The following is a 230,686-nucleotide window of genomic DNA, read 5'->3' as shown; positions in this document are numbered from 1 at the left end:
TTAATGAACCAGAATTGTGGACACCTGAATCTCCCGGATTGTACGAAGCCGTTAGCAGGATTTATTATAGAGACGAATTGGTTGATGTTTATACTACACGATTCGGGGTACGAGATATAAAATTTGTTCCAGAGAAAGGTTTTTTTCTGAATGGTCAGCGAAGAAAATTTCAGGGGGTAAATAATCACCATGATTTAGGCCCACTTGGTGCTGCCGTAAATACAGCTGCACTAAGAAGGCAACTTGTACTTTTAAAGGACATGGGAGTAGATGCTATACGCACTGCACATAACATGCCTACTCCCGAATTGGTTGAATTATGCGACGAAATGGGCTTCATGGTTATCGTTGAGTCTTTTGATGAGTGGGATAGAGCAAAAGTAAAAAACGGCTATCATCGGTTTTTTGATGAGTGGGCAGAGAAAGATCTTGTAAACATGATCAGGAACTTTAGAAACAATCCGAGTGTGATCATGTGGAGTATTGGCAATGAAGTTCCAACTCAATGCAGCCCTGATGGATTTAGGGTCGCAAAATTCCTTCAGGATATTTGTCATAGAGAAGACCCAACTCGGCCTGTAAATTGTGGAATGGACCGTGTCTCTTGTGTTTTAGATAATGGTTTTGCTGCTTTGATTGACATCCCCGGATTGAACTACCGAACTCATCGTTATGTAGAAACTTATGAGAGGCTGCCTCAGAGATTCGTGCTTGGTTCAGAGACCGGTTCTACAGTAAGTTCCAGGGGAGTCTACAAATTTCCACCAGAAATTAAGATAAATGCTATTTATGATGACCATCAGTCGTCCTCATACGACTTAGAATATTGTTCATGGTCAAACTTGCCCGATGAAGATTTTGCTCTTGCCGATGATTATGAATGGACTATGGGACAATTCGTTTGGACCGGCTTTGATTATTTAGGTGAACCTACTCCATACGATACCGATGCCTGGCCAAGCAGAAGTTCGTTATTCGGAATTATCGATTTGGCTTTTATTCCCAAAGACAGGTTTTTTCTGTATCGCAGTGTATGGAATAGGGAAGATGCAACGCTTCATATTCTACCACACTGGAACTGGGAGGGACGAGAAGGTGAGATTACACCGGTCTTTGTTTACACAAACTATCCATCAGCAGAACTTTTTTTAAACGGAAAGAGTCAGGGATTCCGCACCAAAAATGATTCTACACTTCAACATCGCTATCGGTTGATGTGGATGGATGTTAAATATGAGCCCGGAGAGCTAAAGGTTGTTGCTTATGATGAGGCTGGACGTGCTGTGGCAGAAGAAAGAATGGTAACAGCCGGCAGAGCTCATAGAATTGAGTTAATACCTGATAGGATCATCATTGACGCCGATGGTAAGGACTTATCGTATATAAATGTAAGGGTTGTTGATCGTGATGGGAATCTTGTGCCGACTGATTCCCGGCTAATAAGATTTGATGCCTCAGGTGCTGGCAAATACAGAGCTTCAGCCAATGGAGATCCATCAAGTCTTGAGCTTTTCCATAAACCACAGATGTCATTGTTTAATGGTCAATTGACTGCCATAGTGCAATCAGGGGATCAACCAGGTACCATTGTATTTGAAGCTAAAGCACCGGGTGTAAGAAATGCAAGGATTGAAATTCAGGTGAAATAATGCTTTAGTATCGTTTTTTATTTAGAACGAATAATGAGAAAATCGCTCAACATCTTTATCGAAAAATAAAGATGTTGAGCGATTTTTTTATCCAAAATGATAAGTTGATAATCATCATATGATTGGTTGTCATGTTGTTTCAATGGAAAAATAGAACGTTGTTCCTTCACCGGGAACAGAATCAAGCCAGATATCTCCTCCCAATAACTTACACAGATTTTTGCAGATAGAAAGTCCGAGGCCTGTTCCACGGTGAACTTTGGTGTCATTGGGTTCTATTTTATGAAATCTTTTGAAAAGTTTATCCATGTTTTCTTCTTCAATTCCAATTCCGGTATCCTTAACAAAACAAACCATTTTATTTTGTGAAACAGAATAACCAAAGCTGATAAATCCCTTCTCTGTAAATTTAATAGCATTGTTTATCAGATTAAAGTATATTTGTTTTACCCTGCCTTGATCGGTGTTGATAATAATTGAATCCTCAGTATTTGGTGATTCAAGTAATAGTTGAATGTTTTTTAATTGAAGGTCAGCGTTTACCGAGTAGTGGGCTTTTATCTCCTGAAGCAACTGATTAAAATTTACTGATGATTTATAGATTACCATCTGATTTGCTTCAATGATACTCAAATCTATTATATCATTTATTAACTGCAATAGAGTATTGCTGTTTGATTGAATAATATTGTTGATGTAGGCTTGCTCCTCTTCTTTTATTTCCCCGGCTTGAAGCAGATCTATAAAGCCCATAATCGCGTTGAGAGGAGTACGGATTTCATGACTCATGTTTGCTAAAAAAGCAGATTTCAACTGATCACTTTCTTGGGCTTTAAGTTTTTCTTCTTCAAGGTCTTTTGTTCGATCTGCTACCATCAATTCCAGGTTTTGTCTATGAATTTTTAATTCCAGATTTTGACGCGAGATCCTGTCTCTTTGTTGTCGCAATGCCCGGTTGTGCTTTTCTATCTGTAAGTTGGATTGTTCCAATTTGTTGTAGGCCTCCGATAAATCATTGGTGCGTTGTCTGACTTCCGCTTTTAGTGTTGCTTCTCTTTTTTTCCCTGATAGAATTTTCAAATAATAGGCCAATACTATGATGGAAACCAACATCAATCCGAGAAGAGGCGTAAACCATTTGGTTTTCCAAAATGGTGAGGGAATTACCATTGATAATTCAAGAGTTTTGGAATTTGTCATTCCATCGCTTCGTATCCCTTTTACTTTGAAAGTGTATTTACCCGGTTCCAGATTTGTGTAGTTGGCAAAATTCCTTGTATCTGAATAAATCCAGTTTTCATCAAATGGCTCAAGAATATACATATACCGATTTTCATCAGGATCAGTATAATCTAACATTGCAAATTCAAATGATATATAAGTACTTTTGTGGGATAGTACAAATTCCTTTGACGCAGAGATGTCTGTAGCAATAGATTCGTTAAATATTCTGAGATTTGAAATTATTATCGGAGATTCATGCAATTCTATATGTATCTGTTTAGGGTTAAAAGCATTCAACCCATTATTACCTCCCATAAGTATGATTCCATCTTCTGTTTTTGAGAATGCGTTTGTTTCAAAAACGTAGCTTTGGGCTCCATAAACAGGCGGGTAATTCATGAATTTTTCCGATGCCGGGTCAAAACTACTAATTCCGCTGTGAGTTCCCATCCAAAGCACTCCGGAGTCATCTTCCAGAATATGATAGATTGTATTAGAGGGGAGAGTTTCAGGAGTAGATATGGTCGTAAATGAATTTAACTCCCTGTCAAAAAGGTTTAGTCCATCTGATTTTGTTCCCACCCAGAGACGATTCGTAATGTCCTCATATACAGCTCTTACCTGATCACCGCTGATTGAATTAGGATTGTTGGGCTGGTGCGTATGATGAATTAATTGGTCACTTTCAGGAATGTACTGAAATAAGCCTGTTGCCTGGGTTGCGATCCAGATGTTGTCAGAGCTGTCTTCGTAAATCTCAATAATGTAAATATTACTTTGTGTATCAAAAAATGAGTGATGCTTTGTCGGCAAAGGGGAAGGTTTTTTTTCAGTGGTTGAATATCTGAAAATGCCATTTGATGTACCAAGCCAAAGAAAGTCTTTGATAAATGCCAGACTGCGAATATGAGTAGGGTATCTAAATATGAATTGATTGTTTGTGCTGTGTTTACTATAAAGTCCGGCTTCGGTTCCTATCCATAAAGTTCCTGTGTTGTCCTTAACAATATCCTCAATTCTGTTGCTTCCAAGGCTTCCTTCAACTCCATCAGCCGTGTAATATGTGAAACTGTTCGATTTTTTATGGTATCTGTTTAAGCCGCCACTTTTAGTGCCAATCCATAGGTCTTCTTTGTCTGAAAAAATCGATAATATAAACTCATCATTTAATCCGTTTGCGTAATCAGTACTTTTACGCAAAACAGGGAATGTTTGCTGACGGATATCGTAATAATGAAGACCGCCAAACTTTGTACATATCCAGACTAGTCCGCAGTTACTTTCCATTATTTCCCTGATTGAATTGCTTTTCAATTCATTTTTTACATAGTTGGATGCATCAAGATGCTGATATCTATTATTATTTAAGTTGAGAATGATCAGGCCGTCGTTAGCTGAACCAATCCATAACAAGTTGTTGCTGTCAAAATTTAGGGACAGGTAGGTTGCATTATTTAGATATGAGAGCTTCTCGTCTTCAAAAGAGAATTTTTTAATGGTGTTGGTTTTTTGAAAATAACGGTAAAGTCCACTTTGTGTTGCCAGCCAAATTGTATCAGGATGATGAGAGTTTATGGCACGTACCGGGGGAAGTGTAGTATGTCTTAAATATTGTGAGGGGTTTAATATTTGGTTAATATTGGCAGATACATCTGTTGTTGACTGAGAATTCCATATTTCATTTAAATGAGCCACCCTTTTTGCTGAAATCTTTGTAAGACCGCGAAGTATTGAGGCAATCCAGATGTTGTTGTCCCTGTCAATATGAATGGAACTAATTTCATTGTGACTGGCAGGGTTTTCATAATCAGGATTATGTAGAAAGCGCAGAAATTCATGTTTGTCAGGATTTAATATGCTCACCCCATTTTGCGTAGCAATCCAAATACTTCCAAATGAATCCCGTTTTAGATCGTATAATGTATTATGAGAAATTGTTTTTTTGTTTTCCGGTATTGAAAAGAAACGTTTAACTTTTCCTGTCTTTCTGTTTAGCCTGTTTAATCCATTAGAAGTCGCGACCCAAATTTGATCAAATTCATCGCTGATAATTCGCTCAGGATAATTTGATGAGAGGGTGGATGTATCACCGGGAACGTTGTTATAAATGGTTGTTCTTTTTCCGTCGTATTTTGTTAAGCCAACAGATTCAATTCCTAGCCAGATAATACCAAGGCTATCTTGATGTATGCATTGAATAGATTGTCCGGGTAGTTTATTTGTTGCTGAAAAATGCGCAAGCTTAATCTTTAAACTGTTACTAAAGGTTATGGGCTGTATGAATTGGAATGTGTAAAAGAACACTATAACGTACAATGTTTTTTGCACATAGTCAGTTAGAAATAAATGTGAATTGCTCGATTTACACATTTTAATTGTTTTGCTTTCGGACTCTGTTTGTCGAATATTTAATAAGGACATTAACGAAATATTTTACCATCTGGTTACATTTATATGCCTATCTTATTTAATGTTTAAATTTAAGTAAATTTATCAATTATAATGTTAAGTTCTGAGCTTTTTGAAAAGTTCAGATTCTTCTTATGAAAAAGTTTGGTCTAGTGCTGTTGAAGTTTTGATAGAGACTTATGTTCATCTTGTTTAATACTCTTTGATATTCTCGGTTATCATTCTCCCTTTTCTATTCTGATGTAACGTATGTGTAAGTTTCAGAAATACATTGTGATATGTGCTTGTCTGAATTCAAAAGTACCCATGTTGAATTACATTTGATCAGAGAGGTTGACATTTTGCACCCAAGCTGCATACAAATATCACCAAAACATTAATTAATGTTAAAATATATTTGAAGAATGTTGATCTGGTCGGATTGGTTACATAGGTGTATTTAAAACAAATTAAATCTAAAATCATTGTTATGTTGAAGAAATTCGTTCTGTTTTTATTAGTGGTGGTGACGAGCTTTGGGATATACGGTCAACATACTGTATCCGGAGTTGTTACAGACTCGTCAAACGATCCCATTCCCGGTGTCTCTATTTTGGTACAGGGAACAACCAGCGGTACTATTACACAGGTGGATGGAAGTTTTTCCATTAATACAAGCATTGATGCTATTCTGGTATTTTCATTTATTGGTTTTGAAAATCAAGAAGTTTCGATAAACGGTAGAAGTGTTATTAAGGTTGTTATGGAATCTGCCTTTATGGATCTGGATGAGGTGGTTGTAGTTGGCTATGGTGTTCAGAAAAAACGACTTATCACCGGTGCAACCAGTCAGGTTTCAAGTGACGTGATTAGTGGAAGAAATACGACAAGTCCAATCATGGCTCTTCAAGGCCAGGCTGCCGGAATCAGCGTTATGCCCAGTTCTGGTCAGCCGGGAGAAAGCGCAAGAGTTACAATTCGCGGTGTTGGTACTACCGGTGATGCATCACCATTGTATATCGTAGATGGCATTGCCACCGGAAACATTGACCATTTAAATCCGAGTGATATTGAATCTATTGATGTTTTAAAGGATGCTGCATCTGCTGCAATTTATGGTTCTCGAGCGGCCAATGGGGTTGTTTTGGTTACCACCAAAAGTGGTCGTGCCGGAGTTACTCAACTTACTTTTGATGCATACGTTGGCTTTCAAAACCGGCCGCGGACCATTGATTTGCTTAATGCACAGGAGTATGCAATGATCATGAATGAGCAATATTTAAATGGAGGTGGCAATCCAAGAAATTTGCCGTTTGATGTTAATAATTTACCGGCTTATACCGAAGCTGGGCCAGCCAATACCGATTGGCTAGATGAAATGTTTGTAAGAAATGCAATTACCCAAAATTATGTGTTTGGTGCATCCGGGGGCAACGATCAATCTACTTATTCCACCTCAATTTCTTACACGGGACAGGAAGGTATTGTGGGAGGTCGTGATTATTCAAATTATGAACGAATCAGTGCACGGTTTAATTCTGAAAACAGGTTTTACGATGGTCAGCTGAGGATGGGGCATACTCTTAATATTTCGCATATAGAAAGAAATGGAATTGGCGTAGGTGGCCAATATAACAACTCTCTTAGAGGAGCTTTTAATACCAGTCCTTTAATGCCGGTTTATGATGATAATGGCGACTTCTTCAGAACGGATAATCCCGATATAACTGACCAGAACGGAAACCGATACTGGAATCAGAACGAATCGAACCCATATGCCTCAATGGTGTATAATAACAACAATGTAACAGAGGAGCAACGTTTACTGGGAAGTGTATATGCAGAACTGGACATTACGCCAAATCTTACTTTCCGTTCCATGATTGGAGTTGATTATTATAGCTCCGACAGGAGACAATTCAATCCCCAGTATAGGTTAAGTCCTCTAAATTACAGACCTAATAGCAGTGTTGAGCAGAGTATGTCCAAAGGAATGTCTTGGTCTGCTGAAAACTACCTTACTTATAATCTGTATACAAATGGGCATAGTTTCGATGTGATGGCAGGTACATCTTCCAGACAATACAAGGGTTCATGGCTCTTTGCCAGGAATACCGATTTTGTATTTAGCAGTTTGGATTATGCCTACATTAGTAATACCACTAACCTTGAAGGCAGTAACATTAATATTGGCGGGCATCCTCATGCCGAGGATAAACTACTTTCATATTTTGGACGTATTCAATATCATTTTGATGAAACCTACATGTTCAATGCTACTTTCAGAGCAGATGGATCATCAAAGTTTGCAAAAAATAATCGATGGGGCTATTTTCCTTCATTTTCAGCAGGATGGGTGATGTCCAATGAGGCTTTTATGGAACCGATTTTAGATGTGGTTAGTTTTTTAAAACTGAGAGGCAGTTGGGGACAAAACGGCAGTCAGAATGTTTCGGCGTTTCAATACATGGCTCCCATTCAGTTTACCCAGGCAAATTATGCGTTTGGAGATACAGAGGGAGTTAGTACAAGCGGATCATTTCCAAGCAGACTCGCCAATGAAGACTTACAATGGGAAACTTCTGAACAGATCAACCTAGGTTTTGATGCATTTTTGCTGAATAATCGATTGTTTATGAACTTCGACCTGTATCGTAAATCAACGAAGGACTGGCTTGTTTTGGCTCCTGTGTTAGCTACTTACGGCACTGGTGCTCCATATATTAACGGTGGGAATGTGATCAATGAAGGTGTCGAAGTAGTTCTCGGATATAATCAAAGAATCAGGGATTTAAGTTACTCCGTAAACGTAAATGGTGCCTTCAACCGCAATGAGGTGACTGAGGTGCCAACAGAGGACGGTATCATACACGGAGCCAACAATGTATTGTTTGATAATGCTCAATCTTTCTACAGAGCACAATCAGGGTATCCAATTGGATATTTCTGGGGTCTAAAAACAGACGGAATTTTCCAATCAATGGATGAGGTCAGAAACCATGTAAATTCCGAAGGAAGAGTGATTCAGCCAAATGCTCGACCTGGGGATATCCGTTATGTGGATGTAAACGATGATGGCACAATTTCCCATGCAGACAAAGTGAAAATAGGTGACCCGAACCCCAGTTTTATCTATGGATTATCATTCAGCCTTGATTTCAGAGCCTTTGATTTTTCTGTAGTAACTAATGGTGTTGCGGGCAATCAAATTGTGCAATCTTACCGAAATCACACCAATCAAAATGCCAATTATACGAGAGATATTCTTGATCGTTGGAATGGTCCGGGAACATCTAACACAGTTCCTAGGGTTACAGAAGATAATATCAATTACTCTGCATCCAGATTCTCCGATATATTTATTCAGGATGGAGACTATTTCAGGATCAGTAATGTAACACTTGGGTATGATATCTCAAACCTGATGTTTTCAGATTTCTTCAACAGGTTCAGAGTATATGCCTCAGTCCAGAATCTCTACACATTCACCAATTATACCGGAATGGATCCGGACATTGGATATGGACACGATGGTGGAGTTGGTGACAGGTATTCATCAGGCATAGATCTTGGGTTTTATCCTCGTCCGCGAACGGTGTTGTTTGGGGTGAATATGACCTTCTAAATATGAAGAATGAGTTTTTCGGTTTGAGAACTCAAACCGAAATCAGAATTACATTAACAAATTTCGGAACCCTCTGTTTTTGGGGATGAATGAATTAAAATTTATATCAGATGAAGCAATTACATTATATAATCATTGTATTGATAGCTGTTGCAAACTCTTGTGCCGACAGTTTTCTGGATACAAAAGAATTAACAAGGCAGGTGGATGAAAATTATTATTCAACTCCTGAAGAGTGCGAAACAGCACTCGTGGGCTGTTATGCTGCATTGCAGTTGATCTGGTCAGATGGAATTGCTCTTCCAAATGCTGCCACAGTTAAAGGAGATTTGGCTTTTGGTGGAACTGGAAGTGCTGATGACAGGGACTATAAAAAAATTGATGAGCACGATGTGAATATTGCACCTAGTTTTGTCGATATGTTCAACCCCAACTGGGTCAACTACTACAGAGGTATTTTTCGATGCAATAAATTGATAGAAAGAATTGATCAACCCGATTGGGGGGATAACCTTGCCACTCGCAACAGAATTTTGGCTGAAGCCAAATTTCTTAGGGCATTCTTCTATTTTGATATGGTCAGAATGTTCGAAAATATTCCTCTTTTGTTAAGAGAAAGCAGAGAGAATCTTCCTCAGGCAGATCCGGATGATGTGTACAGAGCAATTACAGAGGATTTGCTATATGCCGTTGAACACGCACGCAGCACTACTCATGGAGCCATGCCTTCTACCGACCATGGCAGAGTAACTTCGTGGGCTGCAAAGTCGCTGCTTGCCAGAGTGTATCTCTATTATACCGGGTATTATAATCAACCCGATTTGGTAGACCTTGTAAACGGAGACCAAGTGTTGGCATACCTGGAAGATGTAATAGAAAACAGTGGGCATGGACTGGTGGAGGACTTTTTCAGTTTGTGGCCGGCTGCTGCCAACTATAAAGCTGTAAGGGATGGTGGAACTTTGGTAGATGCCAACTATGCAGGAGAAACAAATCAAGAAGTTGTATTTGCCATAAAATATACTTATACCAGTAATTATGATGGAGATGTGGATGGAAACCACTGGATGGTAATGAACGGTTTGCGTTTGCAAACCTATTCCCGATTGGGATATGCAAGTGGCTGGGGAGCATCCACGGTGGTGCCTGAGTTTTATCAAAACTGGGATCCCAATGACGACCGTCGTGAGGCCTCGGTGATGGCCATTCAGGAAGAGGGAATAGCCTATAATTACATTGATGATGTCAGAGAGTATACCGGTTATTTCACAAAGAAGTATGTGCCATTTACCGATGAAAATGGTGTTCCTATGACTGAGGTCTATGAGGCTGCAAACCATATGATTGGTCAGTTTCAGGACTATTTCAGCATTCGTTTTTCAGATGTACTGCTTATGGCAGCTGAGCTGGGCAGCTCAAATGCCTTGGAATATGTAAACATGGTTAGAAGAAGAGCAGGTGTTGATGAGATATCTGCTGTTACTCGCGAACAGATTTTCGAAGAGCGAAAGTATGAGTTTGCTTTTGAGGGACTCCGTTACTGGGATTTGTTAAGGTATGATCATACTCTGCAATTTGCAGCATCTAAACTAAATTATTCTGGTGAAGTACTTGATGGTGGTGTCCCTTACACAAAAACCATTAATGGGAACAATATTCTCACGACAAGAGGTTTGTTCCAGATTCCACAAACTCAGATTACGCGATCAAATAATGTGTTAAGACAAAATCCCGGTTGGGAATAATATTTCTCGGAATTTTAATAATTACCTAAATCAAATTTGTTATGAAAAGATTAAGTTTCAAATTACTGATTACTCTTTTGGGAGTCATATTGATGACAGTTTTATCATGCAGTGATGATGACAAACCCAATGATGTTCAAACCGAGGCGCCACTATTGGGTCAAAATTTTGATTTTGTGGTGGATGGGAATAGAGTAACCTTTACAACCACTTTAAGTGGTAATGTTTGGTTTACGAATCTTGCAACGGAGGCCGATCATACAGTAACCGATGGATCAGTTGCCATTAATCTTCCATTGGCAGGTGTATATGAGTTCACATGTAGCAGGCTAGCAGATGGAGTGACTCTCACTTCAGACGTGTTTGATGTGGTCATTGAACAGGATGACCTGGATTTCCTTAATGAAGGTATGTGGTATTATCTTTCTGGTGGTGCCAATGAAACCAAAACCTGGCGTATGGATATCAATGAAGATGGGAAAACGGTCTATTTTGATGGTCCTCTATACTATAGTGGTCTGGACGGAAATCCATACTGGGCATGGGATATATTGGAAGAAGAATTACCGGTTGTAATTAACGGAACTGAAATGAGTTCATTCTTCAACTGGAGTCCTGACTATGCAAGTAATACATGGATTATGGCTCCAAAAAATTATGGAACAATCACATTTAATGCAACAGCAGGAACAATTTCAACCGATAGATTTGGTGAAATATGCAACAGCACATTTGCATTTGACCCGGAAACCATGAAACTTACTATACCAAGTTGTATTATTCCTATTGATACCGGACGTGTTAATGAGGGACAGTTTTCGGATTTGCAAAATTTAAGAATATTTACACTTACAGAGCATTCTATGCAAATTGGTGTAAAGCGCACTTATGAAGACGGAGAGGATTCTCCTTGGACACATGTGTACAATTTTGTTGTAGTAGGTCATGAGTACGCAAGAGAAGAATTTACATACTCAGAACCTGTAAATACTTCATTTACACAGGAAGATTTGGTTGGTACATGGAAGTTTGCTGACGTTGCACAAGATTGGATAGGATGGCGCGCAGAAGGGGACTGGGGAACAATAATTGAACCGAGAAGACTGAATGGTTGGTCAACAAGAGCCGAAATGGTTGCTACACTGGCTTCATGGGGTGCTGAAGATGCTGAAGACATTTTTAATGATGGAGATACTCGTGAATTTGTCTTTAATGCAGATGGTACTTGTGTGTTAGCAGGAAATGATAACACTTATTCGGTCTCTGATGGAGTCATAACATTTAGCGAGCCTCTTGATGAAGAATTTTCTTTGGTATGGATCGGGTTATCAGGTACAGAGGTGAAAGTACTGGATGTAGTGAATGATGATGACGGTAACCCTTATTCATATGATGGAATTTGGATTGGACAGCAGAATGATCAAAATAAAGAATCTAAGGCTGTTAAGCTTGTAAAAGTTGAAGATTAAACATTTTGCAGTTGAAACAAACCAGGTAAGGGAGAATAAATTCTCCCTTACTTACTAAACAAAAGATTGCCTTAATCTTTAATTATTTTGATTAATCTTAAGTCAATGTCGTTTAGTTAAGCGAAAAAACCTGACAGGTTTTTTCCGGTAACTATTGATATTATTTCTTTTATCATCCTGTCCTAGTAAGAATATCGAAACCTGTAAGGTCTTAACTAAACGATATTGAATCTTAAGTTATTAATTTTTGATTATGTTTTTATTTGCTTGATTATCATTAGTATGTGAATTTCCGGTAATGTTGTTTAATCAGCATATAATGAGGGTGCTTGCATCTAATGTCTAATCCCGAATGTCTCGGGAAAAATCTAACGACCTAATGTCAAGTGATTGTAAATTTTATTTTTAGAGGTATGAGGAAGTTTATTTGCATGTTTTTTTTATTGTTATTATCGGTTTTAATCATTTCAGCTTGTAAGGATGATGATGAGGTAGTGAATTTGCTGGAAGTTGATGTTGCTGAAATTGAGATTGAAGCTGATCAAACAACTGGTGTGTTTACAATCACTACGGATGCCGATTCCTGGGAAATTGCCAATCCCGCAACGGAGTGGTTATCACTGTCCAGAACTTCAGGTACTTCATCCATAGCCATGATTATGGTTACGGTTGATGGTAAGACTCCGGAAGTGAGATCAGCAGAACTCGTTATTAATGCAGGTAACGCACCGCCGGTAACCGTAACAGTAACTCAACTGGATTCTGAGTTTGTCTATGAGCTTACCTCCAACAGAACTTCATTAACCATTCAAAGGCTTGGAGGCAGCCAAACTTTTGATATCACTACTTCTGCACCGGAGTGGAGCCTCGAAATTGAAGGAGACTGGATTAACGTGGATAAAACTACCGGAACCGAAAGCTCGGTAACCATAACCGTTTCAGCTGATGGAAATGAATCAGGGGCAGAACGTAAAGGGAAAATTATCATCAGGGCAGAATATGCACCTCAAAGGGTTGTTGATGTGTCCCAGTTAGCTTTATATCCTTCTTACAATATTTCTCCACCGGAACCTGATATGACTGGAGTAGAAAGAACAGCCTCCGAGTTGGCTCAGGATATTATAATAGGATGGAACATTGGAAACTCACTTGAAGTTCCTTCAGGAGAAACCGGTTGGGGGAATGCAAGAACTACGCAAACTTTGATCGATGCCGTTCAGGCTGCCGGCTTTAATGCCATACGTATTCCTTGTGCCTGGAACAGTTATGCTGATCAAAATACTGCCGAAATTGACCCCAATTGGTTGGCACGCGTTAAAGAGGTTGTCGATTACTGCATTAATAATGATATGTTTGTGATTATTAATACCCATTGGGATGGCGGTTGGCTTGAAGAAAATCCATTCTACAGTAAACAAGAAGAGATTAACTTAAAATTTACTGCTTTTTGGGAACAAATTGCCACTTATTTTAGAGATTACGATGAGCGATTGCTATTTGCCGGTACCAACGAAGTGCGTGCCGACTATGGAACTCCCACCACCGAACACATCACCGTGCAGCAGTCATTTAATCAGAATTTTGTTACCACTGTGCGTTCAACAGGAGGTCGAAATGCATATCGTAACCTGATTGTTCAAACATATAATACAAACATCGACCACGGCATCAATTTCCATGTAATGCCTGAGGATAATGTCGAAAAAAGGATCTTTGCAGAAGTCCATTATTATGATCCCTACCAATTTGCTTTGCAGGAATCCGGGAGTGGTATTTATACTGTATGGGGTGAAAGTTTTATTCCGGCCGGTTCCGGTTGGTGGGGGCAGGAAGATCACGTTGACAGACAATTTGCCAGCGTAAAATCAAAATTTGTTGATAACGATATTCCTGTAATTCTTGGGGAATATGGAGCGATTCATCGAACTGCTCTTACCGGTGAAGAGTATGAGGCGCACAAAGCTTCTCGCGAGTACTACCTCGAGTATGTTACCCGTTCGGCCATTCAGCATGGACTCATTCCATTTTACTGGGACAATGGCCATCGAGGCAACAATGGATTTGCATTGTTCTTTAGAAGCAATGGAAATATCTTCGATCAGGGAGCTCTGGAAGCCTTGATGAGAGGAGCAAACGAATAATTTTTTCTCTAGTTGTTAAAAAACTCCATTTAGACCATGTCTAAATGGAGTTTTTTATTATGAACAAAATTCCTATTTTTATATGTTAGCGGGGCTTATAATTGGGTGAAAGAAATTCATAAAATCTATGGAAAAAAATATATTATGCATTATCGTATTTCTGCTCTCAATCTTGAAAATTGAAGGTCAGCAGGCAGCTAATCAGTTTCGGAGGATCGACAGTGAATCGGGACTCTCAAACAACCAAATTAATACAATTCATGCCGATAGCCGCGGTTTTTTATGGTTTGCTACAGTATCCGGATTAAATCGATATGATGGCCATTCGTTTCGTGTTTTTAAAAACATCCCGGGCGATCAGACTTCAATACCGGAAAACAGCATTCACGAAATCTACGAAGATCATTTGGGGTATCTGTGGCTTTTCACAGGAATATCAACTTTTTCAATTTATAACCCTAAAACAGAATCTTTTGGAACCGATCACGAACTTTTTTCCAAAAACATTTCCTTACCACGAACTTTTATCAATACCATAAGGGTAGATGTTGATTCAAATGTGTGGATATGCAACGATCAAATGGGACTTTATTATTACCATCGCAGAAGCGACTATCTGCAAAGATTGTATCATCATCCTGAGGAGCGTACCTCCATCTCAAGCGACAGGGTAAAGGACGTCAGGTTTAGTAACAATGGAAAAGCTTATGTGTTGCACGCAAATGGTTTGGTGGATGTTTTGGATACCGAAACTCTTCAGGTTGAAGAAACCATCGAGGCAGGCGGGGATTTTATTGTTTCTGAGGCAGGTCGTGTTTTAAAACTATTTTTGGATAGTGATGATGATATTTGGATATACTCGAATAATACACCTGATGGGCTTTTTTATATAAATCAAAAAAGTGGCGAATCGCGCCACTTTTTGCCTTCTCATCACTCAAATTCTATTTCAAGCAGATCTGTTTCCGGAGTTTTGGAAGACAGCCAGGGACGAATTTGGTTAGGAACAGATCATGGAGGTATTAACATCATCGATAAAAATGATTTTTCCATAACGGTGATAGACCATGTTCCCGGTGATGTTACCAGTCTCAGTGGCAACAGTATTACTTCACTGGAGAAGAGTCGTGAAGGGATTATTTGGGTAGGTACTTTTAAAAACGGGATAAACTATTCCCACGATCATCTCTTTCAATTTGATCTATATCGTAGCCAGCATTTTGAGACCGATCGTTTTTTTTCGAACGACGTAAACTGTTTTGCCGAAGATAGTAAAGGGAATTTATGGATAGGAACCAACGGATACGGACTTGTGTACTATGATCGCAACCTTGGTACCTTTACCACATATCGGCACAATCCGGCCAATCCCAACAGCTTAAGCAGCGATATTATTGTGTCCCTGTTCAACGATCATAATGATGATTTATGGATAGGAACATACCAGGGAGGGTTAAACCGGTTCGACGGACAGAGATTTCACCATTTCAGGCATGATGTTTCTAACGCATCATCTCTACCTGATGACAGGGTTTGGAATATTTTACGCGATAGCCAGAACCGTCTTTGGGTAGCCACATTGGGAGGGGGCTTGTCTCTTTACGATGAGCGATCCGGTGGCTTTATTCATCACCGTGAGGATGATTATAATTCAGTCAGTGGCGATTATGTTTTAACTCTTTTTGAAGATTCCCGTGGTAGTTTATGGATAGGGACTTCCACCGGTGTAACCGTTTTAGATGGTACAACACAACGATTCCGTCAGTACATGTACAATGGGGAATATGAATCAGGATTAAGCAATAACAGTGTTTTATCTTTTGCAGAAGATTTGCAAGGCAGAATATGGCTTGGTACCCGCAACGGATTGAATCTTTACAACCGTGAAACCAGAACATTCAAGGTGTTTAGAGAAGAAGACGGACTGCCGGACCACAACATCATTTCCATGCAAATTGATAAACAAGGAAATTTGTGGATTGCAACTCTTAACGGGCTTTCGAGTTTAACTCTCAATAATGAAAAGGATGTTTATGTTTTTAGAAACTATGATTTACTTGATGGTTTGCAGGGACTGGAGTTTAATGAGCACTCAACGCTTCGCACTTCAAAAGGTGAGTTGATTTTTGGCGGCGCAAACGGTTTTAATCTTTTCAAACCTGAGAAAGTTATTGATCATCATCAGCAATTCAGTGTAATACTCACTGAATTCCGACTTTTTAACCGTCCAATTGCCATAGGAGAGAATGTGGGAGGTAGAACAATTCTCCATAAAGCACTTAATCAGTCAGGGGAGATTTCACTCAGGCACAATCAGAATGTTTTTTCCATTGAATTTTCTGGATTAAACTATTTTCATCCTGAGCGAACGAGGTTTCGCTACAAGTTGGAAGGGTTTAACCAGGATTGGATTGAGACCGATTCACGCAATCGCATAGCAACATACACTAACCTCAATCCCGGAACATATACCTTCAAAGTTAAAGCAATGGGGAGCGACGGTTCATGGTCAACCGACGAAACGCATCTCAGCATCGTAGTGATCCCTCCTTTTTATGCAACCTCACTTGCTTATACCATATACTTAATCTTTTTCATTCTTTTAATCGGATCTCTGATCTGGATCATTAAGCGGCGAGAGAAAATGAAATTCCTGCGTGAGCAGGAACGAAGTGATTATCAGCGCAGCCGTGAAATGGATGCCATGAAACTTCGTTTTTTTACCAATGTGAGTCATGAGTTTCGCACGCCTTTAACATTGATTCTTTCTCCGCTGGATAATTTGTTGAAAGAGATTAAAGATGAGAATTTGTATGCACAACTGTCAATGGTTCAAAGAAATGCCCGGCGATTGCTTAATCTTGTGAACCAAATTCTCGATTTTAGAAAAATCGAGGCAGATAAAGCTTCCTTAAATCTTACTTATGGCGATTTGTCCAGATTTTTGGAAGATGCATTTAATTCGTTCCGGGATTTGTTTGAAAACAAAAAGGTAAAGTATGATTTTAAATGTGAAGTGAAGAACTATTATGCCAATTTTGATTTTGATAAAATGGAGAAGATTGTATTCAATCTTCTCTCAAATGCATTGAAATTTACCCATGAAAACGGAATTGTTTCCATGAATGTAGTCACTTATAAACCGGGCGATTCAGGTTATTCAGATAGGTTTAATAATAGAGAGTACATTGAGTTTTTAGTTGCCGATACAGGTGTCGGAATTTCTGTCGATAAACATGAAAAGATTTTTGAACGGTTTTATCAAAGTACGGAGGACGTTGAAATTGCGAACCAGGGGAGTGGCATTGGGCTGGCACTTACGCTTGAATTTGTTAAAATTCATGGGGGAACCATTGAAGTAAAAAGCGAAAAGGGAAATGGGAGCACATTTATTGTGCGCTTACCATTGGATACCTCTGTGCCCGATGATTCTCATCAGGATGATGTATTGGCAGATGAAACCTTTGAGGAAGAACAGAATGGGGTAGGATCGGTGCAGTCTCTTTCTGCTACAAAGCCCGAAGTTTTGTTAGTTGAGGATAATGAAGATTTAAGATCCTATCTGCGGAATAATTTGAAAGAGCAGTATGAGGTGTCAGAGGCTGCTAACGGGCAGATTGCCTGGGAGAAAATTCTTGATTCACCACCGCATCTTATAGTAAGTGATATTATGATGCCTGTTGAAGATGGTATTCAGCTTTGTAAAAGAATTAAAGGAGATCCCCGAACCTCTCATATTCCTGTTATATTGTTAACGGCAAAAGTCTCAAGCCAACAGAAAATAGAAGGATTGGAAGCCGGAGCAGAGGATTACATTACCAAGCCTTTTATTTTTGATGTTTTGGAGTTAAAAATCAAACGTTTGATTGAGTTGAGACTTTTATTTCAAAAAATGTTCTCCAAAAAATTTGAAATCAAACCCGGAGAAATAGGTATTACTTCTCTTGATGAGAAATTCTTAAATAAAGCGCTAAAAGTTGTTGAGAAAAATATTGGTAACAGTGAATTTTCTGTTGAAAAAATGGGTAGAGAACTGGGCGTGAGTCGTGGACATTTATATAACAAGCTTGTGGCTTTAACAGATAAGACGCCGGTTGAGTTCATCAGAATTATGCGCCTGAAAAGAGCTGCCCAATTGCTTGGCAAGAGTCAGCTCACTGTTTCTGAAATTGCTTTTCAGGTAGGATTTAATGATCCGAAATATTTCTCCAAGTACTTCAAGGAAGAATTTGGTGTGGTTCCTTCAGAATATGCAAAGAGTAATCAATAGCTTTATAGTCAGTATGATACATGAAAGGGTGTGTTCAAAACACACCCTTTTTTTGTACATTTTATACATGATGGTAAACAATTTCACCCATTTTTATATTCATTTTACCTGATATATTTTAAAATGTTAAAATATATTTGACATCAGTAAAATTTTTTTAATAGTGGTAAGGGTGGATGTCCTCCATTCAGAAACGTCTGATTGGGGGCATTCAATTACACTCTGTTTATCAAAATAATTCTAATTTAGAATCGGTATTTGATCTGTTACAAAGTAACTGTTTAAATTTAGTTCTAAAAGAATTCTATAGATTGTAGATCTATAGAATTTAGACAGATAGAATAGAATAGTTTAGAAAGATAATTAAATGCATTAATGTCCGGTAAATTTTCAGACAAGATGCTATAATGCCTGCTAATTGTTGTGTCCCTAAGGGACACATGGAATTGGGGTTAAATTTTATCTACCGATATTCTGTACCTACGGCACAGTCCCGTTAGGGACTAAAGATCGGTAATACAATTAGTTGGAAAAGAATTATTGCCTCGTTAGGGGCAAAACAACTTTTTACCGGACACTAATGAATTAGATACAACCGAGTAAATATTTTGTCTTGTCTATCGGTCTAAAAATCTAATATCTAAAAATCTATTTATTCTATTCAATATAAATTGAATCAGTCACTAAATTAACCCCTAGGAAAATGAAAAATCTGCTAATAGTTTTGTGTTGTCTATTAATTAGTTGTAAAACTACAGAACATGTAAATACAACAGACTTTACCACCATTTGTAATCCAATGGATTTGAGCTATCGTTTTGGCATGGAAGAACCATCCAGACGAGAAGCTGCTGACGCCAGTATTGTATGGTTTAAAGACAGATACTACATGTTTGTTTCTAAATCAGGGGGGTATTGGCATTCTAAGAATCTTGCTGACTGGACTTTTATTGAAACCACAGAAATTCCGGTTGAAGAATATGCTCCAACTGCAATTGCCATTGACGATACATTGTACTTTCTTGGCTCTTCCAACGATCTAAGCACGCTGTATAAATCTGTTGATCCTTTGGCTGGAACCTGGCAGGTGGCTGTTGCAGAATTGGATATGCCGGTTTGGGATCCTGCTTTTTTTCTCGATGATGACAAAAGACTATATCTATATTGGGGGTGTTCTGATGTAAACCCGCTTTATGGAGTAGAGTTGGATTATCATAATCAGTTCGCATTTATGGGAGATCCTGTCGCGCTTGTTTATGCTCAGCCGGAGCGATACGGATGGGAAGTGCCGGGTGATTATAATGAACTAATCAACCAGGCTCCGTGGATAGAAGGAGCATGGGTCAATAAAATCAATGGAGTTTATTATTTTCAGTATTCTGCACCCGGTACCGAATATAAAAGTTATGCCGATGGCGTTTACGTTTCAGAAAATCCACTAGGTCCGTTTACCTATCAATCGCATAATCCATTTGTATATAAACCGGAAGGTTTTGCGGCAGGAGCCGGGCACGGAAGTACCATCGAAGATCAGTATGGAAACTTTTGGCACGTTGGTACCATAACCATTTCCATGAAACAGGTTTTTGAGCGCAGATTAGGGCTTCATCCGGTTTTCTTCGATGAAGACGGGATGATGTATTCAATAACCCGTTTTGGAGATTATCCTTTAATTATTCCAAATCATAAGGTTTATAGTCATGATGAACTTTTCCCCGGATGGATGCTGCTATCGTATAATAAACCGGTGGAGGTTTCTTCTTCTTACGAAGGTCATCCGTCATCAAAGATGACTGATGAGGATATCAGAACATATTGGGCAGCTGAAACGGGAGGAAACAATGAATATGCCATCATCGACCTACTAGAATTATATGATGTTTATGCAATTCAAATCAATTTTGCAGAACACAATACAAATATTTTTGGAAGGCAACCCGAATTATTTCACCAATATACAGTGGAATATTCCTTAGATGGAGAAACATGGGACATGTTAATTGATAAATCCGAAAACAAATCTGATAACACCCACGATTATACTCAATTGCCGAGAAAAGTTAATTGTCGTTTTTTGAGGATCAATAACATTCGAGTACCCGATGGTCAATTTGCATTAAGTGGGTTTAGAGTGTTTGGGAAAGGTTTTGGTGACACACCTTCAGAGGTAAACCGCCTGGAAGTTAAAAGGAATGTAGAGGATAGGCGAAGGGTTCATCTTTCGTGGCCGGCATCAGATGGTGCCATTGGATACAACATCAATTTTGGCATTGACCCGAATAAGATGTATCACCATTATCAGGTTTACGACTTAACTTCGCTGGACATTAAGAGCCTGGCCATTGATTCTGACTATTGGTTTACCATTGAATCTTTTAACGAAAATGGAATTACAGAGAGCTCGTTATTGGTTGGGCCTAGATAAATAAAAAATCCATCCGGAAACCTATTGGTTTACCGGATGGATCCACACACACATTACACTAAATCCAACTTTCTACCCAATAATTTAATTCAGTTGCTGTTTTAAATTATTTAATACATCTTTTTCAATTTTCAATGCTGTTCCATGCCTTACTTCAGAAGGGAAGGAGATTTTATGGGATATCTCTTCCCAGTTTACAAGATCTGTTGATTTAACAGCTCCTATTGTCCATTCAATATACTTATCGAAATAAACAATCCAAGTTCCATCTATGTATAGAGAAGTAGGTCCTTCTGCCCAATAGTCTCCTGTAATTTGAACCAACGGTTGAGAATATGGTCCGGTTAAGTTTTTTGATGTTGCGATGTGCAATGATTTTGCTGGAGGTTCAATTGTTTCATCTTTAAAGAACATGATAAACTCGCCGTTATGGGGCACAATATGCGAATCAATAACGCTGAATCCGGGTTCGTAAAGAAGCTTTGTTTCACTGAACTCTTTGAAGTCCTTTGTCGTAACATAATACATCCTGTGATTGAGACCATCTTCTAGTTCTGAAAAAGTTTCCGGGTATAAACCGGTAATGGTTGTAGCCCAATATATCATAAACTCATCATTCTTTTCGTCGTATGTTACTTCAGGAGCCCATGTGTTTCTTGCATTTGGCTCATGTTCCATTACTGGAATGTATTGCTGTTCCGACCAGTTAATTAAATCCTCTGACCAAGCATATCCAATACCTCTTTCATTCCAGCTGACAGTCCATACCATATGATATCTTCCATCTGGTCCTTGTATTATACAAGGATCGCGCATCAGTTTATCTTCACCTGCTGTTGGTTCTAAAATAGGTTGGCCGTTGTTTAATTCGTGCCAAATCAGGCCATCTTCACTCCATGCCAGATGCAAACCACTTTCTCCATTCCCCTTAAAATAGCTAAATAGGTATTTGTTCACTTCATCTGAAGGCTGCTGGCTACACGAATTAAATAATAGAAAGAAGCCTGCAATAATAGAATAAATCAATAAATTCACTTTTTTCATACTGATTGCGTTTATATATAGTTGCTGTAATCAAGTGTTATAATAATTTGTCACTTAGTATTACCTGTTTTTTGTATGGATGGGGACTAATAAATAGGTTAATGCTTACTTAATTAAGTTCCAGATCTCAAAGGATTTGTTTGATCATTAAACTATCAAATCAGATAATTCTTCAAATCTGTTACGTAATGGCGATACTGAATTATTTGTGATCAATAAGAACCTTGCATTTCATACTATTGAATTACAAATTTATTATAGACAAAAGTATTTGGATGTCACAAATTTGAAAATGTGTAATAATTATCAAACAGGAGTAAAGAAAAGCTGTATGATGATCTGAATAATTAGCGTTACAAAGCAATGGACATACGATATCGTTTAGTTAAGACCTGACAGGTTTCGATATTCTTAGCCGGACAGCAGTGATAAATTTTAAAGAATTTGTAATGATTTTAATAATGAATTCTTTTTTTGCTTATATTAATATGTTTCTAATCAGATACCCGTAAAATAATTTATATCAAATTTCAAAAATATGGCAGTTGTATAATTAATAACTCTTTATTTTTGAAACATTTCCTTAAAACATGTTTTGTAGCAAAATACATATTAGCTTATGTATTTTTGATGCAAATATTGATGGTGTCAATTAATAATAACTTAAATAAAAGATTGTAATGAAAAGATGTTTGATTACTTTTTTAATGGTCGCACTTGGACTGCCTTTTTTGTCTGGTGCAGAAAGACCTCAGCGTGATTGGGAAGATCCGACCATTTTTACAAGGAATACCGAACCTCCAAGAGCTACTTTCTATAACTTCCCGGATGAAAGAAGAGCATTAGAGCACAACCATCAGGATTCTCCTTATTATTATCTATTGAGTGGGAAATGGAAGTTCTATTGGGCACCAAACCCCAAACAAAGAGCCAAAGACTTTTATAAAGAAGATTATATTGTCGATCACTGGGATGAAATTCCTGTTCCATCTAATTGGGAACTTCATGGATATGGAATTCCAATTTACTCAAACATCAGGTATCCACACAAAACAGATCCCCCATATATTGGAGATGAGGATAATCCGGTAGGATCATACCGAAGGGATTTTATTTTGCCAGCTGGATGGGAGAATCGTAAAGTATTTATTCATTTCAAGGCCGGAACAAGTGGAATGTATGTTTGGGTTAATGGTCAGAAAGTAGGTTATCATCAGGGTACTAAAAATCCGGTTGAATTTGATATCACTCCATTTGTACGCAAGGGAAAAAATATGATTGCTGTTGAGGCTTATCGCTGGACTGATGGCAGTTATATTGAAGATCAGGACATGTGGAGATTAAGCGGTATCGAAAGAGATGTTTATTTATATAGCACCGACGATACCAGAATTGCCGATTTCTTTTTGCGTCCTGACTTAGATAGCAATTACCGCCATGGAAATCTAAACGGGGAAATTACCATTAGAAATTATACTCCATCATCAGTTTCGAGAGTGGTTTCAGTTGCTTTGCTTGATGAAAACGGAAGCCGCATTTTTAATGAAAATCTCAATGTAACCGTTCCTGCCAACAGTGATCGTGATGTTAATATAAACAGAAGGATTCGCAATCCGAGGTTGTGGAGTGCTGAATTTCCGAATTTATATACGGTTTTGATTACATTAAAAGACAATGCCGGTAATGCTATTGAATCAACGAGTTGGCGAATCGGGTTTCGTTCTATCGAGCTCAAAGATGGGCTGCTTCTTGTAAATGGAAAACCAGTAAAAATGAAAGGGGCAAACCTTCACGAACATTGTCCAATCAACGGTCATTATGTTACCCGCGACGTCATTAAAAAAGATATAGAGGTAATGCAGCGCCATAATATTAATGCAATTCGTGCCAGCCACTATCCGCATTCTCCTGACTTATATCGTCTTGCTGATGAGTATGGGATGTATGTTGTGAATGAGGCAAACATAGAGACCCACGGAATGGGAGCTGAGCACCAAGGTTGGTATAATCGCGACATACACCCTGCATATCTTCCGGAGTGGCATGCAGCTCATATGGATAGAATATACAGAATGGTTGAAAGGGATAAAAACCACACAAGTATTTTTGCATGGAGCATGGGTAATGAATGTGGAAACGGCCAGGTTTTTTTCGATGCATATGATTGGATAAAAGAAAGAGATGTTACCCGTTTAATCATGTTTGAGCAGGCAGGTGAGCAATCCAACACAGATATTGTTGCACCTATGTATGCAGGTTTTCGATCTATCACTGAATATTCTCAGCGCGAGAATGTTGATCGTCCATATATTTTGTGCGAGTATGCTCATGCAATGGGTAACAGTACAGGGAATTTCTACAAATTCTGGGATATTTTCTATGCTGTACATCATATGCAGGGAGGTTTCATTTGGGACTGGGTTGACCAGGGTATTTTGGCCGATGATGGTTTTGGAAATAAATTTTATGCCTACGGTGGTCATATGGGAAGTGGCCATTTGCACCATGATGAGAATTTCTGTATGAATGGTTTGGTATTTCCCGATAGATCTCCACAACCTGCCTTAATGGAGGTGAAAAAAATCCATCAGAACATTAATTTTACTGAAGAGAACCTTCAAAATGGAACCATTAGAATTGAAAACCGTTTTTACTTCACAAATCTTAGTGATTATAGCTTTGTCTGGGAATTGTTGAAGAATGGAGAAAAGATTGATGAAGGAACGTTTTCATTGAATCTTGCACCTCAACAGAGCAGGGTTGTAAGGCCAGGTTTTTCCTATTCAACTCCACAAAACGGGGATGAATATCTGCTAAATGTATATGCATACACAAAGGAGGAGAGGCAGTTAGTTCCTGCCGGTCATGAAATTGCCCGCGAACAATTTATATTGACAGGAAGCGATTATTTTAACCGTGAGTTCGTTTCTAATGATGGATCATTTGAAGTGACAGAAGATGACAACTCGGTAGTAATTGAAGGTGAGAATTTCAATATTCGTCTGGATAAGCGCCGTGGAGTGCTCGGGCATTACAGGGTTGGGAATCGTAATTTGATACAGGGAGCACCAGAACCTTTCTTCTGGAGAGCTCCTGTAGATAATGATTTTGGAAACAACATGCATCGCAACAGTACTATCTGGCGACAGGCAGGCAGAAATAAAGATGTACGTAATGTTACTGTTGAAAAATCTCAAAATGAAGTCAGAATGGAGGTTCATTTCTTCCTTCGTGACGTTCAATCAGATTATCACGTAATATACACTGTAACACCTGACGGTGCTGTACGTGTGGATGTTAATTATCAGGCAGGAGTTGAAGGGTTACCCGAAATTCCCCGGTTTGGTATGGAGATGTTTCTTTCTCGCCAATATGATAATTTCACCTGGTATGGACGTGGTCCATGGGAGAACTATTCTGATCGCAAGTTAAGTTCTCATGTTGGAATTTATAACAGCAAGGTAGCTGACCAATACGTGCCTTACACCAGACCTCAGGAAAATGGATACAAGACCGATGTTCGTTGGTTAACACTTACCAATGACGACGGCTTTGGGTTAAGAATTGAAGGAATTCAGCCATTAAGTGTAAGCGCACTGCATTTTCATACCGAAGATTTTGATCCAGGTTACACCAAAAAAGGGCAGCGCACAGTTGATGTGTTTGAACGTGAAGACATCGTTCTGAATGTTGATTTTTTGCAAAGAGGTATTGGTGGAGATAATAGCTGGGGCAGTCATCCGCATCGTGAGTATAGATTACACGACGATAGCTACTCCTATTCATATATAATAAGGGCTGAGATACCTTAGTATAATGGATTTTGGTTTTTTAAAATAGAAAGACAAAGACTTTTGCTTTTTTAAGCAAAAGTCTTTGTTTGAAATTGTGGTACAGTACTTTCTTTTTTGATTGCGATTAATTTAATTAGTTGATTTTGTATTATCTATAAAACTATCATTTAAAATCTAAATGAACTTGTATAAACAGAATAATCACGTGATATTAGTTTTTATATCTTTATTGTTTAATTTATTTTAAAAGACAATGGTAAATTGATGGATGGTGTTTTGGATGTTTAAACACAAAATCGTATAGGTTAGTACTAATTATTCTTGCTATGAAACGTGGTTGTATTTCATTATTTTTGATTTTTCTATTTCTCCAACACCTTTTCCCAAATAAGATACTAGATTTTGACTCTTATTCTATTGAAGATGGTTTCTCCAGTAGTAAAGCCAATACCATTATTCAGGATCGAAAAGGTTTTATTTGGATTGGAACCTGGAATGGACTTACCCGTTTCGATGGTTATAATACGGTTGTTTATACTTCAGGAATTGAGGAACACGGTGTAATTAGTAACCGGGAAATTGTATCACTCTGTGAAGATGATCAGGGAAATATTTGGATTGGTACTTCGAGTGGTCTGAATCGATTAAACCCTGAGACAGGTAATATTGATATTTATGATTTTGAAAGCAGAATTCTTTCAATATATCAGGATTCCAGAGGCGATATATGGGTTGGAACCTGGGATGAAGGTTTGGTTAGATTAAACCCTGAAACAGGTCAGCGTGACACTTTTCTTGAACATAATGTTATTAGTGATATCATTGAAGATGAGCATAATGATTTCTGGATTGCCACGTATCAAGGTCTGGTGTTATTTGACAGAGATTCAGAAACATATCTTAGGTACACCACTAATACTGATGCTCCTTCTACTTCAATAATACATTCCGTGTTAACCAGCTTAGCCATCTCCAATGATGGTGCGCTCTGGATAGGCTTCTGGGGAGGTGGCGTGTCAAAAATGTCAAGAGAGAGTTTAACCAGAGCATTTTCATTTCAGCACTATCAGGTTAGAGAAGGAGATGGGAGTATGAGTTCCAATGAAGTTTATCGACTTCATTATGATGATTATGGTAATCTATGGATTGGAACGTGGGATGCCGGCTTGATTTTATTAGAGGAGGAGCAACAGACAAGATCACCTCAAGAAGCATTTTTCCATAATTTTGAACATGATTTGAACAATCGTTACAGCCTTTCAGGTAATAATATTTCTGCTCTTTTTGTTGACCGATCCGGCATATTATGGGTGAGTGGTGCCCTTATTGATAGAGCTAACGTTCTTAAAACTTCGGGAATAACGCGTTATAGTACCACCGAAATTCAAGATGGAAGAGCCATAGAAAATGCAGTTCGCTCCATCGCAGGAGATAGCATAGGAAATCTATGGGTTGGAACATCTCGAAGTTTAAAAAAATTTAGAAAACCTGCAGAGTCCTTCCAGCTTATATCTTCTTTCGAAAACCTTAGCTATCATTATAATGGTAATTTTTTTGAGTCAAATTCAGTCTTGGCATTAGAATGTTTTGATCAAGGTTTGTTAGTTGGTACTGACGATGCCGGATTGTTGTTTTTCTCAAAAAATGAATTAGATCGATTCCCTAATTCGAGGTTTCAGTTTGTCAACAATCAAACTAATATAGCACTTCCTGGTAACAAAGTTGACATAATTACAGCATCAAAAAAATATCCTGGCGAATTTTGGATTGGAACATTGCAAACAGGTTTCGCTCGGTTAACCATCGAGAATAATACAATTTCCGAAATTAGAAACTACCAAACATACAATTCCGGGTTATCTGATAATAACATTAGAGATATTATTGAAGATAAAAACGGATTCGTTTGGATTGCCACACAACGCGGATTAAATCGGTTTGATCCGGAAACTGAAGATTTTATTAATTTCTACTCTGTGCGTGGCGATGCATCAACAATTAACGATAATATAATTAATGTTTTATTAGAGGATTCGTTAGGTAATTTGTGGATTGCAACTAATTCAGGACTTAATAAAAAAGTAGTAAATGTTCTGTCTGATGGAACAGAAGTAATAAATTTTAAACGCTTCCCTGCTCAGAGGTTTGTGAGCAGTGACCTGATAACTAATTTGTTTTTGGATAATGAAGGGAATTTATGGCTTGGACTTTATGAAGGAATGGTTAAGTTTTCCGTGATTGATGAAGCCGTAATTGATTATTTTCAAATGAGAGAATATCAACGTGTGGGAGTAGAGCGTAACAGTGCGTTCAGAACTTATGATGGAGAGATCATAATAGGAGGAGGATACGGTTTTATTACTTTTTATCCTGAAAGTTTGCACTTTTTGTCTATGCCACCAGAGGTGACATTTACTGATATTCAGATTTTTAATACAAGTATATCGAATATGGTTACGAATGGAGAACGTAGATTTATTAAAAGCGTTCCCTACATGAATGATTTACGCCTTTCGTATTCTGATCGTGTTCTAACTTTTGTGTTTTCTGCAATGGATTATATGGATCCTCAACGAAATACATATGCCTACATACTTGAAGGGTTTGACGATGATTGGAACTTGGTGGGAGAAAGAAATACAGCCACTTATACTAATATTCCCGATGGAGAATATGTTTTAAAAGTACTCGCTGCCAATAGTGATGGTGTATGGGCTGATGAACCCGCAATATTAAACATCACAATTACTCCCCCCTGGTGGAAAACCACCTGGGCCTTTAGTGTCTATATTTTTATCATTTTGATTCTTCTCTATTTTTTCCAGAAATACTCAATTATTCAAGTAAAGGAAAAAAGTAATCTGTTTCTTGAAAAAATTCAAAGAGAGAAAGAGCAGGAACTATACGATCTTAAAGTTAGGTTTTTCACAAATATAACACATGAGTTCAGAACTCCATTAACCCTAATTCTTGGGCCTATTGAGGAGATTTTGTCAAAAAGTAAAGTGTCCGCAGATATTGAAAAATCACTTAAATTGGTTCATCGAAATACCCAGAGATTATTGCGTCTTGTAAATCAGCTAATGGAATTCAGAAAGGTTGATCGGGGGAAGATGGAGCTATTTCTTCAAAAAGAGAATATTACTCCAATCCTTGACGATCTTTACGACTCTTTTTTGCCTTTGGCAGAGGCAAAAAAGATTTATTTGGAGGTAAATTACTCGCCTGCGGAGATTATTGCTTGGGTTGATAGAGACAAATTTGAAAAAGTGCTATTTAATTTATTGTCCAATGCGGTTAAATTTACCGAGAATAATGGGCGTATAAGCCTCAACGCCGGAATTGAGAAGGATGATAGAGGTCAAATAGAACGTTTGTTTATAGAGGTGATTGATGATGGGATTGGAATTGCTGATGTAAATAAAAATCAGATTTTTGAACGCTTTTTTCAGGTTGATGAAAAAAGATCAAAAAGCACTGGAGGAATTGGTTTGTATCTTGCTAAAGCATTTGTGGATTTACATCAAGGAAAAATTGATGTAATAAGCGAACCGGGAAAAGGTAGTTGTTTCCGTGTGACAATTCCTACCGATTTAGGCACTACTCCTGAGTTTCTCCGGGATGTTATTCAAAAAAGCACAGAAATGAATGTTTCGGATGATGCTTTTGTTGAGTCTGGTATCAATATCCAAACCGAAGGAAAAAACAGAGGTGAGGATCTGTCAGTAAAGAAGTCCAAATCTATATCTAAGAATAAACCTGTAGCGTTGGTCGTGGAGGATGATGAAGATCTTAATACTTTTATTTGTGATGGACTACAAGAGTTCTTCAATGTGATTAGTACCATTGATGGTAAGCAAGGCCTGGAACTAGCCAAAAAGAACAATCCTGACATCATCGTTTCAGATATCATGATGCCTGAAATGGATGGATTTGAGATGTGCCGGGAATTGCGGGATGATATAAATACATCTCATATTCCGGTAGTTTTTTTAACTGCTAAAACAATGCAAGAGGACGAAATACAGGGTCTGAGACTCGGAGCTGTGGATTATATTTTCAAGCCTTTCAATATGGAGTCCTTGCGTCTGAAATTATTAAATATCCTTGAAAACATCAGTACTCTGCAAAACAGGTTTAGAACTGATGCTATTTTGGAACCAGATGTTGAAAGCTTGTCCTCTCTGGATGAGGAATTCCTCAAAAATGCTGTTGCTGCCGTTGATGAACAGTTAGATAATCCCAGTTTTGATGTTGAGAAATTGAGTGAAAAGCTACGATTAACTCCAAACCAAACTTATCGAAAGATAAAAGCGCTTACAGGTTACACAGCCAAAGAGTTTATTCGTATTCACCGTTTAAAAACAGCAGCTCAATTGCTTATTCAACGTAAAAGAAATATTTCAGAGATCATCTATATGGTGGGGTTCTCGAGCCCCTCGTATTTTTCACGTTGTTTTAGAGATTTTTTTGGATGTACCCCTTCAGAATATATTGAAAAAGAAAATGATGAGTTGGAAGATCAATCAATAGATGAATAGTTTTTTAGTTCCGTGATATTGGAATTAACTTTTTGATGGGAGGTAACATCAGAATTATTAAGATTTGTTGAGGATGATTATTGGTGCTCATGTACCATATGTTTGAGAAAAATTGTTGAACTATTAAGCAGTATATATTAATTATTAATTCAAATTGTTATGATAAGAAATCTAAAATCTTTTTCCGTTGTTCTAATGGTAATTTCATTTCTTGTTTCATGTAATTCTGAAAAGTATAATTTACCCGACTCTGATGGCGTTTTTGAAATTATTACCAGGGTAAACAACTATTGGCAGGAAAAACACCCTGTTCCGGGTTGGTCTTTCTGGGAACATGCTGCTTACCATACCGGGAACATGGAAGCGTATTTTGTAACCGGCAAACAAGAGTATTTTGATTACTCAATGTTGTGGGGAGAAATGAACGAATGGAAAGGAGCAAAATCCGACGATCGTGCCACATGGCGATATGGATATGGTGAAACTGATGACTATGTTTTATTCGGCGATTGGCAAATATGCTTTCAAACGTATATCGATTTGTATAACATCACCGGGAATAGATATAAAATTGAACGGGCCATTGAGGTTATGGAGTATCAAATGCAAACCGATTCTGTAGACTATTGGTGGTGGGCAGATGGACTTTACATGGTAATGCCTGTTATGACGAAGCTTTATCATATTACCGGTAATGAATTATATTTGGAGCGTTTGTGGGATTATTATAAGTACGCTGAAGAGTTGATGTTTGATTATGCAGACGGTTTGTTCTATAGGGATGCAAAATATGTTTATCCAGAACACAAAAGTGTGAATGAATTAAAAGATTTTTGGTCGAGAGGAAATGGATGGGTTTTCGCCGGATTAGCAAAAATTTTGGCTGATCTTCCTTCAGATTATGAGCATCGTGCTCATTTCGAGTCAGTATTTCGGCAGATGGCTTCTGCATTAGCCATGGCTCAGCAAGAAGGTGGATATTGGACCCGAAGTCTTTTGGATCCGGAACATGCTCCAGGTTATGAAACCAGTGGAACAGCGTTTTTTACCTATGGGTATCTGTGGGGCATTAATAATGGATATTTAGACAGAGATACATATTTGCCTGTAGCATTAACAGCATGGGAGTATTTATCTGGTGTTGCTTTACATGATAACGGTAAGGTAGGCTATATTCAACCCATTGGAGAAAGAGCCATTCCTGGTCAGGTGGTTGATGCAAATTCTACTGCAAATTTCGGGGTTGGTGCATATTTATTAGCTGCTTCTGAAATGTATCGGATGGTTTCAAAATAGATCTAAAACTCTACTTTAATAGAATTGGAAAATGCTGCTAATAAAAGCAGCATTTTTTTTTGAATCATATATAGCAGAGTTGTCAATATAATCTGACATCATAGCTGTTTGCATTTGAGCGAAATCCTATATTTGGTAAAGGCTAAAAGCCATCACTTTTGAAGGTTTCATTTGTCAAATACAACAATGTACGAGTTTGTTATAGTCTTTTTAATTTTTGTGAAAAATACTTTCGAATTGTAGGTCTATTTTTGGGATATTGATTTTCATGAGAAATTAAATTAAAAACTAATTATAATATGAAACAAATGAATTCTGTCTATTCTGTTTTTAAACCAATTCTTTATGGTTGCTTGGTTATTCTTACATTGCTGAATGCTTCCTGTTCAGATAAAGATAAATATACGGCATATTTGTTTGCTTATTTTATAGGTAACGGACCTGGTGAAGAAGCAATTTTTTATGCTGTAAGTCCGGATGGATTTAACTATGTAGCATTAAATAATAACCGTCCCGTAATTGCTGCCGATACAATAAGTTCTCGAGGTGGTGTTCGTGATCCGCACATTTTACGTGCTCCCGATGGTAAATTCTATATGGTAGTTACCGATTTATTTGTTTCAAATGACGGATGGTCAAATAATCAGGCCATGGTTTTTCTCAAATCAGATGACTTAATAAACTGGACGCATTCAGTTGTTAATGTTTCTGAATTATTCCCAAATTTCCATGATGTACGAAGAGTCTGGGCTCCGCAGTCCTATTTTGACGAGGAGGAAGGTAAAATCATGGTTTATTTCTCCATGTTGCAACCTGGAGGTTATGATATAATCTATTACGCGTACGCAAACGAGGATTTTACAAGTCTTGAAACAGAGCCAAAACAATTGTTCTTTCATCCCGAAAACAGATCCTGTATTGATGGCGATATCGTGAAAAAAGATGGTCAATATCATCTGTTTTTTAAAACCGAAGGTCATGGAAATGGGATAAAGAAAGCTGTTTCAGATAGATTAACAGAAGGGTATGTGATGCACGATGAGTATTTGCAGCAAACTAATGAAGCAGTAGAAGGCTCTTGTGTTTTTAAACTCATTGACAGTGATACATACATCTTGATGTATGACGTTTATATCCGTGGAGAGTATCAGTTTACTCAAAGTACGGATTTAAAGAATTTCACAGTTATTGATGATGAGATTTCAATGAATTTTCGTCCGCGCCATGGAACAGTGATTCCAATTACCCAAAGAGAGTTAGAATCTCTTATTAATAAATGGGGAACTGCTGGCGACTTAGGTATCGCTTCTGTAACTGGTGAAAACGTTAAAACCAATAATGTTGTCATTCATAGAGATAATGGAACAATTTATGTTCCAGTTAAATATGGTACAGATTTGTCGTCCTTTGAACCCGTTTTTGAATCATTTTTCGATGCAAGAATTCGTCCTACAGGTCCACAGGACTTCAGCCAGGGACCTGTTGAGTACACTGTTTCGGTTAAAGGGTTAACCGATAAAAAGTTCAATGTTACTGTTAAAGTAGATAACAATCCGGTTTTAACCGGATATTATGCCGATCCTGAAATCATTTGGTCTGAAAAACATCAAAAGTTTTATCTATATCCCACAAGCGATGGATACCATGGATGGTCAGGGAATTATTTTAAAGCATTTTCATCAACCGATCTTGTAAACTGGATCGATGAAGGTGTGATTCTTGATCTTGTTGAGGATGTACCTTGGGGGCCTCGTAACGCATGGGCTCCTGCGATGATTGAGAAAAAGATGGGAGATACTTATAAATATTTCTACTATTTTACCGCAGCTCAAAAAATTGGCGTAGCAGTTTCTGATCATCCTGCAGGTAGATTTGAAGATATTGGTGAGCCATTAATTGATTGGAAACCAGATAGGGTAAGAGGTGGCCAAGAAATTGATCCGGATGTATTTACCGATCCGGTTTCTGGGAATGACTATCTCTATTGGGGAAATGGATATCTGGCCGGTGCCAAATTGAACGAAGATATGATCTCCATAGATAAATCTACTGTTAAAGTGATGACTCCTGTCTGTGGAACATTCAGAGAAGGTATCGAAGTTTTCTATCGCAATGGAAAATATTATTTCTTATGGTCTGAAAATGATACTAGAAGTGAAGATTACAGGGTTCGTTATGCCATGTCTGATTCACCTATGGGAGAGTTTTACATTCCTGAAAATAACCTGGTAATTGCTAAAGATCCCTCAAAAGGCATTTATGGTACAGGCCATAATTGTGTGATACAGATTCCTGGAAGAGATGAGTGGTATATTATATACCACCGTTTTACCCGCCCGGAAGGTATAACCATGGGAGGAAATGCTGGATTTCATAGAGAAACTTGTATAGATCGGATGACTTTTGACGAAAACGGCTATATCATCCGGGTTCAGCCTACTTTGGAAGGTATAGATCCTGTAAGTCTTTAGTAATTGTGTTCAAATTTCTTGTAACCTGACATGAAGTTGTAAGGTGTGGTTTGTGTTTAAAACTGTCGGCACCTCCGGTGTTCCGGCAGTTTTATTTTTACCATCTAATTGATTTGTTGTATTAAAAGCAGAATTTGTGCCAATAGAATTTTGGTTTCTTGTATTTCTTTGATGATATTCCAAGTGAACATCGGGGGTCAGGATTATCTTAAATAGGGTTGTATGCTTTTTAAAATATTAAAATATGAATAATTCAATTTACTTAAGTTTAAAGAAACTCAGCTTTTTATTATTAATCAGTCTGTTGGTGGCATGTAGTCACAGTTCAGAAAAAGGGTATTATAGCAGCTTTATCCCCGGAGAACTATGGTTTGATACCGATAGTGTTCATATTAATGCTCATGGGGGCGGAATTTTATTTCATGAGGGGGTATACTATTGGTTTGGTGAGTTTAAAACTGCTGGTCGAGGTGGGAACACTGCGTTGGTTGGCGTGCAGGTATACTCTTCAACTGACTTATATAACTGGAAAAATGAAGGTACAGCATTGGAAGTGGTAGATGTTGTAGGTCACGACATTGAGCGTGGTTCAGTTATTGAACGTCCCAAGGTTTTGTATAATAAGAAAACCGGGAAATTTGTAATGTGGTTTCACTTGGAGTTAAAGGGGCAGGGCTATAGTGCTGCTCGCACTGCTGTGGCTGTAGCTGATCATGTTACCGGACCTTATGTATTTATTGAATCATTAAGGCCAAACGCTGGTCATTGGCCCATGAATTTTGAACAAGAATTTAAAGAATTGACTGAAACCATTGACGATTATGAATGGTGGACACCGGATTGGGAAGAGGCTGTGCATAAAGGGCTATTTATTCGCAGAGATTTTGAAGGCGGACAAATGGCCAGAGATATGACACTCTTTCTGGATGACGATGGAACTGCATATCATATCTTCTCATCCGAAGAAAATCTTACGTTGCATATCGCTGAGTTATCAGAAGATTTCCTGTCGCATACCGGAAGGTATACACGAATTTTCCCTGTTGGACATAATGAAGCACCAGCGGTTTTTAAACACAATGGTTTGTATTATATGATAGCTTCAGGATGTACTGGTTGGGAACCCAACGCAGCACGATCTTTTGTCGCAGAGGATGTCTTTGGTCCATGGACCGCTTTAGGTAACCCCTGTGTGGGGGCGGGAGCAGAAATTACTTTTGAATCTCAAAGTACATTTGTATTGCCTGTTCAGGGCAAAGAGGGAGCGTTTATATATATGGGTGATCGCTGGAGGCCACGTAACCCTATTGATGGTCGATACGTTTGGTTACCTATTGTTTTTAAAAACGATCGCCCCATTATAGAGTGGTACGATGAATGGGATTTGTCAATTTTTGATAAATAAAAGAATATAATCATCTACTTCTGTTTATGATCATTACAGGGGTGTTTGCCTGAAACATTATATTGAATTGGCGAAGGCCTTGCAAAGTGTCAACAAACTGGTTGATATTATGATTTGAAGGTAACCAAATTAGTCTCATCTGTGGATCTCGCTTTCTTCGGATTGGAATAATATATCCCAAGTGGTAATAAATTGAGATACATTGATTTTATCAGGGTTTAATTATCGTACCTGTTTATAAAAAACTTAAACAAAAAGAGAGTATTCTAAAATCTTGATTTTAGAATACTCTCTTTAACATCAGTGAAAATCACATTTTATGATAACTATTTAATTTGAGGAACTCCTGTAGTCGTTCTTACTACCTTTTTTATCAGGCCATTTTCGTCATATTCAAGTTTATCAATACACACACTTCTACGATATGGACCTCCATTAGGCAGTCCGGCTGTATGATAAATAAAGTAATCGTTTCCTTTAAAGTGCACTATTGCCTGGTGATTGGTTGGTGAGTTTGGAATTACATCGTTAATGACGCCCTTCTCTACCCAGGGACCCAGAGGATTGTCGCTGATTGCATATTCGGTTCGTGATGGATATCCAGCAGCATAACTCATATAGTAAATGTCTCCTCTCTTGTGCATAAAGGGTGCCTCAAAAAAGTTGTCCAGTCCTTCTACATTCATTACTGGGCCAGCCAGTTCAACCATATTGCTTTTTAATTCTACAACTCTTACTTCGTCCCAAGATCCCCAATACATATAAACACGGCCATCGTCATCTACAAATACATCCGGGTCTATGTTTAGAACAATTGAGTTTGCGGTTGTGTCAGCGATTAATGGCTTTCCGATTGGATCGTGATATGGTCCTGCAGGATGGTCAGCTACAGCAACACCCATGGCAAAACCTTCATGCACTCGTGCAGCAGGATCTGCATGCACAATTGGTACATACCACCAGAATTTTCCATGATTTTCTACAACATCAGCTGCGAATGCATTGTGAGATCCCCATTCGAAATCATCTACAGATAAAACTGCTCCATGGTTGGTCCAATTTACCATATCAGCGGTTGAAAATACATACCATCTTCTCATAAGAAACCCATCTACTCCTTCTTCTTGTTCATCACTTCCGGTAAATAACCATAAGGTGTCATTATAAACAATAGCAGTAGGATCGGCAGTGAATGGTTCGTCAAATAAGGGATTGCCGCTGTATTTTATCTCTTGAGTTTGATTACAGCGAATAAATGAGATGGCTAGAATTAATCCTGCCACAAATAACAGACTTTTTTTCATGTGAATTAGTTTAATGTATAATTTGAATTATATATGTAGTTTAAGCTTATGACACAAAAATACCAGTGATTATTGTAAAAGTAGGAGGATTTTAGTTTAAAAATGGTGGACGCATGTATTCTACCAAATTATTGACAAAAGGAGAATCTTGGAATTAAAGAAAAAGTCGCCCTTTGGGGGGGCGACTTTAGTCCTTGTGTTTAAGCTGAGTCTAGTAACCAGGGTTCTGTTCAGCTTGTTTCTCGTCAGCAGTTAGAGGCCTTCCATCCCATTGGATGGCATCCAGATGAGATTGAGGAATTGGTCTTAATACGTGTCTTTCTCTTATGTTAGGAGCAGCTTGCGCATTAAATGCTGTAGCCCTTGTGATAAGAGTGTTTGTCCTTGAAAGGTCAACCCAGCGGATTAATTCACCCATTAATTCTCTGGCTCTTTCATTCAGGATAAAATGAACAAACATCTGTTCTTGTGAAGTAACACCTGCCGGATACATTTCTTGATCCGCCTCCGGAGTTCCCGGAGTAAACGCATTAACGGTAGCACGCATATCTTCCACAGTGCTTCCTGTTTCTCCAAATGGAATGTTTTCAGAGATATAGTATTCAATCTTTCTTTCTTCCCCCTCTTTATATGCAGCTCTTTCTCTGATTGCATTAACGAATTCGAGAGCTTTTGCATAATCGCCTTTTCTTCCATAAGCCTCAGCCGCAATCAGATATGTTTCAGCCAGTCTGGCCAGAATTCCATCACGTGTACCTCTTTCATCGTTTGGTGTTTGCCTATTGTGATCAAAATACTTAGAAAGTGCCGGATATTGGCTTAAAGTGTAATTGGTAGCATTTTGGCCTTCATCATTAATGTAATTCCTAATGTAGATATGGGGCGCAGCATTATCTATATCAGCTCGTACAAAACGATCATCGTCCAATGAGTTAACAATGTAGATAATTGAAGTGTCTCCAACCTGGAACCTTGGCTCGCCCACTAATTCGGGACTTGGAGCGTTATCTTCAGTCCATCTAGGTAATGTATTCGCATTATTTGAGAAGTAGGCTGTTTTAAAGCTTTTGTAAAACCTTGAATCAACTGATCGATCAAATACATCCAAAGCAAAATTGGTTGGACGTAGACGCTGGAATTCTCTTCCATTTGCTAAATCACGCATCATTCCAGGTAAAGTGAAATATACCGATGGAAAATAGAGATGAACACGGTTGCCATATCTTCCAAGAAGACTTTGATTGTCGTCGAACTGAGCAGCAAAGATGATTTCAGGTAGATGCTCATTAGGCCCGTTTACTGTTGTGTAGTTAAAGATGTCATGAAAGTCCGGTGCCAATTGGTGACGAGGATCATTTATTACTTGTTCTGCATAAAAGGCTGCGCTATCAAGATCAGTGGATCTTGTAAATTCAGCATTTCTTTCACTGGCTCTGAAAAGATATGCTTTAGCCAGAAAATGACGTGCCGCAGACTTTGCTGCTCTTCCTTTTTGTGCAGGTTCGTTAGGCAATAACTGTTCAGCCATTCTTAAGTCGGTAATAACTCTCTCTATAACCTCTCCTGCCGAAGCTCTTCTAAACTCGAGTTCAATGCTTGATGTAGGGTTCAGTTTTATGGGAACTCCGCCAAATTGTTCAACCAGTTTTAGGTAATTAAAGCCGCGAATAAAATATGCTTCTCCTAAGCGTGTGTTGTGCTGGCTTTTTCCTGCTAATACTTCAGGAATTCTGGCTATTCCAGTATTGGCTTGGTTAATATGAGCAAACATATTATCCCAAAAAGGTTGCAAATCCCGCCATTCACCAGGATTTAGTGCACCATCATAATTGTTAAAATATGCACGATCCATACCCCCACCATGAGTAAATTCATCTGTTCCGTAGTTGGTTAATGAGTAAGACCACTCAAAAGCAAAGTGGAATCGAAAGCCTTCATAGGCTCCATTTATCAGATCCTCAATACCCTGTTCAGTACTGAAATGTTCCTGAGTTAGGGTTCCTACCATTTCCTCCTCAAGAAAATCGGAGCATGCTCCAAACATGAGTGAGAAAAACAATATTCCGAAAACTATTTTTTTCATAATCTATTTTTTTTTTTTTTGGTTATATAAAACTTGCCAGGTTATTTAGTTCCCGATTTTTTCGCTTTTGTTTTGAAGAACAAAAGCATTCAGGAAATACTCTTTTGGCTTGTTTAATAACTTTTCCTGATATGTTTAAAAAGTAACATTTAAACCAAGCACAAAGCTCCTGGATGAGATTGATGTCGTGAAATTGGAATCAAATCTTACGTCTGGATCAATGTAATCAGTTCTTGAATAAAGGAATGGGTTCATTACTTGAGCATATAATTTAAGATTTGTAATATTCCAATTGTTAATAATATTCCTTGGAACTGTATATCCAAGAGAGATGTTCCTCACTTTTACAAATGATCCGTCTACATAGTTCATAGAACTCCAGTATGTAGGCTGACCTCCATTTCCATAATCTGGTCTTGGATATGCATTGGTCGGATTATCTGACGTCCAGTAATCAATTTTTCTTGATTGGTAACGACCTTGCATATCCGGAGCAACTGTTGCTACAGTATGCCCCCATCTTGAATATACAAATACTGACATTTCCCAATTATCGTATTTGAAGGTATTGGTTATGCCTCCAGTCCATTTTGGAGCGGCAGTACCAACAATTTTTCTGTCGTTGTTTGGATCAATTGAATAGTCTCCGTTAAGGTCTCTTACACGAATGTCTCCAGCACGATAATTATGTCCATTGTCATTAAATCTCTGCATTTCTGCTGCATCTTCTAATTGCCAGATTCCGACTTTCTCATAATCATAGAACACGTTGATGGGTTGTCCTATGAAAAGTTGTCGACTAATATCATCTTCTTTTCCTTGATATAGTTCAACAATTTCTTCATTATTTCTTGAGAACGAAAGATTGGTATCCCAACGAAAGTTTCCGGTATTTATGTTGATAGAGTTTAGTACAAGTTCAACACCGCTATTTTTGGTTTTTCCAACATTGAATATAATTTGGTTATATCCGGATACAGAAGGTAGTCCCCTGTTGAGCAATAAATCGGAGGTGTTGGCCACATAATAGTCGATAGAACCTGAAATTCGGTTTCTAAGAATACCAAAATCAACACCAAAGTTCCACTGTGTTGTTTTTTCCCAACCCAGATCTCTGTTAGGCAGCGATCCTTGCTCTGCGGCTGGTCCTTTCGGATTTGAAGTTACATATCCACTTGCCGGAGTTGTACCAAACACGTATGGAATTCTAACCAGACCTCCCTGTGTTGAGTATGGCGATATGGCTGCAGCACCTGTGGTTCCCATACCAATTCTTGGTTTAAGTTCATTAAATAGGTCTACTCCCATCATAAAATCTTCTTGATGTAGTTTCCATGCAAGAGCGAATGAAGGAAAGAAGTCCCATTTGTTCCCATCTGCAAGAACAGAGGCTCCATCCCATCTTCCTGATACAGTTACCAGGTATCTGTCAAGGAAAGCATAATTTATTCTTGCCATGTATGACATGAGAGTTGATTTGGAGTACCATGATCCCCAACCGTCAACTTCACCACGGTTTGTAGAACCTAAATTGTACCATAGCTGTGAACTGTATGGTAAATCGGTTACTGTGTTGTCAATCCCTTCATTTCTTGACATGGATGAACTTTGAAGTAATGTTACCCCAATATCATGTACATTGTCAATGTTTGTATTGTAGTATAAGAGATTGTCGAAAGTCCAGGCAATCCATTGGTTCTTTTGATATCTTGCGCGATCAGTGCCTGATCCGGTACCTCTGGTAATAGATAGTGCATCATTGTATTCACCCGAACGGTGATTTCTAAAGTCAGGACCAAAATTGGCACGATATTTTAAACCTTCAAATAATTGAATTTCTGCAAAAAAGCTACCCAGGGTTCGTATTGTTGTACGCTCGTTTGTCACCATGTCTCCTTCACGGATTGGGTTTACAATATTTGCATCCCCACCTGGATTGTAAAGGAAATTTCCGTTATCATCGTATGGTACGGCAAATGGTAACATTCCTTTTGCAGCATCATAAATTGTGCGGGCACTCCTTGTTCCTCCGGTTGTGTATCCATAGTTTTGAATTGCATAACTTCCGGTAATATTCCCACCAACAGTCAGCCAATCATTTGGGCTGAATTCAAGACTTAACATTCCTGTATATCGGGTATAATCCTGTCCAACATTGGTTCCCTGTTGATCTAAGACGCCTGCTGACATATATGTCTTCATTCTGTCAGTACCCATGCTGATGCTTACGTTGTGGTCTTGTGTAATTCCTGTTCTTTCAACAAAATCTGTCCAATCTGTAGTTGGAATGCGGCTTCCATCATATACCGGAACTTCAGTTACTCCATATCTTGCTTGTTCTTCAGCTGTGGCTGCTCGCATCTGTGGGACTCTGTTAGCGCGATCAATCCAGGAATAACCCTCGGCAATATTATTCCAAGCGTGAGGATCAGCTCCGAAAATGGCATAATCTTCGCTCGGGTTTGGAAATGGAGTTGAGTACTGTCCAAATGTTCTGTATGCTTCCCTTCGGAATTCGGCATACTCATGTGAGTTGAAATTATCAGCCAAATCATTGATTCTTTCAAAAGACAGGGTTCCATGATAATTCACTTGTGCAACACCAGTCTGAGCACGTTTTGTGCTAATTAGCACAACGCCATTGGCTCCTCTTGAGCCGTATATTGCGGTTGCTGAGGCATCTTTAAGAATTTCAATTGAGTTAATGTCATTTGGATTTATGGCTTCAATACCGCCAGCTGCCAAAGGGATTCCATCAACTACAAAAAGAGGTTCGTTGCTTGCTGTAATAGAACGGTTCCCACGAATTCGGATAGACCCAATTTCGCCTGGTCTTGCGCTAGATGTAATGTCTACTCCAGCAGCTCTTCCTTGTAATGCTTGCAAAGGGTTTTGAACAGGCATACTTTCAATTTGAGCAGAAGTTACTCTTGAAACAGAACCTGTGACATCGCTTGCTCTCACTGTACCATATCCAACCACAACAACTTCATCCAATCCCAATACATCCTCCTCCATCATCACATTTATTGTCGTTCTTCCTTCAATGGTAACTTCCTTGGTTCTAAATCCAATAAACGAAAACACCAATACTCCATTCTCGGGTGCTTGTATGTTATAGTTCCCAAGTGCGTCAGTTATTGTTCCTGTTGCGCTCTCTTTTAGTACCACTGTTACTCCAGGGATCGGTTCATCAAACTGATCTACCACCCTTCCGTTAATTGTAATGGTGTTCGATTGTGCAAATATTGCCATGGGTAGAAGCATAAGAGCACAAACCACCACTCCTTTTAGAAATGTTGATCGAAGAACCAGAGAACCCGGTTCCCGGAAGATTTCCAAAAATCTCCAAAGTTTCAGTTTTTCCTTTTTTTTCATGATGATTTTGAATTTAATTAGTAAAAAATTAAAAGTTGATCGATTTATGGTTTGTAACGGCTTTGAAAGTGAACAAAAAAAACAATATATACATAATAATGGTTTTTTGTTAAAACAAATCTATGTGTATTCACAACATTTAACAATGCACATTTTGATCATTTATTTAAACATTTTGATACATATTTTAATTCCGTAATTAAGGAAATGCTTAGTTTAATTGAAGTTATAACCTGAGAAGCGTTGTACTTTATATTTGTGTATATAAATATTTCATATAATGATTAAAGTATACAGATAACGAAATAGATAACCAGACATGTTATTACAAAATATTCCTGTTTGAAAATTTGTTTAATTTGATAATAGATTAAATATTGTTTCGACTTAAATAGTCAATAGTTTAATTTAATTATGAAAGATATTGAATAATAGATTATAAGTAATAATTAGAGAAAGCTATCTTTGTTTTAGGTGTTCAAAATCATGTTTGTATTATTTGATCGTCATTGTTTATGGAAATACTATTTTTTTTTATGACTAAATACCTACCTTTATGTAGGTATTTAGTCATAAATTAATTTAACATAAAAAAGTTGTGGAGGTTTTATTTTGAAGTGACAAATTTTGTCTTTCAAAATCATGATTATGCAATCCTGTTAGTATGTAAAATGGCTTTATGTTTAAATATTTACTGACTTCCGAAAAATTACGTCTGTTTGTGATAGATTTTAATTGTTAAGGGACGAAATGAAAATTAAAGAGGTTAGTTTTGTCGTAATTCAATATAATGCTTAAGTAGAAGTTTATTTTATAGGAAATATCAACGACCAATGATGGAATTAGATAATAAAAGTTAAATTTGTTATTTGCATTTTCGTAAATATATAGAATTCCTTAATTTAATTTATACCCAAATAATGATTTCCACTTATCGCCCATTATGCATGTGGACTGTTTTATTGTTCATTTGCGTTGTTTTTTCTTGCAAAAGATCTCAATCACCAGCTCCCGGTGAATCTTTACCTGAAGTAATTTATTCAGAAGAAATTGTTCGTGAAATAAGTTTTGTTACATCCGGTGATGTGCGATCCAGTGACATTGTCCGAGTTGTATTTAATAATCCCATTGTTGATGAGGAAAAGATTGGATCAACTCCGGGCAACGTATTTACTTTTAATCCAAGGGTAAGAGGTGACGCGGTATGGACAAGTGCTCATACATTGGAGTTTCAACCTGAGAACGGATTACCTTCAAGAACAGTGATTAAAGGGGTGCTTAATCTCCAACAACTTTCCGATGATTTTAAAGAAAAAAAACTCGAGAATTTGGAGTTTTATCTGAATGTGCTTGGGCGTAATCTTTCAAATTTCTCAGGAACTCTGGAGTTAATTGACAGAAACGAACCCAAAGAGCTGATTTATCGTGGTGTAGTTCTGTTTTCAGAACCTACTGATTTGGATGTTCTTAAGAAATCTGCAAGTCTCCAAGGGGATAAGGAAATTAAGTTAAACTGGAGCCGCTTAAGCGATACACAATTTCAATTTGTATCTGATAAAATCATTAGAACAGACAGAAACAGAAGATATACGTTTTCCATCAATCGCAGAGATCTTGATTTGTCCGAAAACTACACAGAGACCTTTGAAGTTTCTCCATTGAAAAAAATGGTTACAGGTGAATTCAGAGTGGATGAATCCGGCAGAAGTGCCGCTGTTCGAATTGGATTCTCTGATGAGCTTGATATTGATCAACATATGGATGGTTTAATTTCCATCGAACCAGATGTAGATTTCCAGGTTCGAAAAATGGGAAATATGCTTTCCATTGATGGCGGGTTTAAGTTCGGGAGCAGTTATAAAGTGACCGTTCAGCCAGGTATCAGAAGCCGATGGGGAACAGTGACAGATTCTAAAGTTACTCGTGAACTAAGATTCTCAGATATTCCGCCACAGTTGGAGTTTGCATCCGATGGGGTCATTTTGCCTCAATCTAATCAAAAACGGGTACAGTTTTATACGACTAATCTTAAACGGGTTCACCTTGAGGTAAAAAAGGTTTATACCAGCCAGATTGGAGCCTTTTTGAATTCTTCTCAACTGAGAAGCGAAAGAAACCGAAACAGGGGTTTTGGTGATCATTATTCCGGCTCAGTTGGGGTAATTGTAAAAAACCAAACCATTGAATTAGCCGATAAACCTAACGAATGGGTCTTGAACGAGTTTGACCTTTCTGAGTTATTTTCTAAGTACGACGATGGTCTGTTTCTCATCAGAATCAATTTTAACCCCGGTGACGTCAGTCAACCAATCGAAGGAGATATTCTTGACTACATAGATGAGAAAGGTCAGATATATAAACCTGTCTTTTTAAGTGACCTTGGTATTACGGCGAAGGCTTTAGATGGGAGTGTGGTGGCTTTTGTTACTGATATTCTTACCGGAAAACCTCTATCAAATATCAATGTGGAATTGCTTAATTACGGAGGGAGTATAATCCAAAATGGTCGAACCAATCAACAGGGCGTAATACGGTTCGAAACTACCGGCTATTTTTATTACATCACAGCAAGAAGGGGTAAACAAATTTCTGCCATAAGCAGAAATGAAATGAAGTGGAGTAATTCCGGATTTGACGTGGGTGGTATTTCAGAAAACCACCACGGAGTGCGTGGTTTTATTTACACTGAAAGGGGTGTTTATCGTCCAGGAGATTCCATAAATATAGGGTTTATTGCGAAGAACAGGGATAATACATTTCCTGCAAACCATCCTGTGAGTATTACTGTTCGTAATCCTCAATACCGAATTGTACATGAACAAACCCAGGTAAGGTCAACCGATGGGATGTATGTGTTTTCAATGCAAACCGAAGAGAGTGCTCCCACGGGAACATACAATGTTCAGATTAATGCCGGTGGAGCTCATTTTTACGATCAATTAAAAATTGAAACAGTTGTGGCAGAACAGTTAAGAGTTCAGGTTCGTCCTGCAAAACGTACTTTTAACTGGAACGACCGGGTTATAGGTTTCGATGTGGATGTGCAATACTTATTTGGTGCACCGGCACCAAATTTGCAAACCGATGTGAATATAGAGGTTCATCCTCATGAAATGAAATTCCCAAGGTATCTTAACTATAATTTTTCCAGAGCTGATGTGGATTTTCGCTCTTTTACGCATAATGTACTTAAAGGTAGGTTGGACAATGACGGAAAACTTAAAGGTGAATGGATACTTCCTTCTTTGGGCGATGTTCCATCTGCTTTAAAATTGAAAATATCGGCAACAGTTCTTGAGCAGGGAGGCCAGCCAAACGAAGGATGGAATGTTTCCGATTTGCATGTTTACCCCGGATATGTTGGAATTCAGGATCCGAGCGGATACGGTTATCACCAAACCGGTTCGGAGGTTCGTTTTCCTGTAGTTTTACTTGACCCGGATGGCAACAGGCTTAACGGCAGACAGTTGAATTACAGGGTGTATCGAAACGACCGCCGATGGTGGTATCAATATCGTGATCGCCGCAGCTATCAGCTTAAATATAAGGAGGATACTCAAACATATATTGTTTCAGAAGGATCATTAACTCTGGGAGATGGGTTGAATCATGTCAGTTTTACCCCGTCTGAAAATGGGGAGTATCTCATAGAAGTGATGGATGGTGGAAATGGCCATGTTTCTTCTCTCTTTTTCAGTGCTTACAGATATGGAGGCATTCCCGGAGGGGATATGAATGAAGGAACTCTCTCTTTAAAATCTGATAAACAGGTGTATTCTTCGGGTGAGACAGCTCGCATTATGTTGCCAAATCCGAAACAGGGAAATGTGCTGGTTACTTTAGAACGAGGTCGCAGAATGTTGGATTGGTTTTGGGTTGATCCATCCAAAACTTCCGGCGACGAGCTGGTGATTGATATTCCTTTGAAAAAGGATTATCTGCCGAATGTTTACGTTACGGTATCGGTTATTCAACCTCACAGTCAAATGGTTAATGATCGTCCAATCAGGATGTTCGGAATCATTCCGTTACGTATTGAAGATGCTGAAACAAAAATTGAATTTGATATTTCTACAAAGGAGGTGCTTTCACCCAACGAAGATTTTGAAGTGGTTATAAGCACCAGAAACCGCCAACCGGCACAGTTTACCATAGCTGTGGTGGATGAAGGATTGCTCAGCTTGACACAGTTCAGAACTCCAAATCCATGGCGTGAGTTTTACAAAAAGATTGGCCTTTTTGTGGAGACATTCGATATCTTCTCGCATGTGATGAGTGTTAACCGCGACGATGTCCTTCAGACTTTTTCCATTGGAGGTGCCGATGACTTGGATTATCGTGAATCGCAACTGGATCCTGTTGACGGAAAGCGTCGTTTTGAGCCTGTGAGTATGTTCAAAGGGCCAATTAAAACTGATAGCAGAGGCCGGGCTACAGTGAAATTTCACATGCCTAATTATAACGGGGCTGTCAGAGTGATGGTGATTGGTACCGAAAAAGGAAGTTTTGGCCATGCCGAAAAAACCATCCCTGTTCGCTCAGACATCATTATGCAGGCGAATATGCCTCGGGTTCTCAAGCCTTCCGATGAGTTTGAAATTCCTGTTTCTCTGTTTAATATGGTTAGTTCGGTTCGGCAGGCTCGCTTCACAATACGCACCGAAGGGCCTCTCGAAGTTGTTGGCAACCAATCTGTAGATGTAGATTTCAGCAACAGCAACGAAGCTTTAATAAAGTTCAAAGTAAGAGCCAAAGAGGAAATTGGCCAGGCTAAAATTGTGCTCGAAGGTGTATCAGGAGATATTCGTGTTGAGAATGAAACCAATATTCGCGTAGTACCTTCATCGGTGAGGGTTTATGATAAAAAAACCGAACGGGCTGAAAAAGGGTCAACCATTAGAATGAGAGTCCCTGCGGTTGGGGTTGCCGGCACAAACAACGCCTCGCTGGATATCAATATTTTCCCAAACATGGATTTTGACCACCGACTTCGTTGGCTTATCAGGTATCCGTATGGTTGTTTGGAACAAACCACGTCGGCTCTTTTCCCTCAGTTGTACCTTAAAAAGATGGGCTATTTTAATGCCGAAGAACGAAATAGTATTGATGAAAACCTGAATGCCGGCATTAATCGTTTGCAGCAATTTATGCTGCAAAACGGTGCATTTGCTTATTGGCCTGGAAACACCACAGCATGTGAATGGAGCAGCAATTACGCATCTCATTTCTTAGTTGAAGCGAGAGCATTAGGTTATTCTGTTCCCGATTTTCTTTACAATAATGCCATTAATGGTATGGAATCGCAAGCTCGAAGACACCAGGGACGTCTTACCACGCGAGCCTACAGGGCGTTTGTTTTGGCATTGGCAGGGCGGCAATCTATGGCCGAAATGAACATGCTGATGGAAAATGAACTGGATAAACTCAACAATGCCAGCCGTTGGATGTTGGCTGCTGCTTACCATCTGGTTGGTGCTGAGAACATCAGGGACAGGATTCTTGCCGACGCGGGAACAACCACAGAAATTTATGAACCTTTTTATTACAATTTTGGAAGCAGCCATCGCGATGATGCTATTATTCTCTATTGCGCAACATTAATGAAGATGGAGAATGTTGCAGGAACCATTGCCGAATCAGTCGCCGCAGTTTTGTCCGGTACGGATTTTCTGAGTACTCAAAGTTCTGGGTATATGCTTTTGGCTTTGGGGCGATATTTCGACTCCATTGGATTGGATGTTGGAGGAGACCAAATAATTACAGGCCATGTACTTTTAGCCGATGGAAGAAAGATTGAATTCAATAAAAAGGGACGAACCGTTATCCCCATCAGGGATAACTTTAACCGAGACATTGAAATTCATCTTGCCGGCAGTTCTGATGTGGACCAGGTGTTTGCAGGTTTATCGTGGAACGGTGTGCCATTGAAGGATGAAAGTGAACCAGTTGCCAACAATCTGAAACTGGAAGTGAATTGGTACGATGAAAACGGACGTCTGATTAATCCCGGCTCTCTCAAGCAGGGCGATACGTTCTACGGGCGTTTTACCGTGAGTAACAGCAGTCCGTTAAGCAGGGTTTCTGAAATTGCTTTAATGCAGATTCTGCCTTCGGGGTGGCAAATTGAAAACATCAGACTCAATAACACCGTATTGCCTGAATGGACTCAAAGGTGGAATCTGAACAAGGAGGTTTACCAAGACATTCGGGATGACAGAATTATGTGGTTCTTTGATTTAAGGGAAAGAGATTCGTTGGATTTTGTGGTCAAGTTGAATTGCGTCACCGCAGGCAGCTATTGGTTACCGGGAACTTTGGTCGAAGCCATGTACAATAATGATTTTAAAGCTACCACCAGCGGTAGAAAGGTTTATGTTGAAGCTTTTGAAAAGGATTAAATATTGGCAGTGGCCGGCAATTTTATTGTCGGCCATTACCTTCTTCTGGTTCTTGATTCCACCATCGTCGCCAATATTTAATGACGATTACAGCACCGTAGTATTATCAGAAAACGGATATCTGCTGCATGCTTTTCTGAATAAAAGCGAGCAATGGCATTTTCCACCGGATACTTTTCAGGTGGAGGAAAAATTAAAGACAGCTGTTATTACATTTGAGGATGAGTCTTTTTACTCTCACATTGGAGTTGATTTCAAAGCCATGTTTCGGGCAGCGAGGGATAACTTCAGGTATGGAAGGGTAACCAGCGGAGCCAGCACAATTCCCATGCAGATTGCGCGTATGCGCAATCAAAGGCCAAGAACTTATTTCAATAAATTGCGTGAGTCTCTTTTCGCAATCAGGTTAGCCATTCATCACTCACGTGATGAATTGTTGAGAATTTATCTGGACCATGCACCATACGGGGGCAATGTGGTTGGCTACCGAACTGCTTCGTTGATGTTTTTCGATAAACCGGCCGATGAATTGACTTGGGCAGAAGCTGCAACTTTGGCCGTATTGCCAAATGCTCCGGGATTAATCTATCCATCGGAAAGATCTACGGCTCTATTGAACAGACGCAATCAGTTGCTTCATAAACTTCATGAAAAGGGACATATCAGCGAGCTTACTCTTCAGTTGGCATTGCTTGAGCCTGTTCCACAGCGGTTTCACCGTTTTCAGTCGCATGCTCCGCATCTGGCATTTCGCTTAAGGCGAAATTACCCGGAACGACACATTTTACCAACAACTGTAAACGAAGAGTTGCAAAAAAAATGCAACCAATTGGCGTCCATGTACCGCCATCGGTACGGTTCTTACGGGATTCATAATTTGGCCATCCTTGTAACCGATACGAAATCAGGAGCTGTTAAATCATACGTGGGATCACCCGATTTTTTCGATTTTAACCATGGAGGCCAAGTGGATGGTGTGATGGCATGGCGTTCCAGCGGGTCAATACTTAAACCGTTTTTGTACGGTTTAAGCATAGATGAAGGGCTTATTTCACCCGAAAGTTATATTCGCGATTTGCCGACCTATTTTGATGGTTTTTCACCCCGAAATGCCAGCCGAGAATATAACGGTGTGGCAACGGCACGCGATGCTTTGGTGCAGTCGCTTAATATCCCGGCAGTCAGGTTGCTGAATGCCTATGGTTTATATCAGTTTTACAGTTTTCTGGAAAGTGCCGGAATGAGTACGCTTTTTCGGACGGCAGATGACTATGGGCTGCCGCTGATTTTGGGAGGTTCGGAAGTTACCATGTGGGAAATGACTAAGCTTTATCGGGGTTTGGCCAATGAAGGGGTTTTTTCAGATAATTATGTAATTCAGGGAGAGAAAAATACGCAATCAGTAAGGTTAATGAGTCCCGGCAGTTGTTATCTCGTACTTGATATGTTGCATGACTTGAAAAGGCCCGGAAGTGAATATTACTGGTATCATTTCAACAGTGCACGGCCTTTTGCCTGGAAAACCGGAACCAGCTATGGGCACAAAGATGCATGGGCCATTGGGGTAAATCCGGATTATACCATCGCTGTATGGGTAGGAAATTTTAATGGCGAAGGAAACAAGAATTTAAGCGGAGCCACATCTGCCGGAGCCATATTGTTTGATGTTTTGCAGTCGTTACCTTTCAGCAGAGAGTCAGCCTGGTTCCAAAAAAACGACATAGACTTTCGGCCACAAAAAGTTTGTAAATTATCCGGTTTCCGGGCAACTGAAGCATGCCCCGATTATGTGATGATGGACTTGCCATGGGGGATGAAGCCTCTGAAAACTTGTGATTATCATCAGTTTAAATTCTTCTCTGATGATGGAAAGCACCAGACGTGTTCAAGGTGTTGGAGCGCAACAGGCAGCAACCGGAAGCCGGTATTGATTTATCCCCCTGATGTGGCTTATTACCTGAGAGCAAAGGGACAATTCATTGAACCTGTTGCCGGACATTATCCCGAATGTCCCGCCTATCGTGCTGATGAGGCGGTACAAATCATATACCCCGACATGGAAGCCAAGGTTTTTCTTCCACGTGATTTTGACGGCAAAATTCAACCTGTTATATGCCGGGCCGGACATGTCTCAACCAGTTCCAGAGTCTATTGGTATCTGGACGATGAATATCTGGGCGAATCCACAGGAGAACATCGCAAGAGTGTTGTCTTTAAAAATGGCTGGAATACACTCAAAATAATTGATGAATCGGGAGCATCTGATTCACGCAGAGTTTTTGCCACGATGAGGCAATAGAACTGCTACTGCTTTAGTTGAACTATTTGAGATGCGAAAGATCAATGTTTTCTTTAAATGTGCCCGAGAAAATTATTGGATTATCCTCCTCACTGATGCTTTTTCTTAACTGGGTAATGAATTCTAAATCTTCAGGTGATATTTGGTCTCCATCTATGCCTCGGTCAATGCTTTCAATGAAATCCATAGCTGAAACAGAGAAATTAAATCTGTTACCGCCTGAGGGAAAAATTCTCCACAAAGGGAGGGATACTCCCAAATATTTAGCAGATAATCCTCTTGAATCAAAAATTTCCCTGGTTTTTAAATTTATCACATAAAAATTTCCATGGCTCATTGTAATACTGATGCTGTTAGCTTCGCTGTTGGTCTCATGTTTAAATTGATTTTTGTAGAGATACAAGTAATCTTCTGACAGATAAATGTGCTCTGTATATTCGCCTTCAGTCACATTGCCGGACTGCCTCTTCTTTTCAATGATGGGAACAAAAAGCGGCGTCATCTCAGTTTCGTTTATTTGGTAAATCGTATCTGATGTGCGAGGGCGGTATACAATATTGTTTGATTTTGTTTTCCTGAAGTCTGCCGATATACCGGTAAACTGCAACCGGGGATTATCTAAAACTTCACGTTTGGGTCCCTTACTTACATCTCCATTTAAGGAGTATATCAGATAATGATGTTCAGAATTAGAGTAAACGCTTGGCAGTAATGCAATCATGCTGTCATTCAGAAACTGCATAGCATCTGCAAAAGTAGGGGTAACGTTTTTGATGGGGGTTACAAACTCTCCCTTATCTAAATCATATCTGTAAATAAAGTCTTTATTGCTATCGTAAATGATTAAAAATCTTTCAGATTCATCAACATCCCAGGCTCCTATATGGTAAAATTCTCCCGGACCTTGCCCTGCGCGCATAATTTCACCAATAAAAGTACCATCAGAAGTAAAGTGTAAAACGTTATTTCTCTCAAAGCAGATGATATGTTTTTTTCCTGCAAAACCACGGAAATGACTAACTAAGCAATCATTGCGGGTTTCCAGTTGTGTCATCTGAATGTCTTCAGCTATTTCTGTTAAGGGTAAAAATATGGTGGAACCAGGTGCCGACAGGTCAATGGTTAAATGATTATTCTGATCACTACTCGGTTTTTTATTGCACCCGATTTGTAATGAAAATACAACTAAAACGAATAGAATAAGTTTTTTGGTCGATCTTTTGAATGGATGTTTCATTGAGTTAGAATTGTTAAGGTTTGAAAATGTTTATTGTATCAATCGGTATGACTGTATATTCGCTTAATTTGGGTAAATCATTCTGAGTTTAATATGTTTCGTTCGTAAATATAGAAAAAACTTGGATAGAGTAGAATTGAGAGTGAAAATTTATTAATGATTTTAACACTGCTGTCCGACTAAGATTTTTTTTAATAATATTCATATAATATATTTCTTGCTTCGCTCGAAATGACAAGCTGTTACGTTGTGAGCGGAGAAGGGGTTATTGCGGCGCCGCCGCAATAACCCCTTCTCCCGCTTTGACCTCCTGAAAGTTTTGTCATTTCGAGCAGAGTGAGAAATCTATAATAATTAGTCGGTCAGTAGTGATTTTTTTTCTATATTCATTGTGTTTTGAAAAGCATCATTATTCAAATCGTTATTTCCCGCTATTAAGATGTTTTGTCATAATTGTCACGTAATAAAGATCTTGGTTATAAAATATTCGGACTATAGTGATTTTATCCTAAATTAAACATCGGTCAACTTGATTTTGTCATGTTTTTGCTTTAAAATGCATTTATTTATAAGAATCTAATCTTGATTTCCGATAAATTAAAAGACACGAGAGGTTTGATTTTCATATCGAATGCAAAAAAATGCTATTAATCAACAAGTTTCTTTCATTAACCGGCATTTGATCTACGGGAAACTCTTAATCTCTACTTTTTCTCTTCTTTAAACCATTCAATATGTCAGATGATATTCAAATATGGCCGGGAAAGCCTTATCCCCTTGGAGCAACTTATGATGGCGAAGGGGTAAACTTTGCTCTTTTTGCTGATCATGCACATGGAGTGGAGTTATCTCTTTTTGATGCTGCCGATAAGGAAATCAGAATAAAAGTAGTTGAACGAACCCATAATCATTGGCATGTTTATTTACCAGGTATCAAACCGGGGCAACGTTATGGATTTCGGATTCATGGAAATTATGAGCCAAAAGCCGGTCACAGGTTCAATCCCAATAAGCTTTTGCTTGATCCTTACGCAAAAGCCATTGATGGTGTCATAAATTGGAATGATGCGTTGTTCGGTTATGAATTTGGGCATAAGAAAAAGGATCTTTCTTTCAGCATTGCTGATAGCGCACCTTATATTCCAAAGTCAATTGTGATTGATGATGATTTTAATTGGGAGAACGACCGTTCTCCCAAAATTCCTCTTCACGAAACCATTATTTATGAGATGCACGTGAAAGGGTTTTCCAAACTATCAGATAAAATTCCTGAAAAACTGAGAGGAACATATGCCGGGGTGGGACATCCGGAATCCATTCGATATTTTAAGGAGTTGGGGATAAATGCAGTGGAGCTGTTGCCTGTGCATCAATTTGTGGCCGATCGCCATTTGGTGGAGCAAGGTTTAACCAATTACTGGGGATATAATACCATCGGTTTTTTTGCTCCCGATGCCAGATATTCAGCTTCGGGAATGAAAGGCGAACAGGTTTGGGAGTTTAAGCAGATGGTGAAGGATCTTCATGCTGCCGGGTTAGAAGTGATTCTCGATGTGGTTTATAACCACACCGGTGAAGGAAGTCACACCGGGCCAACGTTGAGTTTTCGTGGAATTGACAATGTTTCATACTACCGCCTCATTGAAGAAAAACCGCGTTACTATATGGATTACACTGGAACCGGAAATACCTTAAATACAGTTCATCCTAATATTTTAAGGGTCATCATGGATAGCTTGCGCTATTGGGTTCTGGAGATGCATGTCGATGGTTTTAGGTTTGATCTGGCTCCGGTTTTGGCTCGTGAATTTGATGATGTGGATAAATGGGGGTCGTTTTTTGATGTGTTACATCAGGATCCTGTCTTATCGCAGGTGAAACTGATTGCCGAACCCTGGGATTTGGGTGAAGACGGCTATCATGTGGGTAACTTTCCGGCGGGATGGATGGAGTGGAATGCTCAATATCGTGATTGTATGAGGGATTTCTGGAAGGGAGAAAACGAAATGCTGCCTGAGTTTGCCAATCGGTTGACAGGCAGTTCCGATCTCTATTTTGACAATTGGCGAACACCAACAGCCAGCATCAATTTTATTACAGCTCACGATGGATTTACGCTATTGGATTTGGTCTCTTATAATGAAAAGCATAACATGGCAAATGGTGAAAATAATAACGATGGCGAGAGTCATAACCGGTCATGGAATTGCGGTGTTGAGGGGCCAACAGATGATATAAACATCAATAACTTACGAAAACTACAGGTGCGTAACTTTTTAGCAACCCTGTTTTTATCGCAAGGCGTGCCTATGTTAGTGGCCGGAGATGAGTTAGGACGCACTCAACACGGAAACAACAATGCCTATTGTCAGGATAATGAGTTGAGTTGGATTAACTGGGATAAAATGGATAAGGATTTACTCTCATTTACCTCCAGACTAATTCATTATCGCAAAAAACATCCGGTTTTTTGCCGTCGTCAATGGTTTAAATATCAACCCATAAAAGGCAAAGATGTAACAGATATTGAATGGTTTACCCCCAATGGCATAGAGATGAGCGATGAGCACTGGAATTCATCTTATGCAAAATCTCTGGCTGTTTTTCTTTCAGGTTATGGAGTGCGTGCAAAATCCAAAACCGGCGAGAAAGTGGTGGACGACAGTTTTTATCTCATGTTTAACTCATACCATGAGCCATTGACCTTTAATCTGCCAACTGAAAAATGGGGCGATAGCTGGCTGAAAGTGATGGATACTTATGACGCTTTTTTTGATGAAAATGGTGATGGCTTAAGTCATAAATCAGGAAGCGAAATTGTTGTACAGGGAAGATCCGTTGTCTTATTTTGTCATCCACTTTAAGAGACTGGTTAAACTTTAATTGGAACTAATTCGAAAGATTTTTAGATTTAAGATTTATAGACGGATAGACAAGAATGTAAAGAGAGAACTATTCTTATGGATCTTTTTTATCTGCCTAATCCCGAATATCTCGGGAAAAGTCTGATGATCTATTTAGATTAAACAGATTAAAAAATGCTTTCATGGAGATTACAAAAGAATCATATCCATTGGCGAGACCCGGGGTTTCGATTGGAAATGGAATCTCGTCGGCACTTGTGTGGGCTCCTGATGCCAATTCGGTTGAGATTGTTACTGACAAGAATATTGTAGTATCGTTAGAGAAAGGTAGCTTTGGTTATTGGGGAAAAGAAAAGTCCGGTCTGACCGATAGGGACTTATATAAAATCCGGATAAACGGTAAAGAGCAATTTCCCGATCCTGCATCTCTTTGCCAACCGGAAGGAGTCCATGGTTTTTCTCGTATTCTAGATATATCTAAGTTCTCTTGGTCTGATTCTTCCTGGAAAGGTGCTGAATTAGGTGATATGATTATTTATGAACTCCACGTAGGAACATTTTCCAAAACAGGTGATTTTATTGGAGTGGTTGAAAAGTTGGATTATTTGGTTGATTTAGGAGTGAATGCCATTGAACTCATGCCCGTTGCTCAGTTTCCCGGAGAACGTAATTGGGGTTATGACGGAGTTTTTCCCTTTGCCGTGCAAAACAGTTATGGAGGTGCTTCAGAGTTGCAGAAACTGGTAAATGCCTGTCACAACAAAGGAATTGCAGTTATTCTGGATGTGGTTTATAACCACATGGGACCTGAAGGAAATTATCTTGGATGTTTTGGTCCATATTTTACTCAAAAATATAAAACTCCATGGGGCGATGCCATTAATTTCGACGATGCCGGCTCGCATGGAGTGCGCCATTTCTTTATACAGAATGCGCTGATGTGGATGCGCGATTTTCATATTGATGGATTGCGACTTGATGCCGTTCATGCAATTAAGGATTTTGGGGCGTTGCATTTCCTTCAGGAATTAAATAGTGAGGTTGAGAATTTAAACAGAAAAACAGGGAAGAATCATTTTTTGATAGGCGAATGCGATTTGAATGATGTGAGATACATAAATCCTGTTCAATCCGGGGGGTACGCATTAAATGCGCAATGGAGCGATGAGTTTCACCATGCTTTGCATAGCATGGTAACCGGAGAGCAAAATGGCTACTATTCCGATTTTGGTGGAGTAGAACCATTGGTGAAAACCCTTAAAAATGCCTATGTGTATGATGGAAATTATTCCCGTCACAGAGACAAGTTTTTCGGAAGTAAAACCAATGGACAATGCGGCTCAAAATTCGTGGTTTTTTCTCAAAACCACGATCAAATTGGCAATCGCATGAATGGTGATCGGTTAAGCCATCTGGTTGGTTTTGAAAAACTTAAATTGATTGCCGGGTTCACAATTCTATCGCCTTACGTTCCTTTAATATTTATGGGAGAGGAGTATGGAGAAAATGCACCGTTTTTGTATTTCACGCATCATGGCGACAAAGAATTGATTGAAACTGTAAGAAAAGGGAGAGCCAACGAATTTAAAGAGTTTATGAGCGGCGATAAAAAAATCTCCGATACGCAGGCAGAAGATACTTTTAATCGTTCAAAATTAACTAATTGGAGCCAAGTTAATAAAAAACAACGGTTGTTGCATCGTTTTTATAAAGCCTTGATAAAGTTAAGGAGATCCGATTTTGACTTTTCTCCCCGTTTTTCGCGCGAAAATATAGAGGTCTCAAGTGAGGGACAATTGGTCATCCTAAAAAAGAATAAAACCATATCAGGACTTGATATATACTATAATTTTTCTAAAGACAGAGTTAAAAAAGTTTTGGGAGAAAAGGTGAATCTTCAAAGTATGGTATTCTGCTCGTCATCGGAGCAATGGGGGGGGAGTCAAAATGAAGCATTAATTCATACCCCGAAAGGGTATGAATTGAACCTTCCGGGATTTTCATTTTGCGTTATACGTGAATATAATTCAAAAAATAGAACCGGGTGAAATGAATGGTTTTAAAATCTTTTTATCTTTATCCTAAAATAGATAAAAGCCATGCAAAATCCCATATCAACTTATAGAATTCAGTTCAATAAAAACTTCTCTTTTGCCGACGCCAAAGAGCAGGTTGAGTATTATAATCTTTTAGGCATTGGTTCGGTTTATGCGGCGCCTGTTTTTGAGGCCACGCCCGACAGTTTGCATGGTTATGATGTGGTAAACCCTCACAGGGTTAATCCCGAATTGGGAGACGAAAAGGAGTTCAGGTCTCTTTCATCATCATTAAAAAAGAGAAGAATCGGTTGGATACAGGATATTGTACCCAATCACATGGGGTACAATCATCACAACAAGTGGATTTGGGATGTTTGGGAGAATGGGGAGAAGTCACTTTATGCATCCTTTTTTGACATTGATTGGAATCACCCCTTATGCGAAGGGAAGTTGATGATTCCGGTGTTAGGACAGAGCATTGAAGATGCCATAAATAGCGGGGATTTGTCTTTGCAATGGAAAAACCATCGGTTTTCCATTGTATATCATGAACATCTTTTTCCTGTAAACTACAAAACTTTTGTTGATTTAATGAAGATGGATGGCGGGGACATGCCAACATCCATTGGGCGAATAATGAGCAGATTCCCAAAATCAGTGACAGAACCTGAATCAGATTTTTTGAATAACGAGTGGACAAAATTTAAGGAGCAGCTTTCGCAACTATCAGAAAAAAGCAGTGATGTATCAGATTTTTTGCAACAAATTGCAAAAAATGTCACCAACAACAGTCAACTCCTTACTGAGATAATCAATCAGCAACACTACGAACTGTGTTGCTGGAAAGAGACCGAGAAACGAATTAATTACCGTCGGTTTTTCACGGTAAATGATTTGATTTGTTTACGGATGAATGATAAATCCGTTTTCGATTACTATCATGAAATCATTGAGTATTGGCAACATAAGGGTTGGATTGACGGTTTCAGGATTGATCACATTGATGGATTATATAACCCTGGTGAATATTTGCACCGGCTTCGACAGCAAATTGGCGACGATAAATATCTTGTGGTGGAAAAAATTCTCGAGGAAGGAGAAGATTTACCCTCAAATTGGCCGGTTCAGGGAACTTCGGGATACGATTTCCTGGGATTGGTGAACAACCTGTTGACCAGACAGGAGAATTATGAAAAGCTTCAATCGTTTTACAATTATATAACAGATAATAATAAAGAGCCTCGCGAGATTATTTCAGAAGCCAAGTCGTTCATTCTCAGTCAACGCATGGGAGGTGAATGGGATAATCTTACGGAAACCTTTATAAACAGTGGCTTGGTTGATGACGATAAACTGGATCAACTAGGTCGTAATTCTATCAGGGATGCCATTGGTGCATTTTTAATGGAAGCCCCGGTGTATCGCTTGTATGCTGAGCATTTGCCTCTGGAGGAAAAAGACAGGGAAATTGTGGAAGGCATGTTTACCGGTGCTTTAGATAAAAACCCAGGGTTAAAGGAAGCATTAGATATACTGAAATCCCTGTTTCTTGAAGGAGATGATGCCAACGAGGTTAAAAATCAGGTTGCCAATCGTTTTTTTATGCGTTGCATGCAATTTACCGGGCCGCTGATGGCTAAAGGTGTGGAAGATACCACCATGTACCGGTACAACGCTTTCATAACGCATAACGAGGTTGGTGATGCGCCAGATGCACATGGAATTACCATTGAGCAGTTTCACAAGGCAATGGAAAAGCGTCGTGAATCGTGGCCGCTGTCTATGAATACCACTTCTACACACGATACCAAAAGGGGCGAAGATGTAAGAGCCAGGCTAAATGTAATCAGTGAAATGCCTGAACAATGGCTGACTCAGGTTGCAGCCTGGATGAAGATGAATAAACCTTTTAAAAGGGAGATGAAAGGCCTGGAGGTGCCATCTGTATCTGAGGAGTATTTTATTTATCAGACCATGGTTGGTGTGATGCCTTTTAACCAAAAGGTGACATCTTTTTTCATTAGCCGGCTTGATGAGTACATGGTCAAATCTCTTCGAGAGGCAAAGTTAAATACCAATTGGAGTACTCCCGATGAATCGTGGGAAGAAGCTGTCATTGATTTTATTCACAAGATTCTTGATGATGCACATGGTTTTCTTCAATCATTTTTGCCATTTCAGGATAAAATTGCCGCATGTGGAATAAATAACTCTTTGGCACAACTGGCGCTTAAAGGCACCTGTCCGGGAATTCCCGATATATACCAGGGAACTGAACTATGGGATCTCTCCCTTGTAGATCCGGATAACCGGCGCCCGGTTGACTATTCTCTCAGACACATTCTGTTGCGGTCAATGATTGACCGCCAAATGAGAGATCCGGAAGTGTTTCTTCAATCTCTGCTCAACGACAGGCAAAGTGGCAGCATAAAGCTTTGGCTCACTCACAGATTGTTGCAATTGAGAAAAGAAAATAAGGCACTGTTTAATGAAGGTGCCTATCTGCCACTCGAAGTTAAAGGGAAATACAAAAAGCATGTAATGGCTTTTGCCAGACAACAGAGTAATGCGTGGGCTTTAACAATTGTGCCTTTATACATGGCTTCAATTTTTAAAAGAGATGAGGTTTTGTATCCCGAAAGTATTGACTGGAAGGATACTCAGGTTATATTGCCTAATGATACACCGGAAGATTGGCATCATGTTTTTTCAGGACTCACAATGAGTTTGTCAGGTTCGGTTTCTTTAAATGAGTTGTTTAAGCATGGCCCTGTTGGTCTTCTCCATGCTGAAAAGCGGGGGACCTCAAGAAAAGCAGGTGTGTTGTTGCATATTTCATCATTACCCGGGAAATATGGTTCAGGTGATTTTGGCCACGAAGCCTACAGATTTATCGATTTCCTGAAGGCCTCAGGTCATAGTTACTGGCAGATTCTGCCATTGACTCAAACAACGCCTGGCGCAGGTTGGTCACCGTACAGTCCGCTCTCTGCATTTGCCGGAAATATTCAGTTTATAAGCCCCGATGTTTTGGCAAGTGAAGGATTGATCTATAGCAACGATCTGGAACGATGGGAGAGACGCTTATCCGATACTTCCGACTATGAAGATGCACTGGCCATACGCGAAGAGGTTACAACCAAGGCCTGGTTTCGGTTTCGGCAAAAGGCTTTGGAACAGCCTTTGGCTCAGTTCCGAGATTTTTGTAATGCAGAAAGTTATTGGCTGCACGATTATGCTCTTTTCCTTTTGTTTAAGGAGTTGTTTAATGATAAGCCATGGAATGAATGGCCACAGGAAATTGTACTTCGGGTACCTGAAATACTGGAACAATATTCTACTGATTATAAAGAGCGTCTTGATTTGGAGAAATTCAGACAATATCTCTTCTATAAACAATGGAAAGCTTTAAAGCGATATGCCAATTATCATGGAGTTAAGATAATAGGCGATGTTCCAATTTATGTTAGTTATGACAATGCAGATGTTTGGAGTCATCCTGAATTATTTAAATTGCATTCCGATAAAACTCCATATGCAGTTGCAGGTGTGCCACCTGATTATTACAGCGAAACCGGTCAGCTATGGAATATGCCTGTTTACAACTGGGAAGTGATGAAAAAACAGGATTTTAAGTGGTGGATTAATCGGATATCTAAGAATCTGGAATTATTCGATTTGGTTCGTCTGGATCATTTCCGTGGATTTGATGCCTATTGGGAAGTTATGGCCGGAGAACCTACCGCTGCCCATGGAAAATGGGAAAAAGCTCCCGGTAAAGAGTTCTTTACTATTCTAAAAAAACATTTCCCAAAAATGCCGTTTGTCGCCGAAGACCTTGGCGAGATTGATAAATCAGTGTATGAACTTCGGGACGAATTTGAGCTGCCAGGAATGCATGTTTTGCAATTCTCTTTTGGAGATGATATGCCGGTTTCTGTTCACACTCCGCATAACTACTGTTTTAACAGTATTGTGTATACCGGAACGCATGACAACAATACGGTGCGAGGCTGGTATAAAAACGAACTTTCGGAAGAGGGTAAAAAGCGATTACAGTTTTACACGGGCGTAAAACCACGCGGGAGAAATTCTCATGAGATCATAAATCGTTTGGTTTGGTCGTCAAGAGCGTGGCTGGCCATAGTTCCAATGCAGGATATTTTGGGCCTCGGAGCTAAAGCCCAAATGAATCGACCATCTGTTGCAGAAGGAAATTGGATGTGGAGACTTAAAAATCTTCCGGACGATAAGGAGACCATTGAAACCATCAGAGAAAGTCTTTGGGCATTTGGAAGAACGGACTAATGTCAAGTCAACCATAAAATTACGGGTTAATCAGGTGCATTTGACGTCACCCTCTGGCTTCAGTTTGAGACTTCGGTGTGAGACTTCGGTGTGAGCTCAGTCGAACACTCAGTCGAACACTCAGTCGAACGGGGTTAGGGGCGAGAGAGGGAGACAATTCAGATTTGACTTAACACTAATCTCTTTGTTGATTATAGAAGATTCGAACACCGGCACATTCTGATCCTCTATCGTCAAAATAGTGCGGGGCAGATATTTCAACTTTAACGGCCATGGTATTCAGAATCACAAATAGCTGTGATTCTTTAAAATCATCGGCTGCATTATCGTAAAGAATAGTTTGATCTTCATCATCTGCGATGAGACGGAAATGAATTTTTCCTAACCTGTTGTGTCCGCACACTGAAATGAAATATTCCCGGTTGCCAAAAAAAGTTTGGTTAATAACAATCTTTCTTCCTTTTCTTAAGGTAACAGCTCGTGATAAGGAACTGGACTGGAAATATCTTGGTGCAGAATCGCATCTGCGCTCATATCCACGACAATTCTGGCTGTATCCATCCTGAATAGCCAATGTCCCTAAAAGGAGAGTTAATATAGTATGAACCAGAAATTTTTCTTTCATCCGAAAATAATTTAATATTTCATTGGCTCCTGATGTATCAGAATAACTTGCATAAGCAATCGCACTTCATTATGCAATTGTTAATTCGCTGCTCATGTGTGTTGCATCCCTCTGGTGCTTAGGTTCACTGCTATTAGAATTGGAAATATCTGTCCCTGAAAATAGTGGTTTTTTTATTATTCGACGAATAAAATCGATTATCCGCTTTTCTATTGAACCCATTTTGAGCGTAATTTGTTCACTTCTTTATGAATCTGATCAATTGGATTACTAATAGATCTGTTTGCATTGACAGTTCCAATAACAATTCTCCCGCTCTCTTCCCTTTCAGACGTGGCAGGGTTATCTGCATCAGCAAATTGGTGGTAAGCCTCGTTTAACTCTGCAAACTCCAGAGTAATCTGATTTTTTACCGATGGACTTAAATAGCGCTCAAACATCTGATTCAGTTGCTTGAGAATCATTTTTTGATCCCAGATCCTCATCATGAACTCGTTCTCTTTAATTTTTGAGCCTCTGGAGTTCAGAGCCAGATAAATACTTTCTATAAACCCACCGGCTGTGATTAGTGCATATTCTCCAAAACGATCAGTCTCGTGTAGGTTTGAAATAGTTAAGAGGTACAATTCATCATAGATGTAGTTAACTGAGTCCATATTATTGATGTTTTGCATCAATCTTTCACCCAATTGATCAATTTCAGGTGGGAAAATATTCATATTCCTCCCTGTTTCCTCTATTATGTTAAAATATCTAAGAGCAGTATTGGTTTGGTCAAAACTTGCGGCATAAGCCATGTTTGCCATATAAACTCCGTACATCACCAGTCTCTCTTTGTAGGTAACATATTGGTCTCTTTTAGCCAAATCGGCCATCAATGACGGTGTATATTCTATCTCGTTTCGATGAATGTACTCCAGGATTTCGTCGGGTGAGGGGATAGCATAGAACTCAATTTCCATCTCGATGTTTTCCTGGTTGTTTGTTAATCCAGGAGAGTTGCCGAATACATAGGTTGTGCATAAAACTGTAATCAGCAATAGGTTAAGCCTCTTATAACCTCTATGAAATATTTTGATGTTTCTAAACGATTTGATCATGGTTGTTTATTTGGTTTTGCATCTTATTTTGTATAGAATCCCAATTTCAGAGTGATTCCTGTTATATTATTTCTGTTCATAATACTCATTTCTCCAAGGTGTGCCTCGGCAATCATTCTGGGGAAGTTCAAGGACTGACTGCCAGTGTAAAACAGATCGAAATATGATGAAATCTCTTCTTCAGAAACATTGGGGCCATTGTCCTGAAAAATTATTTCCAATCCTTGTTTGTCCTGGTTTAATTCTATCTGTATGTTAGAGTCAGGCAAATTTCGTTCCAGAAAAAAGTCCAGAGTAATAATGAGTGCTGCCATGATGAGTTGGCTTTCTCCGGTAATGTTTACTGAATCCTTATTGCTCTTGTTGTTGATAACAATTTGTTTGCGCCTGATTTTTTCATCCAACTGAAACATTGCAAATCCTATTAGTTTGTTGATGTCCAGTCGTTCAGGTTTTAGTAAAGAACCTTTGGATTGCAGTTCAGTTATACGCAAAGCGGAATTTACAAAAGTTTCTATTTTTGTGAGTGAATGATCTATTCGGTCAACAAGTTGAGCCACTTTTTTCGAGTCAACTTTATATTTTATAACCTGTAGCATCCCTGTTATCTCGTTAAGAGAACCTGAAACTTCGTTACCAAGTATATTAAGGAAGTGTTGTTTTGATTCCTCCAGATGTTTTAGTTCTTCATTTCTTTTGGAGAGTTGCCTGTTGGTGTTTTCCATATCCTGATTGGCAGCCGTTAACTTTTCAGTCTTTTCTGCCACCAGTTTTTCAAGGTTTTTGTTCATCTTTTCAAGCAACTCACGGTTGGTCTTAAGTTCTATCTGGTTTTTGACTCTTACCAACAGTTCTTGCGAGTCAAATGGTTTAGTGATGTAATCTTCTCCTCCCGATTCAAAACCTTCAACCACACTTTCACGGTCAGTTTTGGCTGTCAGAAAGATAACTGGAATTTTATTTAGCTGAGGATTGGATTTTATCAATCTACATATTTCGAAACCGTCCTCTCCAGGCATCATAATATCCAGCAGAACAATGTCGAATGCGTCGCTTTCCAGCCAACTGAGGCCGGATGCCCCATCCAAAGCAAATTCTACTTCATAACCTGCCTGCTTCAGAATTGAAGCAGCCACCTGAATGTTTTTAGGATTATCATCAACAATTAATATGCGTCCTGAATATGTCATTACTGCCTGTTTTCTTATTTGATGGTTTAGTTATTCCACTGCTCATCTCTTCATATTGAAATGTCCTCTAATATTACTAAGGATAGAAAATCAGTTAATGATATATGTATGACTTTCTATGGTTATACGATCTGTTGTTCTACAAGTTAGTAATATTTTAGGTTTCTTGACTAATTCTATCTCGATGAGACTTCCATACCTACTATTTAATCTTAGGTTAAAAACTTCGCGCTTTTGTGTCTCTGCGTTTAATTTCTTTATCCAAAATAATCATTAATTCCCGAATAGGAATTAAAATCTGCAATACATTTGCTTAGTTCTTCCACATCAAAAGAGGCTGTGGCGATATCAATGCGGTTGGCTAATTTTTCCATGAATTTGTCTTTATGCCTCAAACTGATTTGCTTCATGGTCTTTGTAATCTCTTTTACCGGGCCAAATGAAGGTCGGAAACTAAATTCGTCCCATATGGGTTTTAACTCATTGATACAATCATTTTTGCAATCTTCTGAGATGATGTCGGTATCATGAATTTTGGATGTTTCCGAAACTGATTGTGTTGTAATTTTATTGGTTGCCTCTCCATCTTCTCTGTTTATACTTTTTTTATTAACAATTTCGCAATGATGAAGATAAACGGTGAATGTACTTCCTTTTTCGGGTTCGCTTTGTAATTCAATGTTTCCTCCCATCAATTCTAATAATCGTTTTACAATTCCCAATCCAAGACCCGTTCCACCATACCTTCGGTTGTCCTGATCTTCCTGTTGAGTGAAGTCTTCAAAAATTTTCTGTTGAGATTCAGGTTTGATACCGATGCCGGTATCAATAACTTTAATTGAAATATTTGCTGTTTTGTCATTAATTGTTTCGGAAGAAACAATTAACTCAATTTTCCCTTCCTCTGTAAACTTAATTGCATTACTCACCAGATTGGTTAATATTTGCCTTAATCGGAGTTCATCTTGCCTGATGAAATCAGGCGTGTTTCCAGAAATTTTCGTTACGAAATCAAGTTTTTTCTCATCAATTAACGGTTTGAACAGACTTTGAGTTTCATTAATCAGATTTCTAAGATTTGTGTCATTTTTGTTGAGTTCAAGCTTCCCGGCTTCAATTTTTGAGTAATCAAGAATATCTGAAATGAGGTTCATCAGAGTCATTCCACTTTTCTTAATGTTATTGAGATAGTCCAGCTGAACCGGTTCTTCTGTATTTTTTTTTAAAATATCGGCAAAACCAATAATGGCATTTAGAGGAGTGCGTATTTCATGACTCATCCTTGCCAGAAAAGCACTTTTTGCCTTGTTGGCTGCAATGGCTTCTTCACGGGATTGTAATAATTGCCGGTTAAGTTCAACCTGATCGGTGTTGTCGGTAGCCAAACCAATAATTCTGTGGATTCTACCATCGGGGGTTCGGGTGACAATTCTTCCGGTGCCCTGCATCCATTTGTATGTTCCGTTTTTTATTTTTACCCTGCACGGAATTTCGAAGTAGGGAGAGTTGCTGTTTTTATGTTCTTCATACCCCCTTAACAAGTTGGGCATGTCTTCCGGATGAAGTAGATTAATAACATCAGACAGTCGCGAATGCTGATTTTCTGTGGAGATGTTAAGTTTTTTCTGCCATTCCGGGTTGATGATGATTTCATCTTTCTCGGGATAAATGTCCCAAACGGCCATATTTGAGACATTAATGGCCAGTTCAAGCTGCTCCATGGATTCAACCAAACGCTGCTTTTCCTGTATCCTGTTAATGGCCAGTGCGAACAAGTTGGCAAGGCTTTCGAGGTGTTCTTTGTCATCCTCTTCGTAGTCTGTTGAACGGCCGGCAACCAGCAGGAGCCCTTTATACTCGTTATTGAAAAAAATTCCGGCGGATGCAATTCTGTTAAATGGAATCAGTTGATTGAGAGGTGTTTCGTCTACTTTTAGCTCGCAGGTGTTATTCAAAATACGGTCTGAGATTTCTCTTTCTTTTTCTGTAATGGGTTCGCTGCTATTAAAGTGACCCGCTATAAACTGCTCAATTATTTTAACTTCGTTAAAATAGTTATTTGAACTGTCTGAGTAAATGGTGATTTTTAGTTCCTGGTTTATGGGATCGCGATAAGCCAGAAATGCAAAAGGGCTTTCCGTAATTTGAAGCGCATATTGACGAACTAGCAGTTCTACTGAGTTTAAATCGTTATGGATGGTGAGTTCGCGACTGATTTCTGCCAGACTTTCATTGACATAAGACTCTTTAATGAGACTATTTTCGATGGATTTATGTGATGCTAAATTGTGGCTGTAATAGCAGAACAGGTCAGGTTGATCGGTGTCGGGCATGAAAATCTTGACAAGCACCGGGTAGAGTTCCCCATCTTCTGATTTATGCAAAGTTTCAAATTCTAGAGTTTCATCATTTTCAAGATTTTTTATGTGCTCATGCCACCATTTTTGGTCAATTTTTGGGTTGATGTCATTCACAGTCAGGTGACTGTAGAGATCAGAATCAATGCCTAATATGTCTCTTGCTTGTTTGTTGGCGTATAGAATGCGGCCATCGGTATGAATATAATAAAACTCAGCAGGAAAATATTCCAGGGCATAGCGGTGCAGCATTGCCTGGTCGCGCATGTTTTGCTCTGTCGATAAGTCTTTAAATGACAACAAGGTTCCTGTTTGTATATTTTCCTCGTTATAAAATGGGATGATGTTAAGCTTTACCCAAATTTCATGTGAATGGCCTGTTTTAATTGTTCCTTCAAAAGATTTTCGAGCATCCAGATTGCTTATAATCTCCTCCCATGTTTTACATTGAAACTCAGTATTTACTAAAAACTGGAATTGAAGCGATCTTGAAATCAAATCATGGGTTAATATTGCTTCCGATTCGTTAATTAATTTCGATAAACTGCTGTTCCATTTCAATATTTCATTTTTGCGGTTAAGAATCAGGAGCGCATCTTCTGAATTGCTTAAAAGGGCGTTTAAGCATGCCTCAGAATTGAGGAGTGATTCTGTGAGCTCACTTTTTGAGTCAAAATGAGCATTCGATTTCATTTCATTCGATTCCTCTGGGTTGCTAAAACTAATCTCTTTTAACGAGGGGGGCATAAATAAGGCATCATGCAAAGAGATCAATGCCATACCTAAATTGACGTTGAGAAATGAGCAGTCGAATTTTAAACGCCAAATGCTTTGACCTGTTGACTCATGCGTGTAGATTGTTCCGGTTTGGTTTTTTAATGGTAATTGATTTTCCAACACATGATCAATGGCATCCATGAAGCGACATTTACTGCACACCAGAGTGGTGCCACAGCTTCCCAGTTTGATCGCATTTTGACAGTTTAAAAGTAATCCGGGAGTTACCCGGTATTCCTTGCTGGAGTCTAGTTTTAACAATTCCCTTGCCTTTTGATTGATATATGTAACCTTTATTTGGTTATCTATAACAATTAGAGGATGAGGGATGGCGCCTATTAATTCATATAGAGTGATTCCTTCTGTCATTTCATGTGTCTAATTTTGTTATTCAATGGTCACATGGAACTCGCCATCATAGTCATTTTTACTTCGACTGTGCTCAGTGCATCGCCTGTGTGAGAAGGTTTTCTCATGGCTCGTTTCATCTGTCTAAAATTTGTTAATCAATGGTTCCCGAAGCCTCGGGACTCGTTTCATTAAGGTTGACTCAACGCTGACTACCCGCACATTAATTTAATACGCTGTATTGCATTAAAAGTTCTTTAATTGTCTTTTTTTGAATTTGATAGTTCGTTAATTGTTTTTTTAATTAGTTGATTGTCAGATAAATATAGGGTTGTTTGTTGGATTTGAAATTTGCTTAAAATAAGCAATGTGCATCCTTCTTATATCTAATCCCGAATGTCTCGGGAAAAGTCTAACGATCTATTTAGAATAGACTCTCTATTTTAATCAGAAAAAAGTTGATAGGAATGCAACTATTTTGTTAATTTAACGAAAGATAATGAGACTGAAAACAGAAGGAAAGTCATTTTTTCTGGTTTTTAGTTTTATTGAAGGTTTCACAACCACTTACGTGGTTGTGAAACAGGTAGATATTATATGCCTTTATGTTGTGTGGATTAAATAAAGTCAATTTGTTATAGTTACAAAGCATCATTGCTCAGAAAAATCATTTGAATGTTTAAAACTCCTATAAAAAAAAGTTGGGTTTCGGCACTAACCATTTCAGTACTTTATTTGGTTGCAGGATTGTTATGGATTTATTTCTCCGATAGGCTCCAAATGCCTTTTGTTGTTGATAAGGAGACCATGACTAAGTTTCAAACCTATAAAGGAGCCGGATATGTTATTGTAACAGCGATATTGCTTTTCCTTCTTATTTACAGACAGATTCAAAAACGGAGCGGTTTAATTCTTCTCTTAAAAAAGCGGAACCGGTTACTGGTACGTGTATTGCAGAATCAACCGGGAATGAATGTCTTTATTACCAATGTTAATGGCGAAATATTGCAATCTTACGGTCATGATTTGCTGTGGAAGGATATACTAACTGTGAAGTTAACCGGGAAAAACATAAATCATTGGCCTCTCGAAAATGATCAACGTGAGATCATTCAAAATTTTCATAAATCCATTTGGCGCAAGGGGAAATCCACCACAGAACTTAGAATTAATGCAGATTGGTATCTTTTCTCCGGTTCGCTTTTAAATAATAAAGATTCCGCAAGAGAATATGCTCTTATTGTATTGCGGAAAATCAACAAGGAGAAACTTATAGAAGAAGAGAAAGAGACTCTTGTTTTAAAATGTAACACCTTATCCTCAAAATTGAAGGATCTTGAAACCGAACTTGAATTTCAGAGAAGACGTTTAACGACATTCTCTGAGAATATAGGGGAAGGCGTTATGCTTTGTAGTATCAATCGCTCAGGACAGATTGACGAAGTAGAATTGATCAACCAAAAAGCATTGAATTATTTTGGGCTCGTTTCCCGGGAAGTGGCAGGGAAGGATTTATGGAAAAACTTACGATTTAAAGGGCGTGATGATCAGACTCTTCTTTTGAATAATAATTTCAGAGAGCGACAGCGATTAATCTTATATGCAGCAACTTTTAATGAATCGCAAGTGAATGAGATTGAGCTCAAGGCTCAATACATATTTCTCGAAGGTTACACCCATGTGATGATTGTATTGCGTGAAACGGAGATTGGTGAAAAAGATGTGGTAAACACGCCAGCCATATATGATGCACTTGCAGTTTTGAATAACCTTTCGGACGGAGCGATGCTGCTATATCCCGACCTGAGAATTTATTTCTGCAATGAAAGCATGAAGACTTTGTTGAATTTGGATAATTGTGAGTTGGAAAATCCGGGAATCCGGAATTTAATTAATGATGGGATTGATGTAGATGTGTTGTCCTATCTGGATGAAACTTTAAACGGGAATGTGACGAAAACCACTGATTTTAAATTTCCCGGCATCCCGGATAAATGGTTTAATTCAGTGTTTTATCCCATTTTTGATAGAAATGGTAACGTTAGAAGTATTCTGAGAATTACACAGGATGTTACATCACGCAGAGAATATGAACAAGTGCTGAGCGAGCAACAGTCGCAGGCCGATGAGAGCAATCGTTTAAAATCGGTTTTTCTTTCTAATTTGTCGCATGAAGTGAGAACTCCTATGAATGGTATCCTGGGTTTTGTAGAGTTGCTGGAGCATGATGGTCTGTCAGAGAGTCAGAACTATTACTTAAAGTTGATTCGTGAGAGTTGCGATAATCTTTTGAATATTCTGAATATTCTGATTGAGGTGAGCCGTATTGAAAGCGGTGAGTATGTTGTAGAAAAGAGCTGGTTTGAAATATATGAACTCATTGATTATCTTAATGAGGAAGGCAAGGAGTTACTAAATAAATCGGGAAAGCATAACATTCACTTTAAGGTTGAAGAGAAACATGCTGATCTTAATGAGAGAATATATTGTGAAAAAGAGATGTTGATGCGAATCCTGAAATTATTGCTTGATAATGCTGTTAAGTTTACTCAGGAAGGACATATTCGAAGCGGCATCAGGATTTTGAATAACGATCATCTTTTATTCTGGGTTGAAGATACCGGTGTGGGCATAAACAAGAACATTCATCAAAGTATTTACCTGCCATTTACTACGGTCAGCGATTCAGAGTCGGTGCTTTATGGAGGCCTCGGCCTTGGCTTAACCATTGTAAAAGGTTTAACCGATATGCTTGGTGGATCTATTGATCTTGATTCAGAACCTGGTATAGGGTCACGCTTTACAGTTAAAATTCCTCTTAGAGTTTCCAATTCCAAAAAGGATTCGGATGAAGAAAATTCGGTTCTCAAAGTTGGGAAAGTTCTAATCGTTCAATATGGTTTCGAAAAGGTAGATGAGTTAAAAGCTGCTGTTAATCATCATAACGTTCAGTTGTTATTTGCGACCAATGGCTCTGATGCCATTGACCTCCTTTTTGACCACAAGGACATTGATGTGGTGTTTACTGATGTCAGGTTGTCAGATATGGATGGGTTTGAATTATTTAAAGCCATAAAGAAAATGTATCCCCCGCTGCCGGTTATTGCTCAGGCATCATATATGATTCCCGAGGAGAAACAACGTTGCCTTCGTGCCGGATTTGACAAGTACCTTGTAAAACCTATTGATCCCACTCAGTTTTTCAAAATTCTTAGTGTTTATTAGTTTACTTATGGCAGTATTAGTTTGAGGGGTTTCTATTTGTTAGAATTACAGGTTTATATGAGTTTAACTGGTAAGCACCTAATATTATTATTAGTTGCTTGCCTTTGCCAAATCCCGCTAGGCGGCACTTCACTGCGTTCAGCATCTAATATCTGAAAATCTATAAGTCTAACAATCTATTGATTAATATCTTGGTCTGTTCAGATAAATAATTATCAGGAGAGCTAAACTCATTGTGAATATAACGTAGTTACAAAAACGAGGCGTCTCAATGAAAATGTTTCTTATTCGCTTTGCAGGCGAATAGAGGTGGGATCGTCCGTAAATATTTTCAGGCATAAAATAAATGGGAGTCATTTTTCTGATGAACCCATCATCACTGATTCTTATTTTTTCAACATTGGTTTCGTCGCTGACAATTTGTGCCAGTTTTTTGTTACGTGTTTGTTGCAATTCACTGTATCTGTCACGGCCTAACTCATTAATCAGTTCATCTTTTTGATTTTGCACCGAATCATTGATTTTAGATAGTGCATTTCTGGCTTCGCGGATGAACAGGTTGAAATCGTTGCCGTTGATGTGTTGATCGTTCAATTCAGGTAGTTTATTTTCTATATGCTTAACCAGTTGTGCATAGCCATTTTTCACAAGTGCAAAATTTGCTGAGTCGGGGGTGAGAGAGTGATCACTGCTCCATGTGTCGCTGAAAAAAGCCTTCTCAAGTTCAGGTATGAGAAAATTCCTGTAATAGGCTGTTTGATAGATGCTCTGGTCTAGATCATAAAAATAATTTGAGTATTCGCTCTTCATGAAAAGGCTGACAGATATGGCTTCAAATGACCATCGGGATAGCATTGGCTCACTTATAGGCGGAACATATTTATTAGAAGAGAAAAATGGATTGATTTTGTTAAAATCAATAACTGCACCACTGAAGAGTATTTGTGGAATCAAAATAAATGGAATTGAAACATATACTGATGCGGTGGTTTTAAATATGGTTGAAAGCAACAATCCGATAATTCCCGAGGCAATTGCTGTTGTCCACATGATGATAAAAAAAGAGATGTTTCCTGCCGGAATCTGCAAAATCCATTTGCTGACCAAAACATAAGAGGCCATCTGAACAGCCGATAATGATACCAGGTAAAACAACTTGGCTCCCAAATAAGATGAGAAGGACAAATTCAGGAATGATTCTCTTTTAAGTGCCTTGCGATCTTTTATGATTTCTGTGGATCCACTCATGATTCCCACAAACATGGCCACTATTACACTCATGAAAATATACGGTGGTATATTTTGATTTTCCTGAAAACTATAACTTTCGGTTAAAGGACTAATATATCTTGAGAAAACACTCAGGAGTGTTCCCAGCAATGGTGGCAAAGATAATGAAAGAATCAGATAAGGATAATCAGCCAGTTTGGTAAAAAGGTTGCGTAATGAATAGAGTTTAAATTGTTTGATTTTATTTGGTATGTCAACTTTGCTCGGTGAGAGCATGGTGGTTTTTTCATTAAAAATGGTGAAGTTTTCCTGGATACTACGCATATACCTCCGATGCCATCTTTCCGGAGTATAAACACGTTTTGAGCCTGATCGGTGTGGTGTTGCAATGTTTGTTGTCTGCACAAACCTGAATATATCATCCGGATTCAAATTCCCGCATGTCTGACATTCATTTTCGTGTGCATCTGCAAGTTTTAATGCCTGTTTTAAATATGAGGTTACTTGTATGGCCGGGCCAAAATAGACTGGATAACCACCTTTATCAATAAAAAGGAGTTTATCGAACATTTTGAAGATGTCACTCGAAGGTTGATGAATGTTAATAATCACCATTCTACCATTTTCCGTGGCATCTTTTAATATTTGCATAATGTTCTCGCTATCGGCTGACGATAAACCGGAAGTTGGCTCATCCAAAAAGAGGATTCCGGGGTCGCGTACTAACTCGATGGCTATATTCAGTCGTTTACGCTGTCCGCCACTTATCACTTTTTCAAGGGGGCTGCCAACTTTAAGGTCTTTGATTTGGAATAAATCCAGATCTTTCAGGATTTTATTGACTTTCCTGATGCGTTCGTCTTTTGAAAGATTTCCTGACGATAGGCCTGCAATAAAATAGAGGTTTTCGAAAGCGGTTAACTCCTCGTTGAGGGCATCGTCCTGAGGTACGTAACCAATATAACCTTTAACTTTATCAGGATTGGTGAAGACGTTAACCCCATTGAGTGTGACAATGCCATTTTCAGGTTTTCGGGCTCCTATCAGCAGGTTCATTAACGTGGTTTTGCCGGATCCACTGCCACCCATAATGGCAAGCATTTCTCCTGAGTGACAGCTGAATGACATTTTCCGGATGCCATAATTGCCATTTCGGAATCTGTAATCGATGTTGTGGGCTTCAAGTGCCAGTTTCTGCCCTGAATAACTTCTTGTTAGCGCTTTGGTAATATCATTATAATAAAAGTCAAAATCGTTATTGGTATGAATTACCGCTCCTTTATTCAGGATGTAAGTTCTTCGCTTATAAAGCTTCCTGTTGTTGATTTCAAAGTGAGCCTGACCGCTCACTTTGAACAATACTGTATTGATTGAACTTATTTTCAGGAATATGAGTTGGCCATTCAGATTTTCAACATGGTTGATTTTTGTTCCCTGAATGCTGAGATTTTGGTTGTCACTTATAATTAAAAGAGGATTTCGGTCACTTATTTTTTGAAATACATCTGTGCTGAAGGCCAATGCGTCATTGAAATCTGATTGGTCAATTTCCAGTTTGCCGGCTATGGTTCTAACCAGTTCTGTGGCTTCGCTGGTGATGTACAACGAAGTTTTACCTGACATATATGGCGCGTATTCGATGAGATAAATAAGCACCAACATTCTTTGAGCGATGGTTATTTCACGGGATAAAATGTAACAATGTGCTTCAATTTCGTTGGTGAAATAGTGATGAAAAACCGATGGTTTTTTATTCTGTACCTGAATGTATTCTTTAATTCTCTGATGAAATTTGTCAAGATATATGTCGGTGGTTTGTTTGGTGAAATTGGAGGATAGGTAAACTTCCAGTATGTTGGAAATAAGAGTGTACCCCTTGCCGGGTTTAAAAACGGCAATGAGTGCAAAAATTGAAACGATACTTTGAAGCGCCTTCTCCTTCATAAACAGGTTTGGTTTAATATTTTGATTTTAAAATAAAAGCTACTCAGACAAAAGTTTACGAATCGAATGGGTTTATTTCAGGTATTGGGAAAGAACACGTATGAGTTCTTTCCGGTCAATTGGCTTTGATATATAATCATCGCAGCCAGCTTCCTGTGCCTTGTTTTTATCGCCCGCAAGAGCGTATGCCGTTTGTGCAATGATGATGATTTCCGGTTTCAGTTTTTTAATTTCAGCCGTTGCTTTGTACCCATCCATTCCGGGCATTTTTATGTCCATTAAAATGAGCTCGATGGCCGGGAATCGTTCAATCAATTTTATGGCCTCTATGCCATTTCTTGCATACAGAACATTAAGTTTTAGCTCCTCAAGCATTTCAACGATAAGCAAGTGGTTTATTTCCACATCATCTGCTACTAAAATGGTTTTACCTGCCGGGATGGGGGAAATAGAAGTTTCGTCTGTCATATTATTTTGTTTTGGTTTATAGGGTAATTTTATTTCAATTTTGGTGCCTTTTTTGGGTTCTGACTGTATCGAGATTGAACCGTTGAGCAAATCAATATACGATTTTGCAATGGGTAATCCCAAACCCATTCCGGACTGTAAACCGGAAATGCTGTTTGTGCCCTGTCTGAATTTTTGAAACAACTCTTCGTGGATTTCCATTGGAAAGCCAACTCCATTATCTTCAACAAAAAAGTTAAGATACCGCTCATTTTTCGAACATCCAAATTTGACATATCCCTTAGGGGTGAATTTTAGGGCATTATCAATTAAATTGGTCAATATTTGAGTCAACTTTCCAGAGTCAGTTATTATTTCTTCGTTGCAGCGCTCTATAGAGGAGACTACCTTTAGCTTTACTTCCTTGTTCTCGTTGGTAGCTTCCATTTGATTATAAACCTCATGTAATAAATGATTGATGTTTGTTTCACACTCAATTATTTTTACCTGCCCGGCTTCAATGACTGCAATACTAACGATGTTTTCAATCAGTGAAAGCAGTTGCTTGCTACTTTTCACAACAGATTTGGCGTATAATGATTTTTTGGACGATGCCAGGGTGTCATCGTCAATTAATTCAGAAAAGCCGACTATTGCATTTAAAGGCGTGCGTACTTCGTGAGATAGATTGTTCAGAAATGCGGTTTTCAGCTTATCATTCTCTTCTGCTTTTTCTTTTGCTTCAATCAATTCCGATTGTAACTGTTTGTCGTATGAGATGTCTTCACTTACCATAACAAAGTTTGTAATGATCCCTTTGTCATCAAAAATTGGTGAGATACTAACTGATTCCCAATAAAAATCTCCTGATTTCTTCTGATTTTGATGTTCTCCTTTCCAATTAAGTCCATTTTTTAACCTTCTCCAAATATTGTTGTGCTCTTCTAATGTGGTATGATCTGGCTTTAGAATTGTGAGTGGCTCACCTATCAACTCTTCTTGTTTATAGCCTGTTGTATCAAGGTATTTCTGGTTTACATATTCAATTACACCGTCTATATTTGTAATGATGGTTGAGGAAGGACTCTGTTCCGTTGCAACCGAAAGTTTTTGTAATTCTTTATCAGATTTCTTCTTTTCAATTACATGCCAAATCGTATCCATTAAAAGGGTAATTTGAAGTATGTCATGCTGGTTGTAATCAGTCTGTTTGTTAGCTAATCCAACCACAAGCACTATTTTTCCTTCTATAATTACAGGAATTGATAAATATTTTACAATAGGCACATGACCTTCAGGATATCCCTTGCTTAATTGTACTTCTTCTTTAAAATTATTAAAAACAAGAGGTTTTTTTTGTCGCACAGATTCACTCCACATTCCGGTTTTCTCCAATTCAAGACATTCGTCCCATGCATCAATCTGGCAATTGGCGACAGCATTTTTAGATACCGTCTGCATCTGAAAATGCTGTTTTTCCTGATCAAAGGAGTAGATGAAGCCAATTTGACTTTCAGTAAGTTTAATGGCTTCTTCCAGTGCATAATCCAACAAATGGCGTATGTCGTTTGTGTCTTGCTGCATAAGATTTACCATGCTCTGAAGTCTGGCTTCGTTCTGACGAATTTGTTTCTCAGCCTCTTTTATTCTTGAAATATCAGTATGAGTTCCCACCATAATCATCGGCAGGCCTTTTGGTGTATGCGAGATAATTCGTCCCCTGTCCAAAACAGATAACCATCCACCATTCTTATGACGCATTCGTAATTCTGTTTCATATATGGAATCAGGATTCTCAAGATGGTTCATTAATAATTTTTTCGATTGCGCTAAATCATCAGGATGAACCATCTTTTCCCACGAATCAAATGAGTCAATATTTAGTTCGCCGGGATCGTATCCCAGCATGTTGTAGTAGTTGTCGTTACATCGAATCCGGTTTGTTTGAATATTCCATTCCCACGTACCAATATCTGCTGCATCCACACTCCATTTTAATCGTTGTTGCTCTTCCTGTACCTGTTTTTCTGCCTTCCTGAGATCGGTGACATTATTTATTAACGAGAAAATGGAAATCAACTCACCTTTATCATTATAAATGGCAGAGTTATACCATTCGCAATGAAGGATATTCCCTTTTTTGTTGATGTTTTTATTGATGATGACATTTCTTTTAAAATGGCCGGCCGCTAATTGTTCCAGTGCGTTACACACAAACTCTTCATCTTCTTCATGAATCATGTTGAGTTCCTTCTCTGTTTTTCCAATGGTTTCATCTGCACTCCATCCAAAAATTTTCTCGGCCTGTCTGGACCACACTTTAATCCTTAGATTTTGATCAATTTCAATCACTCCCAGTGGTGTGTTTTCGAGATGAAATCTCAAACGCTCATTGGCTTCGTTTATGAGATTGGTATTTTGTTTGTGTGATGTTATATCGGTAAGGGTAAATATTACGGAATTAGTATTTTCCGTATCATCCATACTGCCTGCTGTAATGATGGTGTATATATACTCACCTGATTTATTGATAATTTTGGCTTCGCAGAAGCCAAAGCTATCTGAGTTGATCTGCTGTAATATGATGTTTTTAATTCTATAGAATTCTTCACTCGTTTCAAAAAACGAGCGAATGTTTTTACCTTCAATCTCTTTTCGTTTATAGCCTAAAATCTGTAGTAGGTAATCATTCACCTCCAGGATGATATCGTTTTTTATCATTCCCAACCCAATGGGAGCAACTTTGCTTAAGGAAAGAAGTTTATCTTCACTTTCTTTCTGCTTCTTCAAAGCCTGTTTTACTTTTTTTCTGAGTATTATAACAAAAATTACCAACAAGGTTATGAAGGCTAGCAATCCTAAAATATATGGACGTATTTTTTTTGCATAGTATCCACGTTCATATATTGAAAACCATTTGTTGTATAATTCATCGTAAGTTCCATTGGTTTTTAGCTGATACAATCCCATGTTAAGAGTCCATAAAAGAGCATCATTATTTTTTTTAACAGCCATGGCATAGCGCTGTGGTTCTATATCGGACGATCTTAATACAACATTTTTGATGTTGAAGTTTTTAATCAGGTGCATACCCTGGAAGTTCCCAAGCAGAGCAGCGTCATGCTGATTGTTTTCGAGCAATCTGAGTGCCTCCAGTTGATCATTTACAGCAATTATATCTTTCGTGATATTATTTTCAATAAGGTAATCATGCATAATATCACCTTTCTGAACAATGATCTCAAGCCCATGAATGTCATCCATAGATTGCACTTTTGAGTCTTTATGGGTAAAAAGTCCATGGGTCATTACACTATGTGGAATGCCAAATCGGATTTTTTCTGATCTGTAGGGGCTGACGAGCATTCCGGTAATGACGTCGATTTTTCCGGCTTCCAGTTCCTCCCGAACCTGGTGCCATGGCGCTAATTCCAGTTTATAATCAAGATTGAGTTCATTTGCAAGGGCTTTAAACAATTGAATGTTAAATCCGTCGGGTTCTCCTTTCTGATTAATGAATTCATATGGAGGGTAAAATTGATCTCCTTTTATAATAATTTGCCTGCGTATAGGGGCATAAATTGAGGTGTATTCAGCCTCAGCTTGAAGAAAAAAGGTAGAATGACCAAAAAGAAGAATGAATATCAGGGTCAGATTTTTCATCTGTTTATAATTTGTTTTTTAGTTGCCAGATGGAACTCGCCAGATAATCATCTCCCTGTGTGAGAACTCTTTGACTTCGTCGATCTGACGATTCTCATGGCTCGTTTCATGTGTCAATATGTTGTTTTCTATATGCTCTCTTTACTTTGCTTGATCAACTCCCGAAGCCTTGGCACTTATTTGACGTATTAAAATTGTTTTAACTTATGATGTTGTCTTCCATAATAAACAAGAGGCTGTCTATATTTAGGAAATCAGATATTTGTATTTCATCAACAGAATTTATTGGTGATTGATAAAGCCTATAGATTCTTTGGTTTTATGATTTGTTTAGTTCAATTACTATAATTATATCCTTGTTAATAGGACAAGAACAACTTCCATTCTTACTGATTAATTGCTTATTTTTCCTCGAAAGTCACACCATCTTTAAATATACGATTATTTTCCATGGAATGATTAAAAAATGCCCCTGTTTCTTCGCTTCGATCAAGTTCTTTGTTTATGTCGCTTATGAAAAATGATTCATCGGTTCTTCTGAATTTGTATATGTCAGGGGTGAAAAAGATATGATTCTCACTATATTCTATGTGTCTGTTTGAAGTCAGGAATCCCCAATCGCCCGCTTTGGTAAAGCCGGTATCATCCCAGGAGGAGTTGATAGGTTTTCCAAGGTTTACAGGTGGCTGCCATGTAACCAATGCTCCCTCTGCATAGAAAATATCAAAACCTCCATACCCGGGAAGTCCATTGGAACTGAAATAGAGTCTGCGGTTGGTTACATCATAAAATGGGGTGACTTCATCCTGCGGCGTGTTTATGAACACGCCGGCGTTTTGCGCCTGTTGGTATTCTCCTGTATGTTTGTTGTAAACCGAGAACCAAATGTCCATACCTCCTGCTCCTCCTGACCTGTCTGAAATAAAATAGAGAACCTCCAAATTGGAGTCAAAAGTCGTGCCTACGGTAGGTTGAGTTGATGTGTATTCAGGATTGTTAACGCTGGATCCCAGTTTTTCGGGTTGGCTCCACTCGCCGTTATCGTATTTAGAAACAAATAAATGACAAATGGTTTTGCCATCAAATCTGGTTTGACAGCCGGAGATGTAAAACCGTTGTCTGTCGGGTGAAAATGCTCCCCGCCCCGTATCATAATTGTTTAAGTTAAAAAATGGCGCTGGTGGTTCAGGATTACTTGTCCATTGATCGTTCTCAAAATTAGCACTGTAGAACTGCATCACCGGTTCATATGGTTTATCCAGCTTTATTATCTCCGGTGTTTTTTTTCTTGCCGTTCCGTAAATAAACTCATTGTTGTTAATAATGATGACTCCGGTTTGTGGCTGTTTTGTGTTGATTGTTGATCCCAGTCTTTCAATTTTTGTATGTACCATTGTGTCGCGGTGAGCAATGGCCATGTTACATCCTTGAATGAGGTTTTCAACCCGCTCGCGGGTGATGTGGTTCCCGGGAATTCGTCTGGCACGCATTCTTAAAAGCTCAAAATGCTCCAAAGCATCCTCATACTCCTGAAACATTTTTAGCAGATACGCATAATTAAACCGAGCTTCGAGTTGGCTTCGCGGGTCTGATTCATAAATTTTTTTGAAAATATCTTTTGCGCTTCGGTACTGTCTTGTTTCCATATAGATATTTCCCAATTGCATGCCAACATGAGTGTTGGAAGCATCTCTTCTGTAAAGTTCTTCAAGAAAAATTGCAGCCTGATGATGATCATTCATTCTGAGTGCACTGCGCGCCATTCCGCGAAGTTGCCAATTGGGTTTGTCTCTCAAATCAGCAGTGGGTGTTTCAGCATAAGAGGCTTTGCTGCAAAATAATATGAGTATGTAAATGATTAAAATCTTTCCCATGGTATCATCTTATTACTGAGTTGGGTTGAAGGAAGTTTAAATGCTATCCCAAATTCTAATCCTGTGCTGTTCAGCCTTGCTGTGTTTTGTCTGGATATGCTGGTGTCGTATGAGAGCATAAATGTCCAGAATTGCCAAGAGATTCCACCACTGAAAATAATTGAACGGGCATTACCCATCGACGCATTGCGGAGATGAATCCCCGCAATGATGCTGTTGTTCTGGTTCATCCACTCATCAAGATTATAACCAAAATGAGCACCGGTTAATGATATTTGATTCTTTCCCGTTTTTAAATAGACAATGGTTGGAATCACAAAATAATCGGCCGAAAGGTTTATGTCAGCTTTTGAATGCCAGACGTGTTTAACCGGTAACTGAAAGGTTTCACCATAGAATGACTCCTGTGGACGGTTAATTTGTTGTAATGAGTAACCAATATTAAATATGCCTAATTCAGTATTTCTATGGTATAACATTCCGATTCCTGCATCGGGATAAGTGGTTGATTCGTTCTCCAGATGGGCAGAAGTGGGGAGAGATGGATCAAAACCTCCTGTGTCCCTTGAGTATTGATCGGGAAATGTGGTGTTTGACCAATCCACCTGTTTATGCACCCATGCAAGTTGAATGCCAGCGTATAATACTGAATTGATGTTTAAGTGAATGCCGTTGCTGATAGAGAGGTTGATACGGTCGGCAGGAAAAGTAAATCCTGATGAGTTGTCACGGCTGTAATATATTCCGGTTTCTATTTTTTCTGAATTGATGTATACCGGATATTCGAAACTAAAATAGGATGTGTTGTAATCTGAAGACATTTCATGTCCCTGGTGACGATACATGGCGACAGCGCGCCAGTCGCCATCAAACCTGCCTGTGTTGGCAGGGTTTAATGTTAAATGAGACGAAAAGGCCTGATTAAAATGTATGGATTGAGAAAAAATAATGCTATATAACGGCTGTAAAGCCGTTAATATAAAAATGAGCACTATTTTATTTGTTGTCCTTGTCATTATTCCTATTTAATTAAGACTCGAAGCATATTAAGGCAACCCGTCATTGTAGATTTTCGTAATGAATTTAACGAGTATGTTTATTTTTAAATATATTTTACTCAAATTAGTAATTTAATTTATATTGCGCAATTGTGATGACGTAGTTTTCAAATACCTGATGTTTTAATAAATATAAGGTGGAAAAGTTATAACTTAAACCATCTAGTAGATAGTATTTTTTATGCTTTACGGTTGATATGGGGCAGATGTTCCAATAAATACCGATATTTCCTTGCTGTAATGATTGAATTGAAAAGATATATAAGTATTTTGACAATGTTGATTATTTGCTGGAGTTTTTCTTCTGCTCAAATAACTGCTGCATTTTCTGTCGATATAAACGAAGGGTGTTCTCCGTTAAGCGTTCAGTTTACAAACTTATCAGAACCATTGGAAAACTCCACATTCGAATGGGATTTTGGCAATGGCAGTTTTTCCACAGCCGCACATCCAATAGCCAATTATACCAATGTAGGACAGTATACAGTTACGCTCGTAGTAATACATGAGGGAGAAACTGAAACACTCATAATGGAGAATTTCATCACAGTTCATCCTGAGCCTGATGTCTCTTTTGAAATAGTGGGTGAGACAATTGGGTGTGTGCCATTTGAGGTTGAATTTATTAACCAGAGTGTAAACCCTTCGGAAGTTAGTTTTACCTGGAGTTTTGGTGACGGGAATCTATCTTACGACGAGAATCCTGTTAATACTTATTTGCCATCCGGAGTTTTTGATGTAACGTTGCTGGCTGTTAATGAACATGGATGTTCAAACTCATACGTGATTGAGGAAGCTGTGGAGGTGGTGCAACCAAAAGCTGCCTTTGGAATTGATAAAGTTCAATCTTGTGAAGGGGAGTTGTTGGTTCATTTGAATAACCTGAGCAATGCAAGGGAGGGATTTACATCCTTTTGGGATTTTGGAGATGGAAATCAGTCTGAAGAGTTATCTCCCGATCATCTTTTTCAGAACTCAGGGGAGTATTCCATTAAACTGGTGATTACTGATGATATTGGTTGTAAAGATTCCGTAACACGTCAAAACCTTGTAAACATTGTTAAAACAGAAGCACTTTTTTCTGTAGTATCTCAAGTGGCATGTATAGGCGAAAACATCAGGTTTACTAACAACAGCAACCATGCAAATAACTTCCTTTGGCGTTTTGGTGATGGCACGACCAGTCGATCCCGAAACCCTTTAAAATCCTTCTCTGAACCTGGCGATTATGAGGTCTGGCTAATCGCTGACAATGGAACTTGTATCGACAGCACAATGTTGGTTATTAATATAGAAGAAGTGATAGCTCACTTTTCCGTTCCCGATAATTTTGTTTGTCAACTGCCTGCCGCAATAAATTATCAAAATTTATCAACCAATGCCGAAAGGTTTCAATGGAAATTTGGGAATGGGCAAATCTCCTCGCAAGAAAATCCTTCAGTTGAATACACCACGGCCATGATGAGTGGTAATTTATTGAGGAATTTTTCCGATACCTTGATCGTGACTAGTCCTGCCGGCTGTCAGGATGTTTATGTCAAGCAAAATTCAGTAATGGTTCACCTTCCTAATGTTCGGATGAGTCCCGGTCGTGGCGGAAACAGCGGAGCTCTTAACGGATGTGCTCCTATGAATTTGTTGTTTCAGGATCGTACCAGTTATGTAACCACGCAAGATGAAGTTGTATCCTGGAGATGGAGTGTTGGCGATTTGCCTGATCAGATAGGGGAATCAATTGATGTTTTGATTGAATCTGGTGAGCGAACTCCGGTTACGCTTACTGTAACTACTCACAGAGGCTGTGTGCACTCTGCTACCGAGCATATCAATGCCGGTGTAGAAGTTGATGTGCAATTTTCACGCGTTGGCGGTTATAGCAGATGTGCCAGTGAAATGATCATGTTCGAAATCACTTCTCCTCCAGCTTCAATGCGTACGCGTGAAGTTTGGGATTTTGGTGATGGTTCAGAACAATTCTTCCCCATTCCAGCACATAACTATACTGATATTGGCCAGATGGATGTCTCTTTAACTGTATTTAATAACGGGTGCCCATCTACCCGTATTCTTAACAACCACTTAAATATTCTTGGTCCTTATGCCGAATTTTCTGTCATTACCAATTGTGAAAATCCTTATAGATACCAATTTGAATCTGAAATAAAGGATGCTACCAGCTATTACTGGGATTTTGGGGATGGTTCACCTTTTGTAAGCAATGTGCCGAATCCTGTACACAACTATTCACAATCCGGCAATTATGTTGTCAGGCTGGTAACCGAAAACTCGGTTACAGGATGTGAATTTATTGCTACACGAGAAGTTTATCCAAGGAAAATCCGCAGTGATTTTGAATTGGTCAGTGGGCTTCCTTGCCGCACAACGGCTCTCACTTTTGATGGTTCTACGTCTGAGGATTTGTCTCCATTCTTGCATAACAATCAGACCATAAGATATCTTTGGAAAGTAGAAGAGGAAGGAGTATCCATAGGAAGTATGTCACCCGACTTTGTACATGAGTTCAAAAACACTGGAGAAAACAACCTTCTTTTAATTGTAAGAGATGCTAATGGTTGTATTGATACCATGCGCCATGCAATCCGAATATATGAACCTCAACCCGATTTTGTAGCAAGTCATGAAACCGGTTGTATGCCGGTAGTTTTTGGTTTTGTCGATCAAACAGAATCAGAGTCCCCAATTGCCAGTTGGCTATGGTCTTTTGGCGATGGAAAAAGTTCAGCAGATCAGAATCCTTATCACGAGTACAATGAATTTGGATCATATTCTGTAACACTCGAAGTTACAGATGAAATTGGTTGCATAAACTCTATAAATAAAAATCAGGCCGTGCAGGCGATATTTCCCGAGGCTCTCTTTGAAGCCGATGGGAATTTAGGATGTGTTGGAGATACTGTACGACTTTTTGACGTCTCTCCAGGTAATATCGTTTCATATAATTGGGAAATCGGAGATGGACGCGTTTCATCCGAGGCCAAACCTGATTTTGTCTTTATTGAGCCGGGTTATTATTCTGTCAATTTAGAGGTTATTGATGAGCATGGTTGCGAGGCATCGCTTTTTGCTGAGCATTTTATACATATCCAATCGCCACCTGTGGCAGCGTTTGAAGCAGACGTGCTTTCCTCCAATTGTTACCCTCTGGTTGTTCAGTTTCACGATTTGTCCGAAACTGAATATCCGGGAACATGGGAATGGCAGTTTGGTGTTGGAGGAAGTCGCTCTTTTTTGCAAAACCCTTATTACATATATAACAGACCAGGAAAATTTGATGTAAGTCTGATCGCCCGCACAACATATGGTTGTGCTGATACTATAATACTATATGAATATATCGATGTGGGAGGCCCTTATGCCGAAATATCAGTTGCCGATACAGTTTGTCTAAGTACCGAAGTGTTCTTTTCGGCTGTTGAAATAAATGATGTTTATGACATCAGATGGGATTTTGGTGATGGGTATTCAGCTAACGGAGAGGCAGTTTCTCATTCCTATACACAACCCGGGAATTTGTATCCAATAATGATTATTCGCTCCGATGCAGAAAACACATGTAATATTGCTGTAAGGGATACCATCCATGTAATGGATGTGAGAGCGCAATTTTCTATTTTGGAAAACACCCAAACAGGATGTGTACCATGGCAAGTCATGCTTAGTAATCAATCGCACAATTCACACTGGTGGCAATGGAATTTTGGAAATGATTCTGTTTCGGTTGAAGAAAATCCTATAGCCATTTATCCTGAAGCCGGTTCATATCAGATCAAGCTTATTTCTGGTCATGATTTTGGTTGCACAGACACATTAATTATTGAAGATATTGAGATATATCCACTACCTGTGGTAGAAACAAATCCCGATGTTATCATTTGTGAAGGAGATGTAACAACTTTGTTTGCTTCTGGAGGTGTAGCCTACCAATGGACGCCCTCAGAAAGGCTGATTAATCCAGATCAAGCTGTAACTGAGGCCAGTCCATCTGTAACTACCTGGTATCGGGTTGATGTAATTGATGAAAATGGTTGCGAGAATTTTGGAACTACAGAAATTGTTGTTCAACACCCACCCGTGGTATCAATTCTTGATACCACCTTAATTGTTGGCGAGACGATTCAATTTGATCTGTTTCAAAATGAAATATTGCGATATGAATGGAGTCCAGCCACGAACATCTCATGCGCTGATTGTCCTGATCCGATTTTCAAAGCTCTTGAAAGTATCAATTACCATCTTGCAGTTACCGATACCAGTGAGTGCTTTACTGTCACTTTCCCATTTAATTTAACGGTGCAGCATCTTTATTCAGTAGATTTACCTGGTGCATTTATTCCCGGAATGGAGGGGGAGAATTCAAAAGTTTTTGTAAAAGGCTGGGGAATTAAGGAGTTGGTTTCTTTGAAAATATTTAATCGTTTTGGTCAGTTAGTTTTCGAATCAAACGATATGGAGAGAGGCTGGGATGGAGAGTTTAAAGGGCAACCGTTACCTTCTGAAACATATTCATATTCTGTTCAGGTTCTTACATACGAGAATACTGTTCTCAATAAAACCGGTACCATTAAACTAATTAGGTAACATTTGGTTACTCCACAATTGAACAACTGAATTGGGCTATTGATGTTTTGCCGTGTACATCAATAAGTTCGATTATTCTGTCTCGTGAAAGTTTTCTGAATAATCCTTTATACTCCTCAACAAAGAGTGTGGCTTCGAGAGTGAGGTATTCCAGTATTTTGTTTTCAAGGTTGTAGCTTCCTGTGACATAAATCTCCTTCTCTATTTCTCGTCCTACAATTCTTTTTTTGTCCTTATCAGAGTAATCATGGTCAATTAGTTCATTCATGGCTTTATTAAAGTCCACAGAGTTGAATAGTACAAAAGAGAGAGCCATTCGTCGACGAGTCGGCAAATCATAAAGGTATTTTTGTGTTTTGCGGTGGAGCTGTTCCGTCAGATTTGCATTGATTTTGTTCTGATCAATTAATTGATCAGACATATTTAAAACTAAATCATTCACTTTTGAAGGATGCGGATCTTCACCATAAATCAACCATTGCAAATAGTTGCTTTTAACAATGAGCCCATATTCAATCAGCGCATGATTAATATCTGCTGAGATAAAAATGCCATGTTCTCTGCTCAGTAGATTCTTACTTGATGTTAACCTGAATTGATTCATATTGCCTGCAATAAGGTTGCCTATGTTGTCACCTATTATGGTGAATTATTCTGATTTTTTTCTATGCCTTTTGAAAAACAGTGCTTTTGTCGATTTTGTAAGGGGTTGAAAATAAAAGGTTTGATATGCGTTGTCTCCGTTGTGTTTTTTGGAATTAAACTTATTATTTTTTACTTAGTTTTTACATTTTTGTTAAGGTTGTTCACGTAATAAATGTGACTGTTGGTCAAAAAAAGAATCTTTTTTATAATCTGCTGACCACTTCTTATTATGAATTTGATTGTTGCATTATGGCTTGCGAGTTAGGATGGGGTTTAATATGCAGAAAATTAATAATATAAGATTTTGGTGTTAGATGCTTTTTTCTTTTCAGAACTGAGCAAAATTTCTCATTTTATTATATTTTGTTAATTTCGTTTTTTATAAAGTTAATGTAACATTTTCAGGTTTTTTTAGGTTTAAAAGATATAAGGTGTTGCATATTAATATATTATTCAACCAAACTAGTAAGAATGAAACGATTCCTGCTCATATTGAGCTTGTTGATGTTAATTTGTGCTTTTGGTTTTAGCCAAAGCAATCCTTCTATCAATATTGATCATTTGACAGCTGAGTCAGAAGGATTAAACACAAAAGAATTGCGTGATCTGTTGAAAGATGGTGATTCATACTATCGAAAGGGAATTTACGATCGTGCTTATCGCGCCTACAAAAGGCTTTATGATGTAAATAGCAATTTGCCTGAGTTGAACTATAAATTGGGTATAAGTGCATTACGTGGTAACAGGCAGCCCGAATCTTTAAATTATTTCCTGAAAAGCAGTACTGATGTGGCAAAAGATTATTTTTATTTTCTTGGGAAAGCATATCAGGCCAATTTGAAATATTCAGAAGCACGTGATGCGTATGTTGAGTATTACAATTCTCTTGGCAAATGGCGGCAGCGAAAATTTCAACAGGAGTTTGATCAACTCATCAGTGAATGCACATTTGGTTACCGAGCTGCGAATGATTCCCTCCCTTTTTTCATAATTAATATGGGACCGACTATCAATACGTATTATGATGAGTATGCTGCTGTAGAGTATGCTGATCATAATAAGATGTTTTTTACAACGCGTAGTCCCGATAGGTTGCCAACCAAACCGGTGCATCGATCAACGTATTCTGAACGTGTAATGGAGGCTGGGTATGAAAATGGTGAGTTTTCAGAAGCCAATGAGGTTTCACGCCTTTTTTCAAGAGGGCACGCTAGTGTTGCCGGAATAAACCAAAATGATGATTTACTATATGTATATAATGGAAGACGTCGCTTTGGCCATGTGCAGGCTGCACGAATCAGAAATGGAGAAGTACGAAGAAGCAGCAGGATTAAAGGTGGTACTGACCGTAAAGCATTTAAAAAAACTTCAGTTTCAGTAACCAACAACGGAGAAGTCTTTTTCGTCTCTGATCGTCCGGGTGGAGAAGGTGGGAAGGATATCTGGGTCGCTCAGATTAAAAGTTCAAACAGATTTTCCAGACCGAAAAATTTGGGATCTACCATTAACACTCCATTAGACGAGGAAGCTGTGTATGTTACTCCGGATGGACGTACTCTCTATTTTGCATCAAATGGTCACCCCGGCTTTGGCGGTTTTGATGTTTATAAAAGTAAAAGAGCATCTGATGGAACCTGGGGAGAACCGGTTAACCTGGGATATCCCATAAATTCCCCCGGCGATGATATGTTCTATTTTCCTACATCCGACCCTTTGGTTGCTTTTATAGCTTCCGATCGCCCCGGAGGTTTTGGAGGTATGGACTTATATAAAGTTGTAAAAGACACGCGTGTACCCTTCACTTTTTGGGGAGAAGTTACTGATGTAGCCAGTGGTGAGATATTGCCTGCCAGAACAACGCTTATTGATTTGGATTCCAATCAGGCCGTAGCTGTTGCAATTTCCGATTCTTTATCAGGTGAATATTATTTTGAACTGGAAGATGTTGGAAATTTTGCATTACAGGTGGATGTTCCCGGTTACAGAACGGAAGTTGATACGCTTGAAATGCCGGCTGAACGCCATGCTAGTTTGCGAAAGGACTATCAATTGGAGAAACTTTTACATCCTTACACATTGTGGGGAAATATTACAGACCGAGCCAATCAGCGACCTTTACAGGCAGAAATTATTTTCCGATCAACAGAGACAGATTCTATACTTTACAGAGTTTATTCCGATGCCAATTCCGGTTTCTACTCGGTTACGTTTGAAGATAAAATGAATATGAGTATGAATGTTTCTGCTCAGGACTATTTTAGCCGGAATATTCCTTTGCAAGCGAATGAAATGACCGGTGAACAAGGTGAACGTTCATTTGAGCTGGTTAGAAGCCGTACCATCTATACTGTTACCGGTTTGGTTCGTGATGAACAATCGCGAAATCCTGTTGCGGCACGTTTCCGGATTTCCAGACCAGGTATTGGAGAGCGTGTGATATCTAGCAGAGCAGACAGTGTAACGGGGCGTTATGAAATTCAACTGGATGATGTTGGTCCGTTCCTTATGGAAATTAATGCAGATGGATATTTTTATATCAATACATCATTGCAGTTTCACCCTGATAGCACATTAATGGTACGTAATATTGAAATGCAAAATATGACTACCGGAGCCAGAGTGATTATTGAGAATATTCTGTTTACAACAGGGCAGGCAACTCTTCGTTCAGAATCTTATTCTGAACTCAACAAGTTGGTTCGATTGCTTCAGGAAAACCCATCTGTACGAATAGAGGTTGCAGGACATACCGATAATGTTGGTTCTGCAGCTCTTAATCGGAGACTTTCGCGGGACAGAGCTTTGGCTGTTAAAAACTACCTTGAATCTCAAGGGATAGCTCCCGGAAGGATAGAATATCAGGGATATGGGTTTGATCGTCCAATTGAGTCAAATTTAACCGAAGAAGGACGTGCAGCCAACAGAAGGGTTGAGATTGAAATTATTGAATAAAAAATGGTAACTATGATTAAATATAGAATAAAATGGATGGCTCTGTGCTGTATGTTAGCACTTCTACAATACGGTTGTAAGCAAGATGACATTTATGTAAATCTCGACAACTCTGAGGATAACCGTGAAGTCGGGCTTGCAGGCCCTTTTGCGAAAATAGGATTCAATCTGGCCGATTTTCTCGATGATATTGATGAGGATATTCTGCACATTGGTGAAGATGGCCTAATTTCATTAAGATATCGTGAAGAGGTCTACATAGATTGGAAAGAACTTGTAAAACTCAATGATGTAGATGCAACCTGGGACTATTTCTCTCTTCGCTCCACTTCATTAAAATCAGACAATTCTATTGAGTTTTCACAAAAAGTTCAGATGAATCACCGGGGAGATGTACGATACGACAGTTTGACTTTAAACCAGGGTTTGTTGGATTTGCATTTAGTTATACCTACAGGTGAGGCTGGTCAGATTGAGATATCGATTCCTGAAGTTCAGAATGGAAATGGTGATGGATTAACATTTTCACATATAGTAACGCCTGAAAGTAATCACTTTTCTGTTTCTGATTATTCACTAGCCAATCATGAAATCCATTTTAACCAGGATCCGGATATGGTTCCCGGAGAGGAGTTTAGCTACATCAATGTTATTACATCTTTTACTCCAGACAATCCTGACGCAGAAATCGAAAACATCGACTTGACTTTTAGTCTGACTGGGATGCAACCTGAGATTACCTTTGGTTATTTTGGAGTTCAGGAATCGGAGGAGTTGAACGCATCGCTCACTTTTGATGCTTTTGAGGAGCTTGATTTGGTAGATGAGATCGAATTTGGAGATTTTATTCTTAATGTAGAAGTGGAAAACTCCATTGGAGTGCCTTTTTATGTAAGAGCTAACAATGTACGTTTTTATAAGGAGGATCAGACTGATCCTGATCAATATGATTGGTTGCTGGATTTATTCAATGGTGACGAATTAACTATGCAGGTTAACGCTGCGGTTTATGGACCACCGGTTCAACCCAGAATTAGTGCTCTTAGTCCTTATATAAATAAAGCCAATTCAAATATCATAGAGATTGGCAATGGATATCCTGTAAAGATGTTGTGCGATTTGTTTGCGACATCAAATCCGGATGACGATGGCAAACAAAATTTTATGGGAATTATTGATCAACTGCGCGCCGATCTGATTATTGAAATTCCAATGTGGTTTCGTACTGAGAAATACGCACGAAAAGATACCATAGAATTTGATTTCCTTGATATCATTGGTGATGACGAAGAGGAGGTTAGGCGAATGAAAGAGGTTAATCTATATTTTGATTTCACCAGTTGGCTGCCTTTAAATGCCAGTGTTGAAGCGTGGGTGGTAGATATTGATGGGAATCGGATCTCTACATTGATTTCCCCAAGTACAGTAATACCGGCAGCTATGGTAAATGAGGAGTTGCGGGTTCTGGATTCGGTAAAGGAAAGCTTCAAGATTTCTGTTAACAGAGATCAGATCAATAAATTTATTGATGATAAAGCGATGGAGATCATATTGGAGACAACTCTCGCAACACCTGAAAATGGCACTGTATTTATAAAGCTTTTTGAAGATGCGCGTTTAGAAACTGTTTTTAATTTTGATTTGGAAGGTCAAATTCCATGATCAACGAAAAACAAATAAGTATAAAGTAAGCCTGAACAACCAAAAAATAGCACAATGAGTTTTAGAAAGAAAATAATATATATAATTACTTTGGTTTTCATTGTTTCAATTACAGTTAAAGCACAATCCCCCATGGGATTGTACTTTATGGAGACCATTCCTCAATCTTCTCATATAAACCCGGCTATGCAGCCAAGAGCAAATGCTTATGTTTCTCTGCCATCGTTAAATCTAATGATGCAAAGCGATGTGGCATTTTCTACAATTTTCCAAAGACATGGGGGAGAAAACTTAAGTCCCATCAGTTCCAGGTTCGACTATGATAAATTGTATCGCCAAATAGGCAAATCAACCACCATTAATTTTTACCAGGATATAGACATTTTGGGTCTTGGTTTCAGGTATGGAAGGGATTACTTTTCCTTAAATGTGGGTTTCCGAAATGGAATCCAGTTTGGATTGCCATCTGACTTATTTAAAATCCCGGAAAATGGATTCCCTGATGGACAAAAACTGGATTTGTCAACATTGCGCATAAAAAGTTTTTCCTACAAGGAACTTAATTTTGGTTACAGCAGGGAATGGAATGAATATCTTACTGTCGGAATTAATATCAAACCTCTTTTTGGACACACAGCTGCAATGACCGATATAAGCACCTTCATTGTTGAGTCGAATCGCACGCACTGGGACTTGATAGTTGATGGCACAGTGTACTCTTCTGCACCAATTGAGGTTGAAGAGTCAGATACGCCCGGCGATTTTCCAGAATCTATCGACGGAAAAGATCTTGACGGTGATGATTTTTTGAAGTATCTGACCGGGTTTAATAACCCGGGAATTGCTTTTGATTTTGGTGCTGTTTATAAATTATCAGACGACTGGACGTTTTCGGCTGCATTCCATAATCTTGGTTTTATAACTTGGAAACAAGATATCAATACACTCTCGTTTAACGGAAAATATACATTTGACGGAGTTGAAATTGATGGTGATAACAAGGATGATTGGGATGAAGCATTTGAAGCCATTGGAGATTCTATTAAATCAATTATCGATTATCAGGTCGGACATGGTTCATTCAGAACCCCTTTAACCCCTGGGATGTATTTGGGAGCTCAATATAACCTCACGCATTATTTATCCTTTGGTCTGCTTTCCAGAAGCTTGTTTCAGAAATACAATTTCACTCAGGATTTTAATCTTTCTGCCAATGTACAGCCATTAAGTTTTGTGGCTTTTAATATGAATTACAGCTATAGGGTTAATGGCGGCAATGGATTAGGAGCCGGATTTACCTTATTAGGAGGTCCTTTGCAATTTTATATGATGGCAGATTATATCCCCACTAAATATGCCGATGTGTATTTTGATGACAACGATCCTTTTATGATGTTCCCGAATCAGCGCGATTTAAGTATTCGTTTTGGATTGAATCTGATTTTTGGTCGTCATGGTTACAGAGATCGACCAATGGTTAATCTGCATTGATTCTTCTGAAAACGAATCATATATAAGCAACAAAGCACGAATGTAATTCGTGCTTTGTTGTATTATTAACAGTGACTTATCGCTGATGTTCGGAAAAGTTTTAAGAAAATGTATAATGCCTGTCACCTTCATCCTAAATATGGACAAAACATTTTTAGCCAAACAAACGTGTTATTATTATCTGAAAACTCAAATCCAACCTAAACTTTGAACTCAAAACTTCGAACTTAAAACATAGAACCTCAAACTTCAACCTTCTCAACATCTATAGTGTCACAGTCCACTGATCTTCCATATTGTTTTTCCAGTCGCCAAATTTCTCCTCACCACCACGAACTTTCCAGTCCGAATCAATGGTTAGTTTAGAACTGATTCCGCCTCTTGGGTTAAAAACCATTACCACTCTTACGCGCTCAGGTTCATAAACTTCCATGATGTGGTCATAAAACACATTAATTAGTCGCTCATATGAAACAGTAATGTTTCGTAAATGATAAACATATTGTTTCAATGCTTTCAGCTCAATAATTTTCTTCTTAGGGTAGAAGGTTAAAAAAACATCAGCAAAATCAGGCTGCTCTTTTACTCCCAAAAATGTAAATTCAGGAATTTTGATTTTAATCTCGTATGCCTCGCCAGTTGGATTAGGGAGCGATTTTAGGATAGAGGCGTCAATGTCTTTGTAAGTAAGTGTTTTTCTTTCCATTATATTACTAAAATATCAATTGATTACAATCAGTTCATAAAAATGTAATTTTTATGATTTTTCTTCTAAACCTCACAATATAAAAGGAGAATTTCGTTTTTTTATTAAAACAAACGGCAAAGGTAAATAAAAATGCCATTTCATTCATGGCATTTTTTGATATATTTGCGGCACCAAAAAAAAGATTAAGTGGGACGTTCCAGAAAAAATAAACCGTTACTTGAACGGTTGGTCATTTCAGATGTAGCTGCCGAAGGCAAATCCCTTGGCAAAATTAACGACAAGGTGGTATTTGTTACCCAAACCATCCCAGGGGATATTGTCGATGTTCAGGTTAATAAAAAACGTAAAAACTATTATGAAGGGTTTCCCATTCGTTTTCATTATTATTCTGATTTGCGTATAGATCCGTTTTGTTCGCATTTTGGCGTATGTGGAGGGTGTAAATGGCAGGCACTTCCATATTCGGAACAGTTATTCTACAAGCAAAGGGAGGTGCAAAATAACCTTGTGAGAATAGGAAAGGTGGAAATTCCTGAAGTTATGCCCATCCTTGCTTCAAATGCCGAACGTTTTTATCGTAATAAACTGGAGTTCACCTTTTCCAATAAACGATGGCTCACGCAGGAGGAGATTGACAGCGGTGATGAAATTACCGATGGGGATGCATTAGGGTTTCATATTCCCGGGATGTTCGATAAAGTAGTTGATGTTGAGATGTGTTATCTTCAAAGTGATCCTTCAAACCAGATTCGTCTGGCAATTAAGGAATATGCACTTGAGAAAGGTCTTGAGTTTTTCGACATACGAGCTAAAGCTGGTTATTTGCGCACACTCATCATAAGAACTTCATCTACCGGAGAGGTTATGGTTATTTTATCGCTTTTTAATGATGATAGCTTGTCTCGTGCAGATCTTTTCAATCATCTGATTTCGAATTTTCCCGAAGTTACTTCATGGATGTATGTAATCAACAATAAAGCCAATGATACCATTATTGACCTGGATGTAAAGCTCTTTGCCGGTCGTGATCATATTTTTGAGTCCATGGAGGATTTAAAATTTAAAATTGGCCCTAAATCATTTTACCAGACCAACTCAGCACAAGCATACAATCTTTATAAAGTTGCGCGTGCTTTTGCCGGGTTAAGCGGCACCGAAACTGTTTACGATTTATATACCGGAACAGGCACCATTGCAAACTTTGTTGCACGAAATGCCAAAAAAGTTGTAGGCATAGAGTATGTTCCTGAAGCCATTGAAGATGCCATAGAGAATTCGGCCATCAATGGCATTGATAACACCATATTTTTAGCCGGGGACATGAAAGACATGCTTACGCACTCGCTTTTTGAGCAACACGGACGTCCGAACGTAATCATAACCGACCCACCACGTGCAGGTATGCACGCTGATGTGGTTGAAACCATTTTAAATGCTGCACCCGATAAGATTGTTTATGTGAGTTGTAATTCGGCTACCCAGGCACGAGATCTCAATTTGCTGGATATGCGGTACCGGGTTGCAAAAGTTCAACCGGTAGATATGTTTCCACACACACACCACGTTGAAAACGTGGTGTTGCTGGAGCGGAGGTAGTTAGTTAAATCTGAAATCAACTCTATTGTAAGCTCCGCTTTCAAATAGAACTTCATTTATATTATCTATCGTAACAGGAATAGAGTTTATTTGAACTGTTGGAACTTGTTTGTAGCCATTGTCAGTATATACAATATCAAAATCTCTAAGTCTGTTTCCTCTGGCCATTTCTATGGCCACTTCAGCAGCTGTATAGGCTATCTCCCTCCAAGGGTGATACAAGGTGAGATGTTGCTTTCCATCCAGAATGTGCTGAACGGAAGCTTCCTGCGCATCTTGTCCGGTTATGATGACATCACCTGCAAGGCCATACTCTTCAAGAACTTCAATCATGCTCTCTGACATGCCATCAAATCCTGAAATGATCACATCAGGATGTGTTTCAAAATTTGCCATATACTGTCTGAGTTCAAAAGCTGCATGCATTCCATTCCAGTTTTCTATAAATGTTCTGTATATTATATTTATATCGCCCCTGTCAATAGAAGGCTTTAATACTGAGTCAATAGAAGCTTGTAATTCTACAGCATTTCTGTCAAACTTATCTCCACCAAATATCATGTAATTTCCCTGCGGTTTCTGGTTCAATACAAAACCGGCCATTTCTTCTCCTAAATTTTGGTTGTTTCCTGCTATAAACATATCTATGTCACTATTAGGAATCAGTCTGTTATATGCAATTACAGGAATATTGGCAGCATTTTTTACATCCCGAACAATAGCATCAGCAGTGTTGGCATTGATATAGATTAAAACAAGTATATCAATCCCCTGATTAACCATTTCAAGTGCTTTTTGATGCTGTAAAGCGTCATTGTCATTGGCATGATCTATGATTACTTCTGCTCCCAACTCCCTTGCTCTTTCAGCAAAAAAAATACTTTCCATAAAAAATCGATAGGATATTTCAGAAGAATATAGGAATCCAATCTTAACAGATTCTGAGGATTTTCCACATGCTGCGAAGAATATCGCAGCAAAAACCAACAATACAGATTTAATAATCCCTTTTTTCTTGAATTTTCGCATATCCTTTGTCTTTAATTATATAATTGATTTGTATTCGTTTCTTTATTAGTTTTTGCTTTTTGATGTATATCGAAATTAAACTTTTCTTGAAATATCCTTTACGAAAAGGTATAATTAAGTGTTTAAAATACTATTTTTAGCTTCGATAAAGGTAAAAATTTTTGTTGATTTCAATGGACGAATACTTAGTGAGATTGCAGTTGGTCTATGTATGATTCTGAAATATAGCAAGTAAATGTTATTGCTTATTTGATTTTTGCAATAACCTGATGATATTCAAAATAAGAAAATTAGGAATTCTAAATTGATTACAAATGAATTGGAGAGATTTTAATATTAATACAAAGATTAGAAGTACACTTGGGATCATAGTGGCTTTGACATTTTTAATGGGGGGATTTACATTATTTAATTTAACTAGGGTCAACAGAGGAATCAATTCTCTATCGAATCAATACATCCCGTTTGTAAACGAAGCCATTCATGTATCTCAAAATTGGTGGAGAATATCAGAATTTGTTCGATCGTACGATTTTACAGAGGATGAGTATTTTGCTCAAAGAATAGAGACTGGAATGCACCAATTTACAGAATCATTGGACAATTTAATCATAATGGATGCCGCATTGGAAGAAGGTTCACGAGCTTCTGAATTGATCAATTTAAAAGAGCTTTCAGTTTATTATCATCAAAATCTGAAAAGTTACTATGTGTTACAGAAGGAAGCCTCACTTGGATATAAACGTTTAGAGAGCATAGCAAGTATGGTGTCGGATGCGGCAAATATGTATCAAAGTAGTTTACCAGTTCAATCTACTGCTGCAAAAGCGTTGAGAATCTGGAGTAATATTCAATCATATGAACATGCAAGGTCTTCAATGGATATGGTCTCCGAACGTGAGCCGATTGGGCAGCTAAGGAACGAAATTCGTAGAAGTCATTATCCTGCTGAATTGCAGCAAATATTATTGGCTTTCACTGATGCAATAGAAAAGTATATAATTGATTATACTAACGCACGACAGGCGGAGGTTCATAATTTTGAAATAAGTAAAGAAATTATGTGGGAGGTTCGTCAGGTAGGAGATTTGGGTCAGGATCAGATGAATGTTATGGGTAATGAAACCTCCTTTATTGTAGCAATGGTTAGAAACCTAATTATTGTTGCTGTATTGTTGTTATTGCTGATAGGGTCATTTATTGCGTGGTTTTTACCTGTTTCCATAACACGACCAATTTTAGAGGGGATTAATGGAGCTGAACGCATTGCAAAAGGGGATTTATCAGTAAGATTTGACAATACAAGAAAAGATGAAGTTGGCAGGTTGTCAATAGCATTAAATAATATGGTGACCAATCTGGAATCCATAGTGCAGGATATTTCTGAAAGTGCTGCAGAGATTGCAGAAGCAGGAAATAAATTGGTTAAAGAATCTGAAGAACTCGCTGAAGGCGCAACAGAGCAGGCTGCTGCTGCTGAAGAGGTTTCAAGCTCTATGGAAGAGATGCATGCTAATATTCAACAAAATACCGACAATTCAAAAACCACTGAAGTAACAGCCCGCAAAGCTGCTGATGGAATGAAAAAGAGTAACGATTTGTCGCAGATAGCATCTGAGAAAATGGATGAAATTACCAGTAAGATTTCCATTATTGGTGAAATTGCTTTCCAAACGAACATTCTGGCTCTAAATGCTGCTGTTGAAGCAGCAAGAGCAGGAGCAGAAGGACGTGGTTTTGCTGTTGTTGCATCTGAGGTACGGAAACTGGCAGAAAGAAGCCAGCAGGCTGCTCAGGAGATTGGCCGTGTATCTAAAATTACAATAGAATCATCTATAGAAGCTCGCGAGCAGATTGAATATTTGGCTCCGGAGATTGAAAAAACAGCTGAACTGATTCAGGAGATCACCATGGCTTCTCTTGAACAAGTGACGGGTATTGAGCAAATAAATAACGCTCTGCACCAGATGAATTCTGTAACTCAGAGAAATGCCTCTAACTCTGAAGAGATCAACAATGCAGCTCACAGATTAAATAAACTAGCTGAGCGTCTCAACAGTACCATGCGAAGGTTTCGCTTTGAAGAGAGTGCATAAGTTCAGGTCAGAATAATGACGAACCCGACCATGTTTTATGAAATACAAAATATGGGCGGGTTTGTATTTTCCTGAAGGATTTGTTGGTTAGAGTTTTTTAAACTATAATTTGTAGTCTTATCTTGATCATTTTATAAGTTAGCGAAATATCTGAGTATTCTATCTTGGAGGGCTGAAACTTTATTTTTCGAATAGCTTTCGATTTAATATCTTTACCCAAAACAAAATCTTAATGCAACACGATTATAATCCCGAATCTACCATTGGTCGTCGCGGTCTTATTCTGAAAATGCTTGATGAACACGGGCAGGTGAATGTGGCTGATTTATGTGCTCACTTTAAAGTGAGTGCAGTGACCATCAGGAACGACCTAAGTCATCTTGAGCAAAAGAAGCTTCTGATTCGAGCTAGGGGGGGAGCCATAAAAACGGATAAGGTCACCCTCGATCTGAAAATTTCTGGAAAACAAGGGGTTAATGTTCGGGAGAAGGAGGCCATTGGCCGACGAGCAGCAAGATATGTGCAGGAAGGTGATACCATATTTATTGGCAGCGGAACAACCACCCGTGAAATGGTTCACCATCTAAACCGATTTAATAATCTTACAGTCATTACCAACGCATTAAACATTGCCGGGCATTTGGCCGATATGGAACGCTTGACTGTTATTGTGCCTGGTGGAATCATGCGTCACAACATTCTTTCATTGGTGGGTGCAATGGCCATCGATAATTTTAAAAAGTTCTTTTGCGATAAGTTATTTATTGCAGCAGATGGTATTGACGTCAATCTGGGACTTTCTTCGCCTGACCTTGAGGAGGCTGCCTTAAACCGTACCATGATCAAAATGGCTAGAAAAGTAATTGTCGTGGCTGATTCATCTAAATTTGGAAAACGCAGCCTTGCCGTTATTTGCGGCATCAGCCAGATTGATGTGCTGATTACCGATTCTGGTTTATCTGTTATAGCCAAGGAAGCACTAGAAAATATGGGAGTAGAAGTGGTAATTGCCGAATAATATTGAATCAAATGAAGAATATAATATTGCCACAACATGATGTCATAGGACAGGCCGGGAAAGATTTTATGGAGAATAGGAACCCTGACTCTTCAATCAAGGTTTGGAGCGACATTGCCGAAACGGATATTCTTCCGGTTCACTATCTTTTTAGAGATTTTCACCAAATGCCTGATCTTGAGCAGAAGGCTCTCATATTGTGTCGCGGAAAAGTGCTCGATGTTGGTGCAGGCATGGGAAGCCATGCCTTATATCTGCAAAAGAATCAACTTGAAGTTACCGCTCTTGAGTTGTCGCCACTTGCGTGCGAAGTCATGAAAAACAGAGACGTTAAGCATATTGTCAATGCTGATTTTTTCGATTATCCCACAGAAGAGCAATTTGATACCATTTTGATGTTGATGAATGGAATCGGGATAGTTGGTTCAGTGGATAAACTTCAGGATTATTTTCAGGTATTGAAAAGATTATTAAAGCCCGGGGGACAGGTTTTGCTTGATTCATCTGATCTCAGATATCTGTTTTTAAATGACGACGGCAGCATTCTTCTAAACCTGAATGATAAATATTACGGCGAAGTGGTATATAAAATGAGCTATGGCTCATTTTCCGGGAAAAAGTTTCCCTGGCTTTTCATCGACGATGAATTGTTGGGATATTATGCTCACCAGAATGGCTTTGAATTTGAAAAAGTGGCCGAAGGGCCACATTTTGATTACCTAGCGAGACTTTTTATTCCACAATAATACCACAGTGGATGATTCTCATAACTCTTACTTGTTTTTAAGGCCGTCAAACTCTATATTTGTACGATTTTTAGAGCAAGCATAAAACGGCATAGAAAATGAGTAATAAATTTCCTGAATATAAAGGACTTAATCTCTCTCAGATTAACAAAGATGTGTTACAACACTGGGAAGAGCAAAAAACATTTGAAAAAAGCCTTGAACTGCGTGAAGGTCATCCGGCTTTCATATTCTATGAAGGGCCGCCATCGGCCAACGGAATGCCCGGTATTCATCACGTCATTTCCAGAGCCATTAAGGATGTGGTATGCCGTTATAAAACTCAAAAAGGATTTCAGGTACATCGTAAAGCAGGGTGGGATACCCACGGTTTGCCTGTAGAACTTGGTGTTGAAAAAGCCCTGGGAATTACCAAAGAGGACATTGGAAAAAACATCTCGGTGGCCGATTACAATAAGGCTTGCCGCAAAGATGTAATGAAATATACAGACATGTGGGAAGACCTGACCCATAAAATGGGATACTGGGTCGATATGGATAATCCTTACATCACATATGACAACCGCTACATCGAAACACTATGGTGGATGCTCAAGGAACTCCACCAGAAAGGATTTTTATATAAAGGATATACCATTCAGCCATATTCACCGGCTGCCGGAACCGGCTTGAGCACGCACGAGCTGAATCAGCCGGGTTGTTATCGCGATGTTAAGGACACTTCCTGTACTGCTCAGTTTAAAATTGTTCGTAACAGCGATTCGGAGTTTCTGTTTGAGAATGCTGATGAAGTTCATTTTCTGGCATGGACCACCACTCCATGGACGTTGCCATCTAACACGGCTCTGGCGGTGGGATCAAATATTACCTACGTCCAGGTAAAAACTTTTAATGCATACACAGGTGAGCCGATCAACGTTATTCTTGCTAAAGATCTGTTTGGTGCATATTTCAGTGAGAAAAATGCTGATTTAAAACTGGAGGATTACAAACCCGGAGATAAGAAAATTCCGTTTCAAATAATAGGCGAATATACAGGTCAACAGCTCAACGGCATCCGCTATGAGCAACTCATTCCATGGATAAAACCCGATGGAGATGCTTTTCGCGTCATCATTGGAGATTATGTAACCACCAGCGATGGTACCGGAATTGTACACATCGCGCCTACTTTTGGTGCTGATGACGATCGGGTGGCTAAACAATCAGGAATCGTTCCACTTATTTTAATCGACAGGGAAGGGAAGCGTCAACCTATGGTTGACCGCTCCGGTAAATTTTTCCTGATTAAAGATTTGGATCCCTCTTTTGTAAAAAGCAATGTAAACATTGATACTTATGGTGAGTATGCCGGTAGGTTTGTAAAAAATGCCTACGACGATAAACTCACCGATGACGACCCAACGCTCGACATTGACCTGTCTGTGATGCTGAAGAAAGAGAATAAAGCTTTTCGGGTGGAGAAATATGAGCACAACTACCCACACTGTTGGCGAACCGATAAACCGGTTCTTTACTATCCGCTGGATAGTTGGTTCATTAAAACAACAGCAGTGCGCGACCGCATGATTGAGCTAAACAATACCATTAACTGGAAACCTGAAAGTACGGGAACCGGCCGGTTTGGCAAGTGGCTCGAAAATTTGGTAGATTGGAATCTGAGTCGCTCGCGGTATTGGGGAACCCCTCTTCCAATTTGGCGTTCAGAAGATGGTTCATCAGAAATTTGCATTGGTTCTGTAGAGCAGCTCATTAGCGAAATTGAAAAAGCGGTTAAGGCTGGTGTCATGAGTTCCAATCCTTTTGAAGGATTTAAAGTGGGTGATTTCAGTCAGGAGAATTACGATAAAATTGACTTGCATCGTCCTTTTGTGGATGATATTATTTTGGTTTCGGATGATGGAAAGCCAATGCATCGTGAGACTGACCTGATAGATGTTTGGTTCGATTCAGGAGCCATGCCCTATGCTCAAATGCATTATCCGTTTGAGAATAAGGAAAATCTGCCGTTTCCGGCAGATTTTATTGCCGAAGGTGTTGACCAGACCAGGGGGTGGTTTTTTACTCTGCATGCCTTGTCAACCATGCTATTCGATTCAGTAGCTTTTAAAAATATCATTTCCAACGGACTGGTTTTGGATAAGAATGGAAACAAAATGTCCAAACGACTTGGGAATGCTGTTGAGCCTTTCAAAATCATCGAAGAGTATGGTTCCGATCCATTACGTTGGTATCTTCTTACCAATTCTCAACCTTGGGATAATATCAAATTTGATGTTGGGGGAGTAGATGAGGTTAAACGCAAGTTCTTCGGAACGCTATATAATACATACTCATTCTTTTCACTTTATGCCAATGTAGATGGCTTTAAAGGAACAGAACCGGAAGTGCCGGTTGAGCAACGCCCTGAAATTGACCGTTGGGTGATCTCACTGCTTAATAGTCTTATCAAGGAAGTTATGGCAGCTTATGAAAGTTATGAGCCCACCCGTGCAGGAAGAGCGATTCAGGAGTTTGTTACTGAAAATCTCAGTAACTGGTACGTGCGATTAAACCGGAAACGCTTTTGGGGTGGAGAGTTTGACCAGGATAAACTGGCAGCTTACCAGACGCTGCTTCACTGCCTTGAAACTGTAGCAGTTTTGAGTGCTCCTATTGCTCCCTTTTATATGGAGCAACTTTTCAGCAATCTTAATTCCGTTACAGGAAAACACAAAGATCCGTCGGTGCATTTGGTTTTAATGCCTGAGTTTGATGAGAAACTGATCAATAGCCAACTCGAAGAGAGAATGGCGTATGCACAACAGATTTCATCTATGGTATTGGCGTTAAGGCGAAAGGTGAGCATAAAAGTTCGTCAACCACTGCAAAAAATCATGATTCCGGTTTTAAACGATGCTTTTGAAAAGCAGATTGCTGCCGTTGAAAATCTGATTTTAGCTGAGGTTAATGTAAAAGAGATGGAATATCTTAAGGACAGCAGCGGCGTTTTGGTAAAAAAAATAAAGCCAAATTTTAAAGTACTGGGTCCGAAATACAGCAAACTCATGAAAGGAATTGCAGCTGCTGTTAACTCCATGAGCGCTAATGACATCAACAGATTTGAGCAGGAGGGAAGTTTTGCCATCGATATTAATGGCGAAACCATTAATATTCAACTCGAAGATGTTGAAATTTTAAGTGAAGATATTCCCGGATGGTTGGTGATGAATGAAGGTAAAATCACGGTTGCACTGGATATCACCATTTCTGAAGAGTTAAAACTGGAGGGAATAGCCCGGGAGTTGATAAACAGAATTCAGAATTTACGAAAAGACAGTGGTCTTGATGTAACAGATAAAATCAATCTTACCATTGAGCGTAACGAACTGGTTGAAAAGGCGGTTGAAAAGCATCGTGAATACATTGGTTCCCAAACATTAGCCACAGCCATTAACCTTGTGGAAAAATGTAACGAATCAACAGCTGTTACCGTAGAAGTGGATAACGAAATCCAGACATCTATTTATATACAAAAGAACTAAGTTTTACCGACCCAAAAACAGAATATATTATGAGCGAAAGAACCAGATATTCGGAAGAAGAGCTTCAGGAATTTAAGGAAATCATTCTTAAAAAACTTGATAAAGCCAAAAAAGATTATGAGTTGTTGAAAAACACCATTACTCTTGAGGACGGAAATGATACTCAGGATACATCTCCTACTTTTAAAGTATTGGAAGAAGGTGCAGCTGTTCTCTCAAAGGAGGAGGCAGGTAAACTTGCTCAGCGTCAGCAAAAGTTTATTCAGCACTTACAGGCTGCTTTGGTTCGCATCGAGAATAAAACCTATGGAGTTTGTCGCGAAACAGGAAAGTTAATACCTAAAGAGAGGTTACGAGCTGTTCCACATGCTACGTTAAGTATTGATGCAAAGCGCAATCAGAAGTAATTCAACTCTGATATTTACGCGTAAACAGATTCATAAAATTACTGGTGGCAGCGGTAAACAGATATCGTGTGTCACCATTTGTTTTTTGGGTAGGGGCTATGAACGGCATAAATATTGAGTGGTAAAATATTATCAATTTTATCGCATGGCACAGGCGATATTAAAAATTTGAATGGATGAAGGTTGATATCAGTAAATTGAAATTGTCACTTATTATCATCGGTGTAATCCTTATTATTGATCAGGTTCTGAAGATTTGGATTAAAACCAACATGATGCTCGGACAAGAGTATCGTATTTTCGAGTGGTTTATTATCCACTTTGTGGAGAATAATGGTATGGCATTTGGAATGGAGCTCGCTGGTGAGTATGGTAAAATTATACTTAGTATTTTTCGTATTGTAGCTGTTACTGCCATTGGTTGGTATCTGTATAATCTCACCAAAAAAGATGCGCATACAGGCTTGATTGTGAGTGTTAGTCTTGTTTTTGCCGGTGCATTGGGTAATATCATCGACAGTGCATTTTACGGGATGATATTTGATGCAAGTTATGGCCGTGTTGCTACATTCTTGCCTGAAAGTGGTGGGTATGCTCCCTTTTTACACGGAAAGGTGGTTGATATGTTCTATTTTCCACTGCTTACTGGTACCTATCCACAATGGTTACCATTTGTTGGAGGTAACGAATTTATCTTTTTTCGTCCCGTTTTCAATATTGCTGATTCGGCCATTACTGTTGGGATTTTTATCATCTTGATTTTCCAAAAGAGATTCTTTCCCGAAGGAACCTTGTAATTAAAACCATGAAGGTGACTTAAATAGGAGATAAGATATCCTCTTTCATTAAAGGGACATGGATTTTTTGTGTATCGCACCCCTATTTTTTGCATAATCTATCCTGATCCCATTTTTGAGGGTTATTTACAATGTAATTAGAGATGTTTTGAAATGATTTTTCGTCACGTATTACATGGTCATAAAAACGTGTTTGCCAATTAAATTCATGCTCCTGTGGATCTATAATCCCAAATTTTTAAACGTTCGGTCATGGATATGTTTTTTTAGGTTTTCTATCAGTTGAATAGGTAATCAACAGATTTCTATACCTATTTCCCTTTTTTTAATTTCGGATATTCAACCCTTGCATGATAAATGTTTTTAAGCTTTTGCTTAAAAACTTCTTTTACTTCTGTAATTTCTTTAAAAGTGATGGGTGCGTCAATAAACTGGTTTTCTGCAATCTGGTCGTTAATGATGTTTTCCACCAACCGATCAATCTCATCATCCGAATAATTTTTAAGACTTCTGGAGGCAGCCTCAACCGAATCGGCCATCATTAAAACCGCTGTTTCTTTGGTAAATGGCGTTGGCCCGGGATAGGTGAAGAGACTTACATCCGGGTCTTCTCCAGGATTTTGATTCACATACGAGTTGTAAAAATATTTGGTTTTCATTGTTCCCTGGTGGGTGGTGATAAAATCAATGATTTGACGAGGCAGTTTTTCCTTTTGCGCCATTTTCACCCCGTTTTCAATATGATGAATAACTAACTGCGCACTTTCATCGTAAGGCATGTTGTCATGTGGATTCATGCCTGATGACTGATTTTCAGTAAAATATATTGGCGACCAAAGTTTGCCAATATCATGATACATAGCACCGGCTCTTACAAGTAGTGGGTTTCCTCCGATTTTGTAAACGGCCTCCTGTGCAAGATTCCCTACCTGAATGGAGTGTTGGAATGTGCCGGGAGCTTTTTCAGCCAGTCGCCTGAGCACTGGGTGGTTGGTGTCTGCAAGCTCCACCAGAGTTACATCCGATAAGAATCCAAATAATTTCTCAAAGATGTAAATCAGTGGATAAATCATTAACAGCAACACTCCATTTGCCAAAAAATAGAAGTAGGTATTGTAATTAATTTGTAGAAAATCACCCTCCTGCCATAGTGATAATCCGGTGTAGAACAGTGAATATGAAAGGAAAACCAAAATGGCAGCTCGTACAAGTTGGGAGCGTCGTACCATACGGAACAAACTGAACATGGCTGTTAGCCCTGCGGGTATTTGTAATATTACAAATTCAAAGCTGTTACTCACATAAAATGCAGCAAGCAATACCGTGGTTACATGTATAAAGAATGCGAGCCGTGAATCAAAAAATATCCTTACAATTATTGGTAAAATTGCAAACGGGATAACATATATAGGGAAATTGTCAGTGCGATGTGAAATACTTGCCAACAGGATCATTGATGACACCATCATGAGAAGAAAAAGGACTGACAACAGGTTGTTATATACATCTGTCCTAAAATAGTACAGGAAAAGGAATATAACAACAAACAGCAGAACAATGATGGTTGCTTGACCTGCAAGAATAAAGTAGTGACTAGTGCCCCTTCCCAGGCTTGTTTCATATTCCAGTCTAAGAGAGTCAAGTATTCTTCCGGTCTCTTCGGAAATTAACTCCCCTGTTTCAATGATGCGCTGCCCGGCCAGTACAATCCCGCTGGTCAGACTGATGTTCCTAAGAATGTTTTGACGTTCCTGTTCAGTTCGCTCAGGTTCAAAACGGATATTTGCCTCCAAATATCTGTTGAGTTGCAGATTGCTGATTAAATTATCAGCCTGATCCTGTGATACATTACTGTTTTTATCAATGATGTCAAAAATAATCGTGGAAAGCTCCAGATAGGCACTCTGATAGTTAAAAAACTCTCCTATTTCGTATGGTTCGGCAAAATTATTACGTACCACCATAATGACAGTTGATTCCGGTAACTCTTCATACTCTTCAGGAAGAGATATGAGGCCTGTGTTATATATACTGATTAGTTTTTGATGAATAAGCTCTTGTACCTGGTTATAAACTGTTTTTGAATCATTGTTTCTTAACCTGTTGGTTAAGAAAGGGTATGTTGAAAGCAGGGTGGGAAGTTGACTGACATAAGTTTCCTCAAAAAACTGGATCATTTGTCCCGAAATAGATGGCTCATAATTAAAATAAGGTCTGAAATTATGAAGAGCATTCTCCCGTTCAGCACGTAATTCTGCCTGAGATTTGTGTATTGGAAAATCAAACGGTGCAATTAAAGTCTCATGAGTCCAAGGGCGCCCGTGTGTATATTCATAACGAAATTTTCCTTGTCGGGGAAATATATATATAACAAGTAAAATGGCGGCTATAAATAGCAGTATACGGTTGATTGCTTTGGAATATTTTTTTATGGTATCAATCATGTTAAAATCAATTAATCAGGATTTAGATAATAATTGTTTAGGATGATCTATTGATGAAGCATATTCTGAAATCAATGTCGTTTAGTTAATGAAAAATTATGTTCGCCTGCGCTCATCCTTTTATTCCCCAAGGGGATGCCAACCCGCGCGTAAGGATTCCCCCCTTGGCTTAGACGTGAGCTCAGCCGAACGGGGATTAAGGGGAGCGGGAAGGAAAAATGCCTTAACTAAACGGCATTGAATCTGAAATGCCAATAATAGTAACCATCCTTATTATAATGCTAATCTAAGCATTTTTTCCAATCTATGGATATAACATGACATGTGACTTTTTTGTTTTTAAAGAGAATCATTGGTTTCTTGGAAAGTTTTCGGGATTTCTCCTTTTGGTCGAAATGACAAAACTTTTGTGATTTTTTGCTTTGAATGGGGTTCGTAACGGTTTTGCCGTTACGAACCCCATTCAATTTAAACCTAAACAGCTGTCATTTCGAATTCTGCCTTGCGGAAAGGAATCTAAACCCAAGTTTTTGTATTAATTCTTATTTTACCGAACATCAGTTGATAATAATATTTTTTGAGATTATTTTTATTTCCAATCATTCTTTTAATTATCTTTCGGTTTATTTTTTTAAGCAGCATAAAATTGTTGCACCCCCTTTAATATAAACAGAAGCGTGATATGAGTGGTTCGATTTGTCCATATAGTGTGCTTTCGGTAAGGCGTGAGCCTTCCGAAAAATCTGAACTTGAAACCCAGTTGTTGTTTGGTGAGGTATTTTACGTAGTTGAAAGAATGGATGGTTGGGTTAAAATCAAAACTGAATTTGACGGATATGAAGGCTGGATTGATGAGCGAATGTATTATCCTGTCCGGGACAAAGAAATAGAGTTGTGGTTATCAGCTCCCGGAGTGATAATACCTACACCCATGTTCAAGTTGATTCGTGAGCCAGAGAAATCAGTTCAATTAATTTCGGCAGGTAGCAGGATCGTATTTAATGGGGAGGATCGGAACTCTTTTGTAATTGGTCATAAGGAATTTTATTGCCAAAGTACTGTTCCTGATCGTACTCCAGATCTTGAAGAAATTGCAAAAGGATTTTTAAATACTTCCTATTTGTGGGGTGGGAGAAATATATTTGGCATCGACTGTTCAGGTTTATCTCAGGTCGTTTTTAAAATAATGGGAAAGCGATTACCCCGCAATGCTTCGCAGCAAATTGAACATGGCACCATGGTTAGTTTCGTAGAAGAGGCCAGAGCAGGAGATCTTGCTTTTTTTGATAATCCTGAAGGTGAGATTACCCATGTTGGGATTTGTTTGGGGCAAGGGCGTATTTTGCATGCCAGTGGTGAGGTCCGGTTAGATCATTTGGATCATCAGGGAATATTTAACCGTGAATTGCAAAAATATACTCACCATTTGCGTGTTATTAAAAGAATCATGGAATAAAATATGTATACCTATAATTATCCGCGTCCTTCTGTAACTTGTGATGTTGTCGTTTTTTCGGTCGGAAAAGATCAATCAAAAGTATTGCTGATAAAAAGAAAGTTTGAGCCTTTTAAAGGTTTGTGGGCACTTCCCGGTGGGTTTGTTGACGAAAACGAAGATCTGACGGATACTGCGCTTCGGGAACTGGAAGAAGAAACCGGCCTTTCCGGTGTAAAGGTTAAGCAGATTGGAGCTTATGGAAAACCTAACCGCGATCCCCGCGGACATACCATTACCATTGCCTATTTGGCTGTGACCAAAGTCGAAGTTGAACTTAATGCAGGAGATGATGCGCATGATGCAGCATGGTTCCGAACTGATGAACTCCCTGAACTGGCTTTTGATCATTCAGTCATTATTCAGGATGCACTTAATCTGCTTTAATGCTCTTCTCTAGTACAATCAGAGACTCTGGACCTTTGTTAAAGATCAGATCAAGAATACTCAGATTTGGTATAAACGGTTGGTTGAGTGCAAAAACCTGTCGATAAGATTCCGGCCTGAAGCTCTCATCAAATGAGAAGCTTTTTTTAGGTTGTATGGAGTCACGAAAGTCCGGGTATTGATAATCTCTTTGCCACTCCTTTGTATAACTGATTTTTGCAGTAACACTGCTGCATTCCATAGCAACTTCCAAAGCATAATGGTTCATATCGAGCAGGTACTTCCATTTTTTTGTAAATATTGGCTCAATATCATCTTTGTAATAGATGTAGTAGGGAGAAGAGTTGTAAGCTGCCTCAATGGATTTCCAGTGAATCTGGTTCCATGGTGTGTCATAATCTATCTCAACATCCTTGGTGCACATTTTTGTGCCAGACTTTTTCACTATCGGAATGGTTAATGGCAGAACACCATTTGCACCGAGTATAACATACCGATTGCGATAAGTTTGCCTTGAATAGTTACAATATCGCTCAATAAAAGCCTCCTGACAAGATGCCAGGTGGGCAAAATAGTGAACAGGAGGAAATATGGAGGTGCTAAATATCTTTTTCAACTTTCGATTTGTCTTCCGGGGGTAACTCTTTGTATTCAATGTATTCTCCTTTTTCGGGTAAAAAACGTTTGTAGGCATACAAAGCTCCGGTAATAAGTCCGGTTAAAAATGTCCCGATAAGTAATATGGCCAGCGATACATTAGGCTTCCAGAAAAGAAGTTTTACTTCAATGGGGCCTGAGTTTTGCACTGAAAAAATAACCAACAAAATAGCAAAAGCAATAAATACCCAGAAAGAGAATTGAATTTTCTTTTTCAGGACAGTCATGTTGTTTGTTTTTGGTCGCATCTTATTGTTTGTTTTTAATTTCCGATATATGGGTTTCCAATTTTTGAATATAGTTATTCGGAATGTAATTGTCAAGCGAGCGGCATACTTCAGAAGCAAAAGCAATTCCGCAGGGAATTATCTCATCCCATTGATCCTCTGTGATTGAATGAATGTTGTTGATTGATATGTTCTGCTTGAGAAGGCCATGTACGAGTCCGGCATTGAAATTATCTCCGGCACCGATTGTACTTACCGGGTCAATTTTTAGCACTTCATACCATTTGTCAATTTTGTTTCCAAATAGATGAACTCCATGTGAGTTTGCTGTAATAACAACATTATTGCAAAGTCTTCTAATCCTATCAGAAATCTCTATCAAATCCTCTGTACCGTAAATGTTCTTGAAGTCCTCATCGCTGCCACGAACAATGTCAGCCAACGAAAAATTTTCTTCAATTACTGTAATCAGCTTGTCTGTTTTATGCGAATGGTGATTTCTGTAGTTCGGATCGTAAACAATAATGGCACCTTTATCTTTCCCAGCCTTCAGATATTTAATCAACTGTGGACGTAATGAAGGGTTAATTGAAAAAAATGAACCAAAAAGCACGATGTCATTCTCCTTGAACTCGGGCATTTTTCCACTGAGCGATTGCGAGGAGTAGTCCTTGAATATTTCATATTCTGCATCGTTGTTTTGATTGAGGAATGCCAAAGCCAGAGGAGAGCGGTTTCCCTCGCGTCTGAAAAGAAAGGTGTCTGAGACACCATTCTCCAGTAGGAAATTGTCAATCAGATCGCCAATGCGATCGTTTCCAATTTCACTGACAAAACTTGGATTGTAGCCCATTCGACCCAAAGAAACAATGGCGTTGAGAGTACTGCCACCTGCGGTAGCCCCAACGGGTTGATTGTTTTTGAAAATAACATCAAGCAGGGCTTCTCCTATTCCATAGATGTGCCGCATAAAACCTCTTACTTAACAAGTTTTGATATGGCTTTGAATTGGTCAGTTCCTGCCACGCGACACAATTCAAAGAGCAGCGACTCGTAACTGGTTACGGTGATTCCTTCCTGAAGCATGCGATTGATGGCAATGCGTTTGTTCTCAGGATTACGCGATGCAACACAATCTTCTACCACTACAGGCTGAAAGCCGTTGGCTTTCAGGTCTAATGCCGTTTGAAGTACGCAAATATGTGATTCGATACCTGCCAGAATGACGAATTTTGCAGGTTTCTTTTCTATATCTGATAAAAAAGCCGGCTCATCACAACAGCTAAAAGCAGTTTTTTCAACGTATTTGTATTCTGCGAGTAAACCGGCAATGGCATGGATGGTTTCACCTAAGCCTTTTTTGTATTGCTCTGTCACTTTTATGGGTACTTGAAGGATTTTTAATCCTTCAATTAAGTTCTCTAGATTTTTGGCCAATTTTTCGTTATCATGAATGTGTGGAAAAAGCCGCTCCTGCACATCAATAACCACTGCTATAGATTGTTCCTTTTCTATTCTCATGTCTCTAAATGTTCTTAAATCCGCTTAAATCAAGTTTCTCATATTCTTTAAAAAACTCCATGAGCGCTTCCTTTATCCGAATTAATCCACCCTCAACTTCCGATTCGATATTTAAAGGGATAACCGGATCGTGCAGCGACAAGCGAAGCAAAAACCAGCCTTTTTGCCCGGGAATGTCACAATTGATTCTTACACCTTCAAAATTATCGGGGGCAATGTCCCATCCTTGTTTACTTCCGGCCAGAAGTCCCAGGTTCATAATCACTTTTTCCCCATATTCTTTAAACTCAGGTGAGTTGATTCCGATTCTGATTTCTGCCGATTCCGCGGGAATCGGCATCGCGTCAATAAGAGATGTGAGGTTTTTTCCGGTTTTTCGGAGCTGAGCCATTTTTATGATGAGCTTGGTTACAAGATAAGCGCCGTCATCCATAAAATGGTTTTCTTTAAGCGCTGCATGTCCGGAAGTTTCAATGGCTAACCAACAAGGTTCGCCATCGTTGTTTAAACGGATGGCTTCGTTGATCACATTTTTATATCCGCGCATATATCTTTTATGCTTTCCTTTTAGATGCTCTTTAATAAACCATTCAAGACCATTTGAAGTGATGGAGTCTGTTACGATGGTGGTTTTTGGATGTTCATCCAAAACCACAGCTGAAATTAAAGCTATCAGGCTGTTGCGGTTGATGGGAGAGCCGGTGTGGCTAACTAGAGCAGCTCTGTCCACATCGGTATCAAAAATGACACCCAAATCTGCATTGACTTGCTTTACTTTTCTGATGATGGAAGCCATTGCCAGGTCATCCTCGGGATTCGGTATATGATTTGGGAAACGTCCGTCGGGCTCAAGATATTGGCTTTCGGAAATATCAGCACCGAGAGGTTTAAGTACTTTGGTGGCATAAAATCCGCCGGCTCCGTTGCCTGCATCAACGACTATTTTCAATCCTTTTAAAGGCTCGTCGTAATGGTCGGGATGATTCACTTTTGTTCTGATTAAATCCACAAAGTGAGCCGCGTATTTTTCCATGAAATAGCAACTTTTTACACTCCCTTTGCCATCAGACTTAAACTCTTGTAATCCGGAGGCATACTCCAGAATCTTGGTGATGTCTTCTTTTTCCAGACCACCTTTTGGTGTAAAGAATTTTAGTCCGTTGCGATTGTATGGCAAATGGCTTGCTGTAAGCATAATGGCACCATGCATGGGCTCTTCTCCCATTACCGTGCTCATAAACATGGCCGGAGTAGATGCCAGTCCAACATCAAATACTTCAATACCACATTTTGAAAGTTGGTCTGTCAATGCTTTGCTGAGCCTTGGTCCGGATAATCTGGAATCCATTCCAACAGCGATTCTGGTTTGCTCTGAAGTTGGATGATTTTCATTTAACCATGCCGCAAAGGCTTCACCAAGGCGCGCCACCACTTCAGGCGTCAGGTTCACTGCTTCATTCTGAACACCTTCTAGGGCAATTCCCCTGATGTCGGAGCCATTCTGAAGTTTTTTCCAATCAAAGTTGCTCATAATGTTGTTATTTTTTTTCTAAGTTGGCTGCTTTTCTCGATTTATCACCCAGGTATCCGCCGTGATGACGCAAAGAATACTCATGATTGTTGAATCCAATTTTCTTCATCAGCAAAACAACCAGTATATCTCCAATCACAGTCATGGTGGTAGTGGATGTAGTAGGTGTTAATCCCAACGCACAGACCTCCTTTGGATTGCCGGTAAATATACTGACATTGGCTGCCTGCGCCAATAACGAATCAGGATTTCCAGAGATGACGATGAATTTAATATCGGGACGAAGGCCTTTTGCAAGATCTATTAATTCAACAATTTCCCTCGTTTTTCCTGAGTTGGAAATAAGCAGCATGATGTCATTCTTTTGCACAATTCCCAAATCTCCATGCTGTGCTTCGGATGGGTGAAGAAAAACTGCCGGTGTACCCGTACTGCTGAAGGTGGTTGCCATATTGATGGCTATTTGGCCTGCTTTACCCATTCCTGATGTAATCAGTTTACCTCCTTTTTCGTGTATTTGCTGATAAAGCAGGTTGACTGCTTCTTCAAAATTGTTGGTAACGGGGATTTTTTTTATGGCTTCGGCTTCGGCTTCAAGTAATTCTCTTACCTGGTTTATCATAGTCCCTTAATCTTTTCCTTTGTTATTAATCTGTATGTGCTTTTTGTGATGCTGTAAATAAAAAATACGTAATACGTATTTTTATTCTGGGATTCCTGATTGATGAACTTTTGTTGATATCAGAAAAACATTTTTGTAATATTCTTAATAGAATATTTTTCAACATCAGTTAAATGTGAATTACAAATGTATCAAAAAAATAGGGAGAAACATACATGAGCATCTAACCCAAAGATTGAGCAATTGTTGAAAATGGTTGTAATTTGCAATATCACAACAGGATATGTGGTTGTACGAGAGTAATAATTACCACAGATGTTTCTGAACTATTCTTTTTTAATTGCAAATTCTTCAAAATATATACGGTAATTATTTATATTTGAAGGAGGTAATTTTTTAATGAAGTAGAAAATCTCAAATCTTTTGTATGATTGAACAGCGTTTTATTAAACTACCTGAGTTTAGTCGGGGATTTCATCTTGTTACCAAATATATTGAATCGGAGCTGGGACACTTGCCGGAGGCAGGGATGGTCAATATTTTTATTCAGCACACTTCCGCCGGACTATCATTGAATGAAAATGTGGATCCCACCGTTCGTGAGGATTTCGAAACCATTATGAATAAGGTAGTGCCTGAAAGTCATTCAGATTACAAACACAATATGGAAGGGTCGGATGACATGCCTGCGCATGTTAAATCCTCGCTTGTGGGTCAATCCCTCACCATTCCCATTGCCAATGGACGAATGGCTTTAGGTATGTGGCAGGGCATATATTTATGCGAATTCAGAAATTATGGCGGTCCGCGAAAATTGGTTCTAACGGTTTATAGCTAGTGTTCAGTCAGCCGTTAAGTTTCGGGTTAATCTGGTGCGTTTGGCCTTCCCCCATGGTTAGGGGTGAGTGAGGCATATAATTCAGATTTAACTTGACGCTAAACCGGTCACAGTTTCCCAATTTTTTAATAACTCCTCTGTTCCGGATAGTACTACAGAAGCTCCGGCATTTGAAAGCACCTCAGGTTTAAGAATGCCTGTGTTTACTGCTATGGTGGTAATGTTTGCAGCCACCGATGATTCCACCCCCATTGGCGCATTTTCTATGACGATGGCTTCGTTGGCTTTACAACTTACCTTTTTAAGTGCCATAAGGTATGGCTCCGGATCGGGTTTCCCTTTCTTAACATCAAAACCGTTGATTACATTTTCGCGGGTGATGCCGTAATCGGATTCCAAACGAGCCAATAACGACGGCTGACGCGAACCGGTTACTATCACCACCAATAATCCGGCTTCGATGGTTCTTTTTACTACTTCCTGCATTCCGGGCATGATTGGTGCTTCGGGAGCTGCCTGCATCAATTCTGTTTTTGTATCGTAAATGGTTTTGATGTCTTCTTCGGTGGCCGGCCTGTTGCCATATTTCTCAAATGCAATGTTAATGGTTGCGGGGCCGGTGCGGCCTTCGTTCAGATAGGCATCATATTCGGGGAAATTAATCCCCGAACGACGAAAACTCTCCACCCATGTTGAGGCATGATTGGGCATGGAGTCGTACATTACGCCATCCATATCGAAAAAAACTGCTTTTAAATTTTTGGGAAGTAAATCTCTGTTTATCATGATTGCAAAGATGCAAATTTTGTTTCAGTTGCCGCATGCTTGCTGTTGCCTTTGTATATTTTTTGCTATTTTTGACAAATGAAGATCATCATTAATAAACAAATATCAGACGCTTTTCCGGCCATCTCATTTGGATGTTTAACGATTCATACAGAAGTTAAGCCATCGGGCGAAGAGCTGGTTTCTGCCATGAATGAGCTGTGCCGGATGCTGACGCCTGACTTGTCCCCCGAATCCATCAGAAATCATCCTGTGGTGGCCGCCACGAAAAATGCTTACCGTATACTTGGTAAAGATCCCAACCGTTATCGTCCTGCAGCCGAGAGTCTTTTACGGCGTTTGGCTTTGGGCAAGGGATTGTATCAGGTTAATAATATGGTGGATATTCTTAATATGGTGTCGGTTAAATCCGGATTTTCAATTGGAGGATATGATGCAGATAAAATATCCGGCAACATTTCATTTGGTGTAGGAAAGACTGATGAACCTTATGAAGGCATTGGTCGTGGAGTCTTAAATATTGAAAACCTCCCGGTTTTCAGGGACGAAATCGGGGCTTTTGGTACATCCACCAGTGATTCGGTTCGCACCATGGTGACGGAGAACACCACACGTTTCCTGTTGATTATTCCTGCATATAATGGCGAATGTGAGCAATTGGAAAATGCCATGGAATATGCTGAAAGGTTGTTGGCAGAGTTTGGAAAGGTTAAAGAGATTACAATAGGTTGTCAGGGATTAAAATGAATCAGAATGCTTGAAATTTGCGCCATAGCTTCCGGAAGTAACGGGAATTGTTATTACATAGGTAACGGTGAGGAAGCCGTTTTGGTTGATGCCGGTATCAGTCGCCGTCAGGTTTTGGAGCGCATGAATAAATGCGGGTTGGATATCCGGAAGGTTAAAGCCATTTTTATTTCCCATGAACATGCCGACCATTTTCGGGGAGTGCGGGTTTTGAGTAAAAAATCGGAAATTCCGGTTTTTATGACAAAAAAGTCGTGGGAGAAGAGCTGGGGACCAAACAGGCCTGATAAAGTCTCGTTGTTTTCACCAGGGGATGTGGTGAATATAGGGAAATTCAAGGTCCACACTTTTCTGAAAAATCATGATGCAGCCGAACCATGCAGTTTTCGGTTGGAATATGAAGGTAAAAACGTTGGCGTATTTACCGATATTGGGAAGGCATGCGACAATGTCATCTCGCACCTCGCTTTTTGTCAGGCTCTTTTTCTGGAATCCAATTACGATGAAGATATGTTGTGGAACGGGCCATATCCATATTATCTGAAAACCCGGGTAGCGAGCGATTTTGGACATCTGTCCAATGCTCAGGCATTGGAGTTGTTGCAAACACATCATCACCCTGAACTAAAGGTGGTTTTTTTGTCGCATCTGTCCCAAGAGAACAACAGACCCGATGTTGCTGCATCGGCTTTTGAGCCACTTTCCGATAAATTTCAAATTAAAGTGACCAACAGGTTTGCTGTAGGAGAAGTTTTTCGATTATAATAATTAGTAGAGGGATGGATTATAAAAGTATCCTTATAAAAATACGACGGATTGTACGCTCCATCAATCTGGAATCGAAAAAGGTTCAGAAAGATTTTGGTGTGAGCATTCCGCAGATACTTTGCCTGGAGTTTTTAAAAAACTCCCCAAACTACCAGGCCACTCAAAGAGCCATCCGCGAGCATCTCAACCTCAATTCGAGCACCGTAACCGGCATCATTGGCCGGTTGGAGAAAAACGGTCTGTTGGCTCGTCTTCCAAAATCGGGTGATAAGCGAGTGACCCATATTACTTTGACTTCTTCGGGGGATGAATTGTTGCAGAAAACCCCCGATTTACTTCAACAGCGCCTCTCCTCAAAACTCAAACGTCTTTCGCCGGAGGAACTCCAACGCATGTCCGATTCCCTCGAAACGCTCATAGAACTCCTTGAAATTAAAACCGAAGAGCTGGAAGAATACCCATTGATTTCAGGCGATGGCATGCTGGATGGGAAAGTGGAGGAGGAGTAAGAGGATTAGCCTGCTGATTTATTCTGATGTTTTATGGAGACGCAAACAACAAAGAAATTCCAGCCACCATCGGTATATTATACTCATTTAATATTGTATGTATGTGGGTTTGGTCTTGCATTGGGGCTGTTGGTTTTTGATATATTTATTGATGAAGAGGTTCTTCTTACTCACATAAGGGAAAGCGAAATATCAGGTCATGCAGGCCAAATGCGGGATGCCATTATTGTAAAACTTATTGCTCATTATTTAGGTAAGCCGGGATTAATGGCAATACCCATAACTGCATTACTGGGTTTTAGTATTGCATTGTATTACAAGGTTTATGAGTTGGTTCGTTATTATCGTAAAAACAGGTTGTATGTTAACGGTTTAGTAAATAACCTTGATGATGATAATCCCCCACCGAATTTTTTCAAGCACGTTTACCTCTCTTTAACACTTAAGAGAGAAGAGAAATCGCCTAAGATGAAGCTAAATAAAAAAGATGTTGAAAAACTCAAACACGATAAGTTATATAGAAGACTTTATGGGGAGAGAGGAAACCGAGACTCAGGTTCAAGAACAAATATTTATGTCAAAACAATGGGCGTAAAACCAATTTTGAAAAATGAGAATATTGTTGAATAAAATTGATGTTAAAAGCACCTTTTGGGATAATACTTTTTTATTGGGAAAGATAATCCTGATTTTAACTATTAACGCTAATGTTTTACTTGGTGTAAGAATCTTGCCACTGTATAAGAAGGCCAATGGTAAAGTTGTCAGGATAAGCGATTCCGGGCAGCGTAGAGGAGGGTTTCATGGGGGAGCTACAACTTATTCGAGGTGTATGGAGTTAGAAGTTAATACACTTAGAAAAAGACTTATACACACAAAATATCAAAATGCTTATAGCTTCGAAATTAACGATATGGTAAGTGTTTGGTATTATAAGTCGAGGTCAGATAATCATATTGCCCTGGCAAAAAGAGGAGACGAAATTTTGATAAAACATAATAGCATTTTGGCCAATATTGTTTTTGTTTTAATGGTGGGTAGTTTTATGGTTGTTTTGTTGGAGTTTATTGTAAAAAAGGTTTTGCCAAAGCTGTTGTGATAAGGATTATTGTAATAGGCAGTTTGATTTTTAGCAGCGGCATCTAAAATATTGATAAACTTAAACATCATCCCCAATGAAACACACGAATAATTTTAACCACTGGTGGATTGATTTCTTAGCAACAGTTGTCTTACTGTTGTTTATTTTTATTTTTGACTATGAGCAGATAATTGAACTTAGGTTAACACCTGGTAGAACGCCTCAGGGTTCTGGTATCTCAGGTATATTGCGTTCAATTGATTTGCTCGGAGGAAAATTTCTTGTTTATGGCATTTTGTGGCTAGTTGCAATTCTTTTCTTTTCAAAGGGTTTGCGTAAGTTTTTAAGAGAATGGGGAGAGGATGAACCACAATCCGACGAAACAATTTCTATTTCTCAGCTTTCCAACGCTTATCAAACACTTTGTGATGTAATGTTAGCTAAAGGTTACGATGATGCCTATGATGATTTTATAGGTTTAATTGCGGAAAGAGGTACAACGATTTGGGCGTCAAAAGTAGCTGATAAACTTAATCGATTAAAAAACAGTAATCCTGATGCATATAAAACAATAGAAAAATGGGCTAAGCTATTTGAGGAGTTTGATTAGAGTGGGAACTCCCTGCTCGGCGTATACCCGCAAGATAGTAGTCATGGAGAGATAATAGAGTCCAATAAGTTTTTTGACCAAAAGCCAACCTACATTCATAACAAACTCGTAGATGAACAATTTGTTGAAAGGTCGGAAGATTATTTATGGATTTCTGCACTGAATTATTTGGAGATAGCAACAGAATCTGTAAAATTGGAGCGGATTTAGGGTAAAAGAGGCACGAGTTGCAAACTCGCGCCAACGGGGTACTAGTTTGAGTAGTTCCCCTACTCGGCGTATACTTGCTATACGCGCATTTTAACCGGCAGTTTTACGCTTGGCTCTGCCGCTTTGCTTGCAAAGAAACTTCGCCGAGCTGGGGGAATATTTTGATTATTTGATCGTATAAAGACGTTAACTCTCCGTTAGCGCGAATTTGTAATTCGTGCTATTACTACAACGCTGCAATGTAATGCTGTTAGCGCGAGTTTGCAACTCGTGCTTTACTTTCAATCATAGAGTCACAAATAATTCTACACAAATTCTTATCTTGTATAATCAAAACCTTAATTCTATGTCTGACAAATACAAGATTTTCGACAACAGCAAAGCCTATTTTTTAACGTTAACAGTAGTTGGCTGGATTGATGTTTTTACTCGTAAAAATCATAAACAAACACTTTTTAATTCGCTGCGATACTGCCAGAAAGAAAAAGGCCTAGAGATATATGCTTACTGTTTAATGCCAAGTCATCTACATATTATAGCCAAAGCGGTATCAAAGCGGCATTCATTATCAGATATTTTGCGTGATTTTAAAAAGTTTACGTCAAAAGCTATTGTTCATGCAATAATTAATGAGCCTGAAAGTCGGCGTGAATGGATGCTCTCTTACTTTAAAAAAGCCGCCGAGAACCTTAAAAACGTAAAAGATTATAAATTCTGGCAACATGGCAACCATGCCGAAATAATAGAATCCAATAAGTTTTTTGACCAAAAGCTAAACTACATTCATAACAATCCCGTAGATGAACAAATTGTTGAAAGGCCAGAAGATTATTTATGGAGTTCTGCACGGAATTATGCAGGGCTTAGTAATTATTTGGAGATTGTAAAAGAATCGATAAAATTGGAGCGGATTTAGGGAGAAAGGGGCACGAGTTACAAACTCGCGCCAACGGCGAAGTTTTTAACTTCGTCGAATCTTAACCGGCAGTTTGTCGCTCGGCTCTGCCGCTTGGTTTACCAAGAACTGCCACCTGTTAATTAAGAATTATAAAATTCATTATCTTAACATTAAAATTCTTATTAATGTCAACAGGTTATCAAATTAAGGAACAAGATGGATTGCACTACCTTACTTTCCAAGTCGTAAATGGGGCAGATATATTTTCGCGTTCAGTTTATCGTGATATAGTTTTGGATAGTTTTCGTTATGCAATGGAGAATAAAGGTTTTCAGTTGTTTGCTTACGTCATAATGTCAAACCATGTGCATTTAATTGCCAATAGCAGCATAGGTGATTTAAGTGGCACAATTAGAGATATAAAGAAATTTACAAGTAAAAGGATTATAGACACTATAAATTCAATGCCAGAGAGCAGGAGAGAATGGTTGTTAAGTGTTTTTAGCAAAGCCGCGTCACAACATAAGCGTAATAGTTCCTATCAGGTTTGGACTCATGAGAATCATGCAGTACTGTTATACTCAAACGATTTTATAGCTGAGAAAATCGAGTATATCCATAACAATCCAGTCCGAGCGCAAATAGTTCAACATGCCGAAGACTATTTATATTCAAGTGCCCGTAATTATGCTGGTTTAAGCAATTATTTAAAGGTTGATGTTTTAACTTTGCCGGCAATAATAGTTAAATAGGTGTAGTCTGGAAACTACAGGGGTTGAAACGACGAAGTTGCAAACTTCGCCGAGCGGGGGAATTGAATATAATGGATGGCTAATTCGTCAACAAAACTAAAAATTAAAGAGATTAAGTAAAATGAAAAGTATCCTGCTGACCTGTGTGATAATACTGATTGTATTTAAAATAAGTGCGAATGATACGATTGTTTATCAAAGAGAAGGACTGTTTGAACCAGCACTTGTCGAGAACACCTTTTTTTATCACTCTTTAAGACCTCCAATGAGGCCATACTCTCATGTTGTAAGAAAAATAGGCACTGAGAGTAATCTAATTCCGTATAGACATGTTGCAGGCAGCCCCAATGACCCTAATCTTGCGTTCAATTGGCACATTACAACCAACACCGTTTATTCATACGATGTCATGACTAGGTCCCACATTGACCGTCGAATGGGGTTAACTGTTCGCATCGTTTACCGTGAGTTTGAGAGTAGGGATTCTGTTAAAGTTAGCCATGAACCCCCACAAAGGATAATTGAGAGCAAGGTAAATGTTATGCCTGTTACAGTATATTTTTCTGAAATCAGGGATGCTTTTAAAGGGCATCATGAAAATATTGAGAATGCCATTAATAAATTCTATGATTACCTCAATTTCGATATCTATTTTGATGGTTCTGACTCCTTCTTAAACTTCTATATGCGCGATAAAGATGCGTTTTATATTTGGGAAGCCCCTTTGCCGGAAGGACGTTCGTGGGATACTGATTGGCATCTAAAGCGAGCCTACGCCTCCCCCCATTACGACCCTGAGTTTATCCCCCGCACCCATAACCAGTTTTACGACAGCACCAAAACCCACCACAACGCCATCACCGACACCCTCTTCTTCGATGGACATTTCAAGGTGCTGGAGCAGGGTGGAGAAAAATATATCGTCAACCGTGAGCATGCCATCATCTACCACATGGGCGAAAAAGAGATTACTCCCATTGGGCGGGTCTTGGTAACAGAGGATTACCCCAAGATACAAGGCAAGCCTCTCTTTATCGAAGACCGCGACCATAACCGCCTGATTTTCTTTGCCCCAATAAAATGGGCAGATACTGATTTACCCAAACCTAATACTTTCTATATGAAAGAGGAGGAAATGCGGGAATACTTTAAATATGTGATGGATTGATAGCTTTTTTCTTAATTACTGCGAAAGTAGTAATACATGGCCGGCCACAACTATGTAAGCAGCACCGAACGGTATAGAATGGACACCCTGGAGGATTTACAGAAAGAACTGGAGAAATATCATCCACTAAAATAAAAACAAACAAAGTTACCCTTTTTGGTAACTTTTGCTATCTTTGTAAAGTATGAGAATTATAAAAGAGTCAACATTAACCGAGTATTGCAAGCAATGCAAGTATCAACAGGTTGAAGAGTCGATAAAAGCTTGGATTTACGAGGTTAGGTTTTCAACGTGGAACAATGCAAATGAACTAAAATCAAAATACGGCAATGCCAGTATTATTAGTTCAAAACGAGTAGTGTTCAACATAAAAGGCAATGATTACCGTCTGATTGTTGACATTGAATATAAGTTGAAAATAGTTTTTGTTGTTTGGTTCGGAACTCATAAAGAATACGACAAAATAGACGTAAAAACAGTAAGTTATGAAAACTAAAATATTAAAGACAGAGCAAGAGTACAACGAAGCTTGTGAAGGCATTTACACTTTGATTAACAGCAATGAAAATGTGATAGAACCCGACAGTCCGGAAGGTGAAGAAATGGAGCTTTTGTCTTTACTTGTTGAAAAATACGAGCAAGAACATTATCCGGTAGCAGCACCAAATCCGGTTGAAGCCATCAAGTTTAGAATGGAACAGATGAATTTAAAACAGGCTGATGTAGCACCATTGTTCGGAGGAAAAACCAGGGTGTCGGAAGTTTTGCATGGAAAACGCCCATTGACCTTAAAAATGATAACCCTGTTGAACAGATACTTAGGTATACCATTAGAATCTTTAGTTTATGGAAATAAAGAAGTAAAACTAGAACCTGAAAAAAGAGAAAAACTTTTGAAGATAGAATCTATTAAAGAATATATCTCAGGTTCAACAGCTGCAATGATTTAAAACCCCCTCCGCTCGGCTCTGCCGCTTTGCTTGCAAAGAAAATTTGCCAAGCGGGGTTGAATAATTATAAAAGTATCGATATATTTGGGAAGGATATAGGGTTAAAGAGATGCGAGTTGCAGTGCATTTATGCTGCTTTTTTAGTTTACAAAATCCTCCTTTTTCTGCAGGTATAGAATAAAAGACGGATTCCTCGAGAGACCTTGTCAAATTAGCGCGAATAGAAAAAATATTTTTTACTAAACTTACACCTAAATTTTAACCATGATGAAGAAACTAATTGTAGTTTTTTGCATTGCAAGCATTTTGGGCTCTTGCAATAAGGAGAATGATATTCCTTTGAGAAAAGATGCATGGAGTGTTATTTCTGTTAAATCGGATTATAACCTCAAAAAGATTAACATGATAAGTGAGAAAGTGGGTTTTATTTCTGCATATGTTGATCATAATATTGAGGACGGCGATAAAATTGTTTTTAATTTTCCAGGATCATTTCCCAGTGATCCCAAATATTTAAATTTAGATGGAACAGATTACCTACAAGGTAAATGGGAGGTTGTTAATCGTTTGCCAACTAAGCCGTACATATTTAAAACTGTTGATGGTGGAATGAACTGGCAACCTTTGAATTTGCCATTTACCAATCTTTATGATTTTTCCTTTATTAATGAGGAAATTGGGTTTACTCTCTCAGAAGATGGAATTTATAGGACTTTAGATGGAGGATTAAGCTGGAAGAAAGTAGCTTCAAATAAAGTTATATATGATAACCAACTAAGGATGCGTGCATTTCAAAATATGAAGTTTGTTAATCATAATGAGGGGTTTCTGTACAATAATCATTTTATGAGTAGTATTAAGATATTGGCTTATTTTAATATTGAGAATATGCAATGGAGAATGATAAGTAGTACTATTGATAAAGAAAACACGGTTCAATTAGACAATTTGTTGAAAAAAATATCATTCACCTCTTCAACGTATGATTCGGGTTATATTTTAACGCGAGATCACGTGTATAAAACAACGGATAAGGGCATAAGTTGGAATTCCATAAAAGGCACATACCTTCTTCATGATATTGATATGGTTAATGATTTGGTGGGATTTGTATCTTCTCCTGACGCCTTGTTCAAAACTAGCGATGGAGGAGAATCATGGTCTAGATATAATTATCAAATAAATCCACCTTTACTAAATTTTAAAGCTCTCAGCGATCAGATCATTATTGGTACAAATCATTTGAACATTTATAAGTCTGTTGATGGTGGTTTAACATTTGAAATAATGAAAAAGCCACAAGGCGTAGTGAGGGATATTTGTATTCCGTCTCCGAACATTGGTTTTGCCATAGGTGACAGAGGAGAGATTCTTAAGTATCAAAAATAACTGACTATTAACATGGGTTACATTATTTGGTCAGAACTAAGCGTAGTTTTTAACTACGCTTTTAATACATTATAGTTTCTAACTGCCTTCTTTTGTGCGGATTTAACTACGTCTCCCGAGAAATCGGGATGCAAGCAGAGCATGGTGTTAACTCGAGCTTTGCTTTAAATCATATATCCAAAAATGATTATTATACATATTCTTGTTTTGTAGAATGTAGAAGCTTATCCACAACGGTCCTTTATTATGCAATCAAGATTGCAGATAAAGGAAATCGTTCTCGCTAGGGATTGGTCGTCAATTTTTAATCGCGACACAGATATTGATCTGGCTTTTCTTCAAAGACTATACGAGTTCATCTGACACATTTATCTGTTGGAGGACTTTATCTTTGTTCTCAATAATAAAATTCTGTTGGCTCTAACCTTTTTAAGATCGAGCTTTTGGGTTTGTTTCATTTTTAAAGCAATTCTCTTGCTTAATTGCATCATACAAGTCCGGTGAGGGATTTATTCTTGTTCGTGATGTTTTTTATCTATATTCGTAAAGTGTTTCAGGAAGAACATTTCTGCATGAATTCTTTTTCAATAGATTATGGATTTTAATTTTAATTAATTTGTAGTTATGGATTTTAAAAGAGATAACTCTCAATGTTTTGTTGTCATGAGTTTTTTCCACTATCCCTTAAGAAACCGATTTTGGGGCATGATGCAGATGAATTTTATGAAATCACGACTTGAAAATGTTAAGCATTTGAGTTTTTTTAAGTTATTAGGCACCGGGGGCGGATTTGGTTTTAGTATAAAACCTGATTTTACTACTTATGCAATGTTAACTGTGTGGGATGATATGGATGCTGCTAAAAATTTTGAAAGTTCATCTGAAATCATGAATGATTTCAGATTTCGTACCAAAGAGATTTATACAATATTTATGATTCCAGTTCAATCAAGGGGCAGTTGGTCTGGGGTCAATCCATTTCATCCATCTGAAATGGAAATAAGAGATAAACCTTTGGTGGTCATTACTCGAGCTTCAATTCGTCTCAAACGATTATTGAAATTCTGGTTGCATGTTTCCTCTGTCACCAAATCTCAAAAAAAATCAATGGGTTTGCTTTTCACTAAAGGCATAGGAGAACTTCCTCTTATTGAACAAGCCACTATTTCAATTTGGAAATCGCTAGGGGATATGCAGAAATTTGCATACCACAAATCAGGTGCTCATGCGAAAGTCGTAGAAATGGCTCATCAATTCAAAGTTTTCAGAGAAGATCTTTTTGCCCGGTTTCTTATTCTTGAAACCAAAGGTTGCTGGCGAGGAACCGATCCTGTTTCTCAATATTCTTACCAAACAATGGCTTCCTTGCCATGATTTTGAAGCCATTCGTTGGTTTTGGAGAAGTGTTTACATCCCAAAAAACCATTGTATGCCGAAAAAGGAGAAGGATGGGCTGCTTTTAATATTAAATGTTTTGATGAATCTATTAATGAAGCTTTGTTTTGCGCATATCTACCCCAAAGCAAGAAAACAACATTTTGGCATTCGTTAGAGACGGCTTTTATGGCTGCATCGGTAAATTGTTCCCACCCTTTACCCTGATGCGAGCCTGCTGTGCTTGCACGCACAGTAAGTGTTGCGTTAAGAAGTAGTATGCCTTGCTTGGCCCATCGGGTAAGGTCGCCCGAATGGGGTGGGGGAGTACCAATATCCTCTTGAATCTCTTTAAAAATATTTTTAAGTGATGGAGGTTGTCTCACACCATCCGGTACGGAGAAACATAGTCCATGTGCCTGACCTGCTCCATGGTAAGGGTCTTGACCCAGAAGAACTACTTTAATCTTTCCAAGTGGAGTATGGTTAAACGCATTAAATATTAAATTGCCCGGAGGGAAAATGGTTTGGCTCTGTTTCTCTTCTAGTAGAAACTTTTTAAGTTCAAGAAAATACGGAGCATCAAATTCTTTGCTAAGAGCATTCTTCCAGCTCTCTTCAATTACTGGTTCCAGATTCGGCATGATTCACAATAAATTGTAAAAAGGGCATAAATATAAAAGAGGCTACCAAACGATTTTGGCAACCTCTTTTAACCTTAACCCTAACCCACTACAAAGATACATCGGTTTTAGAAATTTGCAAATAAAAAACGGTGATTTTTTTTTATTTTTTTTGTGAATGCTTACTTGGCAAATAGCCAAATAGTGCTTTAAACTGTCTGCTAAAATATCTTGCATCGGAAAAACCTACTTTTATGGCGGCTTCTGAAACGTTGTATCCTTGAGTTAGCAAATGAGCAGCGATTTTCAGTTTCAACTGCCTCACAAATTCTACCGGACTGAGTCCGGTTAATCCTTTTACTTTGTTATAGAATACAGTACGACTCACACAAAGGGTGTCAGCCAGCTCCTCTATGGTAAATTCTTCCGAATGATTTTCTTCTACATATGATATGAGCTTTTGCAAAAACTCTTCATCCTTTGAATTTACCTTCAGCGTGGATGGATCAATGGTTTTGTTATCTCTGAATTTGGCAAATATATTCTTTCTTTGTTCAATGAGGTTCTTTGCCACTGCTTTGAGGTAATCTGAGTTAAAGGGCTTGGTTATATAAACATCAGCTCCCTTTTCTACTCCTGCAATCTGGTCGTTTACTCCCGATTTTGATGTTAACAGGATGATGGGAATGTGACTTGTTGCAAAATTCTCTTTAATCTTTTCAGTCATTTCCATGCCATCCATAACCGGCATCATCACATCTGAAATAATAAGATCCGGGTTTTGACTATTCAAAAGATCGAGAGCCTCTTGTCCGTTCGATGCCAGGCAGCTTACAAAATCAGGACTTAGCGATTGACTGATATACTCTCCTATTTCATGATTGTCTTCAACAATCATGACAAGCGGCCTGTCTCCATTTCTGACTTTTAAAATATCGGGTTCACTGCTGGAACTGATAATTTCTTCGTGAGGAGATGGTTTGATGATTGTTTCAACCGTTTTCTCTTCTCCTCCGGCCATAATTACCTTTTCATCATTAACAAAATGCTCTTTACCTTTTCTGAGTTTAAGAGTAAAGCTACTTCCCGCACCGGGTTCCGATTCCACTGTTATTTCTCCATGATGAAGACGTGTTAACTCATTGGAAAGTGACAATCCAATTCCTGTTCCGGCAAGTTCTTTTCCACTTAAAATGGTATATCTTTCAAAAATCTGTGGCAGCTCCTCTTTCGCTATTCCTCGTCCCTCATCGGATATTTTGATATGAAAGAATTCGGATTCTTCGTTGTTATTCAGCTCTATTTTAACATGTTTTGATGCACCAGTAAACTTCAGAGCATTTGAAATGATGTTATAAATGATCATATCCAGCTTTGTAGGGTCTGCCCAAATAAAGTAGGATTTTGTTGATGTATTGAACTCATAAACGAGATTCTTATGATTTGCAAGAGGTTCAAAACTCTCGTAAATATTTCTGGTAAATTCGACAATGTCGAATTCGCTGATTTTTAGCCCCATCTTGTTGTTTTGGACTTTTCTGAAGTCCAAAAGCTGATTTGTCAGGTGGAGCATACGTTTGCCATTTCGCCTGATTATTTCCAGTTTTGGTTTATCGCTGTTGTCCAAAACCGGTTTTTTTATAAGATCCTCAATAGGCCCTATGATCAAGGTGAGTGGTGTACGTATTTCATGAGAAATGTTAGTGAAAAACCTGAGTTTCATTTCGTTCACCCGCTTTTCAATTTTCAGGTCGTTTCTATACCTGTTTATTTTGGCGATGGTAGAAAATATAACCATAAACAACATCACCAGTAGTCCCGAATAAAGCATAAATGCCCAGCGGGTTTTGTACCAGGGCGGAAGAATGGTAATATGTAAATTGCGTTCATTGTCAATCCATTCACCAGATCGGTTGGTTGCTCTTACTCTGAAAATGTAATCCCCTGGCGATAAGTTGGTATATGTCGCCTGGGGAACCTGGTTTACAACGTTCCAGTCGTCATCAAAGTTATCTAGCTTATAGGCATACTGTGTTTTATCAGGGTCCAGAAAATCAAGTACAGAAAATTCAAAACTAAAGCTTGATTGAAAATGTCTCAAAACTATCTCCTTGGTAAAAGAGATGCTCTTTTGCAGTGGTGAGCCTTCTCCAATTGGCACATCTTTGTTGAAAAGCTGAAAATTGGTTAGTTCAACCTGTCTGTTCCATTGCGGAATAACTATTTTGTCGGGAGATATGACTTCCAAACCAATAAAGCCTCCGAAAAGAAGCCTTCCATCACGGGTTCTATATGAGGTGTTTTCCGAGAATATGTTAAAGTTTAAACCATTATTTGTGTTGAATACCTCGAATGAGTTATTCGTGGTGTTGAGTCTGCTCAGACCGTTTTCGGTACTGAACCATAAAAAACCCTGGTTATCTTCCTGGATACTGTAAACTACATTGTTGCTAAGTCCATGAGATTGATTAAAAACTTCGAATATGGCTTGTTTTTCATTTAAATCTGTTAGTCTGTTTATCCCCCCGCCAAAAGTTGCAGCCCAAATGTTATTTCCGGAATCTTCATATAAATGAATAACATCATTGAGGCTGATGCTTCCGGGGTATTGGCCGGTGAAAAATGACCTGATTTCTATATTGTTTTCATGGATTTGAGATATATTCTCAATAAGATTAAGCCCATATCCTGTGGCAATCCATATCCTTCCGTTTGAGTCTGCAAGAATATTTCTTACCAGGTTGCTTGATAGACGACTGTTCTCTTCAGTAATTCTTGTAAATGAATATGTTCCGTCACTGTTTTTGTAGGATATGTTCACTCCATTTCCGTATGTACCAAGCCAGATGTTCCCATTTTTGTCTTTTGTCATACTGTATATGTTGACATGACTCAACGTTGTTGAGTCATTGTCTTCGGGGATGTAATTATCAAAAGTAATATTTGAAAGATTTGAATAGTCAGAAAGTGGCTGTCGGCTGATTAGTATTCCTTTCCCTTTTGAACCCAGCCATAAATGGCCATCATTATCCAAAACAATACAATAAACATTAAAGCCTGATATGATTCCTTGGGGTGTGGCGAATCTGGTAAATTCATGGATCTGTGTGCCATTCTCGAATACATGTAATCTTCCAGCTTTTGTTGCTATCCAGATTCTGTTTTGCAGATCTTCGAAAACCGCTCTTACGATGTTTTTTGAGATGTGTCGAGGGGCAGGAGCAGGAAGAATGTGGTCAAGGGCAGGATTTCTTAATATCACTTTTTCTACTCCTCCGTGAAACTGCCCGGTTCCAATCCAGAGTTGTCCTGAATGATCTTCCGCAATGCTCAATACCACGTTTGACGAAATCGAATTCGGATCAGATGGATCATTCCTGAAATGTACAAATACATGATTGTCACGATCATAAAGATTTAAAGCTCCTTCATGTGTGCCCACCCAAAGGTTATCGTTGCTGTCTTCAAAGAAAATATGTCGTTCTTCATCTGGAACTACTTCACTGCCCGGATCAAGAAACTGATGCCTTTTTGTTTGATTTGTAGAAGGGTTAAATCCTGTTAATCCAAATTCTTCAGTTGCAATCCAGATCATTCCGAATCTGTCCTCATATATTTTGTTCACATGAGAACCATTTAACGCGATGGTTTGCCATTGGTTTGTCTGAACTGATTTAATCTGCAATCCATTCTGGTCAAAACCTGCAATAATCTGGCTCCCTCTGGTAATGTGCAAGAGGGTTATGTGATTTGATTGCAGCGTGGAGGTATTCTCTGTATTGACGAAGGTGTAGAGTTGCATGGGTTTTTGAAACTTCAATATTCCCGCATCAGCTGTCCCAAACCATAATTCTGTTGCAGTTTCTATATGGGATGTGAAGGAATGTGTTATAAACAGATGCTGGAACATGAGTGATCCACTTTCAATGCTCTGTTGTTCTATTAGTGTAAGTCCTTTTTGTGTGCCAATCCAGATGTTCTCTTCGGCATCTTTTGTTATAAATGACACTCTGTTGTTTGATATTGCATTTGCCCCGCGTGATGTGTAATGGGTAATATCGTACCTATGTTGATCCTCATTGTACTTTAAACGGATGACTCCTCTTGTATAAAGCCCTAACCAAATATCACCTTCTGAATATTGGAGGAAACTGGAAAAGATGGTATGTCCTTCTTCCAATTCCGTCAGGAAACTGGATAAAGATCGGAATTGCTCCGATACCGGATCAAAATAATGATAATGACCATCATGGGTTTCAAACCAGATAAAACCTTTAGCATCTTCCCAAATATTAATTATCCTGTTGTGTGTGAAGTTAATCTGTCCGTTTTCTTCAGAATAAAAAACTCTGAACTTATTCCCATCATAACGATTTAATCCGTTGTTGGTTCCAATCCATAAATAACCACGGGAATCACAAAGCACGCTTGATGCCGTGTTTTGCGAAAGGCCTCTTGATGTGTTAAAATGCTCAAACCTTAATATCTCCGTGGCATAACCAGAGCTTGGGAAACTTGAAAGTATTAAGGTAGCAAATAATATTATGTATTGTTTTAGGATGATGCCTCTTTTTTCGTACTTCATAGTCTCCTTAACTTATTCAGGGTTGTATATTATAAAGAAAGATATGCTTGTAATAAGAAATTTACAAACAATATTAATGATTTCAAAATATATGTCTATAGCAGATAATCGCCCAAATATATTTAAAATGTAGAAATTTCATGTGTTGAAATGTGAATTTTTGCCTTTAGTGTATGGCCTGATTCTATTAGGTAGATACAATGTTTTTGTAAAAATGACCTTTTCTGATTCAATTAGTGGGATGAATTGTTGTTTTAAAGCAATATTGGATAGATATGTTGCTTGTTAGAGACTTGATTCTATTTGTAACAATTTATTACACTTTTTCGGGTAATTTGTCCATCTGTATAATAATGCCTTTGGAGTATATTGCAATCATTATTTGAGAGTAACGAAATGGGTTTTGATGTTAGTTTTTATATAGGTTAGGTGTGATGTGGTAAAAGCCGGGTGACGGGAACTGATCCCGGCTTTACTTCTTATCTTAAGATTGTTTTTGTGATGAATCGTTCTTTAATTATTGTTTTGTTTGTCGTGGCAATTTCGTTAGCTGCATGCAACAAAAATGAGGTTGTTACCATTCATCTTGCAGGTGATTCCACTGTTGCCGATAAGCCTTATAGGCATGGAAATCCTGAAAAGGGATGGGGACAAGTCTTTCCTCTCTATTTTGAACCAGGAGTTTTTGTTCAAAATCATGGTGTAAATGGAAGAAGTACTAAAAGTTTCATAGACGAGGGGCGCTGGAGTACATTGCTTGAGAGTTTGAAACCCGGAGATTATGTGTTCATTCAATTTGGACATAATGATTCCAAAGAAGATGATTCTACACGTTATGCTGCGCCGTTTTCTGATTATAGGAATAATTTGATTAAAATGGTGGATGATGTAGTTGAAAAAGGAGGAACTCCTGTACTTTTAACTTCAATAGTTCGGCGCAGGTTTAATGATGACGGAGTGTTTTATGACACACATGGAGATTACCCGGCTGTTGTCCGATCAGTTGCCCAAGAAAAAGAGGTCTTGTTGTTTGATTTGCATAAATTAAGCAAGAGATATATTAAAACATTAGGCTCGGAACTGTCAAAAAAAATATTTTTGCATATAAACAAAATAGAATACCCGGATTTGACAGATCATATACTTGATGATACACATTTATCAGCAATTGGAGCTTTTCGAATTTCAGATATGGTTGTGGCAGAAATCCGGAGCCAAATTCCTGAATTGGCAAATAAGATAAAGAACTGACAATAGATTCAGTTTTTAAGAATAAATATAGTTGAATTTATAATATTAAAAATTCGGACAATGAAAAATTTGACGTTAATCATTATTAGTGTAATTCTAACCGGGCTAACTTTTGGTTGTGGTGGTAGTAATAGCCAAACTGCTCAGGATGAAACTAAATGGTCAGTGAAAATGGCCGAAGCTGTAATGGCTCGTAACGATACGCTGTTGAAAATGGATCATCCGCGTATTCGTTGGCAGTACGATGTCTCTTTTGTTGGCCAGGCAATAGATAAACTTGGAGATATTGATCCAAAGTATTCTCAATACATGGAGGATTGGATCAACTATTTTGTACAGGAAGATGGTACGGTATTACATTACAGAATTTCCGAGTATAATGTAGATCGTATAAATCCGGCTAAAAACATCATCACTTTATATAAGCGGACAGGAGAACAAAAATACCGTATAGCGATTGAGAAGCATGTTCGTCAGATGGAGACACACCCTAAGTCGCCATCGGGAGGATTTTGGCATAAAAAGATTTATCCAAACCAGATTTGGCTTGATGGTCTTTATATGGTTGGGCCTTTTCTGGCTCAATATGCCCGGGAATTTAATGCACCCGAGTGGTTTGATGTGGTGACAAGCGAAATAAAGCTGGCGTATCAACTTACCTTAGATGAGGAAACTGGTTTGCTTTATCATGCCATTGATGAGAGTCGGGAAGAGAGATGGTCTGATCCTGAAACCGGATTATCACCTCATTTTTGGGGGCGTGCCATGGGATGGTATATGATGGCGATTGTAGATGTTCTTGATTTTATGCCTCGCAATCATTCGGACAGAGATGCGTTAATTGAAATTCTTCAGAATCTATCTGAAGCAGTCATGAATGTTCGTGATCCAGAAACAGGTCTGTGGTTCCAGGTGCTTGATCACGGTGGAGTAGAAGGAAACTATATTGAAGGTTCAGTATCAGCGATGTTTACTTATGTTTTTGCCAAGGGAGCCAAAAATGGCTATTTAGATAAAAGATATCTGGATGTTGCGAACGAATCATTTGATGCTATTCTGGAGCACTTGATCATTGTGGATGAAGATGGACATATTACCATGACAGGTATTGTTGGTGCCACAGGTTTGGGAGGAAATCCATACAGAGATGGCTCTTTCGAGTATTATGTCAATGAAAAGGTAGTTCCTAACGATCCTAAGGGTGTTGCTCCTTTTATAATAGCTGCACTAGAGTTGGACAGATAGAAACCTGAAAATATTTAGTTGCTGTTTTTCTGTTATTGCACTTTCCGAAAATGCTCACCATATTCGGAAGGTGCTTTATTTTTAGATTGATACTTCTTTTTCTGGTTTAAAGGTTTGAATGACGAACATGACCAGTAAGGATAGCAGTAGTCCGGGAACTACTGCATCTAACTCATAAGGCAGTTTAATTCCCGAAATTTGAATAATGACCAGGGTACTACTGCCTGTTATCATGGCTGCAATGGCTGCAATTGGTGATGGCTTTTTATAAATAATAAAACCAAGAACCGGTGCAACAAGACCGCACACCATAAATGCATAGGAAAGCAGCATCAAATCAAGAACAGAAGGAATGTAAAGAGCTACTGAAATGGCTGCTATACCAATAACCAGAGTCATCCACTGAGCGACTTTCAATGCATTTTTCGATTTTTTATAATTAAACAAATCTCTGCTGATGTTCCCTGATGCTGCCATCAGGCAACTGTCAGCAGTTGATAGGATGGCCGAAAAGTAGGCAGCCATTATTAATCCTAATGCACCAATTGGTAAAACATGTTTCAGCATCAGAGGCATGGCCGATTCGTTATCGGCCATGGCCATTTCTGCTTCAGGAATAATACCTGCACTAAAAGCTGCTTTGGCCAGCATTCCCAGGAAAACTCCAAGAAATGCCATAAATGGATATTCAAACACACCTGCAATATACCATGCCCTTTTTGCTTCTTTGGCAGATTTTGCTGCAAATATCCGTTGATATAGGGTCATTCCGATAAACCAAATTGGAATAATGGAAAATGCCCAGTTGATGATGGTGGTGAATTTTACATTTGTAAGTTGTAGCATTTCTGTAGTTAGGAAAACTTTGGCTGCTTCCCAGCCTCCAAGGCTGTGAAGTGCAAAAGGAACTCCCACCAGAGATAATCCCGAAAGCAGTATTATCCATTGTGCGGTATCTGTGTAAATAACAGCCTTTATCCCCCCAAGAGCAGTATACACTACTGCAATGGCTCCCATTATAATGACAGCCTCGGTCATATCTACTGCGACAAAAGTAGCTGATGTTAATTTTGCTCCGGCCAAAACCTGGCTGGCTGTAAAACCCATATATCCTATGGCAGAAATCACAGCTGCTGCCAATGCAACTGTCTTTCCGTAATTGTATTTAAGTATTTCCGGAAATGTTTGTAACCCGTTTTTAACTCCGGTTTTGTGTACTTTGGGAATAAGAATAACAGCGGTTAACCATGCGCCAATTAAACCTGTAAACAGAATCCACGAACCTGAGAGTCCCATCACAAAGCCCAATCCGCCCAATCCAATGGAAAAACCTCCGCCTACATCTGTCGCTACAACGGATAATCCCAAATGCCACCTGGTCATTTTTCGGCTGCCCACAAAATAATCCTCAGTGTTGTTGTTTTTTTTGTGAAACCAGAATCCAATAAAGAGCATTATCGTGAAGTAAAGGACGATAATTATCAGGTCAATAATATGCATGGTAAGAATGCGATGTTATGTGTTTTTAAATTGAAAAGAGATTTTAGTACTTAACAACTTCGTTTTACCCCTCCAAACCTCCCCCAAGTGGGAGGCTTAAAGTCCCCTTTAGGGGATTTAGGGGTGAATTATTAGTTTTGAAATTACTATTTGAAAGATACACATACTCAAAATCTAATTTTGAGGGAGTCTCTTTCTAATCATACCGTCTATCTACTTTTATACCAGATGTTCATACTCTCAATTTTTCCCGATATTTGGGTGTTGTTATGCAGTGTACCGGAGTATTTGTATCCCAGATTGTAAAAAGTTTTATTCATTGAAAGTGAGTGTAACCTGGCAATGGTATAGAAGGTTTTAAAGCCGTCTTTTACCAACTCTTCTTCCATGAATTTTAAGAGATGAACTGCCAGTCGTTTTCCCCGGTGTGCCGGAATAACAGCAAAATCGGTCATCTCTGCGTTTTTTTTGGTATTGTTGCATTCTGCTGAACTGATGGCAATCAGTTCATTGTTAAAGAATGCACCAAAATACCTGGTGTCATCCTCTTTCATTGTTTTAACGAGGTAGTCAGGGTCGTAAATAGGGAATGGATAGGTCTCAAATACCTCTTTAAATACAGGAACCATGTTTGTGGCATCTGCTTCTTTCAGTGGTTTTAGCGTGTATTCATCATCCATCGGAATCTCTTTTGTGTTGGCCGGTTTCAGCAACAGTTGCTGAAATGCTTCCAAAGCTTCAGATTCCGGTTTCGCTCGCTCTTTTGTTTTGTATTTCATCATGAAGAGCGCGTCTTCGCTTCCATTGTAAAAGCCCGGAATTAAAGCTTCCATAATGTATCCGGCATTTAAAAATGCCGGCCCGTAAGTGGCCGGTATTTTTGCAAAGAGTTTGGTGTAGCCGTTTTCATCAGCCATGTTCTCAATGATGCTGATGATTTTTGGAAAATCATCATGATGCAAATCCATCAAGTAAACACGACTGCTATCGCTACAGTGTGATATAATTGATTTAATGTTTCTCATATTGACGAAGTATAATTATCTAATGTGAACAGTGAATTTCAGTGGTTTGTTTAAAACAAAGTCTGTCTATCTAACTCTGCTCGCCATCCTGACTTTCATCTCCTCTGCGCTCATATCGTTCGTTGTTGGATGGAACCAATGATATGGTATCATCATAGTCAGATAAGAGTTGTTCTATACCAATTGCATTGTATTCGTCGCTGCTCTCTACATCCAATTCCAGATTGCAATCTTTACAGTTGCGGTCGCAAATGGTGGATTCATATTTTTCAGGTTCCTGGTAGGTTGTAATAACCCCTTCATAATTTCTCAGTATAACCTTATTTGTACTCCAGGATATGATGTAGTTAGGCATTACCGGAATTTTTCCACCGCCACCGGGAGCGTCAATCACGTAAGTTGGTACTGCAAAACCGCTGGTGTGTCCAATCAAACTTTCCATGATTTCAATTCCTTTTCCTACCGGGGTGCGGAAATGCGAGAGCCCTTCAGATAGGTCACATTGGTATAGATAGTATGGTCTAACCCTGTTCATAACCAGTTTGTGTACCAGGTCTTTCATGATTCGGGGACAATCATTCACATCGGCAAGCAACACCGACTGATTACCCAGAGGAATCCCTGCATTGGCCATTTTAGCAAGTGCCTCTTTTGCCGATGCGGTTAACTCTCTCGGATGGTTAAAGTGGGTGTTAATCCATACCGGATGGTGCTTTTTAATCATGTTCACCAAATCATCGGTAATTCTGTATGGTAAAACTACCGGAGTACGTGTCCCGATTCTGATGATTTGAACATGCGGAATTGCTCTAAGTTCAGTCAAAATCCAGTCGAGATAATCATCTGATAACAGGAACGGGTCGCCACCGGAAAGAAGTACGTCACGTACTTGTGGTGTGTTTTTGATGTACTCAATGCCCTGTTTTATTTGTTCTTTATTTGGGATGTAGTCCTGGTCTCCAACTTTTCTTTTACGGGTACAATGACGACAATACATGGCACACACGTTGCTCACAAGCAATAATACCCGGTCGGGATAACGATGAGTAATTCCAGGAACCGGACTGTCATGGTCTTCTGATAAGGGGTCGCCCATTTCGCTGTTGGCGACGATTAACTCGCGATTATCCAGAAAAGCTTGTTTGAATACCGGGTCGTTTTTGTAGTTCTCTTTTCTTATGATTGAAAGATAGTATGGTGTAATGGATAATGGAAATTTATCTTGAGTCTCCTGAAACCGCTTTTTTTCCTCCGGCTCAAATTTTATGCCTGTTAAATTCTCTACCTCTTCTATTGTTTTTACGGCATGGCGCATGTGCCATTTCCAGTCTTTCCAATTTTTTAATGCTGATTTTGGCTCAATTTTATGAGCAATGTCTTGTTGGTGTTTTGTGAAAATCTTCTCCATGGTTTTTTATTTTTCTTGTCGCTCTTTTTATTTTGCTTCCACTTTTTTCGAATTTGATGCCAGTGTCGGTGTCCGTTTTTAAATAGTAATTAAACACTAACCAGCCAGAGATAAGTAAATAAAGAACTTTTGTTTTTAATTGATTAGATGGCCGGTTAAACTAAGAGCTTCAAGATGTTGGTTATAAAAGTCAACCGATTTGGCACTAAAATGGAAGACAATTTAAAATGTGTTCTGTACGACAAATATAGTGAAAATATTTGATTTTTTCGTTTGTGCTTTCTGTTAGATATGAGTTATAATGTTTCAATAAACAGGAAATGAGGGTGATGGAGCAAGCCTTGTTCTTTTTAGATTTAGGATGATTCAAAATAAGATTTCTTTACAACCTATGTGTGATTTTACTATTAAGTTACGTCGTATTTTTTCTTTTATCAAGGCTTAAATGAAACTCTCCTATTACTAAAGCAACAATAGTTGCTTTAGTAATAGGAGAGTTTGCTTAACTGCTTTAAATTTTTAGTGCATGGTTATTCCACTTCGTTCAAGCAACGGTTCTATTGACGGCTCTTGTCCTCTGAACGATTTATACAACTCCATCGGGTGAATGGTTCCTCCTTTCGATAGGATGGTTTCTCTTAATCTTCCGGCTATTGTTTTATCATAAATACCATGTGTTTTAAACATGGTATAAGCGTCGGCATCCAACACCTCAGCCCATTTGTAACCATAATACCCTGAGGCATATCCTCCGTCAAATATATGTCCGAAGGCAGTGCTCATGCATGTTCCTTCAATTAAAGGAAACAGTTCGGTGCGTTTCATGGCTTGATGTTCAAATTCAACCGGGTTCGATTTTACAGGTTCTGTAATTGTGTGCCAGGCCATATCATTAAAGCCAAAACTTAGTTGTCTGATAATTTGGTAACCACTTTGAAAATTGCCTGATGCTAAAATGTTATTTATCAATTCTTCAGGAATTGGTTCTCCTGTTTGGTAATGAATCCCAATTTCCTGTAACCACTCCTTTTCCCTTGCCCAGTTTTCCATTATTTGCGACGGAAGCTCCACGAAATCATGATAAACACTGGTTCCGGAAAGCGACTCATAATTGACTTTACTCAACATGCCATGAAGTGCATGTCCAAATTCGTGTAAAAAGGTTGTGAGTTCGCTGTAAGTCAGTAATGATGGTCGGGTAGGGGTGGGCTCTGTAAAATTGCATACAACAGAAATTTGTGGAAGAACGTTCATGCCATTTTCCACATGCTGGTCACGAAATGATGTCATCCATGCACCTCCCTGTTTTGATTTTCGCGGATGAAAATCAAGATACAATATGGAGAGCATGTCGTCATTTTCATCATAAACCTCCCACGCTTCCACATCGGAGTGATACAATGGTATCTTATCATTTCTTTTGTAGCTTAGCCCCCACATCTTATTCGTGAGGTTGAATATTCCATGCTTAACTTTTTCAAGCTGGAAGTAGGGTTTGGTCATTTCATCATCCAACTGAAAACGTGCCGTTTTTAGTTTTTCTGAATAGTAGGCAAAGTCCCATCGTTGAAGTTCTTCATTAAAACCTTCATTTTTGGCGAATGCTTTCACTTCCTCAATATCATTTTTTGCATATTCAAATGATTTTGAATACAACTCTTCCAGAAAATCATTGACCTTTTCCGGGGTTTGTGCCATACGTTCCTCCAGAACATAATGAGCATGCGTTTTAAATCCCAGGAGCTGCGCTTTTTCCAGACGGAGCGCGGTTTGCTTTAGTATTATTTCTTTGTTGTCGTGTTTGTTATCATGATTACATCGTGATGAATACGCACGAAAAAGCTGCTCTCTTAACTTGCGATTGTCTGCGTACTTCATGAACGGCATAAAGCTGGTTATGTGGAGCGAGAACATCCATCCTTCTTTTCCTTCATTTTTGGCAAGATGTGCTGCAGCTTCAACAACGGCTTCAGGCAATCCTGAGAGCTCTTCTTCTTTTGTGATGTGAAGTTTGTAATCGTTGGTTTCGGCCAGCAGATTTTCTCCAAATTGAATGGATAGTTGAGATAATTCATTAGTTATTTGGCGATATCTCTTTTTCTGTTTTTCATCTAAAAGTGCCCCTTTTCTGATAAAACCTTTGTAGGTTTTATCCAGCAAGGTTTGCTGCTCTTCCGATAATTTAAGCGTTCCCATTATACTGTAAACGGATTTTACTTTCTCAAACAAAGCTTCATTCAGCCAAATGTCGTTGGCATATTCCGATAGCAGTGGCGATACTTCCCGAGCAGCCTTTTGAATGGCATCACTGGTTTCTGCAGCATTCATATTAAAAAGAATGGAGCTGATGCGACTTAGTTGCTTGCCGGTTTTCTCAAGTGCCTCTATGGTATTGCTGAAATCAGGTTTTTGACTGTTTTCAATGATTTCCCGGACTTCGGTTATCCCTAGTTTGATGGCTTCTTTAATAGCGGGGAGAAAAAGTTCCGGTTGGATCTCATTAAATGGTGGGGTTTGGTAAGGGGTATTAAACTGTTGGTTTAAAATATTATTCATGTTGTTGTCTCTGTTTTCTGGTTATATATTAAGTTGCAATTTTAACGAATCAATAATGAACGAGCAACTATTTTTTTTGTTACTTAATAAATGTGTTGCTATAATTGTAGAAGCAACCATGTTGCTTTTTGTTTAATCAAATACTATATGTTATGAAATTAATTAGAAGTTTCTTGCTGTTGGGAGCAGGTTTTATATTCTCTTTAAATGTTTCTTATGCGCAGAAGGATGTTACCCGTTTTCTTGAAATGGGAATTGAAGATGCAACCATTCTTTCGGAAGCATATCTGAAACCTTATGGAGAGATGTTGGGTACGTCATTGAATGGTGGCTGGTACACCTCTGCCAGGGTTCATCGTGTGGCCGGATTTAATCTGACTTTTAACGTAAACATGGTAAGTGTTCCTTCTTCCGGGAAAAGTTTTGATCTAAATAATCTTGAAGGAAATTGGCGATTGCAGGATGAAAACGTAAGTATAGCTCCTACCATTGCCGGGAAAATGTCCGACAGACCGGTTTTGTTATATGGACCTGAAAATGCCGAGCAATCATTTGAAATGCCCAATGGAACCGGTTTCGACCGTTTTCCTTTGCCTTTGCTTCAAATAGGTGTAGGTTTGCCATACCGAACTGAAGTTTCTGCCAGAATTATTCCAACCATCTCCGCAGGAGATGCCGGAAAAGTTAATTTGTGGGGTTTTGGAGTTCGTCATAGTGTTAAGGAGTACATTCCTGTTATTAGGCACATGCCATTAATAAATTCCAGTGTTTTGGTTGGTTACACCAGGTTTGGAAGTGACGTCTCGGTTCAGCAGTTTGGTGAAGGTTCAAACCAGAGTCTTGATATTTCCTCAGGTGCATTAACCACGCGCTTCCTTTTGGGGGTAAATATTCCCTTTATCTCTATTTATACCGGAATGGGATATAATTCAACCAATAGTGATTTTGACTTAAAAGGTGATTATGGTCCTGTTCTTGGTAATGACCCAATTTCTCTCTCCTATAAAACAAACGGGTTTGATTTTAATGCCGGAATGCGTTTGCGTTTGGGAGTTATTGCTTTCCATGGGGATTATACCGTAGGCGATTATTCCATGTTGACTTTTGGAGTTGGCATAAATATGCGATGATAGATCAATGCCAGCAATCTATTCATTTAAAAATGAATGATTGGGTGTAGAATGATTTTATGAAAAAGGATAAGCCTTATAGCTATTCGGTTATGCGGCTTCTCCTTGTATTATAAAGTGTTGATACTTCAAAATCACTACTGCCCGACTAAGTTTTTCTAAATTAGTAATCATGTAATCGATTTCTCGCTTCGCTTGAAATGACAGGCTTTTTCGTTGTGAGAGGTGATTGGGCGATGGCGGTGAAGCCGCCATCACCCAATCACTCGCCTTGACTTTCTGAAAGTTTTGTCAATTCGAGCAGAGCGAGAAATCTATATTATTAAGTCGATCACTAATTATTGCAAAATCACCGACTTGCTATATTTGAAAGGGATTATTAAGTGAGTTTCTGAAAGCAATTTTTGATAGTGGTTTTCGCATTTTTACTTCTGCTTGAGCAGGGTTATCCGGATATCCGACAGGGAGCAATGCAACAGGCTCCAGTTCCTGAGGAAGATTTAGCACATCTCGTATAATTGTCGGATTAAAATTACATACCCAACAAGTGCCGATTCCTTTTTCTGCAGCAGCCAGCGTCATATGATCAATGGCAATGGCAACGTCAATATCGCAATGATCTTTGTTGTCCAGTTTACGTTTCCATGATTCATCATGATTTCCGCATACAATAATTACCTGGGGAGCAGTTTTAAACCATTCTCTGGGATATGCTTTATTTACTTCTTTCAGAAGTTCGGGGTCATCGATTACAATAAACCGCCATGGCTGAAAATTTACTGCTGATGGAGCAATTCGGCCTGCTTCCAGTATTTCAAGCAGTTCTTTTTCACTAACCAATTCTGATTTGTAAGATCTTACTGATTCTCTTTTTCTGAAGACGTCCATAACTTTCATTAGAAATTAATTTGTTTAAGTTATTGGGATGGATTGGGAAAACATGTTTGAGTCCTGATGATACCGGAATCCAATTTCTTGATTTGAGTCTCTCGCTTATGCACGGTTCATAAAGAAATCTCTTTGTTTTATAAAAATGAATAAGGGGATTGTAACCGAAGTTACCATCCCCTTCTCTTTAAATATTAAACCAAAAGCATTGTAAAGATAGAAAAAAAACTTTTCAATGCAATTTATTTAGGTTTTTTAATTGTCAATAAAGATTAATTTCTGGCAATTTTCAATGGTTGTAAGTAACTTTGTGACAAACAGAAGTTAATTTGTTGTACATATATGAGTATATTCCTTCGCAATACTAGGTGCTTTTTATTCGGTGCTTTTCTGTTCATTTCTTGTGAAGGAATAATTAATCTTGATCTTTTTGGTGACGGAATTCTGACAGAAAATGTTCGGGAAACCGGTACATTTCGGGAAGTAGAGGTGCTTAATGATTTTGTAGTTACCATTATCCAAGGGGAGGAGTGGGGAGTTACCGTTACAGGAGATGCAAATTTAATTCCTTATGTTGTTACTGAGATCGAAAACTCCAGACTGATTATTCGTCGACGCAATAATTTCAATCTACACCCGGTTAATGCCATCAATATTCTTGTTTCAACACCTGTTTTGTCTAGTATTGATAACAGTGGAAATGGAAAAGTCAGATTATCACAATTTAATCTTCCCCGCTTAAGAATAAATAATACCGGAGGATCATATATAGAAACTGACAGCATCGAAGTAGATGATTTTAATTATATTTCAGAAAGCGGCGCCAGAGCGATGTTAAAAGGTTTGTTTGGGAATTTTTTTGTCAGACAAATTGGTTCTGGTGAAACATCACTTAAGGGTAAGGTGGATACATTAAGACTGGTTCAGGAAGGTTCCGGTATAATTGATGGAATTCATTTGGAGGCAAACAGTACAAGGGTTTATTTGTATGGGTCGGGATTGATTTATTGTCACGCAGATGAGCTGTTAAATGTAGTTATTGATGGTTCTGGTAGAGTGTTTTACACTGGATATCCTGAGCTTATCCAAAGTATTCAGGGAGATGGAATCATTCAGCGTTTTATTTCCTATTGATTATTTTCAAATACATCCACAAACAAAACCTTCGCCCAACGAGTCCAGAGCACTGGTTTCTGCGCTTTTTTCTTTTTCAGTATTCTTACATTTTTTACAAACGGGGAGGTTAACTACTTTGTTGTATGTTATCTCTTCTATTTCAATGATTTCGTTACAAACGAAGCACGATTTTTTATTTTTCATTTGAGTGATATGTTAATCAATAAATAGCGATAACTAAAATTATGAAATATAAATTAATCTATTCAAAATGTTCTTTTCCCGAAGATTACACTTTTAATTTTACATTTAATTCTTACAGGAGTACTGATAATGCATGCTTAATTCATTTTTTTTACAAAAATAGGAATAATTACCCTTCAATTTAATGGTGTTCGTATTTCATTTTTTAGTTAAAGTAATAATTCTACCAAATAGTTTGTTATTAATTTTGGAAAAAAACGGTTAAGTTGTAAGTGAAATGATATAATTTGTTGTATTTTTGTCAGTCGAAATTTATTTAGTAGCTATTTTTAGTCCGTATTCATGACAATGATCATGGTTATATAAAGTATTGTATAATTTAATTATTTAAGAAAAATGAAGAACCAGGTATCCCGTTACGTTGAAGATTTTATGGCCGGTATTCAATCGCGCAATCCGGCTGAACCGGAATTTTATCAGGCAGTACATGAAGTTGTAGAAAGTTTGGCTCCATTTATCGTTGAGAATCCCGTTTTAATGAAAAACAAGATTCTTGAAAGAATGGCTGAACCGGAACGTGTCATCATGTTCAGAGTTCCATGGCTTGATGATCGTGGAGAAGTTCAGATAAACAGAGGTTTTCGTGTACAAATGAACAGCGCCATTGGTCCCTACAAAGGAGGAATACGTTTTCATGCATCGGTTAATCTGGGAATTTTAAAGTTTCTTGCATTCGAACAAGTTTTCAAAAATAGCTTGACCTCACTGCCAATGGGTGGTGGAAAAGGAGGTTCCGATTTTAACCCAAAAGGAAAGTCGGATAATGAAGTGATGAAATTCTGCCAGTCATTCATTACTGAATTGCATCGTCACATTGGTCCAAATCTTGATGTACCTGCCGGAGATATTGGTGTTGGTGGACGAGAGGTTGCCTATATGTTTGGACAATACAAAAGATTACGCAATGAGTTCACCGGTACATTTACCGGAAAAGGACTTGATTTTGGTGGTAGTCCGTTGCGTCCGGAAGCAACTGGTTTTGGAACTGTTTACTTTGCACAGGAGATGCTTAAAACCCGCAACGATAGCTTCAAAGGAAAAACTGTTGCAATAAGTGGTTCTGGAAACGTTGCTCAATATGCAGCACAAAAAGTGATTGAATTGGGTGGAAAAGTTGTAACATTTTCTGATTCTAACGGCTCAATTTACGATCCGAAAGGAATTACCACAGAAAAGCTTGAATATGTAATGATGCTTAAGAATGCCATTCGTGGTAGAATAAAGGAATATGCAGAGAAATATCCTGAGGCTGAATACTGGGAAGGAACTCGCCCGTGGAAAGCAAAATGCGATATTGCTCTTCCTTGTGCCACTCAGAATGAGTTGAATGGAGACGACGCCCAGGTTTTGGTTGAAAACGGATGCTTTTGTGTTGCCGAAGGTGCAAACATGCCATCCACCCCCGAAGCCATTAAAGTTTTCCACGACAGAAAAATCCTTTATGGACCAGGAAAGGCTGCCAATGCCGGAGGTGTTGCTGTTTCAGGATTGGAAATGTCTCAAAATTCAATGCGTCTGCAATGGACTCCTGAAGAGGTGGATGCTAAACTTCATTCCATAATGATAAACATTCACGAGGCGTGTGTTAAAAACGGGACTGATGCAAGTGGCTATGTAAACTACGTAAACGGAGCCAATATCAGTGGTTTCCACAAAGTAGCTAATGCCATGTTGGCTCAAGGATTGGTATAATAAATTCAGTACGCATATAATCAAACCTTCGAACACATTGGTGTTCGAAGGTTTTTTTTGCTTACTTTGTTAACAAATAAGTAGCTGATATGCATCAATCAACACCTGAAGATAAAGAGCCTGAAAGTAATAGCAAGCAATGGGACTCACTTCTCCAAGCGGAAGAGAAATGGGTTATTGATGCTCTTTTTAGAGATCAGATTCAAATGATTCCGATTGATGATGATGAACTTCAACACCAAATCATCATTTTTGCACGAAAGCATGGTTTATCGCAACTTTTATATAAAAGCCCTTCTGCAAATCAATTTTCTGAGACTGGATTTGAAGAGCTAAAAAAAGATTTTCTATCAATTTACGCGAGAAACCTTCTATTCAATCAAATTCTAAACGAAATACTCTCTCTGTTCCATAAAAACGGAATTGAGGCCATCGTTCTGAAAGGAAGTTTTCTTTCAGCGGTAGTGTATGAAAATCCTGCTTTCCGACCGTTCAGTGATATAGATATACTCGTTAAAGAAGAACAGGCCGAAACGGCCTGGAAATTGCTTTGGCCTGATAACGGCTATAAAAATGTCAAACAAGATGTTACAGGTCATCACCTTCCTCCGGTCATGTACAGGGGGGCAACCATTGAGGTGCACCGAACGCTTTTTCCGCAGAATGCTTCTTTTAAAATCCCTGTGGATGAGGTGTGGAAGAGCGCATTGCGCGATGAAAAATCTGGGATGATTTCACTGGATCCATGTTCTCAAATTTTATACACATGTTTGCATACGTATTATAATTTTAAAATGGGAGGCACCCGGTTGGGGTGGCTGATGGATATTAAGAAACTGATGGATTACTATGATGAGCTTTCGTGGGATGATGTGCTTTTAAAAGCACATCAATTCAGAATATATGAGCCTGTGGTTTTGATTCTTTCCTTTTATAACATACTAAACCCCGGTGTATACTTTAATCTCCCTTTAAAGAATAGACAAAAGAGAGATTTAAAGATTTTAATCAGATTTACAAGGGGTACAGGAGAACAAAAGCTGGAGTACAGCTACTCTATTGCATGGGAGAGGTTTTGGAATTCAAAAGGTTTTAGAGAAAAATACAGTTTTCTGAAACAATTGATTAATAATGATAATGCCGGATTAAAACGAAATATATTAATAAGGTTAGCGTATTTGTTCAGGAACACATTAAGAATGTTCTTTCAGAAAATAAAAGACAAATTGTAATTCTGTCAGAAATCCACTGTGTCGTTCTCAAGATTGATGACCAATGTATAACCAATGTGGCTGATCTGAATATGTAATTTTTTATTTCCTTTTATTTCTGTAACAATGCCACTTACCCCTTTTAAAGGACCTGATGTAACAGTAACATTCTGACCTTTTACGATATCCCCGGTTTCAACACTGAAAGACAACTTGTTTTCAACCGTTTTTTGCATTGCTTCAATCTCGTGATCAGGAATGGTTACCGCTTTACCTTTGTGTGAAACATATGAAACAACTCCATTGGCTTCAAAAACACGTTTATAATCTGCAGCAGCAATGTTTACAAATATATATGAGCTGATAATGGGTGTTTCCACCCATTTTTTTCTGTCACTCCATTGTTTTAATTCCCGCTTTAATGGTAAATAGGCTTTAATTTCCATTGCAGTTAACTGATCACGCACTTTCTTTTCCGACCTGGACTTGGTGTATAAGGCATACCATTTATGTTGAATCTCGTTTTTCAAGGCAAAACTGGTTGGTTTGAGGTCTACAAAAATATAAACTTTATGCGAGGAAGAAAAGTATTGTGTGACTCTTTGTCACTTTGATTTATTAACATATTTCTAGCCATGTGGAGGTTCAATAGCGAGTTTTTTCTGATACGTTTAAATAATTTTGTTGATAATTATTAGTTGTGGTTGTAATTGGAATATAATCAGCATGATATGGCGGTTTTGTTGTTGATAAAAAGAGTCTGCTTTCAACCTGTTTGTAGAGCTATTTTTATTATATTTGTAGGTCTTTGCTTTCAGGTACTCAAAAACTCCTGAAGCCAATTAATCATTTAAAATTCATCATGAGCGAAAATTTAGATTTTGTTCCCAAGAAGCCAGCAAATGGCGATTATTCAGCCAACAGCATTCAGGTGCTCGAAGGTTTGGCAGCGGTGAGAAAGCGTCCTGCCATGTACATTGGAGATGTTGGTGTAAAAGGACTTCATCACCTGGTTTACGAGGTTGTTGATAACTCAATTGATGAGGCTCTAGCCGGGCATTGCGACTATATTGAAGTAACCATTAACGAGGATGATTCAATCACTGTATTGGATAATGGACGTGGAATTCCTGTTGACATTCATGCAAAAGAAGGCAAGTCTGCTCTGGAGGTTGTAATGACTGTACTTCACGCTGGTGGAAAGTTTGATAAGGACAGTTATAAAGTTTCCGGTGGTTTGCATGGTGTAGGTGTATCATGTGTGAATGCTCTTTCTACCCAATTAATTGCTGAGGTTCATCGTGAGGGAAAAATATATCGTCAGGAGTATAGCAAAGGTAAACCTCAGACTGAGGTTCTGGAAATTGGTACTACCGATAAAAAGGGTACTTGGATTACCTTTAAGCCCGATGATTCAATATTTATTACTACAGAATATAAATACTCCATTCTTGCTGATAGAATGCGGGAACTTGCTTTCCTTAACCAAGGTATACAGATCATTCTAACGGATAAACGTGTAACTGACGATAAAGGCGAATTTAAATCTGAGCGTTTTTACTCTGAAGAGGGTCTTCGTGAATTTGCAAAATTTATCGATACCAACAGGGAACCTCTTATTGATAACGTGATTTATATCAATACCGAAAAAAATGAAATCCCCGTTGAAATAGCCATTGTTTATAATACCTCTTTTAACGAGAATGTTTATTCATACGTGAATAACATTAATACCATTGAGGGAGGAACGCATTTAACAGGTTTCAGACGTGGACTTACCCGAACGCTTAAAACCTGGGCCGAGAAATCAGGAATGCTAAGTAAAATGAAGTTCGATATTAATGGAGATGATTTTCGTGAAGGTCTTACCGCCGTCATTTCGGCAAAAGTAGCCGAACCTCAGTTTGAGGGCCAAACCAAAACGAAACTGGGTAATGGTGAGGTGAGTTTAGCAGTGGATCAGGCAGTCAGTTTGATGCTTCAGAATTTTCTAGAAGAAAATCCAAAGGATGCAAAAGCCATTGTAAACAAGGTCATTCTTGCAGCTACTGCTCGCCATGCTGCCCGTAAAGCCCGTGAGCTTGTTCAACGCAAAAGCGTTTTGTCGGGAGGTGGATTACCCGGAAAATTGGCCGATTGCTCTGACAAAGATCCTTCCTCTTGTGAAGTCTTTTTGGTTGAGGGAGATTCGGCAGGTGGAACTGCCAAACAGGGTAGAAATCGTCAATTCCAGGCAATTTTACCACTACGTGGTAAAATTTTGAACGTAGAAAAGGCTTTGCAGCACAAGGTTTTTGAAAGCGATGAAATTAAAAATATTTTTACGGCATTAGGTGTTACCATTGGTACAGAAGAAGATAGTAAAGCTCTAAATCTTGAGAAACTTCGCTACCATAAAATAATAATTATGACGGATGCCGATGTGGACGGGCGCCACATCAATACGCTGATTATGACTTTCTTCTTCCGTTACATGAAAGATTTAATTAAGAGGGGGCACCTGTATATTGCAACACCTCCTCTCTATTTAATGAAAAAGGGAAAAGTTGAGGAGTATTGCTGGGACGATAAACAACGTCGTGAATTCGTTGAGAAATATGCCGGAGGTAAGGAAGATGCCGTTCACATTCAACGTTACAAAGGTCTTGGAGAGATGAACGCCGAGCAGTTATGGACTACAACAATGAATCCTGAAACCCGCACATTGCGTCAGGTTACCATTGAAAGTGCAACAGAGGCCGACCGCATATTCAGTATGTTAATGGGTGATGATGTTCCTCCTCGACGCGAATTTATCGAGCAAAATGCAACATATGCCAATATTGATGTCTAATACATCAATATGATTTTTGGCTTCATATTATAATAAACCTTCCTGTTTCATTGTTGAACAGGAAGGTTTTATATATATACGGAAGTGTCTGATAATAATTGTTGTAAATAATGGCAAAAAAAAAGCGTGTTGTCATAACTGTAATTAATAATCTCGTTACCGATAACAGGGTGGCAAAGCTTGCAGGCTCTCTAGATCAGCGTGGATACGATGTATTATTGATAGGGAGAAGATGGCCTGACGCAAAAATCCCGGATGGTCGAAAAGGACAACACTACCGGTTTTCCTGTCCTGTAAACAAAGGTCCATTCTTTTATATTTATTATAATATTGCATTGTTTTGGATTTTGTTATTTAAAAAATCAGATCACATAGTTTCAGTTGATCTGGATACACTTTCTGCCTGTCGTTTAGCCGGCTTTCTGAAAAGAGTTCCCGTTGTATTCGATAGCCATGAGTATATGCCTGAAACACCTGAAGTGAAAATCAGACCTTTTATACAGTATATCTGGTTATTTTTAGAAAAGCTATTGCTGCCGGGAGTAAAGAAGGGTTTTACAGTTTCGCGCGGGTTGCAGGATATTTATCGATCCAGATACAACAAGGAATTCTTCTTACTTCGAAATGTCCCTTATGCACCTGATACAATTTCTGAGATTCGTCCTGTAAGTGATTCTCCAATAGTTTATTATCAGGGAGCCCTGAATATAGGAAGAGGTCTTGAAGCATCAATTTTGGCAATGAAACATTTACCTCACTATAAGTTAATCATTGCTGGTTCGGGAGATATAGATTACGAATTGCGGCAGTTGGTGATAAATGAAAATCTGGAAAGGCAGGTTGAGTTTCTTGGCTGGCTTCCCTTTGAGGAACTAAGCAAGCATGCTACAAATGCTCATGTGGGACTTTGTCTGCTTGAGAATATGGGTCTGAACTATTATCACTCTTTGCCCAATCGCATATTTGATTATCCGGCTATGGGTTTACCGGTTATAGCAACAGGTTTCCCGGACATACGAGAAATTGTTGAGAAATATAAGACCGGAATTCTTTTAAATACGATGGAGCCAAAGGAAATTGCCGAAGCAATTAAAATTGCCTGCGAGTCTGTTGATTTAAGAAATGAGTGGCGAGAAAGTCTAAAAAAGGCAACTCAACATTTAAATTGGAAATGCGAAGAGATGGTTTTAAATGAGTTTTTTCCTGCTATCACAAAAAATGATTAATAAAAAAGGCTTTCGATTTTCGAAAGCCTTTTTAATATTGTTATCCAAGATAAGATTTTAACAACTTACTTCGTGAAGTGTGTCTTAATCTTCGAATTGCTTTTTCTTTAATTTGCCTTACCCTTTCTCTGGTAAGCCCAAATCTTTCACCAATCTCTTCCAGAGTCATTTCCTGACATCCGATGCCAAAAAATAATTTAATGATGTCACTTTCTCTTTCTGTAAGAGTAGCCAAGGCTCTCTCAATCTCTTTTGAAAGAGATTCATTTATAAGAGTTCTGTCTGCATTTGGAGAATCACTGTTCACCAATACATCCAGAAGACTGTTGTCTTCTCCTTCCACGAAAGGTGCATCAACGGAAATATGACGTCCTGCTACCCGCAGTGTGTCTGCCACTTTGTCTGCTGGTAGTTCAAGTTGATCAGCCAACTCTTCAGGAGAAGGCTTGCGCTCATGCTCCTGCTCAAATTTTGAGTAAGCTTTGTTGATTTTATTCAACGAACCAACCTGATTTAAAGGTAGTCTGACAATTCTCGATTGTTCTGCTAACGCTTGCAAAATGGATTGTCTGATCCACCATACGGCGTATGAAATAAATTTGAAACCTCTGGTCTCATCAAACTTCTCAGCCGCCTTAATCAATCCAAGGTTTCCTTCATTAATAAGGTCAGGAAGGCTAAGTCCTTGGTTTTGATATTGTTTGGCAACTGATACCACAAATCGCAAGTTTGCCCTGGTTAGTTTTTCAAGTGCAGTTTGGTCGCCTTTTTTTATGCGTTGCGCCAGCTCTACCTCTTCTTCAACAGAGATAAGTTCCTCGCGCCCAATCTCCTGAAGATATTTATCCAGTGATGCGCTTTCACGATTGGTGATTGATTTTGTTATTTTTAGTTGTCTCATGTTCCCTTTAAAATACGCCGCAAAATTACACTTTTTTATCTAGTAAAGCAATCTTAATTGCTTATTTATTCCTGAAGATTGATGGCGTAGAAAGCTGTTCGGCCGTTTTGATAAACTCCTGACAGGAACAGGGCATCACTTGCTACATCCACAACTTTCCTTAAGTCATCTTCACTATTAACAGGTACTCTGTTGGCCTGAATGATAACATATCCTTCACGTATACCTGCATCACGGAATTTTCCGGATCCAACTTCGGTAACTTTTATGCCATTTCGTATGCGAAGCCTTTGTCTCTCAGCATCTGACAGTGGTTCAAACGATGCTCCAAGCAAAGACATCTTATCCACATTTTGCACCAAATCTGTGTTTCCATGTATATTACGTAAAGTTACGGTAAAAGGTTTTCTTTTTCCATCTCTGAGGACCTCTATTTGTACATTATCTCCAGGCCGGAATCTGCTAACCCGCTCCTGAAGCTGTGGTACAGAATTTACGGCATCACCATTTACGCTGAGAATAACATCACGGCTTTTTATTCCCGCAGCTTTGGCGCCACCTCCTTCCATCGCTTCAGCTACATAAACACCTCGCACTCTGTCCATACCCAATTCTCTTGCAAGTTCGTTATTCATTTCCCGAATACTAACTCCCAGTAAACCTCTTTGAACAGCACCAAATTCAAGTAAATCATCTACCACTTTCTCTACGATGCTGACGGGTACTGCAAAAGAATATCCTGTAAACGAGCCTGTTCTGGAGGCAATCGCAGTATTTATTCCAATAAGTTCTCCACGAGTGTTTACCAATGCACCTCCGCTGTTTCCGGGGTTAACTGCTGCATCCGTCTGTATAAATGCTTCTATGCTCATTTGTCCAAGAATTTGGATGCTACGCGATTTTGCACTTACAATTCCTGCAGTAACGGTGGATGTGAGGTTAAAAGGGTTGCCAACGGCCAGAACCCACTCACCAATGCTCAAGGCATCGCTATTGCCATATATTAAATAGGGCAAATCTGTTTCGTCTATTTTTAGCAGGGCGATATCTGTTGTAGGATCAGCGCCTACTAAAATTGCTTTATATGATCTATTGTCGTTTAAAGTTATTTCGATCTCGTCAGCTCTGTCTACCACGTGATTGTTTGTTACAATATATCCATCCTGAGATATGATGACTCCAGAACCGGATCCCATTACAGGCTGTTGTGGCTGAGGTTGGCCAAAACCTCTGGGACCAAAGAAAAAGTCGAAAAGAGGATGACCTGAAGAAGGGGCTCCCGATCCTGAACTCCTGCCCTTGGTTTGAACGTGAACTACTGCATGAACAGACTTTTCTGCTGCGTAGGTTAAGTTAGGATATTGCGCAGAAGTAGAACCTGCCGGTAATGAGGTGAACATACTGTTTGTTCCCGAATGATTTGTTTTTACTGGTATTTCGATAATTCTGGGCTCAGCTGAAAAGAATTGTGAATATATAAATACGCCTGCCAAGGCACCCAAAAAAGCTATCGCAAATGTCGAAATTAGTTTTCTAGTCTTCATAATAATAACAATTTAAGGTTTTGTTCTACAGTAATTCAAATTTAATGCCGACCTGTTGGGCTTTACAATTTTTAACTGCTTCTACAACTGATAACTTTTTTGCTGTTCGGATGCATTGTTAAGTTTCAAAAGTTGAATTAGAGAATTGATTAGGTTTAATACTTCTTATTAACAAATTATTTGAGGTTTTGTTGGTTGGTTATTTTGTCAGAGTTGGTGGTAGGGTATAGCTTTCATTTTTTTTACAAAACAAAAAAAGTCTTTGGTTTTTTTAAAAACCAAAGACTTTAACTTTAATATGATTTATGTTTAAAGTAAATGTTAATTTCGATCTTTATTGAGTTTTATCATTTCAAGTCCGGCATTAAGTATTAAACCTATTCCATGCTTCTCGTTATCCCCAACTGGTCGTGTATAATAGAAAACAAGATCATCCGAAATACCGGTTCCTACACAGACATCAATAAATTTACCTTCCGGTGTAATTTTATCTCTTTTTAAGGCGTGCCACCCACGTCTTGCAATACTTGCATAATCAGGATCAATCCATCCTTCATTCACTGCTTTTGCAACTCCATAAATGAAAAGTGCAGTTACTGAAGACTCTTGATACGAGTCTGGTTTATCCAGTAGTTGCTTCCACATTCCATCAGCGTCCTGATATCTTGAATATCCCACAATTTGTTTCTCCAGAATTGAAATTAAAAGGTCTCTTTTTGGATGATCAGAGGGAAGTTCATCCAATAAATCACAAATAGCAAATGTAATCCACCCGTTTGCACGTCCCCAATATGCGACTCCGTTGCGTTCGAGATCTGTGTAATAACAATGGTAGTATAATTGCTTAATTGGATCCCATAGGTATTGATCCATTTTAATTACTTGATGTATAGCGTCATTAAAGTACTTCTCATCATTAGTAAAAGATCCCATTCTTGCAAGAAAAGAGACAGACATGTACAAATCATCAGCCCATATGGTCATATTTCTTGGAAAAGTACGGCTTAATGTTCCATCTTCTGTTCTAACCTGTCCGTTGAGAATATGTTCAGCTGAGTTTTTTATGTATTCAAGGTATCTTTCTTGCGGGTTGATGGCGTATACGTCTATGACGCTTGCACCCATTGCACCGCAATCATCTAACTCCTCAAAATTCCATAATTGTCCGTATGGCCAGTGCCAATGATTGCGATCACCTCTAAAGCGCTCTTTAAAGTATTGGTAATTTGCAAAACCAAATGCTACATGGTCTAAAGCATAATCAATATATTTTTGTTCTTCAAGGTATTTCCCAAGTTTTATAATTGCCATATTAGTAACACCTGCAGAGTAGTGCCATTCCATAAGCGGGCTTTTGAAGCGGACATCTTCACCTTCTGGAATTTCATCTGTAGAATTATAGACTACCCCTGTGGTAACACCAATAAATTGCGTTACTGGTTGTTCTAATACGTGGTCAGCAATTAGTCTGACAACTTCTTCATCACTCATCCTTACTACGCTTACTTCCTGAGTGGGGTGATTCGCCATGGTACAGCTTATTAATATATAAGCAGATACCATAAATAAAGTGACTTTTTTCATGAATTGTGGTTTTAAATTATGTATAATTTTGTTCAATTTATACGGTGATATATCTATTGAGCATATATTGTATTGTTTAGATAATCAGATGACATGATTCATTTTATGTTTGAAATTTGATTTAGTTGTTTTAAGTTAAATTTTCAGACCATAAATATAGATCTAGGCTAATAAAGGAGCAATGCACAAATTGTTTTTTTATTTAACCTTTTTGTCACAATTATTAAGAAAAATTTCGTGTTGACAGATAAATCTTTTATCACAATTTCTTAATTATTGATATTTGCTATAAATCACTTAATTATCTTTGTGAAAAATGAATTTGAATAGAAATATTGAATAGCTCGTAAAATGGAACAATTAAAATTTTACAAATATCACGGAACAGGTAATGATTTCGTAATTATTGATAATAGAGATTCTCTTTTCAATATTAGTGACAGGGATTTAATCAGCTTTATATGTCATCGTCGTTTTGGAGTTGGAGCTGATGGATTAATGCTATTGGAAAATTCTCCTGAGTACGCTTTTTACATGCGATACTACAATAGTGATGGTAACGAAAGTACTATGTGTGGTAACGGAGGAAGATGTATTGTGAAGTTTGCTTGTGATTTAGGTATGGTAAAAGAAAACGAAATCTTTACTTTTGATGCTATTGATGGAATTCACCATGCTTTAGTTACACCGGATATCATTAAATTGAAAATGGTAGATGTTAATGGAATTGAGATGGTGGCTGATGGTTATTTTTTGAATACAGGTTCCCCCCATTTTGTTTGCTATACTGAGAATCTTGAACAAACCGATGTTGTTTCTGCCGGCAGAGCCATTCGAAATAATTCCTATTTTGGAAAGGCGGGTACAAATGTGAATTTTGTTGAGAAATGCGGAGATTCCTCTATAATGGTTCGAACATACGAAAGAGGGGTAGAGGATGAAACATGGTCGTGCGGAACTGGTTGCGTAGCTTCTGTTCTAACCAATTTTTTCCTTCATGGTGGAGATACAGGATATTCAATAAAGGTAAAAGGAGGAGCTCTGACTGTCCGGTTCACTGCTCAGGATAAAGGAGTGTATAATAATATATGGTTGGAAGGTCCTGCTAAATTTGTGTTTTCCGGTAATATCAACGTGCAATAATCAGATGGATTTTAAAATTGAATCATATTTTAAGCCTACAGGGGATCAACCAGAAGCGATTCGCCAACTTGTAGAAGGAATCAGAACCGGAAGTAGATTCCAGACTTTATTGGGTGTCACCGGTTCTGGTAAAACATTTACTGTAGCCAATGTGATTGAGAATCTTCAAAAGCCGGTTTTGGTGTTAAGTCATAATAAGACACTTGCTGCTCAGCTTTATGGTGAATTTAAACATTTCTTCCCTAGTAATGCTGTTGAATATTTTGTGAGTTATTATGACTACTACCAGCCGGAAGCATATTTGCCTGTTACTGATACCTATATAGAAAAAGATCTTTCCATCAATGATGAAATTGAGAAGTTGCGTCTCAGCGCAACTTCGGCTCTTCTTTCAGGGCGAAAAGATGTGATTGTTGTCAGCTCTGTATCTTGTCTGTATGGTATTGGTAATCCGGAGGACTTTCATGCCAATGTTATTACAATTGAATCAGGAATGACCTTTGGTAGAAATCAATTTCTCCGGCGACTTGTGGATAGTCTATACTCCAGGAATGAGATAGAGTTTAACCGCGGACATTTCCGGGTAAAGGGAGACACCGTTGATATTTTTCTTGCATATGCTGATCATGCACTCAGAGTCATTTTTTGGGGAGATGAAATAGAATCCATTGAGAGTTTTGATCCGGTTAACAATATGGCTCTGGAGAAATATCAAAGCTTCCTGATTTATCCGGCCAATATTTTTGTAACTACAAAGGAAAGAATTAATTCAGCCATTAAAATGATTCAGGATGATCTAACGGATCATCTGCAATTCCTTCGAGATGAGGGAAAAAAAGCTGAGGCAAAGCGACTGGATGAAAGGGTTAATTATGATCTGGAAATGATTCGGGAACTTGGATATTGTCCTGGAATCGAAAATTATAGCCGCTACTTTGATGGACGAGAGCCCGGAACCAGACCTTTCTGCCTGATTGATTATTTTCCTGATGATTTTTTGGTTGTGGTGGACGAGAGCCACGTAACCATTCCTCAAATACGCGCCATGTATGGCGGCGATTTTAGCCGTAAAAAAAATCTGGTGGAATATGGTTTCAGATTGCCTGCAGCTATTGATAATCGTCCGTTGAAATTTGAGGAGTTTGAATCTCTTGCTAAAAATGCGATCTACGTAAGTGCAACGCCTGCTGATTATGAAATGGAAAAAAGCGAAGGTGTGATTGTTGAGCAGGTCATTCGTCCAACAGGGTTACCGGATCCTCATATTGAAGTAAGACCCAGTCTCAATCAGATGGACGATTTGATTGAAGAAATTCAAATTCGTACAGCGAAAGATGAGAGGGTACTTGTTACCACATTGACTAAGCGGATGGCCGAAGAGTTGAGTAGTTATCTAACCAGAATGGGGATACGATGCGAGTATATTCATTCTGATGTGGATACTCTTGAACGTGTTAAAATTATGGAAGGTTTACGGGAAGGCTTTTTTGATGTGTTGGTGGGAGTAAATCTTTTGCGGGAAGGTTTGGATCTTCCGGAAGTTTCATTAGTTGCTATTTTGGATGCCGATAAAGAAGGGTTCTTGCGTTCGGCTCGTTCACTTACACAGACTGCCGGAAGGGCAGCTCGAAACCTAAACGGATTGGTTATCATGTATGCCGATACCATAACGCGATCAATGAAGGAGACCATTGATGCAACTAATTACAGAAGAACTAAACAGTTGGCCTATAATGAAGCCAATGGAATTGTTCCATCGCAAATAATTAGGAAAAAAGGCTCAGTAATTCCTGGGAGCAGCAGGGACGACAAACTTTCAAAAGGTTATTCTGAACCAGAAACAGCTGATATTGCTGCAGATCCGGTGGTTGCTTACATGTCGGTTTCTGCACTTGAAAAGGCCATTGAGAAAACACGTGTATCTATGCAGGCCGCTTCAAAAGATCTGGATTTCATCTCTGCAGCACAGTATCGTGATGAAATGTTCCGTTTACAGACTCTCCTTAAAGAAAGAAAGTCTGCACGGTAATTATTTTTCAATCAAAAAAATGAAATATTATTTTAGAAGAATAACCAGCGTCTTCTCATATGACTGCTTGGTCTTGAGCTTCTTGATCTTGTTTTAGGCTGGAAAAACCTTCTGGTTTTCATGTAACTTCTACGGTTAAATCTTGGCTCGTTTCTGAATGGACTATCTTGAATCAGATAGGTTATCCCCAGAGTTACTGAATAATAGAAGTCATATGGATCTGTATCGTGCTCAGTTCCCAACGGATCCCAACTATCATACCATACATCGTGCGCATCTAATTTGTCTGAAAACGCTAAATTTCCTGCAAACTCAAAGTTTGCACTTAATCTTGGCGAAAGCCATATTGATGCCCCACCTCCGGCACCAACTATAGGAGCTAGCCCTGTTGCAGTTCTCCACTTTTCACCTGGTTCTGCTCCGGAGGTCATTACACTTGCGGGGCCCCAATATTCCGAGGCATTATAATAAACAAATCCAGCCTGTAAAAGTGCATATGGCTGAAAAGTTCTTTCTTTGAAATACCCCATCAGATCATTCAGGGGTCTGTATGTACCTCCAAATGTAAATTCAAAATACATATTGTCAAATTCGGCATAAGCCTCTCCGGTTGTAGGGAATATTTGAGTTCCCTGCATTACTCCACCCATGAGCTGAGCTCGTGCAGAGAGGGTACGCGTCATCTCTCTGTCGGCAACAATACCGGCAGTATATCCAATGCGGCCTTCATCAACAAGGTCTCCAAAGAAAATGTTGGGCCCGACCTTTGCGGTTACAGATAAACCATTCATTAAGTCGAAAGGAGCTCCCCTGTAACCACGTCTGACTTGGCTGTTAGCAATGGTGTATGTCACCATAAGCAACAAAACCAACAACCATTTTTTATTTATTGTGTACATTTAGCGGCCTGATTTGAGTACTATAGTTCTATATTAGGGTGTAAAATTGGTGAAAACTTTAAAAATATGAAATAGTTATACTATACAAAGACGTAATATAATGCTTTTTTGTTTCATTTTTTTTATGGATTGATCAAAATTGTTGATAAACGAATCATAATATTAGTTGTTCAGCCCATTTTTTGTGATACATTAATAACTAGGAGCTGACGGGCTTAATTAAATACAGCATAATATTTTGCCTGTTTCTTGCGTTAAACAGATCTTTTCCATCCGGAGTATAAAGATGGCTTATTTCTTTATTTAGCTTGGTTTCAACAACTCTTCGAACCATTTTCATGGTGCTGTTCAACATCTTATTTGCTTCTGTAAAAGGCTCAGGACACACTCCAACTGCGGTTGGTAGCCAGCGTTGCGGAAACATATCATCAAGTTTGCCGCCTTGTTTAAATTGGTTTATCTCTTCCTGAATTGCCCGAAGAATGAAGGCACTTCTCTCTTCATCAGATTGAAATTCATGATTTTTCAGGAGGTTGCTGATGTTGTCAGCATTAGGAACAGCCAAACCTATGGTATACGGACTTTGGTTGTTATATAGCATAAACTGATCTATTAATGGGCAATGATCAATAATAGCCTCTTCAATTCCTTCCGGACTGTACTTTTCTCCATCATGTGATATCAGAAGGCTTTTAAAACGGCCCTTTACGTATAGATAGTTCTCATTATCCACATAGCCAAGATCACCAGTGTATAGCCACTCATCCTTTATGGTCTCTGCTGTGGCTGTTTTGTTTTTCCAATAGCCAAGCATTACATTTTCCCCTTTTACAACAATTTCTCCCGACTCTCCAGTATTAACTTCACGCCCGTTCTCATCACATATTTTGAGTTCCAGGTTATGCACCACTTTTCCTGACGATCCCATTTTGTGGAAATCGGGAGTGTTAGCAGAAATTATAGGGGCAGCTTCACTTAGTCCGTATCCCTGATACATGGGAATTCCAATGGCATAAAAGAATTTTTGTAATTCTATATCCAGCAGTGCCCCGCCACCAATAAAGAATTTAAGATTTCCCCCAAATTTTAAACGGATCTTCTTAAAAAGAATCTTGTCAAAAAGATTTCCTATTGGCTTGGTTAGCTTCTTAATACCTTTACCTTTATTGTCTCCTGTTCCATTATACCAGAATGCATGTTTTATGGCAAGGGAAAAGAGTAACCAGGCAATTTTGCCTTTGTCCCGAACCCCCTTTTCTATGTTTTTGCGGAAGTTTTTGGCCAGTGCAGGTACACTCATTAATACGTGCGGCTGAATCTCCTGCATGTTATTTACAAAATTTTTAAGTGTTTCATTGGGGGTTCTTCCACTTTTTACAGCTGCTACCGATGCTCCTCGGTACATGAACGCGTAAAGTGCCGCCGTATGTGCAAAAGCATGATCCCACGGCAGAACCACAAGGGTTCGGTAATGCGAAGGAATATCAATAAAACTAAAAGCTTGTTCAACATTGGCTGTGTAATTTCGATGTGACAACATAATTCCCTTAGGATCGGCAGTGGTTCCTGATGTGTAAGAGATATTTGCAACATCGTTGGGAGTGATCTCGTTTCGACGGTTTTTCAGCTTGTTTTCATCTGTTTTTCTGAATTCAATTCCTGATTTGCATAAATCAGACCAAAGAATTTCTTTTGTTTGCAAATTTTCAATTTCATCCAGAATGATAACCTTTTCAACGGCCGGCAATAGATTGATGATATTTCTTATTTTGGGCAGTTGATAAGCGGATACTATAATGATTTTACTGTCGGAATGATTTATTCTGAATACCAGGTCGTTGGATTCCTCCAGTTTTGTTGATAAAGGAACATTGATACCTGCTGCATAAAGTATGGATAATTCGGCAATGAGCCAATCTCTTCTTCCTTCCGATAACAATGAAACACGATCTCCCTTTTCAAAACCAATTCCCATAAGCCCTGCGGCATATGTTTTAATTAATTCAAGACTTTCGTTATAAGATGTGGATTCGTATATGTTTTCTCTCTTTTCCCATATTAAAGGATTGTTGCCAAATTGGGAGGCTTTATCTTCAAAATAGTCAATGATGCTTAGCATTGCATTAAGATGTTAGTTTGTAAGCTGTTATTTTATTTTTAAAGGAAACAGATGATCGGGTTGGTTATGAATTAGAATATGTTATTTTTATACGCAATGAGAGGTTTAATAAACCTCTCAAAATATGTCTTCAATTATACAAATTTAGAAAAAATACGATATATTCCATATTTCTTAAGGATTTGCACAATATTTATCAATGAAGGTGTTATTTTGTAGTCGGCATTTATTACAAAATATTTAACTGTTATAAATGAATCGAGATATAATTAAGGTCAATAAAGCATCGGCTCATGCTAAATACCGTCAGATAATTGATTCGGTTATTTCCATGGTACGTAAAGGTTTTCTTAAACGCGGCGATAAACTCCCCTCTGTTAATGACATTGCTCAGCGGAATAGCCTATCTCGAGATACGGTGTTGCTTGCCTATAATGAATTGAAATCCAGGGGTGTGTTGAAAAGTGTTCCAGGTAAAGGGTATTATATTGAAAGTACTGATGTTAACCATGATTTACGTATATTATTGTTGTTTGATGAGTTTAACGGGTTTAAGGAAGATTTGTATAATGCTTTTATTACCACTATAGCCGGGAGGGCGCAGATTGATATCTTTTTTCACCATTTTAATGAAGAGGTTTTTGATTCTATCATAACAAATCAGCTAGGAAACTATACTAATTATGTGATAATGCCCGCGCTATTGCCCAACGCTCATTTATCAATTAAAAAGCTTCCACTCGATAAGGTGTTCATACTCGATCAGTTGCCGGTATCATTAAAGGGTAACTATCCGTCCATATACCAGTCTTTTGATGAAGATATATATAACGGTTTGCGGCAAGGGCTGGGACTTCTGAAAAAGTATAAACAATTGATTCTTGTTTACCCGGGAGGAAAAGAACCTAGAGGTTTTTTTAACGGATTTAAGAAGTTTTGTGAGGATTTTAATTTTAAAAATGATGTAATATCTGGATTAACTGAGTCTGATGTTTTTAGGGGACATGCCTATATCATGCCAAATGATAGGGATTTGGTTTTTCTGGTAAAATATTGCCGAAGAGTAAATTACAAAGTAGGAGTTGATGTTGGGATTATTTCACTGAATGATTATGGACTAAAAGAGATAATAGCTGATGGTATTACAACTATTTCTACCGACTTTAAGGCTATGGGTGAGAGTCTTGCAAAAATGATTATTTCTAAGGATAAGGAAGAAGTTAAGAATCCATCCAAACTGATTATTCGGAGATCTCTGTAGTTTGAACGTATGCATTAATTTTTAATGAAATTCGAAGAATTTGATTAAATTTATATGGTTAACCAAATAAATTTCAAGCGATGAAACGAGCCATGATAAAGTTTTTCTCACACCGAGGAATCGAAGATCGGCGTAGCCAATGATTATTCCTGGATGTTCTCCCGAGGCTTCGGGAGCCTATAAAAAACAAATTTTAGACACATGAAACGAGCCATGAGAAAAAGTTCTCACACAGGAGGATGATTATTGGCGAGTTCCATCTGGCCTATAAAAAACAAATTATAAACAGATGAATAAATACTCTGCAAACTTTCTAAATCTTGCTTTTCCTCTATTAGCAATTCTTCTAATTGGAATTTCCTGCAAGGATGTTCCCAAAATTGATATCTCGAATGCTGATTTAATTCCTGTTCCTAAGGAAATCATTCCGGCTTTTGGATCATTTGAGGTTTCGCAATCTTTTAGAATTTTGGTGAATGATGAACGTGACGAAGTACTGAGGAGTGCAGAAATATTTGCAGATTTTTTGAGAAAATCTTCCGGTTTTGATGTTCCGGTTTATCAAAATGCTGGTCAATTAAATAAAGAGTCTTTGGTGTTGTCAGTGGGTGATTTTCCAGAATTGGGCGAAGAAGGATATGAATTATTTGTAGATGATGATCATATCCGGCTTAATGCCAATAATCCAGTAGGATTATTTTGGGGGTTACAAACACTTCGCCAACTTTTCCCGGTGCAAATAGAAAAGAACGAAGTGCAATCCGAACGTTGGTTAATTGGTACTGGAGTAATCAGAGATTATCCAAGATATGAACATCGTGGAGCTATGCTTGATGTTAGTAGGCATTTTTTTGGCGTAGAGGATGTGAAAAGGTTTATCGACTTTATGGCTGCATATAAAATGAATCGGTTCCATATGCATTTGTCTGATGATCAGGGTTGGAGAATTGAGATCAAATCGTGGCCAAAACTTACAGAAATTGGTGGATCAACACAAGTTGGAGGAGGAGAAGGGGGGTATTATACCCAGGAGGATTTCTCGGAGATCGTTAAATATGCTGACGAAAGATATATTATCGTAATTCCCGAGATTGACATGCCCGGGCATACCAATGCTGCGTTGGCGTCCTACGCTGAATTAAATGAAGATGGTGTGGCTCGCGAACTTTACACGGGAATGGAAGTGGGTTTTAGTACTCTTGCTGCCAGAAAAGAGATTACCTATCAATTTGTTGATGATGTAGTACGGGAGATTTCGGAATTGATAAATGGCCCGTTTTTCCATATTGGTGGTGATGAATCCCACGTAACACCTAAAGATGACTATGTCTATTTTATTAATCGTGCTCAGGATATCATAAATTCATATGGCTTAAAAATGATTGGTTGGGATGAAATCGCTACGGCCGATCTTTTGCCAACATCAATAGTGCAATTATGGGCAAGTCCGGAAAATGCCCGTCTAGCTATTGAACAGAATGCCCGCATCATAATGTCTCCTGCCAAACATGCTTACCTCGATATGAAATATGATTCAACCACCGTTCTTGGTTTAAACTGGGCTGGATACACAGAGGTTGATGAAGCTTATAATTGGGACCCAACTACTTTCATCGACGGAGTGCCGGAAGAGTTTATTATCGGTGTAGAGTCACCTTTGTGGACTGAAACAATAGAAACCATGGCTGATATCGAATACATGGTATTCCCTAGACTCCCCGGGATTGCAGAAATTGCATGGGCTGATATGGATCAGAGAAATTGGGATGAATACAAATTCCGACTGGCAAGGCACGGATACCGACTGGAAGCTAAAGGTATTAATTTTTACCGATCTCCCAAGGTTCCATGGAATCATATAGAATAACGAGAAGAAGCCTGGTTTTTATGCAAAAAATTGAGATGTTTTTTGTTTTTCATCTTTTTATGTTGGCATACAATTGCAATTGATTAAATTTGCATCGAATTCCACAGAAATTAATCCAAAATAAAAGCATAATTCATGGTTCTTTTTTTCGGGGGTAACTCCAATCAGGTTTTGGCAGTGCATGTTAAAGGGCAACTGTCTGATGAAGATATTCAAAAACTGGAATGGTTATTCAGTAATGCAAAACTTCTGGATGTTGGTAATCTGGAAGGTTTTTTTGTTGGACCCCGACGGGAAATGATAACTCCCTGGAGTACAAATGCTGTTGAGATAACTCAAAATATGGGCATCTCCGGAATATTGAGGATTGAAGAGTTTTTCGGTGTTGAAAGTGCTGAAGCAACATTTGATCCCATGTTGCAGAAAATGTATTACGGCATAGATCAAACTCTTTTTGATATCAACAAAAAGCCCGATGAGATTGTATACATCGAAGATGTTGCTGCTTACAATCAAAAAGAGGGACTCGCTTTAAGTGCTGATGAAATCAGTTATCTGAATGATTTAAGCAAGCGTCTCGGGCGAAAATTAACTGATAGTGAAGTTTTCGGGTTCTCACAGGTTAATTCAGAACACTGTCGTCATAAAATCTTTAACGGGATATTTATCATAGATGGAGATGAGAAACCAAGTTCTCTTTTTCAGTTGATTAAGCGTACTTCAAAAGAGAACCCAAACTATCTGATTTCCGCTTACAAAGATAATGTTGCCTTTGTACAGGGGCCTGTTGCGAGCCAATTTGCGCCCAAAACACAAGACAAACCTGATTTGTTTGCTGAGAAAGAGATTGAAACAGTTATTTCACTAAAAGCCGAAACACACAATTTCCCAACAACGGTTGAACCTTTTAACGGGGCAGCTACTGGTACAGGAGGCGAAATTCGTGACCGTCTGGCTGGAGGGAAAGGATCATTGCCCTTAGCCGGAACTGCTGTATACATGACAAGTTATCCACGTCCCGATGGAGGAAGAGATTGGGAGAAAAATATACCTGAAAGGCCTTGGCTTTATCAAACACCTGAACAAATTCTTGTAAAAGCTTCAAATGGAGCAAGCGATTTTGGTAACAAATTTGGCCAACCTCTGATTTGTGGATCTGTTCTTACTTTTGAGCATTTTGAGAATCAAAAGAAATTTGCTTTTGACAAAGTGATCATGCTTGCAGGAGGAATTGGTTTTGCACGAAAAAGTGATAGTTTAAAGAACGATCCTTCGAAAGGCGACAAAGTGGTTGTTCTTGGAGGAGATAACTACCGGATTGGAATGGGAGGAGGAGCAGTATCCTCTGTTGCTACAGGTGAATATGACAACAGCATTGAATTGAACGCTGTTCAGCGTTCAAATCCCGAAATGCAAAAAAGAGCCATGAATGCCATACGTGCTATGGTAGAGAGGGATGAGAATCCAATTGTTTCCATTCATGATCATGGAGCCGGTGGCCACTTAAATTGCCTTTCAGAATTGGTCGAAACCACAGGAGGTACCATCCACCTTGATAAATTGCCTATTGGAGACCCAACTCTTTCTGCTCGCGAGATTGTTGGCAATGAATCGCAGGAGAGAATGGGATTGGTCTTAAATGAAAAGGATATTGAAGATTTAAAGAGAGTTGCCGAAAGAGAACGCTCGCCTATGTACGTAGTGGGTGAAACTACCGGCGATATGCATCTTAAGTTTGAGGACTCCAATGGAAATGCACCCATCAATTGGCAACTGGCTGATATGTTTGGAAACCCTCCAAAAACCATCATGAAAGATGAAACGGTTGAGGATAACTTTTCGGGTTTAAACTATGATGCCTCTCAAATAGAGCAATATATTAAGGATGTTTTACAACTGGAGGCTGTTGCTTGTAAGGATTGGCTTACCAATAAAGTTGACCGCTCAGTGACCGGACGTGTTGCCAAACAACAATGCGCTGGAGAAATTCAGCTTCCTTTAAACAATGTTGGGGTGACATCTATTGATTATCGCGGAATTGAGGGAGTAGCTACATCCATTGGACATGCTCCGGCTCCTGCGTTGATCGACCCGGCAGCGGGCTCGGTGCTTTCTGTAGCTGAGGCGCTCACAAACCTTGTTTGGGCTCCATTAACTCATGGACTTAAGGGAGTAAGTTTAAGTGCGAACTGGATGTGGCCTTGTAAAAACAAGGGGGAAGATGCACGTTTGTACAAAGCTGTTGAGGCTCTCAGTGATTTTACCACCGATTTGGGAATCAACGTTCCCACGGGAAAGGATTCTCTGTCCATGACTCAAAAATACAAGGATGGAGAACAGGTTTTTTCACCGGGTACGGTCATTGTAAGCTCAGTAGGTGAAGTGAGCGACATCCGAAAAGTGATTGAACCTGTGTTAGTCAGAAACAGTGACACCAAACTGTTACATGTTGATCTGTCATTTGATGGTTTAAAACTTGGAGGAAGTAGTTTTGCCCAAATTCTCAACCAATTAGGGAATGAAACGCCCACGGTTACAGACGTAGAATATTTTTCACAAGGATTTGCTGCAATTCAGGAGCTGATTAAAGAAGGTCTCATTCTTGCCGGACACGATATATCAGCAGGAGGTCTTGTTACAGCTTTGCTTGAAATGTGTTTTGCCAATACCAGCTATGGTATTAAGGCAAATCTCTCTGTGTTCGAAGAAGAGGATGTTGTTAAAATTCTTTTCTCAGAAAATCCGGGAGTGATTATCCAGGTTGAAGATGAAAAAGCAGTCGCAGCGATTCTAGAGAAGTACGAAATTGAATATACTTTAATTGGTAAACCAATTAAAGATCGTACTTTGGTTATTGAAGGTAAAGGTAACAACATATCAATTGATATCGATGAAATGCGCGATCTTTGGTATAAAACATCATACCTTCTGGATCGCCAACAGAGTGGAGCAGAACAAGCTGCTGCACGTTTTAAAAATTACAAGTCACAGCCATTATCTTTTAAAATAGATAACGAATTCAAAGGTTCTTTGAATTCTCTTAAAGTTGATGATCTGCCCGAAAGCGGTAAGCGAACTGCTAAGGCTGCCATCATTCGTGAAAAGGGAGTCAATGGCGACAGAGAAATGGCTTATTCCCTATATCTTGCCGGATTCGATGTGGTGGATGTTCATATGACTGATTTGATTACCGGTAGAGAAACTCTTTTAGATATTGATTTTATTGTTTTTGTAGGTGGTTTTAGTAACTCAGATGTATTAGGATCAGCTAAAGGTTGGGCTGGAGCGTTTTTATACAATGATGCTGCCAAAAAATCGCTAAACGCTTTTTACGAAAGAGAAAACACATTAAGCTTGGGGGTTTGTAACGGTTGTCAGCTGATGGTTGAACTTGGGCTGGTTTATCCTGAGCATGAGCAAAAACCAAAAATGCTACATAACGAGTCCCATAAGTTTGAATCCGGTTTTGTAAATATGGAAATCCCGGAGAATAATTCTGTCATGTTTAATACTTTAGCCGGCAGTCGTCTGGGAATTTGGATTGCGCATGGTGAGGGCAAGTTCAATTTGCCAATGGAAAAAAGTGCATATAATATTATTGGTCATTATGGATATGAAGGGTATCCTGCCAATCCAAACGGAAGCGATTATAATGTAGCTGGAATTTGTTCAGCAGATGGTCGCCACCTTGCTATGATGCCTCACTTGGAAAGAGCAATTTTCCCATGGCAATGGGCTCATTATCCAAGTAATCGGAAAAATGATGAGGTAACACCATGGCTGGAGGCTTTTGTTAATGCCCGAAAATGGGTTGAAAGTAAAAAGTAGATCATAAAAAAACATGAATCAAGCAGGATTAATTCTTGAATTAATCCTGCTTGATTATTTTATATCACTCCCAGTTTAAAATAACCTTTCCGCAATTCCCTGTTTGCATGATGTCAAATCCTTTTTGATATTCATCAATGCTGAACCGATGAGTGATTAAAGGAGAAATATCTAATCCTGACATCAACATCTGTTCCATATGATACCATGTTTCAAACATTTCTCTGCCATATATACCTTTTAATGTTAGTCCTTTAAAAATCATTTTGTTCCAATCCACCATGGTTTTGGCAGGTAGAATTCCCAATAGTGCTATTTTGCCTGAGTTATACATATGGTCGAGCATCTGATTAAACGCTGCGGTGGATCCGGAGCACTCAAGACCAATATCAAAACCTATCATTCCAAGCTCCTCAATTACATCAGAAAGGTTCTCTTCTTTTGGATTAATAACTTTGGTGGCACCCATCTTTTGGGCAAGGTTGGCTCTATAATCATTTAGTTCGGTAGCCACAACATATCTGGCTCCTGCAAACTTTGCTACTGCCACGCACATACTTCCAATTAAACCGGCTCCAGTAACCAAAACATCTTCACCAATAAGAGGGAAAGATAACGCCGTATGTGTTGCATTACCAAAAGGATCCATGATTGAGACAATCTCATCAGGAATTTTTGAGCTGATTTTCATGACGTTGTTTGATGGTACAAGCACATAATCGGCGAATGCGCCGTTTATGTTTACTCCAATTCCAATGGTTTTTTCACAAATATGCTGACGACCTCGTCTGCAGTTTCGGCAGTGTCCGCACGCGATATGCCCTTCTCCGGTTACTCGGTCGCCTTCCTTTACATTCTTAACTTCCGAACCTTTTTTGGCTACATAGCCAACATATTCATGACCGATGGTCATTGGTGTTTTAATGGTGTGCTGTGCCCAATCATCCCAGTTATATATATGTAAATCAGTTCCACAAATGGATGTTTTTGTTATTTTTATGAGGACATCATTATGACCCGGTTCTGGTACCGGAGCTTCCTGCATCCATATTCCAGGCTTGGGTTTTGCTTTTACCAATGCACGCATTTTCTCCATAATAGTTAGTTATATTATGAAAATAAGTTACGATATTTCTTTATGAGTAGAAATAACAAAAATCACAATTTTGTTATTTTATTCCCCATATTCCACCAAGGAGAGCACCGGTTAAAATGCTATTTACTGGTGTGGAGGTAATTGAGCATCCTCCGTTGCAACCAATAAAGTGATAATATAAAAATCCGAGAAACGCGCCTGCTACAATGAAAATAACTGGCCTTATAATGTGTGCTCTCTTTTTAGATTTTGTGTTTTCCATATTTAATTGTTTTAATAATGTAAAGATGCAAATATATAAATAAAAATATATAAATAAATAATACTAGTTCATAAGATTCAGTTTATTTAGCCGTTTACAATTTTAATAAAGCTGACTTTTTATATTATTTTTGGTTTGAAATTTGATTAAACGAACCCGATGTTTTGTTTGATCTTAAAAAGTTGTGGTATGTTGAATAGAGTTGTGTTTCTCATTGTTTTAATAATATTTGTGATATCCTTTTCAGAAATTCACGCTGGTAGAAATTCATTTCCAGGTCTATGGAACGAGATGATTGCTCTCGATGATAATGAGAAAAATTTCCGATTTTCAGAGTTTCTTGCCACTTTAAATCAACTTTCTGTTGATTTAAAAACAGATGAACTTGATGGATTTCTGCCGAAAGGGTGGATCTCACAATTTAGCCACGATTCTTCTACTGTTGTTCTTGCCGGAATCCTGCCATACCGTTATATCAATTCCCGTCTAATTTATTTAATCAAACATAAAGAAGATCAATTTCGTCTGTTCCATACAGAAACGGTAACCATAACTGAGGTAGGTAATGATTTATCTGCAGAATTTGTCTACTTTGAAGATCACCAGGAGATAAAGGGGGTTCGGCTTTTTAACCATTCTGATGAAATAAGATATATTCCGGATGTTGAAGTTAAAACGTTGTTCCACAAATTGGTTGCATCTACTCAGGATGTTGAAAAAGAGCAGATCAGTGAAGAGATCCGCGATCGTTTAAAGCTGGTACTAGCAGCGAAACCACTTCATGCCGACCAATTTTCCGGATTCGAAAGAATGTCAACATTAATTTCAAATGACCAAAAAGTTAAAATCTGTTCCTGGAATATCGCATATTTTAACGGCGATAATGCTTCCTATGGACTTGTAGCTGTGTTAGATGATGACCGAATCAACGTTTTTGAGTTGAGAGACAGGCATCGGCATATTGATAACCCTGAGCGTAAAACTCTTTCTGCATCTGAGTGGTATGGGGTTGTATATTATGATATGATTGAGCAAAGTATAAATGGTAAGACCATTTATACGCTCTTAGGGTATAATGCTCACAATGCATTCACAAAAATACGTGTGATTGACATTTTATCGATGAACCAAAATGGAGAGCCTGTTTTTGGAAAACCGATTATTATGCAAGGACGTGAACTCAAAAACCGTATGGTTTTTGAATACAGTGTGCGTGCCAATATGATGTTGCGTTTTGATAGAAATGAACGTATGATTGTCATGGATAACCTTTCATCTTTTGATCCGTTTTTTGCTGATGACCCAAGATATATGGGACCCGATTTCTCTCACAATGGATTAAGTTTTGAAAATGGCAGGTGGGTGTTTTACGATGAGATAGATCTTAGAAACCGTCAACCAAGAAGAAGGCGAAATTAAAGGAAATGGGAATGGTTGTAAAGGTGGCAGGGTGAAAAGGATTAATGGTTAAAGGTATAATTATTATATCTGCTCATTGCCCCCTGATAACTGTTCACTGATAACTGCTTAACAGATCACGAAAAAATATGGAGCCAAAAAGAATTGTAGTAATTGGAGCAGGTAATGTTGCCACACATCTAACCATAGCTTTGAAAAATGCCGGTTTTTCGATTGTTCAGGTGTATAGTCGCGATATTGCCAATGCTGAAGTTTTAGCCGTTATGGCAGAGGCATCTGCCATTGATAATCTAAAGCAGTTGGATGTTACTGCCGATATGTATATCCTATCGGTATCAGATGGGGCGATTGAAACCATTGCTCTTGAAATGCCTTTGGTGAAAGGAGTGGTAGTGCATACGGCCGGAAGTGTACCAATGGATGTTCTGAACAGGTTCAATTTGTATGGGGTCTTATATCCGTTTCAGACTTTTACAAAAGATAAGGAGTTGGATTTTAAGAAAGTTCCTGTGTTGGTTGAAGGAAATATTTCTCACAGCAAAAATGTAATCATGGGAGTAGCTCAGCATATCAGCACCAGGGTTCAAAAGGCGGATGGTGAACACCGAAAAGCATTACATGTTGCTGCGGTTTTTGCCTGCAATTTTGTGAACCATCTTTATGTGTTGGCCGATGAGTTACTTGAAAAGCAGGGCATGGAGTTTTCGTTATTGGAACCGCTAATTCGTGAAACTACAAGCAAAGCCTTATCAATAAAACCTCTTCATGCACAAACAGGTCCTGCAAGAAGAAACGACAAGCAGGTTATGCGAATGCATCAGGAGTCGCTTAATGGTGAAACATTTCATCATGATATTTATGCTTTGATATCAGAAAGTATTATCCGTACATATGAAACGCAGCGAAATTCTGAATGAAATTGAACTTAATTATGTAATTTCGTCTCAAAACTATATTTATGGGTAATTTTAAAGAAGATCTGAATAAAGTTAAAGCACTTGCTTTCGATGTTGACGGCGTTTTAAGTTTTGATGTAATTCCCATGCATCCTTCGGGAGAGCCAATGAGAACTGCCAACATAAAGGATGGATTTGCCATTCAAAAGGCTGTTAAATTAGGTTATTCTGTTGCAATCATAACCGGTGGGAACACAGAATCGGTTAAGCTAAGGTATCAAAATCTTGGAATAACAGATATTTATATGGCATCGGCCAATAAAATAGAGGATTTAAACGACTGGATTCAGCTTAGAGGACTCAACGCTGATGAAATTCTATACATGGGAGATGATTTGCCGGATTTTGAAGTGATGACAAAGGTCGGGATTCCTGTCTGTCCTTCCGATGCTGTTGAAGAGATTAAATCAATTTCCCGATATATAAGTTACAAACGTGGAGGTGACGGATGCGTGCGGGATGTCATTGAGCAGGTATTAAGAGCTCAGGGAAAGTGGGGGAAAGTTGTAGCCTGGTAATTAAAACTAAACAACATATACCGATGATGGCATTTCTGAGATTAATCAGGTTTAAGAACTTGGTAATAATTGTTTTATTGCAATATCTTCTGCGTTACGGCCTCCTTTTGCCTATGCTGGAATTCTATGATATTGTTCCGGCTTTATCGAATTTGAGATTTTCCCTTCTGGTTATAGCTACTGTTTTCTTGGCCGCATCGGGTTATGTGATCAATGACTATTTTGATTTACGCATCGATCGTGTAAATCGACCCGATAAAGTGGTTGTGGGATATGTTTTTCAGCGGCGAACTGTATTGTTGTTTCATGTTATTTTTACCTTTATAGGAGTGTTTACCGGTCTGTTTTTGGCTTATATAACCAGAAAAGAGACTTATGCTCTTATGTTTATTTTGCTTCCTTTTCTTTTGTGGTATTATTCCACCACACTTAAGAAGCACATGATTCTGGGTAATCTTATCATTTCTCTCCTCACTGCTTTGGTTGCCTATTTTGTGGTTTCATTAGAATTTGCAGCTCTTGCTCGTATTCATGGTGATGCCATTCTCGAAACCGAAGCTTGTTCCATGGCCTGGTTTTGGACCACAGGTTTTGCGTTTTTCGCCTTCATCAGCAACCTTGGTCGAGAAATCATTAAGGATATGGAGGATGTAAAAGGCGACAAAATCGCCGGATGTCACACCCTGCCAATTGAAATGGGAATGGGGTACACCAAAACAATCGTTGTTATACTCTCATTGGCATCTGTCATATTTCTTTGGATCATATACGCTGTGGTTCCAGAATTAAATCAAAGTTCCATCACCCTTGCCTACTTTATTTTATTGCTTACATTGCCTTACTTGTTGATTGCAGCTCGTATTTATTCCGCCCACGAAACTAAGCACTATCATCAGGCTTCGCAACTTAGCAAACTTACCATGCTGTTTGGGATTCTCTTTATATTGGTTGCACGTACCTTTTTTGTTTAATCCGATTTTGCTTTATTTGTTAAAATGAGTAATGAAGTTAATTCACATCAAATCATTCTGGCCTCTCAATCTCCCCGTCGGCAGGAGTTGTTGGCAATGACTGGGATTAAGTTTGAAGTTAAAGTGATACCTGATATTGATGAAGAGGTGGAGGAGGGGATTTCTGTGGATGAAGTGCCTGTTTGGCTAGCTAAGAAAAAACAAAAGGCTTATAAAGCCTTTTGGAATCAGTCCGGAAATGTTGTCATTACTGCCGACACAATTGTTTGCCTAAACAATGAGGTTTTAAACAAACCGTTGGATAAGAATTCTGCCAAATTAATGCTAAGTAAACTATCCGGCAAAAAACACCGTGTTATTACCGGTGTTGTGTTAAAGAGCTGTACCAAAGAAGTGGCTTTTTCTTCTGTTACTGAGGTTTGGTTTAAACAACTCAGTGGTGATGAAATCAATTATTATGTTGAGACTTATCAGCCCATGGATAAAGCCGGAGCCTATGGTATTCAGGAATGGATTGGTCTCATTGGGATTTCGAGAATTAATGGTTCTTATTTCAATGTGGTTGGCTTACCAGTGGACAGACTTTATGATGAACTTAAAAGTTTTTAATATGATTAAATATCTTTCGCTTACATTTTTGTTATTTCATTTAATATTAATCAACTCACATGCCCGTGAAGGCATGTGGATACCTGTTCTTATAGAACAGTTCAACCTGGCCGAAATGCAGGAGAAAGGTTTTGAACTAACGGCATCTGACATCTACAACATCAATGAAAAAAGCATGCATGATGCGGTGGTGATATTCGGCGGAGGATGTACTGGTTCAATGATCAGCCCTGAAGGATTATTAATTACCAATCACCACTGCGGACATCGTGTTATTCAAAGTCATAGTTCTGTAGAGCAGGATTATTTGACAGATGGCTTTTGGGCTATGTCCCGCGAGGATGAACTTGTGAATTCGAATCTTCGCGTTACGTTTTTGCGCAGAATGGAGGATGTTACCAACGATGTTTTGCAGAATGTAACAAATGAAATGTCCATGCGGCAACGAAAGGATTCCATTGATGCAAATATTGAGCGTATTATTGCTAAAGCCATTGATGGAACACATTATGTTGGGCGCGTTGAGTCTTTTTTTAATGGCAATCAGTTTTTTCTAATGGTTAATGAGGTGTTTACCGATGTCCGCCTGGTTGGAGCCCCACCTACATCCATAGGAAAATTTGGAGGCGATACTGACAACTGGATGTGGCCAAGGCATACCGGTGATGTTGCATTTTTCAGAGTGTATGCCTGTGAAAACAATCTTCCGGCAGAGTATTCTCCTGATAATGTTCCATACGAACCAAAATATTTTTTCCCGATATCCCTTCAGGGAGTTGAGGAAGGCGATTTTACGATGGTTATGGGATATCCCGGGAGAACTGAACAATATGTTCCATCTCAGCATTTGAAAATGCTGACAGAGGATATATATCCCCTTTTGATTGGCGTACGAACCCATAAGCTAAACATTATGGATTCCTACATGGAGCAAGATGCTGCGGTAAGAATTGCCTACGCTAGTAAACACTCCTCCGTATCTAATGCGTGGAAAAGATGGCAGGGAGAGATCAGAGGCCTCGGAGTTTTAAATGCTGTGGAAAAGAAGCAGGATTATGAAACGAGCATCCAAAACTGGATTTTATCCAACGAGTTGATTAACGATGAACACGCATTGATATTTGATCTCTATGACTCTCTATACACTGATTTTTCATATTACCGGTTGGGTCGCGATTATATATTGGAAATGATCGGTCGCACAGGAATGGAAACTGTAAGATTTTCTGGTGTTTTTGATAGGTTAGCACTAATAGGGGACGATAATGTGATTTCTGATGAGGTAAAGGAAAACCTCAGAGCTTCGATTACGGAGCATTTCAGGGATTTTTATAAACCGTTGGATAAGGAGATGACCATTAGTCTTTTGAAAATGTTCTTTTCCGAAATGTATCCTAAATATAATCCCGATATCTTTGAGCTGATATTTGAAAAGTTTGATGGGGATTTTGAAGCTTTTGTTGATGATTTGTTTAAAAACTCTGTTTTTACAAATGAAGAGAAGACCAACGAATGGTTAGAAAGCGTCACATACGATACCCGTCTTGATTATAGAAAGGATCCTGCATATGTATTGTTCCGATCATTGCGCGATTTTTACTATTTTAATCTTACCCCCGGCTTTAACCGTAAGGGGCAAAAACTCGACAGTCTCAACAGGGTTTATATTAACCTGATGAAGGAATATGAGCCGGAGAGGCTTTTCTATCCGGATGCAAATTTCACCATGAGGGTTTCTTATGGTACAGTGCGAGGTTATGAGCCCAGAGACGGCGTTTATTACCAACATTTAACCACCATAGATGGCGTATTTGAAAAGTACGACCCTTCGTTTCCTGATTATTATGTACCTGAACATTTAAAGTACTTGTATGAAAACAGAAAGTTTGGTGACTACTCTGTTGATGATACACTTCCGTTGTGTTTCATAGCAACTAATCATACTACAGGAGGGAATTCAGGAAGCCCTGTTCTCAACAGCCGGGGAGAATTGATAGGGATTAATTTTGATCGAGCCTGGGAAGGGGTGATGAGTGATTTAATGTTTAATCCCGATCAATGCCGGAACATCTCAGTCGATATTCGTTATGCTCTGTTTTTGATAGAGAAATATGGCAAAGCCGGATACCTTCTTGACGAGATGAAAATAATTCGATAATTTGCTGTAACTTTTTCATGCTGATTTTGGTCATATTGTATATGGTTATTCATATAACTGGTATAGTATAAATTCTGACAGATTAAAATTATGAAAAAGATTAACTCAATTCTGATCGATGTAGCACTGGTCTTTGTAAACTTTTGTTCATGTGTATATGCTACAAATGATAATGATCGGCTTCTTGAACAAGATAGACAAGTTACCCCGTTTCATGCCATTGCTGTTAGTTCCGGTATAGAACTATTGATGACTCAGGGAAATGAGCATTCTGTGGTTGTTGTAGCCAAAGAATCGGTGATTGATCGCATCAAAACTGACTCTAAAAATGGAAAACTAGTTATAGGAGTTGACAATAGACGCCGAGGCCTGTTTCGTAGTTCGAGAACAGGTCCTATTAAGGTTTATGTTTCTTTTACCCGCCTGGATGAGTTGACAGTCTCTTCAGGTGCACAGGCGAAAAGCGATGATTTGTTTGAACTTCATGATTTTCAGATTAAGGCATCTTCAGGAGCGTTTTGTCGTTTGAATATCAACTGTAAATCTTTAAGAGTTGATGCCTCATCAGGTGCCAATGTAAATATTCAGGGAAATTCCGAAATTGTGAGAGGTAGTGCCAGCAGTGGCGCAAACATTTCAGGTACATCCATGGAGAGTCAGGAAGCTGATTTATCAGCAAGTTCCGGTGGCAATGTTTCGTTTACAGTAACTGAAAAAGTGGTTGCAAAGGCTAGTTCAGGAGGTCGGGTTGCACTCAAAGGGAATGCGACATCTACCAGCTTTTCAAGCTCAAGTGGAGGAGTTATTAACCAAGAGTAGCAATAATTAAAAATGAAATATAAAAGTAAAGGGTGAGATTAAAAAACTCACCCTTTACTTTTTAAGCTATTATGTTTTTCTAAACCGGTACAGTAATTTTAACTTTTCCAGCCAGGATATCTTGTGCCATATCCAGGATGGTGGTGTCATCCAGTTCAACAATGCCACCGTCGGGCCCTTGTTCTATATGTATCCCTACACTCTTACCCCGATCGTAGTTGGCCCCTCCAAAATAGTTGCGAACTGTTTCTACGTCGAGGTTTAAATTTTCGGCGATCGTACGTGTTGCGCCTTCTGGGAGGCTATCCTTGATCCTCCTCAGCTGATTAAATGTTATTGTAGTACTCATGATTGAAAGGTTTTAAAAAGGTTATTGATCGTTTTTAAAGATAGCAAAACCTTTCAGTATTTAATAATTTATTAACAAGAATTCCGTTGTAATTAACAAATATTAATTAATCTTGTTTTAGTTTAGGTTGTATGATAATCCAATTAAAACATAAGCACCTATCACGCTGAATTCTGCCATGCGGAAAGGAGTCTTAACTCAAGTTTTTGGATTAATTCTATTTTAACCGCACAGTAGTGAAACTAAGCCTTGTTTAACCCATGATTTTCAGTAGAATTTTGGAAGAGAGAAAAATCATTACAAATGATAATACGCCAACAGCAACGGCAAATTGGACTTCTGAGCCGAATTTTGTTTCCCTAATGCTTTTTATTTTTGGGTGTCGAATGGTAATGTATTCATAAAGTTTATATACACCCCAACCAATCGATGTTCCTAAGATAATCCCTCCAAGAATATCTCCCGGGTAGTGAACTCCACAATAGATTCGCGAATAGGCATTTAGTGATGCCCAAATATAGATAAATGCTGTGAAGTGATTTTTTCTAAATATCAGCGAGAGAAATATGGCAAGACCAAAAGAGTTGGTTGCATGTCCGGAAACAAAACCAAATCGACCGGCTCGGTAGTCATTAATCAGCTGAAGTATGCCTTCAAGATGTGGTTCCCTTGTAGGCCGGGGCCGTGCAAACAATGGTTTTAGTATTGAACTGGATATTTGGTCACACAAGGTAATGGTTAACCCAACTGCCAACAGAACCCAAACTGCCTGCCATCCCATTCTTTTAAAAAGTACGTAAGCAATGGCAATGTATAAAGGAACCCAGATGATGGTACTGGTATATATCCAGAAGAAATTGTCCCAAAGTAGACTTCTTATGCTGTTTAAGTATATAAGAATGTCTGTATCAAGTTGAAGTATTGATTCCAATTTGGTTGAAGTTAATTATATAACAAAAGGCTAATTATCAGATTCAGGCCAAGGTTTGGTTTCTTCAGATACAAATTTATACAGTTCAGCGAAAAATACAATTGTTTTAATCAATTAATTACGAAATGTGGAAAATGCCAAATTATTGGGGAAAAGTAATCCGATTGATTATTTTTGTTTTCTTAAACTAATATTGATATGGAATTAAACCTTAAAAATCCGATTGTTTTTTTTGATTTGGAAACTACCGGAATTAATATTGCAACAGATCGGATTGTAGAGATTGCAATTTTGAAGATTCATCCCAATGGAACTGAAGAGTCAAAGCATTTCAGAGTAAACCCTGAAATGCCAATTCCCAAAAAAACCTCCGAAATTCATGGTATTTATGATGAGGATGTAAGGGATTGTCCTACGTTTAAATTGATAGCCAAAGAATTGTCAAAGTTTATGGAGGGTTGTGATATTGGAGGTTTTAATTCCAATAAGTTTGATATTCCACTTTTGGCTGAAGAATTCATAAGAGCCGAGGTGGATTTTGAAATGAAGAAGCGCCATTTTATTGACGTGCAGACCATATTTCATAAAATGGAAAAACGGACACTCGAAGCTGCTTACAAATTCTATTGTGATAAAACGCTTGAGGATGCGCACAGTGCAGAAGCCGATACGCGTGCAACTTATGAAGTTCTAAAGGCTCAGTTGGGGAGATATAATGAGTTGCAAAATGATATTTCTTTTTTGTCTGACTTTTCATCACACAATAAAAATGCTGATTTTGCAGGTCGCATTATTTTTAACGATAAAGATGAGGAGGTGTTTAATTTTGGAAAGTACAAGGGGGTTAAAGTAACAGATGTTTTGGAAAAAGACCCCGGATATTACGGTTGGATGATGAATGGCGATTTTCCGCTATACACCAAAAAGGTTTTGACAAATATTAAACTGCGTCAGTTTAATAATAAGTAACTGTTTAAATTTAGTTTTCAAAGAATTCTATAGATTATAGATCATTAGAATTTAGACAGATAGAATAGTTTATAAAGATAATTAGACACAACTGGTTTTCTATTTTGTCTTGTCTATCGGTCTAAAATCTAACATCTAAAAATCTATTTAATAATTTTAAACAGTCTCTAAGTAGGGTAGATTTTTCAGTTTAAATCATATTCCGATGAAGATATTATGTATTGGGCGTAACTATGAAGAGCATGCCAAAGAGTTGAAAAATCCTCTTCCTGCCGAACCTGTTGTTTTTTCAAAACCCGATTCGGCACTGCTCAGAAACAACAATCCCTTTTTTCTCCCTGGCTTTGCCAAAGAGTTTCATCATGAGGTAGAGGTTGTCGTTCGAATTAATAAATTGGGGAAAAACATAGAGGAGAGGTTCGCAAATCGCTATTATGAAGAGATTGCATTGGGTGTTGATTTTACCGCTCGCGATTTGCAGGACGAACTGCGCTCTAAGGGTCTTCCATGGGAAAAATGTAAGGCGTTTGACGGCTCTGCTGTATTATCCGACTTTGTTCCAAAATCGGACTACCCTGATTTGAAAAATTTGAATTTTTCACTGATTGTAAACGGAGAGGTAAGGCAATCGGGCAATACAAGAGATATGATTTATAGCATCGACCAAATTATAAGTCATGTTTCAAAATATTTTACTCTGAAAATTGGAGATTTAATTTACACCGGAACCCCGGCAGGCGTGGGAGCGGTTAAAATTAACGATAAACTGCAAGGATTTATTGAGGATAAATGTTTCTTTGATTTTATGGTGAAATAGGAGAATATTAGATGGTGAGTTTTTTTGAAGTAATATAACATTCTAAAGCACATATACACACAAAACTCAATACGAGTTTTGTGTGCTTTTATGATTTTTTGAAACTTTTATTCTGAATCTTTGGCTTTGGCTTTATCCCCCTCTTCCTTTTTCTCTTTCACCTCAAACCCTAATTCTCTGATTTTCTCTGCCAGTTTTTCCTTATCGGTTCGGTTGTTGCGATAAGTTACTTCAACGGTTTGAGCTTCAAGGTCAAAACTCAGGTCACGAACACCTCTTTCAAAAGCCAGTTGATTGGTAATTCTGTTTACACAATTTTGGCAATCGATATTAACCGAAAATGTGGTTGACTCCTGGTTGCTTCGCTGTGCCGATGCTGTAAATGCAAGCATAAATGCCAGACCTGTAAGTAATAATGTTTTTCGTATCATAATATAAAATTTAAACAGCTTTTATGCATCTCTGTTAATTCTGTATCTAAATCCAAAATAGAATTTTCTTCCCATCAGCGGTCCCCAAACCAAAGAACTGTCAAAGTTGTCTCCAAATGGATTTTGCGGGTCTACAATTGGGTTGTGTTGTTTAAAGTTTCCAATGTTTTCAGCTCCCAGGTAAAAGTCCCAGTTTCTGAAATAACGAGTGATTTGTGCATTGTAAATCTGATATGAACCAAATCTGTCTGTCATATTCATGTGTTCATGGTTCACATGTGGGTTTTGTTCCGGAATTCTGCCGGGGCCGTTGAATTGAGTTGTGAAATCCAATTGCCAACGTGGTAACGGTGTTGCGTAGGAAAAATTAAGCATTCCTCGGTATTTGCTCTGTAATGCTTTGCGTTGCAAAGTTTCATTGGTTGTTATTTTTACATCGTTTACACGCCAGGCAGCAACCATGTCTAGACCTCTGAATATTTCAGTAAATGCTTCAATCTGGAATACGTTGGAGTATGATTTCCCATCCAAGTTATAAAAATGAACCTCGTTGTAGGCTCTGTCTAAATCCATCACCAGCTGATTGGAAAATTCTGTACGATAGTATTCAAGGTTCAGAGTTATTTCACGCAATCCAATATTGATGTAATTGGTCAGGTTGATTCCATAGTTCCACCCTTTTTCCTGGGTTATGGCATCGGCAATATAGATGGCGCGGGATGAGGCCAGAATCGGGTTGTTCTCTGCCAATGTGTTTGGTGTGCGATAACCTCTTCCTCCTGAAAGTCTGATGACATAATTCTCGTGAGGTGTGTAACGAATATGAACCCTTGGTGTGAAAAAAGTGCCATACATGTTGTGATGGTCGCCACGGAACCCGGTTAACAAAGTTAACCGCTCGGGTAGGGTGTAAGTGTACTGAAAATATGCGCCTCCAACCTGTTCGATGCGATTTCCGTGCGGAATCGCATCGCTGTTGATGTCACCATAAAGTGACTCTCTTAACTCATCATACATATAACTTATACCGGTAGTATATCGATGTCTTTCTGCATCGGTAAAGTAAGATGAAAAAATAAGGTTTCCGGCAAAATAGTTCTGAGTTGCATCGTAGAATCTTCGTCCATACATGGATTCATGGTCGTAGTGGGTGAAGTTTGTTACGATGGCCACGCTTTGCTCCTCGTTTCCCGGGAAGATATACCCAGTTTTAAAGAATCCTTGGAAATTGCGTGAATCAACGGTTATTCCGTATGCATCTTGCGAAAATGGACTGGTATTGCGATTGAAATCCATCTGACCACCGGTGCGCTCTTCATCCAGAATCTTTATTCCAAATTGGGTAAAGATGTTTGGAGAAGGCCTGAATTCATATCTATTTAGAAAAACATACCGGGTGGTAAGTGGTTCATCCAGAAAATTATTGTCGGTATGGTCATTTTTTTGTGAGTCGGTTGATGCATGGGCCAAAATTGCTGTTGACCATCGGTTGTTCAGGTCAAAGTATCCGTTAACGTTGGATTCGAACCTGCCGCTGGAACTGGTAAACCCATTAACGAACAGCCTTTCGGAAGTGGCCGGTGTTTTGTACTGCACGTTTATTTGTCCTGTAAGTGATTCATAACCATTTGTTACAGATGCAGCTCCTTTTGATACCTGTATGGACTCCATCCAGGGCCCGGGAACAAAGTCGAGACCAAAGGAGTTGGATAAACCTCGGCTGTTTGGCATGTTTTCGGTCAGCATTTGAACGTAAGTTCCAGACAAACCTAAAAGTTGAATCTGCCGGGCTCCCGTAGCGGCATCGGTGTATGCCACATCAACAGAAGCGTTTGTTTCAAAACTTTCGGCCAGGCTGCAACACGCTGCTTTGCAAAGTTCTGCACTCGTTATATTTACGGTTGTTATGGGGTTTAACCGTGAAATGTGAGTTCCAGGTTGCCTTGCTGCTATGATTACTTCATCCAGTTCGGTTTCATCGGTGAGAAATAGTTCAAGATTCTCAGCGGGTGAGGATATCCGGACTGTATCCGGTTTTAAACCAACAAAACTGACTACCAGTTGGCCATTGTCGGTTTTGAAAGGGATAGAGAAGAATCCATTATGGTCGGTCGATGTTCCTGTGGAAGTCCCTGACCAGTGCAGATTTGCTCCGGCAATGGCCTCGTTCCGGCCATTGCTTTTGTCAAATACTTTTCCCGAAACATACTGCTGTGCCTGAACAGATATGCTAACTGAGAATATAAGCAGAAGAAATATAGATTTCATTTTTACAATGTGTTTTCAAGTTGATAATGCATAAAGTAGAGAAATCAAATGCCGCAGCATATGAATGCATCATCATAATCTGAAAACACAATTCAATGTAAGTAGTTGATTACAGGTTTTTACACCAAAATCCGGTGGACCATTGGCATAATTTGAATCGTAGATAATTTTAATATCATTTTCCGCAAGAAACAAAGCAGAAATCATGAACATATTTTCAATTTCAACGGGATTAGGCAATGGTTTTACCGATGGGAAGGTGGTAGGCTCATCCAGTTTCTTGAGGTTTACATCGCTTTTATGCTCATGCTCACTGTCGAGGTCATTGCATCCATGCTGATTTTCGTGATTTTTTTCAACGGAACAACAACTGTCTGCTGATGTTACATCGCAACTTTGGCATAAATCCTTGCTGTCAGAATCGAGCGTAAGAAAAATGAACGTAGTTTCGTTTTTCTGACATTCGCAACCGGTACAGTAATGATGAATAAGGGCGAAACCTATTATTGCCGGCACGAAGAATGCCAGTGTTACGTAGGACAATATTTGGTTTAAACCTTTCATACAAGTACAATATTACGTAAATTGTTTTGAAATTATGCGCTTAGCATGTTAAAGTTAAGTTAAAAATGCAGCCCTGTTTTGTATAAAACATTGTTGGACTGATAATTGTTTAAAGGATATGACGGTTGTGTGCGTTAAATCATATGATTTTACTATTTTTGCAATTCGTTTTTAATTTTTATTTATGCTGAAAAATCATGGCTCCAAAGTTGCTATATCATATGGCAACGAACAAATAACCTACTCTAACTTTTTTGGTAAAATAGAACTCTTTTCTTCGCTTTACGATATTGGTAAGGGCGAACATGCAGTTATATATTCAGAAAATCGTCCCGGATGGTTTTATGCATTTTATTCCATTTGGAAAAAAAACGGAACAGCCATTCCCATTGATTTTATGGCTACGGTCGAAGAGGTTTCCTATATCTTGAAGGATTCTTCGCCTTCTGTAGTATTTGTTTCGGCACAAAAACGAGCTGATGCAGAAAAAGCCGTTGAAATGTCCGGTATCATTACCAAAATTGTAGAGATTGACCAGCATGATGCTTTTCAGCCGGAACAAATATCCGACAATGATTTCCCCGAAGTTAATCCTGATGATACTGCTGTTATTATCTATACTTCCGGTACCACCGGTAGTCCAAAGGGAGTTATGCTGAGCTATGAAAATTTATTGACCAATGTTACAGCTGTCGCAGACATCATTCCTATTTATACACGAGATTCCAGGGTGATGGTTTTGTTGCCGCTTCACCATATTTTTCCTTTGCTTGGCACCATGGTGGCTCCCATGTATGTCGGAGGCCGAGTGGCCATCAGTCCGTCCATGACATCGGAAGATATCATCAATACTTTACAGCAAAATCAGATTACCATTTTGATTGGAGTGCCGCGATTGTACGCTGCCATTCGTAAAGGAATTGTTGATAAAATAAATAAAAGTGCCATTGCCAAAACTCTTTTTGCTTTGGCAAAAAGAGTTAATTCGCCTGCTTTCTCAAGAAAAATCTTTGGCACAGTCCACAAGAAGTTTGGTGGGCATTTAAAACACCTGGTTTCCGGTGGTGCATCGCTCGACCCGTTAGTTGGTGGTGATTTTCAGACTTTAGGATTTGAGGTTCTTGAAGGTTTTGGTATGACTGAATCTGCACCGATGCTGACTTTCACGCGTCCCGGAAAGGTTCGCATTGGTTCGCCGGGGCAGGCTTTGCCTGGAACGACTCTCAAAGTTGTGGACGGCGAAATTATAGCCAAGGGAAAAAATATTATGAAAGGTTACTACAACCGGCCTGAGGAAACCGCGCAGGTTTTGAAAGATGGATGGTTGTACACGGGCGACCTTGGATATATTGATGATGAAGGATATTTGTATATCACAGGGCGTAAAAAAGAAATCATTGTTCTTTCCAACGGAAAGAACATCAATCCGGTGGAACTTGAGGAGAAGATTCTCACATCTGAGCTGATACGTGATTGTGGAGTTTTTCTAAGTGAGGACCAGTTGCATGCAGTTATTCTTCCCGAGGATTTATCCGGGAACGATTTGCATGCTCGTATTCAGTCCGACGTGATTGAACCACTTAATAAAGCGGTCTCTTCCTATAAAAAAATCATGCGATTTTATATTACAGGGGAAGAATTGCCTCGCACAAGGCTTGGTAAGCTGCAAAGATTTAAACTTGCTGATTTTGCAACCGTGGATGAATCCGAAAAAGCTTTTGAAGGCGGTGAATTATCCGAAGAGTTTGAAATGATAGCCGGTTTTATTGCCTCCGAAAAAAATAAGAAGGTATACCCGCAACATCATCTGGAACTTGACCTGGGAATGGATTCTTTGGACAAAGTAGGGTTGCAGGTGTATATCAATCAGAATTTTGGTGTTGATATAGAAGCCGCTGAATTGAGCGGTTTTGGTACAGTTGAAAAATTGGTGAACCATGTATCGGAGAAAAAAACCAAAATGGAAGATGGTAAAATAAACTGGACCGATATTATTCGCGAAAAGGTTAGTTTTAAATTGCCGGTGTCATGGTTTTCAACCCGGATTATGATGAGGTTATCCCGATTCTTTTTTCATCTGTTTTTCCGTTTTCGTTCCCGTGGAGTTGAAAACATACCTGCCGGACCTTGCATCATAGCTCCGAATCACCAAAGTTATTTTGACGGTTTGTTTGTATCTGCATTATTACGGACAAGACAAATTCGCAAGACCTACTTTTACGCCAAAGCTCAGCACGTTAAAAAGCCATTTCTCAAATTTTTGGCCAATCGGAATAATGTCATTGTGGTGGATTTAAATCGGAATCTAAAGGAATCTATTCAAAAAATGGCTGAAGTTCTGAAACGAGAAAGAAACCTTATCATATTCCCTGAAGGAACTCGAAGTGAATCAGGTCGTTTGGGAGAGTTTAAAAAAACATTCGCTATTTTAAGTCGGGAATTAAATATTCCTGTTGTTCCTGTATCCATTGAAGGAGCTTATGACGCCTTGCCTAAGGGAAGTATCTTTCCGCGCTTCTGGAAAAAAGTGCGGGTGGAATTTTTACAGCCGGTGTATCCCGGCGATAACAGTTATGAACATATAACAAATGCTGTACGAACCAGAATTGCCGAAAATATGGCAGGTGAGTAGCTAAATTAGAGAATTAGAATATTAGATTCAAGATGATTATATTTAACTGGTTTTCTTTTTTGTCTTGTCTATCGTTCTATAAATCTAGTATCTAATAATCTAATATAAACATTCTCAAATCTGTTCAGAATGACCGGTACTCTAATCAATGTTGCTGCTGTAATTGCAGGAAGTATCATAGGGTTGACATTCAAGAAAAAACTACCCCAAAAAGTTATTGATGTCGTTTTTCAGGGAATTGGACTGGTAACTTTTTGCATCGGGGTTTATATGTTTCTGAAAAGTGAATGGTTGATTGTTGTTGTTTTGTCTTTGCTTTTTGGAGGAATTACGGGAGGCTTGCTGGACATCAATCTCAGGGTGCAGCAATGGTCAAATCGCATAAAAGGGCGATTTAGCAAAACCGGGGGAAACTTCTCCGAAGGTCTAACAACGGCTTTTTTACTTTACTGCATGGGTGCGATGGCCATTCTGGGTGCCTTGGACGAAGGTTTGGGACAAGGTTACGAACTTCTGTTAACCAAATCGGTTCTTGATGGATTTTCTTCCATCGCTCTATCGTCAGCACTTGGAATTGGAGTTCTGTTTTCTGCAATACCGCTTTTTTTATTTCAGGGAGGAATTATGCTGTTCGCTATCTATTTTGGCGATTTTGCCAACGAGTTGGTAATAAATGAAGTTTCAGCCACTGGTGGTGTTCTTTTATGTGGTTTGGCATTAAATATTTTACAAATTATAAAAGTGCGGGTGATGGATTTATTACCTGCTCTATTATACGCTGTGATTTTTGCATATATTTGTGGCCGTTATTTTGCATAGCAATAAAGTAAATTTAAGCAGAACTAAGTAAAACTATGATTTAATTTTACCTTAGTCTGTTTGAACATAGCTGGTGGTATTGCGAATCTATTCCCGAATGTCTCGGGACTAAACGTCTAACGGTCTATTGTCTTTTATTATGTCCCAAAAAATGGAATTGCCTGTTTACGAAAGGTTAAAAGAATTATATACGCAATGGGCGGGCGAACCTATTGAGTCCATTTCTCAGCTCCCGACTTCCGGTTCATACAGGGTTTATTACAGGATAACCGGCAAATCTCACAATGTTTTGGGAGCCATCAATTCCGATGTAAAAGAAAATCGTGCATTTATTGAATTCAGTCGTTTTTTCTACGAAAAGGGCTTGCGGATTCCCGAAATATATGCTGTAGATGCAGAGTTGGATTGTTACTTGCTTGAAGATTTCGGAAATACCACACTTTTTGACTGGCTTAGCACTGCTCGCAGAGAAAATGAAATCCCTGCGAACATTGTCGATTTTTATAAAAAAACCATTGAGCAACTTGTGGAATTTCAGATTCAGGGTCGTCATCTTGATTTTGGCTTTGCCTATCCACGTGCAAGTTTCGATAAGCAATCCATGATGTGGGATTTGCACTATTTTAAATATTATTTCCTGAAGCTGGCAAAAATTCCATTTGATGAACAATTACTGGAAGACGATTTTAATCGTTTTTCAGATTATCTTTTGGAAGCCGATTGTGATTATTTTCTTTACAGGGATTTTCAGAGCAGAAACGTGATGGTGGTGGATGAAAATGTGCCTGCATTTATCGATTACCAGGGAGGGAGAAAAGGAGCCTTGCAATATGACCTGGCTTCACTTTTATTCGATGCTAAAGCAGACCTCCCCCATGCATTTAGGGAGGAGTTGCTGAATTATTATATCATGGTTTTGTCCCGTAAAGAAAAGATGAATGAAAAGAATTTTCGTTCGCATTTTTACGGATATGTTTTGATTAGGATTATGCAGGCCATGGGTGCATATGGTTTTCGAGGCTTTTATGAGAAGAAAGAGCATTTTTTGAAAAGCATTCCCTACGCACTTCGTAATTTGAGTGATGTTCTGGATATTGTTGGATTTAAAACCCGTTTTCCCGCTTTATGTGAAGCTCTTCAATCTGTTACCGAATCGCGGTTTCTTCAGCAAATAGCTGAAGAACCTACATTAACTGTTACCATCAATAGTTTTTCATACAAGCGAGGAGTCCCCATTGATTTTTCGGGGAACGGAGGTGGATTTGTGTTCGATTGTAGGGCAATACATAACCCCGGGCGATACGAAGCTTATAAAACCAAAACGGGTAAAGACCCGGAGGTGATTGCTTTCTTTGAAAAGGAACCGGAAATGCACGATTTTTTAAAAAACGTGTATGTTATGGTGGAACAATCTGTCAGGAAATACCTTGAGAGAGGGTTTAAACATTTAATGGTGAATTTTGGTTGTACTGGAGGTCAGCATCGTTCTGTTTATTGTGCAGAACAACTGGCAGCGCATCTTAAAAGCTCCCATCCCGTAAAAATAAAACTTAAGCATGTAGAGCAGGAGATGAGAAGTTAGAACACATTAAAGTGTAATATTACCTGAATGGGAAAGAAAAAATGTGATACAGATAAAACGCCTAAACAAAAGGACACCCATAAGTTTTCGTGTAAAAAATGTGGCAATTTTGCGAAGAAAAAGGAGCGTTTGTGTCAGGCAGAAAAACTTAAAAATACTGAATTGTAGCGTATGGGTAATATTTTACTGTTGCTTATTGGTTTATTGTTTTTAGTTGGTGTACTAGTACCTTTTATATATCCCGTTCTTAAAAAGCGGACAGGAGTCGTTCTGTCTGTTCTCCCATTAGTCATTTTTATTGTTCTTCTCCTCGAACTTTTAAGCATCGGTTCCAGAGAATCTATTATTTTAGATTCTACCTGGGGCTTCTTGTCGGGCATGGAATTCTCTTACCGGCTGGATGGATTAAGCATCATTTTTGGCCTGCTAATCAGTGGAATTGGTTTCCTTATTTTGCTTTTTTCCTCGTATTATATGGCAAAGTACGACCGTCAACCCCATTTTTACACCTATCTTACATTATTTATGGGGGCAATGACGGGCTTGGTTTTTGCCGATAATCTTTTTGTTCTTTTCGTTTTTTGGGAATTGACCAGTGTTGCCTCATTTTTTCTTATAGGCTTTGACCATCACTTAGAAAAGTCTCGTCAGGCCTCGCTACAGGCTTTGCTGATTACCGCATTTGGAGGCTTGTGTTTGTTGTTTGCCATTATATTAACCGGAAACATTACTGGTACTTATCGCATAAGTGAATTGATAAATTACAGCATCCACCTTGGAAATCATCCCCATTACTACCTGATTTTGTCTTTGGTTTTGCTTGCCGCTATTACCAAATCGGCTCAATTTCCCTTTCATTTTTGGTTGCCTGGAGCCATGCAGGCACCTACACCCATAAGTGCATATCTTCATAGTGCCACCATGGTAAATGCCGGAGTGTTTCTTCTGTTACGTCTCTATCCTGTCATTGGCGGAACGGTTGCATGGAAGTACCTGCTGATTCTGACCGGAGGAATTACTATGTTTTTAGGAGCCTTTTTATCCATGGGGCAGCGCGACCTAAAAAGAATATTGGCCTTTACCACCATCAGCGCATTGGGAACTATGGTATTGCTGATTGGAATAGATACTCCGAATTCGATTAAAGCTGCCATAGTTTTTTTTATTGTTCATGGCCTCTACAAAGGTGGATTGTTTATGATTGCGGGAATAATTGATAAAAGCACAGGTAGTCGGGATATTTATGAACTCAACGGACTCTTCAGAGGCATCCCTGTAACTGCCATTGCTGCATTACTTGCTGTTATTTCAATGGCCGGTTTGCCTCCTATGCTCGGTTTTGTGGGAAAGGAACTTGTGTATGAGGCGCAGATTCAGGCTCCGGGAATTTCATGGATTGTTCTTCCATTGGGAGTAGGAGCCAATATTTTGATGGTGGCTGTTTCCATTACCGTGTTTTATGAGTTGTTTGTTTTCAATAAAAACAAACCAGCCACTAAATTCAAATACCATGAAAGGCAATTTCCTGTGACTTTTTTAGCCGGGGCTGTTCTGTTGGCTATTTTAGGCTTGGGATTGGGAATGTCTCCTCGTTTTCTTGAAAACATTCTGTCAAATGCTCTCTATTATATTCAGGGACATTCCATGGAGATTAAACTTCGGCTGTGGCATGGCTTTAATCAGGTATTGATGCTGAGTATTTTCACCATTTTTTGCGGAGTGGCAATATTTCTTTTCAGAAAACCTGTTAACCGAGTTATCTCGACATTTATTAATTGGCTGGACAGGTATCATCTGCCTACACTTTTTACCAGTGTGATTAATTATTACATTTATCTGGCATCAAAAAATACACGAAGAATTCAGCATGGTTATCACAGATTTTACCTGTTAACATTCTTCCTGGTAACCATTGCTTTAATTTCATTACAACAGTTTCGAATTACAGAGGTAACATTGCCTGAAAGTGGATTTTCTCCCGTAAAATGGCATGTGGCTCTGCTTCTTTTTATTGCTTCGCTATCGGTGATTTTTGCTGTTTTCGCGAAAACCCGTTTGTCGGCAATTTTGGCAATGGGTGTGATTGGTTACGGAATTGGAATGCTTTACTTGTTTTATGGGGCAGTAGATTTGGCCATTACTCAGTTTTTGGTTGAAACCATTATCATGATTGTTTTTGTGATGGTGATTTATTACTTGCCGAGATTCGCAATTCTTTCATCCAAAACATCTCGAATCAGGGATGGAATTATTTCCATTGCTGTAGGCGCTTTTGTGACTTTAATTGTGCTGAAGGCACAATTAATAAAACCCGATTCGCGGGTATCAGATTTTTTCGTAGAAAACAGTTACACCCTAGCACATGGGAAAAACATCATCAATACCATATTAATAGATTTTAGAAGCCTTGATACGTTAGGCGAAATGGTTGTAATTACCATGGCTGCTGCCGGGGTGTTCTCACTTTTTAGGTTTCAGATACAACGATTAAAAAAGAAAGAGGAAAAAAAAGAATAAAAATGAGGAATTTAATTCTCGAAAAAATTGCAATCATCTATCTCAGAGCCATTCTGATTGTTTCTGTATGGCTTTTGTTGCGTGGACATAATGAACCGGGTGGGGGGTTTATTGCAGGCATCATTGCTTCAACAGGTTTTATTCTATACGCCATTGTATATGGTTCTACCGCTGTAGAAAAAACACTGAGGTACAACACTCGTAATTGGATTGGTTCAGGACTATTAATTATTCTTATAGCTGTTGTATTGCCACTAATATGGGGAAAACCTGCTATGACATCCATTTGGATGACATTACCTGATTCAATTTCCTCTTATGTTCATATTGGAACGCCTTTGTTGTTCGATATTGGCGTATATGTGGCGGTTATTGGAATTATACTCTCAATTATAATAACCATAATGGATGTATTAAAATGGAACTCATAATTGCGATATTTATAGGGTTAATGTTTTCATGCGGAGTTTATTTAATCCTTCGCCGAAGTATTGTTAAGGTTATTTTGGGGATTTTTGTATTAAGCAATGCCGCCAACCTAATAATATTTCTCGCCGGAGGTATCACAAAAAGCGAGGTGGCTTTTATCCCCCATGGGGAGCAGACATTAGACCCGGCTCTGATAAACGACCCGGTTGCGCAAGTGCTAGTAATTAAATCTATTGTAATTGGTTTGGGTATTGCTGCATATATTCTTGCCTTAAAGTATCGCTATTTTGAAGTGACCGGCACACACGATTTGGACAGTTTAAAAAACACAGACCAACGATGATATTATTAGCTCACATATTACTGCCGTTTACCTATATTCTGTTGGCGTTGCTAATAAAAAAAGCGTCCATAAAATCGCGGTTGGCTGTGTTATTTGCCACATTTAATCTGTTGTGGGCATTGGCATTGCTGCCAATTGTTCAATTCAAAGACATCATTGTTGTTCAGGTTGGAGGTTGGGCTGCTCCTTATGGTATTTCACTGGTTGCCGACCGATTTAGTGTCTTTATGCTAATCATGACCGCCATTGTCTTTTTTCTTGTCACGATATATGCCACTCAGTCCGTGGATAAAGCGCGCAGGAAATCGGGGCACTTTTTCTTTACGTTTGGAATTTTAATGGGGGTTAATGGCAGTTTCATTGCCGGAGATATTTTTAACCTTTACGTTTGGTATGAAGTCATGCTGATGTCATCTTTTATTCTTATGAGTTTGGGAGGGGAGCGTGCTCAAATGGAAGGTTCAATTAAATATCTGATTCTTAACTTAATATCAGCTCTGTTTTTTGTTTCCGGGGTAGGCTTACTTTACGGTAACCTGGGAACATTAAATATGGCCGACCTTTCTGCAATTATTTCGGAAAAGAGCCATATGCTTACGCATTTAAATCCTGCTCTTATTCTGATGGTTGTCAGTTTTGCCATAAAAGGTGCTTTAGTGCCGTTTTTCTTTTGGTTGCCGGCTTCATATCATACACCTCCGCCGGCTGTTTCAGCTTTACTGGCCGGGTTACTGACAAAGGTTGGGATATATTCGCTCATTCGCTTTTATACCCTGTTTTTGTACCATGATGCACCTTTCTGGAATCAACTCATATTATGGATGGGTGTTTTATCCATGGTTATTGGCGTGTTTGCGGCCTCCTCGCAATTCGATTTTCGGAAAATATTATCATTCCACATTATCAGTCAGGTTGGATATGTAGTCATCGGGTTGGGTTTTTATACTGTTTCGGGTATTGCTGCCGCCATTTTTTTTCTTGCGCACAACATGCTTTCCAAAACCAACGCATTTTTAGTGGCCGGATGGGTCAAAAGGCAGAAAGGAACTCTTAACCTGAAAACGCTCGGCGAGGTATATAAAGAGAGTCCTGTGTGGGGTGTTTTGTTTTTTATCTCCGCTTTTAGTCTGGCAGGGTTGCCACCTTTAAGCGGATTTATTGGGAAATATCTGATAATCAAAGCCGGAATTGAAGCCAATTATATTGTTGTTGCCCTCATTGCTCTTTTTGTTGGCTTGTTTACCCTGTTCAGCATGGTAAAAATATGGCTTGAGGTATTTTGGAAAGATGTTCCGAAAGACCGGGTTGTAAAGATTCCAGAAAAAAAACGGAAATCTCAATATATGCTGACCGCATCAATCATTATGGCAATTTTAATTGTGGCTATGGGGTTGTGGGCACAGCCAATTGTAACCTATTGCGAACAGGCGGCAGTTGATTTGTTGAATCCGGAGTTGTATATTGATAGAGTTTTGAATTTTTCGAGATAACAATAGATTGTTAGACTTTTAGATTATTAGATATTAGATGTGAGAAAATATCTTATTATCAGCTGATTGAATAGCACAACAACAAACCTGTGAGTACCAGATAGTCAAGCAGTTAAAAAAGAAGTACTAACTATTAAGATAAAGAATAACTAAAATAATGAAGGCTTTTTATTTTATATACCTGTTTTTGTATTTTGGATATACCATTGTCCGTTCCGGCTGGCTGGCTGCCTGGGTTATATTAAAAGGCTCGCGCGGAGATAATGGCGGTATCATTTATTATCAAACACAAATAACAAGGCCTATGCACCTGGTTCTTTTTTTTAATCTGATAAGTATGACCCCGGGCGCATTATCGGTCGATTTATCTCCGGATAATAAAACTATTCATGTCCATTTACTGGACATGAAAGGAGAGAACACATTTTTGACCATTGCAGGAAGAATTGAACGGTTATTGTTAAAATCAGCATAGAAATGGAATCATCCGAGTTTTTAAAATACGCATCTCAGGCTGCCATGTTTATCATGACAGTTGCCATGCTGTTCCCCATGTTTCGCTTGTTCAGGGGGCCTACACTTACCGACCGCATAGTGGCTCTTGACCAGATGGAACTCACCATTATGGGCATGATTCTGTGTTATGCAGTCTATTCTGAAAAACAGATATATCTGGATGTTGTATTAATGAGCTCCTTTTTATTGGCCTTTGGTGCAATGATTATTACCCGATATCTATTTAAACGAAAAATTAAAAATGATTGAAATCATAATTGGCATATTGGTTCTGATTGCGGCAATGGTTATCCTGGTTTCATCGGTGGGAATCCTGAGGTTTAATAATCTTTATGCACGCATGCATGTGGTTACCAAAGTATCATCGTTTGCATTGTTGCTGATGTTGGTGGCGGTGAATCTACTGTTTTTAAACATTTGGGTTCTCATACAAACTTTTATCATTTTTCATGTGCTGATATTTTTATCTCCAATTTCTGCTCATGTTGTTGCAAAGATTTCTACCTTGCTAAAGTTATATGACCCCGAAAGTAAAACTCCCCACGAGGAGATGGAGGAACAAGAATGAATGCCATGATTTTTGCAGCCGGAAAAGGAACCCGGCTAAAGCCATATACCAACCAATGCCCAAAGGCATTGGTGAAAGTGGGTGAACTTACCATGCTGGAGATTGCATTGCGTAAGTTGTCCCGAATTGGAATAGAGCGTGTTGTAATCAATGTTCACCACTACGCCGAACAAATCATAAAGTTCTTAAAGGATTATCCGGCAGGCAATATGGAAATCCTTATTTCCGACGAACGTGAACTACTGCTGGATACCGGTGGCGGTTTGCTAAATGCACAAATGTTGTTTGATGAAGAAGAACCAATTCTTATTTACAATGTGGATGTGTTGACCAATGCTCCCATTGAAAAACTGATTGAATATCATGTTGAGAATGATAACCTGGTTTCAATGATGATTCAAAAACGGGATGCATCCCGTTTTTTGCATTTTGATGATACACTTCAGTTAAGTGGCTGGAGTAATCCAAAAACAGGAGAGACCACCACTTCAATTACAGTTGCTCAAACTGAAAAATATGGTTTTAACGGAATACACATCATTGAATACGAGGTGCTCGATTTAATAACTAAAACCGGAGCATTCCCTATTGTTCCGGAATATTTAGAACTCTCCAAAGCATTTCCGGTAAAGGGGTGGGACGATTGGAGCGGCGAGTGGTTTGATATTGGCACACCTGAGAAATTGGAGAAGGTGAATGAGTTTATTGCTTCTCTTTCAAAGAAACAATTGGAGAAATTCTTTTGAATAGTTCTTTAAAGATGGTTTTCGCAGAACAGTATCTTTTGATCTTCATACAATTAAAAAGGGTTAACTGGATTTATCAGTTAACCCTTTTAATCTTTCATTCATTTGCTCTACTGCGCCGGCTTAAAAAAGCCAAGATCATCAATTGTACAATTTGCAATATACTCTGCTCTCGCACGGTTCTCTGATCGTCCCATTCTGACATAGATTTCCGTTGAAGTTCGGAATTTGTCATCCCGTTCGGTATCCAGTAAAAGCAAATATCCCATGATGATGTGTCCGGCCATTTCAACCAATCTCCTGGCATGGAAATCAAGATATTCATTATCTTTTACCTCCATTACCTGGCGAACGGCTTTTTCGTACTCTTCGGTCATGCCAATTAGGGTTCTGCGGAAACCATGCAATTCAGGTTTAATCGCCATGGCTTCAAATTCCCGAATTCTGTCGAGATAGGAACCTGTAGTTACCCCCCGAATGGCTGCCACAACTTGTAATTGGGTTGTCCCTTCGTAAATGGTGGTAATACGTGCATCGCGATAAATTCTCTCAATGGGGTAGTCTTTCATAAAACCACTACCACCATGTATTTGCAGCGAATCATAAGCCAACTGGTTACAGTATTCACTGGTCATTCCTTTTAAAAGTGGCGTAAAGAAATCGGCCAATCGCTGGTAGTATTTCATGTCAGCACGCTCTTCTTTGGTGAGCTGTCGTTCTTCACTGATGTGCATATAGCTTTTGTATATGTCAACATAGCGGGATGTTTCATACAGTAAAGTTCTGGATGCATCCAGACGGGCTTTCATAGTGGCCAGAAGTTCATAAACAGCAGGAAATTCAATAATTGTCTTGCCAAACTGCTTACGCTCTTCGGCGTAAGCAAGAGCTTCCCGATAGGCTGCTTCGGAAATTCCAACCGATTGGGCTCCAATTCCCAAACGAGCTCCGTTCATCAACGCCATAACGTATTTGATAAGACCCATTCTTGTTTGTCCAACCAATTCAGCAGGAGCATCTTTAAAAACCAGTTCACATGTAGGGGAACCTTTGATACCCATTTTATTCTCAATGCGGCGGATGGTTACTTTTTTATGGTTGCGGTCGTAAATAAACATAGAAAGACCACGACCATCGGTAGTTCCGGCTTCACTTCGAGCAAGTACCAGGGAAACATGTCCGTCACCGTTGGTGATGAAACGCTTTACACCATTCAGATACCATTTGCCATCTTTTTCGTTGTAGGTGGCTTTTAGTTGAACCGCCTGTAAGTCAGAACCTGCATCGGGTTCAGTAAGGTCCATTGCGGCAGTTTCGCCATTGGATATTCTTGGCAGAAAACGCTCTTTCTGGTCTTCAGAAGCAAATTCGTTGATGGTTTCGGCGCAGTCCTGCAACCCCCATATGTTTACAAATCCTGCATCGGCACGGGACACGATGTCGGCAGCCATGATGTAAGGAACAATTGGGAAATTAAGACCTTCATATTTTCGTGGAAGTGTAATTCCCATCAAACCTGCTTTTACCAATGCATCGAGGTTTTCCTGCGTGCCTTTGGCGTAAATAACTTCGTTATTTACAATTTTTGGTCCTTCCGCGTCAACGCTTTCTGCGTTGGGAGCTACGATGTCGCCACAAATTTCGCCAACAATTTCCAGCACTTTTTCGTAACTGTCCATTGCATCTTCAAAATCCATTGGGGCGTAATCAAATTTGTCCTTATCTTCAAAATCGCGCTCTTTAAGAGCTACGATTTTCTTCATCAACGGATGTTGAAGATGAAAAAGGAGATCGGTATTATCTGTGAAAAAATTAGCCATTTTGTTATTTGTTTAGAACCGTGAGGTTCGTTACAACTTAATAATTAATGCGACAGCAAGTTTTACTTGCTGTTTTTCTTATAAAACTTTATCATTTTAGGAATGATTTCCATAACATCACCGGTAATTACATAGTCTGCAATCTTATTGATGGGTGCATTAACATCATTATTAATGGCAATGACCATTGCAGAGTCTTCCATTCCTGCGGTGTGCTGTATCTGTCCGGAAATACCACAAGCGATATAAAGTTTTGGGCGAACAGTAATACCAGTTTGCCCTACCTGACGATCGTGTTCGGCATATCCTGCATCAACAGCAGCACGAGATGCACCCACTTCTGCACCAATGGCTTCTGCTAAATCATAAAGAACATTGAAATTCTCTTTGGAACCCATGCCGTAACCACCGGATACAATGATGGAGGAGTTTTTGATGTTTACACGGCTTTTTTCCATGTGGCGTTCAATCACTTTCACTACCAAATCTTCAGGTTTGATGTATTTGCTTACATCAATAGTTTTCACTTCACCTTTATGGTTCGGAGAGAAAATCTCTTTTTTCATTACCCCTTCGCGTACGGTGGCCATTTGCGGTCGGCAATCGGGATTGATAATGGTGGCTACAATGTTTCCTCCAAAAGCAGGACGAATCTGGTAAAGTAGGTCTTTGTAGTTTTTGCCTGCTTTTTTGTCCTCATGGTCGCCAATTTCGAGGGCGGTACAATCGGCGGTTAATCCGCTAACCAAAGCAGAAGAAACGCGCGGTCCTAAATCGCGACCCATTGTAGTGGCGCCCAAAAGACCTATTTGTGGTTTTGTTTCGGCAAATAAACCGTTAATAACAGCAGAGTGTGGAAGGGTAGTGTAAGGAGCTAGCCTTGCATCGTCGCCAATGTGAACCACATCGGCACCATATGGGATGATTTCTTTTTCTATTCCGCTGATTTTATGGCCTAAAACAACTGCTTCCAGCTTGCATTTAAGCGTATTGGCAAGGGTGCGACCTTTGGTAAGCAATTCAAGGCTTACATCGGCAACTTTTCCCTCATCCATTTCACATATAACAAATACGTTGTTCATGAGTAATTAAGTTTTCTGGTTTTTCAAAAAAGCACGTGGTGCTTTTTTGTACAGCTTTTTACACTGTATCAATTTTTTAAACGATTAACCGATTGTATGATTCAGAATTAACTCCCTCATCAATTCCTCAATATCTTTATCAGAATCAGATAGTACTTTCGACTCTTTGGCCTGGAATACCACATTTTCAATTTTCTTTACTTTTGTGGGTGAACCGGTGAGTCCCAGCCATTTGTCATCGGTTTCTACGTCATTTACACTCCATTCGGCTATGTTGAGATATGGACGGTCGGTACTCATGTCAATGTAATCTTCTGATTGAGACTGTTTCTCGCTCATGGTTTTAGCGTGTTTGTATTTCATCAGAAGCTTTGCTGCACGGGGGCGGCAAGGCGCTGCGGATCCGTTTACTGTAACGACGCATGGCAATGGCCCTTCAACTGTTTCCACACCTCTCTCAAGACGCCTTTTAACAAGAATCTTTCCTTTTTCTGCTTTAAGAATTTCTTCAGCGTAAGTTATTTGTGGTAAATTGAGTTTTTCGGCTACCTGTGGGCCTACTTGAGCGGTATCCCCATCAATGGCCTGACGGCCAGCCATGATTAAATCAAATGATTTAATTTTTCTGATAGCACAAGAAATTGCATAAGAGGTAGCTAATGTGTCAGATCCGGCAAATGCTCTGTCGGTAAGTAAATAACCATCATCAGCCCCGCGGAAAAGCCCTTCGCGTATGATGTCGGCGGCGCGTCCCGGTCCCATGGTTAATACGGTAACGGTGGATCCTTTATACTTATCCTTCAAACGCAATGCTTGCTCAAGGGCGTTCAAGTCTTCCGGATTGAAAATTGCCGGCAACGCGGCTCTGTTTACAGTTCCGTCAGCTTTCATTGCATCTTTGCCAACGTTACGTGTGTCAGGCACCTGCTTAGCAAGAACAATAATCTTTAATCCCATTTTATAAAATTTAAGTATTAATTTGATTTTGAGAAACACAAATATAACAAAAGAGCGCATTTGCACAACTTATAAATATGCTGTAAAACAGGTGATTAATTTTGGTTTGGTTTTGTTTTTATGAAATATTCCTGTCGTGTTTAATTGTAAAAATCAATTTTACAATCAGTTATAATTAAGAAAAATTGGCTTTGAGGTAAGTAAAATTAACACCCGTAAATTGGTTTTTAAGGTGTAATTTAGAAAGAGTAAAAATAAAATGAGTTCATTAAGCCTGCTTTAGCTTTTAACAATATCAGGTTTGAGAAATTTTGATTCTAATATAATTCAAATACATGATGCTTAAGTTGCCAGGATTTCAAACCCTTAAGTTTTAGAAAATATGGCAGGATGGTTTCCTGAAACTTTACTTTGATTGGTTTGTTTTAAAAGAAAACAGCGTTATGAAACTATTTTGTTTGTTGCTATTTGAAATTTTGTGGTTTACTGTTTTTAGTCAAAATGATTCAATAGAAAATACTATGAGGGAATTTAAATTCAGAGAGTTAAGTGTAGAAGAGACTCGTGTAATTATACATAAAGGCACAGAACGCCCTTTTACAGGGGAATACTACGACCATTGGGAAAAAGGTGTTTACGCTTGCAGACAATGCAATGCTCATTTGTACAGAAGTACCGATAAGTTTGATGCGCTTTGCGGTTGGCCAGCTTTTGATGATGAAATAGAAGGAGCTGTTAAGCGACTGCCTGATGCGGATGGAAGACGTACGGAGATTCTGTGTGCCAATTGTAATGGCCACTTAGGTCATGTTTTTAAAGGCGAAGGATTTACCCCTAAAAACACACGACACTGTGTCAATAGCATTTCAATGGTATTTATTCCGGAAAAAAAGATTGAAGAATAGGAGCTTACCTGATCATGATTTTTATTGTAGCTGAAGGAGCATTGGATGCAGGAGTTACACGAACCAAATAGACACCCCGCCGAAGCGATGAACTGCTTAGTGTTTGTGCTCCAATTTCTGAAATCACTTCACGACGCAGAATCTCTTTTCCTGTGAGGTCAAAAACCTGTATGGTATAATTTTCTTCGTCAGGATTATTTACAACAATGTCTCCATTGGTGTTGACTGAAACGGTTGTTTTAACAGCCGGTTCTTCGCTGAAATCAAAGGTAGCACCTGTTACTTTGTTTGCTGAAAGCAAAACAAAGAAACATACAAGAGTTATACGAATTACATTGTAAAAATTATTCATAATATATTCTTATCAAAAAGCATACCTTATACTTCTACAAAAATACTAAATAAAAGGTTACATTAATAAATCTCTTTAACAATTTATTAAATTTACGCTGTTTTTACAATTTTGTATGAAAGTAGAGCTTTACATTCCTTGTTTTATCAATGAAATGTTTCCACGTATTGGTTTTGATATGATAAAAACCCTTGAAAAAGCCGGTGTGGAAGTGAATTACAATCCTGAACAGACTTGTTGCGGACAGCCTTTTTATAATAGTGGTTACTGGAAACACTCAGAAAAAATGGCGGAAAAATTCCTCACGGATTTTTCCGGCGATGTACCGATAATAGTGCCTTCTGCGTCTTGTGCCGGTTTTATTAAAAATCATTACAGTAAGATTTTTGAAAACCAACCTGATGTTCTTCAGAGATTGAATAATGTTGTTATAAATGTATTTGAATATACAGATTTCTTAGTGAATCATCTCAAAGTCACGTCATTTGATGCTGATTTTTCTTATAAAGTAACTTATCATGATGGATGCTCAGCTCTCAGAGATTATGGATTAAAAAATGAACCCCGAGTATTACTGTCGAATGTTAGTAATCTGGAATTGATTGAGATGGCAGAAACCGGTACCTGTTGTGGATTTGGCGGTACTTTTATGGTTAAATTCCCTTCAGTTTCTGTGGCCATGGCCGAGCAAAAGCTGGAGCATGCCTTGAATACCGGAGCTGAATATATTATTTCGTCAGAGGCGTCCTGTTTTATAAACTTAAATTCAATTATTGAAAAGCGCAAGCTGCCAATTAAAACAGCCCATATTGCCAGAGTGCTGGCTTCGTTTTAAAAGAAGAAGAGAGGGATGTGTACATAACCCAATTCGTCCATATCGCCAAGGATTTCTTCAGGTGTAAGATATACATCTCTTTTGTATTGCTTGTAATCATCGGAGGCGTTAGAATCGTACAAAACATAGTAAGCCCATCTGTATAGGTAGTACCGGTATCCTGCTTCGATTACCATCATGTCGATTTCATATTCGAATTTAGCGCGTCCTCTTTTGGAAAGATATTGCCAGCCTCGTTCCAGTACACCGAAAAATCCCCTGTCGTTGTAATCCTTGATGTGCATCAGCTCATGAATCCATAAGCCAATGCGTGATTCCATGGGAATGTCAGGATTGTACTGTACCCCCTCAAACTCCTCGTTTTTATTTACACGGATGATGTAGTGCCTGTTATCCCTGTTTCTGAAGATCAATGACCAAATGGTAGGCCGTGCATTCATGGTGGTTCCAATATGAGCATATTTTACAGTGATTCTCTGGTCGTGTAATGACTGCACATCGGGAACAATTTCTTGTAACGGTGGATGGTGTTTTTCGGGAATATCCCATTTCTTGGGCATTAAAATTGTCGTGTCCGGTGTTTTGAACCAGCCATGTTCAGGATTTTCTCCGTTTATTTCATTTATCGTGAAACAAAGAGTGAGAATTGATATGATTAAAATTCTAATCAAATTGATAATGGTTTGTTTGGTTGATTTGTTATTATTGTTAAGTCAAACCTGCATTGTCTCCAACGCTCACCCCTAACCCCCTAGGGGGGACGCTAAACGCACAATACTTTATGATTAACTTGACCCTACGTATAAAGTTACAACAATAGTTGTGCCTTTATATATAATGTGTTTGTACGTAGCCGCAGCCAGTGTTGTTACACTGTGGTTTGAGGAGATGTAATTACTTGATTGATTTTAGTTTAATCTCTCATTTGTAGCGAGTGTAGTTTTCTGTAGATTCCGTCTTTTTGGATTAACTCATTGTGCGTTCCGGTTTCTACGATTTCTCCATCATGAAAAACACAAATTTTATCGGCGTTGTGAATGGTCGATAGTCTGTGAGCAATCACAATGGATGTGCGGTGCTCCATGAGGTTCTCTAGCGCTTGTTGAACTAATAGTTCCGATTCGGTGTCGAGTGCCGAAGTGGCTTCATCGAGGATAAGAATGGGTGGATTTTTTAAAACAGCTCGTGCAATACTTAAACGTTGCCGCTGACCACCGGATAGTTTGTTGCCTCTGTCTCCGATTACCGTATCGTAACCGTTTTCTGTCTCCATGATGAAATCATGCGCGTTGGCTACCTTTGCTGCTTCAATAACCTGCTCCATGGTGGCATGTTCAACCCCAAAAGTGATGTTGTTGTATATAGAATCGTTGAAAAGAATGGCTTCCTGATTCACATTTCCCATGAGGTTTCTTAAATCTAGAATTTTTAGGTCTCTGATATCGATGCCATCAATGGAAATGGTTCCCTGCTGAATATCATAAAACCTTGGAAGTAAATCCACGAACGTGGATTTACCGCTTCCTGATTGCCCCACTAGCGCAATTGTTTTTCCTTTGGGAATCTCAATACTCACATTCTTAAGAACCGGACGTTCTCCATAAGAAAATGTCACGTTCTTATATTCAACATTTTTACCTAAATGGCTAATCTCTCTTGCATTTTCTTTGTCTTTGATGTAGATATCTGCCTGAAGAATTTTGTCGATTCTTTCATAAGCTGCTAATCCTTTTTGAATGCTGAAAACAGCCTGTGAGAAGGCTTTTGCCGGATTGATTATTTGGTAGAAAATTCCGATATAAGCCAGAAATGCAGCGGGTTGTAAGCCGCTGTCTTCGTTCAGGATGAGAGTTCCGCCGAACCATACCACCAAAACCACTACAATGGTACCTAAAAACTCACTCATTGGATGAGCCAAATCCCTGCGGCGCATCAACTTGTTCATAATTGACCGGTACTCGTCAATTTCGCCATCGAATTTTTTCCCCATTCGCTTTTCGGCGTTAAAGGCTTTTACAATTCTTAAGCCTGAGAGGGTCTCTTCTAATACACCAAGGATGTCGCCCATTTTATTCTGCCCTTTCATGGAGCGTCTTTTCAGGCTTTTACCAACTCTGCCAATTATGAGCCCGGCAAATGGAAGAATCACGAGTACAAAAATGGTGAGTTGCACGCTGAAAATCATCATGGTGGTTAGAAAAACCAGAATCAATACAGGATTTTTCAGAAACATATCTAGCGACGACATGATGGAGTTTTCAACTTCCTGCACATCTCCTGTGCTGCGTGCAATGATATCGCCTTTGCGTTCATCGCTGAAAAATCCCATGGGAAGATTTAGGATTTTATTGTATATCTGGTGACGAAGGTCGCGAACCACGCCGTTACGTATTCCAACGCTGGTGTATGATGCCATATAGGCATTTAGAACTTTAAAGAGTGTTCCGGTAACAAGAAAAATACCGACAAATAGGAGCGACCAACCCGGCCCGTATTTGTCTTTTAATAATGTAATATAATAATAGAGATTGTTCTTTAGAGCATCAAATTCCATTGTCCATGGCATCAATTCATATACCTCACTGTCCTGCATCAAAATAATTTCCAACATGGGGATCATTAATGCCACAGAGAATACAGCAAAAATGGCCGACAGCAGGTTAAACATGAAGTTTAGTGCCAGTAAATGCTTGTAAGGTGGGAGATATCTTAATGCTATGGATAGGAAGTCCTTCATCGGTAATTTATATAATGTAATATTAATTCTACTATGAAAAATTGGTTTTAGTCTTAATCCAATAGGTTTATATGAAAAAGCCCTTAAGCGCGATACATATTTTGATGCGTGATTTTTATGTCCTGAAAGGACATAATTTCAATAACCGAGAGGTGAAAACCCACGGCACTTCACGAAACACACTTCAACCCCGAATGGGGTTGAACTTTTTAAGGGTTATGCAATAAAATACAGGTTGAGGCTTTCTCAAATAAATTGTCAACTCTTAAACTAACGTTAAGTCAAATCTGACTTACCTCCATCGCTCACTCCAAACCCCCAAGGGGGCACGCCTAATGCACAATACTAATCCGTAATTTCATGGTTGACTTGACACTAATACAGATTTACACCTGTATAGCTTTGTGGTGTAAGCATTTTCAATTCTTCTTTAATTTCGTCGCTCACGTTCAACGTATCTACAAATTCTGCCAAAGAGCGCGCCGTAACTTTTGCATTGGTGCGTGTCAGCTCTTTTAAAGCCTCATAAGGATTTGGATACCCTTCGCGACGTAAGATGGTTTGAATACCTTCTGCCACCACAGCCCAGTTGTCGTCCAGGTCTTTTTGTATGGCTGCTTCATTTAAAAGCAGCTTGCTAAGCCCCTTTTGAATGGATTTAATGGAAAGCACCGAATGAGCAATTGGAACGCCAATATTTCGCAGAACTGTACTGTCGGTAAGGTCACGCTGCAAACGCGAAACCGGCAGTTTCGCTGCCAAATGGTCGAAAAGTGCATTTGCAATCCCCAGGTTACCTTCCGCATTTTCAAAATCAATGGGATTTACTTTATGCGGCATGGCACTGGAACCAACTTCACCTTTCTTAATTTTTTGCTTGAAGTACTCCATCATGATATATGTCCACATGTCGCGACATAAATCAAGAAGAATGGTGTTGATTCGTTTAAAGTTATCAAACGATGCAGCCAGATTGTCGTAATTGCTGATTTGTGTGGTCAGTTGCTCTCTCTCAAGTTTCAGGTAATTTCCGAGGAAGTTGTTTCCAAAATCAACCCAGTCAATTTCAGGATAGGCAGCATGATGCGCGTTGAAATTACCTGTGGCACCTCCAAATTTTGCAGAGCAGGGAATGCTTTTCAGCAATGCCAATTGTGTGTTCAGCCTTTCGGTGAAAACCTTAATTTCTTTACCCAACCGGGTGGGAGAGGCAGGCTGTCCGTGAGTTTTTGCCAGCATGGGAACCTCTTTCCAATCATCGGCAAATTTTTCAAGTTCACCGATGAGTTCTTCCAGCAATGGATAATAGATGTCGTGAACGGCATCACGTAGCGATGCCGGAACAGATGTGTTGTTTATATCCTGTGAAGTCAATCCGAAATGGATAAATTCTTTGAATTTATCCATGCCCAGACCATCAAATTTCTCTTTAACGAAATATTCAACAGCCTTAACATCGTGATTTGTTACACTTTCAATGCTTTTAATTCTTTCAGCATCTTCCAACTGGAAGTTCGTATAAATTTTTCTCAAATCATCGAATTTGCTTTTGTTCACCTCTTCCAGTTGTTTTAGAGGGATTTCACAAAGAGCGATAAAGTATTCCACTTCAACCATTACCCTGTAACGGATAAGTGCATATTCAGAAAAATAAAGTGCCAGGCCGTCCACTTTGGTACGGTAGCGTCCATCTATAGGAGAAATTGCAGTAAGTAACTGAATGTCGAGCATGATATTTTAGTTTTAAACTGCAAATGTAATAAAAATATGGGGCAAAAGGGTGTGGATGTTGACACATTCAATTTACATGTAAGTTGCCATGGTATCATAATTTTTATCTATTTTTGATAAAGATAGATTTAGTCATATTTTGTTTTTATGGTCTTTAACCATCAATTCTAAGTAAATAAAAGAATGAAGAAATTAACCGGTTTTTTAATGATATTGTTGGCGTTAATCTCCATCAGTGCCAACGAAACAGCGGAAACAGGTAAACCGTTGGTTTACCGTTTGCCTATTTTCAGCAACATTAACAGCACTGTTTGGGTTCATACTCAAAAAGCTTTTAAAGAAGCCCGGGAGATGAACGCGGATATGATATTGATTCACATGAATACCTATGGGGGTGAGGTGGTTTTTGCTGATTCCATCCGTACAAAAATTCTGAACAGCGATATCCCTGTCCATGTTTTTATTGATAATAATGCGGCCAGTGCCGGAGCATTAATTTCCATCGCTGCCCGGAATATTTATATGCGTCCCGGCGCCAATATTGGCGCTGCAACCGTTGTGAATCAGACGGGAGAGGAGATGCCCGACAAGTTTCAGTCATATATGCGGTCAACAATTCGTGCAACGGCAGAGGCACACGGAAAAGATACCACTATTGTGGCCAATGATACCATTGTAAAATGGCGCCGTGACCCAAGAATTGCCGAAGCCATGGTTGATGAAAGGGTTGAGATTCCCGGAATTATTGAAGCGGGACAGGTTCTTACGTTTACCGCATTGGAGGCGGTGGAGCATGGTTTCTGCGATGGAATTGCCCGTAGCATTGACGATGTGCTGGAGCAATTGGGAGTACCGGATGCACAAGTAGTGAGTTTCAGACCAACTTTTTACGATAATCTTAAAGGTTTTTTAACCAGCCCAATTCTGCGGGGGATGCTTATACTGGTGATTTTGGGAGGTGTTTATTTTGAATTGCAGTCTCCGGGAATCGGATTTCCTATCATAGCCGCCATTGTTGCTGCCGTTTTGTACTTTGCACCACTCTATCTTGATGGATTAGCTGCCAATTGGGAAATCATGCTCTTTGTTATCGGTGTTGTGCTCATTGCTCTTGAAATATTTGTGATACCCGGCTTTGGCGTAGCCGGAATCTCGGGGACAATACTGGTGGTTACCGGTTTGGTATTAAGCTTGCTCGACAATGTGGTATTCGATTTTTCCGGAGTTAAAACTAAAGAACTGATGGAGGCTCTGTTAACTGTATTTGGGGGGATGTTTGGAGGGATTTTGCTTGTAATCTATTTAAGTAATCGATGGACAGCTTCCCCAACAGCTCCTTTATCGCGAATAACTTTGCAAACCAGTCAGGACATTAATCAGGGATACGTAAGCGTTGACAGCCATTACAAGAGTTTGGTTGGAAAAACCGGAGTTTCATCAACCGTTCTTCGTCCTTCCGGGAAGGTAACCATTAAAGGCGATATATATGATGCCAGAGCACTTGAAGGTTTTATCGACCGGGATGAGAATATTAAGGTAATTAGTTTTACATCGGGACAACTAAATGTGCGGAAAATTTGACCAAATTATCTGTTTTTTCTTGTTCGGTAAGTGCCATTTATAGAGGGTTTTGTATTGTTTTGAATTTTTAACGAAATTAAGCGCGAAAAAAGTTGTAATTTGTATGATGAAAACAGAGAATTTTGTATTTTTCAACCGTATTAACAACTCATTTTTTTAACTAAAAAGCAATATTAAAATGAAAACAAAGAAGCTTCCCACAAGGAATTCCGGAGGAATGTTTCAGGATGAAGAATCATTGAAAAGACCGGGGGTAAAGCTAGGTAAACAAAAGAGATCAAAAAAGCCATCTATCTATGATGAAGTAGATGAATTTGATGACTACAATCTGGATGATGATCTTGAAGATGATTTCTATAATGATCCCATGGATGATGAAGATGAGGATCTTTATTAATTTCGAACTTTATAAAGGATAATAAGGCAGGCAGATAATTTTAATTATCTGCCTGTTATACAATATGGGGTTGACAATAAGCTTACGGTTGAACAGATTATTATCAGGAAAAAAATTATACGAACGACTTCCTTTCCTGGGTTAACAGCCCAAAATACATGATTGACAAATTCTCTGATTATTTGCAGTATGTAAAAATGAATACCTAAATCTGAAAATGTAGGTTACGTTGAATATTTTAGGGTATATCACATGAGTTTTTGCGATTGGGTAAAGCCAATAATCTTTAATACTTACCTGTCAAACTTGTCTGCCGGCATATTATGTTGGGCGGTTGTATATTACTTCTTCATACAATAATTTATGCAACATAAAACGATGCTTAGAAAAATATTTTTCCTGAGCATGTTTTTCTAATTTCGTGCTTAGGAATTTTTTTTCCTGCGCAGGAAATTAATCCACTATTCTTTCATAGATTTTCCTGATTTCAAAATCTCTTTGAGCTGGATCATTGTCATGAAAATTAAATTTGTCCACAACATTGTAGATTACCGTCTGAACATTTGTGACATTTACAGTAATGAATTTATTAATGAATCTTTTCAATACTATTTGGGATTGCTCTCCGGATGAAACAGATGCTGTTTAGAACTTCTTAGATAAATTTGAACGCATTGTTGAACCTTGCATTCAATCTTTGATATGATGTCCTAACACAATGATTTTGTAAATTCCACAGTAATATTTTACCTTTATATGGGTAATTTTTTTTGGAAAACAAATATGCAAGTTATGGCAAAAGTATATATTCTATTGGCAGACGGGTTTGAAGAAGTTGAAGCTTTAACTCCTGCCGATGTTTTACGCAGGGCAGGTTTTGAAGTTTTTTTAGTTTCTACAACCGGAGCTCCAGTCATAACTGGTTCACATGATATCTCGGTGAAAACAGATGTTTTTCTGAACGATGTGGATTCCGGCGGAGGCACCATGCTGATACTCCCCGGAGGTTTGCCGGGTACAACAAATCTTTTTGGAAATGAAAAGGTAAAGTCCTTGATACAAAAGTTTTACGATAAAGGTAAGTGGTTGGCTGCAATTTGTGCCGCACCTATGATATTAGGTGAAATGAAGCTACTGGATGGCCGAAAAGCAACCTGCTATCCCGGTTTTGAGAAGCACTTGCACGGAGCAGAACTAACCAATGAACAAGCTGTGACGGATGGAAGGATTGTTACCGGCCGGGGAATTGGCGCTGCCATGGATTTCTCTCTTGAAATTGTGAAAAATTTATCCGGTGATGAATCTCTTACAAGTGAGTTGGCTAAAAAGATGGTTGTTAGTTAATTAAATGGTGTTCCTGAACCATAATTCAAATATAATGTTTAAGAATTATAACTAAATTCTTATACATTTTATGCAATCTCCTGTTATTTATTGGTTTCGCAATGATTTAAGATTATATGATAATCCTGCGTTGTTGCGTGCCATTGAGACCGGTAAACCGATAGTTCCGGTATTTATTTTTGATGAGAAATGGTTTGATGAAAACCCGTTGGGATTTCCGTCAATGGGCGACTTTCGTAAACAGTTTCTTACTGAAACGCTCTTTCAACTTCAGAAAAAAATAGCAAATGCCGGTAGTCATTTGCTTGTTTTTACCGGAAATGTTAATGAGATTCTGTTAAAATTGTATTCCCAAATAAATGCATCAGCCATATATGCTACCAAAGAGTATGCACATGATGAGATATTAGCAGAGAATATGCTTAAGAAAAAAGTTTCTTTGAAACTTTTTTCCGGTAATATGCTATTTCCACCGGAATCTTTACCTTTTTTACCGGAGACTTCTCCATTCTATTACACACGTTTCAAAAACAAGGTTTGGGAATTAGGACAAGGTGTTTCACAGGAAAAAAACATTATCAGAATTCCATCCATCAAAATCTCATTAAATGAAGATTTAGAAAATATGTTGACTGTATTATCTGAACCCGACAATAATATACGATTTGCGGGAGGGGAAGATGCCGCCATGGAGCACTATTATTCGTGGATTGCCGCTGAAGGCCTAAATCGTTATCAGGAAACCCGTAATCAACTGCAAGGAAACCATTTTTCATCCCATTTGGCGCCGTGGATTGCAAATGGGTCACTATCGGTGAGATGGTTGTGGCAAAGAATTCATGAATATGCCCAAGAACATTCTGTTAACGAGGAGTCGCTGGTAACTTTTTGCGAACAGCTTATTTGGCGGGAGTACTATCGTTACATTATGATGCGATACGGAAATAAATTGTTTTGGGTTAAAGGTTTACGGCAGAGCGAACATGGCATGTATGATGATTTGGAGGCTTTTAACGACTGGAGAATTGGTACTACCGGACAACCCATTGTTGATGCTTTGATGCGAGAGTTATTGCATACCGGATTTATGAGTAATCGAGGTAGGATGTTGGTTTCCTATTATCTTGCAAAAGAGTTAAAAGTAAATTGGCAATGGGGTGCCGCATGGTTCGAGAATCGACTCATTGATTATGAGGTTTATAATAATTACGGTAACTGGGCGTATCAATCAGGACGAGGAACCGATAGCAGGGTAAATCGAAGATTTAACCTGACAAAACAAGCAGAAAAGTTTGATCCAGATGGCAGCTTTCGAAAAAAGTGGTTGGAATAGATAAACGCGGAGGCGCTAAGATGCAAAGTAAGTAGCACATTCAAAGCATTTTATAGCGGCTTTATCCTTTATGTGGTTTTAAAGTTTTAACCTACATAAAATAGAAAATATTTCTTAAATTCGTATCCAATCGAATACAGCTAAATGAATGTACATAATTAAGAAAACAATTGAATTTGACAAATGGCTGAGAAAACTAAAAGATATAAGAGCCAAAGCCAAAATATTGTTTCGCATTCAAAAAATTGAGAATGATTAACACTTTGGTGAATGCGAAGCCGTTGGGAATGGTATTCGGGAGTTGAAAATTGACTATGCTAAAGGATACAGGGTATATTTTAAGGAATTCGAAGGTAAAATAATTATTCTACTCATTGGTGGAAATAAATCAACTCAACAGAGAGATATTGAAAAGGCAAAGGAGATTTTAAAGCGACTTAAATTGTAGAAAAATGGAAACTTCAAAATTTGATATAGCTGACTATTTAGATAGTAACGAGATGATAGCAGGATATCTTAATACTGTTCTGGCCGAAGGAAACGAATCGGATATTATTATAGCTATTGGTCATATCGCAAAATCAATTGGTATGACGAAGATTGCTCAAGAAACTGGATTAAGTAGACCAAGTTTATATAAAGCTTTGTCAGATGGAGCGAAACCTCAATTTGAAACAATCATGAAAGTCTTAAGAGCTATCGGTGGACAGATCCAAGTAAATCCCCTGTCTGCCTAAAGAAATAGAATTACAATATCATACATAGCCAATGGTAGGATTTCTTTTTGAGTTACTCTTTCTTGGATTTAGGCTTTTTATGGCTGACAGCGAGACTGTCAGAAGAACCCCATATGGATTAAGATTGAACAATTAAGTTTATAAAAAAATATAAATGAAGGTAACAATAATTGGAACAGGCGGAGTAGGTGCCTATTTTGGAGGACGAATGGCAAAAGCCGGACATGATGTAACGTTTGTTGCACGTGGTGAACATTTAAAGACCATGCTGGAAAAAGGTTTGCAAGTGAAAAGTATTAATGGTGATTTTTTGGTGTCGCCTGTTAAAGCTACTTCAGAAATTGCGAAAACCGGAGTGGCTGATTTGGTTATTGTGGCTGTAAAAGCCTGGCAACTGAAGGAGGTGGCAATGCAACTTAAAAATGTTGTAGGTGAAAATACACTCGTGTTGCCGCTGCAAAACGGAGTTTTGGCTAGTGAAGAATTAAAGGAGGTGTTGCCTCATAAGAATGTTTTAGCCGGATTATGTCGCATCATCAGTAAAATTGAAAATTCCGGGATTATTAATCATTTGGCTGTGGAACCTACCATTGTTTTTGGAGAAGCCGATAATTCTAAAACCGACAGGGTTTTAGAATTGAACTCAATATTTGAGGCATCCGGTTTCAAATCTATGGTGGCAAAAGATATCCAGTCAGAACTGTGGAAGAAATTCATCTCTATATGTGTCAGTGCTTTGTTGGCCGTAACGCGTTCCACTTATGGTGAAGTGCGTGAACAGCCTGAAACACGAGAGATGATGTACCGATTGTTTAAAGAAGTAGCAGATGTAGCTGCTGCAATGAATGTGTATATTAAAGAGGATTTTGTGGATAAAACCATGGGTTTTATCGATACATTCCCATATGATTCAACCTCATCGCTTACGCGGGATATTTGGGAGGGTAAACCTTCAGAGTTGGAGTATCAGAATGGAACCGTGGTACGGCTGGCTGAAAGGGCCGGGGTTGATGTCCCAGTAAACCGATTTATTTATCACTCTTTGATTTTGATGGAGAAACGGGCAAGAAGTTAACCGGTTTTATATTAAAAAAAGGCTGAAACAAAAGTTTCAGCCTTTTTAATGAGTGTTATATTAAATCAGAATTTTATTCTGCATGTTTTTAAAGCTAGTTTCAATGGCTTCCATTGCTCTGCCATCGCGAGTGGCATCCTGCTCTACAAAGAAATATTTCATTCCTGCCACATCGGCTACTTCCATAATGGCTTTATAGTCGATGATTCCTTCTCCAACAGGTGCGAAAAACTGATCCTCACTATCTTCCATGTCTTTGATGTGCCAAAGTTCGAATCTGCCGGGGAATTGCTTCATGAGATCAACGGAGTTGAATCCGGCACGTGCTACCCAATAATGATCCAATTCAAAAGTTAAAAGATCAGGATTCCCTTCTTTTAGGAATATGTCAGTGTAAGGAATTAGTCCATCTACTTCGAAGAATTCAAAGTCGTGGTTATGATAGGCAAACCTGATTCCATATCTTTTAAATACTTCTCCTATGATATTAAGTTCTTCTACAAACTGCCGATAGCTGTCGGCACTTACTCTGCGTTCTTCAACTAACCATGGCTGCACGCAGTATTTCACTCCCAGTTCGGCATGTGCTTCAGCCATGATGTCAACATTGCTGGTATCAACACCTTTTACTTCAACGCCTGTGTGACTGCTGATGATTTCCATTCCAAGGTCGTTGACCAGATTTTTAAATTCGGCGGGAGAATAACCATAAAATTTCCCATTGTTATACCCGGCCAACTCAAGGTATTGGTAGCCAATGTCGGCAACTCTTTTTAAAGTGCCGGCAACGTCTTGATTCATTTCATCACGAATGGTATATAATTGTATACCAATTCCTGATTTAACAGCTGCTGGTGCTTGTGGCGATGCACACGCAGACATACCATACTTACTTAAAAGGGCAGCTCCAAGAACGCCCAACGAAGTGGTTTTGATAAATTCACGTCTGTTCTTAATTTTCATGATGGTGTGATTTGTTAGATGTGTAATTGTTAAGAAATTGTTGCTAACAAAAAAAAGCATTTTTTTTTGAAATTCAAAGGCTAAAATATAGATAAACACAATGAATTGTGAGGTTGTAGTATGTTTAGAGCAATTAAAAAAAATAAGGTAAGTTGAAAAACTTACCTTATTTTGAAATCCTGCGAGTCTCAAGTCAAATCTGAATTGTCTCCATCTCTCACCCCCTAACCCGTTCGACTGAGTGTTCGACTGAGCTCACACCGAAGTCTCACGTCGAAGCTAAGGGGGAACCGCTAAATGCACCATATCAACCCGTTATTTTATGGTTGACGTTACACCAGGGATTTTATGTGCTTTTATATTAGTTTGATAATTAATTGAACAGTTTTAGCGCTTCTCTTCCGGCGTTAAGCATTGGCTGAATATCTATATCAGCCCCAACTGCCTGACGCATCCAATGGTTGGGTGTTAAACGACCAAGCATAAACATTCTGTCTGTTTCATCAGCGAATGATCTGTTTTGGATATATTCTTCCAACTGAAACTCAATGATGTTACCATAAGCATACGCTGAAAGATAAAGCGGGTAGCTGATCATATGGCTGTAAATGGCCAAAATTGGCTGGTCTTTGATACCATAAACCGGAGCGTAAAAATCATTCCAAATATCTGTGGCAAGCGTAATGACTGCTTCTTTTAATTGTGTTGCCGTTGCAGTCGGGTTTTCGTATAGCCACTTCCAAACTCGCATGTCAAGAAGCGACACACCCATAATCTCATAAGATGCCCATATCAGATCCAATGTTTGCAGAGCTTCTTCAAGCGGATCGGTTGAAGGCATACCAAGCAAATCAAGATCACGTTTTTGATACATAAATGCCAAAGCTTCTGTGAATGCGGTATTTGGAACGCCGTTTAGCATATAATAATCTACATCGTAAAGAGATATGGTTTGCTCCACATTATGCCCCAGTTCATGCATGGCAATGTTGTACCCTTTGTAATCCATGCCATCAGTTGGTATGCGTGTACGCAGGTATGAGTTTTGTCCACGTATGGCCGCTCCCCATGCGTGACCTGAGCCCCGCGCTGCATCTACGCTTATTTTTTCTGCTAAGTAGTTTGCTCTTTCCCTTTTGTAGCCAAGTTTTACCAGTAAGTTTGCGATATCGTTTTCAAAAGCTACGGCATCGGGATATAGCCTTCGGGTTACTGCACTTAATTCATCTTCACCAATGGCTCCTCTGGCTTTAAAACCATCGTACCATATATCAAAGGGTTGCAGAGGACGTCCAAGCCTGTTTGAGATTAAATTTCCAACTTCCTTTAATACATCAGAGCTGAGGAATTCAATAAAAAGTTCTTCAACTTCAGGTTGAGCAATTTCCATACTTCCTTCAAAGTTTCTTCGTATATAGGTGTCGAGAGGAGAATATGCATCCATGGCTTTTAATGCCTGGAAGTTATTGATGATTTGTTGGTACCTCATATCCGGTTCGGGGATAGCCTCAACCTCTTCCTGGTTTTTGAATAACTTATTAGAGTAGGGTGCCCACTTGTATTCAGGATTATTAATGACCTGTTCAGGAATGGTTTGCCTGATTATATGTTTCATCACTTCGTATATCATCTTTTGCTTTTCCAAGCCTTCATCACCAAGCGGATAGTTGGCCTTTAATTCATCCCGTAAATTCCAGTGAGAAAGTAAAACCATATCCTCAGGAAAAATGGTTTTGTTTTCTTCGGTTAAAAGTTTACCGGCCTGAATGTTGTATTGACTGATATACATTTCCGAATCAGTACTAACCCTTGAATAGTTCTGTATAATTGAAGCAGGTGTTCGAGAAGTGAAAAGGTCTCCCAGTCTTGCATAGGCCCAGTTCAGCCTGTCCCATGATTTTCCGTACTCTTCTTTTTCTTGTAAAGAATAGTAAGGAAAATTTAAGGTGATGTTAAATGCTATTTTATTGTCAAACAGGTCGTTTTGTAAATGTGCACCTGCACTATATGCACCAAATGCTGCATCAATTGGTAGGATCTCTCCTAAATCAACGTGGATTGGTCGTTGTAGTCCCAGGGCAATTTGATTAAAATGGCCGTAAAGGGTTTCAATATGAGTACTCACTGAGTTGAAAAAGGCTTTTCGCTCTTTATCGGTAGGAATAAAATGTTCCTTACACCAGGTCTTGAACTCATTATTGTCGCCGTCTGCCGGCCACCACAAAGAGGCGGTGTGATTAACTCCACGAGTTAATCTTTCAACATCCGTATCCGGATGTTTTTTGATTATTGCACTGATGGTTGATTCTATAACTTCGGATGGAATTACCGATTTCTGTATTGTTTCATCCTGAGATGACTGTTTGCAATTGGTCATATTTATGACTGTTATTAAAAGTAGTAAGATTTTACGCATGGCAGTATATATATTATTTGAATATTCAAAAATAGCGACTCTGTTTGAATTCCGCATGGTACTTTAACTTTTTTTTAACAAACCATAAGACGTTAAATATGTTATTATTAAAGAGGATGACATATGTCATGTGTTTGATTTGTTACGAAAACCATATCCAGATAAATAAAAAAGTATATATTTGCATATATAAAAAACTAAATACGAAATAAGATATGAAGATTGAAACTTTATGCCCCGTATCGAAAAAGATGATTAACAAATGGGTTCCAAGAATGAGTGCAGTAATTACAACTCTTTTAATGTTGCTCTATTTGTACACCCAGAATTATTACATTGTATTCTTTTTAACCGTGGATTTTGCATTCAGAGGCTTTGACAAATCTGAGTATAGTCCTATTGCATGGCTGGCAAAGTTTATTGTAAAAGCGCTGCCATTTAAGAAGGAGGAGGAAAATGCCGGTCCTAAATTTTTTGCGGCACGCATTGGCTGGGTATTTACCATGGTAATTTTATTACTTACTGCTTTTAATTTAACGACTGCTGCATTAGTTGTTGGAGGTGTGCTTACCTTTTTTGCATTTCTGGAGGCTTCAATAGGTTTTTGTACAGCCTGTTATGTTTATCCCCATCTTTTGAGGCTGTGTGGTATGACACCTGGTGGAAAACCACAAGAAGGGAGTTACTTTAAACAGATGGAATTATAAACAGAGGTACAGGGAGGGATATATAAAACGAGTTGTTTGATAAGACAACTCGTTTTTTTGTGCAATTATTCGAGGTGCTACATTTTTAGCGATGTGTTTGTTTAGTAATTATTTAATTCGATCAGATTTGGCTGAAAACCGTAAGATTATTATTTAATAATGAATCTAGTAACAGAAAAATTACATTGATATGAATCCACATATTTATTAATTATTTATATTTGCATGCCTTTTAAATTAATAGTTCGTTAATCTTTTTTATTTGCCTAATTATCAGATATATAAACCTGTACAGGTGGGATCTAATTGTCTGATAATAAGAATTTTGCTTGTATCTTAAATCTAATATCTGAAAGTCTAACGATTTATTGTTTAATAATATTTATTGTTAATTAAATAACTCTGACCTAAGTATGATTAAAAAACTGCTTTGTGCAACATGGATGTTGTGTGTTACTGCTGTTGTAAGTTCTCAGGTAATTACCGTAAGCGGCACAATATCTGATTCTCAAACCGGCGAACCTCTCATTTCTGCAAATGTTTATGATGTAAACACTCTCACCGGAACAGTCTCAAACCTTTATGGTTTCTATAGTGTAAAGTTTCCTTCTGATTCTATTAGATTAATTGCGTCCTTTACCGGCTACCAGTCCATCGAAAAGAATATATGGTTAAGAAGAGATACTGTTGTTAATTTTATGTTAACACCTACGGTTGAGTTGGACGAAGTTGTAGTAACGGGGAATTCTCCTCTGCAGTCGGTGCAAAGCACACAGATGGGAACCATTAACCTGTCGCCATCTACCACTGATATATTACCGGTTTTAATTGGCGAAAAAGATATCATAAAAACACTTCAGTTGATGCCTGGTGTACAGGGAGGCACAGAGGGAGCCAGTGGATTTTATGTGAGGGGAGGAGGTCCTGATCAGAATTTGATTCTTCTGGATGGTGTACCTGTTTATAACGTCAGTCATCTTTTTGGGTTTATTTCTGTTTTTAATTCCGACGCAATTCGAAATGTCACCTTAACAAAAGGTGGTTTTCCTGCACGTTATGGCGGACGGTTATCTTCTGTTTTGGATGTGAGAATGAAGGAAGGGAATAATAAGGAGTTTAAAGGAGAGGCATCCATTGGGATTCTCTCTTCAAGCGTTACGCTTGAAGGTCCTATTATTAAGGACAGAACTTCTTTTATGGTATCAGGTCGCCGTTCGTATTTTGATTTGCTGACATACCCGTTTCAAATGATGTATAACAAAGAAAACGATGATGAGAATATTTGGATAGGTTATTTTCTGCATGATTTTAATGGAAAAGTAAATCACATCATAAACGATAAGCACCGATTATATTTCAGCATTTATACTGGAAAGGATAAGTTTTTTGCACGCGACAAATATAAAAGCAACTGGTTTGATGGAGAAAATCATTATTCATATCAGTATAATGATAAAATTGGTTTAAACTGGGGAAATACTACTGTAGCATTCCGTTGGAATTACTTCATTAATCAGGAACTTTTTGCCAATTTTACGGCTACTGTAAGTAATTATAAGTTCCAGATTTATAATGACTATAAATACAGTTCCGGTAGTACAAATGCACCTGACAAAGAAGACTACTTCTTTGAGTATTATTCACAAATCAGGGATTTTGGTTTAAAAGCCGATTTCGACTACATCCCAAACAACGACCACTATGTGCGATTTGGATTTCAAAGCACCTTACATCAGTTTTCGCCTGGAGTTACTGTTTTTAGGGAGCAATATAATGATGCAGTAAATCCAACCGATACGGTATTTGGCAATCGAAATATTCCTGCTTATGAGTTTATTGCATATGCCGAAGATGACTGGTCAATTAATCATTGGTTAAAAATTAATGCAGGTCTGCATTTTTCAATATTTAATGTCCAAAATAAAGCTTACGCTTCTTTGGAACCACGTCTTTCAAGCCGTTTTTTGTTGAGTAAGAATTTATCATTAAAAGCTTCTTATGCCAGAATGCAGCAATATTTGCATTTGCTTGCCAACTCTTCCATGGGATTGCCTACCGACTTGTGGGTCCCATCCACGAAGAAGATTAAGCCTCAGGTTTCAGACCAGGTTTCATTAGGCCTAACCTACGCCTTAAATAATCAATATGAGTTCTCGGTGGAGGGTTATTATAAATGGATGGACAGGTTGATTGATTATCAGGAAGGCGCGGGTTTTTTCGACTTGAACCGCGGAGATTGGGAAGAACTGGTGACAACCGGTACGGGAGAGAGCTACGGAGTTGAGTTTTTTGCTCAGAAAAACTCCGGAAAACTGACCGGGTGGCTTGGATATACTCTGTCGTGGTCGAACAGACAGTTTGAGGAGATAAGTTTTGGGAATAAGTTTCCTTATAGTTACGACTCAAGACACGATATTGCCATTGCAGCAACATATAAAATAAACGAAAGGAGAGATTTTGGTGCAGTGTGGACTTATCGCACCGGTTATCCTTTTACGCTCGAAGATGAAAAGTATAATTCTCAAACCGGTTATTTCCCCGAGCCTGGACTTGCGACAAATGCTAATCAATCGCAATATGACCATTATGGATACATACGGGAATCATCAATTCTAAGAATAGAGGAAATTGAGCATTTTCAAACCAGAAACAATTATCGCATGCCGGGTTATCATCGCCTGGACGTTGGCTTTAACTTCCATAAACAACGAGAACGAACCCACAGAACCTGGAGTCTTGGTGTTTATAATGCCTATGGACGTAAAAATCCGTTTATGATTTACACGTCAAAATCGTACGATTGGAATACCGGTGTTGAGTCTACAAGACTTAAACAGTTGAGCCTTTTTTCATTTATTCCCTATGTGAGATGGAGTATTAAGTTTTAGTCTAAACGTATTGTCGACAATCAATAATTAAAAAATTATGGAAATGAATCATCCTTTCAAATATATAGTCTATATAATCTTTTTGTTGCTTTTTGTTGTTTTTGTAAGCAGCTGTGAAGACACCGTGACAGATTTTAAGATTAAGAGTCAACCATCAAAGATTGTTTTAAATGGCTTATTAGAGCCTGATAGCATAATAAAGGTTCATCTGCATAAAAGTGCAGGTATTGACGAACTATTGTTGAATACCGCAATTGAAAATGCCGAAGTAGAATTATTTGAAAACTCTATTTATATTGGCACGCTGAACCATACAGGTTATGGTTATTATGCTATGGATAATGTATACCCAAAAGCTGGTTCAACATATCGAATAGAAGCTCATGTGGATAAAATTGGAATGGCATGGGGTGAAACAACTATTCCTAAGACTCCGGAACTAAATGAAATCGTAACCACCTATCGCTACAACGTACCTGAACGCGGCTGTTCGGGTTGTGGTCTAACCAATCGTTTTAACATGGAGATTAAGACAGAAGTAGAACCGGGTGAGTTGTATTTCCTTGCAATTTCCGCCATGGGCTACAGATATTTGATTGAATATGGAACACCTGAGTGTGAAGAGCTTTATAACTCTGAATACGATTATTATTACAATGATTGTGTTTTTCCTGAAGCTGATACCTTGGGTCTATTCCCTCAAATGATTGAGATTGCAACCAATGATAAAAGGAATACCTTTTTAAAGAGTTCATGGAACAGCGGAATGAAAAGCTATTGGCTAAGTTATTTTGACTATGAGGAACTCGGGCTGAAGCAGTATTTTTCTAATGAACATTTCAGAAATGAGGCTTTAACCATAAATATCGATATTGTTTCCTCCAGATTATATAATAATGAAGGCTCAAAATTTGATTTGTTGGTTTACAGATACGATGAAAACTATTATAAGTTTCTACTCTCCTTGGCACGCAGAAATGAGGCGGAAGATTTTCTTTTTACCGAAAAAGTATCGATTTACTCCAATGTGGAAAATGGGTTAGGGGTGTTGGGCTCTGCATCGGGAACGGTTGTGACTGTTGAGTATGATGTTGAGAAGTTCACGCAAACAAGTTTATACGATGTCATAGATTTAGATTAGTTGTGAATTGTAACTGACATTATAACCGCCAGTCTGTCCATTTGTCATATTGCTGCCTTTGGCATACGCTTTGAACTATTGCCTGCGCGTTAAAATGAGACGTACGTCTCATTTTATTCAAGTATTTTTTAAATAATTCAAAACATAAATATTATGCAAAAGGGAAACATTGGTGTAAGTACGGAAAACATTTTCCCCATCATTAAGAAGTATCTTTATTCTGACCATGAAATTTTTCTACGTGAGTTGATTTCCAACGCAGTGGATGCCACGCAAAAGTTGAAAACTTTTGCCAGCGTGGGAGAATTTAAGGGAGAACTTGGGGATACCACGATTCGTGTAAGTATTGATACAAAAAAGAACACCATCACCATCAGCGACCGCGGTGTTGGTATGACTGCCGAAGAGATTGAAAAGTACATCAATCAATTGGCTTTTTCCGGTGCCAACGATTTTCTTGAGAAATATAAGAAAGATGCCAATGCCATTATCGGGCACTTTGGTTTAGGGTTTTACAGCTCTTTTATGGTATCTAAAAAGGTTGAAATCATTACCCGTTCATTTAGGGACGATGCTCAGCCGGTGAAATGGAGCTGCGACGGTAGCACCGAGTTTACCATCGAAGATGCTAAAAAAGAGGAGAGAGGCACCGATATTATTCTTTATATCGACGATGAAAACAAGAACTTTGTCGATAAAAATGAAATCAGCAAACTGCTGAAGAAATATTGTCGATTCCTGCCGGTGGAGATTGCTTTTGGTAAAAAGACCGAATGGAAAGATGGCAAAGAGGTTGAAACGGATGAAGACAATGTTGTAAATGAAACCAATCCGCTGTGGACTCGCAAACCTGCCGATTTAACGGATGAAGATTATCAAAAGTTTTACAGGGATTTATATCCCATGTCGGACGACCCGTTGTTCAACATTCACCTGAATGTGGACTATCCTTTTAACCTGACAGGTGTTCTTTACTTCCCAAAAATTAAGAGCAACATTGAAATTCAGAAAAACAAAATACAATTATACTGCAACCAGGTGTATGTTACCGATTCGGTTGAAGGCATTGTACCTGAGTTTTTGACACTTTTGCATGGTGTGCTTGATTCACCGGATATTCCTTTGAATGTTTCCCGTTCGTATCTGCAAAGCGATGGGAATGTTAAGAAGATTTCAAGCCACATTACAAAAAAGGTAGCCGACAGATTGGAGGAAATTTTTAAATCCGACCGTAAGATTTTTGAAGAAAAGTGGGACGACCTGAAGCTTTTCATCGAATATGGAATGCTCACTGATGAGAAGTTTTACGATCGTGCAGTGAAATTTGCCTTACTCAAAAACACCGAAGGCAAATATTTTACCTTCGAAGAGTACAAAGAGATTGTTAAAACCAACCAAACCGATAAAGATGACCAGTTGGTTTATTTGTACAGCACCAATAAAGATGACCAGTATACTTTTATTGAAGCTGCCAAAGCCAAAGGTTATGATGTATTGTTGATGGATGGACATTTCGACAGTCATTTTGTAAATCATATTGAGCAGAAATTTGAAAAAACACGTTTTGTCAGGGTTGACAGCGATGTTGTTGACAAGCTGATTCCGAAAGACGAGCAGCACGAAATGAAATTGAGTGCAGAGCAGAAAGAAAATCTTACTTCGGTGTTTTCATCACAGGTGCCACAGGTTGCAAAATCGCATTTCATGGTTTCATTTGAGGCTATGGGAGAAACCGACACCCCGGTAATGATTACACAGCAGGAGTTTATGCGCCGCATGAAAGAGATGAGTGCGCTACAGGGTGGTGGAATGTTTTATGGTGAAATGCCGGATAGTTACAATTTGGTGGTGAATGGAAATCATCCTTTGGTTACAAAAATTGCCGGCGATGTGGATGAGCAACTAGGTGAAAAACTAAAAACCATCAACAGCAGGGTTACTTCGCTCAATAGTCGTAAATCGGAGTTGGAAGCCGCCAAAAAGGATAAAAAGGACGAGGAAATTCCACAAGCCGAAAAGGAGGAAATGGATGATGTTGAGAAGAAAATCGGTGAGCAAAACAACAAAAAGAGCGAATTGCTTAAAGATTATGCCTCAGGGAACAAGCTGGTTTCTCAACTGATTGATTTGGCTCTGCTTTCAAATAACATGTTGAAAGGTGAGGCTTTGAATAAGTTTGTTAAGAGAAGCATTGAGTTGATATAAAAATAGATTGTTAGAAAGTTATATTTTAGAACATTAGATGTTTGTCAGTAAGTAAATATTTTGATGTTGAAGGATTTTGATTCGCCCCTTTAGGCTTCGACTTGAGACTTCGGAGTGAGTGTTCGATTGAGCTCACACCGAAGTTTCAGAGTATCACTCTGCCGAAAGGGAGTCAGAGGGGTGAGATTATGGAATTAAATGCATCTTGCTGACAATATAAGCAGCTTAATAAAACACAAAGAGCACAAAGATTCAATTAATCTTTGTGCTCTTTTTTATTAGATTGAGTTATCATAACCAATCGAAAGTATGTATATGTCTGTAGTTTTTTGGTACAAGCTTCTTTAACTAGCTCGAATTTTTCTGATTCTTCCAAGTAATTCATCAAAATAATCCTTATCAAACCGCTTTCCTTGTTGTAGACTTTCATCGTCTATTGTGTTCTTTTGTGTCATAAACGTGAATTATGCTGCAAAATCAGAATGGAATTTTAGTTCGCTAAAAATTAGCTTGTAAAGCTAGATTTATCTCAAATCAAAAAAAAACGTTTATGTTTCACAAATATGTATGTTGTTACAAAACGTTTCATTTAAGTTAATGCAGTACCAGTAATTTTAAACTAATCAACAACTTTTTTCTCAATATACCTCGAATTAAGCAAACGCAAAGCTCCCATGTAATCAAGCTTAAACTCAACCAAATCGCCAACCTTGTAGGCACGAGGATTGTCATTTAAATCAATTACCACCATATCGGAACTGGCTCCGGCTATTTCGATGTTCGAATCAGATGGAACAATGTGAGCAACCTCTACATCAAGAATTCCAATATCAATTAATGCCCTGCAAGTGGTGGCATCGGGTTCAATGTGACTAAAATCAAAGGTTTCACCTTCAACATTGTGTCCCAACTCGCCGGAAGGAGCCTTTGGCTTTTCTGTTACTTCAATGATTTCAGTAAAAAGTGAAATCACATCGTTGTGCATAAACGGAAATGTGGAGTTATTATACACATCGGACGCCAAAAAAAGCGTATCACCTACCCTGAAATGATTAATTCCATCGGGAAGTTGATTTTGTAATACCAAAGGAATGGTAACCGATGACCCACCCGACACATAAGGGATTTTAACATTAAAACGAGCTTCAATCAACTGTTTGTATAAACTCAACTGAATCAATTTATCTTCATTAGGCAATACACCGTACAAACAGGACAAGTTGGCACCAAGTCCAACCACCTCAATGTTTGGAAGTTTAAAAACTGATTCGTAAAAGCCAAGCAAATCATCGCGCATCACACCTTCGCGCAATTCGCCCAACTCAATCATGATGATAACTTTGTGGGTTTTACCTTGTAAACCGGCCTCAGCTGACAACATCCGAATGGTTTCCAGCTCGGTATTAAAACTGATATCGGCAAATTGAACAATGCTTTTGATGGAGCGTTTCGCAGGAGGTTTTATATATATCGTTTCAACCTCAGGGTTGATTTTTTTGATGGTTTTAAGGTTTGTGACTCTTGAGTCACAAACCTGTTTTACATCTAAAGAAAATAACTCTTTCAAATAGGTTGCATTACCGCACAAAAGTTTGGTAACTACAGCCCATTCAATGTTGTTTTTTTTAAATAAGTCGTCTAAGTATAAAAAATTCTCCCGAAGTTTAGTCCTATTGAGAGTGATGTAAGCCATAATGTGTAAAATATCTTTAACCTGATTTATTAAAGGAACATCACACTATTCAAATTGTTCTAAATTTTATTCACAACCTAAAAAGAAGTTTATGCGCTTCTTCTGTATTCAGATTTTTTATTGGTTCTGCGATTGGAAGAGTTCCGATTGCCTTTAAAGGTATTACCTGTTTTATTCACCACCTGTTTTTGGGTTTTTACAGGATTCATATCCTGTAATGGATATGAATGGGAATCAACCACATCTACCTTTAAGCTAATCAGCTTTTCAATGTCCCGCAAATAGGCTTTTTCTTCAGCATCACAAAAAGAGAGTGCAGTACCATTTGATCCGGCGCGGCCGGTTCGTCCAATACGGTGAACGTAGGATTCGGGAATATTTGGTAAATCAAAATTGATAACGTATTCCAGGTTATCAACATCAATCCCCCTGGCGGCAATGTCGGTGGCTACCAAAACGCGGGTGGTTTTATCCTTAAAATTGGACAATGCACGTTGACGTGCATTTTGAGATTTGTTTCCATGAATGGCTTCGGCGTTGATTTTGTTTTTCTTCAGCACCCTTACCACTTTATCGGCTCCATGTTTTGTGCGGGTAAACACCAATACAGAACTCATTTTATCATTACCCAACACCTCAATTAAGAGCGGCATTTTATTGTTTTTATCAACAAAATAAACCGACTGGTTAATGGTTTCGGCGGTTGAAGAAACTGGTGTCACCTCTACTTTTACAGGATTCCTAAGTATTCCCGATGACAATTTCACGATTGGCGGTGGCATGGTGGCCGAAAAAAACAGCGACTGTTTTTTGGCAGGTAATACTGCTAAAAGTTTCTTTATATCATGAATAAAACCCATGTCAAGCATACGGTCTGCTTCATCCAAAACAAATATTTCTATATTTTTCAGTGAAACAATTCCCTGATTCAGTAAATCAAGCAACCTTCCCGGGGTTGCCACAAGAATATCCACACCGACTCGCAGCGCTTTTACCTGCGAATGTTGGTTTACACCGCCAAAAATTACTGTGCTTTTCAAACCGGTAAAGCAGCCGTAAGTTTCGATGCTTTCTCCAATTTGAATGGCTAATTCGCGAGTTGGGGTTACAATCAAACTTCTGATTTTTCTTTGCTTTTGCGAATATTCACTACCTTCGCTTAAGAGTTGAAGAATAGGTATTGAAAAGGCGGCTGTTTTGCCGGTTCCGGTTTGTGCACAGCCTATTAAATCTCTTCCTTTCAGTATTTCTGGGATGGCTTCGGCCTGTATGGGAGTTGGTTGTGTGTATCCTTCCTTTGTAATTGCTTTTGAAATAGGCGCAATCAAACCTAACGATTGAAATGTCATAAAAATTTATTAAATGAAGTTTGCCTTTGCAAACTATAACAATTGCAAAGATACAACAATATATCGAAACTGTAATCATCTAAAATATAAACGCATGAACTATATCCTTTCAATTATTGCGCTTTTCTCTTTGAATATTTCGATAATGGCACAATCCATTGCCAAGCTGGAGGTGAAAGCAGGCGATTTTGACCGACAGAATATTGTCGTTAACGCAATTATTGACAACGCCTTACACCACAAGGACAAAAACTTAATACTGTACGAAATTAAAGGGAACCAGAAAATTGAAGTAGCATCTCAATTCACTTTTTCCGACCATCTTCAAATTCATTGGAGAATAGATGGATTGATGAAAAAGGGTGAAACAAGAAGATATGAACTGAGAATTAGCACTGCTGAAACGAACAGACGAAACCATGCAAACATTCGTAAAACGGATGATTCATACATATTATTTAATGACTTCCGACCGGTTTTACATTACAACCATGCCAAAGCGCCGCTTGCCGGCGGCATTGATGCATCATTTTCAAGGAGCGGGTATATTCATCCTCTCTTTTCGCCGTCAGGAAAAGTTCTAACTAACATTCAGCCTCCCGACCATATTCACCATTACGGATTATGGAATGCATGGACGAGCACTGTTTTCAGAGATTCATCGGTAGATTTTTGGAATCTGGGTCAAAGACAGGGACACGTGAACTATGCCGGAACCATTTCTGCCACACAAGGAGAAGTTTATCAGGCATTAAAAACGCTCCATCTTCATGCAGCCATCGACAGCCTCGGCAACAACATTACAGCACTTAATGAAACGCTGGAAGTTAAAACTTATCAAACGGCAGAAAACATTAACATCATAGATTATACATCATCATTTTATTGCGATGACGAAAGCGGTTTATACCTCGAAGAGTACCGTTACGGAGGATTTGTTTTCCGCGGCAATGAAACATGGAACGGCAGGACTGTTGTGATGTTGACCTCAGAAGGAAAAGATCAGGATAATTCTGACGGAGAGCGAGCCCGTTGGTGCCTTGTAAATGAGACTGGAGAGAATCCGTCCGGCATTCTCATCATGAGCCACCCGTTAAATTTTAACCACCCGGAACCTCTCAGAACATGGAATTCAAATGCCAACAGGGGACGCAGTAATATTTTTGTGAATTTTAGTCCCATCAGAAACAGCGACTGGACTATGAATTATGGCGAAAACTACACGTTGCGATATCGCATCATAACATTCAACGGCCGCTGGACTCAGCATAATGCCGAACGCGCCTGGCAGGATTTTGCCCATCCGCCAGTGGTGAAAGTGATTTATCAATAATTTTATGAAATCCTTTCCATAAAGCTTGTCTGTATCTTAGAACTTCTTTTGCGTTTCCTTTCAGTCTGTATTCACTAATGGAAAGTGTTTTAAGTTTTGACTTTTCAAAAACGTAAATAAATTTCACATTTTTTTCTTTTTAGGAAACTAGTTTAAACTCCAATGTAATCATAGATACAGCCCTGTTTACCTCTGAGTAAGCTCCTTCAATAATTGATGCTTGGTATGAGTTCATCGAATCTTGATTTATATAATAATTAGATAATAAGGGTTTTTCAGATGCTTGTTTTGGGAATATGAGAAAAAAATCCAAACACAACCTTGTTTTTGTAAGAAGTTAATAATGAGAGATTAGAAGTTTTAAACCGCTCCTCGCTCTCTTAATTTTCGCAATTCATAGGCTACTTGTGCAGTTTCCAACTTTTTCCTAAAAGTTATTTTAAATCTTTATTCCTAAAACCAAAAGAACGAGGACTTAACGATAATAGCACTTCCAAAAACTCAACTTGATGCTCTTTTTTTAAATCTGGGGCAGCTATTTTTAGACCATTCTTATTTGTAATTGAAACTTGATATTTTTTGTATACTTGTTGGTCTAGTATTGATAAGTCTATATCCAAAATGGTTCCTATATAGCGATTGTTACAACGTATAAATATGCCAATAAATTAATGGCTGGCTTCTTGAGCTTCAAACCGGGCAAGTCCGGTTTATTAATAGTGGTTTCAACTCTTAGTAAACAGCCGCTTTTATTGTTGTAACATTTGATGGTCGATATTCCAGAGCAAACTGACCCTCTTATTGTCCCCACTCCCTAAATTGCAAATTTGAGACTGCCATTCCGGCGGATATTGACCTCTTTTAAAGGAAATTTGAGTCAAAAATCAGAGTTTTGAGCGGTCAAAGCAGCATTTTTTGATCTAAATCTACTGGATGATAAATTTTGGGAGCGAAATTTCAATTTTATCCCCAATTCCGGAGCATGCTGACCCTTTCAGTCAACAATTGTTCATGCTATTTTCCGGAGCATATTGACCCCTTTATATTTTTCATCTGCAATACGTTCTGGACTATGCTGACCCCTTCAAAGGCCCCAATCTTACCGGAGCATGTTGCCCCCCCCTTTGGTTTTTGATTGCTCGTTTTCTGAGTTATTGGTTTTTTAGTGGTTTATCCACAAACCATAAAATGAGAACCAGATGGCAGGAAAAATTATTCGTATGAGTCAAATAAAACAATTATTGCATTTACATCAGGCAGGCAAAAGGATAAAGCAAATTGCCTGAATACTTCAAATAAGCCGTAATACAGTTAAGAGCTATTTGGATCGCTTAACGCATACCGAAAAGAGTATTGAAGAACTTTTACAAATGGATGATCCTGTTCTTGAAGCTCATTTGCATGCAGGAAATCCAGCATACAAAAAGAGCAAAGAATATATTGATCTAATGGAACGTACTCCATACTTGTTAAGCCATTACTTATACATGATGTTGAACTAAATCCCTACGGGATAGCTCCTTTCAAAAATAGCATAAATCTTTTTAGCCACAAATCGTTTTAACTGCATTATTCACTTGAAAATAGTGCAGTTATGAGAAAGAAAACAAGCTTAACTATTGTTGAGCGCGCCATGGTACTTGTTCCTGAATTTAAAGACAGAGCCTTGAAGCTGGAGCATCAGGTGGTTCTTCGTGGCCAGAGCGCCAGTACCCTGAATAATTACATCAGGCGCATAGCCCTGTTTGTTATTTATTTTGAAAAATTGCCAGAACACGTCATCGAAGATGAAATCAACGAGTATCTGGTAACCCTGGCACGCGACCCTTATGCGCCTTCGCGCAGCAGCTTCAAACACATGGTTTACGGTCTCAGGTATTACTACCGTTTGTTGGGCATGAACAAAAAGGCCATTGCTTTGCCTTCACTAAAACAGGACACCAAATTGCCGGTTGTCTTAAATCGGCAGGAACTAAAAATGCTGTTTGCGGCACCTACACTGCTTAAGCACCGGATTATCCTTACGCTCATCTATTCTGCCGGATTGAGGGGGCAAGAGGTCATTAATCTTAAGATATCAGATATTGACTTTGAGCGCATGGTCATTCATATTCGCCAGAGCAAATACAAGAAAGATCGAATTGTTCCATTGTCTTCTGCAATGGTCATAGGGCTCAAAAAATACCTCAGTGCAGAAAATCCTCTTGTTTGGCTTTTCAACGGTAAAGAGACAGATGGACGCTACAGCGTTAAAGGATTATCCTGGGTAATGCGGGAGAACCTTAAAAAAACCTCTATCGCCAAAAGTGTCAATCTCCATTCCTTGCGTCACTCCTATGCCACACATTTATTGGAGCAAGGATTAAACATCGTAACCCTAAGGGATCTTCTGGGCCATGCCGACATCTCAACAACCATGATATATCTTCACGTAGCCCAGTGCCAGCACATTACTCCTCACAGTCCTTTAGACACACTTTATGGAAAAGCGCTGCAAAAACAAGCATGAGTTGGCTCACATTGTCCGTCAATTTGGGAAATCCTTGTTGCAGAGCGGTGAGCTATCGCCCAAACAAATCAAGGTTTTGTACAATATTGTCCAGTGCCGAACAGCCACTTTGGGTGGTCATGAGCAGGTTTGTAAGGATTGCGGTGTGATACACTACAGTTACAACAGTTGTCGAGATCGCCATTGTCCCAAGTGCCAGGGAACCAAACAGGCCCTTTGGGTTGAGAAGCTGATAAAATCAACACTTGCGGTGAAACACTACCACATCATTTTCACTGTCCCTCATGAGCTCAACCAGATTTATCTGTGGGACAGAAGGCTTTATTGCAACATCTTGTTCCGTGCTGCCAGCCGTACGCTGCACAGCTTCGGTTATACGCATTACGGTTGTGAAACCGGAGTCGTTGCGGTGTTACACACCTGGGGGCAGAACCTTTCGCTGCATCCGCACTTGCACTGCATTGTTCCGGCAGCTGGTTATTCCTTGTCGGGAAAATGGCGTCATATCGGCAAATATGAAAATTATCTCTATCCAGTGCACCAGTTGAGTGCTGCCTTTACAGTTAAATTCCTGGACAGCAGAAAAAGGGAACTGCGAAAACTATCTGCAATGGATGGCTTCAAAGTCTGCATTGAAAAGGCCCATCAAAAAAAGTGGGTGGTCTATTGCGAGTCGTCTCTGGCAGGTGCCGATCATGTCATCAGGTATCTGGGACAATACACCCATCGCATTGCCATCAGTAATCAGCGGATACTGGACGTAAATTCAACACACGTCACTTTTGTAGCTAAAGATTACCGGGACCGGGCACAAAAGAAACCGGTACCACTGACCGGTGAAGAGTTTCTGCGTCGATTCTCTCTGCATATAATGCCCGATGGTTTCGTTCGCATTCGTCGGTTCGGTATTTATCATCACTCTACAAAGCTCCATCTGGATTTGCAATTTGTGCCCGATGAGAAGCCTGACATTGAACAGATGGTAGCTGACCAAAAGGATGAAACGGCCTCAGAGCGCATTTTAAGGTTGACAGGATTTGATGTAACCAAATGCCCTCATTGCAAAGAGGGGCGCCTGATTGTCATTAGAATCCTGCCCAGGATACGGTCACCCTCAGGGCATCTGCCTTCTATGCTTTTTGCGAAGTTGCAGTAACCGACAAAATACCTCCTTAAAAAACTTCATTCACATGAGGTTCGGCATTGTATTGCCTTAACGGTAGGTTTTAAACCCAGCAGGAGCGGATTTTCGACTTTTGAGCCACACAGATCAATCATTTCTTAAGCCGAAAAGGGAGAAAACGGAACCATGGAAGCATAGGTGTTGTTGCCAAAAACATCAAAAACCGACAATAAGTCCATAATAGCCAGTTGTAGTTCTAACGGGATGTCGTTCAACCTGGGGTAATCGTTGGGTCGTTCCGACCACTCATACCCCTATATAATTACCGCCTGTAATTTTCTATTTAAATATTTCATCCAATTTTATTTTTAATTCTTCAGGTTTAATATTGATTGCTAATATGTTTCCGTTTCTATCAATTAAATAGTTCGATGGAACATACTGGATTCCTAATGCTTTTACTACGTCATTTCTCCAGCCTTCTTGCGCAATTGTATTTACCCATGATAAGCCATCTTTTTCAATAGCTTTTATCCATGCTTTCTTATCGGAATCTAATGATACACCAAATATTTCAAAACCGTCATGGGAATAATTATCATATAGTTTTCTTAGTTCAGGATTACTTTGGATACATGGACCACACCAAGAAGCCCAAAATTCAACTAATAAAATCTTATCCTTAAAATAGGATGTATTGATTAGGTTTCCGTTGGTGTCTGGAAGTTCAAAAGATTTAAATTTAGTTCCAATTTTGAAATTTTTTAATTTTGCCAATGACACTCCAATAGATTCGACATACTCTTTATCTTGAACAGTCAAGTCAAGTTTAGAAAACAAATTAGAAACTTGTTCATAGTTGAGTATCGGATCCATAGCAATATCAGATAGTATCATTCCACAAAATTGGTTCCTTGGGTTTTCGATAAATATCGTGTCAAGCTTATTATACAATTTCAAAGCAAATTCAGTATCTGACTCAAATTCTTCAAAAAACTCCATTAAATCAGCTTCTATTCCTGCTGTTTTATTACCGGTTATAGAGTTTATGTGAGTAATAGGATTATTAATTGTTACAGTGATTTCCATTGAGCTATTCTCAAGAAAGAAGCTACTGGATGAAGGTCTATCCTTAATATGCAATCTCGATTCTATTGGATAATCAACTCTACCTTCAAAACTAAAGTTTTTATTTTTAACTAATGCACTATCTCTTATCGCACCATAGCTAAGAAAGATATATCCTTCATAATCATTAGCCACTGTCCCTTTGATTTGGAAAAAATCTTGACTTTTACAGTGAATTGATGATAGAACAAAAGTAATTACGATTAGAATAATGGTTTTCATAATTTCTGTATTTAGTAATGGTTTTGATTTATAGGCGGTAACGGTCACATAGTCGAGTAGGCAAAGGGAACTTCCCCCTAAGCCTCTCACGGAACCGGACTTGAACCTCTCAGCTCATCCGGCTCTTGTTATACAAATCGATGCGC

Annotated in this window: 152 protein-coding genes and 1 pseudogene (1 of these 153 cut by a window edge); 96 read left to right on the top strand and 57 right to left on the bottom strand. The window is 38.8% G+C overall.

What is annotated here, in order from left to right; translation table 11 throughout:
• Positions 1–1,649, top strand: partial view of a beta-galactosidase GalB gene (gene galB / locus EV194_RS07555; RefSeq protein ID WP_132433431.1) — the 3' portion only. Its footprint begins 811 nt before the window's first position; the window shows 1,649 of its 2,460 coding nt (coding positions 812–2,460); the start codon falls outside the window, past its left edge; it ends in the stop codon at positions 1,647–1,649.
• A 129-nt stretch (positions 1,650–1,778) separates the two neighbouring features.
• Here galB and EV194_RS07550 read toward each other — a convergent pair whose 3' ends face one another.
• Positions 1,779–5,243 carry a hybrid sensor histidine kinase/response regulator gene (locus EV194_RS07550; RefSeq protein WP_207915937.1) on the bottom strand — a complete coding sequence of 1,155 codons (3,465 nt, stop codon included), beginning with the start codon at positions 5,241–5,243 and terminating at the stop codon, positions 1,779–1,781.
• 508 nt (positions 5,244–5,751) lie between these two features.
• On the opposite strand from EV194_RS07550, the gene EV194_RS07545 reads away from it, so the two are divergent.
• From EV194_RS07545 to EV194_RS07520, 6 genes are all read left to right on the top strand, one after another.
• Positions 5,752–8,886 (top strand): SusC/RagA family TonB-linked outer membrane protein, encoded by a 3,135-nt coding sequence (locus EV194_RS07545; RefSeq protein ID WP_132433429.1) that lies wholly within the window; start codon positions 5,752–5,754, stop codon positions 8,884–8,886.
• 110 nt (positions 8,887–8,996) lie between these two features.
• Positions 8,997–10,631, top strand: a complete 1,635-nt coding sequence (locus tag EV194_RS07540; RefSeq protein WP_132433428.1) for a RagB/SusD family nutrient uptake outer membrane protein — start codon at positions 8,997–8,999, stop codon at positions 10,629–10,631.
• Positions 10,632–10,672: 41 nt separating this feature from the next.
• Positions 10,673–12,100, top strand: a complete 1,428-nt coding sequence (locus EV194_RS07535; RefSeq protein WP_132433427.1) for a hypothetical protein — start codon at positions 10,673–10,675, stop codon at positions 12,098–12,100.
• 413 nt (positions 12,101–12,513) lie between these two features.
• Positions 12,514–14,241 carry a cellulase family glycosylhydrolase gene (locus EV194_RS07530; protein WP_132433426.1) on the top strand — a complete coding sequence of 576 codons (1,728 nt, stop codon included), beginning with the start codon at positions 12,514–12,516 and terminating at the stop codon, positions 14,239–14,241.
• Between the two features lie 127 nt (positions 14,242–14,368).
• Positions 14,369–18,511 carry a hybrid sensor histidine kinase/response regulator transcription factor gene (locus EV194_RS07525; protein WP_132433425.1) on the top strand — a complete coding sequence of 1,381 codons (4,143 nt, stop codon included), beginning with the start codon at positions 14,369–14,371 and terminating at the stop codon, positions 18,509–18,511.
• A gap of 703 nt (positions 18,512–19,214) precedes the next feature.
• Positions 19,215–20,936, top strand: a complete 1,722-nt coding sequence (locus tag EV194_RS07520) for a family 43 glycosylhydrolase (RefSeq protein WP_132433424.1) — start codon at positions 19,215–19,217, stop codon at positions 20,934–20,936.
• Positions 20,937–21,020: 84 nt separating this feature from the next.
• Here EV194_RS07520 and EV194_RS07515 read toward each other — a convergent pair whose 3' ends face one another.
• Positions 21,021–21,980 carry a glycoside hydrolase family 43 protein gene (locus EV194_RS07515; RefSeq protein WP_132433423.1) on the bottom strand — a complete coding sequence of 320 codons (960 nt, stop codon included), beginning with the start codon at positions 21,978–21,980 and terminating at the stop codon, positions 21,021–21,023.
• 680 nt (positions 21,981–22,660) lie between these two features.
• On the opposite strand from EV194_RS07515, the gene EV194_RS07510 reads away from it, so the two are divergent.
• From EV194_RS07510 to EV194_RS07490, 5 genes are all read left to right on the top strand, one after another.
• Positions 22,661–25,792, top strand: coding sequence for a glycoside hydrolase family 2 TIM barrel-domain containing protein (locus tag EV194_RS07510; RefSeq protein ID WP_132433422.1), 3,132 nt, complete (start codon positions 22,661–22,663; stop codon positions 25,790–25,792).
• 308 nt (positions 25,793–26,100) lie between these two features.
• The gene (locus tag EV194_RS07505) at positions 26,101–30,315 is read left to right on the top strand and encodes a hybrid sensor histidine kinase/response regulator transcription factor (RefSeq protein WP_132433421.1); all 4,215 of its coding nucleotides are present in this window, start codon (positions 26,101–26,103) and stop codon (positions 30,313–30,315) included.
• Positions 30,316–30,474: 159 nt separating this feature from the next.
• Entirely contained in the window at positions 30,475–31,611 is a 1,137-nt protein-coding gene (locus EV194_RS07500; protein ID WP_165921824.1) for a glycoside hydrolase family 88/105 protein, read from the top strand.
• A 299-nt stretch (positions 31,612–31,910) separates the two neighbouring features.
• Positions 31,911–34,082 carry a family 43 glycosylhydrolase gene (locus EV194_RS07495; RefSeq protein ID WP_243699357.1) on the top strand — a complete coding sequence of 724 codons (2,172 nt, stop codon included), beginning with the start codon at positions 31,911–31,913 and terminating at the stop codon, positions 34,080–34,082.
• A 244-nt stretch (positions 34,083–34,326) separates the two neighbouring features.
• Positions 34,327–35,487, top strand: coding sequence for a glycoside hydrolase family 43 protein (locus EV194_RS07490; RefSeq protein WP_132433420.1), 1,161 nt, complete (start codon positions 34,327–34,329; stop codon positions 35,485–35,487).
• 326 nt (positions 35,488–35,813) lie between these two features.
• On the opposite strand, the gene EV194_RS07485 is transcribed toward EV194_RS07490, so the two are convergent.
• The 3 genes from EV194_RS07485 to EV194_RS07475 all read right to left on the bottom strand — a co-directional run bounded on the left by EV194_RS07485 (position 35,814) and on the right by EV194_RS07475 (position 42,252).
• Positions 35,814–36,791 carry a glycoside hydrolase family 43 protein gene (locus tag EV194_RS07485; protein WP_132433419.1) on the bottom strand — a complete coding sequence of 326 codons (978 nt, stop codon included), beginning with the start codon at positions 36,789–36,791 and terminating at the stop codon, positions 35,814–35,816.
• Positions 36,792–37,002: 211 nt separating this feature from the next.
• The gene (locus tag EV194_RS07480) at positions 37,003–38,874 is read right to left on the bottom strand and encodes a RagB/SusD family nutrient uptake outer membrane protein (protein WP_132433418.1); all 1,872 of its coding nucleotides are present in this window, start codon (positions 38,872–38,874) and stop codon (positions 37,003–37,005) included.
• Positions 38,875–39,009: 135 nt separating this feature from the next.
• Positions 39,010–42,252 carry a SusC/RagA family TonB-linked outer membrane protein gene (locus tag EV194_RS07475; RefSeq protein ID WP_132433417.1) on the bottom strand — a complete coding sequence of 1,081 codons (3,243 nt, stop codon included), beginning with the start codon at positions 42,250–42,252 and terminating at the stop codon, positions 39,010–39,012.
• A gap of 920 nt (positions 42,253–43,172) precedes the next feature.
• On the opposite strand from EV194_RS07475, the gene EV194_RS07470 reads away from it, so the two are divergent.
• A complete protein-coding gene (locus tag EV194_RS07470) occupies positions 43,173–48,650 on the top strand; it encodes an alpha-2-macroglobulin family protein (RefSeq protein WP_132433416.1) in 5,478 nt (1,825 codons plus the stop codon).
• A complete protein-coding gene (pbpC, locus tag EV194_RS07465; protein ID WP_132433415.1) occupies positions 48,589–50,949 on the top strand; it encodes a penicillin-binding protein 1C in 2,361 nt (786 codons plus the stop codon). Before EV194_RS07470 ends, pbpC begins: the two co-directional genes overlap by 62 nt.
• A 22-nt stretch (positions 50,950–50,971) precedes the next feature.
• On the opposite strand, the gene EV194_RS07460 is transcribed toward pbpC, so the two are convergent.
• A complete protein-coding gene (locus EV194_RS07460; RefSeq protein ID WP_132433414.1) occupies positions 50,972–52,186 on the bottom strand; it encodes a 6-bladed beta-propeller in 1,215 nt (404 codons plus the stop codon).
• 734 nt (positions 52,187–52,920) lie between these two features.
• Between EV194_RS07460 and glgX the strand changes: the two genes are divergently transcribed.
• From glgX to treY, 3 genes are all read left to right on the top strand, one after another.
• Positions 52,921–55,050, top strand: coding sequence for a glycogen debranching protein GlgX (gene glgX, locus EV194_RS07455; RefSeq protein WP_132433413.1), 2,130 nt, complete (start codon positions 52,921–52,923; stop codon positions 55,048–55,050).
• A gap of 182 nt (positions 55,051–55,232) precedes the next feature.
• Positions 55,233–57,098, top strand: coding sequence for a malto-oligosyltrehalose trehalohydrolase (gene treZ / locus EV194_RS07450; protein WP_132433412.1), 1,866 nt, complete (start codon positions 55,233–55,235; stop codon positions 57,096–57,098).
• A 51-nt stretch (positions 57,099–57,149) separates the two neighbouring features.
• Complete coding sequence (gene treY / locus EV194_RS07445) at positions 57,150–61,397, top strand: malto-oligosyltrehalose synthase (protein WP_132433411.1); 4,248 nt, start codon at positions 57,150–57,152, stop codon at positions 61,395–61,397.
• A gap of 175 nt (positions 61,398–61,572) precedes the next feature.
• On the opposite strand, the gene EV194_RS07440 is transcribed toward treY, so the two are convergent.
• The 4 genes from EV194_RS07440 to EV194_RS07425 all read right to left on the bottom strand — a co-directional run bounded on the left by EV194_RS07440 (position 61,573) and on the right by EV194_RS07425 (position 67,815).
• Entirely contained in the window at positions 61,573–62,022 is a 450-nt protein-coding gene (locus tag EV194_RS07440) for a hypothetical protein (RefSeq protein ID WP_132433410.1), read from the bottom strand.
• Positions 62,023–62,231: 209 nt separating this feature from the next.
• Positions 62,232–63,122: a hypothetical protein gene (locus EV194_RS07435; protein WP_132433409.1), complete on the bottom strand. Its 891-nt coding sequence runs from the start codon at positions 63,120–63,122 to the stop codon at positions 62,232–62,234.
• A gap of 23 nt (positions 63,123–63,145) precedes the next feature.
• On the bottom strand, positions 63,146–64,312 hold the full coding sequence (locus EV194_RS07430; protein WP_132433408.1) for a hybrid sensor histidine kinase/response regulator: 1,167 nt from the start codon (positions 64,310–64,312) through the stop codon (positions 63,146–63,148).
• A 257-nt stretch (positions 64,313–64,569) separates the two neighbouring features.
• Positions 64,570–67,815 carry an ATP-binding protein gene (locus tag EV194_RS07425; RefSeq protein ID WP_132433407.1) on the bottom strand — a complete coding sequence of 1,082 codons (3,246 nt, stop codon included), beginning with the start codon at positions 67,813–67,815 and terminating at the stop codon, positions 64,570–64,572.
• A 478-nt stretch (positions 67,816–68,293) separates the two neighbouring features.
• On the opposite strand from EV194_RS07425, the gene EV194_RS17145 reads away from it, so the two are divergent.
• Together EV194_RS17145 and EV194_RS07420 are read left to right on the top strand one after the other, a co-directional pair.
• Complete coding sequence (locus tag EV194_RS17145) at positions 68,294–68,419, top strand: hypothetical protein (RefSeq protein ID WP_262708654.1); 126 nt, start codon at positions 68,294–68,296, stop codon at positions 68,417–68,419.
• 50 nt (positions 68,420–68,469) lie between these two features.
• Entirely contained in the window at positions 68,470–71,019 is a 2,550-nt protein-coding gene (locus EV194_RS07420; RefSeq protein ID WP_132433406.1) for a PAS domain-containing hybrid sensor histidine kinase/response regulator, read from the top strand.
• Between the two features lie 183 nt (positions 71,020–71,202).
• Here EV194_RS07420 and EV194_RS07415 read toward each other — a convergent pair whose 3' ends face one another.
• The 4 genes from EV194_RS07415 to EV194_RS07400 form a co-directional block, all read right to left on the bottom strand.
• Positions 71,203–74,193 (bottom strand): ATP-binding cassette domain-containing protein, encoded by a 2,991-nt coding sequence (locus tag EV194_RS07415; RefSeq protein WP_132433405.1) that lies wholly within the window; start codon positions 74,191–74,193, stop codon positions 71,203–71,205.
• Positions 74,194–74,265: 72 nt separating this feature from the next.
• Positions 74,266–78,303, bottom strand: coding sequence for a PAS domain S-box protein (locus EV194_RS07410; RefSeq protein WP_132433404.1), 4,038 nt, complete (start codon positions 78,301–78,303; stop codon positions 74,266–74,268).
• Between the two features lie 401 nt (positions 78,304–78,704).
• A complete protein-coding gene (locus EV194_RS07405; RefSeq protein WP_132433403.1) occupies positions 78,705–80,177 on the bottom strand; it encodes a tetratricopeptide repeat protein in 1,473 nt (490 codons plus the stop codon).
• Complete coding sequence (locus EV194_RS07400) at positions 80,162–81,193, bottom strand: PorP/SprF family type IX secretion system membrane protein (RefSeq protein WP_132433402.1); 1,032 nt, start codon at positions 81,191–81,193, stop codon at positions 80,162–80,164. Before EV194_RS07400 ends, EV194_RS07405 begins: the two co-directional genes overlap by 16 nt.
• Before the next feature lie 318 nt (positions 81,194–81,511).
• Between EV194_RS07400 and EV194_RS07395 the strand changes: the two genes are divergently transcribed.
• Positions 81,512–85,834, top strand: coding sequence for a PKD domain-containing protein (locus EV194_RS07395; RefSeq protein ID WP_165921822.1), 4,323 nt, complete (start codon positions 81,512–81,514; stop codon positions 85,832–85,834).
• A 7-nt stretch (positions 85,835–85,841) separates the two neighbouring features.
• On the opposite strand, the gene EV194_RS07390 is transcribed toward EV194_RS07395, so the two are convergent.
• Complete coding sequence (locus EV194_RS07390; RefSeq protein ID WP_132433400.1) at positions 85,842–86,438, bottom strand: hypothetical protein; 597 nt, start codon at positions 86,436–86,438, stop codon at positions 85,842–85,844.
• A gap of 512 nt (positions 86,439–86,950) precedes the next feature.
• Between EV194_RS07390 and EV194_RS07385 the strand changes: the two genes are divergently transcribed.
• The 3 genes from EV194_RS07385 to EV194_RS07375 are packed head-to-tail and all read left to right on the top strand — an operon-like array spanning position 86,951 to position 92,584.
• Complete coding sequence (locus tag EV194_RS07385; protein WP_132433399.1) at positions 86,951–89,431, top strand: OmpA family protein; 2,481 nt, start codon at positions 86,951–86,953, stop codon at positions 89,429–89,431.
• 12 nt (positions 89,432–89,443) lie between these two features.
• Positions 89,444–91,093 (top strand): hypothetical protein, encoded by a 1,650-nt coding sequence (locus tag EV194_RS07380; protein ID WP_132433398.1) that lies wholly within the window; start codon positions 89,444–89,446, stop codon positions 91,091–91,093.
• Positions 91,094–91,147: 54 nt separating this feature from the next.
• Entirely contained in the window at positions 91,148–92,584 is a 1,437-nt protein-coding gene (locus tag EV194_RS07375) for a DUF5723 family protein (protein WP_132433397.1), read from the top strand.
• A gap of 265 nt (positions 92,585–92,849) precedes the next feature.
• Here the strand turns inward: EV194_RS07375 and queF are convergent, their stop codons facing one another.
• On the bottom strand, positions 92,850–93,290 hold the full coding sequence (gene queF / locus EV194_RS07370) for a preQ(1) synthase (protein WP_132433396.1): 441 nt from the start codon (positions 93,288–93,290) through the stop codon (positions 92,850–92,852).
• A gap of 189 nt (positions 93,291–93,479) precedes the next feature.
• Between queF and rlmD the strand changes: the two genes are divergently transcribed.
• Positions 93,480–94,889 (top strand): 23S rRNA (uracil(1939)-C(5))-methyltransferase RlmD, encoded by a 1,410-nt coding sequence (gene rlmD, locus EV194_RS07365; protein ID WP_132433395.1) that lies wholly within the window; start codon positions 93,480–93,482, stop codon positions 94,887–94,889.
• Here the strand turns inward: rlmD and EV194_RS07360 are convergent, their stop codons facing one another.
• The gene (locus tag EV194_RS07360; RefSeq protein WP_132433394.1) at positions 94,890–95,918 is read right to left on the bottom strand and encodes a substrate-binding domain-containing protein; all 1,029 of its coding nucleotides are present in this window, start codon (positions 95,916–95,918) and stop codon (positions 94,890–94,892) included. It lies immediately after the preceding gene.
• A 314-nt stretch (positions 95,919–96,232) separates the two neighbouring features.
• Between EV194_RS07360 and EV194_RS07355 the strand changes: the two genes are divergently transcribed.
• The 6 genes from EV194_RS07355 (at position 96,233) to EV194_RS07330 (ending at position 104,506) form a co-directional block, all read left to right on the top strand.
• Positions 96,233–98,014 carry a methyl-accepting chemotaxis protein gene (locus tag EV194_RS07355; RefSeq protein ID WP_132433393.1) on the top strand — a complete coding sequence of 594 codons (1,782 nt, stop codon included), beginning with the start codon at positions 96,233–96,235 and terminating at the stop codon, positions 98,012–98,014.
• A gap of 232 nt (positions 98,015–98,246) precedes the next feature.
• Positions 98,247–99,032 carry a DeoR/GlpR family DNA-binding transcription regulator gene (locus tag EV194_RS07350; protein WP_132433392.1) on the top strand — a complete coding sequence of 262 codons (786 nt, stop codon included), beginning with the start codon at positions 98,247–98,249 and terminating at the stop codon, positions 99,030–99,032.
• Positions 99,033–99,043: 11 nt separating this feature from the next.
• Complete coding sequence (locus EV194_RS07345) at positions 99,044–99,778, top strand: SAM-dependent methyltransferase (protein ID WP_132433391.1); 735 nt, start codon at positions 99,044–99,046, stop codon at positions 99,776–99,778.
• A gap of 98 nt (positions 99,779–99,876) precedes the next feature.
• On the top strand, positions 99,877–103,302 hold the full coding sequence (gene ileS, locus EV194_RS07340) for an isoleucine--tRNA ligase (RefSeq protein WP_132433390.1): 3,426 nt from the start codon (positions 99,877–99,879) through the stop codon (positions 103,300–103,302).
• Between the two features lie 29 nt (positions 103,303–103,331).
• Positions 103,332–103,709: a TraR/DksA family transcriptional regulator gene (locus EV194_RS07335; protein ID WP_132433389.1), complete on the top strand. Its 378-nt coding sequence runs from the start codon at positions 103,332–103,334 to the stop codon at positions 103,707–103,709.
• A gap of 176 nt (positions 103,710–103,885) precedes the next feature.
• Positions 103,886–104,506, top strand: a complete 621-nt coding sequence (locus EV194_RS07330) for a lipoprotein signal peptidase (protein ID WP_207915936.1) — start codon at positions 103,886–103,888, stop codon at positions 104,504–104,506.
• 311 nt (positions 104,507–104,817) lie between these two features.
• Here the strand turns inward: EV194_RS07330 and EV194_RS07325 are convergent, their stop codons facing one another.
• Positions 104,818–106,950, bottom strand: coding sequence for an HD family phosphohydrolase (locus tag EV194_RS07325; RefSeq protein ID WP_132433388.1), 2,133 nt, complete (start codon positions 106,948–106,950; stop codon positions 104,818–104,820).
• Positions 106,951–107,632: 682 nt separating this feature from the next.
• Here EV194_RS07325 and EV194_RS07320 point away from each other — a divergent pair.
• Positions 107,633–108,406: a C40 family peptidase gene (locus tag EV194_RS07320; RefSeq protein WP_132433387.1), complete on the top strand. Its 774-nt coding sequence runs from the start codon at positions 107,633–107,635 to the stop codon at positions 108,404–108,406.
• A 3-nt stretch (positions 108,407–108,409) separates the two neighbouring features.
• Positions 108,410–108,832 carry an NUDIX domain-containing protein gene (locus tag EV194_RS07315; RefSeq protein ID WP_132433386.1) on the top strand — a complete coding sequence of 141 codons (423 nt, stop codon included), beginning with the start codon at positions 108,410–108,412 and terminating at the stop codon, positions 108,830–108,832.
• Here EV194_RS07315 and EV194_RS07310 read toward each other — a convergent pair.
• Genes EV194_RS07310 through EV194_RS07285 form a run of 6 tightly spaced genes read right to left on the bottom strand, consistent with a single transcriptional unit; the run spans position 108,819 to position 113,390 of the window.
• Complete coding sequence (locus EV194_RS07310; RefSeq protein ID WP_165921821.1) at positions 108,819–109,448, bottom strand: WbqC family protein; 630 nt, start codon at positions 109,446–109,448, stop codon at positions 108,819–108,821. The two genes, EV194_RS07315 and EV194_RS07310, sit on opposite strands and share 14 nt — an antisense overlap.
• Positions 109,432–109,737 (bottom strand): LapA family protein, encoded by a 306-nt coding sequence (locus EV194_RS07305; protein WP_132433384.1) that lies wholly within the window; start codon positions 109,735–109,737, stop codon positions 109,432–109,434. Before EV194_RS07305 ends, EV194_RS07310 begins: the two co-directional genes overlap by 17 nt.
• A 1-nt stretch (position 109,738) precedes the next feature.
• Complete coding sequence (locus EV194_RS07300) at positions 109,739–110,686, bottom strand: carbohydrate kinase family protein (RefSeq protein WP_132433383.1); 948 nt, start codon at positions 110,684–110,686, stop codon at positions 109,739–109,741.
• Between the two features lie 8 nt (positions 110,687–110,694).
• The gene (locus EV194_RS07295; RefSeq protein ID WP_132433382.1) at positions 110,695–111,237 is read right to left on the bottom strand and encodes an isochorismatase family protein; all 543 of its coding nucleotides are present in this window, start codon (positions 111,235–111,237) and stop codon (positions 110,695–110,697) included.
• Between the two features lie 4 nt (positions 111,238–111,241).
• Positions 111,242–112,768, bottom strand: a complete 1,527-nt coding sequence (locus EV194_RS07290; RefSeq protein ID WP_132433381.1) for a phosphohexomutase domain-containing protein — start codon at positions 112,766–112,768, stop codon at positions 111,242–111,244.
• 7 nt (positions 112,769–112,775) lie between these two features.
• Positions 112,776–113,390, bottom strand: a complete 615-nt coding sequence (locus tag EV194_RS07285) for an SIS domain-containing protein (RefSeq protein ID WP_132433380.1) — start codon at positions 113,388–113,390, stop codon at positions 112,776–112,778.
• 427 nt (positions 113,391–113,817) lie between these two features.
• Here EV194_RS07285 and EV194_RS07280 point away from each other — a divergent pair, with 427 nt between their 5' ends.
• The gene (locus EV194_RS07280; protein ID WP_132433379.1) at positions 113,818–114,228 is read left to right on the top strand and encodes a secondary thiamine-phosphate synthase enzyme YjbQ; all 411 of its coding nucleotides are present in this window, start codon (positions 113,818–113,820) and stop codon (positions 114,226–114,228) included.
• 87 nt (positions 114,229–114,315) lie between these two features.
• Here EV194_RS07280 and EV194_RS07275 read toward each other — a convergent pair whose 3' ends face one another.
• Positions 114,316–115,014, bottom strand: coding sequence for an HAD family hydrolase (locus EV194_RS07275; RefSeq protein WP_132433378.1), 699 nt, complete (start codon positions 115,012–115,014; stop codon positions 114,316–114,318).
• Positions 115,015–115,092: 78 nt separating this feature from the next.
• Here EV194_RS07275 and EV194_RS07270 point away from each other — a divergent pair, with 78 nt between their 5' ends.
• The 13 genes from EV194_RS07270 to EV194_RS07205 all read left to right on the top strand — a co-directional run bounded on the left by EV194_RS07270 (position 115,093) and on the right by EV194_RS07205 (position 125,470).
• Positions 115,093–115,761 carry a B3/B4 domain-containing protein gene (locus EV194_RS07270; protein ID WP_132433377.1) on the top strand — a complete coding sequence of 223 codons (669 nt, stop codon included), beginning with the start codon at positions 115,093–115,095 and terminating at the stop codon, positions 115,759–115,761.
• Positions 115,762–115,767: 6 nt separating this feature from the next.
• Positions 115,768–116,526 (top strand): MBL fold metallo-hydrolase, encoded by a 759-nt coding sequence (locus tag EV194_RS07265; protein ID WP_132433376.1) that lies wholly within the window; start codon positions 115,768–115,770, stop codon positions 116,524–116,526.
• A 14-nt stretch (positions 116,527–116,540) separates the two neighbouring features.
• A complete protein-coding gene (locus EV194_RS07260) occupies positions 116,541–117,038 on the top strand; it encodes a MarR family winged helix-turn-helix transcriptional regulator (RefSeq protein ID WP_132433375.1) in 498 nt (165 codons plus the stop codon).
• A 33-nt stretch (positions 117,039–117,071) separates the two neighbouring features.
• Complete coding sequence (locus EV194_RS07255) at positions 117,072–117,668, top strand: hypothetical protein (protein ID WP_132433374.1); 597 nt, start codon at positions 117,072–117,074, stop codon at positions 117,666–117,668.
• Positions 117,649–118,137, top strand: coding sequence for a hypothetical protein (locus EV194_RS07250; protein ID WP_132433373.1), 489 nt, complete (start codon positions 117,649–117,651; stop codon positions 118,135–118,137). The genes EV194_RS07255 and EV194_RS07250 overlap by 20 nt, the downstream gene beginning before the upstream one ends.
• 76 nt (positions 118,138–118,213) lie before the next feature.
• On the top strand, positions 118,214–118,729 hold the full coding sequence (locus EV194_RS07245; protein WP_132433372.1) for a hypothetical protein: 516 nt from the start codon (positions 118,214–118,216) through the stop codon (positions 118,727–118,729).
• 556 nt (positions 118,730–119,285) lie between these two features.
• Positions 119,286–119,855, top strand: coding sequence for an REP-associated tyrosine transposase (locus EV194_RS07240; RefSeq protein ID WP_132433371.1), 570 nt, complete (start codon positions 119,286–119,288; stop codon positions 119,853–119,855).
• A gap of 167 nt (positions 119,856–120,022) precedes the next feature.
• The gene (locus EV194_RS07235) at positions 120,023–120,589 is read left to right on the top strand and encodes an REP-associated tyrosine transposase (protein WP_132433370.1); all 567 of its coding nucleotides are present in this window, start codon (positions 120,023–120,025) and stop codon (positions 120,587–120,589) included.
• A gap of 121 nt (positions 120,590–120,710) precedes the next feature.
• Positions 120,711–121,757 carry a hypothetical protein gene (locus EV194_RS07230; RefSeq protein ID WP_132433369.1) on the top strand — a complete coding sequence of 349 codons (1,047 nt, stop codon included), beginning with the start codon at positions 120,711–120,713 and terminating at the stop codon, positions 121,755–121,757.
• 184 nt (positions 121,758–121,941) lie between these two features.
• Positions 121,942–122,253: a type II toxin-antitoxin system HigB family toxin gene (locus EV194_RS07220; protein WP_132433368.1), complete on the top strand. Its 312-nt coding sequence runs from the start codon at positions 121,942–121,944 to the stop codon at positions 122,251–122,253.
• On the top strand, positions 122,243–122,707 hold the full coding sequence (locus EV194_RS07215; protein WP_207915935.1) for a helix-turn-helix domain-containing protein: 465 nt from the start codon (positions 122,243–122,245) through the stop codon (positions 122,705–122,707). Before EV194_RS07220 ends, EV194_RS07215 begins: the two co-directional genes overlap by 11 nt.
• A gap of 264 nt (positions 122,708–122,971) precedes the next feature.
• Positions 122,972–124,096 carry a YCF48-related protein gene (locus tag EV194_RS07210; protein WP_132433367.1) on the top strand — a complete coding sequence of 375 codons (1,125 nt, stop codon included), beginning with the start codon at positions 122,972–122,974 and terminating at the stop codon, positions 124,094–124,096.
• A gap of 624 nt (positions 124,097–124,720) precedes the next feature.
• Complete coding sequence (locus tag EV194_RS07205) at positions 124,721–125,470, top strand: spheroidene monooxygenase (RefSeq protein WP_132433366.1); 750 nt, start codon at positions 124,721–124,723, stop codon at positions 125,468–125,470.
• On the opposite strand, the gene ung is transcribed toward EV194_RS07205, so the two are convergent.
• Positions 125,443–126,114 (bottom strand): uracil-DNA glycosylase, encoded by a 672-nt coding sequence (ung, locus tag EV194_RS07200; RefSeq protein WP_132433365.1) that lies wholly within the window; start codon positions 126,112–126,114, stop codon positions 125,443–125,445. The two genes, EV194_RS07205 and ung, sit on opposite strands and share 28 nt — an antisense overlap.
• A gap of 142 nt (positions 126,115–126,256) precedes the next feature.
• Positions 126,257–130,678: a hybrid sensor histidine kinase/response regulator transcription factor gene (locus EV194_RS07195; protein ID WP_132433364.1), complete on the bottom strand. Its 4,422-nt coding sequence runs from the start codon at positions 130,676–130,678 to the stop codon at positions 126,257–126,259.
• A 501-nt stretch (positions 130,679–131,179) separates the two neighbouring features.
• Here EV194_RS07195 and EV194_RS07190 point away from each other — a divergent pair.
• Complete coding sequence (locus EV194_RS07190; RefSeq protein WP_132433363.1) at positions 131,180–131,929, top strand: rhamnogalacturonan acetylesterase; 750 nt, start codon at positions 131,180–131,182, stop codon at positions 131,927–131,929.
• A gap of 60 nt (positions 131,930–131,989) precedes the next feature.
• A complete protein-coding gene (locus EV194_RS07185; protein WP_132433362.1) occupies positions 131,990–133,174 on the top strand; it encodes a glycoside hydrolase family 88/105 protein in 1,185 nt (394 codons plus the stop codon).
• 81 nt (positions 133,175–133,255) lie between these two features.
• Here EV194_RS07185 and EV194_RS07180 read toward each other — a convergent pair whose 3' ends face one another.
• The 4 genes from EV194_RS07180 to EV194_RS07165 all read right to left on the bottom strand — a co-directional run bounded on the left by EV194_RS07180 (position 133,256) and on the right by EV194_RS07165 (position 139,663).
• Positions 133,256–134,629 (bottom strand): sodium:solute symporter family protein, encoded by a 1,374-nt coding sequence (locus tag EV194_RS07180; RefSeq protein WP_243699356.1) that lies wholly within the window; start codon positions 134,627–134,629, stop codon positions 133,256–133,258.
• 254 nt (positions 134,630–134,883) lie between these two features.
• Positions 134,884–135,699, bottom strand: a complete 816-nt coding sequence (gene ablB, locus EV194_RS07175; RefSeq protein WP_132433360.1) for a putative beta-lysine N-acetyltransferase — start codon at positions 135,697–135,699, stop codon at positions 134,884–134,886.
• 70 nt (positions 135,700–135,769) lie between these two features.
• Positions 135,770–137,107: a lysine 2,3-aminomutase gene (gene kamA / locus EV194_RS07170; RefSeq protein ID WP_132433359.1), complete on the bottom strand. Its 1,338-nt coding sequence runs from the start codon at positions 137,105–137,107 to the stop codon at positions 135,770–135,772.
• 519 nt (positions 137,108–137,626) lie between these two features.
• A complete protein-coding gene (locus EV194_RS07165; RefSeq protein ID WP_132433358.1) occupies positions 137,627–139,663 on the bottom strand; it encodes a M3 family metallopeptidase in 2,037 nt (678 codons plus the stop codon).
• Between the two features lie 152 nt (positions 139,664–139,815).
• Between EV194_RS07165 and EV194_RS07160 the strand changes: the two genes are divergently transcribed.
• Positions 139,816–140,793 (top strand): DUF6588 family protein, encoded by a 978-nt coding sequence (locus EV194_RS07160; protein ID WP_132433357.1) that lies wholly within the window; start codon positions 139,816–139,818, stop codon positions 140,791–140,793.
• Between the two features lie 360 nt (positions 140,794–141,153).
• Here the strand turns inward: EV194_RS07160 and EV194_RS07155 are convergent, their stop codons facing one another.
• Complete coding sequence (locus tag EV194_RS07155; RefSeq protein ID WP_132433356.1) at positions 141,154–141,690, bottom strand: nitroreductase family protein; 537 nt, start codon at positions 141,688–141,690, stop codon at positions 141,154–141,156.
• A gap of 333 nt (positions 141,691–142,023) precedes the next feature.
• Here EV194_RS07155 and EV194_RS07150 point away from each other — a divergent pair, with 333 nt between their 5' ends.
• The 3 genes from EV194_RS07150 to EV194_RS07140 all read left to right on the top strand — a co-directional run bounded on the left by EV194_RS07150 (position 142,024) and on the right by EV194_RS07140 (position 145,985).
• On the top strand, positions 142,024–142,815 hold the full coding sequence (locus EV194_RS07150) for a head GIN domain-containing protein (RefSeq protein ID WP_132433355.1): 792 nt from the start codon (positions 142,024–142,026) through the stop codon (positions 142,813–142,815).
• Positions 142,816–143,397: 582 nt separating this feature from the next.
• On the top strand, positions 143,398–144,753 hold the full coding sequence (gdhA, locus tag EV194_RS07145) for an NADP-specific glutamate dehydrogenase (RefSeq protein ID WP_132433354.1): 1,356 nt from the start codon (positions 143,398–143,400) through the stop codon (positions 144,751–144,753).
• Positions 144,754–144,842: 89 nt separating this feature from the next.
• Positions 144,843–145,985 (top strand): nucleotidyltransferase domain-containing protein, encoded by a 1,143-nt coding sequence (locus EV194_RS07140; RefSeq protein ID WP_132433353.1) that lies wholly within the window; start codon positions 144,843–144,845, stop codon positions 145,983–145,985.
• A gap of 5 nt (positions 145,986–145,990) precedes the next feature.
• Here the strand turns inward: EV194_RS07140 and EV194_RS07135 are convergent, their stop codons facing one another.
• Entirely contained in the window at positions 145,991–146,494 is a 504-nt protein-coding gene (locus EV194_RS07135; RefSeq protein ID WP_132433352.1) for a UpxY family transcription antiterminator, read from the bottom strand.
• Positions 146,495–146,826: 332 nt separating this feature from the next.
• On the opposite strand from EV194_RS07135, the gene gyrB reads away from it, so the two are divergent.
• Positions 146,827–148,797, top strand: a complete 1,971-nt coding sequence (gyrB, locus tag EV194_RS07130; protein WP_132433351.1) for a DNA topoisomerase (ATP-hydrolyzing) subunit B — start codon at positions 146,827–146,829, stop codon at positions 148,795–148,797.
• A gap of 110 nt (positions 148,798–148,907) precedes the next feature.
• Positions 148,908–150,023 carry a glycosyltransferase gene (locus EV194_RS07125; RefSeq protein WP_132433350.1) on the top strand — a complete coding sequence of 372 codons (1,116 nt, stop codon included), beginning with the start codon at positions 148,908–148,910 and terminating at the stop codon, positions 150,021–150,023.
• 40 nt (positions 150,024–150,063) lie between these two features.
• Here the strand turns inward: EV194_RS07125 and EV194_RS07120 are convergent, their stop codons facing one another.
• From EV194_RS07120 to EV194_RS07110, 3 genes are all read right to left on the bottom strand, one after another.
• Positions 150,064–150,924 carry a sigma-70 family RNA polymerase sigma factor gene (locus EV194_RS07120; RefSeq protein WP_132433349.1) on the bottom strand — a complete coding sequence of 287 codons (861 nt, stop codon included), beginning with the start codon at positions 150,922–150,924 and terminating at the stop codon, positions 150,064–150,066.
• Positions 150,925–150,989: 65 nt separating this feature from the next.
• On the bottom strand, positions 150,990–152,468 hold the full coding sequence (locus tag EV194_RS07115) for a Do family serine endopeptidase (RefSeq protein ID WP_132433348.1): 1,479 nt from the start codon (positions 152,466–152,468) through the stop codon (positions 150,990–150,992).
• Between the two features lie 321 nt (positions 152,469–152,789).
• Positions 152,790–154,052: a glycoside hydrolase family 88/105 protein gene (locus EV194_RS07110; protein ID WP_207915934.1), complete on the bottom strand. Its 1,263-nt coding sequence runs from the start codon at positions 154,050–154,052 to the stop codon at positions 152,790–152,792.
• Positions 154,053–154,403: 351 nt separating this feature from the next.
• Between EV194_RS07110 and dapF the strand changes: the two genes are divergently transcribed.
• Positions 154,404–155,195 carry a diaminopimelate epimerase gene (gene dapF, locus EV194_RS07105; RefSeq protein WP_132433347.1) on the top strand — a complete coding sequence of 264 codons (792 nt, stop codon included), beginning with the start codon at positions 154,404–154,406 and terminating at the stop codon, positions 155,193–155,195.
• A 4-nt stretch (positions 155,196–155,199) separates the two neighbouring features.
• The gene (gene uvrB / locus EV194_RS07100) at positions 155,200–157,224 is read left to right on the top strand and encodes an excinuclease ABC subunit UvrB (RefSeq protein WP_132433346.1); all 2,025 of its coding nucleotides are present in this window, start codon (positions 155,200–155,202) and stop codon (positions 157,222–157,224) included.
• A 32-nt stretch (positions 157,225–157,256) separates the two neighbouring features.
• Here uvrB and EV194_RS07095 read toward each other — a convergent pair whose 3' ends face one another.
• Together EV194_RS07095 and EV194_RS07090 are read right to left on the bottom strand one after the other, a co-directional pair.
• The gene (locus EV194_RS07095; RefSeq protein ID WP_243699355.1) at positions 157,257–158,123 is read right to left on the bottom strand and encodes a hypothetical protein; all 867 of its coding nucleotides are present in this window, start codon (positions 158,121–158,123) and stop codon (positions 157,257–157,259) included.
• Between the two features lie 199 nt (positions 158,124–158,322).
• Positions 158,323–160,242: an AMP-dependent synthetase/ligase gene (locus EV194_RS07090; protein WP_132433345.1), complete on the bottom strand. Its 1,920-nt coding sequence runs from the start codon at positions 160,240–160,242 to the stop codon at positions 158,323–158,325.
• A gap of 253 nt (positions 160,243–160,495) precedes the next feature.
• Between EV194_RS07090 and EV194_RS07085 the strand changes: the two genes are divergently transcribed.
• From EV194_RS07085 to purL, 3 genes are all read left to right on the top strand, one after another.
• Entirely contained in the window at positions 160,496–161,503 is a 1,008-nt protein-coding gene (locus EV194_RS07085) for a GntR family transcriptional regulator (protein WP_132433344.1), read from the top strand.
• Between the two features lie 289 nt (positions 161,504–161,792).
• A complete protein-coding gene (locus EV194_RS07080; RefSeq protein ID WP_132433343.1) occupies positions 161,793–163,370 on the top strand; it encodes a beta-N-acetylhexosaminidase in 1,578 nt (525 codons plus the stop codon).
• Between the two features lie 135 nt (positions 163,371–163,505).
• Positions 163,506–167,198, top strand: coding sequence for a phosphoribosylformylglycinamidine synthase (gene purL / locus EV194_RS07075; protein ID WP_132433342.1), 3,693 nt, complete (start codon positions 163,506–163,508; stop codon positions 167,196–167,198).
• A 64-nt stretch (positions 167,199–167,262) separates the two neighbouring features.
• Here the strand turns inward: purL and tdh are convergent, their stop codons facing one another.
• Both tdh and EV194_RS07065 read right to left on the bottom strand, forming a co-directional pair.
• Positions 167,263–168,294, bottom strand: coding sequence for an L-threonine 3-dehydrogenase (gene tdh / locus EV194_RS07070; protein WP_243699354.1), 1,032 nt, complete (start codon positions 168,292–168,294; stop codon positions 167,263–167,265).
• 73 nt (positions 168,295–168,367) lie between these two features.
• Positions 168,368–168,556 (bottom strand): hypothetical protein, encoded by a 189-nt coding sequence (locus tag EV194_RS07065; RefSeq protein ID WP_132433341.1) that lies wholly within the window; start codon positions 168,554–168,556, stop codon positions 168,368–168,370.
• Positions 168,557–168,745: 189 nt separating this feature from the next.
• Between EV194_RS07065 and EV194_RS07060 the strand changes: the two genes are divergently transcribed.
• The 7 genes from EV194_RS07060 to EV194_RS07030 all read left to right on the top strand — a co-directional run bounded on the left by EV194_RS07060 (position 168,746) and on the right by EV194_RS07030 (position 176,006).
• On the top strand, positions 168,746–169,975 hold the full coding sequence (locus EV194_RS07060) for a hypothetical protein (RefSeq protein WP_132433340.1): 1,230 nt from the start codon (positions 168,746–168,748) through the stop codon (positions 169,973–169,975).
• A gap of 128 nt (positions 169,976–170,103) precedes the next feature.
• Positions 170,104–170,892 (top strand): Rossmann-like and DUF2520 domain-containing protein, encoded by a 789-nt coding sequence (locus EV194_RS07055; protein WP_132433339.1) that lies wholly within the window; start codon positions 170,104–170,106, stop codon positions 170,890–170,892.
• Positions 170,893–170,933: 41 nt separating this feature from the next.
• The gene (locus tag EV194_RS07050) at positions 170,934–171,449 is read left to right on the top strand and encodes a KdsC family phosphatase (RefSeq protein WP_132433338.1); all 516 of its coding nucleotides are present in this window, start codon (positions 170,934–170,936) and stop codon (positions 171,447–171,449) included.
• 23 nt (positions 171,450–171,472) lie between these two features.
• Positions 171,473–172,420 carry a geranylgeranylglycerol-phosphate geranylgeranyltransferase gene (locus EV194_RS07045; protein ID WP_243699353.1) on the top strand — a complete coding sequence of 316 codons (948 nt, stop codon included), beginning with the start codon at positions 171,473–171,475 and terminating at the stop codon, positions 172,418–172,420.
• A 24-nt stretch (positions 172,421–172,444) separates the two neighbouring features.
• Positions 172,445–173,029, top strand: coding sequence for a Maf family nucleotide pyrophosphatase (locus EV194_RS07040; RefSeq protein ID WP_132433337.1), 585 nt, complete (start codon positions 172,445–172,447; stop codon positions 173,027–173,029).
• A 1-nt stretch (position 173,030) separates the two neighbouring features.
• Positions 173,031–175,187 carry a S46 family peptidase gene (locus tag EV194_RS07035; protein WP_132433336.1) on the top strand — a complete coding sequence of 719 codons (2,157 nt, stop codon included), beginning with the start codon at positions 173,031–173,033 and terminating at the stop codon, positions 175,185–175,187.
• A 90-nt stretch (positions 175,188–175,277) separates the two neighbouring features.
• On the top strand, positions 175,278–176,006 hold the full coding sequence (locus EV194_RS07030) for a head GIN domain-containing protein (RefSeq protein WP_132433335.1): 729 nt from the start codon (positions 175,278–175,280) through the stop codon (positions 176,004–176,006).
• Positions 176,007–176,085: 79 nt separating this feature from the next.
• Here the strand turns inward: EV194_RS07030 and EV194_RS07025 are convergent, their stop codons facing one another.
• Both EV194_RS07025 and EV194_RS07020 read right to left on the bottom strand, forming a co-directional pair.
• Positions 176,086–176,355 (bottom strand): DNA-binding protein, encoded by a 270-nt coding sequence (locus EV194_RS07025; RefSeq protein WP_079558881.1) that lies wholly within the window; start codon positions 176,353–176,355, stop codon positions 176,086–176,088.
• A gap of 253 nt (positions 176,356–176,608) precedes the next feature.
• On the bottom strand, positions 176,609–177,286 hold the full coding sequence (locus EV194_RS07020) for a phosphatase PAP2 family protein (RefSeq protein WP_132433334.1): 678 nt from the start codon (positions 177,284–177,286) through the stop codon (positions 176,609–176,611).
• A gap of 198 nt (positions 177,287–177,484) precedes the next feature.
• On the opposite strand from EV194_RS07020, the gene EV194_RS07015 reads away from it, so the two are divergent.
• Together EV194_RS07015 and EV194_RS07010 are read left to right on the top strand one after the other, a co-directional pair.
• Entirely contained in the window at positions 177,485–178,255 is a 771-nt protein-coding gene (locus EV194_RS07015; RefSeq protein WP_132433333.1) for a 3'-5' exonuclease, read from the top strand.
• Positions 178,256–178,460: 205 nt separating this feature from the next.
• Positions 178,461–179,072, top strand: coding sequence for a fumarylacetoacetate hydrolase family protein (locus EV194_RS07010; RefSeq protein WP_132433332.1), 612 nt, complete (start codon positions 178,461–178,463; stop codon positions 179,070–179,072).
• 107 nt (positions 179,073–179,179) lie between these two features.
• Here the strand turns inward: EV194_RS07010 and EV194_RS07005 are convergent, their stop codons facing one another.
• The 3 genes from EV194_RS07005 to EV194_RS06995 form a co-directional block, all read right to left on the bottom strand.
• Entirely contained in the window at positions 179,180–179,503 is a 324-nt protein-coding gene (locus tag EV194_RS07005; protein WP_132433331.1) for a heavy-metal-associated domain-containing protein, read from the bottom strand.
• 21 nt (positions 179,504–179,524) lie between these two features.
• The gene (locus EV194_RS07000; protein ID WP_132433330.1) at positions 179,525–181,771 is read right to left on the bottom strand and encodes a TonB-dependent receptor; all 2,247 of its coding nucleotides are present in this window, start codon (positions 181,769–181,771) and stop codon (positions 179,525–179,527) included.
• Positions 181,772–181,843: 72 nt separating this feature from the next.
• Positions 181,844–182,335: a hypothetical protein gene (locus tag EV194_RS06995; protein WP_132433329.1), complete on the bottom strand. Its 492-nt coding sequence runs from the start codon at positions 182,333–182,335 to the stop codon at positions 181,844–181,846.
• Positions 182,336–182,519: 184 nt separating this feature from the next.
• On the opposite strand from EV194_RS06995, the gene EV194_RS06990 reads away from it, so the two are divergent.
• From EV194_RS06990 to EV194_RS06940, 11 genes are all read left to right on the top strand, one after another.
• Positions 182,520–184,967 carry an AMP-binding protein gene (locus tag EV194_RS06990; protein WP_132433328.1) on the top strand — a complete coding sequence of 816 codons (2,448 nt, stop codon included), beginning with the start codon at positions 182,520–182,522 and terminating at the stop codon, positions 184,965–184,967.
• 129 nt (positions 184,968–185,096) lie between these two features.
• On the top strand, positions 185,097–185,786 hold the full coding sequence (locus EV194_RS06985) for a DUF554 domain-containing protein (protein WP_132433327.1): 690 nt from the start codon (positions 185,097–185,099) through the stop codon (positions 185,784–185,786).
• 151 nt (positions 185,787–185,937) lie between these two features.
• Entirely contained in the window at positions 185,938–187,368 is a 1,431-nt protein-coding gene (locus EV194_RS06980; RefSeq protein ID WP_132433326.1) for a RapZ C-terminal domain-containing protein, read from the top strand.
• A gap of 171 nt (positions 187,369–187,539) precedes the next feature.
• Complete coding sequence (gene mbhE / locus EV194_RS06975) at positions 187,540–189,885, top strand: hydrogen gas-evolving membrane-bound hydrogenase subunit E (protein ID WP_132433325.1); 2,346 nt, start codon at positions 187,540–187,542, stop codon at positions 189,883–189,885.
• 2 nt (positions 189,886–189,887) lie between these two features.
• Positions 189,888–190,316 (top strand): MnhB domain-containing protein, encoded by a 429-nt coding sequence (locus EV194_RS06970; RefSeq protein ID WP_132433324.1) that lies wholly within the window; start codon positions 189,888–189,890, stop codon positions 190,314–190,316.
• Entirely contained in the window at positions 190,304–190,657 is a 354-nt protein-coding gene (locus tag EV194_RS06965) for an NADH-quinone oxidoreductase subunit K (protein ID WP_132433323.1), read from the top strand. The genes EV194_RS06970 and EV194_RS06965 overlap by 13 nt, the downstream gene beginning before the upstream one ends.
• Positions 190,654–192,147 carry a proton-conducting transporter transmembrane domain-containing protein gene (locus EV194_RS06960; RefSeq protein ID WP_132433322.1) on the top strand — a complete coding sequence of 498 codons (1,494 nt, stop codon included), beginning with the start codon at positions 190,654–190,656 and terminating at the stop codon, positions 192,145–192,147. The genes EV194_RS06965 and EV194_RS06960 overlap by 4 nt, the downstream gene beginning before the upstream one ends.
• 157 nt (positions 192,148–192,304) lie before the next feature.
• Positions 192,305–192,622, top strand: coding sequence for a Na+/H+ antiporter subunit E (locus tag EV194_RS06955; RefSeq protein WP_132433321.1), 318 nt, complete (start codon positions 192,305–192,307; stop codon positions 192,620–192,622).
• A gap of 2 nt (positions 192,623–192,624) precedes the next feature.
• Positions 192,625–192,912 carry a monovalent cation/H+ antiporter complex subunit F gene (locus tag EV194_RS06950; RefSeq protein ID WP_132433320.1) on the top strand — a complete coding sequence of 96 codons (288 nt, stop codon included), beginning with the start codon at positions 192,625–192,627 and terminating at the stop codon, positions 192,910–192,912.
• Positions 192,905–193,231: a cation:proton antiporter gene (locus tag EV194_RS06945; protein ID WP_132433319.1), complete on the top strand. Its 327-nt coding sequence runs from the start codon at positions 192,905–192,907 to the stop codon at positions 193,229–193,231. Before EV194_RS06950 ends, EV194_RS06945 begins: the two co-directional genes overlap by 8 nt.
• A 5-nt stretch (positions 193,232–193,236) precedes the next feature.
• Complete coding sequence (locus tag EV194_RS06940; protein ID WP_243699352.1) at positions 193,237–193,977, top strand: nucleotidyltransferase family protein; 741 nt, start codon at positions 193,237–193,239, stop codon at positions 193,975–193,977.
• Between the two features lie 110 nt (positions 193,978–194,087).
• On the opposite strand, the gene EV194_RS06935 is transcribed toward EV194_RS06940, so the two are convergent.
• From EV194_RS06935 to EV194_RS06925, 3 genes are all read right to left on the bottom strand, one after another.
• Entirely contained in the window at positions 194,088–195,797 is a 1,710-nt protein-coding gene (locus EV194_RS06935) for an acyl-CoA dehydrogenase family protein (protein WP_132433317.1), read from the bottom strand.
• 62 nt (positions 195,798–195,859) lie between these two features.
• Positions 195,860–196,879 carry an electron transfer flavoprotein subunit alpha/FixB family protein gene (locus EV194_RS06930; protein WP_132433316.1) on the bottom strand — a complete coding sequence of 340 codons (1,020 nt, stop codon included), beginning with the start codon at positions 196,877–196,879 and terminating at the stop codon, positions 195,860–195,862.
• Positions 196,880–196,963: 84 nt separating this feature from the next.
• Positions 196,964–197,836 (bottom strand): electron transfer flavoprotein subunit beta/FixA family protein, encoded by an 873-nt coding sequence (locus EV194_RS06925; protein WP_132433315.1) that lies wholly within the window; start codon positions 197,834–197,836, stop codon positions 196,964–196,966.
• 521 nt (positions 197,837–198,357) lie between these two features.
• Between EV194_RS06925 and EV194_RS06920 the strand changes: the two genes are divergently transcribed.
• Complete coding sequence (locus tag EV194_RS06920) at positions 198,358–198,741, top strand: methionine-R-sulfoxide reductase (protein WP_243699351.1); 384 nt, start codon at positions 198,358–198,360, stop codon at positions 198,739–198,741.
• A 4-nt stretch (positions 198,742–198,745) separates the two neighbouring features.
• Here the strand turns inward: EV194_RS06920 and EV194_RS06915 are convergent, their stop codons facing one another.
• Entirely contained in the window at positions 198,746–199,093 is a 348-nt protein-coding gene (locus tag EV194_RS06915) for a T9SS type A sorting domain-containing protein (RefSeq protein WP_132433313.1), read from the bottom strand.
• Between the two features lie 115 nt (positions 199,094–199,208).
• Here EV194_RS06915 and EV194_RS06910 point away from each other — a divergent pair, with 115 nt between their 5' ends.
• On the top strand, positions 199,209–199,928 hold the full coding sequence (locus tag EV194_RS06910) for a (Fe-S)-binding protein (RefSeq protein WP_132433312.1): 720 nt from the start codon (positions 199,209–199,211) through the stop codon (positions 199,926–199,928).
• Here the strand turns inward: EV194_RS06910 and EV194_RS06905 are convergent.
• The 3 genes from EV194_RS06905 to purB form a co-directional block, all read right to left on the bottom strand.
• The gene (locus EV194_RS06905) at positions 199,925–200,599 is read right to left on the bottom strand and encodes a hypothetical protein (protein WP_132433311.1); all 675 of its coding nucleotides are present in this window, start codon (positions 200,597–200,599) and stop codon (positions 199,925–199,927) included. The two genes, EV194_RS06910 and EV194_RS06905, sit on opposite strands and share 4 nt — an antisense overlap.
• A 242-nt stretch (positions 200,600–200,841) precedes the next feature.
• Positions 200,842–202,665, bottom strand: a complete 1,824-nt coding sequence (locus tag EV194_RS06900) for an ABC transporter ATP-binding protein (RefSeq protein ID WP_132433310.1) — start codon at positions 202,663–202,665, stop codon at positions 200,842–200,844.
• A 375-nt stretch (positions 202,666–203,040) separates the two neighbouring features.
• Positions 203,041–204,396: an adenylosuccinate lyase gene (gene purB / locus EV194_RS06895; RefSeq protein WP_132433309.1), complete on the bottom strand. Its 1,356-nt coding sequence runs from the start codon at positions 204,394–204,396 to the stop codon at positions 203,041–203,043.
• A gap of 183 nt (positions 204,397–204,579) precedes the next feature.
• Here purB and EV194_RS06890 point away from each other — a divergent pair, with 183 nt between their 5' ends.
• From EV194_RS06890 to EV194_RS06860, 7 genes and pseudogenes are all read left to right on the top strand, one after another.
• Positions 204,580–205,977, top strand: a complete 1,398-nt coding sequence (locus tag EV194_RS06890; protein ID WP_132433308.1) for an NfeD family protein — start codon at positions 204,580–204,582, stop codon at positions 205,975–205,977.
• A 178-nt stretch (positions 205,978–206,155) separates the two neighbouring features.
• A complete protein-coding gene (locus EV194_RS06885) occupies positions 206,156–206,374 on the top strand; it encodes a hypothetical protein (protein WP_132433307.1) in 219 nt (72 codons plus the stop codon).
• A 792-nt stretch (positions 206,375–207,166) separates the two neighbouring features.
• Entirely contained in the window at positions 207,167–207,718 is a 552-nt protein-coding gene (locus EV194_RS06880) for a DJ-1 family glyoxalase III (RefSeq protein WP_132433306.1), read from the top strand.
• 70 nt (positions 207,719–207,788) lie between these two features.
• The gene (locus EV194_RS06875) at positions 207,789–209,051 is read left to right on the top strand and encodes a DASH family cryptochrome (RefSeq protein ID WP_132433305.1); all 1,263 of its coding nucleotides are present in this window, start codon (positions 207,789–207,791) and stop codon (positions 209,049–209,051) included.
• A gap of 271 nt (positions 209,052–209,322) precedes the next feature.
• Positions 209,323–209,499 (top strand): annotated as a pseudogene (locus tag EV194_RS17210) (type II toxin-antitoxin system RelE/ParE family toxin); the annotation flags it as partial.
• Between the two features lie 4 nt (positions 209,500–209,503).
• Positions 209,504–209,788: an addiction module antidote protein gene (locus EV194_RS06865; RefSeq protein ID WP_132433304.1), complete on the top strand. Its 285-nt coding sequence runs from the start codon at positions 209,504–209,506 to the stop codon at positions 209,786–209,788.
• A 154-nt stretch (positions 209,789–209,942) separates the two neighbouring features.
• Positions 209,943–210,863 (top strand): ketopantoate reductase family protein, encoded by a 921-nt coding sequence (locus EV194_RS06860; RefSeq protein ID WP_132433303.1) that lies wholly within the window; start codon positions 209,943–209,945, stop codon positions 210,861–210,863.
• 60 nt (positions 210,864–210,923) lie between these two features.
• Here the strand turns inward: EV194_RS06860 and EV194_RS06855 are convergent, their stop codons facing one another.
• Both EV194_RS06855 and EV194_RS06850 read right to left on the bottom strand, forming a co-directional pair.
• Positions 210,924–211,826 carry a sugar phosphate isomerase/epimerase family protein gene (locus tag EV194_RS06855; protein ID WP_165921820.1) on the bottom strand — a complete coding sequence of 301 codons (903 nt, stop codon included), beginning with the start codon at positions 211,824–211,826 and terminating at the stop codon, positions 210,924–210,926.
• Positions 211,827–212,199: 373 nt separating this feature from the next.
• Positions 212,200–214,203 (bottom strand): hypothetical protein, encoded by a 2,004-nt coding sequence (locus EV194_RS06850; RefSeq protein ID WP_132433301.1) that lies wholly within the window; start codon positions 214,201–214,203, stop codon positions 212,200–212,202.
• A 254-nt stretch (positions 214,204–214,457) separates the two neighbouring features.
• Between EV194_RS06850 and EV194_RS06845 the strand changes: the two genes are divergently transcribed.
• From EV194_RS06845 to htpG, 4 genes are all read left to right on the top strand, one after another.
• The gene (locus EV194_RS06845; protein ID WP_132433300.1) at positions 214,458–214,949 is read left to right on the top strand and encodes a DUF4395 domain-containing protein; all 492 of its coding nucleotides are present in this window, start codon (positions 214,458–214,460) and stop codon (positions 214,947–214,949) included.
• Between the two features lie 413 nt (positions 214,950–215,362).
• Positions 215,363–217,837, top strand: a complete 2,475-nt coding sequence (locus EV194_RS06840) for a TonB-dependent receptor (protein WP_207915933.1) — start codon at positions 215,363–215,365, stop codon at positions 217,835–217,837.
• A 43-nt stretch (positions 217,838–217,880) separates the two neighbouring features.
• Positions 217,881–218,978 (top strand): DUF4249 family protein, encoded by a 1,098-nt coding sequence (locus EV194_RS06835; RefSeq protein ID WP_165921819.1) that lies wholly within the window; start codon positions 217,881–217,883, stop codon positions 218,976–218,978.
• Between the two features lie 153 nt (positions 218,979–219,131).
• On the top strand, positions 219,132–221,183 hold the full coding sequence (gene htpG, locus EV194_RS06830) for a molecular chaperone HtpG (protein WP_132433298.1): 2,052 nt from the start codon (positions 219,132–219,134) through the stop codon (positions 221,181–221,183).
• 619 nt (positions 221,184–221,802) lie between these two features.
• Here the strand turns inward: htpG and EV194_RS06820 are convergent.
• Entirely contained in the window at positions 221,803–222,876 is a 1,074-nt protein-coding gene (locus EV194_RS06820) for an alanine racemase (RefSeq protein ID WP_132433297.1), read from the bottom strand.
• Positions 222,877–222,965: 89 nt separating this feature from the next.
• Positions 222,966–224,225 carry a DEAD/DEAH box helicase gene (locus tag EV194_RS06815; protein ID WP_132433296.1) on the bottom strand — a complete coding sequence of 420 codons (1,260 nt, stop codon included), beginning with the start codon at positions 224,223–224,225 and terminating at the stop codon, positions 222,966–222,968.
• A 94-nt stretch (positions 224,226–224,319) separates the two neighbouring features.
• Between EV194_RS06815 and EV194_RS06810 the strand changes: the two genes are divergently transcribed.
• The 4 genes from EV194_RS06810 (at position 224,320) to EV194_RS17235 (ending at position 229,223) form a co-directional block, all read left to right on the top strand.
• On the top strand, positions 224,320–225,558 hold the full coding sequence (locus EV194_RS06810; RefSeq protein ID WP_165921818.1) for a DUF6807 domain-containing protein: 1,239 nt from the start codon (positions 224,320–224,322) through the stop codon (positions 225,556–225,558).
• Between the two features lie 1,370 nt (positions 225,559–226,928).
• Complete coding sequence (locus tag EV194_RS17140) at positions 226,929–227,060, top strand: hypothetical protein (protein ID WP_262708653.1); 132 nt, start codon at positions 226,929–226,931, stop codon at positions 227,058–227,060.
• A 92-nt stretch (positions 227,061–227,152) separates the two neighbouring features.
• Positions 227,153–228,067: a tyrosine-type recombinase/integrase gene (locus EV194_RS06805; RefSeq protein ID WP_132433294.1), complete on the top strand. Its 915-nt coding sequence runs from the start codon at positions 227,153–227,155 to the stop codon at positions 228,065–228,067.
• Positions 228,039–229,223, top strand: a complete 1,185-nt coding sequence (locus tag EV194_RS17235; RefSeq protein WP_132433293.1) for an IS91 family transposase — start codon at positions 228,039–228,041, stop codon at positions 229,221–229,223. Before EV194_RS06805 ends, EV194_RS17235 begins: the two co-directional genes overlap by 29 nt.
• 306 nt (positions 229,224–229,529) lie before the next feature.
• On the opposite strand, the gene EV194_RS06795 is transcribed toward EV194_RS17235, so the two are convergent.
• Positions 229,530–230,540 carry a TlpA disulfide reductase family protein gene (locus tag EV194_RS06795; protein WP_132433292.1) on the bottom strand — a complete coding sequence of 337 codons (1,011 nt, stop codon included), beginning with the start codon at positions 230,538–230,540 and terminating at the stop codon, positions 229,530–229,532.
• Between the last annotated feature and the right edge of the window lie 146 nt (positions 230,541–230,686).

The sequence above is a fragment of the Natronoflexus pectinivorans genome, assembly GCF_004345615.1.
Taxonomy (GTDB): Bacteria; Bacteroidota; Bacteroidia; order Bacteroidales; family Marinilabiliaceae; genus Natronoflexus; species Natronoflexus pectinivorans.
Note: the sequence above shows the minus strand (reverse complement) of the source record. Positions and strands in the feature narration are given on the sequence as shown.

Bases quoted from the DNA above. Each gene is read 5' to 3' on its own strand.
- EV194_RS07470 (WP_132433416.1), top strand. From the start codon at position 43,173: ATGATTTCCACTTATCGCCCATTATGCATGTGGACTGTTTTATTGTTC.
- EV194_RS06875 (WP_132433305.1), top strand. From the start codon at position 207,789: ATGCAATCTCCTGTTATTTATTGGTTTCGCAATGATTTAAGATTATAT.
- EV194_RS07090 (WP_132433345.1), bottom strand. From the start codon at position 160,242: ATGCTAAGCATCATTGACTATTTTGAAGATAAAGCCTCCCAATTTGGC.
- EV194_RS07250 (WP_132433373.1), top strand. From the start codon at position 117,649: ATGAGAATATTGTTGAATAAAATTGATGTTAAAAGCACCTTTTGGGAT.
- EV194_RS06920 (WP_243699351.1), top strand. From the start codon at position 198,358: ATGAGGGAATTTAAATTCAGAGAGTTAAGTGTAGAAGAGACTCGTGTA.
- EV194_RS07065 (WP_132433341.1), bottom strand. From the start codon at position 168,556: ATGGAAAACACAAAATCTAAAAAGAGAGCACACATTATAAGGCCAGTT.
- EV194_RS06980 (WP_132433326.1), top strand. From the start codon at position 185,938: ATGGAATTGCCTGTTTACGAAAGGTTAAAAGAATTATATACGCAATGG.
- EV194_RS06805 (WP_132433294.1), top strand. From the start codon at position 227,153: ATGAGAAAGAAAACAAGCTTAACTATTGTTGAGCGCGCCATGGTACTT.
- EV194_RS07305 (WP_132433384.1), bottom strand. From the start codon at position 109,737: ATGCGACCAAAAACAAACAACATGACTGTCCTGAAAAAGAAAATTCAA.
- htpG (WP_132433298.1), top strand. From the start codon at position 219,132: ATGCAAAAGGGAAACATTGGTGTAAGTACGGAAAACATTTTCCCCATC.
- EV194_RS07420 (WP_132433406.1), top strand. From the start codon at position 68,470: ATGTTTAAAACTCCTATAAAAAAAAGTTGGGTTTCGGCACTAACCATT.
- EV194_RS07155 (WP_132433356.1), bottom strand. From the start codon at position 141,690: ATGAAAGTTATGGACGTCTTCAGAAAAAGAGAATCAGTAAGATCTTAC.
- EV194_RS07265 (WP_132433376.1), top strand. From the start codon at position 115,768: ATGCTTGAAATTTGCGCCATAGCTTCCGGAAGTAACGGGAATTGTTAT.
- EV194_RS07315 (WP_132433386.1), top strand. From the start codon at position 108,410: ATGTATACCTATAATTATCCGCGTCCTTCTGTAACTTGTGATGTTGTC.
- EV194_RS07220 (WP_132433368.1), top strand. From the start codon at position 121,942: ATGAGAATTATAAAAGAGTCAACATTAACCGAGTATTGCAAGCAATGC.
- EV194_RS07205 (WP_132433366.1), top strand. From the start codon at position 124,721: ATGGATTTTAAAAGAGATAACTCTCAATGTTTTGTTGTCATGAGTTTT.
- EV194_RS07270 (WP_132433377.1), top strand. From the start codon at position 115,093: ATGAAGATCATCATTAATAAACAAATATCAGACGCTTTTCCGGCCATC.
- EV194_RS07035 (WP_132433336.1), top strand. From the start codon at position 173,031: ATGATTAAATATCTTTCGCTTACATTTTTGTTATTTCATTTAATATTA.
- EV194_RS06865 (WP_132433304.1), top strand. From the start codon at position 209,504: ATGGAAACTTCAAAATTTGATATAGCTGACTATTTAGATAGTAACGAG.
- EV194_RS17235 (WP_132433293.1), top strand. From the start codon at position 228,039: ATGGAAAAGCGCTGCAAAAACAAGCATGAGTTGGCTCACATTGTCCGT.
- EV194_RS07545 (WP_132433429.1), top strand. From the start codon at position 5,752: ATGTTGAAGAAATTCGTTCTGTTTTTATTAGTGGTGGTGACGAGCTTT.
- EV194_RS07460 (WP_132433414.1), bottom strand. From the start codon at position 52,186: ATGAAACATCCATTCAAAAGATCGACCAAAAAACTTATTCTATTCGTT.
- EV194_RS07230 (WP_132433369.1), top strand. From the start codon at position 120,711: ATGAAAAGTATCCTGCTGACCTGTGTGATAATACTGATTGTATTTAAA.
- ileS (WP_132433390.1), top strand. From the start codon at position 99,877: ATGAGTAATAAATTTCCTGAATATAAAGGACTTAATCTCTCTCAGATT.
- treZ (WP_132433412.1), top strand. From the start codon at position 55,233: ATGGAGATTACAAAAGAATCATATCCATTGGCGAGACCCGGGGTTTCG.
- EV194_RS06930 (WP_132433316.1), bottom strand. From the start codon at position 196,879: ATGAACAACGTATTTGTTATATGTGAAATGGATGAGGGAAAAGTTGCC.
- tdh (WP_243699354.1), bottom strand. From the start codon at position 168,294: ATGGAGAAAATGCGTGCATTGGTAAAAGCAAAACCCAAGCCTGGAATA.
- ung (WP_132433365.1), bottom strand. From the start codon at position 126,114: ATGCCGAATCTGGAACCAGTAATTGAAGAGAGCTGGAAGAATGCTCTT.
- EV194_RS07480 (WP_132433418.1), bottom strand. From the start codon at position 38,874: ATGAAAAAAATAGTTTTCGGAATATTGTTTTTCTCACTCATGTTTGGA.
- EV194_RS06885 (WP_132433307.1), top strand. From the start codon at position 206,156: ATGAAAACAAAGAAGCTTCCCACAAGGAATTCCGGAGGAATGTTTCAG.
- EV194_RS07185 (WP_132433362.1), top strand. From the start codon at position 131,990: ATGAAAAATTTGACGTTAATCATTATTAGTGTAATTCTAACCGGGCTA.
- ablB (WP_132433360.1), bottom strand. From the start codon at position 135,699: ATGAGAAACATTAAATCAATTATATCACACTGTAGCGATAGCAGTCGT.
- EV194_RS06985 (WP_132433327.1), top strand. From the start codon at position 185,097: ATGACCGGTACTCTAATCAATGTTGCTGCTGTAATTGCAGGAAGTATC.
- EV194_RS06900 (WP_132433310.1), bottom strand. From the start codon at position 202,665: ATGAAGGACTTCCTATCCATAGCATTAAGATATCTCCCACCTTACAAG.
- EV194_RS07415 (WP_132433405.1), bottom strand. From the start codon at position 74,193: ATGAAGGAGAAGGCGCTTCAAAGTATCGTTTCAATTTTTGCACTCATT.
- EV194_RS06925 (WP_132433315.1), bottom strand. From the start codon at position 197,836: ATGGGATTAAAGATTATTGTTCTTGCTAAGCAGGTGCCTGACACACGT.
- EV194_RS07410 (WP_132433404.1), bottom strand. From the start codon at position 78,303: ATGAAAAATCTGACCCTGATATTCATTCTTCTTTTTGGTCATTCTACC.
- EV194_RS06820 (WP_132433297.1), bottom strand. From the start codon at position 222,876: ATGGCTTACATCACTCTCAATAGGACTAAACTTCGGGAGAATTTTTTA.
- EV194_RS07325 (WP_132433388.1), bottom strand. From the start codon at position 106,950: ATGATTGATACCATAAAAAAATATTCCAAAGCAATCAACCGTATACTG.
- EV194_RS07005 (WP_132433331.1), bottom strand. From the start codon at position 179,503: ATGATACGAAAAACATTATTACTTACAGGTCTGGCATTTATGCTTGCA.
- EV194_RS07475 (WP_132433417.1), bottom strand. From the start codon at position 42,252: ATGAAAAAAAAGGAAAAACTGAAACTTTGGAGATTTTTGGAAATCTTC.
- EV194_RS07550 (WP_207915937.1), bottom strand. From the start codon at position 5,243: ATGTGTAAATCGAGCAATTCACATTTATTTCTAACTGACTATGTGCAA.
- EV194_RS06850 (WP_132433301.1), bottom strand. From the start codon at position 214,203: ATGACCAATTGCAAACAGTCATCTCAGGATGAAACAATACAGAAATCG.
- uvrB (WP_132433346.1), top strand. From the start codon at position 155,200: ATGGATTTTAAAATTGAATCATATTTTAAGCCTACAGGGGATCAACCA.
- EV194_RS07245 (WP_132433372.1), top strand. From the start codon at position 118,214: ATGAAACACACGAATAATTTTAACCACTGGTGGATTGATTTCTTAGCA.
- EV194_RS07500 (WP_165921824.1), top strand. From the start codon at position 30,475: ATGATAAGAAATCTAAAATCTTTTTCCGTTGTTCTAATGGTAATTTCA.
- EV194_RS06995 (WP_132433329.1), bottom strand. From the start codon at position 182,335: ATGAAAGGTTTAAACCAAATATTGTCCTACGTAACACTGGCATTCTTC.
- EV194_RS07375 (WP_132433397.1), top strand. From the start codon at position 91,148: ATGAGTTTTAGAAAGAAAATAATATATATAATTACTTTGGTTTTCATT.
- mbhE (WP_132433325.1), top strand. From the start codon at position 187,540: ATGGGTAATATTTTACTGTTGCTTATTGGTTTATTGTTTTTAGTTGGT.
- queF (WP_132433396.1), bottom strand. From the start codon at position 93,290: ATGGAAAGAAAAACACTTACTTACAAAGACATTGACGCCTCTATCCTA.
- EV194_RS07190 (WP_132433363.1), top strand. From the start codon at position 131,180: ATGAATCGTTCTTTAATTATTGTTTTGTTTGTCGTGGCAATTTCGTTA.
- EV194_RS17145 (WP_262708654.1), top strand. From the start codon at position 68,294: ATGAGACTGAAAACAGAAGGAAAGTCATTTTTTCTGGTTTTTAGTTTT.
- EV194_RS07350 (WP_132433392.1), top strand. From the start codon at position 98,247: ATGCAACACGATTATAATCCCGAATCTACCATTGGTCGTCGCGGTCTT.
- EV194_RS07165 (WP_132433358.1), bottom strand. From the start codon at position 139,663: ATGAATAATATTTTAAACCAACAGTTTAATACCCCTTACCAAACCCCA.
- EV194_RS06915 (WP_132433313.1), bottom strand. From the start codon at position 199,093: ATGAATAATTTTTACAATGTAATTCGTATAACTCTTGTATGTTTCTTT.
- EV194_RS06990 (WP_132433328.1), top strand. From the start codon at position 182,520: ATGCTGAAAAATCATGGCTCCAAAGTTGCTATATCATATGGCAACGAA.
- EV194_RS17140 (WP_262708653.1), top strand. From the start codon at position 226,929: ATGGATGATCCTGTTCTTGAAGCTCATTTGCATGCAGGAAATCCAGCA.
- EV194_RS07535 (WP_132433427.1), top strand. From the start codon at position 10,673: ATGAAAAGATTAAGTTTCAAATTACTGATTACTCTTTTGGGAGTCATA.
- EV194_RS06965 (WP_132433323.1), top strand. From the start codon at position 190,304: ATGGAACTCATAATTGCGATATTTATAGGGTTAATGTTTTCATGCGGA.
- EV194_RS07440 (WP_132433410.1), bottom strand. From the start codon at position 62,022: ATGAAAGAAAAATTTCTGGTTCATACTATATTAACTCTCCTTTTAGGG.
- EV194_RS07345 (WP_132433391.1), top strand. From the start codon at position 99,044: ATGAAGAATATAATATTGCCACAACATGATGTCATAGGACAGGCCGGG.
- EV194_RS07385 (WP_132433399.1), top strand. From the start codon at position 86,951: ATGAAACGATTCCTGCTCATATTGAGCTTGTTGATGTTAATTTGTGCT.
- EV194_RS06795 (WP_132433292.1), bottom strand. From the start codon at position 230,540: ATGAAAACCATTATTCTAATCGTAATTACTTTTGTTCTATCATCAATT.
- EV194_RS07000 (WP_132433330.1), bottom strand. From the start codon at position 181,771: ATGAAATCTATATTTCTTCTGCTTATATTCTCAGTTAGCATATCTGTT.
- EV194_RS07330 (WP_207915936.1), top strand. From the start codon at position 103,886: ATGAAGGTTGATATCAGTAAATTGAAATTGTCACTTATTATCATCGGT.
- EV194_RS07260 (WP_132433375.1), top strand. From the start codon at position 116,541: ATGGATTATAAAAGTATCCTTATAAAAATACGACGGATTGTACGCTCC.
- glgX (WP_132433413.1), top strand. From the start codon at position 52,921: ATGTCAGATGATATTCAAATATGGCCGGGAAAGCCTTATCCCCTTGGA.
- EV194_RS07015 (WP_132433333.1), top strand. From the start codon at position 177,485: ATGGAATTAAACCTTAAAAATCCGATTGTTTTTTTTGATTTGGAAACT.
- EV194_RS07180 (WP_243699356.1), bottom strand. From the start codon at position 134,629: ATGCTCTTTATTGGATTCTGGTTTCACAAAAAAAACAACAACACTGAG.
- EV194_RS07150 (WP_132433355.1), top strand. From the start codon at position 142,024: ATGAGTATATTCCTTCGCAATACTAGGTGCTTTTTATTCGGTGCTTTT.
- EV194_RS07290 (WP_132433381.1), bottom strand. From the start codon at position 112,768: ATGAGCAACTTTGATTGGAAAAAACTTCAGAATGGCTCCGACATCAGG.
- gyrB (WP_132433351.1), top strand. From the start codon at position 146,827: ATGAGCGAAAATTTAGATTTTGTTCCCAAGAAGCCAGCAAATGGCGAT.
- EV194_RS07160 (WP_132433357.1), top strand. From the start codon at position 139,816: ATGAAATTAATTAGAAGTTTCTTGCTGTTGGGAGCAGGTTTTATATTC.
- EV194_RS06945 (WP_132433319.1), top strand. From the start codon at position 192,905: ATGATTGAAATCATAATTGGCATATTGGTTCTGATTGCGGCAATGGTT.
- EV194_RS07110 (WP_207915934.1), bottom strand. From the start codon at position 154,052: ATGAAAAAAGTCACTTTATTTATGGTATCTGCTTATATATTAATAAGC.
- treY (WP_132433411.1), top strand. From the start codon at position 57,150: ATGCAAAATCCCATATCAACTTATAGAATTCAGTTCAATAAAAACTTC.
- EV194_RS06955 (WP_132433321.1), top strand. From the start codon at position 192,305: ATGAAGGCTTTTTATTTTATATACCTGTTTTTGTATTTTGGATATACC.
- EV194_RS07045 (WP_243699353.1), top strand. From the start codon at position 171,473: ATGATGGCATTTCTGAGATTAATCAGGTTTAAGAACTTGGTAATAATT.
- EV194_RS07040 (WP_132433337.1), top strand. From the start codon at position 172,445: ATGAGTAATGAAGTTAATTCACATCAAATCATTCTGGCCTCTCAATCT.
- EV194_RS07280 (WP_132433379.1), top strand. From the start codon at position 113,818: ATGATTGAACAGCGTTTTATTAAACTACCTGAGTTTAGTCGGGGATTT.
- EV194_RS07085 (WP_132433344.1), top strand. From the start codon at position 160,496: ATGAATCGAGATATAATTAAGGTCAATAAAGCATCGGCTCATGCTAAA.
- EV194_RS07255 (WP_132433374.1), top strand. From the start codon at position 117,072: ATGGAGACGCAAACAACAAAGAAATTCCAGCCACCATCGGTATATTAT.
- EV194_RS07080 (WP_132433343.1), top strand. From the start codon at position 161,793: ATGAATAAATACTCTGCAAACTTTCTAAATCTTGCTTTTCCTCTATTA.
- EV194_RS07380 (WP_132433398.1), top strand. From the start codon at position 89,444: ATGATTAAATATAGAATAAAATGGATGGCTCTGTGCTGTATGTTAGCA.
- EV194_RS07405 (WP_132433403.1), bottom strand. From the start codon at position 80,177: ATGGGAAAGATTTTAATCATTTACATACTCATATTATTTTGCAGCAAA.
- EV194_RS07435 (WP_132433409.1), bottom strand. From the start codon at position 63,122: ATGATCAAATCGTTTAGAAACATCAAAATATTTCATAGAGGTTATAAG.
- EV194_RS07525 (WP_132433425.1), top strand. From the start codon at position 14,369: ATGGAAAAAAATATATTATGCATTATCGTATTTCTGCTCTCAATCTTG.
- EV194_RS07235 (WP_132433370.1), top strand. From the start codon at position 120,023: ATGTCAACAGGTTATCAAATTAAGGAACAAGATGGATTGCACTACCTT.
- purL (WP_132433342.1), top strand. From the start codon at position 163,506: ATGGTTCTTTTTTTCGGGGGTAACTCCAATCAGGTTTTGGCAGTGCAT.
- EV194_RS07125 (WP_132433350.1), top strand. From the start codon at position 148,908: ATGGCAAAAAAAAAGCGTGTTGTCATAACTGTAATTAATAATCTCGTT.
- EV194_RS06810 (WP_165921818.1), top strand. From the start codon at position 224,320: ATGAACTATATCCTTTCAATTATTGCGCTTTTCTCTTTGAATATTTCG.
- EV194_RS06970 (WP_132433324.1), top strand. From the start codon at position 189,888: ATGAGGAATTTAATTCTCGAAAAAATTGCAATCATCTATCTCAGAGCC.
- EV194_RS07240 (WP_132433371.1), top strand. From the start codon at position 119,286: ATGTCTGACAAATACAAGATTTTCGACAACAGCAAAGCCTATTTTTTA.
- EV194_RS07140 (WP_132433353.1), top strand. From the start codon at position 144,843: ATGCATCAATCAACACCTGAAGATAAAGAGCCTGAAAGTAATAGCAAG.
- EV194_RS07335 (WP_132433389.1), top strand. From the start codon at position 103,332: ATGAGCGAAAGAACCAGATATTCGGAAGAAGAGCTTCAGGAATTTAAG.
- EV194_RS07530 (WP_132433426.1), top strand. From the start codon at position 12,514: ATGAGGAAGTTTATTTGCATGTTTTTTTTATTGTTATTATCGGTTTTA.
- EV194_RS06815 (WP_132433296.1), bottom strand. From the start codon at position 224,225: ATGACATTTCAATCGTTAGGTTTGATTGCGCCTATTTCAAAAGCAATT.
- EV194_RS07120 (WP_132433349.1), bottom strand. From the start codon at position 150,924: ATGAGACAACTAAAAATAACAAAATCAATCACCAATCGTGAAAGCGCA.
- EV194_RS07430 (WP_132433408.1), bottom strand. From the start codon at position 64,312: ATGACATATTCAGGACGCATATTAATTGTTGATGATAATCCTAAAAAC.
- EV194_RS07390 (WP_132433400.1), bottom strand. From the start codon at position 86,438: ATGAATCAATTCAGGTTAACATCAAGTAAGAATCTACTGAGCAGAGAA.
- EV194_RS07485 (WP_132433419.1), bottom strand. From the start codon at position 36,791: ATGAAAAAAAGTCTGTTATTTGTGGCAGGATTAATTCTAGCCATCTCA.
- EV194_RS07540 (WP_132433428.1), top strand. From the start codon at position 8,997: ATGAAGCAATTACATTATATAATCATTGTATTGATAGCTGTTGCAAAC.
- EV194_RS07050 (WP_132433338.1), top strand. From the start codon at position 170,934: ATGGGTAATTTTAAAGAAGATCTGAATAAAGTTAAAGCACTTGCTTTC.
- EV194_RS07275 (WP_132433378.1), bottom strand. From the start codon at position 115,014: ATGATAAACAGAGATTTACTTCCCAAAAATTTAAAAGCAGTTTTTTTC.
- EV194_RS06890 (WP_132433308.1), top strand. From the start codon at position 204,580: ATGAAGAAATTAACCGGTTTTTTAATGATATTGTTGGCGTTAATCTCC.
- EV194_RS07025 (WP_079558881.1), bottom strand. From the start codon at position 176,355: ATGAGTACTACAATAACATTTAATCAGCTGAGGAGGATCAAGGATAGC.
- EV194_RS07210 (WP_132433367.1), top strand. From the start codon at position 122,972: ATGATGAAGAAACTAATTGTAGTTTTTTGCATTGCAAGCATTTTGGGC.
- EV194_RS07095 (WP_243699355.1), bottom strand. From the start codon at position 158,123: ATGTACACAATAAATAAAAAATGGTTGTTGGTTTTGTTGCTTATGGTG.
- EV194_RS07490 (WP_132433420.1), top strand. From the start codon at position 34,327: ATGAATAATTCAATTTACTTAAGTTTAAAGAAACTCAGCTTTTTATTA.
- EV194_RS06940 (WP_243699352.1), top strand. From the start codon at position 193,237: ATGATTTTTGCAGCCGGAAAAGGAACCCGGCTAAAGCCATATACCAAC.
- EV194_RS07320 (WP_132433387.1), top strand. From the start codon at position 107,633: ATGAGTGGTTCGATTTGTCCATATAGTGTGCTTTCGGTAAGGCGTGAG.
- EV194_RS07300 (WP_132433383.1), bottom strand. From the start codon at position 110,686: ATGCGGCACATCTATGGAATAGGAGAAGCCCTGCTTGATGTTATTTTC.
- EV194_RS07520 (WP_132433424.1), top strand. From the start codon at position 19,215: ATGAAAAATCTGCTAATAGTTTTGTGTTGTCTATTAATTAGTTGTAAA.
- EV194_RS07400 (WP_132433402.1), bottom strand. From the start codon at position 81,193: ATGACAAGGACAACAAATAAAATAGTGCTCATTTTTATATTAACGGCT.
- EV194_RS06935 (WP_132433317.1), bottom strand. From the start codon at position 195,797: ATGGCTAATTTTTTCACAGATAATACCGATCTCCTTTTTCATCTTCAA.
- dapF (WP_132433347.1), top strand. From the start codon at position 154,404: ATGGAACAATTAAAATTTTACAAATATCACGGAACAGGTAATGATTTC.
- EV194_RS06880 (WP_132433306.1), top strand. From the start codon at position 207,167: ATGGCAAAAGTATATATTCTATTGGCAGACGGGTTTGAAGAAGTTGAA.
- EV194_RS06950 (WP_132433320.1), top strand. From the start codon at position 192,625: ATGGAATCATCCGAGTTTTTAAAATACGCATCTCAGGCTGCCATGTTT.
- EV194_RS07285 (WP_132433380.1), bottom strand. From the start codon at position 113,390: ATGATAAACCAGGTAAGAGAATTACTTGAAGCCGAAGCCGAAGCCATA.
- EV194_RS07355 (WP_132433393.1), top strand. From the start codon at position 96,233: ATGAATTGGAGAGATTTTAATATTAATACAAAGATTAGAAGTACACTT.
- EV194_RS07515 (WP_132433423.1), bottom strand. From the start codon at position 21,980: ATGAAAAAAGTGAATTTATTGATTTATTCTATTATTGCAGGCTTCTTT.
- pbpC (WP_132433415.1), top strand. From the start codon at position 48,589: ATGATTTTAAAGCTACCACCAGCGGTAGAAAGGTTTATGTTGAAGCTT.
- kamA (WP_132433359.1), bottom strand. From the start codon at position 137,107: ATGGAGAAGATTTTCACAAAACACCAACAAGACATTGCTCATAAAATT.
- EV194_RS06840 (WP_207915933.1), top strand. From the start codon at position 215,363: ATGATTAAAAAACTGCTTTGTGCAACATGGATGTTGTGTGTTACTGCT.
- EV194_RS06835 (WP_165921819.1), top strand. From the start codon at position 217,881: ATGAATCATCCTTTCAAATATATAGTCTATATAATCTTTTTGTTGCTT.
- EV194_RS07055 (WP_132433339.1), top strand. From the start codon at position 170,104: ATGGAGCCAAAAAGAATTGTAGTAATTGGAGCAGGTAATGTTGCCACA.
- EV194_RS06860 (WP_132433303.1), top strand. From the start codon at position 209,943: ATGAAGGTAACAATAATTGGAACAGGCGGAGTAGGTGCCTATTTTGGA.
- EV194_RS07495 (WP_243699357.1), top strand. From the start codon at position 31,911: ATGAAACAAATGAATTCTGTCTATTCTGTTTTTAAACCAATTCTTTAT.
- EV194_RS07505 (WP_132433421.1), top strand. From the start codon at position 26,101: ATGAAACGTGGTTGTATTTCATTATTTTTGATTTTTCTATTTCTCCAA.
- EV194_RS06855 (WP_165921820.1), bottom strand. From the start codon at position 211,826: ATGAAAATTAAGAACAGACGTGAATTTATCAAAACCACTTCGTTGGGC.
- EV194_RS07395 (WP_165921822.1), top strand. From the start codon at position 81,512: ATGTTGATTATTTGCTGGAGTTTTTCTTCTGCTCAAATAACTGCTGCA.
- EV194_RS07215 (WP_207915935.1), top strand. From the start codon at position 122,243: ATGAAAACTAAAATATTAAAGACAGAGCAAGAGTACAACGAAGCTTGT.
- EV194_RS07010 (WP_132433332.1), top strand. From the start codon at position 178,461: ATGAAGATATTATGTATTGGGCGTAACTATGAAGAGCATGCCAAAGAG.
- EV194_RS07115 (WP_132433348.1), bottom strand. From the start codon at position 152,468: ATGAAGACTAGAAAACTAATTTCGACATTTGCGATAGCTTTTTTGGGT.
- purB (WP_132433309.1), bottom strand. From the start codon at position 204,396: ATGCTCGACATTCAGTTACTTACTGCAATTTCTCCTATAGATGGACGC.
- gdhA (WP_132433354.1), top strand. From the start codon at position 143,398: ATGAAGAACCAGGTATCCCGTTACGTTGAAGATTTTATGGCCGGTATT.
- EV194_RS07295 (WP_132433382.1), bottom strand. From the start codon at position 111,237: ATGAGAATAGAAAAGGAACAATCTATAGCAGTGGTTATTGATGTGCAG.
- EV194_RS07195 (WP_132433364.1), bottom strand. From the start codon at position 130,678: ATGAAGTACGAAAAAAGAGGCATCATCCTAAAACAATACATAATATTA.
- EV194_RS06845 (WP_132433300.1), top strand. From the start codon at position 214,458: ATGAAGATTGAAACTTTATGCCCCGTATCGAAAAAGATGATTAACAAA.
- EV194_RS07425 (WP_132433407.1), bottom strand. From the start codon at position 67,815: ATGACAGAAGGAATCACTCTATATGAATTAATAGGCGCCATCCCTCAT.
- EV194_RS07030 (WP_132433335.1), top strand. From the start codon at position 175,278: ATGAAAAAGATTAACTCAATTCTGATCGATGTAGCACTGGTCTTTGTA.
- EV194_RS06910 (WP_132433312.1), top strand. From the start codon at position 199,209: ATGAAAGTAGAGCTTTACATTCCTTGTTTTATCAATGAAATGTTTCCA.
- EV194_RS07510 (WP_132433422.1), top strand. From the start codon at position 22,661: ATGAAAAGATGTTTGATTACTTTTTTAATGGTCGCACTTGGACTGCCT.
- EV194_RS07060 (WP_132433340.1), top strand. From the start codon at position 168,746: ATGTTGAATAGAGTTGTGTTTCTCATTGTTTTAATAATATTTGTGATA.
- EV194_RS07360 (WP_132433394.1), bottom strand. From the start codon at position 95,918: ATGCGAAAATTCAAGAAAAAAGGGATTATTAAATCTGTATTGTTGGTT.
- EV194_RS06960 (WP_132433322.1), top strand. From the start codon at position 190,654: ATGATATTATTAGCTCACATATTACTGCCGTTTACCTATATTCTGTTG.